The sequence below is a fragment of the Nonomuraea aurantiaca genome (assembly GCF_020215705.1).
Classification (GTDB): Bacteria; Actinomycetota; Actinomycetes; order Streptosporangiales; family Streptosporangiaceae; genus Nonomuraea; species Nonomuraea aurantiaca.
On record NZ_JAIWNB010000002.1, the window covers coordinates 1 to 227,557 of the forward strand.

General features: G+C 69.2%; 204 protein-coding genes and 5 pseudogenes (1 of these 209 cut by a window edge). 92 read left to right on the forward strand and 117 right to left on the reverse strand.

The window, feature by feature from the left end:
• The coding region (locus tag LDL49_RS05740) for an ArsR/SmtB family transcription factor (protein WP_225289863.1) at positions 1 to 187 on the reverse strand (187 nt) is incomplete at its 3' end.
• Positions 188 to 744: 557 nt separating this feature from the next.
• Here LDL49_RS05740 and LDL49_RS05745 point away from each other — a divergent pair.
• A pseudogene (locus LDL49_RS05745) lies at positions 745 to 999 on the forward strand (transposase); the annotation flags it as partial.
• Between the two features lie 420 nt (positions 1,000 to 1,419).
• Here LDL49_RS05745 and LDL49_RS05750 read toward each other — a convergent pair.
• From LDL49_RS05750 to LDL49_RS59065, 4 genes and pseudogenes are all read right to left on the reverse strand, one after another.
• Positions 1,420 to 2,685, reverse strand: coding sequence for an MFS transporter (locus LDL49_RS05750; protein WP_225289865.1), 1,266 nt, complete (start codon positions 2,683 to 2,685; stop codon positions 1,420 to 1,422).
• A complete protein-coding gene (locus tag LDL49_RS05755; protein WP_225289866.1) occupies positions 2,682 to 3,566 on the reverse strand; it encodes an alpha/beta fold hydrolase in 885 nt (294 codons plus the stop codon). The genes LDL49_RS05750 and LDL49_RS05755 overlap by 4 nt, the downstream gene beginning before the upstream one ends.
• Before the next feature lie 40 nt (positions 3,567 to 3,606).
• Complete coding sequence (locus LDL49_RS05760; RefSeq protein ID WP_225289867.1) at positions 3,607 to 3,912, reverse strand: putative quinol monooxygenase; 306 nt, start codon at positions 3,910 to 3,912, stop codon at positions 3,607 to 3,609.
• A gap of 270 nt (positions 3,913 to 4,182) precedes the next feature.
• Positions 4,183 to 4,408, reverse strand: a pseudogene (locus LDL49_RS59065) (RNA polymerase subunit sigma-70); the annotation flags it as partial.
• A 178-nt stretch (positions 4,409 to 4,586) separates the two neighbouring features.
• On the opposite strand from LDL49_RS59065, the gene LDL49_RS05770 reads away from it, so the two are divergent.
• On the forward strand, positions 4,587 to 4,838 hold the full coding sequence (locus LDL49_RS05770; RefSeq protein ID WP_225289868.1) for a hypothetical protein: 252 nt from the start codon (positions 4,587 to 4,589) through the stop codon (positions 4,836 to 4,838).
• A 69-nt stretch (positions 4,839 to 4,907) separates the two neighbouring features.
• Here LDL49_RS05770 and LDL49_RS05775 read toward each other — a convergent pair whose 3' ends face one another.
• Positions 4,908 to 5,525 carry a TetR/AcrR family transcriptional regulator gene (locus LDL49_RS05775; protein ID WP_225289869.1) on the reverse strand — a complete coding sequence of 206 codons (618 nt, stop codon included), beginning with the start codon at positions 5,523 to 5,525 and terminating at the stop codon, positions 4,908 to 4,910.
• A 59-nt stretch (positions 5,526 to 5,584) separates the two neighbouring features.
• On the opposite strand from LDL49_RS05775, the gene LDL49_RS05780 reads away from it, so the two are divergent.
• Together LDL49_RS05780 and LDL49_RS05785 are read left to right on the forward strand one after the other, a co-directional pair.
• Complete coding sequence (locus LDL49_RS05780) at positions 5,585 to 5,854, forward strand: SDR family NAD(P)-dependent oxidoreductase (protein ID WP_225289870.1); 270 nt, start codon at positions 5,585 to 5,587, stop codon at positions 5,852 to 5,854.
• Between the two features lie 177 nt (positions 5,855 to 6,031).
• Complete coding sequence (locus LDL49_RS05785) at positions 6,032 to 6,196, forward strand: hypothetical protein (RefSeq protein ID WP_225289871.1); 165 nt, start codon at positions 6,032 to 6,034, stop codon at positions 6,194 to 6,196.
• A 649-nt stretch (positions 6,197 to 6,845) separates the two neighbouring features.
• On the opposite strand, the gene LDL49_RS05790 is transcribed toward LDL49_RS05785, so the two are convergent.
• Positions 6,846 to 7,775 (reverse strand): LysR family transcriptional regulator, encoded by a 930-nt coding sequence (locus LDL49_RS05790; protein WP_263654700.1) that lies wholly within the window; start codon positions 7,773 to 7,775, stop codon positions 6,846 to 6,848.
• A gap of 96 nt (positions 7,776 to 7,871) precedes the next feature.
• Between LDL49_RS05790 and LDL49_RS05800 the strand changes: the two genes are divergently transcribed.
• The 11 genes from LDL49_RS05800 to LDL49_RS05850 all read left to right on the forward strand — a co-directional run bounded on the left by LDL49_RS05800 (position 7,872) and on the right by LDL49_RS05850 (position 19,977).
• Positions 7,872 to 8,675: a TIGR03619 family F420-dependent LLM class oxidoreductase gene (locus LDL49_RS05800; protein ID WP_225289872.1), complete on the forward strand. Its 804-nt coding sequence runs from the start codon at positions 7,872 to 7,874 to the stop codon at positions 8,673 to 8,675.
• Positions 8,676 to 8,687: 12 nt separating this feature from the next.
• Complete coding sequence (locus LDL49_RS05805; protein WP_225289873.1) at positions 8,688 to 9,230, forward strand: hypothetical protein; 543 nt, start codon at positions 8,688 to 8,690, stop codon at positions 9,228 to 9,230.
• Between the two features lie 1,196 nt (positions 9,231 to 10,426).
• Positions 10,427 to 10,747 (forward strand): hypothetical protein, encoded by a 321-nt coding sequence (locus LDL49_RS05810; RefSeq protein WP_225289874.1) that lies wholly within the window; start codon positions 10,427 to 10,429, stop codon positions 10,745 to 10,747.
• Between the two features lie 242 nt (positions 10,748 to 10,989).
• Positions 10,990 to 11,124 carry a response regulator transcription factor gene (locus LDL49_RS05815; protein WP_225289875.1) on the forward strand — a complete coding sequence of 45 codons (135 nt, stop codon included), beginning with the start codon at positions 10,990 to 10,992 and terminating at the stop codon, positions 11,122 to 11,124.
• Positions 11,125 to 11,397: 273 nt separating this feature from the next.
• Positions 11,398 to 13,209, forward strand: a complete 1,812-nt coding sequence (locus tag LDL49_RS05820; RefSeq protein WP_225289876.1) for an AfsR/SARP family transcriptional regulator — start codon at positions 11,398 to 11,400, stop codon at positions 13,207 to 13,209.
• A gap of 56 nt (positions 13,210 to 13,265) precedes the next feature.
• Positions 13,266 to 14,645, forward strand: coding sequence for an amino acid adenylation domain-containing protein (locus tag LDL49_RS05825; RefSeq protein ID WP_225289877.1), 1,380 nt, complete (start codon positions 13,266 to 13,268; stop codon positions 14,643 to 14,645).
• Complete coding sequence (locus LDL49_RS05830; protein ID WP_225289878.1) at positions 14,635 to 14,847, forward strand: acyl carrier protein; 213 nt, start codon at positions 14,635 to 14,637, stop codon at positions 14,845 to 14,847. The genes LDL49_RS05825 and LDL49_RS05830 overlap by 11 nt, the downstream gene beginning before the upstream one ends.
• Positions 14,844 to 16,172, forward strand: a complete 1,329-nt coding sequence (locus LDL49_RS05835; protein WP_225289879.1) for a flavin monoamine oxidase family protein — start codon at positions 14,844 to 14,846, stop codon at positions 16,170 to 16,172. Before LDL49_RS05830 ends, LDL49_RS05835 begins: the two co-directional genes overlap by 4 nt.
• Positions 16,169 to 17,848, forward strand: a complete 1,680-nt coding sequence (locus LDL49_RS05840) for a class I adenylate-forming enzyme family protein (protein ID WP_225289880.1) — start codon at positions 16,169 to 16,171, stop codon at positions 17,846 to 17,848. Before LDL49_RS05835 ends, LDL49_RS05840 begins: the two co-directional genes overlap by 4 nt.
• Positions 17,845 to 19,194: a KamA family radical SAM protein gene (locus tag LDL49_RS05845; RefSeq protein WP_225289881.1), complete on the forward strand. Its 1,350-nt coding sequence runs from the start codon at positions 17,845 to 17,847 to the stop codon at positions 19,192 to 19,194. Before LDL49_RS05840 ends, LDL49_RS05845 begins: the two co-directional genes overlap by 4 nt.
• Entirely contained in the window at positions 19,195 to 19,977 is a 783-nt protein-coding gene (locus LDL49_RS05850; RefSeq protein WP_225289882.1) for a DUF3050 domain-containing protein, read from the forward strand.
• Positions 19,978 to 20,035: 58 nt separating this feature from the next.
• Here the strand turns inward: LDL49_RS05850 and LDL49_RS05855 are convergent, their stop codons facing one another.
• The 7 genes and pseudogenes from LDL49_RS05855 to LDL49_RS05885 all read right to left on the reverse strand — a co-directional run bounded on the left by LDL49_RS05855 (position 20,036) and on the right by LDL49_RS05885 (position 25,639).
• Positions 20,036 to 20,875: an SDR family NAD(P)-dependent oxidoreductase gene (locus LDL49_RS05855; protein WP_225289883.1), complete on the reverse strand. Its 840-nt coding sequence runs from the start codon at positions 20,873 to 20,875 to the stop codon at positions 20,036 to 20,038.
• The gene (locus LDL49_RS05860) at positions 20,872 to 22,128 is read right to left on the reverse strand and encodes an MFS transporter (RefSeq protein ID WP_225289884.1); all 1,257 of its coding nucleotides are present in this window, start codon (positions 22,126 to 22,128) and stop codon (positions 20,872 to 20,874) included. The genes LDL49_RS05855 and LDL49_RS05860 overlap by 4 nt, the downstream gene beginning before the upstream one ends.
• Entirely contained in the window at positions 22,125 to 23,336 is a 1,212-nt protein-coding gene (locus LDL49_RS05865; RefSeq protein ID WP_225289885.1) for a phenylacetate--CoA ligase family protein, read from the reverse strand. The genes LDL49_RS05860 and LDL49_RS05865 overlap by 4 nt, the downstream gene beginning before the upstream one ends.
• On the reverse strand, positions 23,329 to 24,309 hold the full coding sequence (locus tag LDL49_RS05870) for an ATP-grasp domain-containing protein (RefSeq protein ID WP_225289886.1): 981 nt from the start codon (positions 24,307 to 24,309) through the stop codon (positions 23,329 to 23,331). Before LDL49_RS05870 ends, LDL49_RS05865 begins: the two co-directional genes overlap by 8 nt.
• A gap of 18 nt (positions 24,310 to 24,327) precedes the next feature.
• On the reverse strand, positions 24,328 to 24,720 hold the full coding sequence (gene paaI / locus LDL49_RS05875; RefSeq protein ID WP_225289887.1) for a hydroxyphenylacetyl-CoA thioesterase PaaI: 393 nt from the start codon (positions 24,718 to 24,720) through the stop codon (positions 24,328 to 24,330).
• A gap of 565 nt (positions 24,721 to 25,285) precedes the next feature.
• A pseudogene (locus tag LDL49_RS59070) lies at positions 25,286 to 25,405 on the reverse strand (integrase core domain-containing protein); the annotation flags it as partial.
• A gap of 21 nt (positions 25,406 to 25,426) precedes the next feature.
• Positions 25,427 to 25,639, reverse strand: a complete 213-nt coding sequence (locus LDL49_RS05885; RefSeq protein WP_372470343.1) for a hypothetical protein — start codon at positions 25,637 to 25,639, stop codon at positions 25,427 to 25,429.
• Here LDL49_RS05885 and LDL49_RS05890 point away from each other — a divergent pair.
• Positions 25,598 to 26,068, forward strand: coding sequence for a zinc-binding dehydrogenase (locus LDL49_RS05890; protein ID WP_225289889.1), 471 nt, complete (start codon positions 25,598 to 25,600; stop codon positions 26,066 to 26,068). The genes LDL49_RS05885 and LDL49_RS05890 overlap by 42 nt on opposite strands.
• A 425-nt stretch (positions 26,069 to 26,493) precedes the next feature.
• Here the strand turns inward: LDL49_RS05890 and LDL49_RS05895 are convergent, their stop codons facing one another.
• The 5 genes from LDL49_RS05895 to LDL49_RS05915 form a co-directional block, all read right to left on the reverse strand.
• Positions 26,494 to 26,925: an SRPBCC family protein gene (locus LDL49_RS05895; protein ID WP_225289890.1), complete on the reverse strand. Its 432-nt coding sequence runs from the start codon at positions 26,923 to 26,925 to the stop codon at positions 26,494 to 26,496.
• A 196-nt stretch (positions 26,926 to 27,121) separates the two neighbouring features.
• The gene (locus LDL49_RS05900) at positions 27,122 to 28,381 is read right to left on the reverse strand and encodes an ROK family transcriptional regulator (protein WP_225289891.1); all 1,260 of its coding nucleotides are present in this window, start codon (positions 28,379 to 28,381) and stop codon (positions 27,122 to 27,124) included.
• Between the two features lie 139 nt (positions 28,382 to 28,520).
• On the reverse strand, positions 28,521 to 29,879 hold the full coding sequence (gene pafA, locus LDL49_RS05905; protein ID WP_225289892.1) for a Pup--protein ligase: 1,359 nt from the start codon (positions 29,877 to 29,879) through the stop codon (positions 28,521 to 28,523).
• A 390-nt stretch (positions 29,880 to 30,269) separates the two neighbouring features.
• Positions 30,270 to 30,935, reverse strand: coding sequence for a M15 family metallopeptidase (locus LDL49_RS05910; protein WP_225289893.1), 666 nt, complete (start codon positions 30,933 to 30,935; stop codon positions 30,270 to 30,272).
• Positions 30,936 to 31,020: 85 nt separating this feature from the next.
• On the reverse strand, positions 31,021 to 34,029 hold the full coding sequence (locus tag LDL49_RS05915) for an AfsR/SARP family transcriptional regulator (protein ID WP_225289894.1): 3,009 nt from the start codon (positions 34,027 to 34,029) through the stop codon (positions 31,021 to 31,023).
• A gap of 172 nt (positions 34,030 to 34,201) precedes the next feature.
• On the opposite strand from LDL49_RS05915, the gene LDL49_RS05920 reads away from it, so the two are divergent.
• The 4 genes from LDL49_RS05920 (at position 34,202) to LDL49_RS05935 (ending at position 39,050) form a co-directional block, all read left to right on the forward strand.
• Entirely contained in the window at positions 34,202 to 35,920 is a 1,719-nt protein-coding gene (locus LDL49_RS05920; protein WP_225289895.1) for a CHAP domain-containing protein, read from the forward strand.
• Between the two features lie 61 nt (positions 35,921 to 35,981).
• Positions 35,982 to 37,757, forward strand: coding sequence for an FG-GAP repeat domain-containing protein (locus tag LDL49_RS05925; RefSeq protein WP_225289896.1), 1,776 nt, complete (start codon positions 35,982 to 35,984; stop codon positions 37,755 to 37,757).
• A gap of 130 nt (positions 37,758 to 37,887) precedes the next feature.
• Positions 37,888 to 38,685, forward strand: a complete 798-nt coding sequence (locus LDL49_RS05930) for a DUF2637 domain-containing protein (RefSeq protein ID WP_225289897.1) — start codon at positions 37,888 to 37,890, stop codon at positions 38,683 to 38,685.
• A gap of 95 nt (positions 38,686 to 38,780) precedes the next feature.
• Positions 38,781 to 39,050, forward strand: coding sequence for an RICIN domain-containing protein (locus LDL49_RS05935; protein WP_225289898.1), 270 nt, complete (start codon positions 38,781 to 38,783; stop codon positions 39,048 to 39,050).
• A gap of 89 nt (positions 39,051 to 39,139) precedes the next feature.
• Here LDL49_RS05935 and LDL49_RS05940 read toward each other — a convergent pair whose 3' ends face one another.
• From LDL49_RS05940 to LDL49_RS05980, 9 genes are all read right to left on the reverse strand, one after another.
• The gene (locus tag LDL49_RS05940; RefSeq protein WP_225289899.1) at positions 39,140 to 40,108 is read right to left on the reverse strand and encodes a sugar-binding transcriptional regulator; all 969 of its coding nucleotides are present in this window, start codon (positions 40,106 to 40,108) and stop codon (positions 39,140 to 39,142) included.
• Positions 40,109 to 40,220: 112 nt separating this feature from the next.
• On the reverse strand, positions 40,221 to 41,231 hold the full coding sequence (locus tag LDL49_RS05945) for a D-ribose ABC transporter substrate-binding protein (protein WP_225289900.1): 1,011 nt from the start codon (positions 41,229 to 41,231) through the stop codon (positions 40,221 to 40,223).
• 105 nt (positions 41,232 to 41,336) lie between these two features.
• Complete coding sequence (locus tag LDL49_RS05950; protein WP_225289901.1) at positions 41,337 to 42,488, reverse strand: ABC transporter permease; 1,152 nt, start codon at positions 42,486 to 42,488, stop codon at positions 41,337 to 41,339.
• Positions 42,481 to 44,034: a sugar ABC transporter ATP-binding protein gene (locus tag LDL49_RS05955; RefSeq protein WP_225289902.1), complete on the reverse strand. Its 1,554-nt coding sequence runs from the start codon at positions 44,032 to 44,034 to the stop codon at positions 42,481 to 42,483. Before LDL49_RS05955 ends, LDL49_RS05950 begins: the two co-directional genes overlap by 8 nt.
• Positions 44,031 to 44,681 carry a DUF2291 family protein gene (locus tag LDL49_RS05960; protein WP_225289903.1) on the reverse strand — a complete coding sequence of 217 codons (651 nt, stop codon included), beginning with the start codon at positions 44,679 to 44,681 and terminating at the stop codon, positions 44,031 to 44,033. The genes LDL49_RS05955 and LDL49_RS05960 overlap by 4 nt, the downstream gene beginning before the upstream one ends.
• Positions 44,678 to 46,159 (reverse strand): FGGY-family carbohydrate kinase, encoded by a 1,482-nt coding sequence (locus LDL49_RS05965; protein WP_225289904.1) that lies wholly within the window; start codon positions 46,157 to 46,159, stop codon positions 44,678 to 44,680. Before LDL49_RS05965 ends, LDL49_RS05960 begins: the two co-directional genes overlap by 4 nt.
• The gene (locus LDL49_RS05970) at positions 46,159 to 47,112 is read right to left on the reverse strand and encodes a transketolase family protein (RefSeq protein WP_225289905.1); all 954 of its coding nucleotides are present in this window, start codon (positions 47,110 to 47,112) and stop codon (positions 46,159 to 46,161) included. Before LDL49_RS05970 ends, LDL49_RS05965 begins: the two co-directional genes overlap by 1 nt.
• Entirely contained in the window at positions 47,109 to 48,017 is a 909-nt protein-coding gene (locus LDL49_RS05975; protein ID WP_225289906.1) for a transketolase, read from the reverse strand. Before LDL49_RS05975 ends, LDL49_RS05970 begins: the two co-directional genes overlap by 4 nt.
• Entirely contained in the window at positions 48,014 to 49,045 is a 1,032-nt protein-coding gene (locus LDL49_RS05980; protein WP_225289907.1) for a sugar phosphate isomerase/epimerase family protein, read from the reverse strand. The genes LDL49_RS05975 and LDL49_RS05980 overlap by 4 nt, the downstream gene beginning before the upstream one ends.
• A 209-nt stretch (positions 49,046 to 49,254) precedes the next feature.
• Here LDL49_RS05980 and LDL49_RS05985 point away from each other — a divergent pair, with 209 nt between their 5' ends.
• A complete protein-coding gene (locus LDL49_RS05985; RefSeq protein ID WP_225289908.1) occupies positions 49,255 to 50,763 on the forward strand; it encodes a DUF1593 domain-containing protein in 1,509 nt (502 codons plus the stop codon).
• A gap of 51 nt (positions 50,764 to 50,814) precedes the next feature.
• On the opposite strand, the gene LDL49_RS05990 is transcribed toward LDL49_RS05985, so the two are convergent.
• From LDL49_RS05990 to LDL49_RS06020, 7 genes are all read right to left on the reverse strand, one after another.
• Positions 50,815 to 51,807 carry an aldo/keto reductase gene (locus tag LDL49_RS05990; RefSeq protein WP_225289909.1) on the reverse strand — a complete coding sequence of 331 codons (993 nt, stop codon included), beginning with the start codon at positions 51,805 to 51,807 and terminating at the stop codon, positions 50,815 to 50,817.
• A 92-nt stretch (positions 51,808 to 51,899) separates the two neighbouring features.
• Positions 51,900 to 53,360, reverse strand: coding sequence for a cation:proton antiporter (locus LDL49_RS05995; protein WP_225289910.1), 1,461 nt, complete (start codon positions 53,358 to 53,360; stop codon positions 51,900 to 51,902).
• A gap of 29 nt (positions 53,361 to 53,389) precedes the next feature.
• On the reverse strand, positions 53,390 to 54,628 hold the full coding sequence (locus tag LDL49_RS06000; RefSeq protein WP_225289911.1) for an MFS transporter: 1,239 nt from the start codon (positions 54,626 to 54,628) through the stop codon (positions 53,390 to 53,392).
• 14 nt (positions 54,629 to 54,642) lie between these two features.
• Positions 54,643 to 55,068 (reverse strand): hypothetical protein, encoded by a 426-nt coding sequence (locus LDL49_RS06005; RefSeq protein WP_225289912.1) that lies wholly within the window; start codon positions 55,066 to 55,068, stop codon positions 54,643 to 54,645.
• Positions 55,062 to 55,952: an ATP phosphoribosyltransferase gene (hisG, locus tag LDL49_RS06010; protein WP_225289913.1), complete on the reverse strand. Its 891-nt coding sequence runs from the start codon at positions 55,950 to 55,952 to the stop codon at positions 55,062 to 55,064. The genes LDL49_RS06005 and hisG (LDL49_RS06010) overlap by 7 nt, the downstream gene beginning before the upstream one ends.
• Before the next feature lie 34 nt (positions 55,953 to 55,986).
• Positions 55,987 to 56,691, reverse strand: a complete 705-nt coding sequence (locus tag LDL49_RS06015) for an SDR family oxidoreductase (RefSeq protein ID WP_225289914.1) — start codon at positions 56,689 to 56,691, stop codon at positions 55,987 to 55,989.
• Positions 56,678 to 57,379: a phosphoribosylaminoimidazolesuccinocarboxamide synthase gene (locus LDL49_RS06020; protein WP_225289915.1), complete on the reverse strand. Its 702-nt coding sequence runs from the start codon at positions 57,377 to 57,379 to the stop codon at positions 56,678 to 56,680. Before LDL49_RS06020 ends, LDL49_RS06015 begins: the two co-directional genes overlap by 14 nt.
• 300 nt (positions 57,380 to 57,679) lie before the next feature.
• Between LDL49_RS06020 and LDL49_RS06025 the strand changes: the two genes are divergently transcribed.
• The 17 genes from LDL49_RS06025 (at position 57,680) to LDL49_RS06105 (ending at position 76,702) form a co-directional block, all read left to right on the forward strand.
• Positions 57,680 to 58,942, forward strand: coding sequence for an aminotransferase class III-fold pyridoxal phosphate-dependent enzyme (locus LDL49_RS06025; RefSeq protein WP_225289916.1), 1,263 nt, complete (start codon positions 57,680 to 57,682; stop codon positions 58,940 to 58,942).
• Complete coding sequence (locus LDL49_RS06030; RefSeq protein ID WP_225289917.1) at positions 58,935 to 59,984, forward strand: Gfo/Idh/MocA family protein; 1,050 nt, start codon at positions 58,935 to 58,937, stop codon at positions 59,982 to 59,984. The genes LDL49_RS06025 and LDL49_RS06030 overlap by 8 nt, the downstream gene beginning before the upstream one ends.
• Positions 59,985 to 60,012: 28 nt before the next feature.
• On the forward strand, positions 60,013 to 61,761 hold the full coding sequence (locus tag LDL49_RS06035; protein ID WP_225289918.1) for an ABC transporter ATP-binding protein: 1,749 nt from the start codon (positions 60,013 to 60,015) through the stop codon (positions 61,759 to 61,761).
• A gap of 28 nt (positions 61,762 to 61,789) precedes the next feature.
• Complete coding sequence (locus tag LDL49_RS06040) at positions 61,790 to 63,568, forward strand: ABC transporter ATP-binding protein (RefSeq protein WP_225289919.1); 1,779 nt, start codon at positions 61,790 to 61,792, stop codon at positions 63,566 to 63,568.
• On the forward strand, positions 63,565 to 64,050 hold the full coding sequence (locus LDL49_RS06045) for an NUDIX domain-containing protein (RefSeq protein ID WP_225289920.1): 486 nt from the start codon (positions 63,565 to 63,567) through the stop codon (positions 64,048 to 64,050). The genes LDL49_RS06040 and LDL49_RS06045 overlap by 4 nt, the downstream gene beginning before the upstream one ends.
• 9 nt (positions 64,051 to 64,059) lie before the next feature.
• A complete protein-coding gene (gene hisG / locus LDL49_RS06050; RefSeq protein WP_225289921.1) occupies positions 64,060 to 64,962 on the forward strand; it encodes an ATP phosphoribosyltransferase in 903 nt (300 codons plus the stop codon).
• Positions 64,959 to 65,741 (forward strand): HAD family hydrolase, encoded by a 783-nt coding sequence (locus LDL49_RS06055; protein ID WP_225289922.1) that lies wholly within the window; start codon positions 64,959 to 64,961, stop codon positions 65,739 to 65,741. Before hisG (LDL49_RS06050) ends, LDL49_RS06055 begins: the two co-directional genes overlap by 4 nt.
• Before the next feature lie 68 nt (positions 65,742 to 65,809).
• Positions 65,810 to 66,829 (forward strand): BMP family lipoprotein, encoded by a 1,020-nt coding sequence (locus LDL49_RS06060; protein WP_225289923.1) that lies wholly within the window; start codon positions 65,810 to 65,812, stop codon positions 66,827 to 66,829.
• Between the two features lie 29 nt (positions 66,830 to 66,858).
• Positions 66,859 to 67,995 carry an ABC transporter permease gene (locus LDL49_RS06065; protein ID WP_225289924.1) on the forward strand — a complete coding sequence of 379 codons (1,137 nt, stop codon included), beginning with the start codon at positions 66,859 to 66,861 and terminating at the stop codon, positions 67,993 to 67,995.
• Positions 67,992 to 69,215 carry an ABC transporter permease gene (locus LDL49_RS06070; protein WP_225289925.1) on the forward strand — a complete coding sequence of 408 codons (1,224 nt, stop codon included), beginning with the start codon at positions 67,992 to 67,994 and terminating at the stop codon, positions 69,213 to 69,215. The genes LDL49_RS06065 and LDL49_RS06070 overlap by 4 nt, the downstream gene beginning before the upstream one ends.
• Positions 69,208 to 71,295, forward strand: a complete 2,088-nt coding sequence (locus tag LDL49_RS06075; RefSeq protein ID WP_225289926.1) for a N,N-dimethylformamidase beta subunit family domain-containing protein — start codon at positions 69,208 to 69,210, stop codon at positions 71,293 to 71,295. Before LDL49_RS06070 ends, LDL49_RS06075 begins: the two co-directional genes overlap by 8 nt.
• Positions 71,296 to 71,306: 11 nt before the next feature.
• Positions 71,307 to 72,218, forward strand: coding sequence for a 6-phosphogluconolactonase (locus LDL49_RS06080; RefSeq protein ID WP_225289927.1), 912 nt, complete (start codon positions 71,307 to 71,309; stop codon positions 72,216 to 72,218).
• Complete coding sequence (locus LDL49_RS06085) at positions 72,215 to 73,249, forward strand: ribokinase (protein WP_225289928.1); 1,035 nt, start codon at positions 72,215 to 72,217, stop codon at positions 73,247 to 73,249. The genes LDL49_RS06080 and LDL49_RS06085 overlap by 4 nt, the downstream gene beginning before the upstream one ends.
• Entirely contained in the window at positions 73,246 to 73,971 is a 726-nt protein-coding gene (locus tag LDL49_RS06090) for a GntR family transcriptional regulator (protein WP_225289929.1), read from the forward strand. The genes LDL49_RS06085 and LDL49_RS06090 overlap by 4 nt, the downstream gene beginning before the upstream one ends.
• Positions 73,964 to 74,920 carry a nucleoside hydrolase gene (locus tag LDL49_RS06095; protein WP_225289930.1) on the forward strand — a complete coding sequence of 319 codons (957 nt, stop codon included), beginning with the start codon at positions 73,964 to 73,966 and terminating at the stop codon, positions 74,918 to 74,920. Before LDL49_RS06090 ends, LDL49_RS06095 begins: the two co-directional genes overlap by 8 nt.
• A gap of 48 nt (positions 74,921 to 74,968) precedes the next feature.
• Positions 74,969 to 75,646 (forward strand): helix-turn-helix transcriptional regulator, encoded by a 678-nt coding sequence (locus LDL49_RS06100; protein ID WP_225289931.1) that lies wholly within the window; start codon positions 74,969 to 74,971, stop codon positions 75,644 to 75,646.
• Between the two features lie 114 nt (positions 75,647 to 75,760).
• Entirely contained in the window at positions 75,761 to 76,702 is a 942-nt protein-coding gene (locus LDL49_RS06105; RefSeq protein ID WP_225289932.1) for a 2OG-Fe(II) oxygenase family protein, read from the forward strand.
• 117 nt (positions 76,703 to 76,819) lie between these two features.
• Here LDL49_RS06105 and LDL49_RS06110 read toward each other — a convergent pair whose 3' ends face one another.
• Positions 76,820 to 77,305 (reverse strand): iron chaperone, encoded by a 486-nt coding sequence (locus LDL49_RS06110; RefSeq protein ID WP_225289933.1) that lies wholly within the window; start codon positions 77,303 to 77,305, stop codon positions 76,820 to 76,822.
• Between the two features lie 120 nt (positions 77,306 to 77,425).
• The gene (locus LDL49_RS06115) at positions 77,426 to 79,705 is read right to left on the reverse strand and encodes an ATP-binding protein (RefSeq protein WP_225289934.1); all 2,280 of its coding nucleotides are present in this window, start codon (positions 79,703 to 79,705) and stop codon (positions 77,426 to 77,428) included.
• A 275-nt stretch (positions 79,706 to 79,980) separates the two neighbouring features.
• On the opposite strand from LDL49_RS06115, the gene LDL49_RS06120 reads away from it, so the two are divergent.
• Positions 79,981 to 80,439 carry a carboxymuconolactone decarboxylase family protein gene (locus LDL49_RS06120; RefSeq protein WP_225289935.1) on the forward strand — a complete coding sequence of 153 codons (459 nt, stop codon included), beginning with the start codon at positions 79,981 to 79,983 and terminating at the stop codon, positions 80,437 to 80,439.
• Positions 80,440 to 80,724: 285 nt separating this feature from the next.
• Here the strand turns inward: LDL49_RS06120 and LDL49_RS06125 are convergent, their stop codons facing one another.
• A complete protein-coding gene (locus LDL49_RS06125; protein WP_225289936.1) occupies positions 80,725 to 81,063 on the reverse strand; it encodes a hypothetical protein in 339 nt (112 codons plus the stop codon).
• Between the two features lie 304 nt (positions 81,064 to 81,367).
• Here LDL49_RS06125 and LDL49_RS06130 point away from each other — a divergent pair, with 304 nt between their 5' ends.
• Positions 81,368 to 82,135: an SDR family NAD(P)-dependent oxidoreductase gene (locus LDL49_RS06130; RefSeq protein WP_225289937.1), complete on the forward strand. Its 768-nt coding sequence runs from the start codon at positions 81,368 to 81,370 to the stop codon at positions 82,133 to 82,135.
• Here the strand turns inward: LDL49_RS06130 and LDL49_RS06135 are convergent.
• From LDL49_RS06135 to LDL49_RS06155, 5 genes are all read right to left on the reverse strand, one after another.
• Positions 82,129 to 83,310, reverse strand: a complete 1,182-nt coding sequence (locus LDL49_RS06135; RefSeq protein ID WP_225289938.1) for a fructose-bisphosphatase class II — start codon at positions 83,308 to 83,310, stop codon at positions 82,129 to 82,131. The genes LDL49_RS06130 and LDL49_RS06135 overlap by 7 nt on opposite strands.
• Positions 83,311 to 83,343: 33 nt before the next feature.
• Complete coding sequence (locus LDL49_RS06140) at positions 83,344 to 84,738, reverse strand: hypothetical protein (RefSeq protein WP_225289939.1); 1,395 nt, start codon at positions 84,736 to 84,738, stop codon at positions 83,344 to 83,346.
• A complete protein-coding gene (locus LDL49_RS06145; protein ID WP_225289940.1) occupies positions 84,735 to 85,802 on the reverse strand; it encodes a DegT/DnrJ/EryC1/StrS family aminotransferase in 1,068 nt (355 codons plus the stop codon). The genes LDL49_RS06140 and LDL49_RS06145 overlap by 4 nt, the downstream gene beginning before the upstream one ends.
• A 62-nt stretch (positions 85,803 to 85,864) precedes the next feature.
• Positions 85,865 to 86,917, reverse strand: coding sequence for an NAD-dependent epimerase/dehydratase family protein (locus LDL49_RS06150; protein ID WP_225289941.1), 1,053 nt, complete (start codon positions 86,915 to 86,917; stop codon positions 85,865 to 85,867).
• A gap of 228 nt (positions 86,918 to 87,145) precedes the next feature.
• Positions 87,146 to 87,367: an SDR family oxidoreductase gene (locus LDL49_RS06155; RefSeq protein ID WP_308016081.1), complete on the reverse strand. Its 222-nt coding sequence runs from the start codon at positions 87,365 to 87,367 to the stop codon at positions 87,146 to 87,148.
• A gap of 27 nt (positions 87,368 to 87,394) precedes the next feature.
• On the opposite strand from LDL49_RS06155, the gene LDL49_RS06160 reads away from it, so the two are divergent.
• Positions 87,395 to 87,673: a hypothetical protein gene (locus LDL49_RS06160; RefSeq protein ID WP_225289942.1), complete on the forward strand. Its 279-nt coding sequence runs from the start codon at positions 87,395 to 87,397 to the stop codon at positions 87,671 to 87,673.
• Positions 87,674 to 87,746: 73 nt separating this feature from the next.
• Entirely contained in the window at positions 87,747 to 88,115 is a 369-nt protein-coding gene (locus LDL49_RS06165; RefSeq protein WP_225289943.1) for a hypothetical protein, read from the forward strand.
• A 4-nt stretch (positions 88,116 to 88,119) separates the two neighbouring features.
• Here LDL49_RS06165 and LDL49_RS06170 read toward each other — a convergent pair whose 3' ends face one another.
• Positions 88,120 to 89,046, reverse strand: coding sequence for an NAD-dependent epimerase/dehydratase family protein (locus LDL49_RS06170; RefSeq protein ID WP_225289944.1), 927 nt, complete (start codon positions 89,044 to 89,046; stop codon positions 88,120 to 88,122).
• A gap of 68 nt (positions 89,047 to 89,114) precedes the next feature.
• Here LDL49_RS06170 and LDL49_RS06175 point away from each other — a divergent pair, with 68 nt between their 5' ends.
• Positions 89,115 to 89,714: a TetR/AcrR family transcriptional regulator gene (locus tag LDL49_RS06175; RefSeq protein WP_225289945.1), complete on the forward strand. Its 600-nt coding sequence runs from the start codon at positions 89,115 to 89,117 to the stop codon at positions 89,712 to 89,714.
• Positions 89,715 to 89,789: 75 nt separating this feature from the next.
• Here LDL49_RS06175 and LDL49_RS06180 read toward each other — a convergent pair whose 3' ends face one another.
• Positions 89,790 to 91,079 carry a dicarboxylate/amino acid:cation symporter gene (locus tag LDL49_RS06180; protein ID WP_225289946.1) on the reverse strand — a complete coding sequence of 430 codons (1,290 nt, stop codon included), beginning with the start codon at positions 91,077 to 91,079 and terminating at the stop codon, positions 89,790 to 89,792.
• A gap of 93 nt (positions 91,080 to 91,172) precedes the next feature.
• Entirely contained in the window at positions 91,173 to 91,256 is an 84-nt protein-coding gene (locus LDL49_RS59075) for a putative leader peptide (RefSeq protein ID WP_357943094.1), read from the reverse strand.
• A gap of 300 nt (positions 91,257 to 91,556) precedes the next feature.
• On the opposite strand from LDL49_RS59075, the gene LDL49_RS06185 reads away from it, so the two are divergent.
• The 3 genes and pseudogenes from LDL49_RS06185 to LDL49_RS06195 form a co-directional block, all read left to right on the forward strand.
• Positions 91,557 to 91,820, forward strand: coding sequence for a hypothetical protein (locus tag LDL49_RS06185; protein WP_225289947.1), 264 nt, complete (start codon positions 91,557 to 91,559; stop codon positions 91,818 to 91,820).
• Between the two features lie 94 nt (positions 91,821 to 91,914).
• Positions 91,915 to 92,868: a zinc-binding dehydrogenase gene (locus LDL49_RS06190; RefSeq protein WP_225289948.1), complete on the forward strand. Its 954-nt coding sequence runs from the start codon at positions 91,915 to 91,917 to the stop codon at positions 92,866 to 92,868.
• 124 nt (positions 92,869 to 92,992) lie between these two features.
• A pseudogene (locus LDL49_RS06195) lies at positions 92,993 to 93,172 on the forward strand (NAD-binding protein); the annotation flags it as partial.
• A gap of 147 nt (positions 93,173 to 93,319) precedes the next feature.
• On the opposite strand, the gene LDL49_RS06200 reads toward LDL49_RS06195, so the two are convergent.
• From LDL49_RS06200 to LDL49_RS06220, 5 genes are all read right to left on the reverse strand, one after another.
• On the reverse strand, positions 93,320 to 94,417 hold the full coding sequence (locus LDL49_RS06200) for an ABC transporter permease (RefSeq protein ID WP_225289949.1): 1,098 nt from the start codon (positions 94,415 to 94,417) through the stop codon (positions 93,320 to 93,322).
• Complete coding sequence (locus LDL49_RS06205) at positions 94,410 to 96,047, reverse strand: sugar ABC transporter ATP-binding protein (protein WP_225289950.1); 1,638 nt, start codon at positions 96,045 to 96,047, stop codon at positions 94,410 to 94,412. Before LDL49_RS06205 ends, LDL49_RS06200 begins: the two co-directional genes overlap by 8 nt.
• Positions 96,044 to 97,081 (reverse strand): ABC transporter substrate-binding protein, encoded by a 1,038-nt coding sequence (locus tag LDL49_RS06210; protein ID WP_225289951.1) that lies wholly within the window; start codon positions 97,079 to 97,081, stop codon positions 96,044 to 96,046. Before LDL49_RS06210 ends, LDL49_RS06205 begins: the two co-directional genes overlap by 4 nt.
• Positions 97,082 to 97,248: 167 nt before the next feature.
• The gene (locus LDL49_RS06215; RefSeq protein ID WP_225289952.1) at positions 97,249 to 98,451 is read right to left on the reverse strand and encodes an NsdA family TPR-like regulatory protein; all 1,203 of its coding nucleotides are present in this window, start codon (positions 98,449 to 98,451) and stop codon (positions 97,249 to 97,251) included.
• 142 nt (positions 98,452 to 98,593) lie between these two features.
• The gene (locus tag LDL49_RS06220; protein ID WP_225289953.1) at positions 98,594 to 99,307 is read right to left on the reverse strand and encodes a MarR family transcriptional regulator; all 714 of its coding nucleotides are present in this window, start codon (positions 99,305 to 99,307) and stop codon (positions 98,594 to 98,596) included.
• A 181-nt stretch (positions 99,308 to 99,488) separates the two neighbouring features.
• On the opposite strand from LDL49_RS06220, the gene LDL49_RS06225 reads away from it, so the two are divergent.
• The gene (locus LDL49_RS06225; protein ID WP_225289954.1) at positions 99,489 to 100,856 is read left to right on the forward strand and encodes a phenylacetate--CoA ligase family protein; all 1,368 of its coding nucleotides are present in this window, start codon (positions 99,489 to 99,491) and stop codon (positions 100,854 to 100,856) included.
• A gap of 24 nt (positions 100,857 to 100,880) precedes the next feature.
• On the opposite strand, the gene LDL49_RS06230 is transcribed toward LDL49_RS06225, so the two are convergent.
• From LDL49_RS06230 to LDL49_RS06245, 4 genes are all read right to left on the reverse strand, one after another.
• On the reverse strand, positions 100,881 to 102,017 hold the full coding sequence (locus LDL49_RS06230) for an FAD-dependent oxidoreductase (protein ID WP_225289955.1): 1,137 nt from the start codon (positions 102,015 to 102,017) through the stop codon (positions 100,881 to 100,883).
• Between the two features lie 127 nt (positions 102,018 to 102,144).
• Positions 102,145 to 103,062: a M23 family metallopeptidase gene (locus LDL49_RS06235; protein WP_225289956.1), complete on the reverse strand. Its 918-nt coding sequence runs from the start codon at positions 103,060 to 103,062 to the stop codon at positions 102,145 to 102,147.
• Between the two features lie 181 nt (positions 103,063 to 103,243).
• On the reverse strand, positions 103,244 to 103,771 hold the full coding sequence (locus LDL49_RS06240; protein WP_225289957.1) for a hypothetical protein: 528 nt from the start codon (positions 103,769 to 103,771) through the stop codon (positions 103,244 to 103,246).
• A gap of 13 nt (positions 103,772 to 103,784) precedes the next feature.
• Positions 103,785 to 104,039 (reverse strand): hypothetical protein, encoded by a 255-nt coding sequence (locus tag LDL49_RS06245; RefSeq protein ID WP_225289958.1) that lies wholly within the window; start codon positions 104,037 to 104,039, stop codon positions 103,785 to 103,787.
• Positions 104,040 to 104,269: 230 nt separating this feature from the next.
• Between LDL49_RS06245 and LDL49_RS06250 the strand changes: the two genes are divergently transcribed.
• Both LDL49_RS06250 and LDL49_RS06255 read left to right on the forward strand, forming a co-directional pair.
• The gene (locus LDL49_RS06250) at positions 104,270 to 104,956 is read left to right on the forward strand and encodes a hypothetical protein (RefSeq protein WP_225289959.1); all 687 of its coding nucleotides are present in this window, start codon (positions 104,270 to 104,272) and stop codon (positions 104,954 to 104,956) included.
• A gap of 156 nt (positions 104,957 to 105,112) precedes the next feature.
• Positions 105,113 to 105,775, forward strand: a complete 663-nt coding sequence (locus LDL49_RS06255; protein ID WP_225289960.1) for a hypothetical protein — start codon at positions 105,113 to 105,115, stop codon at positions 105,773 to 105,775.
• 132 nt (positions 105,776 to 105,907) lie between these two features.
• On the opposite strand, the gene LDL49_RS06260 is transcribed toward LDL49_RS06255, so the two are convergent.
• The 6 genes from LDL49_RS06260 to LDL49_RS06285 all read right to left on the reverse strand — a co-directional run bounded on the left by LDL49_RS06260 (position 105,908) and on the right by LDL49_RS06285 (position 111,995).
• Positions 105,908 to 106,912 (reverse strand): NAD(P)-dependent alcohol dehydrogenase, encoded by a 1,005-nt coding sequence (locus LDL49_RS06260; protein ID WP_225289961.1) that lies wholly within the window; start codon positions 106,910 to 106,912, stop codon positions 105,908 to 105,910.
• Positions 106,909 to 107,142, reverse strand: coding sequence for a helix-turn-helix transcriptional regulator (locus tag LDL49_RS06265; RefSeq protein ID WP_225289962.1), 234 nt, complete (start codon positions 107,140 to 107,142; stop codon positions 106,909 to 106,911). Before LDL49_RS06265 ends, LDL49_RS06260 begins: the two co-directional genes overlap by 4 nt.
• Entirely contained in the window at positions 107,136 to 107,564 is a 429-nt protein-coding gene (locus LDL49_RS06270; protein WP_225289963.1) for a hypothetical protein, read from the reverse strand. The genes LDL49_RS06265 and LDL49_RS06270 overlap by 7 nt, the downstream gene beginning before the upstream one ends.
• A gap of 157 nt (positions 107,565 to 107,721) precedes the next feature.
• Positions 107,722 to 110,034: a glycosyl hydrolase family 95 catalytic domain-containing protein gene (locus LDL49_RS06275; RefSeq protein WP_308016082.1), complete on the reverse strand. Its 2,313-nt coding sequence runs from the start codon at positions 110,032 to 110,034 to the stop codon at positions 107,722 to 107,724.
• Between the two features lie 27 nt (positions 110,035 to 110,061).
• Positions 110,062 to 111,423 (reverse strand): sensor histidine kinase, encoded by a 1,362-nt coding sequence (locus LDL49_RS06280; RefSeq protein ID WP_225289965.1) that lies wholly within the window; start codon positions 111,421 to 111,423, stop codon positions 110,062 to 110,064.
• A gap of 74 nt (positions 111,424 to 111,497) precedes the next feature.
• Entirely contained in the window at positions 111,498 to 111,995 is a 498-nt protein-coding gene (locus LDL49_RS06285) for a hypothetical protein (RefSeq protein ID WP_225289966.1), read from the reverse strand.
• 227 nt (positions 111,996 to 112,222) lie between these two features.
• On the opposite strand from LDL49_RS06285, the gene LDL49_RS06290 reads away from it, so the two are divergent.
• The 3 genes from LDL49_RS06290 to LDL49_RS06300 are packed head-to-tail and all read left to right on the forward strand — an operon-like array spanning position 112,223 to position 114,469.
• Positions 112,223 to 113,386 (forward strand): FAD-dependent monooxygenase, encoded by a 1,164-nt coding sequence (locus LDL49_RS06290; RefSeq protein WP_225289967.1) that lies wholly within the window; start codon positions 112,223 to 112,225, stop codon positions 113,384 to 113,386.
• A gap of 50 nt (positions 113,387 to 113,436) precedes the next feature.
• Positions 113,437 to 113,994, forward strand: coding sequence for a TetR/AcrR family transcriptional regulator (locus LDL49_RS06295; RefSeq protein WP_225289968.1), 558 nt, complete (start codon positions 113,437 to 113,439; stop codon positions 113,992 to 113,994).
• A 34-nt stretch (positions 113,995 to 114,028) separates the two neighbouring features.
• Positions 114,029 to 114,469 (forward strand): tautomerase family protein, encoded by a 441-nt coding sequence (locus tag LDL49_RS06300; RefSeq protein ID WP_225289969.1) that lies wholly within the window; start codon positions 114,029 to 114,031, stop codon positions 114,467 to 114,469.
• Here the strand turns inward: LDL49_RS06300 and LDL49_RS06305 are convergent.
• The gene (locus tag LDL49_RS06305; RefSeq protein WP_225289970.1) at positions 114,354 to 115,712 is read right to left on the reverse strand and encodes a glycosyltransferase family 4 protein; all 1,359 of its coding nucleotides are present in this window, start codon (positions 115,710 to 115,712) and stop codon (positions 114,354 to 114,356) included. The genes LDL49_RS06300 and LDL49_RS06305 overlap by 116 nt on opposite strands.
• A gap of 153 nt (positions 115,713 to 115,865) precedes the next feature.
• Between LDL49_RS06305 and LDL49_RS06310 the strand changes: the two genes are divergently transcribed.
• On the forward strand, positions 115,866 to 116,240 hold the full coding sequence (locus LDL49_RS06310) for a BlaI/MecI/CopY family transcriptional regulator (protein WP_225289971.1): 375 nt from the start codon (positions 115,866 to 115,868) through the stop codon (positions 116,238 to 116,240).
• Between the two features lie 174 nt (positions 116,241 to 116,414).
• Here the strand turns inward: LDL49_RS06310 and LDL49_RS06315 are convergent, their stop codons facing one another.
• The 8 genes from LDL49_RS06315 to LDL49_RS06355 all read right to left on the reverse strand — a co-directional run bounded on the left by LDL49_RS06315 (position 116,415) and on the right by LDL49_RS06355 (position 125,951).
• Positions 116,415 to 116,993, reverse strand: coding sequence for a TetR/AcrR family transcriptional regulator (locus LDL49_RS06315; RefSeq protein WP_225289972.1), 579 nt, complete (start codon positions 116,991 to 116,993; stop codon positions 116,415 to 116,417).
• An 81-nt stretch (positions 116,994 to 117,074) separates the two neighbouring features.
• Positions 117,075 to 117,701 (reverse strand): hypothetical protein, encoded by a 627-nt coding sequence (locus LDL49_RS06320; protein WP_225289973.1) that lies wholly within the window; start codon positions 117,699 to 117,701, stop codon positions 117,075 to 117,077.
• Positions 117,698 to 118,192, reverse strand: coding sequence for a SigE family RNA polymerase sigma factor (locus LDL49_RS06325; protein ID WP_225289974.1), 495 nt, complete (start codon positions 118,190 to 118,192; stop codon positions 117,698 to 117,700). The genes LDL49_RS06320 and LDL49_RS06325 overlap by 4 nt, the downstream gene beginning before the upstream one ends.
• A gap of 92 nt (positions 118,193 to 118,284) precedes the next feature.
• Positions 118,285 to 119,583 carry an extracellular catalytic domain type 1 short-chain-length polyhydroxyalkanoate depolymerase gene (locus LDL49_RS06330; protein WP_308016083.1) on the reverse strand — a complete coding sequence of 433 codons (1,299 nt, stop codon included), beginning with the start codon at positions 119,581 to 119,583 and terminating at the stop codon, positions 118,285 to 118,287.
• A 205-nt stretch (positions 119,584 to 119,788) separates the two neighbouring features.
• On the reverse strand, positions 119,789 to 123,130 hold the full coding sequence (locus LDL49_RS58240) for a S8 family serine peptidase (protein WP_308016084.1): 3,342 nt from the start codon (positions 123,128 to 123,130) through the stop codon (positions 119,789 to 119,791).
• A 248-nt stretch (positions 123,131 to 123,378) separates the two neighbouring features.
• Complete coding sequence (locus LDL49_RS06345) at positions 123,379 to 124,083, reverse strand: TIGR03943 family putative permease subunit (RefSeq protein ID WP_225289976.1); 705 nt, start codon at positions 124,081 to 124,083, stop codon at positions 123,379 to 123,381.
• Positions 124,080 to 125,105: a permease gene (locus LDL49_RS06350; RefSeq protein ID WP_225289977.1), complete on the reverse strand. Its 1,026-nt coding sequence runs from the start codon at positions 125,103 to 125,105 to the stop codon at positions 124,080 to 124,082. The genes LDL49_RS06345 and LDL49_RS06350 overlap by 4 nt, the downstream gene beginning before the upstream one ends.
• A 138-nt stretch (positions 125,106 to 125,243) precedes the next feature.
• Positions 125,244 to 125,951, reverse strand: a complete 708-nt coding sequence (locus LDL49_RS06355) for a hypothetical protein (RefSeq protein ID WP_225289978.1) — start codon at positions 125,949 to 125,951, stop codon at positions 125,244 to 125,246.
• A gap of 184 nt (positions 125,952 to 126,135) precedes the next feature.
• On the opposite strand from LDL49_RS06355, the gene LDL49_RS06360 reads away from it, so the two are divergent.
• The 4 genes from LDL49_RS06360 to LDL49_RS06375 all read left to right on the forward strand — a co-directional run bounded on the left by LDL49_RS06360 (position 126,136) and on the right by LDL49_RS06375 (position 131,752).
• Positions 126,136 to 127,395, forward strand: coding sequence for a sensor histidine kinase (locus tag LDL49_RS06360; RefSeq protein WP_225289979.1), 1,260 nt, complete (start codon positions 126,136 to 126,138; stop codon positions 127,393 to 127,395).
• Positions 127,392 to 128,051, forward strand: a complete 660-nt coding sequence (locus LDL49_RS06365) for a response regulator (protein ID WP_225289980.1) — start codon at positions 127,392 to 127,394, stop codon at positions 128,049 to 128,051. The genes LDL49_RS06360 and LDL49_RS06365 overlap by 4 nt, the downstream gene beginning before the upstream one ends.
• A 201-nt stretch (positions 128,052 to 128,252) precedes the next feature.
• Entirely contained in the window at positions 128,253 to 130,070 is a 1,818-nt protein-coding gene (locus tag LDL49_RS06370; RefSeq protein WP_225289981.1) for an RNA polymerase sigma factor, read from the forward strand.
• Positions 130,071 to 130,138: 68 nt separating this feature from the next.
• Positions 130,139 to 131,752 (forward strand): AbfB domain-containing protein, encoded by a 1,614-nt coding sequence (locus LDL49_RS06375; RefSeq protein WP_225289982.1) that lies wholly within the window; start codon positions 130,139 to 130,141, stop codon positions 131,750 to 131,752.
• A gap of 86 nt (positions 131,753 to 131,838) precedes the next feature.
• Here LDL49_RS06375 and LDL49_RS06380 read toward each other — a convergent pair whose 3' ends face one another.
• Positions 131,839 to 132,636 (reverse strand): calcium-binding protein, encoded by a 798-nt coding sequence (locus LDL49_RS06380; RefSeq protein ID WP_225289983.1) that lies wholly within the window; start codon positions 132,634 to 132,636, stop codon positions 131,839 to 131,841.
• Between the two features lie 290 nt (positions 132,637 to 132,926).
• Between LDL49_RS06380 and LDL49_RS06385 the strand changes: the two genes are divergently transcribed.
• Entirely contained in the window at positions 132,927 to 133,553 is a 627-nt protein-coding gene (locus LDL49_RS06385) for a hypothetical protein (protein ID WP_225289984.1), read from the forward strand.
• A 339-nt stretch (positions 133,554 to 133,892) separates the two neighbouring features.
• A complete protein-coding gene (locus LDL49_RS06390) occupies positions 133,893 to 134,156 on the forward strand; it encodes a hypothetical protein (protein WP_225289985.1) in 264 nt (87 codons plus the stop codon).
• Between the two features lie 20 nt (positions 134,157 to 134,176).
• Here the strand turns inward: LDL49_RS06390 and LDL49_RS06395 are convergent, their stop codons facing one another.
• Entirely contained in the window at positions 134,177 to 137,086 is a 2,910-nt protein-coding gene (locus tag LDL49_RS06395; protein ID WP_225289986.1) for an AfsR/SARP family transcriptional regulator, read from the reverse strand.
• Between the two features lie 275 nt (positions 137,087 to 137,361).
• Between LDL49_RS06395 and LDL49_RS06400 the strand changes: the two genes are divergently transcribed.
• Both LDL49_RS06400 and LDL49_RS58245 read left to right on the forward strand, forming a co-directional pair.
• Positions 137,362 to 137,913, forward strand: coding sequence for a hypothetical protein (locus LDL49_RS06400; RefSeq protein ID WP_225289987.1), 552 nt, complete (start codon positions 137,362 to 137,364; stop codon positions 137,911 to 137,913).
• Positions 137,914 to 138,090: 177 nt separating this feature from the next.
• Positions 138,091 to 140,193 carry a cellulase family glycosylhydrolase gene (locus tag LDL49_RS58245; RefSeq protein ID WP_308016085.1) on the forward strand — a complete coding sequence of 701 codons (2,103 nt, stop codon included), beginning with the start codon at positions 138,091 to 138,093 and terminating at the stop codon, positions 140,191 to 140,193.
• A 16-nt stretch (positions 140,194 to 140,209) separates the two neighbouring features.
• On the opposite strand, the gene LDL49_RS06415 is transcribed toward LDL49_RS58245, so the two are convergent.
• Together LDL49_RS06415 and LDL49_RS06420 are read right to left on the reverse strand one after the other, a co-directional pair.
• Entirely contained in the window at positions 140,210 to 140,776 is a 567-nt protein-coding gene (locus tag LDL49_RS06415) for an AbeC-like domain-containing protein (RefSeq protein ID WP_504854008.1), read from the reverse strand.
• Between the two features lie 33 nt (positions 140,777 to 140,809).
• Entirely contained in the window at positions 140,810 to 142,063 is a 1,254-nt protein-coding gene (locus tag LDL49_RS06420) for an RNA-guided endonuclease InsQ/TnpB family protein (RefSeq protein WP_225289989.1), read from the reverse strand.
• Positions 142,064 to 142,633: 570 nt separating this feature from the next.
• Between LDL49_RS06420 and LDL49_RS06425 the strand changes: the two genes are divergently transcribed.
• On the forward strand, positions 142,634 to 143,296 hold the full coding sequence (locus LDL49_RS06425; protein ID WP_225289990.1) for a hypothetical protein: 663 nt from the start codon (positions 142,634 to 142,636) through the stop codon (positions 143,294 to 143,296).
• A gap of 5 nt (positions 143,297 to 143,301) precedes the next feature.
• Here LDL49_RS06425 and LDL49_RS06430 read toward each other — a convergent pair whose 3' ends face one another.
• From LDL49_RS06430 to LDL49_RS06450, 5 genes are read right to left on the reverse strand one after another with little or no spacing between them, the layout of a single operon-like run.
• Entirely contained in the window at positions 143,302 to 145,977 is a 2,676-nt protein-coding gene (locus tag LDL49_RS06430) for a sugar-binding protein (protein ID WP_225289991.1), read from the reverse strand.
• A 16-nt stretch (positions 145,978 to 145,993) separates the two neighbouring features.
• On the reverse strand, positions 145,994 to 146,821 hold the full coding sequence (locus tag LDL49_RS06435) for a carbohydrate ABC transporter permease (protein ID WP_225289992.1): 828 nt from the start codon (positions 146,819 to 146,821) through the stop codon (positions 145,994 to 145,996).
• Entirely contained in the window at positions 146,818 to 147,702 is an 885-nt protein-coding gene (locus tag LDL49_RS06440) for a carbohydrate ABC transporter permease (RefSeq protein WP_225289993.1), read from the reverse strand. The genes LDL49_RS06435 and LDL49_RS06440 overlap by 4 nt, the downstream gene beginning before the upstream one ends.
• The gene (locus tag LDL49_RS06445; RefSeq protein ID WP_225289994.1) at positions 147,699 to 149,069 is read right to left on the reverse strand and encodes an extracellular solute-binding protein; all 1,371 of its coding nucleotides are present in this window, start codon (positions 149,067 to 149,069) and stop codon (positions 147,699 to 147,701) included. The genes LDL49_RS06440 and LDL49_RS06445 overlap by 4 nt, the downstream gene beginning before the upstream one ends.
• Positions 149,070 to 149,073: 4 nt before the next feature.
• On the reverse strand, positions 149,074 to 150,327 hold the full coding sequence (locus LDL49_RS06450; RefSeq protein WP_225289995.1) for a PfkB family carbohydrate kinase: 1,254 nt from the start codon (positions 150,325 to 150,327) through the stop codon (positions 149,074 to 149,076).
• A 131-nt stretch (positions 150,328 to 150,458) separates the two neighbouring features.
• Here LDL49_RS06450 and LDL49_RS06455 point away from each other — a divergent pair, with 131 nt between their 5' ends.
• Entirely contained in the window at positions 150,459 to 151,217 is a 759-nt protein-coding gene (locus LDL49_RS06455) for a DeoR/GlpR family DNA-binding transcription regulator (protein WP_225289996.1), read from the forward strand.
• A 10-nt stretch (positions 151,218 to 151,227) separates the two neighbouring features.
• A complete protein-coding gene (locus tag LDL49_RS06460; RefSeq protein WP_225289997.1) occupies positions 151,228 to 152,568 on the forward strand; it encodes a 6-phospho-beta-glucosidase in 1,341 nt (446 codons plus the stop codon).
• A gap of 18 nt (positions 152,569 to 152,586) precedes the next feature.
• On the opposite strand, the gene LDL49_RS06465 is transcribed toward LDL49_RS06460, so the two are convergent.
• On the reverse strand, positions 152,587 to 153,528 hold the full coding sequence (locus LDL49_RS06465) for a hypothetical protein (RefSeq protein ID WP_225289998.1): 942 nt from the start codon (positions 153,526 to 153,528) through the stop codon (positions 152,587 to 152,589).
• Positions 153,529 to 153,606: 78 nt separating this feature from the next.
• Positions 153,607 to 154,101: an anthrone oxygenase family protein gene (locus LDL49_RS06470; RefSeq protein WP_225289999.1), complete on the reverse strand. Its 495-nt coding sequence runs from the start codon at positions 154,099 to 154,101 to the stop codon at positions 153,607 to 153,609.
• A 122-nt stretch (positions 154,102 to 154,223) separates the two neighbouring features.
• Here LDL49_RS06470 and LDL49_RS06475 point away from each other — a divergent pair, with 122 nt between their 5' ends.
• The gene (locus tag LDL49_RS06475; protein WP_225290000.1) at positions 154,224 to 155,471 is read left to right on the forward strand and encodes a hypothetical protein; all 1,248 of its coding nucleotides are present in this window, start codon (positions 154,224 to 154,226) and stop codon (positions 155,469 to 155,471) included.
• A gap of 55 nt (positions 155,472 to 155,526) precedes the next feature.
• Here LDL49_RS06475 and LDL49_RS06480 read toward each other — a convergent pair whose 3' ends face one another.
• The gene (locus tag LDL49_RS06480) at positions 155,527 to 158,733 is read right to left on the reverse strand and encodes a S8 family serine peptidase (RefSeq protein WP_225290001.1); all 3,207 of its coding nucleotides are present in this window, start codon (positions 158,731 to 158,733) and stop codon (positions 155,527 to 155,529) included.
• 284 nt (positions 158,734 to 159,017) lie between these two features.
• Between LDL49_RS06480 and LDL49_RS06485 the strand changes: the two genes are divergently transcribed.
• Positions 159,018 to 160,172 carry a hypothetical protein gene (locus LDL49_RS06485; RefSeq protein ID WP_225290002.1) on the forward strand — a complete coding sequence of 385 codons (1,155 nt, stop codon included), beginning with the start codon at positions 159,018 to 159,020 and terminating at the stop codon, positions 160,170 to 160,172.
• A 3-nt stretch (positions 160,173 to 160,175) separates the two neighbouring features.
• Here the strand turns inward: LDL49_RS06485 and LDL49_RS06490 are convergent, their stop codons facing one another.
• From LDL49_RS06490 to LDL49_RS59080, 3 genes are all read right to left on the reverse strand, one after another.
• Entirely contained in the window at positions 160,176 to 160,619 is a 444-nt protein-coding gene (locus tag LDL49_RS06490) for a MerR family transcriptional regulator (protein WP_225290003.1), read from the reverse strand.
• Positions 160,620 to 160,635: 16 nt separating this feature from the next.
• Positions 160,636 to 161,394 (reverse strand): SDR family NAD(P)-dependent oxidoreductase, encoded by a 759-nt coding sequence (locus LDL49_RS06495; RefSeq protein ID WP_225290004.1) that lies wholly within the window; start codon positions 161,392 to 161,394, stop codon positions 160,636 to 160,638.
• Positions 161,395 to 161,648: 254 nt separating this feature from the next.
• Positions 161,649 to 162,059, reverse strand: coding sequence for an ATP-binding protein (locus LDL49_RS59080; protein WP_372470344.1), 411 nt, complete (start codon positions 162,057 to 162,059; stop codon positions 161,649 to 161,651).
• A gap of 206 nt (positions 162,060 to 162,265) precedes the next feature.
• Here LDL49_RS59080 and LDL49_RS06500 point away from each other — a divergent pair, with 206 nt between their 5' ends.
• The 3 genes from LDL49_RS06500 to LDL49_RS06510 all read left to right on the forward strand — a co-directional run bounded on the left by LDL49_RS06500 (position 162,266) and on the right by LDL49_RS06510 (position 165,439).
• Positions 162,266 to 163,027 carry a helix-turn-helix domain-containing protein gene (locus tag LDL49_RS06500; protein WP_225290590.1) on the forward strand — a complete coding sequence of 254 codons (762 nt, stop codon included), beginning with the start codon at positions 162,266 to 162,268 and terminating at the stop codon, positions 163,025 to 163,027.
• Positions 163,024 to 163,233, forward strand: a complete 210-nt coding sequence (locus LDL49_RS06505) for a DUF397 domain-containing protein (protein WP_225290005.1) — start codon at positions 163,024 to 163,026, stop codon at positions 163,231 to 163,233. The genes LDL49_RS06500 and LDL49_RS06505 overlap by 4 nt, the downstream gene beginning before the upstream one ends.
• Before the next feature lie 496 nt (positions 163,234 to 163,729).
• Positions 163,730 to 165,439 (forward strand): YncE family protein, encoded by a 1,710-nt coding sequence (locus tag LDL49_RS06510; protein WP_225290006.1) that lies wholly within the window; start codon positions 163,730 to 163,732, stop codon positions 165,437 to 165,439.
• Between the two features lie 255 nt (positions 165,440 to 165,694).
• On the opposite strand, the gene LDL49_RS06515 is transcribed toward LDL49_RS06510, so the two are convergent.
• Positions 165,695 to 166,537, reverse strand: coding sequence for a helix-turn-helix transcriptional regulator (locus tag LDL49_RS06515; protein WP_225290007.1), 843 nt, complete (start codon positions 166,535 to 166,537; stop codon positions 165,695 to 165,697).
• A gap of 102 nt (positions 166,538 to 166,639) precedes the next feature.
• Between LDL49_RS06515 and LDL49_RS06520 the strand changes: the two genes are divergently transcribed.
• On the forward strand, positions 166,640 to 167,335 hold the full coding sequence (locus tag LDL49_RS06520; RefSeq protein WP_225290008.1) for an SDR family NAD(P)-dependent oxidoreductase: 696 nt from the start codon (positions 166,640 to 166,642) through the stop codon (positions 167,333 to 167,335).
• Between the two features lie 22 nt (positions 167,336 to 167,357).
• Here LDL49_RS06520 and LDL49_RS06525 read toward each other — a convergent pair whose 3' ends face one another.
• The gene (locus tag LDL49_RS06525) at positions 167,358 to 168,101 is read right to left on the reverse strand and encodes an SDR family oxidoreductase (protein ID WP_225290009.1); all 744 of its coding nucleotides are present in this window, start codon (positions 168,099 to 168,101) and stop codon (positions 167,358 to 167,360) included.
• Positions 168,102 to 168,184: 83 nt separating this feature from the next.
• On the opposite strand from LDL49_RS06525, the gene LDL49_RS06530 reads away from it, so the two are divergent.
• The gene (locus tag LDL49_RS06530; protein ID WP_225290010.1) at positions 168,185 to 168,658 is read left to right on the forward strand and encodes an RrF2 family transcriptional regulator; all 474 of its coding nucleotides are present in this window, start codon (positions 168,185 to 168,187) and stop codon (positions 168,656 to 168,658) included.
• 75 nt (positions 168,659 to 168,733) lie between these two features.
• On the opposite strand, the gene LDL49_RS06535 is transcribed toward LDL49_RS06530, so the two are convergent.
• The 4 genes from LDL49_RS06535 to LDL49_RS06550 are packed head-to-tail and all read right to left on the reverse strand — an operon-like array spanning position 168,734 to position 170,824.
• Positions 168,734 to 169,048 carry a YbaB/EbfC family nucleoid-associated protein gene (locus tag LDL49_RS06535; protein WP_225290011.1) on the reverse strand — a complete coding sequence of 105 codons (315 nt, stop codon included), beginning with the start codon at positions 169,046 to 169,048 and terminating at the stop codon, positions 168,734 to 168,736.
• Between the two features lie 3 nt (positions 169,049 to 169,051).
• A complete protein-coding gene (locus LDL49_RS06540; RefSeq protein ID WP_225290012.1) occupies positions 169,052 to 169,450 on the reverse strand; it encodes a YbaB/EbfC family nucleoid-associated protein in 399 nt (132 codons plus the stop codon).
• Entirely contained in the window at positions 169,447 to 170,262 is an 816-nt protein-coding gene (locus LDL49_RS06545) for a hypothetical protein (RefSeq protein ID WP_225290013.1), read from the reverse strand. The genes LDL49_RS06540 and LDL49_RS06545 overlap by 4 nt, the downstream gene beginning before the upstream one ends.
• 49 nt (positions 170,263 to 170,311) lie before the next feature.
• Positions 170,312 to 170,824 carry a hypothetical protein gene (locus tag LDL49_RS06550; RefSeq protein WP_225290014.1) on the reverse strand — a complete coding sequence of 171 codons (513 nt, stop codon included), beginning with the start codon at positions 170,822 to 170,824 and terminating at the stop codon, positions 170,312 to 170,314.
• 226 nt (positions 170,825 to 171,050) lie between these two features.
• Here LDL49_RS06550 and LDL49_RS06555 point away from each other — a divergent pair, with 226 nt between their 5' ends.
• Together LDL49_RS06555 and LDL49_RS06560 are read left to right on the forward strand one after the other, a co-directional pair.
• Positions 171,051 to 171,827: a phosphotransferase gene (locus tag LDL49_RS06555; protein ID WP_225290015.1), complete on the forward strand. Its 777-nt coding sequence runs from the start codon at positions 171,051 to 171,053 to the stop codon at positions 171,825 to 171,827.
• A gap of 179 nt (positions 171,828 to 172,006) precedes the next feature.
• Positions 172,007 to 172,798 carry a SigB/SigF/SigG family RNA polymerase sigma factor gene (locus tag LDL49_RS06560; protein WP_225290016.1) on the forward strand — a complete coding sequence of 264 codons (792 nt, stop codon included), beginning with the start codon at positions 172,007 to 172,009 and terminating at the stop codon, positions 172,796 to 172,798.
• A gap of 109 nt (positions 172,799 to 172,907) precedes the next feature.
• Here the strand turns inward: LDL49_RS06560 and LDL49_RS06565 are convergent, their stop codons facing one another.
• The 3 genes from LDL49_RS06565 to LDL49_RS06575 form a co-directional block, all read right to left on the reverse strand.
• Positions 172,908 to 175,292 (reverse strand): SpoIIE family protein phosphatase, encoded by a 2,385-nt coding sequence (locus LDL49_RS06565; RefSeq protein ID WP_225290017.1) that lies wholly within the window; start codon positions 175,290 to 175,292, stop codon positions 172,908 to 172,910.
• Positions 175,293 to 175,337: 45 nt separating this feature from the next.
• Positions 175,338 to 179,600: a HAMP domain-containing protein gene (locus LDL49_RS06570; RefSeq protein ID WP_225290018.1), complete on the reverse strand. Its 4,263-nt coding sequence runs from the start codon at positions 179,598 to 179,600 to the stop codon at positions 175,338 to 175,340.
• Positions 179,601 to 179,724: 124 nt separating this feature from the next.
• Positions 179,725 to 180,534, reverse strand: coding sequence for an SAM-dependent methyltransferase (locus LDL49_RS06575; protein WP_225290019.1), 810 nt, complete (start codon positions 180,532 to 180,534; stop codon positions 179,725 to 179,727).
• A gap of 188 nt (positions 180,535 to 180,722) precedes the next feature.
• Between LDL49_RS06575 and LDL49_RS06580 the strand changes: the two genes are divergently transcribed.
• Positions 180,723 to 182,861, forward strand: a complete 2,139-nt coding sequence (locus LDL49_RS06580; RefSeq protein ID WP_225290020.1) for an alpha/beta hydrolase-fold protein — start codon at positions 180,723 to 180,725, stop codon at positions 182,859 to 182,861.
• Between the two features lie 99 nt (positions 182,862 to 182,960).
• Here LDL49_RS06580 and LDL49_RS06585 read toward each other — a convergent pair whose 3' ends face one another.
• From LDL49_RS06585 to LDL49_RS06600, 4 genes are read right to left on the reverse strand one after another with little or no spacing between them, the layout of a single operon-like run.
• On the reverse strand, positions 182,961 to 183,794 hold the full coding sequence (locus LDL49_RS06585) for an SCO6745 family protein (protein WP_225290021.1): 834 nt from the start codon (positions 183,792 to 183,794) through the stop codon (positions 182,961 to 182,963).
• A 14-nt stretch (positions 183,795 to 183,808) separates the two neighbouring features.
• On the reverse strand, positions 183,809 to 184,588 hold the full coding sequence (locus LDL49_RS06590; protein ID WP_225290022.1) for an SDR family oxidoreductase: 780 nt from the start codon (positions 184,586 to 184,588) through the stop codon (positions 183,809 to 183,811).
• Positions 184,589 to 184,635: 47 nt separating this feature from the next.
• On the reverse strand, positions 184,636 to 186,117 hold the full coding sequence (locus LDL49_RS06595; protein WP_225290023.1) for a long-chain-fatty-acid--CoA ligase: 1,482 nt from the start codon (positions 186,115 to 186,117) through the stop codon (positions 184,636 to 184,638).
• A complete protein-coding gene (locus LDL49_RS06600) occupies positions 186,104 to 187,513 on the reverse strand; it encodes a PucR family transcriptional regulator (RefSeq protein ID WP_225290024.1) in 1,410 nt (469 codons plus the stop codon). Before LDL49_RS06600 ends, LDL49_RS06595 begins: the two co-directional genes overlap by 14 nt.
• 215 nt (positions 187,514 to 187,728) lie before the next feature.
• On the opposite strand from LDL49_RS06600, the gene LDL49_RS06605 reads away from it, so the two are divergent.
• The 6 genes and pseudogenes from LDL49_RS06605 to LDL49_RS59765 all read left to right on the forward strand — a co-directional run.
• Positions 187,729 to 188,487, forward strand: coding sequence for an ABC transporter ATP-binding protein (locus tag LDL49_RS06605; protein ID WP_225290025.1), 759 nt, complete (start codon positions 187,729 to 187,731; stop codon positions 188,485 to 188,487).
• 66 nt (positions 188,488 to 188,553) lie between these two features.
• A complete protein-coding gene (locus tag LDL49_RS06610; RefSeq protein WP_225290026.1) occupies positions 188,554 to 189,270 on the forward strand; it encodes an ABC transporter ATP-binding protein in 717 nt (238 codons plus the stop codon).
• Positions 189,271 to 189,272: 2 nt separating this feature from the next.
• A complete protein-coding gene (locus tag LDL49_RS06615; RefSeq protein WP_225290027.1) occupies positions 189,273 to 190,154 on the forward strand; it encodes a branched-chain amino acid ABC transporter permease in 882 nt (293 codons plus the stop codon).
• Entirely contained in the window at positions 190,151 to 191,152 is a 1,002-nt protein-coding gene (locus LDL49_RS06620; RefSeq protein ID WP_225290028.1) for a branched-chain amino acid ABC transporter permease, read from the forward strand. The genes LDL49_RS06615 and LDL49_RS06620 overlap by 4 nt, the downstream gene beginning before the upstream one ends.
• A gap of 5 nt (positions 191,153 to 191,157) precedes the next feature.
• The gene (locus tag LDL49_RS06625) at positions 191,158 to 192,423 is read left to right on the forward strand and encodes an ABC transporter substrate-binding protein (protein WP_225290029.1); all 1,266 of its coding nucleotides are present in this window, start codon (positions 191,158 to 191,160) and stop codon (positions 192,421 to 192,423) included.
• 307 nt (positions 192,424 to 192,730) lie between these two features.
• A pseudogene (locus LDL49_RS59765) lies at positions 192,731 to 192,981 on the forward strand (transposase); the annotation flags it as partial.
• 84 nt (positions 192,982 to 193,065) lie between these two features.
• On the opposite strand, the gene LDL49_RS06635 reads toward LDL49_RS59765, so the two are convergent.
• The 4 genes from LDL49_RS06635 to LDL49_RS06650 form a co-directional block, all read right to left on the reverse strand.
• Entirely contained in the window at positions 193,066 to 193,479 is a 414-nt protein-coding gene (locus LDL49_RS06635) for a PIN domain nuclease (protein WP_225290030.1), read from the reverse strand.
• Positions 193,476 to 193,694 carry a type II toxin-antitoxin system VapB family antitoxin gene (locus tag LDL49_RS06640; RefSeq protein WP_225290031.1) on the reverse strand — a complete coding sequence of 73 codons (219 nt, stop codon included), beginning with the start codon at positions 193,692 to 193,694 and terminating at the stop codon, positions 193,476 to 193,478. The genes LDL49_RS06635 and LDL49_RS06640 overlap by 4 nt, the downstream gene beginning before the upstream one ends.
• A gap of 446 nt (positions 193,695 to 194,140) precedes the next feature.
• Positions 194,141 to 194,674 carry an NUDIX domain-containing protein gene (locus LDL49_RS06645; RefSeq protein WP_225290032.1) on the reverse strand — a complete coding sequence of 178 codons (534 nt, stop codon included), beginning with the start codon at positions 194,672 to 194,674 and terminating at the stop codon, positions 194,141 to 194,143.
• Positions 194,671 to 195,939 carry a helix-turn-helix domain-containing protein gene (locus LDL49_RS06650; protein ID WP_225290033.1) on the reverse strand — a complete coding sequence of 423 codons (1,269 nt, stop codon included), beginning with the start codon at positions 195,937 to 195,939 and terminating at the stop codon, positions 194,671 to 194,673. Before LDL49_RS06650 ends, LDL49_RS06645 begins: the two co-directional genes overlap by 4 nt.
• 334 nt (positions 195,940 to 196,273) lie before the next feature.
• Here LDL49_RS06650 and LDL49_RS06655 point away from each other — a divergent pair, with 334 nt between their 5' ends.
• Both LDL49_RS06655 and LDL49_RS06660 read left to right on the forward strand, forming a co-directional pair.
• On the forward strand, positions 196,274 to 196,738 hold the full coding sequence (locus LDL49_RS06655; RefSeq protein ID WP_225290034.1) for a hypothetical protein: 465 nt from the start codon (positions 196,274 to 196,276) through the stop codon (positions 196,736 to 196,738).
• Between the two features lie 319 nt (positions 196,739 to 197,057).
• Positions 197,058 to 197,591, forward strand: coding sequence for a hypothetical protein (locus LDL49_RS06660; RefSeq protein WP_225290035.1), 534 nt, complete (start codon positions 197,058 to 197,060; stop codon positions 197,589 to 197,591).
• 260 nt (positions 197,592 to 197,851) lie between these two features.
• Here the strand turns inward: LDL49_RS06660 and LDL49_RS06665 are convergent, their stop codons facing one another.
• On the reverse strand, positions 197,852 to 198,298 hold the full coding sequence (locus tag LDL49_RS06665; protein ID WP_225290036.1) for a DUF2690 domain-containing protein: 447 nt from the start codon (positions 198,296 to 198,298) through the stop codon (positions 197,852 to 197,854).
• A 405-nt stretch (positions 198,299 to 198,703) separates the two neighbouring features.
• On the opposite strand from LDL49_RS06665, the gene LDL49_RS06670 reads away from it, so the two are divergent.
• Positions 198,704 to 200,254, forward strand: coding sequence for a carboxylesterase/lipase family protein (locus LDL49_RS06670; protein ID WP_225290037.1), 1,551 nt, complete (start codon positions 198,704 to 198,706; stop codon positions 200,252 to 200,254).
• Positions 200,255 to 200,361: 107 nt separating this feature from the next.
• Here LDL49_RS06670 and LDL49_RS06675 read toward each other — a convergent pair whose 3' ends face one another.
• Positions 200,362 to 200,601, reverse strand: a complete 240-nt coding sequence (locus tag LDL49_RS06675) for a GntR family transcriptional regulator (protein WP_219527888.1) — start codon at positions 200,599 to 200,601, stop codon at positions 200,362 to 200,364.
• A 181-nt stretch (positions 200,602 to 200,782) separates the two neighbouring features.
• Here LDL49_RS06675 and LDL49_RS06680 point away from each other — a divergent pair, with 181 nt between their 5' ends.
• Positions 200,783 to 200,965: a hypothetical protein gene (locus tag LDL49_RS06680; protein ID WP_225290038.1), complete on the forward strand. Its 183-nt coding sequence runs from the start codon at positions 200,783 to 200,785 to the stop codon at positions 200,963 to 200,965.
• Between the two features lie 1,313 nt (positions 200,966 to 202,278).
• Here LDL49_RS06680 and LDL49_RS06685 read toward each other — a convergent pair.
• A complete protein-coding gene (locus LDL49_RS06685) occupies positions 202,279 to 203,058 on the reverse strand; it encodes a transposase family protein (RefSeq protein ID WP_225290039.1) in 780 nt (259 codons plus the stop codon).
• A gap of 409 nt (positions 203,059 to 203,467) precedes the next feature.
• Between LDL49_RS06685 and LDL49_RS06690 the strand changes: the two genes are divergently transcribed.
• Genes LDL49_RS06690 through LDL49_RS06700 form a run of 3 tightly spaced genes read left to right on the forward strand, consistent with a single transcriptional unit; the run spans position 203,468 to position 205,526 of the window.
• On the forward strand, positions 203,468 to 203,809 hold the full coding sequence (locus LDL49_RS06690; RefSeq protein ID WP_225290040.1) for a hypothetical protein: 342 nt from the start codon (positions 203,468 to 203,470) through the stop codon (positions 203,807 to 203,809).
• The gene (locus tag LDL49_RS06695) at positions 203,806 to 204,324 is read left to right on the forward strand and encodes an RNA polymerase sigma factor (RefSeq protein WP_225290041.1); all 519 of its coding nucleotides are present in this window, start codon (positions 203,806 to 203,808) and stop codon (positions 204,322 to 204,324) included. The genes LDL49_RS06690 and LDL49_RS06695 overlap by 4 nt, the downstream gene beginning before the upstream one ends.
• The gene (locus LDL49_RS06700; RefSeq protein WP_225290042.1) at positions 204,321 to 205,526 is read left to right on the forward strand and encodes a hypothetical protein; all 1,206 of its coding nucleotides are present in this window, start codon (positions 204,321 to 204,323) and stop codon (positions 205,524 to 205,526) included. Before LDL49_RS06695 ends, LDL49_RS06700 begins: the two co-directional genes overlap by 4 nt.
• Before the next feature lie 305 nt (positions 205,527 to 205,831).
• On the opposite strand, the gene LDL49_RS06705 is transcribed toward LDL49_RS06700, so the two are convergent.
• The 11 genes from LDL49_RS06705 to LDL49_RS06755 form a co-directional block, all read right to left on the reverse strand.
• A complete protein-coding gene (locus LDL49_RS06705) occupies positions 205,832 to 206,209 on the reverse strand; it encodes a mCpol domain-containing protein (RefSeq protein ID WP_225290043.1) in 378 nt (125 codons plus the stop codon).
• 43 nt (positions 206,210 to 206,252) lie between these two features.
• Positions 206,253 to 207,311: a hypothetical protein gene (locus LDL49_RS06710; RefSeq protein WP_225290044.1), complete on the reverse strand. Its 1,059-nt coding sequence runs from the start codon at positions 207,309 to 207,311 to the stop codon at positions 206,253 to 206,255.
• Positions 207,312 to 208,109: 798 nt separating this feature from the next.
• A complete protein-coding gene (locus LDL49_RS06715) occupies positions 208,110 to 209,333 on the reverse strand; it encodes an acyl-CoA dehydrogenase family protein (protein ID WP_225290045.1) in 1,224 nt (407 codons plus the stop codon).
• A 53-nt stretch (positions 209,334 to 209,386) separates the two neighbouring features.
• Positions 209,387 to 211,501 carry an SF1B family DNA helicase RecD2 gene (recD2, locus tag LDL49_RS06720; protein WP_225290046.1) on the reverse strand — a complete coding sequence of 705 codons (2,115 nt, stop codon included), beginning with the start codon at positions 211,499 to 211,501 and terminating at the stop codon, positions 209,387 to 209,389.
• Positions 211,502 to 211,591: 90 nt separating this feature from the next.
• A complete protein-coding gene (locus LDL49_RS06725; protein WP_225290047.1) occupies positions 211,592 to 213,355 on the reverse strand; it encodes an ABC transporter substrate-binding protein in 1,764 nt (587 codons plus the stop codon).
• Positions 213,356 to 213,375: 20 nt separating this feature from the next.
• On the reverse strand, positions 213,376 to 213,639 hold the full coding sequence (locus LDL49_RS06730; RefSeq protein WP_263654703.1) for a DUF2160 family membrane protein: 264 nt from the start codon (positions 213,637 to 213,639) through the stop codon (positions 213,376 to 213,378).
• 11 nt (positions 213,640 to 213,650) lie between these two features.
• Entirely contained in the window at positions 213,651 to 214,493 is an 843-nt protein-coding gene (locus LDL49_RS06735; RefSeq protein WP_225290049.1) for a carbohydrate ABC transporter permease, read from the reverse strand.
• 5 nt (positions 214,494 to 214,498) lie between these two features.
• Complete coding sequence (locus tag LDL49_RS06740; RefSeq protein WP_225290050.1) at positions 214,499 to 215,458, reverse strand: carbohydrate ABC transporter permease; 960 nt, start codon at positions 215,456 to 215,458, stop codon at positions 214,499 to 214,501.
• Positions 215,455 to 216,570: an ABC transporter ATP-binding protein gene (locus LDL49_RS06745; RefSeq protein WP_225290051.1), complete on the reverse strand. Its 1,116-nt coding sequence runs from the start codon at positions 216,568 to 216,570 to the stop codon at positions 215,455 to 215,457. The genes LDL49_RS06740 and LDL49_RS06745 overlap by 4 nt, the downstream gene beginning before the upstream one ends.
• Positions 216,563 to 217,654 carry an ABC transporter ATP-binding protein gene (locus LDL49_RS06750; RefSeq protein WP_225290052.1) on the reverse strand — a complete coding sequence of 364 codons (1,092 nt, stop codon included), beginning with the start codon at positions 217,652 to 217,654 and terminating at the stop codon, positions 216,563 to 216,565. The genes LDL49_RS06745 and LDL49_RS06750 overlap by 8 nt, the downstream gene beginning before the upstream one ends.
• 216 nt (positions 217,655 to 217,870) lie before the next feature.
• Positions 217,871 to 219,382: a golvesin C-terminal-like domain-containing protein gene (locus tag LDL49_RS06755; RefSeq protein WP_225290053.1), complete on the reverse strand. Its 1,512-nt coding sequence runs from the start codon at positions 219,380 to 219,382 to the stop codon at positions 217,871 to 217,873.
• A 188-nt stretch (positions 219,383 to 219,570) separates the two neighbouring features.
• Between LDL49_RS06755 and LDL49_RS06760 the strand changes: the two genes are divergently transcribed.
• Positions 219,571 to 221,538 carry a family 10 glycosylhydrolase gene (locus LDL49_RS06760; protein WP_225290054.1) on the forward strand — a complete coding sequence of 656 codons (1,968 nt, stop codon included), beginning with the start codon at positions 219,571 to 219,573 and terminating at the stop codon, positions 221,536 to 221,538.
• 3 nt (positions 221,539 to 221,541) lie between these two features.
• Here LDL49_RS06760 and LDL49_RS06765 read toward each other — a convergent pair whose 3' ends face one another.
• On the reverse strand, positions 221,542 to 222,423 hold the full coding sequence (locus tag LDL49_RS06765; RefSeq protein ID WP_225290055.1) for an NAD-dependent epimerase/dehydratase family protein: 882 nt from the start codon (positions 222,421 to 222,423) through the stop codon (positions 221,542 to 221,544).
• Between the two features lie 248 nt (positions 222,424 to 222,671).
• Between LDL49_RS06765 and LDL49_RS06770 the strand changes: the two genes are divergently transcribed.
• The 4 genes in view from LDL49_RS06770 to LDL49_RS06785 are tightly spaced (at most 17 nt apart) and all read left to right on the forward strand, a layout consistent with a single transcriptional unit that may run on beyond the window.
• The gene (locus tag LDL49_RS06770) at positions 222,672 to 223,979 is read left to right on the forward strand and encodes an ABC transporter substrate-binding protein (RefSeq protein ID WP_225290056.1); all 1,308 of its coding nucleotides are present in this window, start codon (positions 222,672 to 222,674) and stop codon (positions 223,977 to 223,979) included.
• The gene (locus LDL49_RS58250; RefSeq protein ID WP_225290057.1) at positions 223,976 to 224,926 is read left to right on the forward strand and encodes a carbohydrate ABC transporter permease; all 951 of its coding nucleotides are present in this window, start codon (positions 223,976 to 223,978) and stop codon (positions 224,924 to 224,926) included. The genes LDL49_RS06770 and LDL49_RS58250 overlap by 4 nt, the downstream gene beginning before the upstream one ends.
• Positions 224,923 to 225,750: a carbohydrate ABC transporter permease gene (locus LDL49_RS06780; RefSeq protein WP_225290058.1), complete on the forward strand. Its 828-nt coding sequence runs from the start codon at positions 224,923 to 224,925 to the stop codon at positions 225,748 to 225,750. The genes LDL49_RS58250 and LDL49_RS06780 overlap by 4 nt, the downstream gene beginning before the upstream one ends.
• Before the next feature lie 17 nt (positions 225,751 to 225,767).
• Positions 225,768 to 227,557, forward strand: the 5' portion of a protein-coding gene (locus tag LDL49_RS06785; protein ID WP_225290059.1) for a family 78 glycoside hydrolase catalytic domain. 793 nt of this gene lie beyond the right edge of the window; the window shows 1,790 of its 2,583 coding nt (coding positions 1–1,790); the start codon lies at positions 225,768 to 225,770; its stop codon lies beyond the right edge, outside the window.

Below are 227,557 nucleotides of genomic sequence, written 5' to 3' on the forward strand. Positions count from 1 at the left end.
GGCGCTGGCCGGAGCGCTGGGAGGTGACGACGCCGGCACGCTCAAGGGCCTGCAGGTGCTTGGTCGTCTGTGGCTGGCGCGCCTGGGCGAGCTGAGCGAGAACACCGACCGGCCGCGGCCGCTCGGCCAGCAGGCCCACGAGGCGCCAGCGGGCCGGGTCGGCCAGTGCGGTGAGGAGTGCGTCCATGCCGAGAAGTATTCATCACAGCGAATATTCGTGTCAAGGAATATCTCGGAATGGTCGGGCAGCATAGGGATCGGGCAGGCCGCGGCCCGCAGAGAGATTTGGAGCGGAATCCGGCGTCAGTGACGCTGAGCTACCAACGGTGCGCCTAAGCGAGCATCACGACCTGGGCAAACGCGCTGCCGCTGGTTATCGCTCCGATGCGTGCCCGACTCATCCCCTGTCGTCCCGACCGAAACGTTGTCTGCCCGAAGTCGGGAGTCACAGGCCGTGACCTGGCCGAATGGCGCTTGCCGGCGGATCCCGTTCCGTTTCACTCAGCGCCCCGCCTCACGGCTACCACAGCCGCAGACGCTGGCAGCAGCAGAACCCGTCCCACCGCTCCGAGGAGCCACCCACCACCAGCTGAGGCTCTCCTCTTACGCGGCCAAGCTGTAGTTATCGGTGCATTGTGCTTGACAGATCTCCAGGTCGAACCTGCGCAGGAACGCCTGCCACAGCAGGTCGGCCTGAGCGGCGGACCGGCTGGTGGCCGACGACCACAGCCAGACCGGCTTGGGGCGGGCATCATCGAGCGCACCTTCGGCGAGACCCGCCGCCGCGTCAAGGTCATCGTCCGCTTCCCCGGCGAGACCAGCTGCGTCTCCCTGGTCTGGGCCGTACTCGATCGCGCCGCCCGCGGCTGGCGCGGCTTCACCAGCACCAGCACGGGCCTGCGCATCCTGCAAGACCTCCGCCGAGCCCTGCTCCACCCGCCCACACAGCTCCACCCGACCGACGACCCGGCCTTGGCACCCGTCACCGAGGCCGTCTAAGATCCACTCACGGCACCTACCTCGTCGAGCCTTTTACACCGCTCCGAGGACGCGACCTGGCGGTTGACCTATGGACCTATCGGCGTAGTCCGAATGCCGCTCGCTCCGCCACTGACGAAGAGACCCAGGTCGCACTGGAAGGTCGCACCGGGCGCGGTACCAGCCTTGCGGCTGATTCGTTTCCCGGCCCGCGCCGCACCCGACGTGCCCTCTCGACATCGGACGCTCCGCGTGCCTTACCGATGGTCAGCCACCGACCTCGGTGGCTGACGGCCTCGAAGTCCACAGAGGCGAGATGGTGCTCCCGAGATAGCGGTAGCGGATCACCTTGACGCGGGATGCGCCGGTGACCTCGACCCCGTTATGGGCGGTTCCGGTCGGCAGAACCGGCGGCGCAATTGGCTCCAGCTGAGCCTGTGATTAGCCGGTATGGCTGAGCGTGGCGGTGCGGATGCCGCGGCGCAGGAGAGCGGGAAGGCACAAGATCGTGCCGAGGGCGCCGGTCCACACCGCCGCCTGCAGCCCGCCCAGGGCGGTGGTGGCGGCGGCGAGCAGGGATCCCAGGGCGACCGCACCCCACAGCAGGAACCGCTGCACGGCGGCCACCCGGCCCAGCAGCTCCGACGGGGTCTGCGTCTGGCGCAGGGTCAGTGAGGTGGGGCTGAACACGCCTTCACCCACGCAATGCACGACGCTGCCGATGATCAGGCCGGCGGCTCCCAGAGCGCCGGGGGCTCCCAGCATGGGCATGGCCACGATGCCCAGCACCGAGACGGTGGCGGCGAGCATGAGCGCGCGCGGACTGCCCAGACGCCTGATGAGGGCGGCGGAGGCGAGGTTCCCGATCGGGTAGCCGGCCGCGGCCGAGCCCACCACGATCCCGATCCACAGCGGGGACAGCCTGAGGATGTTGCGGCAATACAGGACCAGGCTGGTCTCCACCATGGACAGGAACAGGACGTAAACGGTGCCGCAGGCCAGGACCGGCTCCAGGACCGGGTGCCTGAGCACGAATCTGAGCCCGGTGGCGACGTCTCGCCGTATCCAGCCGCGCTCCGGCGCGGGCTTGGCGGGTGGCACCTCCCGATGCCGGATCATGATCAGTGTCACAAGCGACGCGCCGAAGCTGAGGGTGTTGGCGAGGAGTGCGCCGGCCAGGCCGAGCACGGCGATCACCGGCCCCGCGAGCATCGGCCCGACTGCCTTGGCGGCTGATTCCGACAGCGCCAGGCGGGTGTTGCCGCTGTGCAGCTCGCCCGGGTCGCCGAAGAGAGCGGGCAGATAAGAGGTATAGGCGACCTGGAAGAACACCACCGCGCAACCACTCAGCACGACCAGCGCGAAAAGCAGGGCGAAGGTGAGAACGCCGGTGACCGCCAAGACCCAGATCGCGCTGAACGCGATCAGCTGTACGCCGTTGCCGACCAGCATGACCGTGCGGCGAGGCAACCGGTCCACGATGGCCCCCGCGGGTAAGCCGAGCGGCAGGAAAGGCAGGAACAGAGCGAACGGCAGCAGCGCGGCCTGCGCCGGGGACGCGCCCAACACCGTCACCGCGAGCAAGGGCAGCGCCAGCGTCATGAAGTGGTCTGCGATCAATGACATCGACTGCCCCGCCCACAGCAGTCCGAAGTCACGCCGGGCCGTCGCTCGCGTGGGCTCAGCGGACTCCGGCACGGACCTCATGCCTGCTGCCAGAAGTCACGAAGCAGCGAGTGGACGGTGTGCGCCTCCTCGACATGGCTGAACGAGCCGCTGCGCTCCAGCATGTGGAAGCGGGCCTGAGGTGCGAAGCGCTCGAAGTCGCGCTGCAGCGCCGGATGCAACGCCCTGTCGTAACGACCGGTCAAGACCATCAGGGGAAGGCCTATCTCCTTGAGCCGGGGCCGGAAGTCCGGGATCCTGGCCACCTCGCCCCCGATCATGAAGTCGACGTCCTCGCCGCAGAAGATCGGATAGAGCTCGAGGTTCCTGGCGCCGGGCTCGTCGGCCAGCAGGGCGGCGTTGCCGGGATCGTAGAACCTGACCAGGGCCGCCGCCCTGGCGAACTCCTGCCGCAGCGGCTCGTCGGTGGAGCGCAGCCCATCCAGCCGCAGCGCCTGGATCCGCTCCCACACCTCGGGCAACTGCGTGGCCAGCTCACGGTTGATGTTGGCATGGTTGAGCTGCCACATTTCCGGGCTGTGCAGGGTGTTGGCCAAGGTGACGGTGCGTGCCAGGGCGGGATGGTCCAGGGCGATCGCCTGCGCGATCAGCCCGCCGTAGGAGAAGCCGTACAGGTGCGCCGGGCCCAGGTGCTCGAGCAGCGCCGCCACATCGGCGACGTCGCCGGCGAAGGTGATCTCGGTGAGGTCTTGCGGGCGATCGGAGCGGCCGCGGCCGAACAGGTCCACGTAGATCACCCGATGATCCACCGCGAGGGCGTCGAAGTGCGGGTGGAAGATCACATGTGATCCCGCGGGACCCAGCCCCGAAAGCAGCAGTACGGCCTCGCCCTCTCCGTGCTGCTCCACCCAAATGCGGCGACCGTGGATCTCGTAGGGCTGGCCGTGCGGATGTTCGATCATGGCGTTCAGTTTTGCCGAGGTCGGAGACGGCCGCTGGCGGTTATCGGACCTCAGGAGGCGACGCTTTGTCCGAAGGGATGACCATGGTCCAGCCCTCGACCAGGTCATTCATGATCTCACCGAACTCCTGCACCGGTTCGTTGTTGATGTGGGTCTCGAAGTCGGCCTCGCCGTGTAGGACGTCGTAGACGTATACGACGTCGGGTTCCGTCTCCACCTCCCACACGTCCTGTCGCAGAGTGCCCGGCTCGCACTCCCTGGCCACCTGGGTAGTGCAGCGCGGGAACTCCAGGAACTCCGATCGCTTGCCTGGTCTGACGACCATTCTGACGAGTGCTTCGTACATCGCAGGCTCCTGGCCTTGGCTGGGTTGCACCGGCCGGTCTTCCCGGCCGGCGTGGGGTGGGTTCTAGCGGGGATTGCCGGCGCGCCAGGCGACGTAGTCGGTGACCGCCGTGGCGAGCCCGGCCTCAACCGTGTGGCCCGCCTGCAGGGGCGCAGCACCGCGATCAAGAGATCTGCCTACATGTCGATCTCCTTCCCGTGCTCGTGGCGCACGGTGTCTTTGATCCCCTTAATGATCTTTATCTGGGAGCAAAAGACCTTGTTTCTAGGGAGCGATGAACGCGAGCCGGAGGTGTGCTCGCGACGCCGCGATGACCGCGGGATCGTCCGAGGCCGAGGTCACCAACGCGTCGGGAATCGGCTGCAGCCAGGCGCCTTCGGAGCCCGCCGCCGAGGCCGGAGGGTAGCGGACGTCGGCCGCGGCGCTCCAGGGCGGTCAGGCAGGCGTTGGTCGCGATCCGGTACAGCCAGGACCGCAGCGACGATCGGTGCTCGAAGCCGGCGTTAGTGTTCCCGAACTTGCAACGGGCCGACCTGCCGTCGAACCGCCGACAGTGCGAGCCGAACTGGGAGCGGGAAGCTGACTTCGCAGCTCAGGGTCTATTTGGCAGTTGGTGTCACGTTGGTTAACGACACCCCTTGTCCCGTACGTCGCGTGCGAGGGGAGAGCGGACCATGCTGACCATGATCGGTCATGTCAGCCAGGAGCGGTACGAACAGATCATCACTCGCGGCCGGGAACTGGTTGAACTCCAGACCCGTTCCCAGTTCGAGCTCGGAGACCTGGCACTGGAGATCGAGCCGATGCAGCCGCACGGCGGCGGGCACCCGGACCGAGGCGAGGCGCTGTTCGGCGTCTTGGCCCCCGCTCGGGTCCGCGTCACCAGCCGCAAAGTGACGCTGCGTGACTGCCGCTGTGCGGTTTGACCACGGACTCCTTCGTGAGTCGCGCCGCCAAGTAGCAAAGAGTTATGTCTCTGGCACATTGCGTCGCCATTACGGGTGCGGCATACCGGCTTCGGCCGCCGGAGGGTCCAGCACCTGGAAGAGTAGGGTGACGTAACGGGCGAGCTCCTCCGGGGGCGCGGCGGCGAGCGCCGCCGTCCCGAGGACGCGGCGCATCAGCCACACCCCCGCCTGCACCGCGAGCATGAGTTCCGCCCGCATGCCCGCGTCGTCGCCGGGCAGTTCCTCGCCCAGGCGGCGTCCGGCGTGCCGGGCGATGGCGTCGCGCATGATCTCGGCCGCCCGCGGGTTGGCGGCCGACCTGAGCGTGAGCAGGAACGGGCCGAGTTCCTCGGCCTCCGGCGCCGTCCTGGCCGCGAGCGTGCGCGCGGTCCGCTCGGCCAGTTCACTGCCCGTGCCGGTGATGACGGTGGGCGGGGCGAAGGACACCTCGACCGCCTCGGCGAACAGCTCCTCCTTGGAGCCGAAGTAGCGGTTGATGAGCATCGCGGTCACGCCCGCGTCGCGGGCGATGTCGCGCACCCCCACCCCGTCGTAGCCGTGCCGGGTGAAGGCGTCGACCGCCGCGTCGAGGATGGCCTGCCGGGTGGCGGCGGCGTCGCGTTTGCGCCGGTCGGCGGCGGGGCCAGGGGTGGTTTTCGCGCTCATTCTACAAGTGTATACTTCAGGTAAGTCTACGACTGTATACATGCTTGTTTGAGGGATTCATGAACCTGCAACTCTCCGGGAAGCGCGCGCTTGTCACGGGTTCCAGCGCGGGTCTGGGCGAGGCCATCGCCAAGGCGCTGGCCGCCGAAGGGGCCGCCGTCGTGGTCCACGGCCGCGACCGCGACCGCGCGGAGGCCGTCGCCGCCGCCATCCGGGCGGAGGGCGGCGGCGCCGAGGTGACCATCGGCGACCTCGCCACCGACGCCAGCGCCGACGCCGTGGCCGAGGCGGCGCTGGCCGGCTGGCAGGCCGGTATGCCGCACCTGTAATGGCGACGCAATGTGCCAGAGACATAACTCTTTGCTACTTGGCGGCGCGACTCACGAAGGAGGCCGTGGTCAAACCGCACAGCGCAGTCACGCAGCGTTACTTTGCGGCTGGTGACGCGGACCCGAGCGGGGGCCCTCAGGGCCTGCAGCGCCGCGTCGGCGGCATCGTGCTCCGTCATGCCGCACAGTCTCCCGCGTACCCCGCCTGTCTGGTCCCCGGTCAGATCCTCGACCACCAACCGGCAGGTAGTTGGCGCGCGTAGCCAGGCGTGGATGGCCCGGCTGGTGGCGGGCGATGAGCACCTCCCCGACACCCCGACCCGCGCCGCTCTGCGCGTCTGACCTTGCCAGGGCCGCGTCAGGATCAGGAGCCCCTGGATGGGAACTGGGTCGGCGGGTCCGCATCGTCGGTGTTGAGCGCCAGGCGGATGGCCTCCCTCGTCCAGCCAAGCCCGAGATACAAGCGTGCAAGGTCGCCGTAAAGCAACGTATGGACCCGCGCCAGGAGGCGGGATTGAGTTCAGCGGCTCTGGCATACAGAGGTAGCGCTTGACGCAGCAACCGCAGCGCTTGCTGCCGGTGCCCGGTTTCCCACCTCAGCCACCCCATCTCCTGGAGCGCATGCGCTAGAAAACCGCGGACGCGTTGCGGATTGTGGGCCATCTCCGGAGTCGGAGAACCCAAGAACAGCCATTGGCGGTGATAATGATCTTGTGCGGAGTGTGACGTCCGGCTGCGGCGTGTACGGCGTTCGAGGAACTGCCGTCGCTGTCGGATCTGGAGAACTTTCAGAGGGCGCAAATCACACTTCGGAAACCAGTCCACGAGCTGGCGACCGACCATCGTGGTCTCGATTCTGTCGTCTGCCGTTCCAGGCATCTGCACCGGCGCCATCACCCACCCCTTTGCCTGGCGCCTCGCGCACACCCATGGGGACCTAGCCGATTCGGCGGGCCGCCACCCCGTGTTTGCACCTTTCAGGGGTCGGCGCCTAGAGTGCGCCAAGATGTTCTTCATCACCGCGATGACCTGCCTGGTGGCGTGCCGATGACCACCTTCCTGCGAGGGAGGTCTCCCGCAGGCAGCGGATGAACTCCGACTGGAGCGGTGATACGCCCTTTCTGGTGGCTGCGTAGACGGTCCTGGTCGGCTCGTCCTCCAGGGGTACCAGCAGGATGTCGGGGCGGATGGCGCCCGCCGCCAGTGACGGTACGAGCGCCAGCCCGAGCCCCGCGGCGACGAAGCCCTGCTTGGCGATCCATTCCCTGGCCGGGAAGGCGATGCGGGGCCGGAGGCCGGCACGCCGGTGGAGAGCGTTCAATGTCTCCGAGCCCTCGGGGAAGCCCTCGATCCAGGACTCCCCTTCCAGCTCGGCCAGGCGCAGACTCGTCTTGCCCGCCAGCCGGTGCTCTGCGGGCAGGGCCACCAGCAGCGGGTCGTCCAGGAGGTGGTGCAGGACGAAGCGGTTCTCCTCCAGCGGCTTGTCCGGATAGGCGCTCACCACCGCCACGTCGACCTCGCCGGTAAGCAGGCGGGCCAGCAACGGGCCGGTCGTGCTCTCCACCAGTGACAGGGCCACGCTCGGGTGTGTCCGCCCGAACGCGGCCATGGCGCGAGGGACCAGATCCGCATCAGCGGTGTCGAACGCTCCGACGCGCATCTGGCCCACGTGGTGCAGGTCGTGCCTCGCCGCCTCCAGCCTGTCCAGGATCGCGGTCGCGTGCTCCAGCAGGCGGCGGCCCTCATCGGTGAGCTCCACGCCGCGCGGGTGACGGTCGAAAAGCGCGACGCCGAGCTCGCCTTCCAGGGACGCGATCTGGCGTGACACGGCGGACTGGGTGTAGCCGAGCGAGTCCCCTGCAGCCGTGAAGGTCTTCCTGGCGGCCACCTCGGCGAAAACCTTTAGCCAGGAGACATCCATGACCCTTCCTCCCCGGATCGCTATGCGGCTTTCGCATGGTGGCCATGCCAGACATTCGTTGGTCACATCGACATGGAGAACCCTACGGTGATCGGCATGCGTATCGGACTCTATGGACTACACCGCGGCGACAACGTCGACCCCGATACCCTGGCCAGGCGGGCGCGGCTGGCCGAGGAGATGGGCTTCGAGTCGATCTGGGTAGGCGATCACATCGCGATGCCCCCCTCCCAGGACGAGCAAGGCCGTTTGGAAGCCGTGGTCACCCTGGCCCACCTGGCAGCCCTGACCACCACGATCAAACTCGGCTTCGGCGTCCTGGTGCTCTCCCAGCGCCAGCCGGTCCTGCTGGCCAAGCAGCTCACCTCTCTGGACCTGCTCTCGCGAGGCCGCCTGATCGTCGGCGTCGGCGCCGGCTATGTGGAACAGGAACTGGCCGCCATGGGCGTCTCGCTGGACAGCCGCGGCGCTCGTACAGACGAGTACCTGGCCGCCATGCAGGCTCTCTGGGACGATCGGCCATTCGCCGGAAAGTTCGTGACCATTGCGGACGTCGTCCAGCGCCCGCGTCCACAAAGGCGCCCGCCGATCGTGGTCGGCGGCCACTCCAGGGCGGCCATGCGCCGGGCGGTTCAGTCAGCCGACGGCTGGTACGGCGTCTACCTGACCCCGCAGGAGGCGGCACGCACGCTGTCCGACCTCCAGCACGCGACCAAGCTCTACGACCGGCCTGCGCACCTGGGCCCACTGGAGATCACGATCACCCCACCCCCGGGCCCCATCGATCGAGACAGCGTCCAGCGCTACGCCGCATTGGGCGTTCACCGCCTGACGATCCAGCCGCTGGACGCCGACATGGAGGCCACGGTGAGAGCCGGCGCAGGTCTCGTGGGGACCTGAACCAACGAGTTCGTGCCGCCCAGCCAGACCGGCTCGGCGCCCGGCTCCTGGCCGGGCTCGGCGAACGCCAGCGGCGACAAGCGCACCGCCGGGGCTGCCACAGCGCCGGCTGGGTTGCGTCTGCCGGTCCGGTCCTACCCCGCCTCCATGATCGTGGCCGCCTCCCTGGCCCAATGGCGGGCCTGGACCGGCCTGCCGTTCGACACCGACGGCCCGGTCGCGGATGGCCTTCCATGTCAAGCGGGCCAAGGCGGAGCTGGAGGAGATCCGGCCCGCCAGCGGGCGACCAGCGAGCGGCTGATCGGCACCTACCGTCAGGTGCTGGAACGTCTCGACTCCGGCAGTGAGACCTCGGCCGCCGGGGTCGAGGCGGTGGCGCGGGCCATGGAGGCGGTGACCTCGTACGCCGATAACGCCGGGCAGGCCGGCCTGCCAGTAGGAGTGGAACGGCGAACCGGGTTGGGTGTCACATCTGTTGACGCTGTGCGTGATGATGATCGACGGTGGCCCCGTCGTGATCTCTGGCGGGAGTCCCTGACCAGCCGATCTCTATAGGAGAGGTGCCTGATGGCCCTGCCGGTGATGACGGTGGAGCAGCGTGCTAAGGCGTTGGCGAAGGCGGCCGAGGCGGTCACGCCGCCGGAACCCGGGGCGGGGGCTCTGACATAAGGGGGCCTTACTGCGCACCCCGACCTGGGAAAACCCCACTTTGATCGTTATCGAGCCGGACTTACCCCCTCATGTTCGAGCCGGCACCCCGAGATCGCGGCCTCTTCCCAACGCGTTCCGGCCGCGTCCTGACCTGGGGACGCGCGGCCCAAGATCCACTCAATGTGGATTCTGGGCGTATGTGGTCTGAGGGCCAGCACCCGGAATCCGGCGGGGAGACCGACCTGGTGCTCGCGCTGGCCATGGCCCCAGTACCGAGCTCGGTGCCGACGAGGCCTTCGCGACCGCCGCGGCGTTGGCTGCCGCCGCAGGTCAGTGCTGTGGCGGAGTCGGTCGCTTGTGCGGTCCCGCTATTGACGCTCCATCAGTTCGGTGGCTTGCCGACACTGACATGCGGTTACACAGAGCTACTTTGCGTCCTATGGCACCGACCCGAGCGTCGGGCCTGGCAGGACGTGCCCTGGCAGGCGGCCGACCCGTGGGTGGTCAAGGAAGAGCAGATGGGCCGCGCCTCTCGGATCGTGCTGCAGCACGACCTGGCCCGCGGCACGGTCCAGCGGGTCAGCAGGTGGGAGTACCTGACCGGGATCACCGATGCCGAACGCGAGCGGATGCGCGCCGAGCGCCTGGCCCGTGGCGAGCCCTACGAGACGACCTGTGGACGACGATGCCCAGGCTGCCCGCGACCACGGCCAGGACGCCGAGACGGATGTGGACGCCGATGTGGCCGTGCGCCGCGCTGCATCCGCCGGGCAGCCACGACGCGCCCTGGGGAGAACTGCAGCCCGACCGGCTGGCCGAGCGTTTCCTCGGCCGTCATGCCCGAACGCATCCCGACCTGTTCGAGGACCTGCTGTCCGAGGCCACCACCGCGCAGGCCGCGCGACTGCTGACCGTGGCCACCCGAGCCGCCGCCCATCCCGTCTTCGCCGACGCCCTGGCCAGGCAGGTGACCGGATGGTGCCTGAACCAGCCGAACGTGTTAGGCGGCCCCGCGATCCAGGTAGCCACCCAGGTCGAAACCCCCGCTCCGCTGCTACAGGCGCTGCAACGACTCCTCGATCGGCCCACCACCACACCTGATGAGCTGGGCCGACCAGCTTCCCGACACCAGTTATGCCCTGGCCGAATGGGCCAACCGCGTCACCGAACGCCTCACCCTGCACTACCGCGACCAAGACGACCTGCCCAACCTCGCCATGAGCCTGAACAACCAGTCTGTCCGCCTGGCGGAGCTGGGACGGCGCGAGGAGGCGCTGCAGGCCATCACCGAAGCCGTCCAGGTCTACCGCCGCCTGGCCGACGCCCGCCCTGCTGCACACCAAAGGGAGTTGGAGCAATCGCTGAGGGTCTTGGCCTGGCTTCGCGAAGACGTTGGCGAGCCTGACTCTACGGACGGCTGACGTGTCCCTTCTCCGCCCGATCTCCACGAACTTACCTGCGCCTACCGGTATGAGCTCATCGGACACACCCGCTTGAGGTCTGCGGAGAGCAGCGGCGGCTGACCTTTGAACGCTGCTGCCCAGCGTGCTCGGGGTCGAGGAACCCAGGAACAGCCGTTGGCGCTGAGAATGATCTTGCACAACGCGTGACGGCCGGCTTCAGGGTGTGATCGCCCTGCCTGGTGGTTTCTGGCCCGTGGAGGATGCGGTTGTCGGTGAGCGAGGGCACGGTGAAAACGCATCTCAATCGCCTGATGGCAAAGCTCGGAGTGACCAGCCGGGCACAGGTCGTTGTGCTGTCGTACGACTGTGGGCTGGTCAACCCCGCCTCCCGATAAGTTGTGAAGTCGTGTGTTTCGGGCCGTGACGCGCCGTATTTCCATAGTATTGATGGGGCTTGCGCTCACCGGCGATCGGGCTGCTGACCTGGGGTTGAGGGTCGGTGGGGCAGGTCTTGGGTGAGGTCGACATCGATTTCATTTGCAATTTCATGCGTCATTTCCAGCTAATTTGAAGTGAGTGTCAAGGCCTGTCCGATGTCCTTACGATTGACGCTTGGGGAGCATTTGGCATGAGGTAAAGCTGGGCACTCGTCAGGGGCTGGGACCATTATGGAGATAACTCTGCTGGGGGCGACGGAAGCTCGTGTTTCGGGAGTCAGCGTTTCTCTTTCGCCACTGGAACGCAACCTCCTCGCGGTGCTCGCGTTGTCAAAAGGAACGGTCATCTCCACGGACCGGCTGATCGACTGTTTATGGGGCGACCGGCCGCCCGCCACGCCGCGTTCCAGAGTGCAGGGGCTCGTCTCGTCGTTGCGCAGGAAGATCGGCGGCGCGCTGGTCACCCGGCATCCCGGCTACCTGCTCGAAGCGGACGAGATCGCGGTCGACCTGGACGAATGCGAGGATCTCGCACGACAGGCCCGGCTCGCCGACTCGCCCGCCCAGGCCGCGCAATACCTGCGCGAAGCGCTGGCCCTGTGGCGTGGTGAGCCGCTGGACGGGGTGTCGGCGCCGGGCACCGAGTTCGACCGCGTCCGCCTGGAGGAGCTGAGGCTGGCCCTGCTGGAGGAGCGGTATGCCGTGGACCTGGAGCTCGGCCACCACGTCGACCTGGTGGCCGAGCTGACCGCAGCGGTGTCGGCGCACCCGCTGCGCGAGCGACTCGCGGGTCTGCTCATGCTGGCGCTCTACCGCTGCAACCGGCAGGCCGACTCGCTCAAGGTCTACCAGGCGCTGCGCGACCGGCTGGCCGAGGAGCTGGGCAGCGACCCCTGCGCCCACGTACGCGAGGTGCACGCGATGATCCTCCGGGGGGACGAGGGCACGGCCGCCCGAGACCCGGCGAGCGCGACCCCGCCCAAGACCGGCACGGTCAGCAGGCCCGCCCAGCTCCCCGCGGGCGTCGGCCACTTCACCGGCCGCGAGACGGAGCTGACCCAGCTGACCAGGGTCATCGCCGAGACGGGTAACGAATCGCGGGTGCTGATGGTCTCGGGCGCGGGCGGCCTGGGCAAGACCGCGCTGGTCGTCCAGTGGGCGCACACGGTGGCCGACCGGTTCCCTGACGGCCAGATCTTCGTCGACCTGCACGGCCAGGTTCCGCTCCAGGCGCTGTCGCCGCGCGACGCCCTGGGCGCGGCGCTGGGGGCGCTGGGCGTGCCCAAGGCCGACATCCCCGTGAGCGCCGACGAGCGGGCCGCGCTCTACCGCACGCTGATCAGCGGACGCCGCATGCTGGTCGTGGCCGACGACGCCGGAGGACTGGAGCAGATGCTCCCGCTCGTCCCACCGGCCGCGACGAGTCAGCTCGTGGCCACCAGCAGGCGCAGGCTCGCCGTGGCGGCCCACCACGCGGCCCAGGCCGTCACCGTCAAGCCGATGACGCCCCAGAACAGCAGAGACCTGCTCGCCCGGATCGTCGGCGCGGAGCGGCTGCGCGATCCGGCGGCGGCCGAGCTCGTGCGCTGGTGCGGCGGCTGGCCGCTGGCCATCAGGATCGCGGGCACGAGGCTCGCCGCGCGGCCGTGGCAGCCGCTGTCGCTGTTCGTCGAGGAGCTCGACGACATGTCCGACCTGACGCTGGACGGCGACCCGCGCAGCGTGCGGGCGGCGCTGGCCGGCGCGCACATGGGGCTCAGCCCGGCGGCGGCCCACCTGTTCGGGCGGCTCGGGCTCAACCGCACGGCCTCGATCCACCTCAACGACGACATCCCAGGCAGCTCACGGCGACGGGTGCGGCGGCTGCTCGACGAGCTGGCGGCGGTGCACCTGATCGCCGAGGTGGGCCAGGACAGGTACCTGATACACGAGGTCGTCCGCAGGTTCGCCCGGCAGTGCGCCACCGAGATGGCCGACCGCGACAGCGTGGACGACTGGATGCGGAGATCCGACGGCCGTGTGGCGGATTCCCAGCCGATCTGAAGCGACTTCGAAGCGCTCGTTGTTTCACTGGCCCCTCACAGCGAGGCGAGGTGGGGATGGGCGCTTTACGCAGTCACGGGCTGTTCGGCAGCTTTCTGGAGGTCGCCGGCGAGCAGCCGTCGCGCCCGGCGATCGTGGACAACGGCACGACGGTGACGTACGCCGAGCTGGAGAGACTGGCGTCGGAGGTGGCGCGGAGCGCCGGGCCCGGTGTCGTGGGGGTCCCCGCGACGCACTCGGCCGGTACCGTCGCGGCCCTGCTCGGCGTCTGGGCGGCCGGAGGAACGTACTGTCCCGTCGATCCGGCGTTCCCGGAGACGAGGCGGCGGGCCATGCTGGACGCCGCGGGCTGCCGGTTCCTGCTGGGAAGCGGTCCGCTGCAGGGCCGGGAGGTGCCCGCCGGGCTGGCCTACGTCCTGTTCACCTCGGGTTCCACTGGCGCGCCGAAGCCGGTCATGACGTCCCACCGGGCGATCGAGGCGACCATACGATCGTTGCGCGAGCTGTTCGCGATGGAGACCGGGGACCGCGTCCTGCAGTTCGCCTCCCTGAACTGGGACACCTGCTTCGAGGAGATCCTGCCCACGCTGACCGGTGGGGCCTGCCTGGTCTTCCACGACGACGCGCATTCCGGCTCATTCCCGCGCTTCCTGCGCATGGTCGAACGCGAGCGGATCACCGTGCTGAACCTGCCCACCGCGTTCTGGCACGAGCTGGTCACCTACCTGGCCGACGAGAAGAGCGGCCTGCCCGAGTGCGTACGGCTGGTGGTCATCGGGGGCGAGGCCGCCAACCCGGCCAGGCTCACCGACTGGCACGCTTTGGACACCGGCCGCGTACGGCTGCTCAACACGTACGGCTGCACCGAGACCACGCTCATCACCCACGCCGCCGACCTGCACGGCCCGTACGAGAAGGTGCCGATCGGGCGGCGGCTGCCGCACGTGGCCGAGCGGATCGGCGAGGACGGCGAGCTGCTGATCGGCGGCCAGGCGATCGCGGACGGGTACCTCGGCCTGCCGGAGGCGACCGCTGCCAGGTTCGTGACGATCGAGGGCGAACGCTACTTCCGCACCGGCGACCGCGTCGGCCGGACGCCCGGCGGGATGCTGGTGCACCGGGGCCGGATCGACGACGAGCTCAAAGTGCGCGGCATCCGCGTGGACCCGGCCGAGGTGGAGGCGCACATCGCGGCCCACCCGGAGGTCGGCGCGGTGGCGGTCACCGGGCTGAAGATGGCCGACCACACGGTGCTGGCCGCGTACGTGGTGCCCCGCACGAGCGCCGGTCTCGGCGTGGACCTGCGCGACTACCTGCGCGACCGGGTGCCCGCCCACCTCATCCCCAGCCGCATCGCCATCGTCCCCGACCTCGTCTACACGGCGAGCGGCAAGGTCGACAGGCGCCGGACCAAGGAGATCCCGCATGAGCGTTGACGGAGTATCGGACATCTTCCGCCGCGTACTGGAAAACGATGACATCGACGCCGAGTCCGATTTCTTTGCGTTCGGCGGCGACTCCCTCCTGGCCACCAGGGTGCTCAGCGCGATCGCCAGGACGTACGGCGTCGAGCTGACCTTCGACGACTTCCTGCTCGCCCCCACCCCGGGAACGCTGGCCGAGAAGGTCCTGCGATGAGGGTCGTCGTGGCCGGAGCCGGGCTGGCCGGGCTGACGGCCGCCGCCGACCTCGCCCGAGCCGGCGCCGAGGTGACCGTCCTGGAGGCCCGCGACCGGGTCGGCGGCAGGACCCGCGGCGTCGAGGTGGCTCCGGGGAGCTGGGCGGACGCCGGGGCCGCCTACCTCGGCGACCGGCACACCGAGCTGCACGCCGTGCTCGCCCGCCTGGGCCTGAAGACCACGCCGACGACGATGGCGGGCGAGAGCACGTTCGCGCTCGGCAACGGCCGGGACACGCGCCCGGGCCGGTTCCCGCCGCTCAACGCGGTGGCGCTGGGCGAGCTGTTCGACCTGCTCGACGAGCAGACCGCCGCGGTCAGGGCCGAGGCCCCCTGGCTCACCGCACAGGCCGCCGCGGCCGACGATCTCACCGCGCGGGAGTGGGCCGAGCGCCACCTGAGTCACCCGGACGCCAAGCTGTTCTTCCCGCTGTTCCTCGGCGAGATGATGGCCGCCGACCCGGCCGACGTGTCCGTCCTGCACATGGCGTTCTACCTGCGCTCGGGTGGCGGCCTGCGCTACCTCAACGCGTTCGAGGGCGGGGCGCAGCAGGACCGCGTGGACGGCGGCGCGCACCAGATCTGCGAGCAGCTCGCCCTCCGGCTGGGCCGCCGCGTACGCCTGTCCGAGCCGGTCCGCGCGATCCACCAGGACGCCGGCGGGGCGAGCGTACGTACGGATCAAGGGGAGTTCCGCTGCGACGCGGTCGTCGTCGCCCTGCCGCCCAGGTTGGCGGACGGGATCGACTACCGGCCCGGCCTGCCCGTCAGCAGATCGAGCGACCGGACCGCCCCCGGCTGCGCGGTGAAGGTGCACCTGATCTACCCCGAGCCGCTCTGGCGGGCCTACGGCCTGTCCGGTTGGTCGGTCAGCTCCCGCGGACCGCTCCTGTCCACGGTGGACGACTCGCCCGCCGATGGGGGCGCGGGGGTGCTGACCGGGTTCGTCACCGGCAGGGAGGCGCACCGGTACGCCGCCCTGACCGCGGCCGAGCAGCGGGCGGAGGCGCTCGCCCAGGCCGCCGGGCTGTTCCCGCGGCTGCCGCCGCCGACCGGCTTCCACGTCACCGACTGGGTCGGTGAGGAGTACAGCCGCGGCTGCTACGCGGCCCTGTTCGGCCCCGGCGACTGGGTTCGCCACGGCCCGCACCTGACCAGCGCGCACCAGCGGGTGCACTGGGCCGGCACGGAGACGAGCACCGAGTTCTTCGGGCTCATGGAGGGCGCGATCCGCTCGGGTCACCGGGTGGCCGGAGAAATACTCACCATTGGGAGGGTGGCATGACCACCAGTTCCATCGCCCCGCCGGACGTGCGGGAGCGCTTCATGACCGAGCCGGACCTGGGCGCGGGCAACTTTCTGGAGTACGCGGCGCGGTACAACCCCCACAACACCGTGCCGTTCGTCTACAGCCACACCACCGATCACCGGGGCGAGGTGGTGCTGGACGGGCACAGCCTGCTCGACCTCGTCGCGCTGCGCGACAGGTACGCCCGCTGGTACCGGGCCAACGGAGTGCGCGCTGGCGAGCCCGTGGGCATCGTCGTGGCCGAAGGGCTGGAGCCGCTGCTGCACTACCTGGCGCTCACGGCACTGGGCGCGATCCCGGCCATGGTCAACGACGCGATGCGGGCCGACGTCATGGCCCGCTACCTCAACCACGTGGGCGTGGTCGGCATCGTGGCCGACGACACGACCAGGCTGGCCTCGGCCTACCGCGCGGACCCGCAGCGCCGGCCCCGGTTCATCGCGCTGGCCGCCGAGGTGCAGGCCTTCGACTGGACCTCTACTGAACTGCCCGCCGAGTACCCGTACCGGCACCAGCCGGACGACGTGTGCGCGCTCATCCACAGCTCGGGCACGACCGGCACGCCGAAGTCCACGATCCTCGGGCACAAGAGCTTCTGGGACGGCAAGCAGCCGCGAATGGTGCGCTTCCCGGCGGAGCCGTACGACAAGCTCATGTCGCTCATGCCGCACACGCACGCGGGCGGCCTCAGCTACTTCCTGACCGCGGTCCTGCTCGGCCTGCCGACGGTCGTGATGGCCGACTGGCGGCGGACCGCGGTGGAACCGGTCATGGAGGCGTTCCAGCCGACCATGCTCGCCTCGTTCCCCCGCACGTTCGTGGAGCTCGCCACGGGGGAGCCGCCGGCCAAGGGCGCGGCGAAGGTGCACTCGTGGTTCAACACCGGCGACTCCGCGCACTACGGGCACATCCGGCGGCTGGTCCAGCTCGGCGAGCGGCCGCCGGGGCTGATCAAGGCATGGCTGCTGCCGAAGGATGAGGCGGACGCGGAGCCCAAGGCGGGCTCGCAGTTCGTGGACGGGCTGGGTTCGTCGGAGATGGGCATGGCGCTGTTCGGCGGCCTCACCACGCCGGAGACCCCGCGGAACGACCGCTGCGTCGGCAAGGCGCAGGAGGCCGTGATCAAGGCCGCCGTGCTCGATGAGGACGGCGAGGAGGTGCCGGTCGGCACGGTCGGCCTGCTGGGCGTGATCACCCCGTCGCGCACCCCCGGCTACTGGAAGAACCAGCGGCTGACCAGCAGCTTCGAGCTGAACGGCTACTGGCTCACGGGCGACGTGGCCCGCATGGACGCCGACGGCGCCTTCTACCACCTGGACAGGACGGTCGACGTCATCGACACCGCCGCAGGACCCGTCTACAGCCTGCCCATCGAGGAGGTGTTGCTCGCCGACTGCGGCGACGTGGTGAGGGACTGCTCGGTCGTCGGCGTCCCGGGGGTGCGGGGGCAGGTGCCGATCGCGGTGGTTCAGCTTCAGCGGGGCGCCTCCGCCGAAGGGCTCCTGGAGCAGGCCAACAAGGAGCTCGCCGCCGTCGACCTGGCCCCGCTGGCCCAGGTGATCGTCGTCGAGGAGTTCCCGCTCGGTCCTACGGGCAAGGTGCTCAAGCGCGAGCTGCGCACCCGGTTCGCGGGCCTGTTCGCGACGAAGTGAAGCCGTACCAGTACGGGCGGACCGCCCTGGTCGAGCCGGACTGGCGGCGCCTGCCCGGCTGGCGCGACGTCACTCGGGCCCAGTGGCGCGATCCCCAGTGGCAGCGGGCCCATTGCGTGAAGAACCCGAGGCAGCTGCGGGCCGTCGTGGGCGGCCTGCTGACCGAGAACTTCCACGCCGAGCTCGCCGCCGACATGGCCGAATACGCGACCATGTCGACCCTGATCCCGCCGCAGATGCTCAACACCATGGCGCCGCTGGAGTTCAGCGGCGCCGCCTCGTTCACCGACGCGTTCGTCGCCGACCCGGTGCGCCGGTACATGCTGCCCATCCGCTCCGACCGCGATCCGGAGTGGCCCAGCCACCCCCGCGCGCAGCGGGACTCGCTGCACGAGGCCGAGATGTGGGTGACCGAGGGCCTGACCCACCGCTATCCCACCAAGGTCCTGGCCGAGCTGGTGACCTCGTGCCCCCAGTACTGCGGGCACTGCACCCGGATGGACCTGGTCGGCAACTCCACGCCGCAGGTCGACAAGGCCAGGTTCGCGCTGCGGCCGGACAGCCGCCAGGAGCTAATGCTCGACTACCTCAAGCGGACGCCGGGCGTGCGCGACGTGGTGGTGTCCGGCGGCGACGTGGCCAACGTGACCTGGCGGCGGCTGGAGGAGTTCCTGACCCACCTGCTGGACCTGGAGTCGGTCAGGGACATCCGGCTGGCCACCAAGTCGCTCGTCGGCCTGCCGCAGCACTGGTTGCGGCCCGACGTGAGGGAGGGCATGGCCCGGGTGGCCGGGCTGGCCCTGCGCCGCGGCGTCAACCTCGCCGTCCACACGCACGCCAACCACGTACGCTCGGTGACCCCGCTGGTCGCCGAGGCGACCCAGGCGATGCTCATGGCCGGGGTGCGCGACGTACGCAACCAGGGCGTGCTCATGCGCGGCGTCAACGCCACCCAGGCCGACCTGCTCGACCTTTGCTTCGCGCTCCAGGGCGAGGCGGGCATCCTGCCGTACTACTTCTACCTCTGCGACATGATCCCCAACGCCGAGCACTGGCGGATCCCCGTCCACGAGGCCCAGCGGCTCCAGGAGTCGATCATGGGCTACCTGCCCGGCTACGCCACGCCGAGGATCGTCTGCGACGTCCCCTACGTGGGAAAACGCTGGGTGCACCAGGTCGTCGCGTACGACCGCGAACGCGGGATCTCGTACTGGACGAAGAACTACCCCACGGCCGTCGAGGCGGACGCCGACCCCGACCGTCGCTACCCGTACTACGACCCGATCTCGACCCTGCCCGCGTCCGGCCGCGCCTGGTGGTCGGACGGGCCAGACAAGGAGCATTAAATGTCTCGGTACGTCTGGGAAGACACCCACCCGGGAATCGAACGGCTCAAGGCCCGCGTCACCCCGGCCCGCGACCGGGTGGTCGCGCACCCGATCTACTCGGCGCTGGACACGCATGAGGCGATCACCACGTTCATGGAGCACCACGTCTACGCCGTGTGGGACTTCATGTCGCTGCTCAAGTCGCTGCAACGGCAGCTCACCTGCGTCAGCGTGCCGTGGGTGCCCAGCGGGCCGACCGGCAGCCGCCGCCTGATCAACGACATCGTGCTGGTCGAGGAGAGCGACGAACTGCGCGGCGGTTTCATCAGCCACTTCGAACTCTACCTCGAAGGCATGACGCAGGCCGGCGCGGACCACACCGCCATCGACGCGTTCGTCGGCGAGCTGCGGGCCGGAAACGGCGTGTCCGAGTCGCTGGTCACGGCGGGCGTTCCGGAGCCGTCGGCGGCGTTCGTCGGCACGACCTGGCGCTTGATCGAGCAGGCTCCGGTGCACTGCCAGGCCGCCGCGTTCGCGTTCGGCAGGGAGGACCTGATCCCGGACATGTTCGAGCAGGTCGTCAAGGTGAACGCGGACGGGGACGGCCGGCTGGACACGTTCGTGGACTACCTCGCCCGGCACATCGAGGTGGACGGCGAGGAGCACACCCCCATGGCCATGCAGATGCTCGCCGACCTGTGCCAGGACGACGAGGCCAAGTGGGAGGAGTGCGCGACGACGGTCAACGGCGCGCTTGAGGCCAGATCCAAGCTCTGGGACGGCATCCTCGCGGCCATGTGAGCTGTGAGATGGCCATGTGAGAAGGGCCCCGGCGATCACGTCGCCGGGGCCCTTCCGCTCAGCGGACCCAGGAGCGGGTGAGCTCCTGGATGACGCTCCCGTCAGGGTCGGCGAGCTTGCGCGCCACGTACGCGCGCCCGTACTCGCTGGTCTGGACGCGGAACGCCGGCCGCTCGTCGGTCAGTGTCCGCACGACCACCTCGGCGACCTCCCGCGCCACCTGCGCGCCCTCGATCGCCCTGCTCGCCACCCATTTCCGGTACGCCCGGTACGCGTCGGCATAGGGCCCGGCCATGGCCAGCATCGCCGCCGGATCGACGCCCGAGCCGGCGATGAACGCGGTGTCCAGCACGGCCGCGGGCTCGATCAGCGACACGCTCACCCCGACCTCGGCCGCGACCGGCGCCAGGCCCTCCATGAACCCCTCGATCGCGAACTTGGCCGCCGAGTACGCCTCGTTGAACGGCTGCCCGATGACGCCGCGCACGCTGCTGATCGTGATCAGCCGTCCGCCGGTCGCCCGCAGGTGGGGCATGGCGGCCCTGCTCATCGCCACCGCGCCGAAGAAGTTCACCTCCATCGAGGCGCGCAGGTTCTCCATCGAGTTGAGCTCCACGGTGTGGCTGACGCCGAGGATCCCGGCGTTGTTGACCAGCGCGTCCAGCCGCCCGTGCATGGCGATGACGGACCTGATGCAGTCGTGGACCGACTCAGGGTCGGTGAGCTCCAGGCTGACCACGTCCACCGAGAGCCCGGCCTGCTCGGCCGCCTCGCGCAGGGCAAGGTCGCCGTCGGGCCGCCGTACGGTGCCCAGAGTCGTGAACCCCGCCTGCGCGGCGGCGATCGCGGTCGCCAGCCCGATCCCCGAGGAGGCTCCGGTGACAAGGACGGTCTTCATGAAGGTCTCCCCGAGGGCTCTGCCATGGGTGGTGCGATCGTGAGCAGGCGCTGCATGCCTGCCAGCGGGACAAGGGACAGGACGCCGACGAGCGTGGCGGCCAGCATGGTGAGCTTGGCCGCGTCGAGCACGCCCAGCTGGGCGGTGAGCGACGACACGGCCCAGCCGCCGGCCAGGGTGCTGATCGGGATGACGCCCCAGGTCACGGTCCGGTACGCGCCGTGGATGACGGCCTGGTCGCCGATGGGCACCCTGGCCTGGCGGACGGCCGCGCTGTTGATGTTGTACCAGGCGAAGAAGAACCCGTACGAGGCCAGCGTCAGGGCCAGCACGATCGCGGGCGGGAACGTCGGCACGGCCAGCAGCCCGAGCCCCGACAAGGAGTGGGCGACCATCGAGATCGCCAGCATCCGCCCGGAGCCCACACGGCCGCTGACCTTGGGCGCGACCAGCGCTCCGAGTACGGCGCCGACCGCCGCGACCGACATGACCGTGCCGAAGAGCCCGGCCGACAGGTGCAGTCCCTGGTAGGCGAGCACCGGCATCTGGGTGACGAAGATGGGGCCGCCGATGTTCGCCAGGAGCGTGCCCGCCGTGCTGCGTCGCAGGATCGGGTCCATCCAGTTCATGCGCACGCCGGCCATGGCCCGCGACAGGATCCGCCGCCGCTCGGCCGTACGCTCGCCGAAGGGCCGCATCGAGCGGATCGCCGCGGCGGAGAACAGGAAGCTGACCGCGTCCACCAGCAGCGCCGCCACCCCGAGCACCTGGTACAGGCCGCCGGCGATCGCGGGCCCGCCCAGCTCGGACGCGGTCCTGCTGGCCTCCATGCGCGAGTTGCCGCGCACCAGCTCGCGGGACTCCACCGTGGCGGCGATGGCGGGCATGTAGCCGATGTTGAAGAACACGGTCGCGGCGCTGATCACCGCCACGCACACGAACAGCAGCGGCACCGACAGGAAGCCCTGCCAGTAGGCGATCGGGATGATGACGATCGCCGCGAACCTGACCAGGTCGCAGGCGATGAGCATCCGCCGCAGGTCCCACCGGTCGGCCAGCGCCCCGGCGGCCAGGCTCAGCACCGGGATGGCCAGGTATTGGGCGGTGCTGATCAGCCCCACCTCGAAGGCCGACGCGCCCAGCAGGAACACCAGCACGGTGGGGATCACGAACAGCGTGACGCGGTCGCCCAGGTTGCTGACGGTCTGCCCGGCCCAGAGGAGGTTGAAGTCCCGGCCCAGTCCCTTGCTCATCCGTCGTGCCGGGTGACGAGATCCGGGATCTTGCCGGTCCTGTCGTTGCCGATCAGCGCGTCGACCACGCGCACCTCCAGCGCGTGCGGGTTGCGCTGGAAGACGATGCTGGGGCCGAACGCGGAACCGACGATGTGCTCCCTGACGTCAGCGGCCAGGCGCCCACCGGCCTCGCCCGCCGGCAGCACCAGCACTTCGAGCAGGTCGTTGCCGGTCACCACGAGCTGCGCCCTGGCCACGCCCGGGATCGTCCCGACGTCCCTGACGAGGTCGGCCACGTTGACCAGGTGGCCCCGGTACTTGATCAGCCCGTCACGGCGGCCCAGTACCTGCAGGGCCCTGTCTCCGCAGGTACAGGTGACGATCCGGCCCGCGTCACCGGTGCGGTAGCGCAGGATCGGGTTGAGCCCCCGCGGGTTCAGCGTGGTGAAGTCGAGCATCTCGTCCTCGCCCACGCACACGAGCTGGGAGGGCAGCGGGTGCCAGGTGTCGGCCGCGCAGTCCGGCGTGTTGGTGGCCACGACCCAGGTCTCGGTGCTGCCGAACATCCCCCAGCGCCGCGCGTTCACCGCAACGGCGGCCAGGTCCTCGCCGAGCTGCGGGTCCCATCCCTCGCCCAGCCACAACACCGAGCGCAGGTCGGGCAGCTTGACACCGGCCTCACGCGCGTGGCCGAACACCAGCCGCAACACGCTGGGCGTGCCGCCGAACGCGGTCACCTTGCGGGTCCTGAAGAACTCCAGCCACGGGTCGTACTCGTCCTTTGCCATGGCGCCGAGGTTCATCGCGACGCACCCGGCGTGGTCGGCGTAGGAGTTGGCCAGGAAATGGGCGCCCCACATCTTCCCGGCGCTCCAGCCGTTGACGAAGACGTCGTCCGCGGTCAGGGCCTTCCAGTGCGCGTGGACCTCGTCCATGTACAGGCCGGTGGGGGCGTACCCGACCTGCGGCGAGCCGGTGCTGCCGCCGCTCTGGAACACCCACGTCGTGCCCTGCTCGGCCCTCGGCCTCAGGTGGGCCAGGGCGACCTGGAGATCATCCTTGAGCATGACCGGCGCCTTGGCCAGGTCGTCGAGCGTGTCGATGGCCTCGACGCCGGCGTAGCGGTCCGCCAGGGCGGGGACCGAGCGCAGGCGGTCGAGCAGCGCCCGCGTCCTGGCCCGGTCCGCCTCGGTCAGGTCGGAGGTGGATAGTAGGAATTCAGACATGAGCCGCCTCCTTGAGCCATTCGGAGTGGGCGCGGCGGTACGCGCGGAACCGCGCCTCGATGATCGACCGCTGCCGCGCGATCACGGACTCGGAATCGTGGTCGGGGCAGACGATGGCGCCGTCTGGCTCGATCTCCGACAGCCAGTACTTCTCGCCGTCGAACAGGAAGTCGACACAGAGGAAAGGGACCGGGACCTTCTTGGCGACGTACTCCAGGGCGTCCTCGAGCTCGGGCGGCAGGTCCACGTACCTCTGCCGGCCGCCCCTGCCGGTGTTGGCCACGTATGCGCCGGGCAGCGGGGTGCGCGTGGCCGTCGTGTGCGGCTTCCCGTCGATCATGAAGACCCTGTAGTCGATGGTCTCGGCGCCCAGGTACGGCTGGACCGCCAGCGCCGTCTCGCCGCCCTGTGCCAGGCTGAGCAGGCCCCGCAGGTCCTCGGCGTTGTGCGCCATGCTGATGCCCCACCCGGCGCACCAGCCGACCGGCTTGACGATGGCGGGGAACGTCATCCGCTCCAGCGCCGGCTCATACAGGCGCAGGACCAGGTCGCGGCCGGTGCCGACACGCACGGTCGGGATCGGCGGGATGGGGCAGTCACGCAGGTAGAGGATCGTGGCCAGCTTGTCGTTGACGATCGGCGACAGGCCGGGCGGGTTGGGCAGGTAGAAGCCGCCCTGCTCCAGCACGGCGTAGATCGCGTACTGGTTGAAGACGTCCATCGCCTGGTACGGCATGCTGTACAGCGAGGTCACGAACAGCGTGTCCTCGGGCGTGACCTGCTCGCCGGCCACGAAGACGCGAGGGCCGTCCCCGTCCACCGCGATGTCCTCGGGCGGGTGCGAGACCCAGCTCATCCCGAGCCCCTCGGCCACCTCCTCATAGGCGTCCCAGAAGCTCCTCCTCCATTTCGGCACGGCTCTGCTCGACTCGCGGTCCGGGAAGACCCAGACCATTCGGCGCAGCGAATTCACTTGGCGACTCCAGGGGGTTTATTGCGGCAACTGGCTGACCAATACGCTGTGACCGCGGAACTCCGCGACGACCTTGCCGTCGGGCCGGCGGATCGTCACGTCGTAAACGCCGTTGCGGCCCAGCCGCGTACGCTCGCTCGCCTCGGCGAGCAGCGTCTCGCCGACCTGGACCGGGCGCAGGAACGTGATCTGCGCCGTCTGCGCGAGCGCGATCAGGCCATGAACGTTGCTGGCGACGGCGAACGCGGCGTCGGCCAGCAGGAACAGGTAGCCGCCGTGGGTGATGCCGTGCCCGTTGACCATGTCCTGGGTCACCCGCATGGACACGGTCGCCCGCCCGTCGGCGGCGCTTGCCAGGTCGATGCCCAGCGATCGGCAGGTCTGGTCCCTGGCGAACAGCTCGTTCGTCATTGTCGGGACGGTAGTCACCGCCTCTTCGAATTCACTGCCAATCCGATGTGAATGCGTTGGCCCCAAGCGGAGCAGGCACCTGCACGAATTCCGACTGGACGTAGAGCTCAAGGTCGATATCCTCGGCCGCCCGTCCCCCTGATCCCCATAGCTTGTGGGTCTGGCGGTTGTTCAGCTCCTGGAACCTGATGGGCCGGCCGATCGCCTCCGATCGCACTCGCTCTCGATCTGTCCCGCCGCAGCACACCCACCGAAGGAGGGATCTGCACCCGCTTGCCGGCCCACAACAGATCCGTGCCGACGACAACAGGGGTGAGGCGCCAGCGCGACTTCCGTTTCCTCATCCCGCCGCAGGACAGCAGCCTTACCGCCGCCCTGTTACGGACGGGTAATGGCCTCGCAGCCGGTCGTGCGGTCGGCGGCGTCGACGAAGGCGGTGTCGTTCTCGGGGCCGCATACGAACTGGGACGACTTTCCGCATGACCGCGACTGCATACCTTGGTCGCGGTCAGGCAGACCAACGGCCGATAACGTCGCGTTCCCCCCGGGGTGTGGACACCCGGTTTCATGCAGCCAGTGCGGTCATTCCAGCAAGCCGATCTTCATAGACGGCCGGGGGAAGGTTTCCGATCGCTGAGTGCCGTCGACGGTGGTTGTAGCGAGCGATCCAGCGGAAGATGTCCGTGCGGGCCTCCGCCTCGTCGTTCTAGCGGCGCTTGCCCTTGCCGTGCAGCAGTTCGCGTTTGAGGGTGGCGTTGAACGCTTCGGCGAGCGCGTTGTCCAGGCACGTCCCGGTCCTTCCGCTCGATCGGCGGATGCCGTTGGCGGCGCACAGCTTGGCGAACTCGGCCGAGGTGTATTGACAGCCCCGGTCGGCATGGAAGATCACGTCGGTGACGCGGCCGCCACGGGCCCGCACCGCCGCCGTCAGCGCGCCGCTGATCAGCTCGGTGCGCAGATGGCCGGCGATGGACCAGCCGTCGTCATCGGTCCGGAGAATCTGGAGGGCCGCGTGTACGGCGTGCTGGACAGTGTAGGCGGGCGGCAGCTTGCGCAGGCGTTCTATCGACTGGAGGACGACGGCGTGGTCATGGCCATCGGACGGGCGGCCCGCGAGGCCACGGTCATCGACTTCGAGCTGGCGGGCACGCGATCGGCACGGGGCCGGATCGAGAACTTCAACGTGACTACGCCGTTCGGTGGCGACCTTGCTCACCTCGTCGGGCTGCTGACGGCCGGCGAGTTGGATGCGCAGGTCGGCTGGCGCGGGCCGTGGGACAAGACGATGGAGGCGGCCGATGCCCTGCTCGCCCGCCGCGTCGCGGGAAAAGCAGTCCTCGATTTGTGACGCACCGAGCCATGCTGGGCCGGCTCCGGGCCGTGGCGTCGAGCGCCTGGCGGCGTGTGGCCTGGGCTTGGCGGATGTTGCGTTGCCCGGCGGCGCTGCGCGAGGCGCGCGGGAGGTCGTCGGTGTCGGCGCGGACCTCGGTGGCAGGCCTAGTTAGCTCGCCGGGTGGCGGGGTGGCAGCACGCATGCTCTCGATCAGGCCGGGGCCCTCGGCTACGGCGTCCGTGCGCGTCCGGCTCAGGGCCGCGCGGGTGGTCGAGGCCATGAGCGCGGTGGAGGCGGGCCGCCGGTGTTCGGCCCGGTAGCCGGCGGCGGTCATAGCTGGTCAACTCGCTTCAGGCGGTCAGGGCTGGTTCGAGTCGGGCTTCTTGATGCCTCGGTAGCGGGAGCGGCGCTGGCCGGTGGCTCCCGAAAGGGGTTGACTGTCAGTCGTCAGTGTCCCTGGCCAGCGCTCCCCGCAGATATTCCATGTCGGTGCCGAGGGCGTTCGGGGTCGTCAGCCGCAATACGGGAGCGAGCAGCGGGCTACGTAGATCCAGTTCGATCCGGTGGAGGATTCGGGTCCCGTCCGGTACGAGATCGAGCCGGAAGCTGAGTTCGGCCCGCCGGAACAGGCGGGACTCCAGCAGCACGAAGGCCAATTCCCGCTCGGCGTCGTACTTGGTGATGCGGAACCGCTGGCGTTTGCCCGACGGAGCGACGGTCATCGCCTCGTATCCCACACCGACTGGCGCGGTCGACAGCGGGACCACCTCCGCGATACTGCGGTCCCAGCGGGGCGCGGTCAGCGGATCACCGAGGAAGCGCCACACCTGCCGAATATCCTGCGGGACGACGATGGACGAGTTGAGCTGCATCAGATGCCTGCCTTCTTCACAGAATGGAGTAGAGCGCCGCGCAGGGCGACTGCCCGCGCCGCAATATCGTTTTCGTGATATGCCGAGCGGCTGCGGCTCCGCCCGCCAGGCCGTGTGCCTTATGCTTGACGGAATTGTTCTTGCGGTTGTCGGTTCCGTTCCACGGCGCCTCCGTCCGGAGGTAGAGCGGCGACACTCAAGAAAGTTCTGTAGCCGGTGATTTCGTGCTGGCGTCAACCTGGCGACGATATCCTCTGCTGACGACCTCGACCGGATTCTCCAGCAGCTCGGCGAACCCCAGCTCCGCCCCGCCGACAAGCGTAGTGTCATCTCCCAGCGCCGCGATCCGCAGTTTCACTCGTTCGCGCGAGACTGGCAATACATTGGCCGCGATGCGATTCCCCACCTGTGCTGATGCCCCTCGGTAAACATCGCGCAGTATCCCGCCGAAGACCACGACACCCGGGTTGAACAGGTTGATCAGATTGGCGACCCCGACACCCAGCCAATCGCCCACATGGGTCAGTGCCGCCCTGGCGGATTCGTCGCCTCGCTCGGCGGCATGTACCACGGAGGCCACCGCGTCACGCCCGATTAACCCAGGGGGCCAGTTGGCCGCGCTGAGCAGGGCGTCCTCCCCGACCTCCGCTTCCAGGCAGCCGCGCGAACCGCACCCGCACGGCCGCCCGTCATGTGCGTTCACGATCATATGGCCGGCCTCGGCGGCGTAGCCGTCATTGCCGTCCAGGCGTTTGCCGTCGACGATGATGCCGCCGCCCACGCCGACATCGCCGTGCAGATAGATGAGATTCCGGAACCCGATCCCGGCACCCCTCTGGTTCTCCGCGACCGCGCCCAGGTGGGCCTCGTTGCCGACTCGCACCGGCAGGCCCAGGGCCAGACGGCGCTCAAGTTCCGGCCCGAACGCCTGATCCACCCAGCCGGTGTTGGGGCCGAATCGCACCGTGCCGTCCGCCGGTCGGATCATGCCGCAGAACGACGCGCCAATGCCGACGCACACGGCATCGCTGGGAACGTCGCGGAGCAGTTGGCGGGCGAACTCGGCGAGAGTTCCGACGACATCGTCCAGGTCGGGGTATTTGCGTTGGCGCACGGCCTCGCGGCGATCGAGTATCACGCCGCCCAGGCCCACTCGCGCGGCCAGCAGCCGGTCCACCGCCACATCAAAGGCGAGCACGAATACGCGGTCAGTGTCCGGGCTGACCACCAGGGACGGTCTGCCCGCTCTGTGGGTGTCTTCGGGAAGCCTTTCCTCGACCACGCCCAGTACGGCAAGTTCGGCGGTCAGTCCCATGATCGTACTGCGGTTCAGCCCCAGCTTCTCACCGAGCGCGGCACGCGAAGTCGGACCGTTCAGGTGGACATGGCGTAGTAACGCCCCGAGGTTCCTCCGGCGGAACTCCTCATTAGGCGCACCGGGCTTTGTGATCTTCATGACCCGAGTCTCCCGGCTGTTTCACTCCATTTCCACAGTATCGGGGTCCACGGGAGATCTCGTCCCTTCCAGTCCGAACAGTACGAGGAGATCTTCCGGTAAAAGAGCGAAATCAAAAACCTTCCCTCGCTCTGCTCGGTCACATGTCGGCGATGAGCTTGTCCACCCGCTCGTCGACGCTGCGGAACGGGTCCTTGCACAGCACGGTCCGCTGCGCCTGGTCGTTCAGCTTCAGGTGTACCCAGTCCACGGTGAAGTCGCGCCGCTTCTCCTGCGCCTTGCGGATGAACTCGCCGCGCAGTCGCGCCCGGGTGGTCTGCGGAGGTACCGACTTCGCCTCGAAGATCTTGATGTCGGAGGTCACCCGCTCCACGGCCCCGCGCCGCTGCAGCAGGTAGAACAGCCCTCGCTTGCGGTGCACGTCATGGTAGGCCAGGTCGAGCTGCGCCACCCGCGGAGACGACAGCGGCAGGTCGTACTTCTTGCGGTAACGCTCGATCAGCTGGTACTTGATCACCCAGTCGATCTCGCGGGACGCCAGGTCCAGGTCCCCGGTCTCCACCGCGCGCAGCGTGCGCTCCCACAGATCCAGCACCCTGCGGGTGATCGGGTCGCCGCCGTGCCGGTCCACGAAGTCCTTGGCCTTGCCGAAATAATCCTGCTGGATCTCCAGCGACGACGCCTCCCGCCCGTTGGCCAGGCGGATCCGCCGCCGCCCGGTCATGTCGTGGGAGACCTCACGGATCGCCCGGATGGGGTTCTCCAGGCTCAGGTCGCGCATCGCGATCCCGGCCTCGACCATACGCAGCACCAGGTCGGTCGCGCCGACCTTGAGCAGCATCGTGGTTTCGCTCATGTTCGCGTCGCCGACGATCACGTGCAGCCGGCGGAAGCGCTCGGCGTCGCCGTGTGGCTCGTCCCGGGTGTTGATGATCGGCCGGGACCGGGTGGTCGCCGACGACACGCCCTCCCAGATGTGCTCGGCGCGCTGCGATACGCAGTACACCGCTCCGCGCGGGGTCTGCAGCACCTTGCCCGCCCCGCAGATGATCTGCCGGGTGACCAGAAACGGGATCAGCACGTCGGCCAGCGTCCCGAACTCGCCGTGCCGGCCCACACAGTAGTTCTCGTGACAGCCGTAGGAGTTGCCGGCCGAGTCGGTGTTGTTCTTGAACAGGTAGACGTCGCCGGCGATGCCCTCCTCGCGCAGCCGCTTCTCGGCGTCCACGAGCAGGCCCTCCAGAATGCGCTCCCCGGCCTTGTCATGCGTGACCAGCTCGACCAGGTTGTCGCACTCGGGCGTGGCGTACTCGGGATGGCTGCCGACGTCCAGATACAGACGGGCGCCGTTGCGCAGGAACACGTTGCTCGACCGGCCCCAGGACACGACCCCCCGGAACAGATACCGGGCCACCTCGTCCGGGGACAGCCTGCGCTGCCCCCGGAACGTGCACGTGGCGCCGTACTCGGTCTCCACGCCAAAGATGCGACGATCCATTACCTCACACTATTCTCCCCTCGCGCCGATGGCGGGGATGATCTCGATTGGGAATGGATCCCTTTATTCGCCGCGCACGGGCCGGCACCCGGGCTCCGCAGCCGGCAGTCATACAGGCACTTGAAAATGGCACCCGATCATGAACAATGATGTTGGTTTCCCGGTGCGGACATACACCGGGACTTGGAGCAAAGACAGAGGCGCTGCCAACCTCGGCGGAAACGTCTGACCTGCGGAAACGCCAGAGCCGGCCGTAGGCACACGCCTCGCTTACTCGGCATGCCCATTCGCCCAGGTCAAGCACCGTTCGCCGGCGAGCTGCGGCAGGCGGGTACGCGGGCTCTCGTGGTTGAACAGAATGCCGGAAGCCGCCTACGCGTCCGTACTGAATCAACCGGCTGGGAGCGGCCAGTCGATCAGGGCGTGCAGGGCCGCGGGAGCGCCGGTGCACAGCGCCCAATAGCGGTCGCCGTACGACCAGTGCCACCATTCCGTCGGATAGTTCACGAAACCGGCTTCGCTCAGGACGCCGCCGAGAATGCCACGGTTCGAGCGAGCCCGAGCGGAAATGTTGGCCGCTGCCGTGTAACAGCCGTCATCGCTCTCCTCGGGGCTCGCGTTCACCTCCGTTCCCATGTCCAGCTCCTTGCCGGATTCGGTGCACAGGGTGAGGTCGACGGCCGCGCCGCAGACGTGCGGGCCGATGTGCGGCGGGGCCAGGGAACGGCTGGCCTGCACGTAGACGTGCTCCTCCGGCCAGTCCGGGTTGGCCTCGGCGAGCTTGGCCGCGTACGACGAGAAATACTGCTCCTGCAGCGCGGGCGGCCGGTACGCCTCCACGATGAGCAGCCGCAGACCGTCGGGAAGGCCCGCTTGGGCACGCAGGAGGCGTTCGACATGCCCACGGCGGACGTGGGCGTACGCGCCTTCGGGATCGGCCTGGCGATCGTCCACTCGCAGACCGGGTACGGTTCGCAGGTCCACCAGCGGCTCGCCGCGATCCTCTACCGGAATCTTGGCGACCTGCGGGTCCGACATGAGCACGATGTCCGGCACGACGTTCTCCTTAGGGAGGGGGCTGGTCAAGGAGAATGGTCGGTGGCGGCGCTAGAAATCCTCTCCAAGAACGCACTAAAGAGGGTCACTCACCCTGCTCGCGGGTGCCGAACTCGGCGAAGACGGCGATGGCCGCGGCCCGCATGGACGCCGCCGTCGGCCCGTCTCCGGTCGCCTCGCGTACGGCGGCCAGGTCCCTCAAGGTGCGCGCCCGGAACAACGGCAGGTCCAGCTGCCCCCACAGCGCGATGGACCGGCCGAGATGCTCCTCGGCCAGGTCGTAGCGGCCACGGGCCAGGTGCAGTTCGCCGATGGTCCGCTCGACGAGCGCCGTGCCGAACCTGTCGCCGTGCCGCCCGCACATCCGCAGCGCGTCGAGGAGTTCGGGCAGGATCGCGGCGTCGTCGACACCGAGCCGGATCCGGGTCTTGGCCAGGGCCTGCACGGCGTACGCGGCCATGAGCGGGTCGCCGGCCTCGCGCAGCAGGACGACCGCCCGCGCGCACAGCGCCTCCGCGCGGTCCAGCTCGCCGACGGCCCGATGCAGCAGCCCGATGGTCCGCAGCGTGATGGCCTCGCCGCGCCTGCTGCCCAGCCGGCGGAAGGCGGCCAGCGCGTCGTCGAGCAGCGCGCGTGCCGCTTCGAACTCGCCCTGTTCGAGCAGCACCGACCCGGCCAGCCGGCTGACGTCGCCCACCCCGGCGTCATCGCCGAGCGAGCGGAAGGCCTCGCCCGCCTGCCGCAGATGGACCAGCGCCTCGACCAGGTCGCCCTGCTCCCGGCAGGCGGTGCCGATGCCGGCCACGGCCACCGCCTGCCCGCGCGTGTCACCGCCCGCGCGCAGCAGCGGAAGCGCCTGGTGGAAGAAGGCCCGCGCCTCGCGGTAGCGGTCCTGGCGGTAGCGGAGCTGGCCGAGCCCCACCAGCAGCGTGGCCTCCGCCAGCGGGTCACCCGCGCGCCGGGCCGCCGCCAGCGCCGACTCATGGGTACGCCGCCACTCCTCGAAGCGGGTGTCCAAGGAGAACGACGAGGAGCACAGGGCGGCGGCCACCTCGCAGGCCACCTCGTGCAGACCCATGGCGGCCGCCCGTTCGACCGCCACGACCAGGGCGGGACTCTCCGCGTTGAACCACATCAGGAAGTCTCCGGCCGCCCCGTCGGTGACGTCCGAGCCGACCGGCCTGGCCATGGCGTACTCGCGCCGCAGGGCCAGCGAGCCGGGCGGCTGAGCGGCGGCGGCGCTCGTGAGCAGCCACAGCCATCCGCCCAGGGCCCGGGTCACTGCCGCCGCGCGCTCCTCGGGCGGTTCCTCCGCCTCGGCCCGCTCGGCCGCGTACACGCGCAGCAGATCGTGCAGCCGGTAGCGGCTCTGGCCGGCCGGGTCCACGGCGATGTGGTCGAGGAGCTGCGCGTCCAGCAGGCGCTCGACGACCTCCTCGCCTTCGGCATCCGGTACGTTCAGGAGCGCCCCCATCACCCAGGACGCGAAATCGGGCACTCCCAGCAGCCCGAGCAGCCGGAACGCCCGTTTCGCCGCGTCGTCGAGCCCTCGGTAGCTCAGCCCGACGCTCGCCCGTACCTCCAGGTCGCCGGCGGTGAGCTCGTCCAGGCGGCGGCGCTCGTCGGCCAGGCGCGTGGCCAGCGTCGCGAGCGGCCAGTGCGGGCGGGCCGCCAGCCGCGCGCCCGCCGTGCGCAGCGCGAGCGGCAGGTGGCCGCAGAGCCGGACGATACGCTCACTCGCCTCGTTCTCCGCATGTACCCGCTCAGTACCGGCGATACGGGCGAGCAGGTCCACGCCCGCCTCGGTGTCGAAGACGTCGAGGTCGCTCACCTTCACCCCGTCCAGGCCGGCGAGCCTGCGCCGGGCCGTGATCAGTACGGCGCAGGTGGGGCTGCCCGGTAGGAGGGGGCGTACCTGCTGCTCGGTGCCCGCGTCGTCGAGCACCACGAGCAGCCGGCGGCCGGACAGGGCGCTGCGGTAGGCGTCGACGCACTCGGGCACGGTCGCCGGGACGGCCGTCGGCGGCACGCCGAGCGCCCGCAGGAAACGCCCGAGCACCTCCAGCGCGGGTGCGGGCGAGCCGGTGACGCCGCGCAGGTCGGCGTAGAGCTGCCCGTCGGGGTAGGCCGGGGTCACCTGGTGGGCGACCTTCACCGCGAGCGCCGACTTGCCCACCCCGCCCTTGCCGGAGATGACGCACACCGTCAGCGTGTCGCTGGGCGCGGTGAGCAGCGCGGCCAGCTCGCCGAGCTCCTTGTCCCTGCCGGTGAAGTCGGCGATGCCGCGAGGCAGATGCGCGGGTACCGCCTCGGGTTCGGCCTGCGGGGGCGGGGGAGGGGACGCTGCCGGGGTCAGGGAGGGATCCGCGCGGAGCACGGCCTCGTACAACTCCTGCAGCTCCGGCCCGGGATCGACGCCCAGTTCGTCGGCGAGCGCCTGCCTGGCCTCGTGATAGGCGGCCATCGCGTCGGTCTGGCGGCCCAGCCGGTAGAGGGCCTTCATGAGCTGGGCGCGCGGGCGTTCGCGGGCGGGGTGGGCGCGGACCAGCTCGGTCAGCTCGCCGACCACTTCCGCGTGCCTGCCCAGCGCCAGCTCGGCGTCGAGGCGCTCCTCCAGGACGAGCAGTCTGGTCTCCTCCAGCCGCGCCGCCTCGCCGCGCAGCGCGTGGCCGATCCCGCCGAGCGCCGTTCCCCGCCACAGCGCCAGCGCCGCGCGCAGGCTCTCGGCCGCGCGCTCGTGACCGCCGTCCGACGCGTGACGGCGGCCGTCGGCCACCAACTGCTCGAACGCCTCCACGTCGAGCTGGCCGGGCCGGAGCAGGGCGGCGTAGCCGGGTGGCCGGGTCTCGATCACCGGCTCGCCGCCGCCCTCGGCCAGCGTGCGGCGCAGTCCGTAGACGTAGGTCTGGACGAGCGCGTGGGCGCTCTTCGGCGGATCCTCGCCCCACAGCACGTCCACCAGCCGGTCGCTGGAGACCACCTTTCCGGCGGCCAGCAGCAGAACGGTCAGGAGCGCACGAGGTTTTGGGCCGCCCAGCGGCAGGCACCGCCCGCCGTCCCAGGCTTCGACGGGACCGAGCAGACGAAACTCCATCAATCCCCCTCGGACCCCCGGGATTTGACCTTGTACCGCAGTGATAGCACCGCGCCCTCTCCAACGGAACCCGCGCCGCTACAGAAGTCGCTGGAGCCCGTTTGCAGAGAACTTGGAGCCGCCCATTTCAGCCTTTGTCACGAAGGCGCACCACTGCTCCGAGAGGACCATAATGACCACCTCAACCCTTCTTCGCCGCCTCAGCGGCGCGGCCGTCGTCACCGCCCTCGCAGGTACGGGATTGATCGCCCTGACCGCCGCGCCCGCGGCCGCCGTCTCCCGCGCCGGCATCGTCTCCGTCGCTCAAAGCCAGCTCGGCAATGCCTCACGCAACCACGAGGATCCGGCGGGCAGCGGCTGCAACTACTACACCGGGTACTTCCGGCCGTGGAAGCCCGCCTCCGGATGCGCCAGCAGCGACGGAGTCCAGTGGCGCAACAGCGACTGGTGCGCGGACTTCTCCAAGTACGTGTGGAAGAACGCGGGAGTGCCCGACGCCGAGGTCGATGAGACGAATGGGGGCGTACTCACCGGCTGGGCGAGCTCCTTCAAGGACTACGGCACCAAGCACGGAACCTGGCACGCGCGTTCCACCGGTTACGCGCCCCAGCCCGGTGACGCGGTCGTCTTCGACTGGGACCAGAGCGGCGACATCGACCATGTCGGCATCGTCAAGTCCTCGAACGCCGGCACCGTCTACACCATCGAGGGCAACAGCGGTAACCGCATCAAGGAGAACAGCTACGCGCGCACGAACATCGACATCGTCGGCTATTCCGCACCCGTGGGCGCCGAGACCGGACCGCCCGCCACTCCTGCCGACGCGAGCGGCACCAGTGACGTGCGGGCCGACTTCAACGGTGACGGTCTGGAGGACGTGGCCGCGTTTTATGACTACCCCGGGGCTCGGACGGTGCTGTTCGTGTGGTCGGCCAAGGCCGGTGGCGGCTTCAACGCGCCGGTCAGTACGTGGGACTCGGGTGCGGGCAACTTCGAGCAGCCGCGCGCCAAGGCGGTCGCGGGTGACTTCAACGGCGACGGCCTCGGAGATGTCGGCACCTTCTACGACTATCCGGGCGCCCGGACGGCTCTGTGGATCTGGACCGCCAAGGCCGGTGGTGGCTTCAATGCGCCGGTCAACGCCTGGGACTCCGGCGCGGGCAATTTCGAGCAGCCGCGCGCCAAGGCGGTCGCGGGTGACTTCAACGGCGACGGCCTGACCGATGTCGGCACTTTCTACGACTATCCGGGTGCCCGGACGGCGCTGTGGATCTGGACTGCCAAGGCTGGTGGCGGCTTCAACGCACCCACCAACACGTGGGACTCCGGTGCGGGCAACTTCGAGCAGCCGCGCCTCAAGCCGGTCGCGGGCGACTTCAACGGTGACGGTCTCGGAGATGTCGGCGGTTTCTACGACTACCCCGGGGCTCGGACGGTGCTGTTCGTGTGGTCGGCCAAGGCCGGGGGTGGCTTCAACGCGCCGGTCAGTACGTGGGACTCGGGTGCGGGCAACTTCGAGCAGCCGCGCGCCAAGGCGGTCGCGGGTGACTTCAACGGCGACAAACTGACCGACGTCGGCACCTTCTACGACTACTCAGGCGCCCGAACCGCCCTGTGGATCTGGACTGCCAAGGCTGGTGGCGGCTTCAACGTACCCACCAACACGTGGGACTCCGGTGCGGGCAACTTCGAGCAGCCGCGTGCCAAGCCGGTCACAGGCGACTTCAACGGCGACGGCCACGGAGACATCGGCACCTTCTACGACTACCCCGGCGGCCGGACGGCCCTGTGGGTCTGGACCGCCAACACCAGCAGCGGCTTCAACGCACCCACGAACACCTGGGACTCCGGCGCAGGCAACTGGGACCAGTTCCGTACCAAGCCGGTCTGATCGCACGAGCCGGCTGCGGCCCGCGCCGCAGCCGGCGGACTTCTCACCTCTGGAGAAAATCATGAGAATCGAACGTCTCGGCGCGACCCCGCGCTTACCCGTAGTTCGCCGCCTGAGCGTGTCGGCCGTCCTGGCCGTAGGACTCCTCGCCGGTGGTGCTCTCCCTGCGGCGGCACAGGAGCCCACCCCCGCCCCCACCACCAGCCGCATTCCCGGCCCGGCCGGCGAGCCGGTGCCTGAGGCACTCGCGGCGTCACTGGCCTACACCGCCTGCGTGCCAGGCGGTGAGACCAGCGCGGACACTGGGATCGCCAACCAGGTCCGGCCGCAGATGAACGGCCCGCGTATGGGGAAGAGCGTGAACGCCTACAACGTCTCGTGCGCCCGGATCATCACCGCCACGTCCAAGGGCCGAGGTCTGGACAAGCGAGCGGCGGTGATCGCCGTGACCACCGCCATCACCGAGAGCACCCTGCACAACTACACAGAGGCCGGCGATCACGACAGTCTGGGATTGTTCCAGCAGCGTCCGTCCCAGGGCTGGGGGACTCCCGCGCAACTGATCGATCCCGTGTACGCGACCAACGCGTTCCTCAACGCCATGCTGCGCAAATTCCCGAACAACACATGGATGAGCGGGGACATAGGCGCCATCTGCCAGAAGGTGCAGGTGTCGGCGGTCCCGGACGCCTACGCCAAGGAGGTCCACGACGCCCAGCTCCTGGTCGACGCTCTGTGGAGTGCGGGGACGACACCGTCGACGGACCCTCCCTCCGGTGCCTCGGAGGTGAAGTCGGACTTCAACGGTGACGGTCTGGAAGACGTGGCCGCGTTCTACGACTATCCGGGGGCTCGGACGGTTCTGTTCGTGTGGTCGGCCAAGGCCGGTGGCGGCTTCAACGCGCCGGTCAGTACGTGGGACTCGGGTGCGGGCAACTTCGAGCAGTCGCGCGTCAAGCCGGTCGCGGGTGACTTCAACGGTGATGGGCTCGGGGATGTCGGCGGTTTCTACGACTATCCGGGGGCTCGGACGGCTCTGTGGGTCTGGACTGCCAAGGCTGGTGGTGGCTTCAATGCGCCGGTCAATGCCTGGGACTCGGGGGCGGGCAACTTCGAGCAGCCGCGCGCCAAGCCGGTCGCGGGCGACTTCAACGGCGACGGCCTCGGAGACGTCGGGACCTTCTACGACTACCCGGGGGCTCGGACGGCCCTGTGGGTCTGGACTGCCAAGGCTGGTGGTGGCTTCAACGCACCGGTCAACGCCTGGGACTCCGGGGCGGGCAACTTCGAGCAGCCGCGCGCCAAGCCCGTCACAGGCGACTTCAACGGCGACGGCCTCGGAGACGTCGGGACCTTCTACGACTACCCGGGGGCTCGAACGGCCCTGTGGGTCTGGACTGCCAAGGCCGGTGGCGGCTTCAACGCACCCACCAACACGTGGGACTCCGGTGCGGGCAACTTCGAGCAGTCGCGCGCCAAGCCCGTCGCGGGTGACTTCAACGGCGACGGCCTCGGAGACCTCGGCACCTTCTACGACTACCCGGGGGCCCGGACGGCCCTGTGGATCTGGACCGCCAAGGCCGGTGGCGGCTTCAACCCGCCCACCAACACCTGGGACTCGGGGGCGGGCAACTTCGAGCAGTCGCGCGCCAAGCCCGTCGCGGGTGACTTCAACGGCGACGGCCTCGGAGACATCGGCACCTTCTACGACTACCCGGGGGCTCGGACGGCCCTGTGGATCTGGACCGCCAAGGCCGGTGGCGGCTTCAACCCGCCCACCAACACCTGGGACTCGGGGGCGGGCAACTGGGACCAGTTCCGTACCAAGCCAGTCTGATCGTACGAGCCGGCTGCGACCGCCGCGATGATCACCGATCATCGCGGCGGTCGACTGTCATGGACGCTGCCTGAGACAGAAGTGACTGATGTGCACATGGTGATACATCGGTCATGGGACCATTTCTGGTGTGAATGCGGTCAAGCAGGTGCCTCGGGGCGGGGATCGGCTGATCCGTGTGTCGATGACGGTCGTGGTGCTGGCGGTCGCGGCGGTGGCCGCGTGGGTGTCGTACTGGCATGCGGTGGCGGTGATCGAGAAGTACGGTGCCGAGGACGAGGTGTCGGCGCATCTGGTCCCGGCGACCGTGGACGGCATGATCTACGCGTCGTCGATGGTGCTGCTGTGGTGTGCCCGCTACCGCCTGCCGGTGCCGTCACTGGCCCGCTGGGCGCTGGCGCTGGGAGTCGCCGCGACACTGGCGGCGAACATCTTGCACGGGATCGAGCGGGGACCCCTGGCCGCGGCGCTGGCCGCGTGGCCGGCGATCGCGTTGGTGATCTCCTACGAGCTGATCATGTGGGTGGTCCGCTCGGGTCGCGAAATCGCTGATCGCGCGTACGACGCGGGGCAGCCCGAGCGAGCGCCCGCACCCGTGACCGTCCTCTCAGACCAGGCGCCGCGGGTGCCGCAGACCGGACAAGTGGTGGACGCCACGCCGCAGATCGACCCTGGCGAACCGACGCAGGAAACAGGCGAGCGCCGGTCAGCGCCCGCCGAGCCCGAACCGGCTGCCACACGGGCAGGCCAAGACGCATCGGCGGGCGAAACCCGCGCGGACAGCGACCGGCGAGCGCAGGTGGCGGCCTTGCTCGCCCAGGATCCCCACATGACCGGGGCCGCGCTCGCCCGTACGCTCGGAGTGCACGAGACCACCGGGCGCAAATACCGCCGCGAAGCACTCAACGGCCACGGCCGCTCCGCATAACGCCGAACCGGCCCGGACAGCATGCGAACTCTTCGTGGAACAGCCATGGAACGCCCTTAGAGAGGAGAACCGTCACCGTTCGTAAAGGAGAACACATGCGCCACCAGACCGGCTTCCAGCGCCGCGTGTTGACCGTCCTGGTCATGTTCGCCATGGCCCTCGGGTTCCCGGCCGCCGCCCAGGCGAGCTCTCTTTCCTCGACCGCTTTGCGCAGCAACGCCGCCGGCACCGCCAAGTGTGTCGGTCTGGCGAACAACGGCAGCACGGCCAATGGCACCCCGCTCGTGATCTGGGACTGCCACCTCCGCCCCGACCAGCAGTGGGGCCTGCCTGATTCTCCTGCGGCCTTCGGATTCGCTTCCTGATCGAGTTCTTCGCAGCCGGAAGCGCTCAGGGCCACCCCAGCAGGAGGTCCTGGGCGCTACCGGCTGACAGGAGACACGTGCTCGCGGGTCTACGCGCGGCCCAGCAGGGCCCGGGCCACCTCGACGTCCGTGATGAGGATGTTGATCCAGCGCCCCCGTACCGCTCCCCGGATCGCGGCGAGCTTGGCCGCGCCGCCCGCCACCCCGATGCGGCGCTCCACAGCGCGCAACTGGTCGGGGGCGATGCCGATGATGCGGTCGTCGAAGTCGGCTTCGACGGCTCGCCCGTCGGCGTCGAAGTATCGGGTGCAGACGTCTCCCACGGCGCCGAGCTCCTGGAGCTGGCGCTGGTCCTCGGGGGCGATGGCGTTGCCGGAGCGGCGCAGCAGCGGGGAGGGTTCCAGGGTGCCGATGCCGAGGAGGGCCAGCGTGAGCCGTGACCACGACTTCATGACCTCGGCGACGGCGGGCTCCTTCGACAGCATGTCGCGCAGTTCGCGGCTGTGGACGAGCGCGGCCGACGGCGCGAAGACGGGGCGCGCTCCGGTCAGCTCGGCGAGGCGGCTGGTGAGTCGGGTCGCGTGTAGTTGCACTTCGGGGCTGCCCGATCCGCCGACTATCTGGACGACCTCTTCCGCGACGGGGGTCGTCTTGGCCCGCATGACGTTGATCGCCTCCAGGAGCGTCGCGCTCCAGGAGGAGATGCCGATGACGTCGCCGCCTTTGAGCGTGGCGTCGAGGTAGGTGGCCGTCGCGGCGGCGAGCGCCGGGATGACGTCAGGTCCCACGCCCTCGGTCTCGACGACGACGGCGTCGCGCAGCCCGTACTGCTCGACGAGGGCTTCCTCGAGCTCGGCGTGCACGCCGTCGGGGGAGACGACCACGGTACGGACCACAGCGCGGTCGGCCGCCTCTTTGAGGAGGCGCGAGACGCGCGGCTGCGACATGTTGAGATGGGCGGCGATCTCTGGCTGGCGAAGCCCGCGCTCGTGGTACATGCGGGCCACCTTGACCAGCAGCCGCATGTGGTCGGGGCTGGGAGTCGAAGCGATCACCACGTGAGTCCCCGTCCTTTCTCGCTCCGGTGAGCGCGTCGCCCGGAGCGTCCGGTCTGCATGCTAGACGTTGGAGTGGCTAGAGGCGATGTCGTCGCCCCTAGCCGCCGGCGCCTCAGAGTTTCGCGAAGACGCCGTACTGGTCGGCGTTGTCCTTCGTAATGATCTCGCAGTCGATCGACTGCTTCTCCGGCTGCCCGGTCGCGCCGGTCTTGACGAACTTGTCGGCCTGCTCGACCGCCGTCGTGGCGCCGAGCGCGGCCGGCTGCAGGGCCGTCGCGAGCATGGTTCCGGCCTTGATCTGCGCGATGGCGTCCGGGCTCCCGTCGAAGCCGACGACGATGACGCCGGTCTTCTTGGCGGACTTCAACGCCGCCACGGCGCCGAGTGCCATCGTGTCGTTGCCGGCGATCACGCCTTGGATGTCCGGGTTGCGCTGGAGGATGGTCTCCATCTTGCTGAAAGCCTCCTGCTGGTCCCAGTTCGCGGTCTGCTGGGCGACCCGCTTCAGGTCCGGGTACTGCGAGATGACGTCGCCGAAGCCCTTGGAGCGCACGCCGGCGTTGGTGTCGGATTCCTTGCCCGTGAGCTCGACGTAGTTGCCCTTCTCCTTCATACCCTTCACGAACTCCTGGGCGGCGAGCTGGGCTCCCTGGGAGTTGTTGGAGACGATCTGGGCCTTGGCGATGCCGGTCTGGTTGATCTCCCGGTCGATCAGGAAGACCGGGACCCCGGCGGTCGTGGCCTTCTGGACGGGGCCGATGGAGGCGTCGGCGCCGGCGTTGTCGAGGATGATCGCCGCCGCCTTGCGCGAGATGGCCGAGTCGATCAGCTCGCTCTGCTTGTTCGGGTCGTCGTCGTGGGAGTCCACCGAGGTCTGGTAGCCGAGAGACTCGGCCTTCTTCTTGGCCGCGTCCGCCTCGGCCTTGAAGAACGGGTTGTCCGGCGAGGGGGTGATGATCGCGATCAGGTTGCTCTTGGGCGCGGAGGCGCTCGACGACGAGGAGGCGCTCGACGGTTTCGAGTCCGCGGGTGCGCCGGACGATCCGCATGCGGTCAGCGTCAGCAGCCCTGTGGTCAGGGCCGCCGCGGCCTGGACGACCAGGCGACGGCTGGGGTGGGACATGGTTTACCTCCTGGAAGACGCGCCGGCGTGGACGCGGGATGGGGGGTGGGACCGGCTCTGGAACCGTTCCGGTTGGGAGAGTTCGGGAGTAGGGCGGGATGAGGGTCAGCGGGCGGGGGTGCCGGTGGCCGCCGGTTCGCCGGCGGTCTCCGGCTCGTCGGCCGTCGCGACCGCGACCGCCGAGGCGGCGGCGCCGCGGCGCTGGAAGCGCTGCTGGGTCTGGTCGAGGATGACCGCGATGATGATCACGGTGCCCTTGATGAAGATCTGCCAGAACGTCGAGACGCCGACGATGACCAGGCCGTCGGCGAGGAAGCCGATGACCAGGGCGCCGACGAGAGTGCCGCGCACGTTCCCGCGGCCGCCGGACAGGGCGGCGCCGCCGATGACGACGGCCGCGATGGCGTTGAGCTCGAAGCTGTCACCCGCCTGCGGCGCGGCGGAGGTGAGCTCTGAGGCGATGATGAGGCCGGACATCGCGGCGCAGGCTCCGGAGATCATGTAGACGATCACCTTGACGCGCTGCACGGGGACGCCGGTGAGTTCGGTGGCCCGCTCGTTGCCGCCCGTGGCGTAGAGCCAGCGGCCGAAGGGCGTCGAGCGGAGGAGTACGGCGACGACGACGGCGAGAATGATCATGATCCAGATCGCCACCGGAAGGCCGAGCGGCCGGCCACCGCCGATCCAGTCGAAGCCGGTGTTGTGGGTGCTGGGGTCGCCGCCCAGCTTGGGATAGGTGGTGCCGCCGGAGATCAGGAGAGCGGCGCCGCGCGCGACGTACAGCATGCCCAGGGTCGCGATGAAGGGCGCGACGTTCAGCCTGGTGATGAGGAGGCCGTTGATGCTGCCCATCACGGTGCCGGCCGCGATGCACAGGATGACCACCGCCCACACCGGCGGGTAGGCGATGACACCGAACAGGCTCAGGTGCACGCCTTGGAGCAGTTCGCCGGCGATCACGCCCGACAGCCCGACGATGGAGCCGACCGACAGGTCGATGCCGCCCTTGAGGATCACCAGCAGCATGCCGAGCGCCAGGACGGCGTTAATGGCCACGTGCTTGATCATCGTGATCAGGTTGTCGACGGTGAGGAAGGAGTCGGACAGCAGGGCGAAGACGATGATCAGGACACCGAGCGCGATGAACGCACGTAGCTCGAAGATCGAATTGAGCGTCTTCAGGCGGCGGGCCTCCGCCGCCGCCCGGCGGCGTTGCCGCAGCACGGCTGCGTGGTCGGTGGTCAGGGTGTCAGCCATGGCTAACCTCTTCGGTGGTGTCGGCGCTGTCGGCCAGGCTCATCAGCTGGTCGCGGGTGATCTCGCCGGCCCGGAGGTCGGCGATCAGCCTGCCGCGGACCAGTACGAGCAGGCGGTCGGGGATGTGCAGCGCCTCTTCGGTCTCAGATGTGGTGAACAGCACCGCCAGGCCGCGTTCGGCCTGCCGCGCCATCAGTTCGAAGACGTCGGCCTTGGCGGCGACGTCGACGCCGCGGGACGGTTCGTCGAGCAGCAGCACGCGGGGGCCGGTCATCAGCGCCTTGCCGATGACGACCTTCTGCTGGTTGCCGCCGCTCAGCGAGCCGATCGGGGCGTCGGGGCCGCTGGTCTTGACGGTGACATCGGTGATCATCGTCTGGACGGCGGCGCGTTCCTTCGCGCGGTTGACGAAGAGGCGGCGCACGAAACCGGTCAGCGCGGCCAGGGACAGGTTCTGGCCCACGCTCATCGTCTGGACCAGCCCGTCGCGCTGGCGGTCCTCGGGGACCAGGGTCAGCCCGGTCTGGATACGGCGTCGTACGGTGCCCACGACCGGCTCGCCGTACAGGCGGATCTCTCCTGAGTCGGCGTGCAGGCGGCCGGCCAGGCATTCCAGGAGTTCGGTACGGCCACTGCCCATGAGCCCGTAGATGCCGACCGTCTCGCCGGCGCGGACGGTGAGCGAGACGCCGTCGACGGCCAGGCGGTCGGGGTTGGTGGGGTCGGCGACCGACAGCTCGACGATCTCGAGCGCCACCGGCCCGAGCTTGGGCTCGCGGGCCGGGAAGAGGTCGTCCTGGTCGCGGCCGACCATCTTGCGTACGACCCAGGCGAGGTCGACGTCGGCGGCGGCGGCCGTGGCGACCATGGAGCCGTCGCGGAGCACGGCCACGTCGTCGGCGATGTCCAGCGCCTCCTCCAGGTGGTGGGAGATGTAGACGATCGCCACGCCTTCGGCCGTGAGCTCGCGGATGACCTGGAAGAGGACCGCCACCTCCGGGGCGCTCAGCGCCGACGTCGGCTCGTCCATGATCAGGATCCGGGCGTCCTGCAGCAGCGCGCGGGCGATCTCGACGAGTTGCTGCTGGCCCAGCCGCAGGTCGCCGACCATCAGATCGGGGTTCAGCGCCCCGTCCAGACGGCGGAGCACGGTGGCCGCCGCCGACCGCTCGGCCGCGCGGTCGACGAGGACGCCGCCGCGGGTCCGCTCCCGCCCGAGGAACAGGTTGTCCTGGATGCTCAGGTTCGAGCACAGGCTGAGTTCCTGATGGATGATCGAGATGCCGCGATCGGCCGCGTCCCGGGCGCTGCCGAACTCGACGACCCTCCCGTCGAGCTCCACCTGGCCGGTGGTGGGCGACTCGACCGCGCTGAGGATCTTCATCAGCGTCGACTTGCCGGCGCCGTTCTCGCCGAACAGCACCATCACGCGCCCCGGGACGATGTCGAGCGAGACGCCCTTGAGCGCCTGCGTCCCGCCGTACACCTTGGTGACGTCGATCGCCCGCAGCACCGGCGTCGTGGCGGTGTCCCGCGCCGCCGTCACGACGCCGCCTCGACGGAGATCGGGGTGATGGTCAGCACGTCGGCGGTCAGCGGCGACATCGCGCCGACCACGGTGATCTTCTTGCCGTCGAGCGACGGTACGTCGAGCGACGACAGCACCTTCGCCTTGACCTCGTTGTTCAGGGCGGTGCCCGCGTCGGCGTAGTCGACCTGGTTGACGAACTGGCCGAACGTGATGAAACCGACGGCGTCGCGCAGCGCCGTGCCGTTGATGGCCGGGCCGATCTGGACCTGGACCCTGGTCTTGCCGATGCCGGGCACCTCGACCGGCAGCAGGCCGCTCTTCGCCGCGTCGGCGGTGCCGGTCAGCGTGACGGCGTAGCTGTAGGGCCCGGTGCCGGCGCGGTGGCCGTACTTCTGGCCGGCCGCGTCGGTGTCGTCGGCGATCGCCTTGCTCAGGGTGACGATGTCGACGGCCTTGCCCTTGATCACCGGGACGACCTTCGGCCCGTAGGTCGCGGCGCCGTAGCGGGCCGGGTCGAACTTCGCCTGCTCGCCGGCGCGCGGCGCGGTGTCCGAGCGGTACGTCGTACCGGCGATGATCGCGATGATCACGAGCACGAGCGCGATCAGGCTGCCGCGGCCCAGCGTGATGCGGCCGGGCCGCCTGTTCTGCACTGCTGTCATGACGTACTTCCGTTCGCGCGTGCGCCGAGGTCGCGGGCGACCGTGAGGCGCTGGTGCCATCTCGCCGCGGCCGCCCTGCGGTGATCCGCGCTCCAGTCAGGGGTGAAGATCTCCACGTCGGCGTCCGCCCGCCGTTCGAGGTCGCCGGTGGTCCACAGGCCCAGTCCGAGACCGGCCAGGTCCGCCGCACCGCCCGCCGAGAGCTCGTGATGCCGGGTGCGGGCCACCTCGACATCGCTGAGGCCGGCCTGTAGCCGCATGAGCGCGGTGCTCCGGGTCAGGCCGCCGTCGGCGACGATCCGGCGAAGGCCCGGCATGGCGGTCAGGACGTCGTCGACCTGGTGCGCCACCGACTCCAGGGCCGCTCGCGCGAGCTGCTCCCGCCCGGTGCCGAGATCGAACCCGGCCAGCACCGGCACCGCCCGGGGGTCCCACCACGGCGCCCCCAGGCCGCCGAAGGCCGGTACGAGGGTGACGTCGCCCGCGTCGGAGCCGGTCGCCAGGTCGACGACCTGGTCCGCGGAGATGCCGAGCAGCTCCGCCAGCCAAGTCAGGGTCCGGCCGGTGGAGCGGATGTTCGCCTCCCTGGCGAACGTCGGCCGCTGCCCGGTCGACCAGGCGATCGTGTCGCAGACCGGGCTTCCCGACCCGCCCAGCCCAGGCGACTCCGCGACCGTCATCACCGACGATCCCGTGCCGTAGGTCACCTTGACCACGCCCGGCCGCCAGCCCGCGTGCGCGAACAGCGCGGCGTGCGAATCGCCCAGCACGGCGAGCACGGGCACCCCGGCGGGCAGCAGGTCCAGCTCGCGGACCGTGCCGAAGGGGCCGGTGGAGGCGACGACGCGGCCCAGCGCCGCGCGCGGGACGCCGAAGATCTCCAGCAGTTCGTCGTCCCAGTCGCCGGTCGCGAGGTTCAGCAGCTGAGTGCGGGAGGCGTTGCCCACCTCGGTGACGAACCCGCCGGTGAGCGCGTCGAGCAGCCACGCGTCCACAGTGCCCAGGCGCAGCTCCCCGCGCCCGCTACGCTCGCGCGCCGGGTCGTGCCGGTCGAGCAGGGCGCCCATCTTCAGCGCCGAGAACATCGGGTCCAGCGGGAGCCCGGTACGACTCCGGACCAGGTCGCCGTACCCTTCATCCAAAAGCTGGGCCGCCCGGTCCGCGCCGCGGCGGTCCTGCCAGCCGACCAGCGGCGCGACCGGCCGGCCGGTCGCCGCGTCCCACAGCACCACCGACTCGCGCTGGGTGCTCAGCCCGATCCCGCGTACGGCCCGCGGATCGGCCTGCCGCAGGCAGGCGGCGACGGCGTCGCGGACGCTGCCGAGCAGTTCCTCGGCGTCCTGCTCCGCCAGCCCCGGCGCCGGGTGGCTCTGGGACAGCGGCGCACTGGCGCGGGCCACCACCTGGCCGGCGGCGTCGACCAGCAGGGCCTTGGTGGAGCCGGTGCCCTGATCGATGGCGAGGACAAGCGGTTCCATCAGGCCCGTCCCAGCGCCTCACGGGCGGCCTTGACGATGCCCTCGGCGTTCAGGCCGAAGTGGTCGAGCAGGAAGGACGTGCTTCCCGTCGGTGCGAACGTCGGGACGCCCAGCATGCGTACGGGGACCGGATGACGCTCCGCGACGACCTTGGCCACGGCGGCGCCCAGACCGCCGGACAGCAGTCCCTCCTCCGCGGTGATGATCGCGCCGGTCTGCTCCGCGGCGGCGACGACCTCGGCCACGTCCAGCGGTTCGACGAAGGTCATGTTGACCACCCGCGCGGTGAGGCCCTGCGCGCGCAGGAGCGCGGCGGCGTCGAGGGCCCGCGAGACCATCGTGCCGATCGCGATCACGGTCACGTCGTCGCCTTCGGCCAGGCGCGTCGCCCGGCCGGCCTCGAAGGGCGCGCCCGCCGGCGTCACCGCGGGGACCTTGAAGCGGGGGATCCGGATATAGGAGGGAAGGCCGGACGCCGCAGCCCAGCGGACGGCGTCGCGGGTCTGCGACGGGTCGGCCGGGACGACGATCCGCAGCCCGGGGACGGCGCGCATCCAGGACAGGTCCTCGATGGAGTGATGGGTGGGGCCCAGCTCGCCGTACGCCATGCCCGGGCTCTGCCCGCACAGCACCACGTGCCGGTCGCTGTAGGCCACGTCCGCCTTGATCTGCTCCAGGGCGCGCCCGGTGAGGAACGGCGCAGCGGCGGACACGAAGGGGATGAAACCGGCGTTGGCCAGACCGGCCGACACGCCGACGAGGTCCTGTTCGGCGATGCCGACGTTGATCAGGCGGTCGGGGAACTCCTCGCGGAATTTGACCAGGTTGCTGGATCCGACCGAGTCATTGCAGACCGCCACGATCCGCTCGTCGGCGCGGGCCAGAGCGGCCAGCTCCTCGCCGAAGTCGACACGGCAGTCGAACGTGGGCGCCTGCTCGGCGAGGGCGGTCATCGGCTCAGCTCCTCGAGCGCGAGCTGGACCTGCTCGTCGGTGGGCACCTTGTGGTGCCATTCGACCCGGTCTTCCATGAAGGAGACACCCTTGCCCTTGACGGTGTTGGCGATGACGGCGACGGGCCGGCCCGTCGACGACGGCGCGTACGCCTGCTTGATCGCCTGGTGGTCGTGGCCGTCGATGACGCGCACCTCCCAGCCGAAGCTCGCCCACTTCTGGTCGAGCGGCTCCAGCGACTTGGTGTCCTCGGTACGGGCGCCCTGCTGCAGCCGGTTGCGGTCGACCACGGCCGTCAGGTTCGCCAGGCCGTAGTGGGCGGCCGTCATGGCCGCCTCCCAGTTGCTGCCCTCCTGCATCTCGCCGTCGCCGAGGACGACGATGGTGCGCCAGGTCTCGCCGCGCAGCTTGGCGCCGAGGGCGCAGCCGGTGGCGACCGGGAAGCCGTGCCCGAGCGGGCCCGTGTTGGTCTCCACGCCGGGCACCTTGACCCGGTTGGGGTGGCCGTTCAGCGGCGACAGCGGCGCCATGTACTCGGTGAGCCGCTCCTGGGGGAAGAAGCCGCAGGAGGCCAGCGTCGAGTACAGGGCGGCGGCGCAGTGGCCCTTGCTCAGCACGAACCGGTCGCGCAGGGGGTTGGCCGGGTCGTGCGGGTCGAGCCGGAGCGTCCCCCACATGGCGGTCACCAACAGGTCCGTCACCGACAGGTCGCCACCGACGTGCCCCATCCGGGCCGCCTGGATGGTCGTGAGGACGTCGCGCCGGATGCGCGTGGCGATCGACGCCAGCTCGGGGGCCGCCTCGGCGGGCGAGGCCGCGCGCAGGAGCGCGCTCCGCTCGACGTAGGCGGCGGCGACGGGCGCGTCCAGTTCGAGCGGCCTGGACGCGGTCTTCACGGCGGTCATTCGGACTCGCTCTCGGCGAGTGCCCGGTAGAGCGCCCGCTTCGCGATGCGCTGAGCGCCGAGGGCGTCCTGCGCCGACTGGGCCGCGGCGAGCGCGTCGCGGTCGAGGTAGCCCAGGGCGTGGTGGAAGGCGCGCATGGTACGGATGCCCGCCCGCGCCGCCTCGACGGAGTCCTCGCGGAACGGGAACTGGTCGAGCTGCCAGACGCCCTCCCAGCCGGCGTCGCGCAGGGCGAAGAAGAACTCGAACGTCTCCAGCAGGTGCACCGAGCCGACGACCATGTCGTCGTCCCAGCCGCGGAAGTTGTCGTTGACGTCGATGGCGAAGAGTTTTCCGCGGCTCATCGCCATCTTGGCGGCCTCGGCGGGCGTCTCGCCGCCGTACAGGGAGTGGCCGAAGTCGAGCAGGATGCCGACGTTGTCCACGCCCATGTCCTCGATCGCGAGCAGGGTGCGCGCGACGGAGGAGAAGACCATCCGGTTGCGTGGCTCGCGCGGCTTGTACTCGATCGCGAACTTCAAGTCGGGGAACGCCTGCGCGAGCTCGCGGACCGCGCCGACCGACTTGTCCCACAGGTCGGTGTAGTCGGCCTGGAAGGGATAGTCGTAACCGTCCTGTCCGGGCCACAACTTGATGTAGTCGACACCCAGCTCACGCCCGACCTCGGCCGCGGCCGCCACCAGGTCGATGGCCTCCCGGCGTACGGAGGGGTCGGGGTTGGTGAAACCGCCCTTGGCGAACTTGCCCGTGTAGAACTCGGGCGTGACCGCGATCGCGCGCAGGTTCTGCTCGGCGAGCGCCGCCCGCACCTCGGCGGTGCTGATGCCGCCGGGCGGAAACGGCCAGTTGAGGTCGACGACGGACAGGTCGCCCACCGCCCCGGCGAGCTTGATGCAGTCCAAGACCGTCTTCGGCTCGCCGTAGCCATCGGTCGCATACCGGTCGACATAGGTGGCGAAGTGCCAGATGCCGGCCCCGTAGACCGGCTCGTCATGTTGGTGAATGTTTATGCGATCACGATCAGACATGCAAAGCAAGTTACGGGAGGATCAAAACAGGTGTCAATGGGGAGCGCCGGTGACGTGGGGGCAACCTTGACGACATCCGGGGGCAACCTGAATACTGCGCAGGCAATTCGCCACTCAACGGTGAATATGTATTCGCAGAAGGAGTTGCCGTGCCTCCCTCCAGACTCCCAGCCCCCCGGAGCAGGCGCCGTATCCGGGCATTGACCTGCATGATCGCGGCTCTCGGCATGACCGTCGCCACGCTCCCCGCAGCGGCCGAGGCCGACGGCCTCCGCCCGGAGGGGAACCTGCCCAGAACGGTCGTCACCACGGACATGGAGCAGGACGACTACGCCTCGCTCATCCGCTACCTGCTCTACACCAACGAGGTCGACACCGAGGGGATCATCTACAGCAGCGGCAGGTTCCACTGGTCGGGAGACGGCAAGGGCACGACGTTCTTCCTCCCCGACCGGGAGTACACCACGCCGCAGACGTCCTGGCGATGGACCGGGACGCGGACCATCCAGGACCAGGCCCTGCGCGCGTACGCCGAGGTCTATCCCAATCTGCGCAGGCATGACCCCCGCTACCCCACGCCGGGCGAGCTGCTGTCCAAGGTCAAGATCGGCAACATCGAGTTCGAGAACGAGATGGCCAAGGACACCGAAGGCTCCGATCTCATCCGCGACCTGCTGCTTGACCACGATGCCCGGCCTCTGTACCTCCAGGCATGGGGTGGCACCAACACGATCGCGCGGGCCCTCAAGTCGATCGAGGACCGCTTCGCCGGTACGAGGCAATGGCCTCGCGTCAAGGCCGCGGTCTCGAAGAAGGCGGTGATCCTGGCCAGCGGATTCCAGGACGACACCTACGCGCAGTACATCGCCCCCGTCTGGCCGGGCATCCGCGTCGAGAACATGGCGGCCGGCTATGCCGCCTGGGGCTACAACTGCGAGCGCGGGCAGGGCAACGTCCGAGGTCTACCCGCTGACCGCGTCTACTTCAGCGGCGCATGGATCAAGCAGAACATCCAGATCGGGCCGCTGGGCTCGCTCTACCGGTCGTGGCTGGACGGTCAGTCGATGCCCGGCGACCAACTCGACATCTTCGGCGACCCCGAGCGTGCCGCGGGCGGCTGGTGCAAGCCGCTGGCGCCGTACGACTTCCTCTCCGAGGGCGACAACGTCGCCTTCAACCCCTTGCTCAAGACCGGTATCCAGGATCCGGAGAACCCGCTGCTCGGCGGCTGGGGCGGCCGGGCGATCCAGACGACCACCACGCCGAACCTGTGGACCATGGTGAGCGCGGAGAAGGACGACACCGGCACCGACGTCAGGAACTACACGACACTGCGGTGGGCCGGAGCCGCGCAGAACGACTTCGCGGCCCGCATGCGGTGGACGCTGACCCCCAGATACCGCGACGGCAACCACCCGCCGACGGTCGGCATCCATGGCAACGACACCGTCCGGGCCCGGCCCGGCTCGGTCGTCACGCTCACCGGCCTCGCCACCGATCCTGAACAGGACCCGGTGACGCTCCGCTGGTGGCAGTACCGGGAAGAAGGCAGCTACCCCGGCACCGTCACCATCGCCGACCGCGGGCACGGCCGGGCCGCCGTCACCGTCCCGGCGGACGCCGCACCGGGCCAGACCATCTCGATCATCCTCCAGGGCACCGACGACGGCACGTTCCCCCTCACCCGCTACGACCGCCTGTTCATCCGGGTCGTCTGACGACGCGGGGCATCGCCCGGCGAGCCGTTCCGCCCGCCGGGCGATGCCGGGTCAGTGGGCGGCGTCGAGTTTCGCTCGCTGTTCCGCCGTCAACTCCAGGTCCGCCGCGGCCAGGCTCTCCTCCAACTGCTCGACCGAGGAAGCGCCGACCAGCGGGATCACCGGGATCTCGCCGCCGATGAGCCAGGCGAGCACCACCTGGTTGACGGTCGCTCCTGTCTCCTGGGCCACTTCCCGCAGCGCCTTGAGACGCGGAGGTGTGCCTGCGTGCTCGAACGCGGCGCCGAGCGGCCTGTCGTCACGTACGTAACCGCCGCTCAGCAAGGGCGAGTAGGCGACCAGCGCGAGGTCGGGCTCGGCGCGCAGGTAGCTGAGCAGATCGCCGCCGACCACGCCGAGGTTGCCGTCCTGAGAGCGCAGCGTCGGCAGATCGGTGCGCTGACGGAGGTAGGTGTGGTGATATTGCACGACCTCATAGCCGGGCAGCCCCGCCGCGGCCGCCAGGCCCCGGGCCCGCTCGAGTCGCCACGCCCAGTGGTTGCTCGCCCCGAGCAGACCTACGGTGCCTTCCTCGACCAGGCCGGCGAAACCCTCGACCGTCTCCTCCAGCGGCACCGTGGAACCTTCGAGGTAGGCGTGTGCGTACAGGAGATCCAGCTTGTCCACGCCGAGCCGTTCCCGGCTTCGCTCCGAGGATTCCCGGATCACCCGGGCCGACAAGCCCTCAAGGTCATGACTGAGGGCAGACGCCGGCACGTTCGGCCGCCCGCCGAGCTTGGTGGCGATGACGATCTCGTCCGTGATGCCGCGGCTGCGTCGCCAGCGGCCGAGCAGCGCCTCGCTTTCACCCCCCTGCGTGCCGTTGACCCAATAGGCGTAGTTGTTGGCGGTGTCGAGGAAAGTGCCGCCGGCCTCGACGTAGCGGTCGAGGATGGCGTACGAGGTCGCCTCGTCGATGGCGGTGCCGAACAGCATCGCGCCAAGACTCAGCACACTGACCTGACGACGGGTCTTCGGATCGCTGCCGATCGTGCGATATCTCATGGGAATCCCCTCCATATTGAGCGTTGGCCGGGATTGTGCACCCTAGAGGCGACTCGAGGTCAATGCGTCAGACGCGCTCGCAGGGGGAACGCTCAGGCAAGGTGCTCCTTCTCGGCTGGTCGTGGCATCGGGGCGGGCGATGTCCGCTCCGGATGGCACAGCCCCAGCAGGCGCAGCGCGGGCACCGTCATCACGGTGGTGATCAGCGCCATGAGCATCAGCACCGTGAACGTGCCCGGCCCGATCACGCCGATGCTGAGCCCCGTGCTGAGCACGACGATCTCGGTGACGCCGCGGGCGTTCATGAGGACGCCGAGGCCGAGCGCGAGCCGTCCCGGCATGCCGCCGGCCCAGGCGGTCACGGCGGCGGTGCCGAGTTTGCCGAGGACCGCGGCCACGAGCAGGACCGCCCCGCCCAGCAGCACTGCCGGGTCGTCGAAGGCCATGCGTACGTCGGCCTGCAGCCCGATCGAGGCGAAGAACACCGGCAGCAGCAGCGCGCGGTTGAGTGAGGCGAGGCGGTCGGGGACCGTGCCCAGGACGCGGGCGTTACGCGGGATCACGATGCCCGCCAGGAGGGCGCCGAAGATCGCGTGCGCGCCGATGGCGTCCGTCGCCGCCGCCAGGGAGAAGATCAGGCCCAGGACGAGCACGAGGCCGGCGGGCGCGGGCAACCTGGTTTCGGCGTATCTGTCGGCCAGAGTCCTGAGCGCGGGGCGGACCACGAGAAACACGACGAGGACCAAGGCGGCGGCGAGCAGCATCGTGGTCAGCGCGCCCGCAGGTGAGCGGGCGTGCGCGAGGGCGATCACCGCGGCGAGCGCACACCACGCCAGTACGTCGGCGATGCCGGCGCACAGGACGGCCAGCGAGCCCAGCCGGGTGCCGGTCAGGCCGACCTCCTGGAGGATCCTGGCCAGCACGGGTAACGCCGTGACGCTCAGCGCGGTACCGATGAACAGGACGAACTCCGTCCTGCCCGCCGTCGGCCCGACGAGCGCCGAGGCGAACGGGATCGCCGCGACCGTGCCCAGAGCGAAGGGGACGGCCACCATCGCCAGGGCGGCGACGCCCACGACGGTGCGCTGCCTGCTCAGGGCGGTGTGGTCGAACTCCGTTCCCACGGTGAAGATGAAGATCGCCAGACCGGCCTGGGCGAGCAGGTTCAAGTGCTGCGTGGCGGCAGCGGGCATGATCAGCTCGGTCGCCGCCGGCGCCAGCGTGCCCAGCGCGGACGGCCCCAGCAACAGCCCGGCCACGATCTGTCCCACCACTGAGGGCTGGCCGATACGACGGGCCACGATGCCGCCGAGCGAGGCCAGTCCGCCGATGACCGCCACGGCAAGGAACAACCTCAGGATCGACTGGATGGGCGTCGCCTCCGCAGCCGGTGGCGGCACCACCACGCGCTCCACCGGGTGGACGCCCCAGCCGAAGACCATCAGGAGCGACACGGCGGCCACGGCGGTCAGCGTGAGCGCGATCACCAGACCCCGGGCCGGGGCGGGCAGGAGGCGTTGTTCGGTGTCTTCGAGCGGGCTCTGTCCACGCATGCTGACGCCCCCTCCGGCGTTCGCGATGGCTACCTGGGTTGCGCTTTGAAGGGCTCAGTCGATGACCGGGCCGCCCGCCCGCCGACCAGCAGCAGCGCGCCGACGGCGGCGACCATCCCGATGGCGATGACCGGTACCAGGGCCTGGAAGCCCGGCCCGGCGACCACCAGGCCGAACATCGGCGGGCCGAGCAACGATCCGAGGCTGCCCGCCTGAGCGACGACGCCGTTGCCGACATCGGCGTGGTCGAGACGCTCCAGCACCATCGGGAGCGCGGCGAAGACGAGGGCGCCCAGGAAGCCGTTCTCCATCGAGATGATCGCCGCGCCGACCTGCGCCGCCGTCAGCGAAGCCGCGCCACCGTACATGAGCCAGGCCGCCGGGACGGTGAGGAGGCCGACCAGCGCGAGCACGCGGACCGGCGTGCCACGGCGGAGCAGCACTCCCACGGCCAATCCGCCGAGCGCGCTGAGCAGGGAGATCGCCGAGGTCACCGCGCCGGCGGCGGTGGCCGTGCGGCCGTACTCCTCGATGAGGAGCGTGGGCAGCAGGACGATCACCGGAATGGTCACCAGCGCGCCCAGGCAGAAGGCCACGGCGAGTGCCGCCGGCCACTTCAGGGCCCCGGCCTTGGGAACGGGTCCGGCCGCCACCTGCCGGTCGGCCCCGCGCGGCAGCCGTACCCAGACCACCAGGGCCATCGCCAGCGTCAGTGCGGCGATCAGTCCGATCCAGCCACGCCAGCCCAGAGCGGAGCCCAGTACGCCGCCCCCCAGGGTGCTCAGCCCGATGCCCACGGCGACGAACGTGGCCCAGATCGACAGGGCGGTGCCGCGGTCCCGCTCGCCGGCCAGACGGAGGATCAGTGCCGGGCAGGCGATGGTGACCAGGACGTATCCGGTGCCCTCGACGCCTCTGGCGGCCAGCAGCCAGCCGAAGCCGCCCGCCCATACGCTCGCCGCGCTCGCCGTCGCCATCAGGACCAGCCCGGCGATCAGCGACCGCTCCGTGCCGAAGCGCCGGACCAGGTATCCGGCGGGCAGGCCGACGACGGCGCCCACACCGACGACCGCCGAGATCACCCAGCCCAGTTCCGACAGCGACAGCCCGAGCTCACCGGCCACCGCCGGGCCGACGGAGGCGAACTTGCCGAGGCTCATCGCCGCGGCGACCCCGCCGAGGTAGACGATGGCGATCAGCACCCACGGGGAGCGCTGCGGCGATTTCTCCCTCGGCTCCGAGGTGCCCGGCGTTGGCTGGCGATCCATAGATCTCCTTCGATTCAATCTGGTTCATCCGCCGCCGCGGTCAAGCGCGCCTGGACGGCCACCAGCCCGGCTCCGGCGAAGGAGAAGCGTACGACGGCGGACCGGCGATGCCGGGACACGCGGTGACCGTCCTGGACATGGATCCACAACCAGGCCGCGTCCAGGTCCAAGGCGATGGGGCCGCTGCCGGCGGCCGGGCGGGGAGGGACGGCGTACCGGCTCAGCGGAGCCAGCAGTTCGGCGGGCAGTCCGATGAGGTCGACGTCGAGCACCCGGGAACGGCGGTCCACGTCAACGGCGAGCAGGACGCGGCCGGCGACCGCCACGACGGAATCGGTGGGGACGGGGGCGGCCAGACGTAGTTCGAGCAGACCGGAGGACGCGCGCCAGCCGGCTCCGTCCGCGGAGACGAGCCGGTCGCTCGTGGTACGGATCAGCATCGCGACACGTTCGAGGCGAGCAGGCCGATTCCCGATTCGGTGACGTCGACGGCTCCGGCCGACAGCAGGACGTCGATCGTCTCAGGGACGTCTCCGCGCAGCAGCACTCCCTGGAGCACGACCAGGTTCTCGTCCGCCAGGTCCGATCCGGCGCGCCACGATCGGCCGGGCATCGCGGTGACGACCTGGGGCAGGCGTTCGGCTTGCGTCCGGACCGTCAGCAGCACGTGGGACGGGCCGACCCAGGCGCCCCGCAGCAGCAGCGCGATGTTCTGGATCATGCCGCGTTTGCCCTTCTCGGCGTACGCGGCCGGGTTGGCGATCAGCTGCGCGCCGCAGGTCCGGATGGTCTCGATGATCCGCAGGTTGTTCTGGCGGAGCGAATGGCCCGTCTCCACGACGTCCATCATCACATCGGCCAGCTCCGGGATCTTGGCTTCCGTCGCGCCGTAGGACACGACCACCTCGGCCCGCCGCCCGGCGGCCTGGAAGAAGCGGCGGCCGATGTTCGGGTATTCGGTGGCCACGCGGACGCCGTCGTGCAGATCGCTCACGCTGGTGGCGGGGTGGTCGGCCGGGGCCGCGAGCACCAGCCGCCATGGCTGCTCGGTGTTCCTGGAGTAGTCGAAGGACTCCGCCACCTCGACCTTGGCCCCGGTCTCCTCCACCCAGTCGGCCCCGGTCAGCCCGAGGTCGAACGTCCCGCTCTCGACCGCCAAGGGGATCTCGCGCGGCTTGTAGAACGCGACGTGCGCCACTCCGGTGTAGTCGATCACCCCACGGTAGGACCGTTCGGAGGGCCGCCGGATGGGCAGCCCCGCGGCCGCGAAGAGTTGCAGGGCCCGCCGCTCCAGCGACCCCTTCGGCAGGACGAGGGAGAGCATGATTCCTCCTCGGAAACTCCACACGCGCAAGCGGCTACACATGCAGAAGACGGTCGATGCCGGTGATGGGCGGCTCGGCAAGGTCGGCCGGACGTACCTCTATTTCTCCCACCACGAGATCCGTCGGCCAGGAATCGACGATGGTGCCCACGCAGCGGGCGATCGACCGCGTGCTCATCTTGTGCGCCGAGTCGTCGCCGTCGAGGTTGGCGATGGCTCCTGGAGAGACGAGGCAGGCCCGGACCCCGTTGCGGCGTTCCTCCAGCAACAGCGTCTCGACCAGCGCCTTCAGCCCGGCCTTGGTGGCGCTGTAGGCGGCTCCGCCCTCGAAGTAGCGGGTGCCGGCGTGGCTGCCCATCGCGACGAAGACGCCACGGCCGGCCCGCAACGCGGGCAGGACGGCCTTGACCAGGTGGAAGCTGGCGCTGAGGTTGATCGAGACCAGCCGCTCCCAGTCCGCCTCGGTCAACTCGGCTATCGGGTCGAGAACCCGCTCGACCGCGTTGGACACGCAGACGTCGACCCGGCCAGCCTCGTCGAGCACCTGGCCGACCGCCCTCCTGATCTGCGCGGGGTCGGCCAGATCGCACGGGAGCTCCCCGAGCCAGTCCTCCCTCGCCAAGGACCGGTTCAGGGAGAACAGGCGGTAGCCGCGGTCGCGCAGTTCCTCGGCGATGGCCTTTCCGCTGCCGCGATTGGTGCCGGTGACCAGCGCGACCCGGGCGTCACTTGATGACATCGAGGACGCGACTCCACTGGTTGACGATCTCGTCTCCTTCGACGCCGTCCCGGAACAGGTCCTTGTCCAGGGGGGATCCGTCCTCGTGCCGCAGTCGGATGCAGTCCTGGGAGATCTCGGAGATGACGGTCAGCTCGCCGTTGTCCGCCTGCCCGAAGATGAGGCAGAAGTCCCACACGTCCAGCGGGCGCAGCCATGATCGCAGCACCTCGTTGACGGCGAGCGCGCGTTCGCGCATCTCCTTGACCGGCAGTCCCAGGACCCTCAGGTAGTCCTCGCCGATCGGCTGGTCCTCGGGGTCGATCCGGTAGTCGAACTTCACGACTGGGCGGGGCAGCGGCGCGCCGTCCTCGAACAGGCCGGGGTACTTCCGGGTGGTCGATCCGGTGGCCCGGTTCTTCACGATCACTTCGAAGGGGGGCGCGGGGCAGTAGTCGGCGAGGTAGGAGTCCTCGCCGACCCGTTCCCTGAACGCGCACCGCACCCCCGCGGCCTCGATCCTGGCCGCGGCCCTTTCGTAGAAGGCGAGCCGCAGCGGGCCGGTGCGCTCGACGATTTCGTCACGCTGGTAGGTGAAACTGCGCAGGCTGGGGATTATCTGCACGAGGCACTGCCCGCCGGGCAGTAACCACAGGCGCTTACTGCGCCCGATGATATCCGGGCTGCCCCGGGTCGCTGCGTGGTCCACGTCGCCTCCACATCACCGCCGACAATGGCCCACACAACTTGATATGCGGCGGCCGGTTTGTCAACCCTGGAATAAGGAGCACTTGACGGCGCGCTCGGGGCCTTGCTATGTCGCCGCCGAGTCCCCTGTACCGCGCGTGATCGGCTCCGTGAGATCTCTTTTCTTTTCGTCGCGGGGGGAACCCGGGTAATCGGGTGACCCTGGAAAAAGGAGTACTTGACGGGGTCCGGCCGGGCGAAGGTATTGTCGCTGGAATTGCATATTCGATCTTATTAAGTATGGCCAGGAAGGAGAGGATCATTGTTGCAATATGAGCGGATCGCTCACTCGAAGATCACCAAAAAGTTCAGAGCCGAAGGACAGCAGCTCTTATTCTCGCGAGGCCAGAGAGGCGAGGTCTCCGACGCGAACGGCGTGTCGTACATCGACTTCGTCATGGGTTATGGGCCAGTGATAATCGGCCACTCGGACGACCTCTTCAACGAAATTCTCGGCGGCTATCTGGCCAACGGCATCATGATGCCGGGGTTCACCACCTTCCACCAGGAATACCTGGAACGGCTGCTGGGCGAGCGGCCCGGAGATAGGGGCGCGTTCTTCAAGACCGCCTCGGAGGCGGTCACCGCGGCCTTCCGGCTGGCCGCGATGCGGACCGGCCGGCTCGGCATCGTCCGCAGCGGCTACGTCGGCTGGCACGACTCCCAGATCGCCAACTCCCTGAAGTGGCACGAGCCGTTGCACTCACCACTGCGCGAGAAGCTCCGGTACACCGACGGGATGCGCGGGATCGGCGAGTCCGAGCCCGTGCTCAACTGGGTGGATCTGCGTCTGGAGTCTCTGTCCGAGCTTCTGGAGCGGCACCGGGGCCGGTTGGGCTGCTTCGTCTTCGACGCCTACCTGGCCTCGTTCACCACGCCGGACGTGCTGCGGCAGGCCGTGACGATGTGCCGCGAGGCCGGCCTGCTCACCGTGTTCGACGAGACCAAGACCGGAGGCCGGATCTCGGCGCTGGGCTATGACCACGACCAGGCCATCGGCTCGGATCTGATCGTGATCGGCAAGGCGCTGGCCAACGGAGCGCCGCTGAGCATCCTGGTGGGCGGCGCCGACCTGCTCGCCCACGCGGAGCGGGCCCGGCTCAGCGGCACGTTCTCGAAGGAGATGATCGCCATCTACGCCGCACTGGCGACCAGGGACATTCTGGAGAAGCCCACCCAGGACGCGCCGGACGGCTGGACCGAGGTCGGCCGCATCGGCACCGAGGTGGCGGCCGTGCTCTCCGCGGCCGCCGAGGAGGCGGGGGTGGCCCACCTGCTCGGCGCCCGCCCGGTGCTCGGCGGCGGGATGTTCGAGCTGGTCTACCACGACGAAGCGCTCCTCGGCGACAAGGAGCGGCGTGAGGCGCTGCTCGGCGCTCTCACCGGCGCCGGCATCCTCCTGCTCGAAGGGCACCCGTCCTTCGTGAGCCTGGCCCATCGCGACCTCGACTGGACCGACTTCCGCGATCGGGCGCGCCGCGCCTTCGAAGTCTGGAACGCGGCGGAGGGAGCCGACCGTGGCTGATCTTCTGCGCCTCGCGCTCGTCGGCTGCGGCCGCCAGATGCAGCAGAACCTCTTCCCGTTCCTGCAGCGGATCCGCGGCTACCAGGTCGTGGCCTGCGTCGACCCTGACCTGTCGCTGGCCGCCGAGATCCAGGCCCTGGCCCCCGGCGCGGTCTGCGCCGATTCCGTCGAAGCGCTCGACCTCGAGACCGTGGACGCGGCGGTGCTCGCCGTGCCCCCGGAGCCTTCCTACCGGCTCACCCGCCAGCTGGCCGAACGCGGCATCGACTGCTTCGTCGAGAAGCCGGCCGGGCCCTCCACCGTCGCGCTCCAGGATCTGGAGCGCGTGGTGTGCCGCAGCGGCCGGCACGTTCAGGTGGGCTTCAACTTCCGCTACGCCGAAACCCTCCAGCGGCTGCACGAGTTGAGCACGGACATCCGGTCCCGTCCGTGCTCGGTGACCATCGACTTCTACAGCCGCCACCCGTCCGCTCCGCAGTGGGGGGTGGACACGACCCTGGAGGCGTGGGTCCGGCACAACGGGGTGCACGCCCTCGACCTGGCCCGCTGGTTCGTGCCCTCTCCTGTCGTCCAGGTGGACGCGCACGCCATCCCCGGCGCGCCCGACCGCTTCCAGGTGAACCTCTTCCTGCGCCACGACGACGGCTCACTCTCGACGCTGCGCATGGGCAACCATGTCAAGCGCTTCCTGATGGGCGTCACGGTGCAGGGCATGGACGGCAGCCGTTACAGCGCCCCTTCGCTTGAGCGGGTGACGCTCGAACTGTCCGACGGCCTGCCGCACGGCCAGGAACTGCACAGTACGCGCAACCTGGACCACGGCTGGGCGCGCAGCGGGTTCGGACCAGAGCTCCAGGCCTTCGTCGACGCCTGCCGCGGGAGGCGGGACGGGCACCAGACGAACGGCCACGCCAAGGACGCACCGTCGATCACCGACGCCCTGGCGGCGTCCGTGCTCTGCGACCGGGCGATGGAGGAGCTGAACGCGGCAGGGGAGAACGGCTCCGGCCCGCTGAAGCATCCGGTCCGAGCGTGGGCGTAGGCGGAAGTCGCGATGAGCGGAGTGACACATGGCTGAGGAGACGCGGCCGGCCGGCGGCGCCCCGCCGGTCGCGTCCCGGAGCATAGGGGGGTGGATCGCCGGTCATCTCCGGCGGCACCGGATGCTCCTGCTGCTGTTCGCCGTCACGGCGGTGGCGGCCAACCTCTGTTCGACGCTCATCCCCGTCCAGATCGGCGCGGCGTTCGCCGACGCCACCGGCGCACGCCACGACCTCGCCGCGGTCGCGGCGGCGGCGATCACGGCCGGCCTGCTGGCGGCCGGCCGGTTCGCCGCCGACCTGATGTCCAACGGCTCGATGGAGATCATCGCCCAGCGGGTCAAACGGGATGTACGGGACGAGCTGTACCGCAGCCTGCTGGCCAAACGCATGTCCTTCCACGACCAGCAGCGCATCGGCGACATCCTGGCGCGGGCCATCAACGACGCCAGGCTCGTCGACTACATGCTCAGCCCCGGCGTCGCCACCGCCGCCAACGGCGTCCTGGCGCTGCTGGTCCCGATCCTGTTCATCGCCTCGTTGAACGCCCAGCTGCTCCTGGCGCCCGGCGTGCTGGTCCTGGTGTTCGCGTACGCGCTGTACTACCACCTGCGGCGGCTGAACCCGCTGGTCATCCGCACCCGCGAGACCTTCGCCGACCTCAACGAACGGTTCTCCACCACCCTGGCCGGCATCGCCACCGTCAAAGCGGCCACGCAGGAGGACCTCGAACGGCACGCGTTCAGGGACGCCGCCGCCGCCTACCGGGACGCCTTCGTCAGGCGAGGCAGAGCACAGGCCGTCTACCTGCCGGCGCTGAGCTTCGCGCTCGCGATGGCGATTGGCGCCCTCCACTCCCTCTACCTGTACTCCCAGGGCGAGCTGGGCCTCGCCCAGGTGGTGACCTATCTCGGCTGGCTGGTGCTGTTCGCGCAGCCGGTCACCATGTCCGAGCAGGCCGTGCCGGTCATCCAGGAGGGCTTCGTCGCCGCCGGCCGGATGCGGCAGATCATCGAGGGCGAACCCGCCGAGCGTGAGGACGCCCGGGGCACGGCGGCGGAGATCCACGGCGCGATCACCTTCGACCACGTGTCCTTCCGTCACGAAGGCAAGGAGATCCTGCGTGACATCTCCTTCCACCTGCCCGCCGGCCGCACCCTCGCCGTCGTCGGACCCACCGGCAGCGGCAAGAGCATGCTCATCAAGCTGGTCAACCGGATGTACGACGCCACCGAGGGACGGGTGCTGATCGACGGCCGGGACGTGCGCGAGTGGGAACCGGGTGCGCTGCGCCGCCAGATCGGCCACGTGGACCAGGAGATCTTCCTGTTCGCCAAGAGCGTGCTGGACAACATCGCCTTCGGCTCGCCGGACGAGGCCGAGTACGAGAACGTGCTGCGCGTCGCCAAGCAGGCGTGCGCGGACGAGTTCGTCCAGGTGATGGAGAACGGCTACGCCACGATCCTCAACGAGGGCGGCACGACGCTGTCCGGCGGGCAACGCCAGCGGCTGGCCATCGCCAGGGCGCTGCTGACCGAGCCGCGCGTCCTCACCCTGGACGACGCGACCAGCGCGGTCGACGCCCGGACCGAGACGGCCATCACCGAGGCGATCGAGCGCGCGGCGGCCGGCCGTACCACCGTGCTGGTCTCTCATCGCCCCGGCCAGATCCGGCGCGCCGACGTCATCCTGCTGCTGGACGGCGGGCGGGTCGTCGACCAGGGACCGCACGACGAACTGATCGCGCGCTGTGCGCTGTACCGGGAGATCTACACGTGAGCCACCTTTTCGACCGGGAGATCTACACGTGAGCGACCTTTTCGCGGGCCTGCACGCCGACGCGTACGACCGCGTGTACGGCAACCGCCGGCTGCTGGCCCGAATCCTCCGCTACCTGCGGACCCAGCACGGCGCCATGCTCGGCTCGGCCGTCCTGGTCGTGGGGTCGGTCCTGCTGACCGCCTCGGTGCCGATCGTCATCTCCCGCATGATCGACCAGATCGGCGGGGGAGCCGGGCTGGGCCTGCAGCTGTGCGTGTTCGTGGTCGCGGCGGCGGCGCTGGCCTGGGCGATGAACTGGGTCCGCCAGGCCATCACCGCGCGGCTGGTGGGCGGGATGGTCTATCGCCTGCAGTGCGAGGCCGCCGACGCCGCGCTCGCCAAGGACGTCGCGTTCTACGACGAGAACTCGGTCGGAAAGGTGCTGAGCCGGGTCACCGGCGACACCGAGGGCTTCGGCTCGGTGATGACCCTCGCCCTGAACCTGCTCAGCCAGATGCTCCTGGTGCTGCTGCTCGGCGGCGCGGTGTTCTGGATCGACGTCGACCTCGGCCTGATCATCCTGGCGACGCTGCCGATCCTGCTCGCCGCGGCACTGGCCTTCCGCAGGGTGGCCAGGACGGCGGCGGCGGCCACGCGCCGGGTGATGGCCAGGGTCAACGCCAACGTGCACGAGACGATGATGGGCATCTCGGTCGCCAAGAGCTTCGGCCGGGAAAGGACGGTGTATCGCGACTTCGACGCGGTCAACCGGCTGTCGTACCGGGTCTACGTCAGGCAGGGCCTCATCTACGCGGTCATCCTCCCGGTCTTGACGCTGCTGGCCGGGCTGGCCACGGCCGTGGTGCTCCACCAGGGCGGCCGGTTCGCGGTGCTCGGCCGGCTCTCGCCGGGGGAGTGGTACTTCGCCCTCCAGGCGCTCGGCATGTTGTGGCAGCCGGTCACGCAGGCGGCCGCCTTCTGGAGCCTCTTCCAGCAGGGGCTCGCGGCCGCCGAGCGGGTCTTCGCGCTGATCGACAGCGAGCACGCCGTCGTCCAGCGCGGGAACGAGCCGGTGACCGGCCTGGCCGGTGAGATCGAGGCGCGCGGTCTGCGTTTCGGTTACGGGCCCGGCAGCACGGTGTTCGAGGATTTCTCGGTACGGCTCGCGGCACGGGAGACGGTCGCGGTGGTCGGGCACACCGGCAGTGGCAAGTCCACGCTGGCCAAGCTGATCGCCAGGGCCTACGAGTTCCAAGGGGGCGAACTGCTGGTCGACGGCCGCGACATCCGCTCGCTCGACCTGCGGGCGTACAGGCAGCAGGTGGGTGTCGTCCCTCAGCACCCGTTCATCTTCGCGGGCACACTCGCCGAGAACATCGCGTACGGCCGGCCGGGGGCGAGCCGTGCGGACACCGAACGCGCCATCGAGCGGATGGGGCGCCACGTGTGGTCGCGGAGCATGCCGATGTCCCTGGACGACCACGTGAGCGCCGGCGGCAGGGGAGTGTCGGTCGGGCAGCGGCAGCTCATCGCCCTGGCACGGATGTTCCTCCGCCAACCGGACATCCTCCTCTTGGACGAGCCGACGGCCAGCGTCGACCCGCTGACCGAGAGGGGCATCCAGGACGCGTTGTCCCGGCTGTTCACCGGCCGGACGGTGCTGGTGATCGCCCACCGGCTCTCGACCATCCGGCGGGCCGATCGCGTGCTGGTCCTCGACCAGGGCGAGGTCGCCGAGGAGGGCCGCTTCGACGAGCTGCTGCGGCGCGACGGCCCGTTCGCCGCCCTGTACGCGACCTACTACGCACACCAGGAGGCGGCATGAGTGGCTGCGCTCCGCACCCGGCGGAGTTCGAGCGAATCCAGCGGGAGGCGGCCGCGGAAGGCGTGCGGTGCGTGGTGGGTGCCGTGCTCGTCAACCCGCTCGGTGCGGTGTTCCTGCAGCGGCGCGCGCCCCACGTGCGGCTCTTCCCCGGCTGCTGGGACATCGTCGGAGGGCACGTCGAAGAGGACGAGACGCTGTGCGGAGCACTCGCGAGGGAGATCGAGGAGGAGACGCGGTGGCGACTGGTCGAGGTGGACAGCGTGGTGGACGTCTTCGACTGGAACGGTGGCGACGGTGCGCGCAGACGCGAGATCGACGTGCTCGCCACCGTCGAGGGCGACCTGACCAGGCCCCGGATCGAGCAGGACAAGTTCGTCGAGGCCCGCTGGATGGACCGGGCCACGCTGCGGCGCATGGCGTCCGCCGACACCGACACCGGCATGATCGACCTCGCCCTGCGAGCCCTCATGAAACAGGCTTAGGAGGACTGTATGGTCTCGCTCGCGCTGCCCAAGGGGTCTCATCTTGAGCGGCCGATCCTGGGCCTCTTCGCCGCCGCCGGCCTCGACGTGCGCAGAGCCTCGGACCGCAGCTATCGGGCGAGCATCGAGTACGGCGATCGCCTGAAGGTGGCCTTCTACAAACCGCGGGAAATACCGCTGGTCGTCGAGAGCGGCGCCTTCGACCTCGGCCTGACCGGCACCGACTGGATCGAGGAGACCGGCGCTAAGGTCGAGTTCGTGGAGGCGTTCGCGCACGTCGTCGGGGCGGATCCGCCCTGGCGGATGGTGCTCGCAGTGCCGGGCGATCATCCGGCGGAGAGCGCCGACGATCTGCCGCCCGGAGTCCGTGTCGTCACCGAGTATCCGAAGATCGCCCGGCAATTCTTCGAGAGCATGCCCTTGCCAGCTGAGGTGATCCATTCCTTCGGCGCCGGAGCAGCCAAAGTTCCCGAACTCGCCGATGCCGTCATCGACGTCGACGGACCCGATTCCGCGATGGCGCACCACCATATGCGGATCATTTGCACATTACGCGCGTGCGTCCCTCACCTCATCGCGAGCCCGGCCGCCTGGCGTGACGCGGACAGGCGGACCAGGATCCAGAAGGTCGCCCGGCTCCTGGGTTCGGTCGGCGCGGGCGCGGCATGCGTGCTGCTGACGGTCCGCACCTCGGCGCGCGACCTGCCGCGCGTGGCCAGATCCATGCCGGAGCCGTCCTGGAAGGCCGGCACCGGCCTCGCGGATGGCGACCTCGTGGTCGTCCAGGGGCTGGCGCCACGGCGGAACCTGGCCGAGACCATCGACGGCGTCCTGGCGGCAGGCGCCCTCGACGTCATCGAGTCGCAGGTCGCGAAATGGGTGACACCCCACCTGACCGAGCAGCCGCTGTGAAACGCCGGATGATCGTGTGCGACCTCGACGGGACCCTCCTGGACTCCCGTGGCCTGGTGTCGGAACGTACGCGGGCGGTCGTGCGCCGCGTACAGGACGCGGGACACGTGTTCGTCATCGCGACGGCACGGCCGGTCCGTGACACCCGGCACGTGGCCGCGGCGATCGGCGGCGCGCCCATCGCGGTCTGCGGCAACGGCTCCATCACCTTCGACTTCGCCCGGGAGGAGGTGGTCGACTACTGCCCGCTGGCCGAGACACGGCTGGTGACGGCGCTGTCGGTGTTGCGCGAGCGGTTTCCCGGCGTGCGGCTGGGCGCGGAGTGCCGGATGGAGCTGCTGCTGGAGGACTCCTTCGAGCTGCCCGCCCCCCTGTCGCGGAGCGCGCGGCGGGTGCCTCGCCTGGAGGAGGCGCTCGCCCGGCACGAGGTCGGCAAGCTCATGGTGCAGTTGGAGGGGACCGCCCGCGAGTACTACGAGGGCGTGCGCGCGCTCCTTTCCGGATGCGAGGTCACCATTTCGGCGGACGTGTTCTGCGAGGTGATGCGCGCCGGTGTCACCAAGGCGGCCGCCCTGGAATCGATGGCGGGGCGGCTCGGATTCGGCAGCGCGGACGTCATCGCGTTCGGCGACATGCCGAACGATCTGCCCATGCTGACCTGGGCGGGAACGGCGGTGGCCGTCTCGAACGCCCATGCCGCGGTGCTCGCGTCGGCCGACGAGGTGACCGCGTCCAACGACGACGACGGTGTCGCCCGATGGCTGGAGCAAGTCATCTGAGAAGGCTTGACACTTGTCTGATGAGTATTCACGATGGGCGCTGAGCCGGGATCCACTCGGAGGTGCGCATGTCCCGATTAGTCACTCTCTGCCTCGTGCTGTGTTCGCTCGCGGCCTGCACCGCCGTGAACCCGGCCCCCGGCAGGAACGGCGCGGCCGCCGACTCCGCCGTCGCGGTCGGCGTGGCCTACAGCCGCGGCGGACGCGGTGACAAGTCCTTCAACGACTCGGTCGGGTCCGCGGTGGACCGGGCCAAGGCGGAGCTGGGCGTGTCGGTGAAGGAACTCAGCCCCAACTCGGCCGGGTCGGATCTGGAAGAGGTCCTGCGGCTGCTGGCGGAGACGGGCCACAACCCCGTGCTGGCCGTCGGCTTCTTCTACGCCCAGCCCCTGGCGAAGATCGCGCCCGCCTTCCCCCGTACGCGGTTCGTCATCATCGACGACGCGACCGTGAAGCTGCCGAACGTCACCAACGTGGTGTTCCGGGAAGAGCAGGCGAGCTACCTGGTCGGCGTGGCCGCGGCGCTCAAGTCGCGTACCGGGCGGATCGGCTTCATCGGCGGCGTGCAGACGCCGCCGCAGCAGAAGTTCCTGGCCGGCTACGCGGCCGGCGCCCGAGCGACCAACCCCAAGATCCGGCTCTCCAGCGTGTTCATGAGCCAGCCGCCCGACTTCAGCGGATTCTCCGCGCCGGACAAGGCCCAGGAAGCGGCTCGCGGGATGTACGACAGCGGCGCCGACGTCGTCTACCACGCGGCCGGCGCCTCCGGGATCGGGGTGTTCCAGGCGGCCAAGGCGGCGGGCAAGTGGGCGATCGGGGTCGACGTCGACCAGCGCAAGACGGTCGACCAGGGACTCTCCCAGGTGATCCTCACCAGCGCCACCAAGAAGCTCGACGTCGCGGTCCTGCGCATCATCCAGGAGGCGGTGCAGGGCAAGTCGATCTCCGGGCTGCGTGAGTTCGGCCTCAAGGAGGACGGGGTGGGATACGCCACGAGCGGCGGCGGCCTCACCGACGTCGAGCCACGTCTTGAGGAGATCCGCAAAAAGATCATCTCCGGCGGGATCACCGTCCCCGTCGTGCCCTGACCGATCGACCCAGCAGGAGAGGAGGCCCGATGTCCCCCCGCGCACCTTCGCTCACCAGGCGGATGTTGAGCGCGCTCACTGCTCCTGCGTTCGCGCTGCTGATCGCGCTCACGGTCACCACGGCGCTCCTCGCCGCAGTCGGCGCCTCGCCGGGACGGGCGTACCTGACGATGCTGGACTTCGGGCTCCGGCCGGACTCGCTCGTCTCCGCGGTCAACAGATCCACCATCTACTTCTTCGCCGGCCTCGCCGTGGCCGTGGCCTTTCGCATGAAGCTGTTCAACATCGGGGTCGAAGGCCAGTACCGCGTCGCCGCGCTGTTCGCCGCGGTCGTCGGCGCGTCCGTGAACCTGCCCGGCCCGCTGCACCTGGCCGTCGTCGGCCTGGTCGCCGTGCTCGCCGGCGCCCTCTGGGCCGGGATCGCCGCGGTGCTCAAGGTGTGGCGCGGGGTCTCGGAGGTGCTGTCCACGCTCCTGCTGAACTATGTCGCCACCGCCGTCATCGCCTACCTGCTGGCCGACTTCTTCGCGGCCGGCAGCGCCTCCGGATCGACGCCGGAACTCCCGCCGTCGGCCCGTCTGCCCGAACTCGACGGGCTGGTGTCGTTGTTCGGGCTCTCGCTCCCCCCGGGTGCCCACCTCGGAGGGGCCGCGCTGGGCGCGGTCGTTCTGGGGGTGGCGGTGCATCTGATGCTCACGCGCACGCGGTACGGCTACGACCTGAAGGCCAGCGGGCTGAACCCGGCGGCGGCCCACGTCCACGGCATCGAGCCACGCCGCATGATCCTCCTCACGATGCTCGTCTCGGGCGGGCTGGCCGGCCTGGCCGGGCTGCCGGACCTGCTGGGCAACACCTACAGCTACGGCGTGGACTTCCCCTCCGGGGCGGGATTCACCGGGATCGCCGTGGCCATGCTCGGCCGCAACACCCCGGTCGGCATCGCGTTGTCCGCGCTGCTGTTCGGCTTCCTGGAGCGTTCGGCGCTGATCCTCGACATCCAGGGCCTGCCCAAGGAGATCGTCACGATCATGCAAGGCGTCATCGTGATCAGCGTCGTGGGCGCCCATGAAGTGGTGCGCCGCATGGAGGTCAGGCGCGCGGCCCGGCTCATGCGCGAGGAGAGTGTCCCGGTCGTCACGCCTGAGCCGGTGAGGCCCGCGACATGACCATGAAGACTCCGCGCGGCCGGCTGCTCGCCGTACTCATCCTCCTGCTCGCGATGTCGGCCGTCAGAACCTTCACCGGAGCCGACGCCCTCACCGGCTCCGGCGCGATGGGAGCCGCGCTCCGGCTGTCGGTCCCCATCGGGCTGGCCGCCCTCAGCGGCCTGTGGAGCGAACGCGCGGGCGTCGTCAACCTCGGCATCGAAGGCATGATGATCATCGGGACCGTGTGCGGGGCCTGGGCCGGCCACTTCTACGGCGTCTGGGCCGGGGTGCTCGCCGGTGCGCTCGGCGGCGTCATCGCCGGCCTGCTCCATGCGGTCGTCACCGTGACGTTCGGCGTGGACCAGGTGGTCTGCGGCATCGCCGTCAACATCCTGGCCGTGGGTGTCGCCCGCTTCCTGTCCGTCATCGCCTTCAGCGGCCTGCCGGGGGCGGGGGCCACCCAGTCGCCTCCCGTCACGGGTGCCATCGGCACCGTCAGCATGCCGTTCCTCGCGGGCGGCTGGGGCACGCCGGACCTGCTCGGCCGGCTCGAACAGAGCCGCTGGTTCCTCCTGTCCGACGTCAGCGGCATCCTGCGCGGGTTCCTGCACGAGGTCTCCTGGTTCACCGTGCTCGCCGTCGCGCTGATCCCGGTCAGCTTCGTGGTGCTCTGGAAGACCGCTTTCGGGCTGCGCTTGCGCTCTGTCGGCGAGCACCCCGCCGCGGCGGACTCGCTCGGCGTCCCGGTTCAGCGGATGAGGTACTACGGGGTGCTGGTGTCCGGTGGGCTCGCCGGACTCGGCGGGGCCTACCTGGTCACCGTCTCCTCCACCATCTACCGGGAGGGCCAGACCGGCGGCCGGGGCTTCATCGGGCTGGCCGCCATGATCTTTGGCAACTGGCGCCCGGCCGGCACCGCGGGCGGAGCGCTGCTGTTCGGGTACGCCGACGCCCTGCAGTTGCGTGAGCCGAGCGCGGTACACGTGCTGCTGCTCCTGGCCGCCGTGCTGCTCTGGGCGGCGGCGATCATCTTCCTGCGCCGGCGGCCCCGCCTGCTCTTGACCCTGGCGCTGCTCGGCGCGGCCGCCTTCGTGCTCTTCCAGAGCACCGATTCGGTCCCCACGCAGCTCATCTACGCCACGCCGTACCTCGTCACCCTGCTGGTGCTGGTCACGGTCGCCCAGCGGCTGCGCATGCCGGCCTGCGCCGGCATCCCGTACCGCCGAGGAGGTGCGTGAGCGGATGGCCGGCGAGCACGAACCGCGTTTGATGGGGTACGCCGACCGCTGGTCCGCCGTCCCCGGACAGCAGCTGATCCTGTACGCCGGAGGCCCGCCGGGACCCGGGACCGTGGACCTCGTCGACCTGATCGACGAAGCCACCCGCACCCCGGCCGCACCGATCTCCCTCGCGCCACAACCCCTCAAGCCCGGCTCCTACCTGCAAGCCTCCCTCCCGGTGCCCGCCGGAGGGAGCGTCGCGCTGTGGATCCGCCCGCATCGGCTCGGCACCCGCCAGGTCGTGGCGGAACTGGGCACACCCGGCTGGCGACTGCTGCTCGCGCTGGACGAGGAGAACCGGGCCGAGGCGAGGGTGGAGACGACCTCGGGACTCGTGAGCTGCCACGGGGACGTCGTTCAGCGGGGATCCTGGTCGCTGCTGGTGGCGGCCTGGGCGGCGACGCCGTCGATGACCACTGTCCATCTGGCCGACGGCCGCGCTCCCGGCGTGAGTGCGCGGGCCGCGGGCCTGACGCTGCCGCACGGGACCGGAGAGCTGCGGCTCGGCGCGGACTCCTTCGTGGGGCGGATCGCCCTGCCGATGCTGACGAGCAGCCTGATCACCACATGCGCTCCGCTGCTCGACCTGACCACCGGTCCCGAGCTGCTCAAGCACGTCGGCGCGGACGTCGTGGCCCTCTGGGACGCCTCCATCGACCCGGGCGCCGTCCTCGTCACCGACATCAGCGGGAACGGCCATCACGCCCGCGCCGTCAACCGGCCACTCGCCGGGCTGATCGGGCCGGGAAACGGCACGGACCGCACCGCCGTACAGCTGAGTCCTGAAGACCTCGACGACGCCCGATGGAAAGAGACGTGCGCGCTGACCATCCCCGAAGAGACGACCTCCACCGTGCTCGGCATCCGCCTGCGGACCCGGAGCCAGTCCTGCGTCATCCCGGTGGTCGTCCGTCCCGCCGGACCGGTTCGCGGCCCGGTCGCGGTCGTCCTGCCCACCTTCACCTACCTGGCCTACGCCAACCACCGCCAGCTCAGCGAGGCCGAGTACTTCGGGGACTACTCGCGGGTGACCGACCGCGGGATCACGCTCTCGCCGACGGACGTCTACCTCAACGAGCACCGGGAGCTCGGGCTGTCGCTGTACGACCAGCGGCAGGAGGGCGGCCCCGTCTACTACTCCTCCGGGCGCCGCCCCGTGCTGAACTTCACCGCCGACTACCGCTGGTGGATGACCGGAGCGCCGCGGCACTTCGCCGCCGACATCCTGCTCCTGCGCTGGCTGCGGTCGGAGGGGCTCACCTTCGACGTCCTCACGGACGAGGACGTGCACGCAGGCGGAGCCGACCTGCTCGCCGGCTACCGCGTCGTCATGACCGGCAGCCACCCCGAGTACATCAGCGCGCCGGAGCGCGCGGCCGTGAGCGCGTACGTATCCGGCGGCGGACGGCTGATGTACCTCGGCGGCAACGGGTTCTACTGGGTGACCGGCGTCGATCCCCGCCACCCCCACGCCATCGAGGTCCGCCGCGGCCACGCCGGCGACTGGTGGGACAACGCGCCGGGCGAGGACGTCCTCACCTCCACCGGCGAGCCCGGCGGGCTCTGGCGGCACCGGGGCCTGGCACCACAGGAACTCCTCGGCGTCGGCTTCGCCGCCCAAGGCTGGGGGCCGGCACCCGGCTACACCCGCCTGCCCGACAGCTACCGCGACGACGCGTCCTGGATCTTCGCCTGTGTCGAGGCGGACCCCGTGGGCTGCTGCGGGCTCGCGCTCGGCGGAGCGGCCGGAGACGAGATCGACCGCGCCGCGCCAGAGCTCGGCACCCCGCCCGGCACCCTGCTGCTGGCCACCTCCGCGGGCGGGCACAGCCACCATTACCGGCCGGCCACCGAGGAGGCCGCGCTCGGCGGACATACCGTCCGCGCCGACATGACCCTGCGACGGCTCGGCAACGGCGGTGCGGTGTTCTCGACCGGATCCATCAACTGGGTTGCCAGCCTCGCCTGCTGCGACGGCGACATAAGGCGAATCACCCGAAACGTCCTGTCCCGATTCCTGCTCTCCCCGCCCCCGTGAGGAGGAGTGACATGACCGACGTCAGCGAGCGGCACATTGGCTACCCCTATCCCGACAAGGCGAGCGACCTCACCGATGAGCAGCTGTCCATGCCCGCGGAAGACCTCGCGGCGATCGCCCGCCACCCCCTGACCGTGTACGCGGACACCACCGAGCTCTATCACCGGCTGGCCCGCGAGATGGCCGACGAGCTGCGCGCGAACAACATGCGCGGCGAACGCACCCGCTGGATCCTCCCTGTCGGCCCCAAGGCGCAGTACCCCATCCTCGCCCGCATCTGCAATCAGGAGCGCATCAGCTGGACCGAGGTGTTCGCCTTCCACATGGACGAGTTCCTCGACTGGCAGGGCCGGCCCGTGGACCCGTCGCACCCCTTCAGTTTCCGCGGCTACTGCGACCGCAACCTCTACCAGCTGCTCGACCCCGATCTGCGGCCCCACCCCGACAACGTCATCTACCCGGACGTCTTCGATCCCGACGCCTACGGTGAGCGCCTGCGGCAGGTGGGCGGCGCCGACACCTGCTTCGCGGGATTCGGCTACCGGGGACATCTGGCCTTCAACGAGCCGCCGACGACGCGCTGGCACCACTACGGCCTGGAAGAGTTCGCCGCCTCGACCACGCGCATCGTCCCGCTGCTCGACGACACGATCATGGCCCTCTCCCACCGGGTGACCGGCGGCTACACCCAAGCCATTCCCCGCATGGCCATCACCCTGGGCATGTCGGAGATCCTGTCGGCCCGCAGGCTGCACCTCATCACCGACGGAGGCGCCTGGAAACGCTACATCGTGCGGGTTCTCCTGCTCACCACCGAACCCGAGGTACAGCTCCCGGTCACCCTCGCGCATCGCCACCCCAACGTGCACGTGAGCGTGGACGCCGACAGCATCGCCCCCTGCGCGTTGGGGCTCGGCTCATGACCGTGCTCGCCATCGGCGCCTACACCGTGGACCTCTACATGTTCGGCGACCACCTGCCGGCCACGGGGGAAAGCGTCGACGCCGTCGACTACGCCACCGCGCACGGCGGCAAGGCGGCGAACGTAGCGGTCGCGTCGGCCCGGCTGGGCGCTCCCACCCGCTTCGTCGGCTGCCTGGGAGACGACACGGACCGGCTGACGGCGCTGGCCGCGCTGCGCGCCGACGGCGTCGAGGTCGGCGACTGCGCCACGGCCGACGGCATCGCGACCGGGCGCAGCTTCGTCTATGTCGACGCCCATGGTCAGCAGATCGTCATGACCTGGCCCGGGGCGGCGAATCTCCTTCCCCCTTCCCGGGCGGCCGCCACAGTGGCCGGGCTGCCCGGCACTTCCGTGCTCGTCCTGCAGGGCGAGATCCCCGTGGCGACCTCGTCCGCGGCGGCCGCCGCCGCCTCGCCGGACGTGCGCGTCCTGCTCAACCCCAGCCCGGCCGGACCGTTCCTCAGCGAAACCGGAGAGGACCTGCTCAGCCGGGCCGACGTGCTGGTGCTCAACGAGAGCGAGCTGTCCGCGCTGGCTCTGTCGGGGCCGGCTCTGTCGGAGTCGGCCCTGTCGGGGCCGGCTCTGTCGGAGTCGGCCCTGTCGGAGTCGGCGCTGTCGGAGCCGGCTCTGTCCGGGTCGGCTGAGGACGCGCGACAGGCGGTGGAGTGCCTGCGCCGCAGAACCAGGGGACGCACCGTGATCGTCACCCGGGGCGAGCAAGGTGCCGAGATCACCGACGACCACGGCACTATGCTGATCGACGTACCCAGCGTGAACGCTGTGGATACGACCGGCGCGGGTGACGCTTTCACCGGGGCCCTGGCGGCCGCCCTCTGCACCGGCGCGAGCCTGGCGCAAGGAGTCCGCCTCGCCTGCCGGGTGGCAGCCGTCTCGGTCACGCGCCGGTTCTGTGCTCCCAGTTATCCATCGGCCGCAGAGCTCGGTGTCGCTCCGCTCCAAGGTGCGCCCGGGCAGGAGAGAACCACGTGACACGACGACAACCCACTCTCGCCATACAGGTACGCGATCGGCTCCACGCGCTGATCGTCGAACAGGGGCTGCGCCCCGGGGACAGGCTGCCCTCGGAGAACGAGCTCATCACCCTCTTCGACGTCGGCCGTACCAGCATCAGAGAAGCGTTCAAGCTCCTGGAGCAGGAAGGACTCATCCAGTCCCGCCACGGCGACGGCCGGTATCTCACCGCTCAGCCCAGCCTGGACCGCCCGCTGACCCGCCTCGAAGGTGTGACGGAGATGCTGGCCAGTCGCGGCTACACCGGCGTCAACACGGTGCTGGACATCGCGGCGACGGAACCGGACCGCAACCAGCGCGAACTGCTGCAGCTCCCCGGCAGCGAGGCCATCGTCCGGCTGGAGCGGCTGCGCCGGTACCAGGACGACGCGCTGCTCTACTCGATCGACCTGTTCCCCCGCTCGCTCATCGGCCGTCCGCTGGACGAGGTGGACTGGACCGGGTCGCTGTTCCAGCTGCTCACCGAGTACGGCCACAACATCGCGTACGCGATCACCCAGGTCCGCGCCGTCACCCTCAGCCAGGCACAGGCGGACCGCATCGGCAGCCTCGAAGCCGGCGGCGCGTGGCTGCTGCTGATCCAGACCCACCACGACAGCGCGGGACGGCCGCTGCTGTACTCCCAGGACTACCACCGGGGCACCGACTTCTCCTTCCACCTGGTGAGGCACCGTGACTGACACCTCGCGACGCCGTCAGGTGCTGTTCGATCAGGACGGCGCGCCGGACGACCTGCTGTCGCTCCTCCTGCTGACCCAGTACGACAACATCGACCTGCGCGGAGTCGCGGTGACCCCCGCCGACTGCCTTCCCCGGCCGGCCCTGTCGGCCACCCACAAGATCCTCGACCTGGTGGGCAGGGACGTGCCGACGGCCGTGGGCGTGCTGCCCGGACGCAACCCGTTCCCTCTCGCCTGGCGGATCGACGCCCTGCGGGCGGACGCGTTACCCGTGCTCAATCAGCGGGATCAGCGCACCCGCGCGGACGCGCTGCCCGCGCACGAACAGCTCGCCACCTGGCTCATGCGGGCTCCGGCTCCCGTCACCGTGCTCGCCACCGGCCCGCTGACCAACCTCGCCTGGTGCCTCGATCACCACCCGCACGTCGAGTCGCGCATCGAGGAGGTGGTCTTCATGGGCGGCGCGCTCGACGTCGCGGGCAACGTCAGACAGCCGGACCACGACGGCAGCGCGGAATGGAACGTCTTCTGGGACCCCGACGCCCTCAAGCGCGTCTTCGACTCCTCCGTCCCCATCACCATGTTCCCGCTGGACGTGACCAACCGTGTGCCGGTGACCCTCGACTTCGTCCGGGCCTTCGGCCGCCACTATGGGTGGCACGTCAGTGACCTGGCCGGATCGCTGCTCGCGCTGACGTTCGGCACCCTGGAGACCACCGGCCTGCCGTACTGCTGCTGGGACAGCCTGACCACCTCCTACCTGGCCGAACCCGACATCTGCACGTTCGAGACAGTGCGCTGCGACGTGATCACCCGAGGAGAGAGCCAGGGGCGGATCGTCCAGACCCCCGGCGGGCGGCCCGTCAGATGCGCACGCGCGGTCGACGCCGACCGGTTCTACCAGCACTTCCTCGACACACTCACCCCAGGTGAGCCATCGAGTTCCTGACCTTGTCCGGGATCCGCGGTTCATGGATCAAGCAGAGAGGATCATGCGATGAGTACCAGAACATTGGAGGTCACCAAGTCGTACCCGGCCCTCCTTCCCGGTCGCCGACCAGGGTGCTCCAAGCTGTCGGTCTTCTGCCTCGCCATGGACGAGGTCTCCTATTACGGGCTGCCCCTGCTGCTCATGAAAGTGCCGAACGTCGCCAAGGCCGCGGTCGCGCGGAGCGCGGCGGAGGCCAGATCGCGACTTGCCGGCGAGGAATTCGACGTGGCGGTGATACCGCTCACCTCGTTGCCGGAAGTGCTGGACGGCGCTCCCCGGCGAAACAACCCGCGGATATTGGCCCTCGTGCGGGAGCAAGGAGAGATCGTCTCACGCCTCGCCTGGAGACACGGCGTGGCCGGCTGCCTCCTTTGGGACGAGATCAATGTCGCCAGCCTGGCCCGCACCTTCGACCGGCTGCTCCGCGGCGAGGTGCCCACCGCGGCGCACGGCCCGGAGACACATCTGAACGGAAGGTTGACCGAGCGGGAGCGCTTCGTGCTGACCCTGCTGCTGCGGGGGATGAGCAACCACCAGATCGGCCGGGCCATGGGGATATCCATCCACGGCGTCAAACGTCATGTCTCGAACCTGCTGGTGAAGTTCAACTGCTCCAACCGGACGGAGGTGGCCCTGGTCGCCCAGCGGCTGGGGCTGGATTCCACCCCCCGAAAGGCCATATGAGCATTACTGGAATTGATCCGCTTTATTCGCGTCCCAAAAATATGTTTTCCTTGACTGCCTCAATGAAAGGGATAAACTGCAAACAGGAAACGGTCATCGAGAAGTGGAGTGACAATGGAAGTCCCTCTCCTGGAACTCAGCGGTCGCGTTCCCACGGTAAGGCTGCCGGAAATCGAGGCGGACATGACGTCCGCCACGGAAGCCATCAGGTCACAGCTGACCGGATGGGGATTCATGGCCGCGGAGGTTCCTGGTATCGGCGCCCGTGTCGAGACCATGATGAACGAATTCGCCGCGGCCTGCGCGTCGACCGAGCCGCGGCTTTCCGATTACACGCACACAGCCGTGCCGCAATTAGGCGTCGGCGGCACCCACGGGTTCTTCCCGTACAATTCGGAGATTCCCCGGCTGGCCAACGGCGTGCCGGATCCCAAGGAATTCATTCACGTCAGCGGAGCCATGATCTCCGACCAGCCGCCCGGCGCCGGAGACCTCATTCGCACCTTCCCGGCCTTCGGCACCGCCGCCACCGAGGTGTTCGACATCGCGTTCAGGTTGATCTCCCGCTTCGGCGAGGTCGTACGCGGCATGCTGCCGGCCGGCACCCCCGAGCTGGAGCTGTCGCGTGACGCGACGAACCTGCGGGTGATCAACTACAGGGACGTGGGCGACCGCCGGGTGCTGGCGCACGAGCACTCGGGGATCCAGATGCTCGGCCTCCAGCTTCCCCCCTCCGACCAGGGCCTGCAGTACGTCCTGCATGACGGCACCTGGGTCGAGCCGGTGATCGCCAAGACCGACGTGGTCCTGTGCAACATCGGCCGCATGCTGACGAGCGCCTCCGACGGACGTTTCCGGCCGTCCACGCATCGCGTGCACACGCGGCCCATGCCCGCGGGCTACCGGCGGCTGTCGTCCGTGCTCTTCGCCTACCCGCCGCACAAGGCCCGGCAGTGGAAGATGGTGGACGGCGAGCTGATGACCCTGAACGCGACGTGGGGCGACTTCATCGAGAACAGATTCCAGGGCTTGGGAAAGTCGTCACCCGAGTCCTGAGCGGGGCCTTTGGGGCCGGTCGCCGGAGCGTCCGGGGCAGGGCCTTTGGGGCCCGGTCGCCGGAGCGTCCCGGGCAGGGGCTTTTGGGGGCCCGGTCGCCGGACGCGGCCGGGTCCCTCAGCCCGCCGCCCGCTTCACGAGCTCGCCGATCCGTGCCTCGTCCTCGGCGGTCAACGTCGTCAGGGCGAAGGCGGTCGGCCACATGGTGCCGTCGTCGAGGTTCGCCTGGTCGTTGAAGCCGAGCGTCGCGTATCTCGTCTTGAACTTCTGCGCGGGCTGGAAGAAGCAGACGATCTTGCCGTCCCTGGCGTAGGCCGGCATGCCGTACCACAGCTTCGGCGACAGCTCCGGCGCGTTGGCCTTGATGATGGCGTGCAGCCGCTGGCCGGTGGCGCGGTCCGGCTCCGACATCTCGGCGAGCTTCGCGAGCACCTCGCTCTCCCCGTCCGCCTTGGCCGAGCGCGAGCCGCGCCGGGCGGTCGCCTTGAGCTCCTTGGAGCGCTCCTTCATCGCGCTGCGCTCCTCCTCGGTGAACCCCTCGTACTTCTTGTTGGCCTCGGTGGCGGTTTTGGCGGTCTTGGCGGGCTGCTTGGCGGCGCTCATGGCGAGCTTCCTTCCGTCTGGGTGACAGTTCGTCGGTGCGTTCCGACAGGAGCCATCTGACCATCGACGCGTCAAGGCCCGCACCGTCCGTGGGACACCGTGGGACATCGGGAACGCGGCCTAGCTGCGGAAACGAGGGTCCGTTCCATCGTCGCGGGCTGGGACGCCACCTGCGAGGAGGTGGTAAGCCTCGCGCGCGCGCTTCTCATTGTGCGGCCGCCCCAGTTTGCGCGCCAGCTCGATCGTCCGCTCATGCAGCGCCAGCGCCTCGTCGTAGCGGCCCGCCGCGCGGCACGTCTCGGCGTACGCGGGCAGGAAGTCGATCTCCAGCTGGACCTCGGCCAGCGGTTCCAGCAGCTCGAAGGCTCGCCGATGGTGTTCGAGTGCCTCGTCGAGCGAACCCATGACGCGCAGCGCGACACCTAGATGGTTGTGACACCACGCCTTGTTGTGCTGAGCCTCGGCGAGCTCCAACGCCTCATGCAGCGCTCGCAGCGACTCTTCCGGGTTGTCCGGTGCCAGGGCGACACCGAGCGTGACCAGACCGGTGATTCGGGCAGGCCCATCGGCCAGAGCGAGCGATGCGCGGGCGAGTTCGGCGGCTTCGCTGTGCCGTCCGAGATGGAGGGTCACCCATCCGTCGAAGGCCAGCGCCTGGGAGCGCCCGGAGCGATGTCCGGTCTTCTCGAACAGCGTGCGCGCCAGCCGGAACCGCTCCTGTGCCGCTTCGAAGTCGCCGAGATCCCGGCGGACGAAGCCGGTGCGCAGCGCCAGCGCGCCTGCCAGCTCGTCATCGTCCACACCGGACTGCTCGGCGAGTTCGTACGCGGCGAGCGCCTCAGTGAGACGTCCGGCGGCGGCGCGGGCGAAACCGAGATCCACAAGCAGTGAGGCACGCCGCTGGTCGCGCCCGAGACGTTCCGCGGCGGCCGCGGCCGCTTCGAGCAGGCGTATCTGGTCGTCGGTTCCGCGATGCCGGAAGAACCAGACGCGCATGGCCGGCGGCAGCTCGGCCACCACCTCGTCCGCGCCGAGCCGGACAGCGGCGTCGAAGCAGGCGATCAGGTTGGCGTACTCGGTGTCGAACCAGGCCATGGCCTTCGCCGGGTCGCCCGGCACGCTCTCCTTGCGGTGCGGGAGGGGCAGCGTCCGATCGTAGGCGGTCGCCCGCTCCAGATAATGGCTCAGGACACGGTGTACGGCGGCATCCGCCTGCGGCTCCTCATCGGCGGCGATGTCCGCCGCGTACCGCCGGATCAGGTCGTGCAGCCGGTACCGTCCGGGGGAGGGCTCCTGGACCAGATGCGCGTCCACCAGCTCTTCCAGCACCGCGTTGACGCGGTCGGGCGTCATGTCGGCGAGCGCGCCCGCCACCGCCGCGTCGAAGTCGGCGCCGGGCAGCACGCCCAGCAACCGGAACACGCGGCGCTGGACCGCGTCGAGCTGCTGCAACGACATGCCGAACACGGAGTCGAAGCGACCGGCGCTGTCCCGCAGCCGCTCGGCCAGCACCGCCACCGTCCAACCCGGCCGGTGCCGCAGCCTCGCGCCCGCCATCCGCAGCGCCAGCGGAAGGCCACCGCACTGCCGCAGCACCTGGGCGACCGCCTCCTTCTCGGTCAGGTCCACCCCGGCCGCCCGGCCGAACAGCGACGCCGCATCCGCAGGGGGAAGCGCCTCCAGGGACACCGGCGGCACCCCGTCCAGGCTCACCAGCCGGTTGCGGCTGGTGACCAGCACCGCGGACTTACCCGCGCCAGGAAGGAGCGGACGTACGTGCTCCGCGTCGACCGCGTTGTCGAGCACGACGAGCGCCCGGCGCCGGGACAGTTCCGACCGCCAGAGCGCCGCGCGTTCGACCATGTCGGCCGGAGGATGCGCGACACCCAGGGCGCCCAGCAGCCGGCCGAGTGCGGCCGACGGCTCCAACGGGTCCTGGCCCGGAGTGAAGCCGCGCAGGTCGAGATAGAGCCCACCGTCGGGAAAGGACGGCGCGAGCCGGTGCGCCACGTGCACGGAGAGGCTGGTCTTCCCGACGCCCGCCATGCCGTCGATCGCGACCGCGCCCGTGGTCCGCAGCAGCTCCTCGACCAGCGCCGCCTCCGCCTCGCGTCCGGTGAAGTCGGCGAGGTCGGCCGGAAGATCGTTCCGGCGTGGGCTGGGCGCCGCGCCGGCCTTGGACGCCTCGACCCACACCGCGCGCAGCGGACGGGGGTCGCGGGCCACGACCCGGCACAGGGCCACGACGGCTTCCCATGGCGGCACCAGCCGGCCGGTCATGTACCGGGACAGTGAGGAACTGCTGAGGTTCGCCTGGCGGGCGAGGGCACGCACGCTGAGCCCGCTCAGGTCCTTGATCTGGATGAGCTGGGCGGTCAGGTGTTCAGGTGCGCTCGACACCCGCACACGGTACCCGTCCCAGCCCGCAGCCACGGAACAGAGGGTCGTTTCCGCAGCTGAGCCGCATTCCGGGCGTCCCACGCTGTCCCACGGCCGGGGCGCTTCCGGACGCGCCGGTGGTCAGATGACTCCCGTCGGAACGGGACGGACTCCCGTCGGAACACCACCGACACCCGTCCGATCACGACCACTGACTCCCGTCAGATCACGACCACTGACTCCCGTCAGATCACAACCACTGACTCCCGTCAGAACATGACCACGAAGGAGAAGCGATGCCCACCGAACGCATGCCGAACCCGGCGACCCTGATCCCCGAGGCGATGCAGGCGCTGATGGCCGTCAACAAGGCCATCGTGGGCGCCGGAATGGACGCGAAGCTGCTGGCGCTGACCCACCTGAGAGCCAGCCAGATCAACGGCTGCAGCCCCTGCGTGGCCGCGGGCGCTCAGCAGCTCCGCCACCACGGCGCCACCGACGACCAGGCCCACGCGGTCGTGGCATGGCGTGAGACGCCCTGGTTCAGCGATGCGGAACGCGCCGCACTGGCCCTGACGGAGGCCATCACCCGGCTCGCCGACCGGCCCGACCCGGTGCCCAACGAGGTATGGGACATGGCCGCCAAACACTTCGACCAGAAGGAGCTCGCCGCACTCATACTCAACATCGCCATCACCAACGCCTTCAACCGCCTCAACGCCCCGACCCGCCAGCAGGCGGGCGGCAAGTGGTGAGCGCGTCGCGCGAACGCTGACAGACCAGATGGGAGCCCTTGGACGGACTCCCACCATTCATCACCCTCGGCAACCCCGTGAGGTCGTCACCCGGAGCGCGGGTTGCCACGGAAATGTGGCGAGAACCTGGAACCCTCGGAAGGCGGACAAATAGATCGCTGCAGCTCACGGCATCCACAGCGAGCTTTGCACCCAGCCTCCTCCTCTCATGCCTCCCCGCGCCTGTGGGAAGTAGCCCTGCCGCGTCGCGGCGACCGGTCAGGATGTCAGGGGCGACTGAGCGCGTCAGGGGAGGCGGACGACCGCGGCGCCATGCTGGTATTCGCCGAAGCTCCAGCCGGCAATGAGGGTGGCGCCCAAATCTTCGACGGCGCCACTGCCGGGCGGCCATTCAGTGGTGGCGAGGTAGAGGGCGCCCGAGGAGACGGCGTCCGCGTCGCCCACGCAGTGGAAGCGGAGGTGGTCGCGGAGAGCTTGGTTCTGGATGGGGCGGAGGGCCTTTTCCCATTGGGGTTCGGCTTCTTCCACGTAGCCGTCGTCACCGGGCCCGGTGACGACGGCCCGCAGTCGGCGACCCCGCCCCGCACCCCGGCGACCCCGGCCCGCACCCGGCGGCCATCCCACGAGTGGAAGGACACCCACGCCGTACGCGACCGGCGAATGCCTGCCCTGATCCTGACGTGGCGCCCAAAGCGTGGCCTATCCAGCCAACCTCACAGTCGGCCGGCCAAGAACTGGGCCAAAAGGAGTGGAACCCCGCTGAAATTCCGCCGATCCTCCTCCTCCATGAACGCCGATCGTCTGTTTGCGCCATTGTCAGGGAATGAATTCGATGCCTGGTGAAACTGGCATTGACGAAAAGTCTCACGATAAACATGATGAGCCGCGGGGGGGGGTTGTCGGGGCCCCAAGGACGATCGGAGCGGGCATGGATCTCAGTGGGAAGATCGCTGTTGTGACCGGTGCGGGCCAGGGCATCGGTGAGGGCAGTGCGCTGCGACTCGCCGAAGCGGGCGCCTCTGTGGTGTGCGTCGACATCGATCGCGCGACGCTGGACGAGACCGTCAAGACCATCCGCGGTAATGCGGGCAGCGCGACGGGCGTCGTCGCCGATGTCTCCACCCGGGAGGGAAACCGGGAAATGGTGGCCCGCGCCTGTGCCGAACACGGGCGCATCGACATCTTCCACGCGAATGCCGGGGTTACCATTCTTGGTCGTATCGATGACTTCGCGGACGAAGTCTGGGATCGTCTCCACGATCTCAACCTCAAGGGCGTCTATCTGGGGATAAAAGAAACGCTGCCGGTTATGCGGGCCAACGGCGGTGGCTCGGTGATAATCACCGCTTCCGTTCTCGGCCTGGTAGGTGACCCCGATCTACCGGCCTACGGCGCCACCAAAGGCGGATTGCGGGCGATGTGCCGGTCCCTCGCAGTGGCCCACGGTCCAGAGAACATTAGGTTCAACACCGTATGTCCCGGCGATGTGGAGACACCCGGCCTGAAGGACTACTTTGACTTCCAGCCCGATCCGGAGGCGGCTCGCCGCGAGATCACGGCCCGATATCCGATGCGCCGCTTCGCCAGCCCGCGCGACGTCGGCAACGCCGTTGCCTTCCTCGCCTCCGATGACGCCGCTTACATCACCGGCACCGACATCATCGTCGACGGTGGAATCCTCGCCAAGGTCTACTGACGGCTGACGACCCTCAGCCGGGTCATCCTGCCCCGCTCCACAAGGAGCCCGTCGATGGACACCGTGCCGTCACACCGGGTGGGCGGCGCGAGATTGAGCAGCGGGCTGCCCGTCACCGAGAACATCGCGGCAGCCCGTCCCGAACCGGCGGGGACCAGATCCGAACCGAAGAACCGGGTGTGCGGTTCCAGCCCGACGTCCGCGAGCTGCTCGATCTCCCCGTCCTCGAAGTCGAAGAGCGGCGCCAGCGTGGGAGAGCTCGCCCGCAGCCCGCTGAGAGAAGCGGGCCGGAAGACGAACGTGAACTGCGGTGCGATCAGCTCGAGGACCAGGCAGGCGAAGGCGAGCTCGGGGAATCCGAACACGCCGATCATGGTGTCCACCCGGGGCTCCACCAGTCCTGCCCTGGCGAGCACGTACGGCGGCTCGATGATCACCGGGTCGGGCACGACGACTTCGCCGACGCCGCCGTCCGCGAGGCGGCGGATCAGTGTGTGATGGAAGGAGCCGGTGTCAGCCGAGTGCGTGACGACGCGGAGATCGCTGAGCCGGTGCCCGCCACATTCGGCGGCGATGGCCTCGACCAGTTCGAGCGCATGGTCCTCAGGAGGGGTGCTGATGTCGAGCTGGTCCGCGATCGAGACCGGTGCCAGGACGGCGTAGGCCTGAAGATCGGGCACGCCCCGCAGACCGACGCCGAGGCCGCCGAGCGACAGCGCGCCCGGCAGGCCGAGAGCGGTCAGGGTCGTGCCGTCGACGTAGTCGAAGACGCCGCTCCACGTCTGGGAGGACTCCTGGGCGAGCCCGAGTTCCTGCCCCAGAAAGGCGCCGGGCATCTGCTCGCCCGGTCCCTCGCCGGCCACGATGATCAGGCGTTCGGCGAACTCCCGCAGGATCGACTCCGCGGCAGCGGTCGCGTCGCCGTCGATGCGGCGCTTGCGCGCGGTGATGTCACCGGGATCCGGTCCGGCCGCGAGCCAGCCGGCCTTGGCCGCCGCGGCCATTCCCGCCACGAGAATGCCATGGGGATCGGAGTCGTGCGGTGGCTGCCCCTGATCGTCCATGGACGACACGGCGTGGACTTCGGTCACCGACGCGTCGAAAGCCTGAATGCGCCGGGTCCATGCCTCGCTGAACCGGGGAACCGCGTGAATCGCATTTTCCGCGACAGTCATCTCATCACCTGACGGATAAGGATGCAAAAAGCATCATCGGCGGCCTCGCCAAATCTTCAGGATCGTCGCGATGATGGCAGCGGCGAGAAGTGCTGCCAGCCCGACCTTCCACCAGTTTCGCTGAGCGATCCATACATCCACCTGTTCTACCAGCTCAGGAATCCCACCGATCGCCAAACCCGCCGCCAGGGCCGCGAGGAGCGTGTTGGAATTCGACTGCACCACCTGGTCCCGAGCCCGGCTCAGCTCGGAGGCGAGCTGAATCACGCGATCCATTTCCTTAGCGGCTCGACCCACCGCCTCATCGGATCTCCGCAAGTCGCATATTTCCTCGTCAAATATGCGATTCCGCACCTCGCGCATGAAATGCCGGAAGTGCTGAAGCTCGACCAACGATGCAGAATGTCGCAGTTGGGATTTGCTGATGTTCACGTTGCGATCAGCGGTGATGGTGCGCTTCTCGATGAGATTTTCCATGAGGGTTCGATAGCGCCTCTCCAGACTCTCCGACACCGTGAGCCTCAGATTCGCGATGGTCCACACGAATATGGATGAAGAGTCGTATCCGTAGTAGCGCATCCGATACTCCGAACGAGCCCGCAGGTCGATCGGCAGATGTGAGATCTCCAGGCAGCAGCTCGGGTTGACGAAGACCATGTGATCGCCAAGAACGGTGTAGCCCATGGCCACATCGGTGAAGACCTGATCACGGCTGCGCCTGCGCCACAGCCCGTCAAAGGTGACGTGGTCCGTCGCATGGGCCAACAGCGTGGAGATCTCCCAGCAGAAGCGCCGCGACTCGCTGATGCCGTCGAAGGGCAGCGCCTCCCTGGGCGATCCGTCGAGATCCCAGATCTGTACGGCCGGCAGCGTGTTCATCGGCCGGGTCTCGACGATGTCGTCGGGCTTCAGGATCGACAGGTCACAGAGCGCGGCGACAGCCGCCCTCGCCACCTTCTGGCAGACCGCTTGGCTGGTGATCAGCTTCACCACTTCCAGGAGTTCGTCCAGGTTCAGCGGGTGGCTGAGCCTCAGGCTGCCCAGTGCGTCGTTGCGGTTCGCCGTGGCGAACACCCACGGGATGACGAGCAAGGCGTACTCGTCGTCGATCCAGACGATCGACTGCTGGAGGTCGTCCGGTTGGGCGTGGGCGACAAAGGCTATTTCGCTGGGCAGCTTGCCGGCGGAGACCAGCTCTGAGTAGTGGAGATTGTGGTGGTCGGCGAGTTTTACCAGATAGGAATTCGGCCCTTCGTCCTGGTTGATCTTTCCCGCGCAGAGCGCGGCCGTGAGCGCATCCCGCTTCAGGTGAAGGGAGGTGTAGGTGATGAGACTGAGACCGCTGACCATGAGCTCGGCCTTCGCCGGCGGCGGCGGGACATCTTCTGGGGCACTGAAGATGACCGTCTTGTGGCGAGCCTGACTCATCCGCGCCGCGCCTCCATCCAGCTGATGACCTCCGCGGCCACCTCGTCCAGTGACCCGTGCGGAAAGCCGGCGCCCGTGGGCAGGCAGATCACCCGTTGGGCGAGATTCGCGGAGCAGGGCGGCGCGGGCATTCCCCACAGGCGGCTCTGCGACTCGAAGTACGGCCTGGCCTCGAACCCGGACCGCGCCAGATGGTCGATCAGCGCGTCCCGCTCTTTCCGGTTCGAGCCTTCAGGCAGGAGAAACGGCGCGTGGATCCGGGACGAGCCCGCCTCGCCGCGCTGCCCGGTGAGGCCCCAACCCCGCAGCCGTTCATGGTAAGCGGTGTAGATGGAACGCAGTTTGCCGATGACGCCTCGCAGGTCCGGCCAGGAGAGCACCAGGTAGGCGGCGTTCAGCTCGGGCAGTCTCCTGGGATGCATCAGGAGTCCCGGGTCCCCGCCCCGATCGCGAACGACCGCTCGCGGCGCGCAGAGCGCGCCTCCGGTGCCGGCGGCATGGATCGGTTTGGTGAAGCTGAAGCTGATGGCCACGAAATCCGCCAGGGCCGCCCTGTTGGCTCCTCCTTCTGGAGTTCCCAGGCTTTCGCAGGCATCGAGCACGAAGGGGACCCCTGCCGCGGAGCACAGCTGAGCGATGCTCGTTCGGTCGCAGCGAGTGCCGTAGTTGTCCACGCCGATGACGGCGGCCAGCGGCAGATGGTCGAAGGCGGTCGCGAGATCGGCGAGATCGATGTTCAGCGTGCACGGGTCGACGTCGATCCACCGCGGCAGCGCGCCGATCTGGAAGATCGCCGCTCCGACGGCATGGTAGGCGAGGTCAGGCGCGGCGACGTACGCGCCTGGCCGCACCCCCGCCATGGTGAGCGCCATGACCAGCGCATCCGTGCCTGATCGCGTCGGGACGACCTCCCACGACTCCGATAACCGGAGCTCCGCGGCCACGAGCTCCATCGCCCGCGTGGACCATCCGCTCGTCGTGCGGTAGGCGCCGGTGCGGGTGATGTCTTCCACGGCGGCGAAGTAGTCCGCCTGCCGCTCCTGATCCAAGCGGTAGGGGCTCACGATCGGGAGCTTGAAGTCGGTTCTGCCCGTGTAGACCATATGTAGTCGTTTCTGGAGGCGATCTAGAAATTGTTCCCCGATGGATAGCAGCCGGCCGCCCAATACAAACGGCTGTCCAGTCGTCCGGCACGCTGGTGTCCGATAACAGTGGCGAGGCGGTTGAACCTCTCGCTCGTCAGGTCCTTCTCGGAAAGACCGATCGACTGATAGAAGTCAGCCAGCTCGGATATGCCGTCGCGCAGCCTCTTTCTCCAACGCAGTCCGGGAATCGCCTGCCTGATCTTCGCGTCGTCGACCCGATAGGAGCGCTCATCATGATGATCCTCCTTACCCGTCTTCAGCTTCGCGCCTGCTACGGTCGCCACAATGAGCTCGGCGACTTCCCTGATCCGATGGCAATCGTCGGACGGGCCGACGTTGAAGATCTCGTTATGAACGGTCTCCCGCGGAGCCTCCAGGACTGCTCGTACGGTGGCACAGAGATCTTCCACATGGAGGAAGGGACGCCACGCGAGACCGTCATCACGTAAACGCACCTCCTTTCTCGTCACCGCGAGTGCGGTCTGGTAGTTGACGACCAGATCGAGGCGGAAGCTCGGCGAGGGGCCATAGGCGGTCGCGTTGCGGAGGAACGTCGGGGAGAAGTCATCGTCGGCCAGTCGGGCGATATCCTGCTCGGCGCGGTGTTTCGCCATGGCGTAGGGCGTCAGCGGGCGCACGGGATCCGACTCGGTCAAGGGATGCCGGCTGTTGAGGCCATAGATGCTGCAACTGGACGAGAAGACAAATCGCGAGGCTCCCGCTTCCCGGGCAAGCCGTGCGGTGCGCACCGCGGCGAGGTGATTCACCTCGAAAGTGACGGACGGATTGAGGCCGCCCAGCGGGTCATTGCACAGTGCCGCCAGATCCACGACCGCGTCGACGCCGCGGAGATCGTCCGCCTCGATCCGGCGGACATCGGCTGCCCTGAGGTCGGCGCCCGTATTCTCGTCGGCCACGCGCGCCTCCCGGAAGAATTGCGCGTCCACTCCTCTCACCTCATGACCCGACAGCTCAAGCGACCTGACAAGTACGGCGCCGATATAGCCGGCGGAACCGGTGACGAGCACGCGCATGGACTTCTCCTATCGCAGCCCGGCTGATCAGAACTATAGGTGTGAGACCAGGGGAGTCAAGGAGGCAATTCAACCCGGGGGTTATTTCGGTATATTATGCGGCCTTTTTCGCATTAACGTCGTCTTCGCCACCGGGCCACGGGGAAACGGCAGGTCATTCGGTATATCGAAGAGCACTTCGCGGGCGGTGGTTCTGGGCGCGCTCTGCGGCTCTGCGGGCGGGGCGGTTCAGGCGCGCATGTTGGCGCCGCCGTCGACGGCCCACACCTGGCCGTTGATCCACTCGGCGTCGTCGGAGAGCAGGAAGGCCACGGTCGCGGCCAGGTCGCTCGGGCGGCCCAGGCGGGTCGTGGGGACCATCTCCAGGAACATCTTCTGGAGCTGGACGTCGTTCTGCTCCTTCTGGGTCTCGCCCATGACGAGGCCGGGCATCACGCCGTTGCAGCGCACGCCCGCGGAGCCCCAGTTTCCGGCGATGTGACGCGTGAGCGCGTTGATGGCCGATCAGCGGGAGTGCTCGCGAGCGCGGCGGTGACCTACTGGCTGACCGTCCTCGCCTCACGGGGAGCACGAGGGGCCTATCTCCGCGTACGCGTCATCTCGATCGTCATGCCGCTCGCGATCATCGGCGTCGACCTGATCCCCGGGGTCACCACGGTTTGGTTCGCCATGATGCAGGCCACCTGCGCCCTCGCCATCGCCGCGGCCGCCTTCATCGTCAACGGGTCCCGGCTGCGCGCCGCCTTCCCCCGGTGATCGTCTGGCAGGGCATTGCCGATGTCCGGTCAATGCCCTGGATCGGCGTCCGACCGCGATTGACACTGGCACCATGAAAACGACGGTGAAGGCATTTCTCGCCACGTCGGCATTGGCCTGCATGGCCGTGGTGGGCACCGCAGGTGCGGCGGACGCGGCCGGCGGGCGGCTGACGTTGATCAGCGGCACAGGAGCCGCCACCATCACCTACTCCACCTGCCAGACCCCGAGGCCGTATCCGGTGCAGCAGCCCGTGATCGACGCATTCATCAACGAGCCGCTGCCCGGCTGCCAGGCCGTTCTGGTCAACACATCGGGCACTCGGAAAGTGCTGTGTGTCGGCCGCGGGAGCGTGCCTGTCGAATTCCGCCGGTCGGCACGTGTCATCATCCAGCCTGGCACCGCGCCGGCCTGTACGTTCGAGGCGACGGCGAGCAACTGACGCCTCAGCCGGCGTTGTGGCGATACCAGTCGAGGGTCGCGGCGATGCCCTTGGCGTGCGGGGTGACCTCGACCGGTCCGAACGCCTTGCGGAAGGCCGAGTCGTCGGCGACGAACGGGCGGTCGCGCTGATACCAGGTTTCGCCGAGTTCGCGCACGGTGGGGTTGAACAGGCCGATGAGGCGCTGCATACCCCGGCCCAGCCCGGCGGTCTTCAGCTCGCCTCCCACCGCGGCACGCACGAGGTCGAGGAACCGGCGGCCGGTGATCGCCTCGGCGGCGGGCAGGTGCCAGGAGCGGCCGTCGGCGTCGGCGCGCTCGCCGAGGGTGACCAGCCCGGCGGCGATGTCCGGCAGGTACGCGACGGTGTGCGGCTGGTCGAGGTCGCCGACCCAGCGGGCGGTCTTGCCGGCCAGGGCGGCGGCGAAGATGGTCGGGCCGTAGGTGGTGTTGACGCCTCCGGGGCCGTAGTAGTCGGAGGCGCGCCCCATGGTCGCGCGGATCCGCCCGGACCGGTGGGCGTCGAGGATCAACTCGTCGACCTCGGCGCGGGCCCGGCCCTTGCGGGTGGTGGCGGCGTGCGGGAGGTCTTCGGTCATGTCGCCGTCGACGGGTCCGTAGACGTACAAGTTGTCGGCCATGACCAGCTTCGCCCCGGCGGCCTCCACCCCGGTCAGGATCGTACGGATGAGGCCGGGGAACTCCTCGGCCCAGCGCTCGTACTTCGGCTGTGCGCACTGGTAGACGACTGCGGCGCCCTGGCAGGCGGCGAGGGCGCCCTCGGTGGTGGTGACGTCGGCCCGGAGGCCGTCTCGGCCGGAGGCGGCGCCCCGGCTGACGGCGCGGACCCGGTGGCCGCGGGCGGTGAGTTCGGCGACGACGGCCGAGCCGACCCCGCCGGTGGCGCCAAGGACAACGTGCAGGTCAGACATGGTAAAAGTCCCCCGTAAGCTGGTTTCAAACCGTTGTTATGTAACAACGTTATGCTAATCTCGCTCCCATGGCAAGACCGAGAAACCGTGACTACGGCGAGCTTCGGCACGAACTCGTCGACGCCGGCGGCCGGCTGCTGGCCGCAGAGGGCCCGGCGGCGCTGACCACCCGCCGGGTCGCGCAGGAGACGGGCGTGTCCACCACGGCCGTCTACCAGCTCTTCGGTGACAAGGCCGGACTCGTCCGCGAGATGTTCCTGGCCGGCTTCGAGCGCCTCGCCGAGGCCTTCGCCGCCGTCCCCCGCACCAGCGACCCGGTCGCCGACCTGCTCGCGCTCGGCCACGCCTACCGGGCCAACGCCCTGGCCAACCCGCACCTGTACGAGCTCATGTTCGGCCGGCCGATCCCCGCCTTCCAGCCCGACGCCGCCACGGCCGCGCTGATCCAGCCGACCTTCGACACTCTCGTCGCCGCCGTCGCCCGCTGCGTACAGGAAGGCGAATTCGCACCCGGTGAGCCTTATGTCCTCGCCGTGCGCATCAATGCCCTCGCGCACGGGCTGTGCAGCCTCGACCTGCGCGGCGCCCTTGGTGGCCCCGACGAGGCACGCCGCCACTGGGACGACGCCTTCGACACCATGATGCGCGGGTTGCGCGCCGCCGAATAGCAAGACCGGGCGCGAATAGCAAGACCGGGCGGCCCCTGCGCGGGGCCGCCCGGTCTTTTCAGGAGGGGGAGAACGTCAGGCGATCGCCGGTTCGCCCGAGGAGCGCGGCGCGCTCACCGGAGCCTCGTCGAGCGGCTGCGGGGGAGCGTTGAGCACCGCCTCGTCGATGCGGCCCTCGCTGCGGGCGACGAGGACCGGCACCACGATCTGTCCCGCGACGTTGGTGGCGGTGCGGATCATGTCGAGGATCGGGTCGATGGCCAGCAGCAGGCCGACGCCCTCAAGCGGCAGGCCCAGGGTGCTCAGGGTCAGCGTGAGCATGACGATCGCGCCGGTCAGACCGGCCGTCGCGGCCGAGCCGACCACGGAGACGAACGCGATCAACAGGTACTCGCCGATCCCCAGCGGGACGTTGAACACCTGCGCCACGAAGATCGCCGCCAGCGCCGGGTAGATCGAGGCGCAGCCGTCCATCTTGGTGGTCGCGCCGAACGGCACGGCGAAGGAGGCGTAGTCGCGGTCGACGCCCAGGCGCTCGATCGTGACCTTCTGCGTCAGCGGCAGCGTGCCGACCGAGGAGCGGGAGACGAAGGCCAGCTCGATCGCGGGCCACGCGTTGCGGAAGAACGTGATCGGGTTGACCTTGCCGACCACCGCGAGCAGCGTCGGGTAGACGGCCAGCAGGACGATGAAGCAGCCGACGTAGACGCCGAGGCTGAACTTGGCCAGCGGCGCGATCAGGTCCCAGCCGTACGTGGCGACCGACTTGCCGATCAGGCCGGCGGTCCCGATGGGGGCCAGGCGGATGACCCACCACAGCGCCTTCTGGACCAGTTCGAGGATGGAGCGGCTGAAGGTGAGGAACGGCTCGGCCTTCTCGCCGATCGCGATGGCCGCCGCGCCGAGGACGATCCCCAGGAAGACGATCTGGAGGACGTTGAGCTCGGTGAACGCCGTCACGATGTTCGTCGGGATGATGCCGGTGAGGAAGTCGACCCAGGTGCCGACGTTCTCGGGCGCCTTCGCGCCCGCCGTGTTCAGGGTGATGCCCTGGCCCGGGTTGATGATCAGGCCGAGACCGATGCCGATGACGACGGCGATCAGCGCGGTGGCCAGGAACCAGAACAGCGTCTTGCCGGCCAGCCTGGCCGCGCCGTTGACGTTGCGGAGGTTGGCGACGCTGACCACCACGGCGGTGAACACCAGCGGCGGCACTGCCAGCTTGAGCAGCTGAACGAAGATCTTTCCGACTTCGGTGAGCGTGGTGGCCAGCCAGGCGAGGTCCCAGATGCGGGCGGCGAAGCCGAGGGCCACACCCACGACCAGGCCCAGCAGCAGCTGCAGGGAGAAAGAGAATCTCTTCACGATGAGGAAGGCTCCGAAAGACGGCATGCCTGAGCAGGCATGCGAAGGGGGGCGGGTGAGGGGTCGGGGGATCCAGCGCTCGTCAGAGCGCGGTCAGCGACAGAGGGAGCCGGTCAGACGACAGAGATCGATGTGCAGCCGCTCAACAAGCCACACAGACAGGACGATGAACCTCACAGGATCACTTAACCGTAGTTAACGGGACACTATTCCGACTCTAGGAGCGATCTACCTCACAAATCAAGACTTTCCCGACTGGATGTCAGGGGAAGCATCGCGTGTCGGGGAGGTGACGGTGGGTCTCGGGTCGCCGCGCTGATCGGAGGGTCGCGTCGTGGGCGGACTGCCGCGCCGAAGGGGCCGAGCTCCGTCTCGCGCCCTGCACCCCTTGATGAGGGGTGGCGACATCGTCGCGACAGCCCCGCGAAAGCGGCAGTCGTCATGATTTCCCTGTTAGGCATCTACTCAAGGGGAGGCATGCGAATGCCAACGTCAAAGCAATTCGTCAGCGCGCTCGTGATTTCGTTGGTCGGCTCGGCCCTCGCCGTCACGGCGGTGCAGGCCGGCGCCTCTGCCGAGGTCGCGAGGGCGGCCACGGTCGCCGGCCCGGGGACGTATCGCTGCGGCTTTTACAAACAGGACTGTATCGATGTACGAAATGCGATGGCTGACAGCAATTACACCGTCGGCCCTATTATCTACTCTCCCGTAAGCGGCTACTCCTTCGACTATTGGCCCTGATCGGTCGGCGGCGAACGGCCGCACGCTTGACCTCTACCGCAGTTGAGGTTCCAGACTGGGCCTCGTAGTCGTCAAGCGAGGAAAGTGATCAGCTGTGCGAGTTGTACGAGTGGCGGAGTTCGGCGGCCCGGAGGTCCTTCAGATCGCGACCGTGCCGGACCAGGTCCCTGGGCCCGGCCAGGTCGTCGTCGACGTCGAGGCCGCCGGAGTCCTGTCGATCGACACGGTGATCCGCAGCGGGCAGGCCGGTGAGATCTTCCCGGTGCAGGTGCCCTACGTGCCAGGCGTCGGCGCGGCGGGGCAGGTCAGCGCGGTCGGCGAGGGCATCGATCAGGAGTGGATCGGCCGGCGGGTCCTCGCCGACGTCGAGAACGGCGCGTACGCCGAGCAGATCACCACAACGCTGGAGAACCTCATCCCGATCCCGGATGGCCTGGGGACGCGGGAGGCGTTGGCGTTGCTCCATGACGGCTCCGTGGCGATGCAACTCTTCGACCGGGTCGACCTGCGGCCCGGCGCGACCGTGCTGGTCCAACCCGCCGCCGGTGGCCTGGGCAGCGGGCTGGTGCAGATCGCCCACGCCGCCGGTGCCCGGGTCATCGGCGCCGCCCGTGGCGCCCGCAAGCTCAAGGCCGTCGAGGAGCTCGGCGCCGACGTGGTGGTCGACTACAGCACGCCCGGCTGGCTCGATCAGGTCGGCAGGGTGGACGTGGCCTTCGACGGCGTCGGCGGGGAGCTCGGCCGGGCCGTTTTCGACCTGGTGGCGCCCGGCGGCACGTACTCCAACTACGGATTCTCCGGTGGCGGCGGGTTCGCCGAGATCGACCGCGACGAGGCGGCGCGACGCGGGGTGACCGCGATCGGCATGGAGCAGCTCGTCGAGGGCCAGCCGCATCGAAGGACGTGGGTGGGGCGGGTGCTGAAGGAGGCGGTGGCCGGCCGGATCCGTCCGCTCATCGGCCAGACGTTCCCGCTGGAACGCGCCGCCGAAGCGCACGCCGCCCTCCAGAACCGCGACACCCTGGGCAAGACCCTCCTGCTGACCTGACAGCTACCTCGACGGGTGCTTGATCGTCAAGCGTGGGGTTAACGATGGGGTGCCGAACTCGTCGTTGTTCGCCGCGATGAGCTCCCCGAAGCTGGTGGCACACACCGCTTGTGAGGAGCTCGACATGCACGTCCTGATCTCTGGCGCGTCCGTCGCCGGTCCCGCGCTGGCCTACTGGCTGCACCACCATGGTCACCAGGTGACCGTGGTGGAACGCGCCCCGGTGCTGCGTGACAGCGGGTACGCGGTCGACTTCCGGGGGGACGCGTTCGACGTACTGGAGCAGATGGGCATCCTGGACGCCGCGCCGACCGCCGGGATGGGCGGGCGATCACCTGGCCGCGTTCACCGCCTACGAAGCGCAGATCCGGCCGTACGTGACCGCCAATCAGCAGCACGGCCGTGAAGCGGTCAAGATGTTCGGCGCCTGATCGCCCCTCCCGCGAGGGAATCAGCCGCCGGCGGCCGATCGCCTGGTGTTCAGCTGGTCGAATCCCACCGCGACGAGGATGAGCACGCCGATGGCGATCTGGAGGTAGAAGGCGTTGATCGCCAGGAGGTTGCCGCCATTGTTGAGTACGCCCATGATCAGTGCTCCGGTGGCGGCGCCGATCGCGCTGCCCTTCGCGCCGAAGAGGCTGGCGCCGCCGATGACGCAGGCGGCGATCGCGTTGAGCTCGAAGCCGGTGCCGGCGGTGGGGATGCCCGCTCCCAGGCGGGAGGCGAGCAGCACCCCGCCGAGGCCGGCGAGCAGACCCGAGATCATGTAGACGGAGATCGTCACCAAGCGGACGGGGACGCCCGCGAGGCGGGCCGACTCCGGGTTGGAGCCGACGGCGTAGATGTAGCGGCCGAAGACCGTCCGGGCGAGAACGAACCACATCACGACGGTCACTACGGCGGCGATGATGAGGAGGTTGGGGATCCCCAGGATCGTGCCGTTGGCGATGACCTGGAACGCGTCCGGTACGCCCTGAATGGTCTGGGCGTCCGTGGTGACCAGGACCAGGCCGCGGGCGATGCCGAGCATGCCCAACGTCGCGATGAACGGCGGTAGCAGGGCCCGGGTCACCAGCAGGCCGTTGACGATTCCGAGCACCGTGCCGATCGCCACGCCGAGCAGGATCGACGGCAGGATCGGCACACCGGCGACCAGGAACTGCGCGGTGGAGGCGCCGGACAGGCCGAGAATGGAGCCGACCGACAGGTCGATCCCGGCGGTCAGGATGACCAGGAGCTGGCCGATCGCGATGATCCCGAAGATGGCGACCTGACGGGCGAGGTTGGCCAGGTTGTTGCCGGTGAGGAACTCGTCGCTGGCCAACGTGAGGGCGCCGATCGCCACGAGCAGGACGACGAGCCCGCCGCTCTCCCGTCCGGCGATGTCGCCCAGCGTGACGACCCGCCGCTTCGGCTCGGCCGTCGGCTCCGGCGCCTGCCTGGGCTGCGGCACCGTCTCCAGCGCCGCCGCGTCGTCGGGTGCGCCGCCGGGCGGCCGGTTGGTGATCGTGGTGGTCTCGATCGGCTCGCGCCAGACCAGCTTAGGCATCTCGGCTCACCCCTCCTGGGTCGTCCGGCCTCGGGGGAGTCGCGCTCCGAGGGGCCGCGACCTCGCCGCCGTCCGCACTCTCGTCTTCACCGCTCGGGAGCTCGCTGTCCGGGGGTTCACTGTCCGGGAGTTCGGCGCCTCCGCTGCCGCTGGCCAGGCGGAGTACGTCCTCCTCAGCGGCGGATCCGGGAAGCTCGCCCGCGACCGCCCCGTCCCGCAGCACGAGGATGCGATCGGCGAGCCCCAGCAGCTCCGGGAGGTACGACGAGACCACGATGATCCCCAGCCCGTCGGCCGCCAGATCACCGATGACGTTGTAGAGCTCACCCTTGGCCCCGACGTCGATGCCCTTCGTGGGCTCGTCGAACATCAGCACCTTCGGCTTGGTGAGCAGCCACCGGGCGAGCAGCACCTTCTGCTGGTTGCCGCCGGACAGCGTCGAGACCGGCTGGTCGTACGAACCGGCGCGCAGCCGCAGGCTGTCGAGCAGCCGATCGGCCTCCTCGGCCTGTTCGCGGCCGGGCAGGAGACCCCGGCGAGAGCCGCTGCGCAGGCTCGCGATGGTGACGTTCTCCCGGATCGACAGCTCCGGCAGCAGCCCCAGCACCTTGCGGTCCTCGGTGAGGAGCCCCACCCCGGCGTTCATCATCGTGCGCGGCCCGGACGGTTTCACCGGCTTGCCCCCGACCTCCACCTGACCGGCCACGATGGGCGCGGCGCCGAAGATGGACAGCAGCAACCCGCTCCGTCCCGCCCCCAGCAGCCCGCCGATGCCGAGGATCTCGCCGGCCCCCACGTGCAGGTCGATGCTCGGCGAGCGGTCGAACCGGCGCAGGCCCCGGACCCGCAGCGCGGGCGTTCCGGCGTGCCGGTGGGTCTCCGGATAGAGCGAGCTGATCTCCCGGCCGACCATCGCGGTGATCAGACGGTCCTCGTCGTACCCGCTGATCGGCCCGGCCTCGGACAGGCCGCCGTCCCGCAGCACGGTCACCCAGTCGCCGATCTCGAACATCTCCTCGAGCCGGTGGGTCACGTACAGCATCGCTATGCCGCGCTCGCGCAGCCGCAGGATGTGCTGGAGCAGGCGCTCCGACTCCGCCTCGGTGAGCGCCGTGGTCGGCTCGTCGAAGACGATCACCTTGACGGAGTCCGCGGTCAGCACCTTGGCGATCTCCACGAGCTGGCGGGTGGCCGCCGGAAGGCGTTCCACGATCGAGTGCGGACTGAGCTCCGTCAGGCCGACCTCGTCGAGGGCCTTTCTGGCGCGGGTCTCCAGCCGGTTCCTGGCGATGATCCCGGTCCGCGCCGGAAGGCGGCCCATGAACAAATTCTCCGCGACCGACAGGTGGGGGAGCAGGCTGAGCTCCTGGTAGACGGCCTGGACGCCGGCCGCGCGTACCGATGCCGGGGTCGGCGCGGTGACCGGGTGGCCGTCGATCTCGTAGCTGCCGCTGTCGCGGCGCAGCGCACCCGTCAGCACGCGGATCAGGGTCGACTTCCCCGCGCCGTTCTCCCCGGCCAGGCAGTTCACCTGGCCGGGGACCAGGCGGAGCGAGACGTCGCTGAGGGCCTGGACGGGGCCGAAGGCCTTGGACACGCCGTGCAGCTCGACGACTGGCTCGGCCATCATTCCGCCTTCATCGTCGGCGGGTTGAGCAGCTGCTTCACATCCGGCGCCGTCATGTTGCCCTTGTCGGCCACGACCGCCCCGGGGTCGATGTCACGCGGCGGGATGCGCTTGACCGTGGCCATCCCGGCCGCCAGGACACCCTGGTATCCGAAGAAGTACGGGTTCTGCACCACCAGCGCGTCGATCGTGCCGGCGACGAGCGCGGCGTTCTCCTGCGGGTCGGAGTCGAACGCCACGACGGGGACGGTCGCGGCGGCGTGGTTGTCCTGGATCGCCCGAGCCGCGCCGACACCCGAGGTGTTGTTGTCGGCGAAGACCCCCGCCAGGTTCGGATTGGCGGTCAGCGCGTCGTTGACCTGTGACGCCGCGGTGTTGATGTCGTTGTTGTTGAAGCGCTGCAGCCCCACCTTGACCTGCGGGCAGTTGTTCGCGATGCCCTGCTTGAAGCCGGCGTCCCGAGCGACGAGTGACTGGATGCCGGCCACCGAGGACTCGATCATGACAGTGCCGCTCGTCTTGTTCTGTGCCTTGAGCAGCTCGCACATGCGCTTGCCCGCCTGGGTCCCGGCCTTGACGTTGTCGGTGCCGATGAACCCCTCCGAGGCGGTGGTCACGCGGCTGTCCACGGTGATGACCTTGAGACCCGCCTTGCGCGCCCGGTCGATCGCCGAGTTCAGGGCGCTGGAGGAGTTGGGCGCGATGACCAGGCCGTCGACGCCCCGGGAGATGGCGTTCTCGACCAGTTGTACCTGTTGGTCGATGTTCGTCTCGGAGGTCGGGCCGAACGTGCTCACGTTGAGCCCGAAATCCCCGCCCGACTGCTTCGCCCCGGCGATCATCGTCTGCCAGAACGAGGAGTCGCTCGCCTTGATGATCACATCGATCTTCTTGCCGCTCGCCAGCCCGCCCGCGCCGCCGCCCGCCGCGTGTCCGGCCGTGCTTGTCGCCCGGCCTCCCACGACTCCGAGTACCAGCGCCACCAGCGCGATCGCCGCGACCAGTGAGAGCGAGAAGACGATTCGAGAACTAGCCATGACGGCCCCCTGAGAAGGTGTCTCAGGCGGCGATCACTCTCGGTCGTAGCGCCCCCGAGAACACCCTTCCAGCAAAGCCGGGGAATTCCCTGGTTCGAAACTAGTAAAGAGAAAAGAACTCATTACTCGCATCCGCCAACCACCGAGCCACTGAGGGGCCACCGCGCCTACAGCAGGATGCGCCGGTGCCCCGCGTACCGGCGAGGGCGCTGGACTCTGGCGAGTTCGCGCAGCGCGCGCGACGCGCCGCTCCGCCTGGCCAGGGCGAGTGCCTGACGGGCACTCTCGGCCGAGCGCTCCCGGTCATGGGCGTCGGCGTACGCGTGGGCCATGCGGGCCAGGGCGTAGGCGACGGCGTACGTCGGCTGCGCCTTCGGCGGTCCCAGCTCCAGGATCTCGATCGCGCCGCTGGCCTGACCGAGGTCGATGAGACACCCGGCGCACAGCGCGTTGTGCGCCTCGGCCGAGCAGTCGAACCGGTAGGGCGGTTCGTCGCCGGGTTCCTCCAGCGACTGCGCCGACTCCTCCAGGCGGCGATGGCACATGTCCACCTCGCCGGCGAGCGCGTGACCCTGCGCTTCGTGATGCCGGGACAAGGCGTCCATCCGCGGCGGAAGTTCGGCGCGTTCGCGGGCCGCGATGGCGAGGTCCACGAGCCGGCCGGGATCGCCGGGGGTGTCGGAAAGGCCGCCCCGCTGGGCGAGCGTGTACGCCTCCAGCAGCGCGTCCGCCGTTTCACGGGCGTCGCGGATGGCCTCGTCCGACCAGGTCAGCGCCCCTTCGGGGTCGCCGGCCTCGTGGTGCATGCGGCTGATCAGCTCGGCGTTCTCCGCGGCGAGCGCCAGGAAGGCCCGCCTGACGGGCGTACTGGCGTCGCGGTGGAACTCCTCGATCCCGGCGAAGACCGGCCGCAGCGCGTTGATCAGGTCCGCGGGCCGGAGGTCGGTACGGGAGTAGGCGTCGAGGAGGGTCCTGAAGTAGCGGACCGTCCCGTCATCGGCGCGCTGGGGCGCCTCGATCGCCCGGCCGGTACGTTCCTCCTCCTCGGCGGTGAACATCCCCGACTGCAGCGGGATGTTCGTGACGTAGTGCCACCGGGTGGTGCCGGCCGCGTCCCCCACGAACAGGTCCGCCTCGTCCACACCGAACGCCCGGCAGAGCAGCTCCGCGTGCGACTCGTCGAGCCGCCGCTCACCGGTCTCCCACAGCTGGATCATCGAGCTGAGCGCCTCCGGCGCGGGGAGTTGGTCGCGGGTTGTCTCGTCCGCCGCGTCGGCCAGCCGCCTCCCGAGCTCGCGGCGGCTCCACAGCCGTCCGCGGCGCAGGACCCTCAGGCGGGCGGCCCAGATCGGAACATCGATGTCAGCCATTGGCGTTCCCTCATCGTCCGAGTGATTTGTCTCTATTGTCCGCTTTCTAGGACTGTCTCGTTAGTCCTGAATCGGTAGATCAGCCGGTTGACCTGGTCGGATGCCCACCCGTGGTGTCACATGGCGGTCGAAGGCGGGCGCCTCAGCGCTGTGCGGCGAGGGTCTGCCGCCAGTGCTCGGCCGCCTGCAGCATGTCGTTACCGAGCAGCTCGAAGAACCGGCTCGCGGTGTCCAGGCGCGCGCCGGCCGGCGTGGCGGGCCCGAGCAGCCGGGCCCCGCGCCGGGCGGCCTCCACCCACATGTCCATCGAGCGAACGCTGGTCCGCCACGCGTGGTACCAGACGTCGTCGTCGATGAGATAGCGCTGCCGGCGGCCCTCCTGCTCGCGCCTGACCAGGGCGCGTATCTCCAGCCAGGCGATGACCTTGGAGATCGACGCCGGGCTGACCTGGAGCCGGGCGGCCAGTTCCGCGGCGGTCAAGCCGTCGCTGTCACCGGTGAACAGGCAGGCCAGAACCCTGGCCCGCATCGTGGGAACCCCCGTCTGGATCATCATCGCGGCGAAGGACTCCTCGAACTCGCGCACCGCCTGCGCGTCAGGCCCCTGAGCATCGGAGCCGGCAGGCTCCGCGGCGGCCGGATGCAGGCTCGGTCTACGGCGGCGGGCCCGCCAGCCGGTGGCCTGGTGCGCCAGATTGGCCCGGTAGCCGGTGGCGCCGCCGTTGCGCGCGACCTCACGGCTGATCGTCGACCTGGGCCGGCCGAGGTCGCGGGCGATCTCGGCGTAGCTGAGCCCCTCCCTCAGTCCCGCGGCGACGCGCCGCCGGTCCTCGTAGGTGAGGCGGCCTCCCGGCATGGGTCCTCCCGATCGCGGTGACGGCGTGCATTCAGCGGCAATGTCATTGCACCCGTCATCCTACGTCCACCTGCGCAAATGCCTAGATCAGCTTGTCAGTTCGCGAAACGCCTTTCTAAGGTTCCGTACGCCGGACGCCGGGTTCCGTGCGCCGCGAACCATGAGGAAGGACCATCCCCTGATGAGCGAGAACGTTCGGCAACTCGCCCGCGAAGCACGACGCGCCATGCGGCAGGGCCCAGCGGCGATCGTGCGGCGGCAGCGGATCCACCTGGCCGAGATGGTGGCCCACGCCCGCGCCCACTCGCCGTACTACAGGGAGCTGTACCGCGACCTGCCGGACAACGTCGACGACCCGGCGCTGCTCCCGGTCACCGACAAGAAGAAGCTGATGGGCCGCTTCGACGACTGGGTTACCGACCGGCAGGTGACCCTGGAGCGGGTGCAGGCGTTCGTGGCCGACCCCGGCCTCGTGGGCGAGCGGTTCGAGGGCAAGTACCTCGTGGCCACCACCACCGGCACCACCGGCGTACGCGGCATCTTCCTGCTGGACGAGCGGAGCATGGCCGTGGAGACCTCCCTCGCCTCACGCTCCAGCGCCGATGTGGGGGTCGGCGACGTCATCCGCACCCTCGCCCGCGCCGGCCGTACCGCCGTGATGTCCGCGCCCGGCGGCCACTTTCTGAGCGCCGCCTCGACGGCCCGGTTCCGCAAGGACAGCCCGCGGCTCGGCGGGCGGATGCGGGCCTTCTCGATCCACCAGCCGCTGCCGGAGCTGACCGCCGAGCTCACCCAGTACAACCCCGCGATCCTCGTCGGCTTCTTGAGCATGCTCACCCAACTGGCCGGCGAGCAGGAAGCCGGCCGCCTGCGCATCCACCCCGTGCTGATCATCGGCGGCGGTGAGACGTCGACGGCGGCCGATCTGGACCGGCTCGCCACCGCGTTCCGCGCCAAGGTCCGGGTCGCCTACGCCGCCACCGAATGCAGCTTCCTCAGCCTTGGCTGCCGGCACGGCTGGTATCACGTCAACAGCGACTGGGCCGTGGTCGAGCCGGTCGACGCCGACTACCGGCCGGTCCCGCCGGGGGAGCTGTCCCACACGGTCCTGGTGAGCAACCTGGCCAACCGGGTGCAGCCGATCCTGCGCTACGACCTGGGGGACCGGGTCCTGCTCCGCCCAGACCCCTGCCCGTGCGGCAACCCGCTGCCCGCCATCCAGGTGCAGGGCCGCGCCGCCGACATGCTCACCTTCCCCACCGGCCGGGGCGAGCACGTCGGCATCTCGCCGATGACCTTCGGCACCCTGCTGGACCGCGCTCCCGGAATCGAGCAGTTCCAGATCGTGCAGACCGCGCCCACCACGCTGCGCGTGCGCCTGCGAGTCGAGGCCGGTGCCGACGCCGGGCGCGTGTGGCAGGCGGTACGCGATGAGATCGCCCACCTGCTCACCGAGCACAAGGCCGGTGACGTCGCGATCGAGCGCGCCGAGGAGCCGCCGCAGCAGTCGCCCGGCGGTAAGTTCCGCAGGATCATCCCTCTGGCGTGACCGCACCGCCGGGCTGCGTGGGCTTCAGATCCGGTCGCTGAGGGTGCGCAGCAGAGCGCCGAACCCGCGCGTGGCGAGGCGCGGCGGGATGGCGCCGTTCATGCGCACGAGGTACTCGCCTTGCAGCAACGTCCTCGGGCCGGACACCGCGAGGCTGTGCGTGGCGATCGCGGAGGCCAGGGCCGCCTGCCGCCTCCGCCTGGCCGAGTACACGCCCACGACCGAGGCCGGATCGGGCACGGCGCCCAGGCAGTCCACCAGCGTCGCCACGTCCTCCAACGCCTGGTTCGTGCCCTGCGCCATGACGGGCGGCATCCCGTGCGCCGCGTCCCCGAGCAGCACGCACCGCCCGCCACCCCAACGGCGCGGCACCTTGTGCCGGGTGTGCGGGAACACTTCGGCGTCGCCTTCCCCCAGCGACGCCAGCACCCGCTCGACCGGCGAACCCCACCCCGCGAACCGCCGGCGCAACATCTCCAGCGGCTTGTCCTTCGGCGGCGCGTCCGGCGACCACGGCACGTCGAAGAACCACTGCATGAGCCCGTCACCCGCCCCCATGTACCCGAAGTCACCCCGCCGGCCGAGCATCATCGTCGTGGTCGACCCGGGATCGAACGGGGCCGGCGTCAGGCCCTGCCAGGTCGCCACCCCGGTCAGGGCCGCCGGGCCGTCGCCCAGGACGAGGGTGCGCACCCGCGAGTGCACACCGTCGGCGCCGACCAGGACGTCGCCGCTGTACTCCTGACCTGCCCGCGTCCGCACCCGTACGCCGTCGCCGTCGGCCCACAGCTCCGCGTCCCCCGCACCGAACCGCACGGTCCCCTGCGGCAGGCCGCTCTCCAGGAGGGTGATCAGCGACCCGCGCGGGACCACCCGCGCCGCCGACCCGAACCGTTCGGCCAGCGCCGCCAGGTCGAACTCCAGCACCCGGCGCCCACGGGCGGTACGCAGGCATAACGTCGTCAGCGGCTGCCCCGTCCCTTCCAGGTCGACGCCCAGGTCGCCGAGGATGGCCGTGCCGTTGTGCCACAGCGTGATGGCTCCGCCCTGGAGGCGCGGCTGCGACGCCTGCTCCAGCACGACCACCTGGTGCCCCGCGCCGATCAATCCCCGCGCCGCCGCCAGCCCGCTGATCCCCGCCCCTGCCACAAGCACCCGCACCGGTGGCCTCCACTTAAACTCTACGATAAGTAGTACTACTCTTTATAGAGCATCCGGGCCGTCGTCCACAAGGTTGCATGGAACAGGGCCCCCACCGCGCCGTGGAGGCCCTGTCAACGCAGGATATTCAGGTGCAGTGTTCGAAGATGCTGTCGTAGGTGGAGGTGCCTGCCTTGCCGCCCCACCTCACGCACTTGTCCGCCGCCGCGGCGCGTACGGGCCCCGCGTAGTACGTGAAGTTGCCTGAGTCGGTGACCCTGCTGCTTCCCTGCACTTCCAGGTAGGCGCTCGTCGCCGTGGCGGTGCCGAGGGAGGTCCGCTTCAGGGTGGCGACGCAGTTGTTGCCGTTGCCGCTGTTGTAGAGCAGGTAGACCGTGCCGGAGGTGCCGAGCGCCGCCGAGTCGATCACGCTGTAGCCGGCGCCGCAGACTTCCTGCGGGGTGTACGGGTTGCTGGTGTTGCCGCAGTTCTTGGAGGTCAGGGTCTGGACGGGATAGCCGAAGGTCGTGCCGTTGAAGACGGCCTTCTGGATGTTGGAGGGGTAGTCGGTGCCCAGTCGTACCTCGTAGTGAAGGTGCGGAGAGATGTTGTTGCCGGGCTTGCTGGTGTTGCCGACCGTGCCGATCTTCTGTCCCTGGGAGACAGTGGCCCCCTCGCTGACCGAGCGGGTGTTGAGGTGCGCGTAGTAGGTCGCCCAGCCGCCGCCATGGTCGATCTTGACGAGGTTGCCGTAACCGTTGGTCGAGCCCTGGTGGGCGGAGATGACCACCGTGCCCGCGGCCGCGGCCACCACGGGGTCGCCCAGGTCGGCGTCCGCCGTGCTGCCCCTGTTGAAGTCGATCTCCCACGACAGGTGGGCGCTGCTGCCGTTGGAGTTGCCGGTCCACGACTGCCCGCAGGGGAAGGGCAGCTGGAAGTTGGTGGCCATGATGCCCGCGTCCGCCGTCACCTGGTTGGGTGGGTCGCCGCTCTCCTCGCCTGGATCGGCGGCGGCGACACTCAGGAACAGGGCTAAGCCCGCGATCGCGATTGCTCGGAGTTTCACTGGACCCCTTCCGCACCGAGTACGTCTTGCTAGGGCCCAGGGTGCGAAAAATCCGTACAGAAAACATACAGAAACTGCATGGTTCCGCTCCGTGTCCGCACATGTCCCCCCGTGGCCCTCCGTACGCCCGGCAAGGACCGTCGAGCCGCGCCGCGACCGTACGCCCGGAAGGACCCGCGACCTAGGCCGGCCGAGCCGCCACCGTCCGCCACCCGAAGGTGACGGCGCCGGCCAGAAGCACCAGGCCGGACAGCACCCCGCTGATGAGCGGCACCCAGGTCACGGCCTCCGTCGACGCCAGAACGAGACCGGCGACGCCCAGCAGAGTGAGCAGCACACCGGGTATGGCGATGCTCCAGTCCTTCCATATGGGCGCCAACGCGATGAAGTGCACACCGACCACGAACGCCACCCAGGCCACGTTGGTCTGAACAGGGCGCTCCCAGGCGGCCAGCACCCGGAGGCCACCGAAGAGCAGGATCGCCTCGGCGGCGACGATGATCAGATAGCCACGGCTGAACATGTTCCGTCGCGGGCCCGCCACGGACCGCTCCTTGCGGGCGGTGACGAACCACAGGGCCAGAACACTCGCGGCAGCCAGGCAAGCGGCCACCCGCAAGAGATTCACGGTCACGGTGTTGAGCGGGCTCTGCGCGTTGACGACGACGAAGACCGCGCCGAAGACCGCGCCGACCAGCAATCCAGTCATTCGCTGCATGATCTTATTGAACTCCTTGCCGGGTGGGCACTGCAGTGGGGCTGAGACGAGGACGAGGTAGGTCTGGCACTACCTCCTCCGACGAGCCCACCGGATGCATGGCCCGCAGCTCACCGGCCGAGGCGGCGGCCTGGGCGATCTGCTGCCGTACGAGCTCGCGGTCCTCCAGCCGCTCCACGTCGATGGGGATGCCGCGCAGCTCTCCCACGACCTCTTCCAGCCGATGGGCCAGCCGGGCCAACGACACGCTCTCGTCCACGCGCCTCCTTCACCTACCGCGCCGTCCGGACGCGAACCTCCTGGCAGTTGCCGACCATTCTCGCAGCGCCCGCATGAGCTGCGACGCGCCGCGGGTGGTCGAGCCGCAGGTGAGCTGGTAATGCGAGTGGAGCTGGTAATGCGAATAGTCCTTCATGACTGACCGATGGCGCCTGAGGGTAGAAGTTCTCCAGAGAGGTTTGCTCCGATCATTTTCCCAAGGTGGTAGCCATGCGGCGATGGCTTGCTCGGATAAAGGACCAGGCCGACGCCGTAATCGCACTCATTCTGGCTGTTGTGTTCAGTGTTCTCGGTGTGCTTGAAGCGGTCCCGGGTGACGTGATCAACAATACGATCCTGGTGACTCTGGCGGTGCTGGCCTTCTCTCTCCTGCGGGATCGCTGGCGGAAGCAGGAGACCGGTGAGACGGCGCTGCGCAGGTTTTCGGAGCTCATTGGTGATCTGGATGATTCGCTGTACGAGCTTCGAGAGGTGAGGCGGCTGGGTGGTGAGATGGCTCCCGTGTACGGGCTTCTTCGCGGCGCTTTCCGGTATAATCAGAGATCTCCGTTGGAGATCGAGCTCTCCCTCTCCTCGGTATGGTCCAATCAGCGCTTCGACCGCTACAACGACTATCTGCTCATAACCGTGCGGGACAAAGGTTGGCCCGCCTACCGGATTCGTAGCAATGCGAAGCTCTACGCGGACTATTCGACCCACCTGTCGGTCAGCTTCCGGCAAGCTCGGGCGGTGCGCCTGAGCGGCCTCGGTGACAGCGTATTAGCCGAAATACCGTCGACCGAGGAGATCAGACAGCTTTTCGACCAGCTCCATCTTCCATTGCACTCCTATACGGATCACGACATCGCACACATCCGCCAGCAGGCGTTGACCCCCACCAACCCCTACGGCGACTGACCTCGTTCCGTGGCTCCGGAGGCCGGAGGCCGCCTCGCCAAGGCTCCGCGTGTTCGGGCGTCTGACATGCCCGCATGTCCTAAGGTAAGCCTCTAGCGATCTTCGGATGCGCAGCTCGCACCAGCATGTAACACCTCAGGGAGAGCCGTGTCCCCGATGGGCGACCGACCCGATCTTGTGGAGATCGGCGACCTGCTTCGCAAGCAGGACCCTCGCCTTCTCGAAGAGCCGTGCGCCAGACTGCTCGACGCCGTCGCCCGCGATCGCCATCCCGTGGAGCCGTTGCTGCACCCCCTCGGGTTCGTCTACGCCCCGCTGGCCCGCTGGCCACACGCCACTCTGCGCCTGCATCTGTGGCCGCCGGTGGCACAGCGTCGGCACCTGACGGCCGACGAGGTGTCTCCCATGCACGATCACACATGGGACCTCGTCAGCTATATCGCCCACGGCGCCCTGGAAAACGTCGAGGTAAGTGTCGTTGAGGTGGACGAGCCGTCCGATGCTGATTTCCGGGTGTTCACGATCTACGGCGAGGGCGTGGTCGACCGCGTGGTGCCCACCCAAACTCTGGTGAGGATCGAGGCCGAGCGGAAGACGCGCCATTTCGCAAGGAGTATCTATACGATGCCCGCGGATGTAGTGCACCGGAGCGAGGCTTCCGGTGATCCGACGGTCACCCTCGTCCTGGCGCTGCGGACGGAACGCCAAACCGAACGCGCTCTGGGGGCCCTGGACTTGCCTGCCTACACCACTCGGCGACAGGCGTTTCCAAGAGATGAGTTCACGAAAGCAGTCCGGGACATTTTTCTTGAAAATTAGCTTTGCCGCCAAACACGGCGAATGCCCCACAAGCGTCCGGTGGGCGAAACGGGAGAGCGACGGCCCCTGACCAGTGGGCCGTCGCTCTCCTCTTGTCATCAGGCTCTGGTGAGCGACGGGCGGGAGCGGAGGTCATGGAGCGTCAGTCGACGGACCTGATCCCACGGTGATGACGATCTTCCCGGCGGGATGGCCTTCGGCGAGGTAGCGGATGGCGTCGGGCGCGTCGGCGAGGGGGTAGGTGCGGTCGATGGCCGGGGTGACCGCGCCGGATTCGATCAGCTCCGCCAGCTCCTCCAGCTCTTCGGCGCGTTCCTTGGAGGCCACGCCACGGAGTCGCTGGCTGGTGAACATCGAGACGAAGGGTGCGCGCAGCTGGCGGCTGTAGCCACCGAGCAGTCCGCCGGCGTCATGCCCGCCGCCGGCCAGCACCAGGGTCCCGCGCGGGGTCAGGGCGCGCCGCAGCAGCGACAGCGGGCGGCAGCCCGCGAGGTCGATGATCACGTCGTAGCTCGGCCCGTCGCGGTCGACCTCCTCCTGGGTGTAGTCGATCACCTCGTCGGCGCCGAGCGACCGCACCAGGCCGGCCTTGCCGGTGCCGCACACGGCGGTCACCTTCGCGCCGGACGCCTTGGCGATCTGCACCGCGAACGACCCGATGCCGCCGGCCGCGCCGATGACCATCACTCTCTGCCCGGCGCGTACGTGGCCGCCGTCGCGGACGCACTCCAGCGCGGTCACCCCGGAGATGGGCACCGCGGCGGCCTGCTCGAACGACAGCCTGGGCGGCTTGGGCGCGAGCCGCTTGGCGGGGGCGGCCGCGTATTCGGCGAACGTGCCGCTGCGCGGGCTGGTGCCGTACACCTCGTCACCGGCTTCGAACCGCCGAACGCCGGAGCCGACCGCCACGACCACCCCGGCCAGTGCCCGGCCGCGTACCGGCACCCTGGGCCTGGTCAGGCCGAACCAGGCACGCGCCCCGTACGGCCGGCCGGTCATGCAGACCCACACGCCCGGGTCCACCCCGGCGGCGTGTACCCGGACCAGCACCTCGTCGTCGCCGATCGACGGCTGGTCCATCTCGCGTAACCGGAGGACGTCGGCCGAGCCGTACACGTCCTGAGCGATCGCTTTCACTTCGTCTCCTCCTGGGAGTCGGGGTATTGGAAGACCTCGTCGAGCGGGACCTTGAACACGTGGGCGATCTGGAAGGCCATCTCCAGGGACGGCGAGTAGCGGCCCTGCTCGATGGCGATGACGGTCTGCCGGGTCACGGAGATGCGCTCGGCCAGCTCGGCCTGCGTCATCTCGTCGTGCGCGAAGCGCAGGGCACGGATGCGGTTGGTCACCCGGGTCGGTTTCACCATTGAGGCAGGCTCCTGCGGTAGACGAGGACCTTGGCGACGTTGCCGAGGATCGACGACAGGACGAAGCACACGTAGATCACGTTGGCGATCCAGAAGCGCTCCCAGTCGGCGATCGCCATGAGCATCGCCGCGACCGCGCCGATCACCACGAACGCCTGGCCGACATGGTCACCCAGCCGCCCGATCTCCCGGTCTCTCTCGTCCTTCAGCAGGGACGCCCTGGGATTGAGCGCCCCGACCACGATCTCGATCACGATCGTGGCGAGGATGGCCGCGCCCACGCTCCACAGCAGCGCCGCGGCATAGGGCACTTCGGCCAGCGGGTGGTCGCCGGTCTGGCTCAAGACCACGAACGCGTACGCGCCGTACGCGGCGACGGAGACGATCAGCCGGATCCACGCCCGTTTCTCTTCGAGTGTCATGACAGCTCCTCGATGTACAGAATCTTTGACATCTCGAAAGTAGCAAATCTTTGACTTAATGTCTAGAAAGTTTTACATGGCACATCGCGCACCTAACGCAAGACCGTCGACGGGCTATCCGTCGACGGTCTTGGCGTCAATCAGTGGCCAGGGGCCGCTAGGGCAGTCCCCACGCGGGCGCGCTGTCATCGCCCGGCACGTCGCGCGGCTGGGAAGGGTGCTGGCCCGGCCGGCTGACGATGGCCGTCCTGCCTCTGCGCAGCGGGATCTCCAGCGTGTCCGTACCCCGGTGAGGGAGGGGCCTGCCGTGCTCGTCGCGGACCTCGACCGGGCCCTCGATGCCGTGCCGGAGCCGCAGCGGCTCGCCGGCCTCGCTGCGGACCCTGATCCAGTCCGTACGCCCCTGGCTCCGCGAGGCGTCCACCAGGAACGCCCCCTGTGTACGCAGCTGTTCGACCGAGACCTCGGCCCAGGTGGCGGAGACCGCGGGGAACACCTTGACCACCCCGCCATGGCTCTGGATCAGCATGTCGAGCACCGACTGGGCGGCGGCCAGCGGGCTCTCGATGGCGAAGTTGGCGCCCTCCCTGTACATCGTGTTCGGGGTGATGGCGCAGTTGTCCACGACGTTGCCGTCGATGAAGAAGCGCAGCTGGGCCAGCGCCTCCTCCGGGTTGCCGAACAGCGTCTCCATCGAGGAGGCCGCCGCGAAGCTGTAGCCGTGCCACCGCTCCCGCATGCTGGTCCAGTGCTCGAAGCTGCGCCGGTCGAGCGACTCCTGCAGCGGATACAACCAGAGCAGGTGCGAGTAGTGCCGGTGCGACTCGGCCAGCGGCACGTCCGCCCCGATCATCACCCCATCCTCGTTCTGGTGGTAGGGCACCAGCCGCGCGAGGATCTCCTGCCAGCGGGCCTTGCGCGGGTCGTCGAGGCGTAACCGATCGGCGCTGTCGAGCAGGGTGCGGCAGCCCCAGCGGATGAGCGAGAGGTCGTAGGTGGCGTCGGAGGCGTTCGCGTACTCGGGCGAGCGGGTCTCGGGCAGGTGCAGCCGGCCGTCGGCGCCCTCGACGAGGAAGCGCTCGTAGTAGGTGATCGCGCCGGTGAGGATCGGGTGGAGCAGGTCGCGCAGCACCGCGTCGTCCATGGAGTGGCGGTAGGCGAGCCAGACGTTGTGCATGCCCCAGGTGAGGTTGCCGGTGTGGTCGTTGGGACTCACGCCGGGCACGCCGACGTATCGCGGGCCGGGCCTGAGCATGCGGTCACCCGGATGGCACAGCGCGTAGGACTTTCCATCGCGATAACCCGGATTCACGTTAAGCTCCAGATTTTCGCGATATTTCCGGAATGTCGTGGTTACTGCGTCCAGCTCCGGATGGTTCGAGCCGTTGATCATCGGATAGCTGACCTGGACGTTCAGGTTCCACCAGATGTTGGTCCAGCTGTTGCCCGCTTCGGGGAACCACGGCCCCCACTCGGTCACCACGGGCGCGCCGTCCCTGGTGGCCGAGGCCATCTTGTAGAGCTGGATCCAGTAGAACCGCTGCAGCCGCTTGTCCGGGATCGACAGCAGGCTGCGCCGGTAGAACCGCTGCCACCAGAGCCGGTGGGTCACGACCTGTGCCTCCGGGTTCCCGTCGAGCACCCGGCGCACGGTCCGCACGGCCTCCTCGACCCCGGTCGAGTCCGGATATCCGTAGGCGATCGTGGCCGCGAGCACCCGGCTGGTGCCGTGCCGGACCTCGCGCCAAGCCGTGGTGTAGCCGCCTCCGGCGTGCATGGGCTGCTCGACGTGCCCCTCGGCGACCACCGGTTCGGGGTTGCCGGTGTACTCGGGCGGGAGCCGGATCGTCCTGGTCGTATGGGAGGGCAGGGGCGTGAAGCCCCACGCCGCCGCCTCCTCTCCCGGCGTCGGCGTCGTGGACACCAGCAGCACGCCGCGCTGGTTGAGCACGAGCGCGCTGAACCGGACGCCGCCCTGGGTGGTCGTCACGGTCCCGGTGAGCTCGGCGCGTTCGAGGTCCAGCCGCCAGTCCACCGCGGTGACGGTCCCGGCGAAGGTCAGCGTCAGGTAGCCGATGGGCAGCCGCGAGTAGCCGATCGCCGCCTCCCACTGCCCGCGCTGGTCCTGTACGAGGGAGTGGTTGAGCATGAACCGCAGGACGTTCCCCTCGCCGCCCTTGTTGTAGACGTGCACGCCGAGGAAACCGTTGCCGAGGAACGGCCCGTTCTGCCAGCCGCTGGGCAGCCGCTTCCAGATCATGGCGGCGTCACGCAGGACGTCCCCGTGCGCGTCCGTCTTCTTCTCCGGTACGGCCTGCGCCCACGCTGTGGGGGAGGTGGCGACCACGGCAGCGGCTCCGCCTAAGGCAACACCTCCGAGGAATGTCCGTCGCGAGGAGGTATTTTCCGACATTGTGCCTCCGTTGGGGGGACTGATGAGGCAATTCATCTGATGAATGAGAAGATCCATCCTGGTGACTGTCTCTGTCAAGCCCTCTCAACGCCCCTGGTCGGCAGGAGCGACGGGGATTCTCAGCACGAATCGCGCGCCCTTCTCCGAATCCTCGATGGTCAGCGCCCCGCCGTGGCGCTCGGCGATCTCCCTGGCGATCGCCAGCCCGAGTCCCGTGCCTCCCATGTCCTTGCTGCGGGCGGCATCCAGCCGGGTGAAGCGCTGGAAGACGAATTCCCGCTGGTCAGGACGGATGCCGGGGCCGTCGTCGTTCACCTCGAGCACCGCCTCCTCGCCCTTGCGGCGGACCGAGATCGCCACGGTGGAGTCGGCGTGCCGCGCGGCGTTGTCCAGGAGGTTGGTGAGCAGGCGGCCGAGTTGGAGCCGGTCTCCGTCGACGACCGCCTCGGGCTGGAGGTCGGTCACGACGCGGGCTTTGGGGGCCCGGCGGTCGAGCTCGGTCATGACCAGCTCGCGCAGGTCCACGCGGTCGCCGTCGCACTGTGCGCCGGCGTCGAGCCGGGCCAGCACCAGCAGGTCGACGACGATCGCCTCCAGCCGGTCGAGGCTGGCCAGCAGGGCTTGCGCCATGGCAGTCCAGTCCGCCTCGTCCGGGTGCAGCATGGCCGCTTCCAGCTGGGTGCGGATGGCGGTGATGGGACTGCGCAGGTCGTGCGAGGCGTCGGAGGCGAAGCGCCGCTGCTGCTCGACCGCCGCCTCCAGCCGCTCCAGGGTCAGGTTCGCGGTCTCGGCCAGTTTCCGGATCTCGTCGTGATGGTCGGGGACGGGCACCCGGCGGCCGAGGTCGGTCGAGGTGATCTCGGCCAGCTCGGCGACGATGTCGTCGACGGGGTCGAGCGTCTTGCTGACCGTACGGTAGGCGCCGATCGCCGTGGCGCTGATCAGCAGCGCGGACCCGGCGAGGAGGGCGATGACGACCGAGCGATCGATGTACCAGGGGACGACGAAATCGGCGCCGTAGACGATCCAGTCGCCTCCGGGTCCGGCGACCCGTATCGCCACGACGATCATGCACGTGTTGGCGAAGCCGGGCACGGTGCAGGCGATCCGGTCCGTGATCAGGTTGTCGTCCGGTGGGGTGAAGGAGGCCATGCGCGGTTCGCCGAGCATCCGCATGTTCGACGCTACGAGCCTGCCGTGGGCGTCCACCACCTGGAGAGCGGCGATTCCATGGTCGGGGAGCAGGGAAGGGAGCTGGTTGCGCGAGATGTGCCGGGCCACGTGCAGCTCGGACTGGAGGATCGTGTCGGTCCGGTCGTCCATGGCGCGTTCGTGGGCGCCCACCAGGATGAACACGCAGACGACCACGCACAACGCCGTCATGACGGCACCGGCCAGCAGCGTCATCCGAGTCCGTACGGACAACTCGTGCCGCAAGGTCACCATGTCTCTCCGTCCGCCTGACGATCACGCGCCAGGAGCGGGTCCGGAGGCAACCGCTCCTGGTTCGCCCGACTCGATCAGGTGTGCCGCGCGTGCAGCATCGGTTTCAGTGCCACCAGCGCGCCGACGGCGAAGATCGCGGTGGCCAGGTAGATGAGCCCGAGGTGGCCGATAGTGGCGAAATGGTATGGATAGTGCGCTGGCAGGGCGATGATCAAGGCCAGCACCGGGACCACGATCGCCGTCACGTACGCCCACCAGAGTCCGTGCCTGACCCCGAACCAGGCGAGTGCCGCGGTGGCCAGCCCGGTCGAGGCGATGAAGCCCGACAGCGCGATGTGCAGGTGCGCGATGTACCTGAACAGATCGGGACTGAACGACTGGACCTGGGCCCGGCTGACATCGACCTCGTGCGGACCGATGCCGAGCTCCAGGAACCCGCCGGTGAAGTTGCGGATGAAGAAGATCACCGCGTAACCCACGAATGCCAGGCCGGCCAGTGCCATGAGCGCCGCGCCGAGCCGCCGGGCGCCGGGCGCCGCGTCTGTCGCCGGGTGATGAGCGATGGTCGCCATGGCCGCCCCCTTCCTGAAATCGTCGCCAAGGGGGGAGCGCGGAATGAACACCCCCATTGTCCCACCTGCACGGGAACGCACCCGACCACGCCCTGGGAGGCGGGAGGCGTACCGATTATTGGCCATCTCCTGACCGGTGGTTCGGCGGGAGAAGACCGCCGCACTACATACCTCATTGCTACGCTATGACATGACTTGATTACGTTGCGTAGTAATGGGGAGTTAGCGTGAAGGTCGCCTGCGTCGGCGGCGGGCCCGCCAGCCTGTACTTCTCGATTTTGATGAAGCGGGTGGACCCGTCCCACGACATCACCGTCTACGAGCGGAACCCGGCCGGGTCGACGTATGGCTGGGGCGTGACATATATCTACGAACTGCTCAGCAATCTCCACGGCGTCGACCCCGAGTCCGCGCGCGCCATCAGCGAGAGCTCGGTCCGCTGGGATGGCTGGGTCATGCACGTCCGCGACCGCGCCACGGTGACGGTGGACCACGGGGACGAGGGCTTCGGCATCGGCCGGCACCGGTTGCTCGACATCTTCTCCGAGCGGGCCCGCTCCCTCGGCGTGCGCATCGAGTACGAGCGGGAGATCGCCGAGGAGGAGGAGCTGGCCGACGCCGACCTCGTCGTCGCGGGCGACGGGATCAACAGCGTGCTGCGCGAGCGCCACTCCGACCACTTCGGCACCCAGGTCGCGGTCGGCCGGAACGTCTACATCTGGCTCGGCACCACCAAGATCTTCGAATCCTTCACCTTCGCCTTCGTGGAGACCGAGCACGGCTGGATCTGGTACTACGGCTACGGATTCGGCAAGGACCACAGCACCTGCGTCATCGAGTGCTCCCCAGAGACCTGGCGCGGTCTCGGGCTCGACCAGGCGAACGAGGCCGACGGCCTGGCCTTCCTGGAGAAGCTCTTCGCCGACATCCTGGACGGGCACCCCCTGATCGGCCGGGCGCACCCCGACGGCCGGGCGCACTGGCTGAACTTCCGCACCCTGACCAACCGCAAGTGGTATCACGGCAACCTCGTCCTGCTCGGCGACGCCGCGCACACCACGCATTACTCCATCGGCGCGGGCACCGCCCTCGCGCTGGGGGACGCCGCCTTCCTGGTCAACGCGCTGCACGAGGAGACGCGGCTCGAGCCCGCCCTCGCCCGCTACGAGCGGGAACGCCGGGCCTCGATCCGGGCCACCCAGCGGGCGGCCCGCTACAGCGCGCGGTGGTACGAGAGCCTTCCGCGCTACATCAACCTGCCGCCCTGGCAGCTGTTCGCGCTGCTCGGCCAGCGGCAGTCGGTGCTGCTGCCGCGCGTCCCGCCGCGGATGTACTACCGGCTGGACCAAGTGGCCGGAAAGCTCGGGTTGGCGCGCGGGTCCAAGCACTGACTCCACCCTGGGCTTGCGCTCTGTACCTACTAGTATGTACGGTCAGTGCCGTGGATACGAGGGAACGGCTGATCGAGAGCACTCGGGAACTGCTGTGGGAGTGCGGATACGTGGGCACCTCGCCGAAGGCGATCCAGCGGCGATCCGGGGCCGGCCAGGGCAGCATGTACCACCACTTCCGCGGGAAGTCCGACCTGGCGCTGGCCGCGATCACCCGTAGCGCCGAGGAGCTGCGGGATCGCGCGGAGGCGGAGCTCGGTGGCTCGGGGACGCCGGTCCAGCGGGTCGCCGCCTACCTGCGCCGGGAGCGGGCGGCCCTCAGGGGCTGCCCGGTGGGCCGGCTCACCCAGGACTCGGACGTGATGGCCGATCCCACGTTGCGCCGCCCGATCGAGGAGACCTTCGCCTGGCTGCGGGACCGGCTCGCCGGGGTCCTCGCGGAAGCGCGGGCGGCCGGCGAGCTGGCCACCGCGCTCGACCCGGCGGCCACCGCCACCGCGCTCGTCGCGGTGCTGCAGGGCGCGTATGTGCTGGCCCGCGCGGCCGGCGACGCGGACGTCTACGCGCGGGCCGTGGACGGCGCGCTCGGTCTGCTCGCCGCCCACTGAGCCGACTGTGGTTCATCGCTGAAAGGACGAAGTAATGCCCTTTGTTCGTATTGATGCGGTTCGTGCAGACGAGGAGCGGCTGGCGGCCCTGGGCCGGGCCGTGCACGATGCCCTGGTCGAGGCCATCGGCATCCCGCCGGACGACAGGTTCCAGGTGATCACCGGCCACGACGGAACGCGGCGGATCGTGAGCTACGACGGCGACTACCTCGGCATCCACCGGGACGACGACCTGGTGTTCGTGGCCATCACGATGCGCTCCGGGCGCACCGCGGACCAGAAGCAGGCGCTCTACCGCAGGATCGCCGAGCTCGCCCAGGACTACGCGGGCACCGAGCCGCGGAACGTCTTCGTCACGGTCACCGAGAACGAGCCGATCGACTGGTCGTTCGGCGACGGCGTGGCCCAGTATGCGCTGGCCGCTCCGGGATCTCCGCGGCCGTCCTGGGCCGGGGCGGCCGCCGAGGCTCCGTGATCTTGGCCAGCAGGCTGTCCCAGCGGGCGCCGATCTCCCGCAGGTCGTAGGCCTTGGCGGTGCGCTTCGCGGCGGCGCCGAACTTGCGGCGCAGGTCCTCGTTGTCGATGAGCTCACAGATCGTCTCGGCGAAGGCGCCGACGTCGCCCGGCTCGACCAGGCGGCCGTCGAGACCGTCGGTGATGACCTCGGCCGGGCCGGTGGGGCAGTCGAAGGCGACCGGGGGCAGGCCCTTGCTCATCGCCTCGATCAACGCCATCGGCATCCCCTCGGAGCGTGAGCTGAGCAGGAACATCCCCGCCTTCGTCAGCTCCTCTCCGACCTGATCGGTACGCCCCATGAGGAAGGCGCGTCCGTCCAGCCCCGACTCCTCGATCTGGGTCTTCAGCCGCTCGCGCCACGGCCCCGACCCGTAGACGCGCAGTGTCCACTCCGGGTGCCGCTCGGCGACCAGCCGCCAGGCCGCCAGCAGCAGGTCGAAGCCCTTGACCCGCTCCAGCCGCCCCACCGCGACGGCGGTCGTGCCCTCCAGTGAGGCGTCGCCACCGCCCAGGGGCGGCAGGGCGTTGGGGATGCAGGTCAGATGGACCTCGGGCACCGCCCTGGCGTAGCGGTCCAGGTCGGCGCGGGTCAGCGTGACCAGCGCGTCCAGCTTGCCGTACCGGCGCTTGATGACCTTGCGCAGCTCGGGCTTGTGCGCGGCCAGGTTGCGGTGTTCCTGGCCGATGGTGACGACCCCGGGCGGCGCGAAAGCGGCGGCGAACAGGTTGAAACTCGGCCTCGTGGTGATCAGCACCCCGCCGCGCAGCGAGCGCAGGTGGCGCAGCAGCACCAGATCGGTCAGCAGCGAGCAGCGCCGGTAGGAGGGCTCGGTCGGCGGTACCAGCACGCTGGGCAGCCGCGACAGCCATCTGCGCAGCCTGCCTTTGTCGCGGGTGCGGTCATCGAGCACCGAGATCCGCACACCGGAGGGGAGCGGGAAGAACGGCTGGTTCCGCTCACGGATCAGGCTGACGATCTCGACCTCGCGGTCGTGCGCCAGGTATCCGGCGAGGTTGAGCACCGTGCGGATGGTGCCGCCCATGCCGTACGCGTGGAACAACAGGATGCGCACCGTGCCGGCATCGGGTGCGGGGGCGGTGCGCGCCCGCCGCAGGTCCGCCAGCCGGAGCAGCCACAAGGCCGTCCACCGCACCCAGCGTGCCCCCGACCCCAGCAGCCAATTCCGTGATCGCTCGTACACCTCAGCCGCCCCCTGCCTGGATGATCGTCACGAGAAGGACATTCCGAACCCCCCTACCTTTCTACTACATAGTTAGTAGTAGTTGAAGGGGGTGAATCGCCCAGGCACTACAGCTACTCTGCTACCCAAGCTGTAAGGAGAGAGTGAGCGCTCATGACCTCACCATCGCGCCAACGCCGGGACCGGGGCGGCCTGGAGAGTGAGGTGCTGGCCATCCTGGCCGGCACACCTGGCCCGCTGACCCCCGGTGAGGTGGCCCAGCGGCTGGCATCCCCTCTGGCCTACACCACGGTCATGACCGTCCTCAGCCGCCTGCACGACAAGGGCGCCGTCAGCCGGGTCCGCACCGGCCGCGCCTACGCCTACTCCCTCCAGCGCGACGAGGCCGCCCGGCGGGCGGCGCAGATGCGCAGCCTGCTCGGCGAGGGCCAGGACCGGGCCCGGGTGCTGGCCCAGTTCGTCGGGGAGCTGTCCGAGCAGGACGAGGCGCTGCTGCAGCGGCTCCTGCGCGAGAGCGGCGGCACCTGACATGCGGGTGGATGTCTACCTGCCGACGACGCCGATCCCGTGCCCACCCCGGTCGCCGTGGGCGCGGCGCTCGCGCTCGCCGTCGCCGCGGCCCGTACCGTGCTCCGGCATCGCCCCACTGCCTTGCCTGAAGCTGTGCCGGGAGCGGTCCCGGCTGCCCTGCCTGAAGCTGTGTCAGGGGCGCTGGGAGAAGCGGTCGACCAGGATGGCCAGCCGCCGCTCGTGGGCCTCGCGGGGGAGCCTGCCGCTGCGCATGAGCGTCACCAGCCCGTGCAGGCCGCTCCAGAAGGTTTCGGTGAGCAGGCCGAGGTCGTCGTCGCCGGCCAGCGGTTCCAGCGCCTGGCTCAGCTCACCGAAGGCCGCCTGCAGGGGGGCCGGGGCCTCGGGGGTGGCGAAGGGCAGGTCGACGATCAGGCTGAACATCGCGTCGTACAGGGCGGGCCGCCGTTCGGCGAAGCCCGCGTAGGCGGCGCCGACGGCCGCGAGGGCCTGCCGGGGGTCGTCTGTCGAGGTACGGGCCGCGCGCAGGTCGACGGCCATGTCCGCGCAGCCCTCCACCGCGACCGCCGCCATGATGGCGTCCTTGCCCTTGAAGTGGCTGTAAAGCACCGGCTGGCTGTATTCGACCCGTTCGGCCAGGCGGCGCGTCGTCACCGCCTCCCAGCCCTCGGCCTCGGCCAGCGTCCGGGCCGCTGTGATGATCAACCGTTCCCGTTCCGCCCGCTCGCGCTCCCGGCGCGCCTGAATCGACATGCCGACAACTCTAGCACCGCTAGCTCTCCTGTCGATGCTCTGAAATCGGGCGGCGGTGCACGTCGCCGCCCGATGGCACGGCTATTTGGTGGGAGCGACCGTGGCGGGAACGGGAATGTCCGTGGTGCAGCGCAGCGGGGCATCCGTACGCATCAGGCCGAACATGCCCCCCAGCTTGCTCCCCGACTCGGGCTTGTAGTCAGGGGTCCGCAGGCTGATGAGCACCTTGGTCCCCGCCGGCATGGCCGACGGCGTGATGATGAACGTCGGCTCTCCGTCGGGCCGCCGCGGTCCCTCCTTCCAGACGTCGTCGAACCCCGGCACGTCCACCGGCGAGTCGCAGAACTCGTTGATCTTGATCAGCGCGGGGACGCCGGCCTCCGCCAGAGTCCGCTCCAGGACCGCCGCGTCCAGTGTCTGCCGCTTGGTCATGCTGACGGTGACCGTACCGTCGGCGTTGCTGTCGACCGAGAAGGCGGCCAGCCGCACGTGTACGGAACCGCCCGTGGCCGGTGGCGCGTTCACGCTGGGACCACCGGTCGCCAGCGTCAGTGCCAGCGCGGACATCAGGGCGGTCCCCGTGGCCAGCCCCGTGACCTTGAGACGGCGGCGGGACCGCCCCGCGGCCACGATGTCCCCTACCGGGGTGTTCATCCGCACGCCGGTCATCGAGTCCTTGAGCGCGTCCAGTACGTCTTGGTCGTTCATAGCTCACCCTCCTGGCTGTTGGCTGTGGCGAGGTCGCCGCGCAAGGTCGCGATGGCGCGCGACAGGTGGGCGGTGACGGTTCCCGGAGCGATTCCGAGAGTCTTGGCGGTGGACTCGGTGTCCAGGTCGAGGAAGACGCGTAACGCGATCACTTCCCGCTGCCGTCGCGGTAGCCGCCGCAGCATGGCCAGCAGCGCGGGGTCCACGCCGGCTGCGGCGGCCGTCGGTTCCACGGCGTCGTGACCGGTGAGGGCGACCTCGTGCCGCCGTCGCCGCCACCAGGAGATCCGGGTGTTCAGCGCCGTACGGACGATCCAGGCGCGGGGCGCCGGATGGCGGCGAACCTTCCGCCAGGACGTCCACGCCCGCGCGAACGCCTCGGCGACCAGGTCTTCCGCCAGTTGCCGGCCGTCACCGGTGGCGGCCAGCACGGCTCGCAGGCACGCGTCCCGGCTCTCTTGGTAGAACTCCTCGAACTCCCGTTGCTCCACATCCCCTATACGCGCCGGGACGCCGTGACGCTTACCGACATGAGCGGGTGCCGGAGGTTGTCCGCCTCCGGCACCGTGTCTCGGGTGGGTGGTCAGGTGATGGCGCAGGTCGTGCCGCCCAGGGTGAAGGAGGTGGGTTCGCCGGTGTTACCGGTGTGGGTGGCCTGGAAGCCGAAGTTGGTGGCGGCGCCGGGCGCGATGGTGGCGTTGTAGCTGACGTTCCTGGCCGTGACCTGGCCGCTGGAGGGGGAGACGGTGGCGCTCCAGGCGGAGGTGACCGTCTGGCCGCCGGGCAGGGTGAAGACCAGGGACCAGGTGTTGATCGGGGACGCGCTGGTGTTGGTGATGGTGACGGATGCGGTGAATCCGGTGTTCCAGCTGTTCATGGTGTAGGTGACGGCGCACGGTCCGCCCGGCGTCGGCGTCGGCGTGGGCGTGGGCGTCGGGGTGGGGGTCGGCGAGGGGCCGGTGGGTCCGCCGTCCAGGCCGAAGAACTGGATGACCGCGGCGGCCATGCCGCCCTGCGGAAGGCTGTGCCCGACCCCTTGGATGCTGACACCCTCGACGGCGACGGTGGTGCCGGTGCCGCCGTAGCGGGTGCGCGTCCAGGACGCCTGCGGGTGGTCGGTGAACGTGGGAGTCTGGCTGAGGCCGTGGACGTCGGTCCACTGCTTGATCTCTTCCTGGAAGTTCGGGTAGCGGAGCGTGGCGTCCTCGGTGCCGTGCCACAGCTGCATGCGCGGACGCGCCCCGGTGTAGCCGGGGAAGGCACCGCGTACGAGGTCGCCCCACTGCTGCGGGGTCTTGATGATGGTGCCGTTGGCGCAGGCGCTGTTCCAGCTGGAGCCGTCGGTCGTGGCGAAGCAGCCGAACGGCACTCCCATGAACGCCGCCCCGGCCTTGAAGACGTCGGGGTAGTCGCCCAGCAGCACGTTCGTCATCATGCCGCCCGAGGACGCGCCGGTCACGTAGACCCGGGAGGCGTCGCCGTTGTTGTGCTGCTCCACGTACTTGACCATGGACACGATCCCCACGGGGTCGCTGCCGCCGTCGTGCTTGAGCGCCTGTGGCGAGGAGACGTCGAAGCAGGATCCGCTCCTGGTGGCGGAGGGGTAGATGACGATGAATCCGTACCGGTCCGCCAGCGAGGCGAACTCGGTGCCGGAGTAGAAGGCGGGGCCGGAGCCCGTGCAGTAGTGCACGGCCACCAGGATCGCCGGGCGGGCCGCGACGTTGTTCGGGACGTACAGGTGCATACGCAGGCCGCTGGGGTTGGTGCCGAAGTTGGTCACCTCGGTGAGCGAGGCCGGCGAGGCCGGCGGGGCCATGGTCAGCCACGCGATGACGAACATCGCGGCGGCGATCAAGGCGCCGAGAACTCTGGTCGTCATCCTCATCCCGCTGCCCCTCTCTCGATGCGTTCCGAAATATTCGGAGTATTCTCAAAAACATTTCGAGAGACAAGGCTCCATGTTGCTCGCCTGTTAGGGCGGGCAAGTGACCTGCGATGCGTCTATCTATGGGGCCGGGACGCTTGAAACTTTCGGACCGGAGGGTGACGCCGCGGGCGGGCGAGCCGCCCGCGGCGCTACCGGATCACTGGACGGTGATCTTGTCCACTTCGACGGTGACTCCCTTGACCTGCGGGGTCGAGGTGGCCGTCGTCACGTTGCCGACCCCCGGGCTGACTCCCTTGATCTTCATCGAATAGGTCAGGACGCCGCCCGGCGCGCCGGGTGTGCTCGTGACCACGAGGTCCTGGGTGGGCGGCCCGGAGATCTGGTCGCCCGCCGTACCCTCGTCGTTCTCCGCGCCCACGGTCAGTCCCGCGCCCGCGGGGGCGTCGCCCGGCAGGTTGGCCGGGTCGTAGGCGTAGCTGATGTCCTCCACGCCGTTGAGCCCGATCCACTGCTGGAACACCTTGAGGTTGTTCGTGCCGAAGGTGTGGACCCGCCATTCCAGCACCAGCCAGCGGTTGACCCCGTCGGTCAGCGTCCCGGCGAAGACGCCGGGGGCGCCGGTGCCGTCGAGGTCGGTCCAGTAGGAGGCGAGCACGGCGTTCGGCCGCGCCGGGTCGGGCAGTGTCTGCGGGAGGGCGGCGATGTCGTCGGCGCCGTTGGTGCCGCCGGCGACGCTGTAGCCGTTGGAGACCACGCCGATCCTGGTGTACGTCTTACCGGCGAAGGTGAAGGCGGGCACCGTGAAGTTCAGCGCCTGCTCGTCCCCGATCGGCGTCGGGGTGATGCCGAAGGCGTCCAGCGGAAGATATCCGGCCGGCCCGGCACCCGGCGCGATCGTCGGCTTGTCGGGCTGCCGGGCGGCCAGTGTCGCCTTGGCCGTCGCGATCTGGGTGCCGATCTTGGTGGCCCCGGTCACGCTGTTCAGCCGCAGGCGCGCGTCGAGCGTGCTCAGCGCGGTCACCTCCGTGCTGGACAGGCTGTTGTTCCGCACGGTGACCGTGCAGGTGGACTCACCGGTGTTCCGGGGAATGGTGGCCGGCGCGCAGGTCTGGTCGACCGGCACGATGCCTTCCTGGCGGAAGAAGGCCACCGGCAGGTGCAGCGCCCGTGAGCCGTCGACCTGCTTGAGGTTCACCTGGCCGAAGTACTGCCCGTCGGGCAGATCCGGCGCGGTGATGACCACCGTCAGCTTCGTGCTCTTGCCCGGTGCGACGGTGAAGCGCGCCGGCAGCACCGTGATGTTCGCGCCGCTGACGGTCGTGGCCGAGGCGGTGAAGGTGAGCGACTTGCTGGTGGCGTTCGTGACCGTGCGCTTGGCGGTGATGAGGCCGGGCATGGTCGGCGCGTTCACCGAGGGGAGATTGAGGTCGATCCGGTTGAGCGGGTCGGTGGCCGAGGCGATGAAGTTGGCCGCGCTCTCGTCCAGGGTCAGTCCGGGGTCACCGGCCTTGGTCAGGTCGATGCGCCCGCCGCCCATGTCGAACGGGTCCGCGGGGGTGACGCGGTCCTGCTTGGTGACCGCGGTCTTGGCCGTGGTCTCCAGAGCCGACTTCACCTGTCCCGGTGTCCAGGTCGGGTGCAGGGCGAACACGAGCGCGGCCGAGCCGGTCACGTGCGGCGCCGACATGGACGTGCCCTGGATGACCTGGTAGAGGTTGCCGGGCGGCCCTTCGAGCGGTGATTCGGGGGTCGGGGTCATGCCCGCCAGGATGTGCAGGCCGGGGCCGGTGACGTCCGGCTTGAGGAAGTCCCCGCCGGGGCCGCGCGAGGAGAAGTAGGTCATCACGTCGCCCTGCCAGCTGGCCTTGACGCCCTGGGTGAACGAGGCCGTCGCGCCCGGATGCGCGGACAGGAAGCTCATGAGGACGTCGGTCTCGGGCTTGTTGACGTGCACCGACGGGACCCAGTGGGCGTCGGTGAAGACGTCGAACGGGAAGGCGTTGTAGAGGATCATCCCCGCAGCGCCGCCCTGCTTGACGTTGAAGCTCTTCAGCACCCGGTTCGGGCCGCGCTCGCAGGCGACGATCTTCCCGGTGAAGATCCCGGCCGGCGCCGGGGTGTCACACAGCGCGTTGGAGTACGGCGGAGCGGATGCCAGCACCACCGGCAGCGGCGAGGCGATCCCCGAGGTGACGGACGCGCCCTTGATCGTCGCCGTCGCGCCACCGCCGGACAGCGTGATCGTGGACTGGAACGTTCTGGTCTGCGTGGACGCGGCCACCGTGGTCACCCAAGGGCTGCGGTGGTCGGTGGTGTTGGCGCCGGGACCCGAGTTGCCCGCCGACGCCGAGACCAGCACGCCCGCCGCGTACGCGTCGAGGAAGGCCAGCTCGACCGGGTCGCTGTAAGGGTCGGAGCCACCGGAGATCGAGAAGTTGATGACCCGGACGCCGTCCAGGATGGCACGTGCCACCGCCTGCGCCGAGTCGGACGGGAAGCAGCCCTCCGCGCCGCACACCTTGTAGACCGAGACCTCGGCGGCGGGCGCTATGCCGTGGATCGGGCCGCGGCTGATCCCCAGCGGGTTCGCGTCGGCCACCGGGCCGCCGGCCGAGGTGGTGGCGGTGTGGGTGCCGTGCCCGTTGGAGTCACGGGCGCTGTCGGGGTAGACCTCGCCGCCGAAGACCGCGTTGTAGGTCTCCAGGAACGGCTGCCCGCCGATCAGCTTGTTGTTGCAGGTGAAGGGGTCGTTGGCCGGGGTCAGCGGGTTGTCGCCGAAGTCGCAGACCCGGGGCGTGCCGTCCTTGGTCGGCCCCGGGGCGGGCAGGCCGGTCGGGGCGGCGAACTGGGGGTGCTCGGGCCAGGCGCCGGAGTCCAGCACGCCCACGATCACGCCCTTGCCCGAGGAGTTGCTGCCGCCGAGCTGGTTGTAGATGGTGTTGGCGCCGATGAACTCCGGGCTGGAGTCGGTGAGGAGCTGCTGCGGCTTGTCCTCCTGTACGGCGACGGCGCCGGGCAGCTTCAACACCTCGGCCGCCTTGTTGCCCGGGATCCGGAGCGCGATGCCGCCATAGACGGTCCTGACCCGCTGGCCCACCACGGCCCCCGGTACCTTGCCGGCCAGCTGGTCCAGGAACGCCTTCTCCACGCTCTCGATGTGCTGGCCGTACTTCTTGACCTCGGCACTCCTGGTGTCGAGGGCCTTGCCGGTGACGGCGGGACTGGTGCCCGGGAGGCCGGGAAGCCCGCCCCGATAGGCGGCGAGCGAGTCGTAGTCCAGCTTGACCATGATGTTGATCGGCGCCGGAGAGGTGGTCCGCAACAGCGCCTGGTCACTCTTGGCGAGCTTGCCCGTTGGGGACTTGGCGCCCTCGACGAGCTGGGCGCCGGTGACGGGGGTGGCCTGCCACTTCCCGTTCGCGGGAGAGGGCGTGGGGGTGGCCCGCGCCGCTGCCGGGCTCATCACCGCCACCATGCTCAGGCCGATGACCACCGACGCGAGCCGCCGCGCGCGGGATAAACGGGGACTGGATAACACAAGTTCCTCCTCGTCGAGGGCTGCATGGACTCACCACGCGCCAAGGAGGCGTCAGGTCACCCCGCGTCGAGGCACACCGGAGAGATCACTGAACCCTCCCCGGTGGGTGACAAGCTGTATTGGGCCGCCCCGTGGGGCGGCTCGGTACCGACTCACCCCGTGGAGCGGCTCGGTACCGACCGGAGTGTAACCAGCGATCACGCGGCCGAGAACCCCACCGAGTTGCCATAATCCGGCGGGCAATTTGGCTATTCGTACGGCTCCGCCGGCTGATCGATCTTCACTACGTCGGTGGCGGTCATGTCAGGGATCACGTAGCCGTTGGGGATCTTGCCCTTCCACGGGATCCACGAGCCGGTGACCTGTACCCAGGAGTTCTCCCTCGGAGCCGGCACGCCCCGGACCGCCACCTTCAAGGCGAGGGCGTCGGCGGCGCAGCAGCTGATCTGCATCCTGGTGACGTACCAGAGATTCTTCTTCTTCGACGGCACCACGAAGCCGGTCAGCCTGACCTGCCGGCCCGCGAGCGACGTGCCGGCCGGGTCGTAGGCGCGCCCGATGAACTCGCCGAGCGCCAGCTGGGGTACGCCGTCGGAGAGCTTCCGGAAGGCCGCGGGAGCGGGCGGGCGCGGCGCGGGCCCGTCGTCCTCGCCGCCTGCCGCGAACGAGCCCAGCGCGGGGGGCGCGATCAGCACGATGGCGAACACCGGCACGGCCAGCAGCCACGCCACCCGCGGCCCATGATCGTGTGCGTGGTCGTGCCCGTCGCCCTGCCCGCGCCACTGCCTGATAAAGGACGCCAGGGCGAGGATCACCAGCACCGCCCCGGCTCCGACGAGTAAGGGCCGGAAGCCCGGTTTGACGTAGTTGACGTACGTACTGGAGAAGGCGGAGATGTTCAGCAGCGCCCCGCCGAGGATCAGCAGCATCAGGCTCTGCGTCTGGCGTTTCACAGCAGCACCCATCCGGTGACGAAGCTGACGCCGATCGCCAGCGTCAGCGTGAGCGGTACGAAGCGCCAGGTGAAGGGCCGCCCGAACGTACCCGCCTGCAACGCGATCAGTTTCAGGTCGACCATCGGCCCCACCACCAGGAAGGCGAGCTTGGCCGTGGGCGAGAAGGCGGTCAGGGAGGCGGCCACGAACGCGTCGGCCTCGGAGCAGATCGACAACAGCACCGCCAGCAGCGCCAGCACCAGCACGGACACCACCGGGATCCCCGCCACGGAGGTGAGCCACGAACGGGGGACCACCACGTTGAGCGTCGCCGCGGTCAGCCCGCCGATGACCAGGAACCCGCCGGTGTGCAGCAGGTCGTGGCACATTGCGTCCACGAAGGCGCCCCACTTGCCATGTCCGGGCGCCGCGGTACGGCGGGGCACCGGCAGCCACTCGCTACGCCCGAACCGCGCCCAGATCCAGCCGGCCAGCACGGCCACGGTCAGCGAGGCGCCGAACCGCGCGACCACCATCGCGGGGTCGCCGGGGAAGGCCACCGCGGTGGCCACCAGGACGACCGGATTGATCGCCGGCGAGGCGAGCAGGAACGCCAGCGCCGCGGCGGGCGCCACGCCACGCGCCATCAGCCCCGAGGCCACCGGCACCGAGGCGCATTCGCACCCGGGCAGCACCGCGCCCGCCACCCCGGCCACCGGCACCGCCGCGTAGGTCTGACGCGGCAGGGCCCTGGTCCAGAACGAGGCGGGCACGAACGCGGTGATGGCCGCCGACAACGCCACCCCGAACACCAGGAACGGCAGCGCCTGCACGCACACGGCCACGAAGATGGTGGCCCATGTCTGCAGCGCCGGAGCCGTCAGGTGGGGCGCCAGCAGGAACCGGCCCGCCACCAGCAGCGCGACCAGGCCGACGAACGACCACGGCAGCCACGACTCACGGGCGGGCCCGCGCCCCCACGAGTCCGGCGGGAGATGATCTTCCGCCCCTGGCCAATCCAGCGGGGTTCCCTGTGTCATCGCCCTCCCTGCCCAGCGCTTGGTTCTGATGACACGCGGGCAGCAGATTAGCGGGTTCTGCGGTGTCTCTGCTGGAAGCCGAAAACCAAGGGTGCCCGGTTGTCACCGTCCCGGGGAGCCCTCCTTCGCCCAAGGCGCTCAGGCTTCGGACGCTCGGGTGACGGTGGGGGCCGTCGCGGCCGGTCGTGGTGCGGGCGTGGCGGTGACGTCCCAGTCGGTGTCGGACAGCCTGAGCGTGCGTACGCCCAGCCGGCCGAACACCACCGCGATCGCGCCGAGCGCGGCGAGCTCCACCGCGGCCGGCGGGTCATCGGGCAACACGTTGTGTACGATCACGACGGCGGTGATCAGCGCCGGGGCCCACCAGCCGATCAGCCCGGCTCGCCAGGCCGCCCAGGCCAGCAGCGCTATGCCGATGCCGAAGCTGGTCAGCAGGACGAAGAAGATCACGAGCGCCGGGTCGGCGTTGAGCCTGTCCTCGAAGGCCCGCATCTGTGCCGGATCGCCGCCGGCCAGTGACCGCATGACGAGGTACACCGTGGCGAGTCCCATGTGTCCCAGCGCGCCGAGCAGGGTGCACAGTCCTCCCAGGTGGGCGAGCAGCGAGCCGCGGTCGCGAGCCTGGTGGACGATGCCGCCGATCGCGGGCACGGTGAGCACCGCCGATGCCAGCAGCGTCAGCGCCGAGGCGGTCATCAGTCCCGGTCGGCCGACCGCGGCGCCGTAGAAACCGGTTCCGCCGGTCGGGTCGAGTGGGTCCTGGGCTACCAGCAGCGTGCCGAACCCGATCAGGCTGAGCCCCGCCGCGATGCGGCGGAGACGCCGGGCGTCGGAGAAAGCGGACATGATGTCCCTCCCGTGGCCGCGACCGCCTTGATGGCGGCCGACGCCTCAATGTCCTGCCGGGACGCCACCGCTGTCGTCGGTAGTACGGCTCCATCCGGGTCCGCCCACGGGATGACGGCCGCACCTGAAAACGTCGTCCCCCAGGCTGACTCGCCGCAGCTCCCCGCAGGCTTATCGTCAACCCATGGTCAGGCTTACCGCATCGCCGCACCGGCGCGACGTGCTCCTGGCGCTGGGCATCGCCGGCCTCGCCCAGGCGGAGGTGTGGTCCGGCGCCGTCGTGGGCGGTTCCCGGCCGGCGGTGGCCGCCACCGTGCTGGTGACGGGCCTGGCACTGGCATGGCGCAGACGGGCCCCGACGGCGGTGCTGGTGATCGTGTTCGGCGGCCAGATCGTCCAGGCCGCGCTCGGCGTCGACTCCAACAGCGGTTTCTCGACGCTGTTCGCCCTGGTCATCGCGGTCTTCTCGGCGGCCTTCCACGCGCGGCACCCCATGGCGGTCCTGCCCGTGTCACTGGGCCTGGTCGCGGTGGCGGTGCTGATCGAGAAGGGACCCTCGCCCGCCGACCTGCTCTACGCGGGTGTGTTCGTGGCCGGTGTGTGGCTGGCCGGCCACGCGGTGAGCATCAGACAGATCCGCGCCGAGCTGTCCGAACAGCGGGCCGCGCAGATCAAGCGCGAAGCCGACTGGCAGGCAGCGGCCGCGGTCAACCAGGAGCGCGCCCGGATCGCCCGCGAGCTGCACGACGTGGTGGCCAACAGCATGGCGGCGATGGCGCTGCACGTCGGCGGGATCCGCCGACTCCTGCGGCCCGAACAGCAGGCCGAGCGGGAGGCGCTCCTGGTGGCCGAGCAGACCGGGCGTCAAGCGCTGACCGAGATGCACCGGCTCCTCGCCCTGCTCCGCGAACCGGACGCACCCGTGCCGCACACCTCCCTGCCACGGCTGGCCGACGTCGGTGACCTGCTCGAACCGCTCCGGGCGGGCGGCCTGAGGGCCGAGCTGCGGGTTGAGGGCACTCCCTTACCGCTGCCGCCCAGCATCGACCTGTCGGCGTACCGGATCCTGCAGGAGGCGATCACCAACGTGGGCAAGCATGCCGACGCCACCCGGATCGACTGCGTGATCCACTACAGCGACAAGACGCTACGCCTCGACGTCCTCGACGACGGCAGGCCACCGCAGGCGGACGGCAGGTCACCACGAGCTGACGGCAGGTCAGCACGGACGGACGGCAGGTCACCACCGGCGGACGGGCCGACGCCTTGGGGCGGCCACGGACTTGTCGGGATGCGCGAACGGGTCGCGCTCTACGACGGGACACTGGAGGCCGGTCCGCAGCCGGGCTGCGGCTACCGTGTCACAGCCGTCCTCCGACTGACCGGTCAGTCCGGTAACCCCGGTCAGTCCGGTCAGTCCGGTCAGCCTGGGCAGGGCTCATGACGATCCGCGTGCTTCTGGCCGACGACCAGCAGATGATCCGCGCCGGGCTGCGCCTGATCATCTCGGCGGAGCCCGACATCCAGGTGGTGGGCGAGGCCGGTGACGGGCCCGGGGCGGTGACCGCGGCACGCAGGCTCCGCCCGGACGTGACACTCATGGACATCCGCATGCCCAGGCTGGATGGCATCCAGGCCACCCAACGCCTCTTCGCCGATACCCCGCCGCCGACCCGCGTCATCGTCCTGACCACCTTCGACATCGACTCATACGTCTACGAGGCGCTTCGGGCGGGGGCGAGTGGCTTCCTGCTCAAGAACGCGCCCCCGGAAGACCTCGTCCACGCCATCCGCGTCGTCGCCTCCGGCGCGGGGTTGCTCGACCCGGCCGTCACCCGGCGGGTGATCGAGGAGTTCGCCCGCACCCCCGCACCACTCCCGCCGCCACCGCAGGTCGCCAGCTTGACCGCACGCGAGCTCGAGGTCCTGCACCTGGTCGCGCGCGGCCTGTCCAACGCCGAGATCGCGGCCCGTCTGTACGTCAGCGAAGCCACTGTCAAGACCCACGTCGCCCGGATGCTCACCAAACTCGCCCTCCGCGACCGCGTCCAGGCCGTCGTGTACGCCTACGAGCACGGCCTCATCCGCGCCGGCGACTGACCCACGACGCTCCTGTCCGAGCACGACAGCGCTGCCCGGCGACACCCAAGCCACCACTCACCTCGTCGCATGTCCACGACCTCATCGTGCGCACCACCCCACCGACAGGCATATAAGCGACAAAATGGTGTTTTGTGTTATCTCAGTGGTGATGTTCCCGTCTCCTGGTCGGAGCATCGGAGCTCCGGATCGGGGTGATGGATGTACGCGCGCTCGACGTACGAGGTCGAAACGGTGCTGGCGGCCGGGGCGGGCGATCACGGAGCGGTCGACGAGCTGGTGAGGAGTCATCTGCAGCTCGTGTACAACATCGCCGGCCGCGCCATGAACGGCCACCCGGACGTGGACGACGTCGTGCAGGAGACCATGGCCAGGGTCGTGGCCGGGGTGTCCGGGCTGCGCGACCCCGGGAGCTTTCGATCCTGGCTGGTCGCCATCACCTTGAACCAGGTGCGGGAGTGGTGGCGGGCCACCGCCGCCAACAACACCAACACCGCCGCCCTCGACGAGGCGCTGGGCCTGGCGGACGCCAGTGCCGACTTCGCCGGACTCACCGTCACCCGGCTCGGCCTGTCCGGTCAGCGCAAGGAGACGGTGGAGGCCGGCCGCTGGCTCGACACCGACGACCGCGAGGTGCTCGCGCTGTGGTGGCTGGAGGCCGCGAACGAGCTCACCCGGGCGGAGCTGGCCGCCGGCCTGGACCTGAACGAGCGACACGCGGCCGTCCGCGTGCAGCGGGTCAAACGGCGGCTGGAGTCGGCCCGCGCGGTGGTGCGGGCGCTCTCGGCCCGTCCCCGCTGCCCCGGGCTGGCGTACGTGGCCGACGGCTGGACGGGCACGCCGTCACCCCTGTGGCGCAAGCGGCTGTCGCGGCACGTACGCGAGTGCCGGACCTGCGCGGATCGTCTGTCAGACCTGGTTCCGGCCGACCGGCTGCTGGCGGGGCTGGGCCTGGTGGCCGTCCCGGCGGGGTTCGCGGCGGGCCTGCTGGAGATGGCGCGGACGGCAGCCGTACCAGCGCTGAAGGGCGGCCTGGTGGCCAAGGGCGGTCTGGCGGCGAAGGGTGGTCTGGCGGCGAAGGGCGGCCTGGTGGCCAAGGGCGGTCTGGTGGCGAAGGGGAAGGTGGCGGCCGGCGCGGTGGGTTCCTCGCTGGCGGCCAAGCCCGTCGCGATCGCCGCGGCCGGCGCCGCGCTGATCGCCGGTGGCGCGGTGATCGTCCACAACCTCCAACCTGAGCCGCCGCGCGGGCGGGCCGCGCCGGTGATCGCCACCTCCGTGCCCGCCTCCTCCCCGCGCCCTTCACGAAAGCCGAAGCTGAAGCCGACCCCGACACCGACACCGACGCCGACGCGGAGCCGTCCGGCGGGCCTGTACGGGCGCACCGTCGACACGGTGGACCAGGCGCCGCCCAAGGCTCGGCGTCCCGCCCCGCTGCCCCGGCGCGCCGCGGGCACGCTGGCCATCGGCGGGAAACACGGCTACTCGAGGTATGGCGGCGCCCCCCAGATAACGCACCGGGGCGACTACATCACCATCACCGGCAAGGGCTACGTCGAGGTCCGCTGGGGCATCCTCTACCGCAACCGGATCGGTGACTTCCGGGCCGCCACCTGGACCGGGCTGAAGGGCAGGCTGTTCCACGTCGCGTCCGGCGGTGGGCGGCGGATGGACGACGAGCAGGCGCCGGGCGTCACCTGGATGGGCGCTCGCGAGACCGGCTTCGTCCGGCTGCCCCCCGGTCAGCAGCAGATGTGGCAGAACGAGTTCTACTACCTGGACGGCCGGGTCACCATCCACAACAACGAGAGCGGCACGGACATCGACCTCAACGTGGCGCCCCGGACCTGGAGCGAGGTCTGGCGGGACATCTCCACCGGGCTCGATCCCGCCAGGGGAATCGTCCGCTACGGCCTGACCCGCGACACCGGTGACGACCGCGCCCCGGTCCCGCAGTACGTCACCAGGGCGCGGCCCGCCGACCCCGCGATGGTGCCCCAGCGCAGCCGCGTCTCATCCTGAAATTTCTGTTATCCCGGACAGGCGGTTCCGTCTCCTGTGACAAGAGTGACCCCTGGGAAAGGACTTCCATGACCACGCAGCCCTCCCGCCGGAGCCTGCTGAAGGCGGCCGTGACCGTCGGCGCGGGCGCCGCCGTACTCCCCGCCCTGCCCGCCGGCGCCTCGGCCGCGCCGCTCAAGCACCCCGGCATGCTGCACACGCAGGCGGACTTCGACCGGATGCGGGCCCAGGTGAACGCCGGAGCCCAACCCTGGAAGGCGGGCTGGGACAAGCTGGTGGCCAACAGCCGCTCCAGGAGCACCTGGAAGGCTCGCCCGGTGGAGACGGTCGTCAGAGGTGGCACGGGGGCGAACCACGTGCAGCTCGCCATCGACGTGGCCGCCGCCTACCAGAACGCGCTGCGCTGGAAGATCAGCGGCGACAAAGCCCATGGCGACGCCGCCCGCGACATCCTCAACGCCTGGTCGGCCGCGCTGAAAGCGGTGACGGGCAACGCCGACCGCTTCCTCGCGGCCGGCATCCAGGGCTGGCAACTGGCCAACGTCGGCGAGATCATGCGCGGCTACCCCGGTTTCGACCTCGACCGCTTCAAGAAGATGATGCTCACCGTCTTCTACCCGCTGAACGACCGGTTCCTGCGGGGGCACAACGACGCCTGCATCACCAATTACTGGGCGAACTGGGACCTGTGCGCCATGGCCTCCATCATGGCCATCGGCATCCTCTGCGACGACCAGGCCAAGGTCGGCCAGGCCGTGGAGTACTTCAAGCACGGCAAGGGCAACGGCGCCATCATGAACGCGGTGCCGTTCCTCCACCCCGGCGGCCTCGGCCAGTGGCAGGAGAGCGGCCGTGACCAGGGCCACGCCAGCCTGGGCATCGGGTTGATGGGCGTGCTGTGCGAGATGGCCTGGAACCAGGGCATCGACCTGTACGGCTACGCCGACGACCGGTTCATGAAGGGCGCCCAGTATGTCGCCAAGTACAACATCGGCGAGAGCGTGCCGTTCACCACGTACAAGTGGGGGACCGGACAGAACTGCGCACCCCGTGAGCAGACGGAGGTCAGCGCGGCGGGGCGCGGCATGAACGACCCGGTCTGGGCGGTGCTCTACAACCACTACGGGGTCCGCCGCGGCCTGCCGGTGCCCCACATCGAGGCGTACGGCAAGCGGCTCGCCCCCGAAGGGGGAGGCGGGGACTACGGCGGCAGCAAGTACGACAACCTCGGCTTCGGCACGCTGACCTTCACCAGGGCCACGGCCGCGGGCGGAGGCGGGCTGCTGCCGACGGGCGTCTCGCGGGCCTTCCAGTCGGTCAATCGCCCGAAGGCGTACATCCAGGCCGCGGGCGCCGTGGGCCGCATCGGGGCGAGCGCGCTCGCGCTGCGCGTCGTGCCCGGCCTGTCCGACGCCAAGGGATACTCCTTCGTCGACGCCGAGGGCCGATACCTGCGGCACAAGAACTTCCTGGTCCGGTTCGACGCCAACGACGGCACCGCGCTGTTCAAACGCGACGCGACCTTCCACGCCCGCCAGGGCACGGTGGAGGGGTCGGTGCGGCTGGAGTCGGTCAACTACCCCGGTCGGTTCGTCCGCCACCGCGACGACGCCCTCCGCCTGGACAAGGCCGAGGACACGACGCTGTTCCGCGGCGACAGCTCCTTCAAGCCGATCGCCTGACCTGGCGACGGCTCCTTCAGCCCGAACGCCTGACCCGAGGCAGTCCGGGCGGCGGCGTGAGCGCGCCGCCGCCCGGGCACCTCTTGTCAGATCTCGCAGTTGAGCTCGGTGTCGCCTCTGTCGGAGTCGCACGTGTCGGTGCCGCCGTCGGCGCTGATGGTGTCGTTGCCGCCGATCCCGTCGACGGTGTTGATGACGTCGTCGCCGTTGCCGCCCCGGATCTCGTTGGCCGCGGCGTTTCCAGTGATGTGGTCGGAGCCCGCGCCGCTGAAGACTCGCTCCACGTCGCTGCCCAGGTTGTCGTTCTCGCCGGCTGTGCCGTCGTTGGCCACCCCGTCGAGCGTGATGGTCTGGGCGGCACCCCGGTTGTTGTACGCCGCCAGGTCCGAGCCCGCGCCACCGGAGAAGCTGTCCTTGCCGTCGATGCCGTCGGCCTGGAAGAAGTCGTCACCGCCGTTGCCGAACGCGGTGTCGTCGCCCGTGCCACCGGTGATGCCATCGGAGCCACTGCCACCCCTGAAGGTGTCTCGGCCCGCTTCGCCGAACAGTTGCGTGCTGACCGCGGAGTTGTTGGTGATGGTGTCGTCCAGGTCGCCGGCGAAGACCCGGACGACGGTGACGCCCTGGCACCGCACCTGGTTGGCGGTGACCCGGGTGCAGTCGCCTCCATCGGCGCGCATGACGTCCCCGGTGTCACTGACCAGTACGTTGCCGAAGGCGTCGGTGGAGATGGTGATGTTGTTCACCTTGCCCTGGGCCGCCGACACGATGAGATTGCCGGTGAAGAGGCTCGCCAGGGTGTCCGCGCGGGACGGTAAGGCGAAGACCGCTTGGACACCGGCCATGGTCGCGGCCAACGCCAGGATGGACAGAATCTTTCTCATGTGTGGTGCACACCTCTCTGAAGGGGATGTGCCGCAATTAAAGGGAACGCGTACCGTGTCGGGACAGGTAAAAAGGCACATATTCTCTATGGCGCGGACCATTCTGCTTATTGCCTGGTAGCGGGGCTGTGGGGGCGAATTTCGTCCCGACGATGGAACTGAATGGAACGGAATGGAACGCCATAATCGGGAGGCGTTCGCCGTCAAATAACGCGCCGATTCCATTGCAAGATCATTTCCGTCTGGGTCATACTCGCTATGCGTACGGGGCGACGGAGGGCGGCGGGTACATGAGGCGGCTGCGCGGCTGGTGGCTCCTGGTGATCGCGGCGACGGCGAGCGCGGTCGTGTCCCTTCTGGCTTCGTCCATGCCCGCGCTGGTCGGCTCCGTGCTGGTGGGGGCGGTCAGCGGCGGGGCGGCGGTGCTCACCGTACGAGCCGAGCGAGCGATCGACCGGAACACGGCCACGCGGCCGCAGCTGTACACCGGCGAAGGGGGGAAGCCGCCCCAGGTGCGCGACATCGAAGACCCGCTCAGTATCGGGGTCCACCTGGCGCCCCCACTGACCGGGCCCGACGGCACGATCGACCGATGCCCGCCGTACACCCGCCGCGACCGGAGCGACGACCTGGAGCGGGCGCTGGCCGTGAGCAGGTTCGTCCTGGTCGTGGGCGAGTCGACGGCCGGCAAGACCAGAGCCGCCTACGAGGCGATGCGCGCGTGCCTGCCGGATCACACGTTCATCCGCCCGGTGGGCAAGCCGGACCTGCCGCAGGCCCTGGACCTGGCGCGGCGCCGGAGCAAGAGCGTCGTCTGGCTGGACGACCTGGACCTGTACCTGGGCGTGGACGGCCTGACGGCGGAGATGATCATCGGATCCGCCAAGCGCTCGAGCATGGCGAACAGTACGGCGTGAGCCAGTATCTGGCCGCCGGCCCGCAGCTGTTCCAGGAATGGCTGGACGCTGACGGCTCCTGGCCGGAGGGCCGGCCGCGCGGCGCCGCGCTGGTGAGTGCGGCGGTCGATGTACGGCGGGCCGGGGTGCAACGGCCGGTGCCGCTGTCGTTCCTGCGCGAGTTGCACGAGGGCTACCTGCGGGCCGGTGTCCGCCCGGAATCGTGGGAGCAGGCGCTGGACTGGGCGACGCAACCGCTGCACTCGACCAGCAGCCTGCTGGTTCCGGCCGGGGACGAACAGTACGAGGCCTTCGACTATCTGGCTCGACGCCCTGGACGAGGCCCGAGGCCTGCCCGAGGTGCCGGGACAGACCTGGGAGGCGGTCGTCTCCTTGGCCAGGGCGGCCGAGAGCGGCGCCCCGCCGGAGGAGGTGATCGCCCTCCGCGAGCGGGTGGCCTGGTGGATCGGGGCGCGCTATCACGAGAGCGGAGATCCCGCCCGGGCGCTCGACCTCGCGCGGGCGGCGGTGGAAGAGAGCGAACGCCTCCTGGGCGCGGAGCACGCGCAGACGTTGACGTGCCGCCTGACCATCACTTCACCGCCTTCGCGCGATCCGTACTGAGCCGGTGGAGCCCGCAGGACTCAGCGGGATGAGATGACGCGGGAAGAGGCGGTGATGTCCGAGAGCCAGGCTCTCTCCGGTTCGAGCATGGATTCCGCGGAGAAGCCGTTGTCCGCCTCCACCTCGGCGATGCTGGCGCGCACCTGTGCCGCCTGGCTGTCGGCCAGGTGGTCGAAGATGGTCAGGGACCTCCGCCAGGTCTCGACGGCCAGCACCGGACAGCCGGTCGCCGCCAGGGCCTGGCCGAGGATGTGCAGGGTGCGGGCCTCGGTGTTGCAGTCGCCGATCTCACGGCTGCGGTCGAGCGAGCGGAAGCACCAGCGGATCGTCTCCTCGTGGTCGCCCAGCGCGGCGTACGTGATGCACATGTCGGTCAGCGCGATGCCCTCGCCCCAGAGATTGTCGATCGCGCGGAAGGCGGCGAGTGCCGACAGGTGGTGCTGGAGTGCCGTACGCGGCTGGCCGAGAGCGAGCAGCGCCCTGCCGAGCCCGGCCGAGGCGATGGCCTGCCCCCAGTGATAGCCGAGGTCGGTGAAGATGGCCAGCGCCTCCCGGTGGCACACCACGGCCGCCTCCGGCGCGTCCAGGTCCCGGTGCACCAGGCCGAGCGTGTTCAGCGCGTTGCCCTGGCCCCAGCGGTCGCCGAGATCGCGCTGGAGCGCCAGCGCGATCTCGGCGTGGGGGAGCGCGTCCTTGAACTGCCGGTGGTCCCAGTGAGCCAGCGCGAGGCTGGTGCGGATCGTGGCTTCGGCGTGCGCGTCGCCCAGCAGCAGCGCGGCCTCCAGGCCGATCTCGTTGCTGGAGATCCAGGAGTCCCAGTGCTTGCGCAGGTTGAAGAAGCTCCACAGCGCGCACGGCAGCTGCCATGCCACGCCGTACTGGCCGAGGGTGAAGGCCCGCCGTACGGCGGCCATGAGGTTGGCGTGCTCGGTCTGGAGCCAGCACAGCGCGTCGTCGTAGCCGGAGAAGGTGTACGGCTCGCACGACGGTTCGAGCGGCGGGAGCGGGAGGCCCTGATGCTGCGGGTTGAGCACCTGGTCGGCCTGGTCGACGGTGTGCAGGTACCACGACAGCAGGCGCTTGACCGCGGCCAGCCGGTCGGCGACGGGCTCCTCGGCCTCGACCCGTTCGCCGGCGTAGACGCGCATCAGGTCGTGCATGCGATACCGCTCGGCGCCGCCCGTCTCCAGCAGGCACCGGTCGGTCAGGATCTCGACCAGCCGCCGTGCCTCGGCAGGCGGCACCCCGATCAGCGCCGCGGCGGCGCCGATCCCGAACTCCGTCCCGCTGTGCAGGCCGAGCAGCCGGAACGCCCGCGCGGCCCGCGGGTCCAGCGCCTGGTACGACCACGAGAACACCGCCCGCAGGCTCATCTGCGGATCGTCGTCCACGTCGAGCAGGTCGAGGCGGGACCGCTCGTCGCGCAGCTGGGCGACCAGGTCCGCCAGCCGCGCGCCGGACCGCCGGGTCACGTGCTCGGCGCTGATCGCCAGCGCCAGCGGGAGGTGGGCGCACAGCCGGGCCAGCTCGGCCGCGGCCTCGGCCTCGGCGGACACGCGCTCGGCACCGAGGATCTTGCCCAGGAGTGTGTGCGACTCCGCCTCAGGCAGCCTGCCCAGGAAGACGTGCCGCGCGTCATCGTGTACGGCCAGCCCGGCCAGGCGGGTACGGCTGGTCACCAGCACCAGACAATCCGAGCCGGGGAGCAGGGGCCGTACCTGGGCGGTGTTGCGGGCGTTGTCCAGCAGGACCAGCACCCGCCGCCCGGCCAGCGTGCTGCGCAGCAGCGCGGAGCGGGCCTCGACCGCCGTGGGGATCTGGTCGGCGGGTACGTTCAGGGACCGCAGCATCATCTCCAGGGCGGTGGCGGGCGCCACCGGCTCGCCGGGGCCGAACCCGCGCAGGTCGATGTGCAGCTGCCCGTCAGGGAAGCGATCCCGCACCTGATGGGCCCAGTGCACGGCCAGCGCGGTCTTGCCGACCCCGCCCGCGCCACCGATCGCCGCGATGACGATGGGCCGGTGATCCCCCTCTTCCGGAAGTAGGTCGTACAGCTTCCCCAGGTCCGCGTGGCGGCCGGTGAACCGGGCGAGGTCGGACGGCAGCTGGCGCGGCACCGAGGCCGGGGGAGGGGTCTCGGGCCCGGCGGGCGCCGGCGTTGTCGTCATGGCTACGCCGTTCAGCACGGCCTGCTGGAGCCGCTGCAGCTCGCTGCCGGGATCGATGCCGAGCTCCTCGCGCAGCAGGGTGGCGACGTGGCGGTAGGCCTCGAGCGCTTCGGCCCGGCGCTCGGCGAGATGGAGGGCCAGCACCAGTTGTTCCCACAGCCGCTCGCGCAGCGGGTGCTCGGCGGTGGCGGCCTTGAGGTCCGCGATGATCTCCTCGTGGCGGCCGGTCCGCAGACCGAGGTCGAACCAGCGCTCCAGCAGCCGCATCCGCTCCTCCCCGAGCCGGGGCACCTCGTCGCGGTGCAGCGACTCCGACGCCACGTCGACCAGCACCGGGCCGCGCCACAACCCGAGCGCCTCGCGCAGCAGGCCGGACTCTCCCGGCTGGTCGCCCGCGCCGGCCGCCCGCGTCGCCTGTCCGGCGAGCTCGCGGAACCGCTCGACGTCGAGGGTGTCGGCGTCGGCCCGCAGGATGTACCCCGCCCCCATGGTCTCGATCAGCGGCCGTCCGTCGGCGCCGTCGTCCAGCGCCCGGCGCAGCCTGGTCATCTGGGTGTGCAGGGCCGCGCGCGCCTGCTTGGGCGCGTCGTCGCCCCACACGTACTCGATGAGTTTGTCGGGCGATACATGGTGGTTGGCGTTCACCAGCAGCGTCGCCAGCGCGATGCGCTGCTTGGCCGCCGAGAGCCGCACCGGCCGGCCGCCCCGTGTTATCTCCAGTGGTCCCAGCACACTGAACCGGATCCCCGTACCCGTTTCCATCCGTGGACCTCTCCGCGATCTCCCGTCGGTGTGGCGCCATCCCCAATGACGCGATCACCTGTTCGCACTATCCACCATGCAGCAAGGAAGGACGGTTTCCGCGCGTACCGGAATACATCCTGCCCGGAGTTCCATTTCGTAGCCATCCTTAATGCGGCCGCCCCTCGCTGGGACGACAGGTGGCCGAAAGGATGGCGTCAGCATTTTGACAGGTCCGCTGTTTACCGTGATGACGACAAGGGGTTAGGAATTTCACGTTGACCAGGGGGAGAAACATGCAGAAAAGACATCTCGGGGTGGCTGCGGTGTCGGCCGTCCTACTCGCCGGCGCCCTCATGCCCGCGCCGAGCGCGTCGGCCGCGTCCGTGTCAGCGGCGGCAGGTCCGGCGGGGGCCGCGTCGGGGTCCGCGATGGCGCGTCCGGCGGTGACCGGGGCGGCGCGTCCGGCGGTGGCCGCGGCCGATCCCATCGACTGCGGCGGATGGTGGCACTTCACGGGTAACGACCCGAAGTCCGCCCGCATGGTCCGCTGGGGCGGCTCCAACGGGCGGCCGCAGTTCAACCTCATGTACGGCAAGATCCAGGGCATCCAGCACGGCTGGGCCCAGCTGTCCGGCGCCAAGCAGGGCGACTGGGTCACTCTCGACGTGACCAGCGACGGGGGCCGTACCTGGGGCTACTGCGGTCCGTTCGAGGCGCGTTGGGACGGGGACATCGTGACCACTCCCGCCGCGCGCACCTCGAGCGACCCGAACCTGCAGTTCCGCGCCTGCGGGGCACCGAGAGGCGTGCCCGGCAGCCGGGCCATCTGCACCGCACCCTGGTGACGGAGACCGCGTCCTGGCCACCGCACCGCACCCACCGGCCAGGACGCGGCCCTCGGGGGAGTCCACATCTGACCGAGCGGGTCAGATTTGGGTCTTGCTCGCCGGAAGACCTCCGATCTACGCTCCACATTACTCGTTAGTTAACTTTCCTAATAAAACGAGTAGGAGCACCCCCCGATGCACCGATCCCTACGGCTCGCCGCGCTGGCCGCGCTCGCCGCCGCCCTCTTGCCCGTCGCCCCCGCCCAGGCCGCCGCTCCCGCCGAGGCCACTGCTCCCACCCGAGCCGCCGCTCCCACCCGATACGAGGCGGAGAGCGCCACGATCTCGCAGGGCGTGGTCGAGTCCAACCATGCCGGATTCAGCGGGACAGGATTCGTCAACTACGACAACCTGACCGGCAGCTACGTCGAGACCACGATCAACGCCCCGAGCACGGGCACCGCCTCCATCACGCTGCGTTTCGCCAACGGCACCACGGTCAACCGCCCGTTGGCCATCTCGGTCAACGGCACCACGGTCAACCGGGACTTCCCGAGCACCGGCGACTGGACGACCTGGCAGGACGTCACCATCACCGCACCGGTCAGCGCGGGCGCCAACACCGTCAGGGCCACGGCGACGACCACCAACGGCGGGCCCAACCTCGACTACATCGACGCCGACGTGGCCGCGCCATCGAACGACTACCAGGCGGAGAACGCCACGATCTCGCAGGGCGTGGTGGAGTCGAACCACGCCGGCTACACCGGCACGGGCTTCGTCAACCTCGACAACGTCGTCGGCTCGTACGTCGAGTTCACCGTGAACGCGGCCACCGCCGGCAACGCCACCCTGGCCCTGCGCTTCGCCAACGGCACCACGGTCAACCGCCCGATGGCCATCGCGGTCAACGGCACGACCGTGAACCGGGACTTCCCGGGCACCGGCGCCTGGACGACCTGGCAGGAGGCCACGGTCTCGGCGGCGCTGAACGCGGGCGCCAACGCCGTCCGAGCCACCTCCACCACCGCGAACGGCGGGCCGAACCTCGACCGCCTGAGCGCCTCAGTCATCGGACCACCTGACACCGAGAAGCCGTCCGTGCCAGGCAACCCGCGCGCCACGGGCACCACGTCCGGCTCCATCAGCCTCGCCTGGGACGCCGCCACGGACAACAGCGGCACCGTCAAGGACTACCGGGTACGCGAGGGCGACACCGTCGTGGCCACCGTCACGGCCGCCACCGCCCAGATCACCGGCCTGGCGCCCAGCAGCACGCACACCTACACGGTCACCGCCCGCGACCCGTCGGACAACGAGTCGGACCGCAGCGCCGCCGTCACGGCCACCACGCAGGCGGGCGGCACCGGAACCCCGGTCGCGGCCAACGGCCAACTGCACGTCTGCGGGGTCAGACTCTGCAACGAGCACGGCAAGGAGATCCAGCTCCGCGGCATGAGCTCGCACGGCCTGCAGTGGTACTACCAGTGCCTCAACACCGCCTCACTGAACGCGCTGGCCGACGACTGGAAGGCCGACGTGCTGCGCATCTCCATGTACATCCAGGAGGACGGCTACGAGACCAACCCCCGCCTGTTCACCGACCGGGTGCACAACCTGATCGAGCAGGCGACGGCCAGAGGCATGTACGCGATCGTCGACTGGCACATGCTCACCCCCGGCGACCCCACCTACAACCTGGCCAGGGCCAAGACGTTCTTCACCGAGATCGCCCAGCGGCACAACGGCAAGAACAACCTGCTCTACGAGATCGCCAACGAGCCCAGCGGCGTCTCCTGGTCCACGATCAGGAACTACGCCCACCAGCTCATCCCCGTCATCAGGCAGTACGACCCCGAAACCCCGATCCTGATCGGCACCCGCGCCTGGTCCTCCCTCGGCGTCTCCGACGGTGCGAGCGAGACCGAGGTCGTCAACAACCCGGTCAACGCGACCAACATCATGTACACCTTCCACTTCTACGCGGCCTCCCACGGCACCGAATACCTCAACACCCTGTCGAGGGCCGCGGACAAGATCCCGATGTTCGTCACCGAGTTCGGCACCCAGACCTCCTCCGGCGACGGGTCGAACAACTTCACGAGGTCGCAGCAGTACATCGACCTGATGGCCCAGAAGAAGATCAGCTGGACGAACTGGAACTACTCGGACGACGAACGCTCGGGCGCCGTCTTCACCGAAGGCACCTGCCCCAACGGCCCCTTCACCGGCACCTCCCGCCTCAAGCCGGCCGGCGTCTGGGTCCGCGACCGAGTCCGCACCCCCGACGACTTCTGACCCACCTCGTGTCCGTCTACGGGAGTCCCTGCCACGGCGGACGGTCTTCTTCCGCTCTCCCGAAGGGGGTCTCTCCATGGGACCCCCTTCGACGGGCCGCCCTTTTCTCTCCCTCGATCATCTTGATGTACTTCGCGACGTCGAGCATCTGGAGGCGCTCGCTGGCGCCCAGCTCGCGGACGCTGAAGCGGGCGCCGTACGGATAGACGATGTCGTCGCCGGGGTTCGGCGTCATCGAGCTCTGCCGTACGCTCTGCACGATCGTCCGGACGACCCGGACCGGAGCGGCCAGCACGTCGCGCAGCAGCTGGAGCTTCAGGGCCTTGACCGCCTCCCAGGAGATCCGCCCGCTGGTCATGGCCGGGAGGTTGTCGACCACGTGATAGAGGTCGTGGGCCGGCCGGAGCACGGTGACCACGAACTGCGTGTAGAGCATCCGCCCTTCGACGGCCACATAGACGAACGCGGAGGCCAGCGCCTCCTGGTCCTCGGCGGGCGCGGCCAGGTTGCCGTTGAGGTCGCGGATCTCCTGGGCAGCGTTTTGTTGATCGTGACCCGCTGGTATTGACGCGCTCCCTGGGATGAATCTCGGGGATTCCGCCTGTGCCGCATGGTGTCATGCGGCATTTCGGTGGCTTCCTGCTTCGTCGGTCGTGCCCCGTGCCCGGCGCTTGCGCGCTGGGTGTGGGGTCTTATCTGCCTCCACAGGCGTTTGGGGTCTCCGCTTCCCGCCCATCTCAGGTTCGGGTTTCCGTCCAGCGGCGACCTGCCGCCTCCCGGCAGCCAAGATGTTGATCGCGGCGTTCACATCCCGGTCATGGGTCACGCCACAGGCGCACACCCACTCCCGCACGTTCAGCGGCATCACCTGCACCAGATTCCTGCACGCCGAGCAGAGCTTGGAGGAGGGATGGAACCGGTCAATCCGGGCGAAGGCGCGACCGTAGAGTTTCGCCTTGTACTCCAGCATGCCCACGAACGCCCACCAACCCGCATCGTGCACGCTCTTGGCCAGCCTCGTGCGTGCCAGTCCCTTGACCGCCAAGTCCTCCACATAGATCGCTTGGTTCTCGCGAACTATCCGCATGGAGGCCTCATGGTGGAACTCCCGGCGTGCATCGGCGACCTTCGCATGCTGCTTGGCGACCTTGATCCGGGCTTTGACCCGGTTCGCCGATCCCTTCTCTTTACGCGAGAACAGCTTTTGAAGGCGCTTGAGCTTCTTCTCCGTCCGGCGCAGAAACCGGGGCGACTCGATCTTCCGGCCATCGGCCAGCACCGCGAAATGCCTCAACCCCAGATCGATACCGGTCTCGATTTCCACCTGCGGCAAGGGATGTTCGGCGACCTCGACCACGAACGAGGCGAAGTACCGACCCGCCGCATCTTTGACCACCGTCACGCTGGACGGATCGGACGGCAGGCGGCGTGACCAGCGCACCTTAATGTCACCGATCTTCGGCAGGCTCAGTTTATCCCCGACCTTGAACCGGGCGTTCTTGGTAAACCGGATCGCTTGCCGGTTGTCCTTACGGGACCGGAACCGAGGCGGGGCGATCTTCGGCCCCTTCCGCTTGCCGCTCACGCTGGCGAAGAAGTTGCGGTAGGCCGCGCAGGCATCGGCCAGGGCCTGCTGGAGCACCACCGCCCACACCTCGCCCAGCCAGGCCCGATCGGGCGTCTGCTTGGCCTGGGTGATGACCTGCTTGGACAGCTCGCCATCGGTGATGAACGGCAACCCCTCGGCGTGCGCCACCCGGCGCAGTGCGAGCGCGTCGTTGAACACCACCCGCGCGCAGCCGAATGCTCGCGCCAGCGCGATCCGCTGACTCGGGGTGGGGTCCAGGCGGAAGGAGTAACGAAGCCGCACGGCCTCAATTCTACGGTTGGGCTATGGCCGGACGCAGTGAAATAAGGACCTGCAGACCCTGCGTTTCCCTGCTCCACGCCCACTTGGGCTTCGTCGCAAAATTGCATCGTAAGGTGTTTATCTGGATGAGGGTCGTCAACCATACGAATGTGCTCAAATGGGCTATAAAACAGCTGATGGCGAAGAATTCGGTAATCACGACATCGCGTACCACGAGCATCGTGGCCGCCTCCCGCTCATTCGTGCGTGGCGGTGAGCCTATAGTGGGCGAATATCTCAAGAGCGGCTCGTTATCAAATACTCTTCTTTCGGTAATGCGGACGGCTGTCGACAAAGCGAATCAGAAATAAAGTATTTGTCCTGGTTTTTCGGGATTGATTAGGGAGAGGTGCATTGGTGGATGAATCGGGCTCCGGCCGCCTTTGTGGGCGATGCGGGGCCGACGCCGGGAACCTCGACCGGTGCCCGAGGTGCGGAGCGGCCCTCGCGGAGCCACCGGCGCAGGCGGACGGTGCGGACTGCGACCCCTGGGATCGGCCACGCCCTTGGACGTCGCTGGTCTTCCTCGGCTTGATCCTGCCGGCGCTCGCCCTCGCGCTGGTCTGGTGGATCGCCTCCGGTCTCCCCTGGCCCTCCGGTGATGGAGACACCCAGACGCGGCAGGACGAGGCGCCCGTGCTCGCCGATGCCACCGGCGCGACCTCAGCGCCGGCAACCGACGCCGGATCACCGGCAACCGACACCGGATCACCGGCAATCGGCACCGGATCACCGGCGACCGGCACCGGCCAGGCCGCCCGGCAGGCCGCCGGTCTCGATGATCTGCTCACCAACAGCCACTCGACCCGCGCCAGCCTGTCGGGGGCCATCGCCCGCGCCAGCGCATGCGAGCGGAGCGGCATGAACGCCATCCAGAACATCACCGCCAACCGGCGTGACCAGCTGACCATGGCCCAGGCGCTCGACCTGACCGCCCTGCCGGAAGGGCCCGCGCTCAAGGAGTCCCTCGTCGCGGTGCTCGACGCCTCCTACCGCGCCGACGCCGCCTTCCTCACCTGGGCCCGGCGCCACCTGGCGAAGGGCTGCACCGGACCCATCGCCCTGGATCCCGACTACCGCCGCGGCCTCGACAAATCGGGCGACGCCCAAGCGGCGAAGGCCCTGTTCGTCGAGGCGTGGCGCCCCATCGCGCAAACCTACGGCCTGACCCACTGGAAGGCCGACGACATCTGAAGGCGTCAGCGCACGCGGGCCTGGGAGGCCAGCGTGCCGCCGCCGGTGGCCTGCCATCCCGCCACCACCGTCGGGTGGGCACCCGTGGCGCGGGTCAGGGGGACGGTCACCGTCGTGGTGCCCTTGCCGGAGACGGTGACGACGCGGCTGCCGGCCGTGCCCTGGTCGTCGCGGACGAACAGGTGCCCCTTGCCGGCGGCGTTGGCGCGCAGCGTCACCTTCACCGCGTTCCGGCCGCTCGTGGCGGAGATCACCCGGCCGCTCTCCGACTCCTTCGCCGCGGGACCGCCGGCGAGCGGCAGGTGGACGCGGACCGCCTGCTCCAGCGACTGCGGCGAGTCCAGGCTGGACAGGCCGGTGTCGGGGATCACCGGGTCGGGCGGGGTGGTCGGCCGGTCGGCCGGCGGCTGGTAGCCCGGCAGCGTCGCGACGCCCCACCGGTACGGGTCACCCTGGACGCCACCCCAGGTCGACCAGCCGATCCGGGTCTGGCCGGTCTTGTCCTGGGTGTCGGAGTCGTACACCAGGATGTCGAGCCCGAGATGCGCGGGATCGACCGCACCCGGCAGGGTCTCCATCGGGATGGCCATCTCCACGTCATACGCCCCGGCGGAGACCTTCGAGGCCACCCGCATGCCGGTGGCGGGTCCCTGGTGGTTGTCGGCGTCGCGCAGCGCGCAGGGCGGCCCCTCGGCCGTCACCGGCAGCACCGCGGCCTTGAACGTCGTGGAGGTGTTCTCCGATGTGCCGCGCGGGTCGAGGGTCACCTCCACCGAGTCGGTACGCCAGTGCCGCTTGCAGTCGGAGGCGGGCAGGCGGGTGCCGACGACGTCGTCCTTCACGTGGACCATCAGGAACAGCGTGTCGTCGCGCCAGGTCACCTTGGCCGTGCCGGAGCAGTCCGCGGCCGACGAGCACGCGGTGCCCTCCCACAGGCGGGAGATGTCGAGGGCGGGCCCGGCGTATTCACCGTCGCCCTCCACGCCGTCGACGGCCGGCGCCGCCGCGGCCTGCGGGATGGACGTCGCCGGGACCAGTTCGAGCGCGGGCTTGCTCACCGACGATCCGTCCGCGCTGGTGGTGGTGATGGTGTACGCGTAGTCGCCGCCCTGGTTCGAGGTCTTCAGCGAGGGGTCGGAGTTGGTGACGGTGAACGGCACCGTCGTCGAGGCCCCGGCCGCCAGCCCGCTGTAGGGCGCCTCGGCGCGGTCGGCGGTGAAGCCGGCGGGCAGGTCCAGGCGTACCGTGCCGGACTGGGTGGCGCCGCTCACGTTGGTGACCACGACGCCCACCTGGCGGGAGCCGCCGGACGGGAGGGTGAGCACGGGCGTGACCAGGCCGCGCAGCTGTGGCACGCCGAGTTCGGCGGTCCACTTCTCGTACTGGGCGACTTGGGGGAGCAGCTGCTGCCCACCTCGTACGGCCGGGCTGACCTCGACCTGCCGGTCGGTGTAGCCGCGTCCATGCTCGGTGGTCAGCGTGGCCCCCAGGCGAGCCCGCTCACTCGCGCCCTGGGGTGGCGTCACCGTGAACGTCGCGGATCCCGTACGCCCCGGGGCGATCCTGCCGAGATCACCGGAGCCGCTGACCGCCCAGCCCTGGGGGACGCGCAGCGCGACGGACGATCGGCCGAGCGGTTCGCCGGAGGGGGCGGTCGCCCTGACCTTGACGGTGAACGCCGTTCGCGGGCGGACGTCGAACGTGCTGGGCCGCAGGTCGAGCAGGGTGCCGAGCGGCACGGTGCCGGCCGCGCGGGTCAGCGCGCCGTCGAGCATCGCCGTGGGCGCGGCCGCCGCCGCGCTGCCCGGCTCGGGGAAGGGCACCCGCGAGTCCACCTGGGTGAAGAAGTCGCAGCCCAGCTGGGCCGGGTCGGACGGCACGTCGGGGAAGACGGCCCAGCCCTGGGAGGCGTACGAGCGCTGGGCCTCGCGCTCGATGGCGGCCCAGGTCTTGCCGCCCTGGCTCTGGGAGGGGCGTCCGCTCCACACGCCGTACACGTTCTGCGCCGGGTTCGTGGGACGGAAGGTCGCGGCGCAGGCCGGACCGACCTGGGAGGTGCCGCGCCCGCCGCCGAGGAACAGCCGGGCCGGCGCGAAGGGCCGCAGCCCCTCACGGGTGAGCTGCTCGGGGAACGCCTTCGGATCGGCCGCCGCGTAGAACGCCTCGACGGCCAGCCGCGCGGCCTGCTGGTGGTTCCCGTGGTTGCCGGGGGAGGGGGCCGGGTCCATGGTCAGCATGACCTCGGGCCGGGTCTGGCGGACGACCCGTACGACCTTCTCCAGGGTGTCGTCCCCCCAGATCTGGTCGGTCAGCGGGGCGCTGACCGTGTAGTAGAAGTCGACGTCGTCGAGGTTGAACACCTCCCGCACACCGGCCTTGCCGACCGCGGTCCGCTCCTCGGCCTCCCGCAGCAGGCCGAGCGCCGGGCCCTCCTCCGGCCCGACGGCGTTGCCGCCGCCCTCGCCCCGGGTGACGGTGACGACGCCGGCGCGGACCCTGTGGTCCTCGTTCCACTGGCCGAGCGTGGACAGGCTGAACGCCTCGTCGTCGGGGTGGGCGCCGACGAACAGCGCGTCGAGGTCAATCGGGGGAGCGGGAGCATGTTCGGCCAGCGCGGGCGCCGCTGGTACGAAAGCCAGCGCGGCGGCCACCGCTACCAGCGCGTAGAGCGACCTCTTCAAGGGAACCTCCGGGGGGTTATTCGCGGACTGCCCCCTGGAGCAGCCCGCGGACGAAGTGACGCTGGAGGAACAGGTAGAAGATCACCACCGGTGTCGCCACGATGACCGACCCGGCGGCGAGCAGGGTGAAGCCGGAGGTGTACTGGCCCTGGAAGAAGGCCAGCCCCAGCGGCGCGGTCCGCAGCGACTCGCTGGTCACCATGATCAACGGGATGAGGAACTCGTTCCACGTCCACATGAAGACCAGCACGGTCAGGGTGACGACGGCGGGCCGGGACGGGGGCACCAGCACCTGCCACAGGATGCGCCAGGTCGAGGCGCCGTCGATGCGGGCGGCCTCGACGATCGCCCGGCTGCTGGCGCGGAAGTACGCCCGCATCCAGAACGTGCCGAACGCCACGGACAGCGCGACCTGCGGCAGCGCGACCGACCAGAAGGTGTCGATGAGGCCGAGCGAACGCAGGTCGAAGTAGAGCGGGACCGCGATGGCCTCGCTCGGCATCATGATCCCGAGCATGAACAGGTAGAACAGCACCGACTGGCCGCGGAAGCGCATGGTGCCGAAGGCGTACCCGCTCATGATGGACAGCACCACGCTGACCACCACGACGAACGCCGACACCATCAGGCTGGTACGCAGGTAGGTGCCGAACCGCCCGACCTCCCACGCCGCCGAGAAGTTGCCCACGTGCAGCCCCGCCACGCTGAGCCCCTGCCCGGTGGCGTCGGCGCTGTCGTCGGGGCCGAGCGCGGCGAACAGGATCGACAGGATGGGGAAGAGCGCGAACGCGGCGAACGCCGAGAGGATGACGTAGTTGGCCAGCCGCTCCCCCCGCGAGATCACGAGGCCCCCCTGTCCGCGAAGCGGTTGATCATGAACGAGATCGCGAAGATGACGACCGTCAGGGTGACCCCGATCGCCGCCGCCGAGCCGATCTGGCTGAGCCCGAAGGCCCGGTGGTAGACCTCGTACGACGGCACCGACGTGGAGTTGCCGGGACCGCCGCGCGTGGTGATGTAGACCAGGTCGAAGGTCCGCAGCGCGGCGATCACGGTCAGCGTCAGCGCGACCGCGATCTCCCCGCGCACCGAGGGCAGCGTGACCGCGAAGAACTCCTTGACCGCCCCGGCCCCGTCGAGCCGCGCCGCCTCGTACAGCTCCGCCGGGATGCGGCTCATCCCGGCCAGCAGCAGCACGGTCACCAGGCCGGTCTCGAACCACGTGCCGACCACGCCGACCGCCGGCAGCGCGAAGGTGTAGTCGCCCAGCCACCCCCTGGTGAGCGAGTCGAGCCCGAGCGCGCCGAGCAGGCCGTTGAGGGTGCCGTCGGGGGCGTACACGCGCCGCCAGGCCACGGCCACCACGACCATGGCGACCACCTGCGGCAGGAACACCACCGTCCGGAAGAACCCGAGCCCGCGCACCTTCGCGTGGTTGAGTATCGCCGCCAGCATCAGGCCGATGGCCAGCGGCGCCAGCGCGTAGAACGCGACGAGGACCAGGGCGTGGACGAAGGCGTCGCGGAGCCCCTCGTCCGCGACGATCGCCGCGTAGTTGGACAGCCCCGCCCAGGTGCCGACGGACAGCCCGTCCCAGTTGTACAGCGACAGCTGCACCGCCCGGCCGATCGGATAGAGCAGGAACGCCGCATAGATGACGAACGCCGGCAGTAAGTAGAGGTAGGCGACGCGCCTGGGCTCACCGGGAGGTCGGGCCACGCTCACCCGTTGCTCTCCGCGAAGGTCTTGTAGTCCTTCTCCAGCGTGGCCAGGAACTCCTGCGGAGTCGCCTTCTTGGCCAGCAGGTCCTGCAGCGCCGCGCCCAGCGTGTCGGCGAAGGTCGGCGTCGCGTAGTCGAGGTAGGGCACCAGGCCGTCGTTCTTGGTCGCGGTGCCGAACGCCTTGAAGACGTCCTGCTGCGCACCCGCCGGCACGCTCTGCTGGTCGGTGTCGGCGACCGGCAGGTTGCCGGTGGTGGTGAGCACCTTCATGGCGTCGGCGTTGGTGATGAAGTCGATGTACGCGGCCGCCGCGTCGGGGTTGGGGCTCTTGGCGGTGATGGCGAACGGCAGGCCCGTGCCGCCGGTCGCGACGGGCGGCGCGTCGGGCGTGGCGCCGGGCGGCAGGATGAAGCCGAGGTTCTTGCCCAGGACCTTCTCCATGTCGGCCATCAGCCAGGTGCCGCCGATCAGGAAGACGCCCGTCCCCTTGCTGAACGCCTGCCACGCCGGGTCGTAGCCCTGGCCGTTGAAGCCCTTGTTGAAGTAGCCCTTGTCCACCCAGTCGACGAGCTGCTGGGCGGCCTTGGTGTTCTCGGGGGTGTTCCAGGAGGCGCCCTTGCGGCCGAAGGCCAGCGTGCTGATCTGGGCGGCCGGAACGTTACGGCCCTGCACGGTGCCGAACACGTGGATGGCCGGCCACTTGTCGAGGTTGCCCAGCTGCATCGGCACCTCGCCGGCGCCCTTGGCCTTGGCCAGCGCGGCCTGGAACTCCTCCCAGGTCTTGGGCGGCTGCAGGCCGAGACCGGTCAGCTTGGCGGCGTTGTAGTAGATGCCGACGACCTCGCCGACCTGCGGCAGGCCGTACAGGTTGCCCTCGCCGAACACCTTGCCGTCGGCGCTGTAGCTCGAATAGCGCAGGACCGAGGCCGGATAGCGCTTCTTCCAGCCGTACGCCTCGGCGTAGGCGTTCAGCGGGCGGAGCTGGCCGGCCTTCACGAACGCGCCCATCGAGGACCGGCCGTTGTTGGCCTCCACCACGTCCGGCGGTTCGTTGCCGCTCAGCGCCAGGCGCAGGGTGGTGTTGAGGTCGTCGAAGGAGCGGGACACCCGCTTGAGCTTGATGTTGGGGTATTTCGCCTCGAAGGCGGCGTTGAGCTGCTTCATCTGGGCGGCCTGCCCGCCGCGTACCTCCTGGTCCCAGATGGTGAGCGTCACGTTGCCGAGGGCCGCGGCGTCGGTGCGTACCGCGCTGGGTGCCGCCGACGAGGCGGCCGGGGGTGGAGCCGAGGAGCCGGGCGCGCACGCGGTCGCGGCGAGGGCCACGGCGGTGGCGGCGAGTAAGGCACGCGTGCGAGGCGTTGGGGGGATCATGGTGTTACTCCTTTTGCGCAGGCACGCGGTGCGTGTTCGGGTCCTCGGGCTCGTCGGGTGGACCGTCGGCCGTGGCGCTCTCAGGCCCGCCGGACGCCTCGGCGGCGGTCCTGGCCGGTGGCTTACCCGGCGTCCGCGGCGCCATTCCCACGTCGGCCTGCCGGGCGATGGTGGCGGCCGCCCGGCGTACCGCGCCGACGGGGTCGGTGGGCACCAGCTTGTCGAGGAAGCCGTAGCGGCGGGCCAGCGAGTCGCCGTAGGCGCCGCTGTGGCCGGCCGCCGCCCGCACCTCGTGCCACCAGTCGGCGATGTCCCCCCAGCCGGGCGCGGCCAGCGAGCCGCCGAACTGCTGTACGGCCAGCGCCGAGCAGACCCCGGCGAACGCCAGCCGGTCGGCCAGCGGCCAGCCGCACAGGGTGCCGAGCACGAGGCCCGCGCCGAAGACGTCCCCCGCGCCGGTCGGGTCCAGCGCGGTCACCCGCGGAGCCGGGACGAACGCCTCCTCACCCGTCAGGGAGTCGATGGCCATGGCGCCGTTCGCCCCGTCGGTGACCACGGCGAGAGGGACCCGGTCGGCGATCGCGTACAGCGCGTCCCGCGGGCTGTCGGTGCCGGTGTAGGCCATGGCCTCGACCGCGTTGGGCATGAACGCGTGACAGACCGCGAGTTGCTCCAGCAGGGCGGCCGACCAGGCGCCGGACGGATCCCAGCCCACGTCGGCGAAGATGAGGGCGCCGTCGAGCTGCGCCTTCTCGGCCCAGTTGCACTTGCCGGGCATGCCGAGCGGCTCCTCGGCCGACAGCGTCACGATCGCCGCCCTGGAGCGGGGCGGGGCGCCGATCATGTCCGAGGCGGCCATGGGAGCGGAGTGGCCGTGGGTCACCATGCTCCGGTCGCGGTCGACGGCCATGGAGACCGTCACCGGCGAGTGCCAGTTCTCGAAGCGCCGGGACCTGGACAGGTCGACCGACTCCTGCTCGGCGAGCGTACGCCAGCAGAAGTCGGCGTAGTCGTCGTCCCCGAACGCGGCGGCCAGCGAGGTGCGCAGGCCCAGCCGGCTGGTCGCGATGGCCAGGTTGGCGATGCCGCCCGGACACGACCCCATGCCGTCGGCCCAGATCTCCGTGCCGGCGGCGGGCATCGCGGGCAAACCGGTGAACACGATGTCGAGGAAGACCGTGCCCGCTAAGAAGACGTCGAACTGCGGCCCCTCCGGGGTGCGCTGATCGGCTAGAGGGTCGTACGCCTGGGCAGACACAGAACAAGTCCTCCTCGACAGAGCGAGATGTGCGCAATCTTGCATGTTTGCTCGCGCACTTCAAGTGTTTCGCGCGAGGTTTTGGTCAATGATGCTCGCTCATGCGCGAATATGACTGATACGATTCCCGGGTGCTTCAGCGCCTCAGGCATGCCGAGATCATGCGCCGGGTCCGCCTCTCGGGCGCCACCAGCGTGAGCGATCTGGCCAGCCAGCTCGGCGTGAGCCCGTCGACCATCCGCCGCGACCTTGAGGTGCTCGACCGCGACGGCACGCTGCGGCGGGTGCGCGGCGGCGCTCTGGCCGAGGTCGACGCCGACGCCGACCGGCCCTTCGCCGAGGTGGCGGTGGTCGACGAGCAGGACAAGGAGGCGGTGGCCGGGCGCGCCGCGCAGCTCGTCCGCGACGGCGACGTGGTCCTGCTCGACATCGGGACGACGACCATGCGGCTGGCCCGCCGGCTGCGTGGCCGCCGCGTCACCGTGGTCACCTCCAGCCTCGCCGTCCTCGACGTGCTCCGCGCCGACCCGGCGGTCGAGCTGCTGCTGCTCGGCGGCATGGTCCGGCGGACATACCACTCGCTGGTCGGCGTGCTGACCGAGGAGGCGCTGCGCCAGGTGTGCGCTGACCGCGTGTTCCTGGGCGTGAGCGGCGTCCGGCCGGACGGCCAGCTCGTCGACACCACGCTCGCCGAGGTGCCGCTGAAGCGCGCCATGATCGCGGCGGCGGGCCAGGTGGTGTTACTCGTCGACCGGCACAAGTTCCCCGGCACGGGCGCCCTGCGGGTGTGCGGCCCTGAGGACATCGACGTGCTGGTCACGAACGAGGGCGCCGACGAGACGACGCTGCGCAACTGCGCGGCCGCGGGTGCCGAGGTGCAGGTCGTGTGAAGGGGTTTCCATGAGACTGACCGTGCTCGGTGGCGGCGGCTTCCGGGTCCCGCTGGTCTACGGCGCGCTGCTGCGCGACACCGCGAAGCCGCGCGTGGAGCAGGTGATGCTGTACGACGTGTCGGCCGACCGGCTGGCCGCCATCCGGCACGTGCTCCAGCAGCTCGCCGCCGGGCACGACGACCCGCCCGAGGTGCTGACCACCACGGACCTGGACACCGCGCTGCGCGATTCCACCTTCGTCTTCTCGGCGATGCGCGTCGGCGGCCTGGCGGGCCGCACCGCGGATGAGCGGGTGGCGCTGGAGCTGGGCCTGCTCGGCCAGGAGACGACCGGGCCCGGCGGCATCGCCTACGGCCTGCGGACGATTCCGGTCGCCGTACGGGTGGCCGAGCGGGTGGCCGCCCTCGCGCCCCAGGCATGGGTGATCAACTTCACCAACCCGGCCGGCATGATCACCGAGGCCATGCGGAGTGTGCTCGGTGACCGCGTGATCGGCATCTGCGACTCGCCGATCGGGCTGGTCCGCCGGGCCGCCGCCGCCCTCGGGCTCGACCCGGCCCGCGTGTCGCCCGACTATGTGGGGCTGAACCACCTCGGCTGGCTGCGCGGGCTCACCTACCAGGGCCGGGACGTGCTGCCCGGCCTGCTCGCCGACGACGCGGCGCTGCGGCAGGTCGAGGAGGCGCGGATCTTCGGCGGCGACTGGGTGCGGACCCTGGGGGCGCTGCCCAACGAGTATCTCTACTACTACTACTTCACCCGCGAGTCCGTCGCCGCCATGTCCGGGCAGACCCGGGGCGAGTCCCTGCTCGGGCAGCAGGATCGGTTCTACGCGGCCGTACACGCACGGCCCGAACAGGCCCTCGCCGAGTGGGGGAGGGCACGCAGGGAGCGCGACGAGTCGTACATGGCGGATACGCGGGAGATCACCGACGCCGGTGAGCGCGAAGCCGTCGACCTGGAGGCGGGCGGCTACGAGGGCATCGCGCTCGCACTGGTGGGCGCCATCGCCCGCGGCGAGCCCTCCACCATGATCCTCAATGTCCGCAACGGCGGCGCGGTGGCCGGCCTGCCCGCCGAGGCGGTCGTCGAGATCCCCTGCGCGGTGGACGGCTCGGGGATCCGGCCCCTGGCCACCTGCCCGCTGCCCGGCCGCTTCCTCGGGCTCGTGCAGCAGGTGAAGGCGGTCGAGCAGACGACCATCGAGGCTGCTTTGTCGGGCTCGTCCCGCCTGGCCGTCGAGGCGTTCGCCCTGCACCCCCTGGTCGACTCGGTCGGCACGGCGCGCAGGCTGCTCGACGGCTACCGGGCCCGCATCCCGGAGCTGGCCGCCGTCTTTCCGTCGTAGCACCCGCCCGTCCTTCGGTCAGCCGTGGCGCTCGTCGGGCACGTCCCTGAGCGCGCGGAGCGTGGGCAGGAGCGCGGTCAGCACGCGGGCGTACGCGGTGAGCAGATGGGGCAGCTCATCCGCCTGCTTCCACAGGGAGTCGACGAGGTCGCTCTCTTCAGCCGGGCCCGCACCGTCCCATTCATCGGACAGCTCCCACGCGCGTTCCTTGGCCGCTACGGCGGTCTCCACGGCCCTGGAGGCGAAGCGGACGTTGTCCACCATGGGCGGCGCGACACCAGCCGCGGTCAGGGCCTGGACGAGGTCGTCGGTCTCCGGCAGAAGCGGCATCCGGTGCTTGCGCCACATCTCGCCCCACAGGCGCTGCCGCCGCCCCTCCGGAGTCCCGTCCTCGACGAGCTGTGGATTTCCCTCGGGGTCGCGCTGGAGGATCAGTCCGAGCTCCGCCGCGAACGCCTTGCCGCCGACCGGGATGCCCTCCGGCGTCCAGCACTGATCCATGCTGGCGGCGAGCTCGGCCAGCCGGCGATCGTCTTCGGGTATGGGCGGCAGGCACGCGAGTTCGGCGTGGCACATGCACGAGCTCGGATCGCCGGCCGCCGCGCGTCCACGGGTCAGCGGAACGCCGGTGAGCAGCGCCATCACCGCGCAGACCGCGAGGTCGACCCACCAGGCGATGAACTTCTGGGCGGCCTCCTCGTGCTCGTCGACCATGCTCTCGGCGAGGAGCACCCGTTGGACGATGAGCGACACCAGCGGCTCCAGTCTCGTCCCGCCGGTCACCCGGCCGGACATGGAGTCCTGCTGTCGAATCCGTTCGGCGAGGGTATAGGAGTCGCGGTAGTGCTTTTCCGCGGTGGCGTGGTCGGTCACGGCATGCTCGGCGATCTCGGCCACGCCCTCAAGAAGCCGATCGATCGACTCGTCGCCCAACGGCTGCCGGGCGGGGGAGGAGTACACGGTGGGGGCCTCCTGGCAACTGGCTGTTGTCGGAAGATTACTCTCGGGCACCGCCGCTCAGGGCGGATTCCGCTGCGATCAGCTCGACTTGCCGTGCACGACGAGCGCCCAGGCCAGCAGGCCGAAGGCGGTCGTGGAGCCGAGGACGCGGACGAGGTTCCAGCCCGCCCACCGGGCCTCGTCGAACCGCGCGCGGACCGCGGCGAGGTCGGCGATGGAGTCGGGGTCGCCGGCCGCCTTGAGCGCGTCGTTGAGCGGCACGTTGATCGCGATCGTGATGACGAACGTGACGATGTAGAGGACAAGCGCGACCGCGACCCACGGCAGCTCGGGCCGCCCGATGTGGGTGATCGTGGCGATGACGGTGAAGATCAGGGCGCCCAGGAAGCCGCCGCCCATGAACCACGGGTTGATGATGGCCCGGTCCATCGACTGGAAGGCGCCGACGAAGGTGCGGTCGTCGGTTTTGGCGAGGCCGGGCATGACGGTGTGCGCGTAAAGGCCGAAGACACCGGCCACCAGCCCCATCGTCATCGTGGCGGCCATCAGGGAGACGACCCGCAACACGTCCATGGTGCTACTCCTGGGGAGACGGGGGTTTCGTGGCTCGTTGAGGATAACAAGCGGCCCCTGTCGTGACCCTTTCGCGCGCCTGTCGTGGGAGGGCGGCTGAACCCCGCGATACCCTCGAGATCGTGACGTTGTTCGGCATCCGTCCAGAGCAGGGCGTACGACTCACCAACATCTTCGCCACGCCCTGGCACGTGACGGACGGTGCGGAGGCGGCGCCGGCGGGCGAGCGTCCACGGCTCGGGCGGCCGGAAACCTACTTCACCGGCTCGGCGACCCCTCAGGTCCTGCACAAGCTGGCTCTCGACCATCACAAGATCGAGTTCGAGAGCTGGGACCGGCCGCTCGCGAGTGCCCGGTTGTGGCTGTTCGCGGTGCCGTCCACGCAGATCGTGGCCGTGCTGACCCTGGACGTCGAGGACGAGCTGGCCGACACGGTCGATCTGCTGGAGGACTGCTTCTACGCCGACCTGAAGATCGACGGCCGCTCGCTGGAGGGGGTGGCCGCGGAGCTGACGGGCGGCACCGGCGGGTTCTTCCCCGAACGCCACCAGCTCGCCTTCAGCTCCCGGCTCCCGCCCGCAACGTCCGACGACCTGGTCCAGCGGGTGATCTACCGGGGCGACCTGCCGGAGCGCGAAGAGTTCAGCACGATCACGTACCCGAGCGAGCTGAACAGGCGCCCGGAGACGACCGCCGCCGTGGGCCCCTACGTCAGCGTGCTCTGCGGACAGCCGAAGTACGTGGAGGACGGGATCTTCCTCTCGGCCGTGCAGGGCGTGGCGAGCGCGGCGCGGCTGCGCGAGATCCGGTCGGTGGCCTACCAGGCGGTGGAGGCGTTCCGCGGCCGCGACCGGGGCTGGCAGGACACGCGGGAGCGGCGCCGGAGCCTGGAGTCGCTGACCGACCAGCTCGGCGACCTGGAGCTGGACCTCAGCTACAGCGTCGAGGCGACGGCGGACCTCGGGATGATGGTGCCGTCGTTGCGGGTGGCGGGCTACCACGACGCCCTGTACGGGACGATGGGGTTGGTGGGCAAGGCGGAGAACGTGGCGCGCATGCTCGAACGGCTCGGCCGGGCGATCAGGGCCGAGCTGACCTCGATCGAGAGCCTGGAGCGACGGGCGGACGAGGACCGGCGGCTGCGGTGGACGGTGGCGGTCGGGTTCGTGTCGACGGTGGCGATACCGGTGACCTTGGTGCTCACCTTCTTCGGGGTGAACGCCCGTGAGGTGGATGTGCGGGTGTCGATGTTCGCCGGGCGGTATTGGGGGATCTACGGCTTGACGGTGGCCGTGGTGGGGGTTGGAGTGGGGCTGCTGGTCGGCCTTTACCTGCGGCAACGCCACATGATGCGCCGAGACCGCCGCTGAACGACGCCCTTTCCGCGCAGCCCCGCCTCCGTTTCCGAGCGCCCACGGCCCGCGGTCAGCTCCGGGGTGCGATGCGGTAGGCCCGGATGACGGTCTGCTCGACGGTGTTGCCGGCGCTGTCGGCGGCCTTGGCCCGCAGGGAGACGAACCCTTCCCTAGCCGGGTGGTTCACCATGATCTGGCCCTTGCGGATTTGGGCCTGGCTCCAGGTGGCGCCGTCGTCGAAGGAGACCTCGACGGTGAGAGCGCGCACCTCGTCGGCGGTCGAGCCCTGCTGTCGTTCCACGCGGACTGGTACGCGGTAGGTTTCGCCGCTGGGTGCGGTGTTACGGGTATCCAGCGCGGGGGAGGAGCGGACGACGGAGACCGGCAGCGGGTTGTCGTCGTCGGTGTGCTCGGAGCGGAATGTCCAGGCGGCTGAGGTGCGGGTCGTCAGGGTGGCGGGTGCGCCCCGCTCGGTCTCCACGACCAGCCGGTAGTCCGCTGCGCCCGGTGGGACGCGGAACCCCTTCCCTCCCAGTTCGGAGCGTTCGGCGACCAAGACGCCGTCGCGGTAGAGCGCGACGCGCGCCCGGGTGGTAGCCGCCCAGCCGGCGTGACCGGCGCCGTCACCGTACATGAGCATATTCGCCCGGATGGAATCCCCGGAACGGGTCAGCCCGCCGGACTCTGTCAGGACGGGGGAGAAGACGCCCAGGTTCCACGATTCCTGGTAGGCGCGGCCGGGTGTGTAGCCGGTGAGGGTCGACTCGAAGGTGGTCTCACCGCTCTTGGAGCCGTCCTCCCAGAAGTAGCGGCGCCACTTCGCTCCGCCGTCGGCGTTGACGTACTCGGTGCGTACGGATGGCGTGCTGAACGTCGTCTCGGTCAGGAGGTCGGAGGTCGGGCCGCCGGGCGGCTGGGCGGCGGCGGCGCGGCCCCTGCCACCGGTCAGGTGAGCGGCATAGGTGGTGTGAATGGCCGCCAGGTCACGGGTGGCCACCTTGCGGCGGAACCCGGTGACCATGCCGCCCTTGTGAAACCAGGCGAGCCGGTAAACGCGGGAGCCGCCGGGCGGCGCCCACGTCCCGGTGATCTGGGTCAGTGACCCGTCATAGGTCCGGTCGGGGCCGAGCTGTGCGGTCGTCAGGTTCTCGAACCGGTCCGAGACGAGGGGATAGGAGAGCTTCCCATCGCTGAAGGTGACCTGCGCGCCGACCTGCGCGGCAGACGGGTCGGGCACAGTGACCGAGAGCGGCTTGCCCAGGCGGGCGTCCAGGTCGAGGGTCTGGTTCTTGGCCAGGTCGAGGCCGGGGTGGATCAGCTGGGTGGTGTGGTCGCCGTCGAACAGGGTGCTCCTGATCATCCAGCCACCCTTGGGCAGGCGGAGTGTGACGGGGCCGTCGCCGGGGCTCTGCACGGTGATCTCCTTGGTGATGCCGGGGGAGTCGGTCCGGTGCAGCGTGGTGAGGTAGTCGGCGGTCGGGCTGCCGTCGCGGCCGGTGTGCTTGAGGGTCAGCGCGTACGTCTCCCTCTCCTTCTCCACCGCCAGCGGCGTGCTCACGCGGACGTCACCGCCGGCGGCGACGAGGTAGCCGCCGAGGTATCCCACCGGGGCCGCCGCGGTGTCGGCGGTGACCGATACCTCGGCCTGCCCGCCCGCAGGCACCGTCACGGTCGTGGGATTGACGGTGAACGGCTTCGCGTCGCCCTGGCCCTCCACGGACAGCTTGAGCGTCACCGGCGCGGCTCCCTGGTTGCGGTAGGTGACCTGCCGGGTGAGGGGCTCGTCGTCGTCGTGCGGCCACTGCTGTACGCCGAAGCCGACGCCGCCGGGCTCGGCGGTGACCGCCTGGGCTGTGGCCCGTCCCACGTCGACCCGGCCCGCGCCCTGGTCGAAGACGCCCACTGCCGGGTTGGGCGACGCCGATCCCATCAACGCCGCCTTGAGCGTGCCCGGGCTCCAGCCGGGGTGCTGCCCGGCCAGGATCGCGGCGGCCCCGGCGACGTGCGGGGTGGACATCGAGGTGCCCGACATCGCGACGTAGGAGCCCTCGCCGAATCGCGCGTCCTTGGCGCGCGCGGCGACGATGCCCTCCCCGGGCGCCGTGATCTCGGGCTTGAGCGCCGAGTCGGCGGCGCGCGGCCCTCTGCTGGAGAATTCGGCCAGTTCGTCGGACTTGGTGACGGCGCCCACCGCCAGGGCCGCGTCGGCGCTGGCCGGCGACTCCACCGAGCGCTCGTTGCCGCTGTTGCCCGCGGCGACCACGAAGAGCATGCCGTAGCTCTGGGTGAGCGTCGCCACCGCCGACTCCAGCGGGTCGATCTCGGGGGTGTCGGTGCCGCCCAGGCTCAGGTTGACCACCTTCGCGCCCTGCTCGCCCGCCCACTGCATGCCCGCCAGGATCGCCGACTCCTCGCAGAAGGTCACGCAGACCTTCCCGGCCAGGATGCTGACGGCGGGCGCGACTCCCTTGTACGTCCCGCCTGAGGCGGAGCCGCTGCCGGCGATGGTGGAGGCGATGTGGGTGCCGTGCCCGTTGCGGTCGGTGGCGTCGGACGATCCGGTGAAGTCGGCCTGCGCGCTCACCCGGTCGACCAGGTCGGGGTGCGTGGCGTCCACGCCGGTGTCGAGCACCGCCACCTTCACCCCGGCGCCGGTGTACCCCCGCTCCCACGCGGCGGGTGCGCCGATCTGCTTGACGCTGACGTCCAGCGTCGGCTTGCGCAGACCGTCCAGCCAGATCTTCCCCACGCCGCCGGACAGGGCCCGTCCGCCGCCGACGACGCCGCTCCAGAACCGGGCCCGGTCCTTCTTGGTGGCCTGTACGGCCAGGCCGGACACCGCGCCCAGCTCCCGCGTCACCCGGACGCCGCCTGCGCTCATCGCCGAGCGGAGCCCGCCGGTGAGCGCCGGCTGCGAGCCGGTCACGATGAGCGGCAGGTCGCCACGCCGGTCGTCGTAACCGAACGCGGCGAGCATCGTCACGTCGAACAGTCTCGGGTCAAGCTGTCCACGGCGCACCAGCGCGGCCGCGTCACTGGGTAAGACCCGCAGCCGCCCGTCCCGCTCGTCGATGGCGAAGGAGATCCCGGTACGACCCGCGCCCCGCTCGACCAGGACGCCGCCGCCCGGGCCCGTCAGCGTCACCCGATCTCCGGTGATCAGGGTGACCGTGACAGGAGCGGCGGGCGGCGCGGGCCCGTCTTCGGCCACCGCCGCCCCCGGCGCGGTGAGCGCCAGCACCATGACCCCCGTCAGTAGCGAAAATCTGCTTTTCATGTGCTTCTTCCGGTCAGTGTTCCTGTGGTCCGCCTCGGATGACGGATCACCTGTACTCATCCGGAAGCGGCTATGACTTTCACGGGCCGTGAAAGTGGGGGTGTGACTGCCAAGATGACGGCACGGGGTCTCGCCGATCCGCGCGGGACGCTGCGCAGCGCCGACGCAGCACGACGTTCCGTGTGCCCGCCTCTGCCGAATGGCATAGCCACACCGCCTGAACGGCGTCGAGGTCCGCCGAAGGACAGATGGTCCGCGGCAACCTCAGCCAGCACGCTGGTCACATGACAACAACAACCCCGCGGTCCCTGATCTCGCGCTGGCCCGCGTGGGCGGGCTACGCGGCGGCCCTGTGGTCTCTGAGTTATGGCCTGCTCGGCGTGGCCTGGGCCCTTGGCGCACCCGGCTTCCCCTGGGGTACTTCCGACCCCGACCTGGACGGAGCGCTGTCCATCCTCGCCGACGCCACTCCGCGCCCCGGCGGCTGGTGGATCGCCGCATTCGGCCTGCTCAGCACAGTCGTCGCACTGACGCTCGCCCGTACCGGCCGAAGCGACCGAGTCGGACCGATCCGCCACGCGCAGACGGCGACCCACGGACGTGGTCTGGCCTCTCTCACGCCCTTGCTTCTGGCCTGGCTCATGGCGGTCTTGCTGATCATCGTGATCCCCGACTCCCGCCTCATGATGGGCGTGGCCTACAGCCCGGTGCTGGCCGTCGCGCCGCTCTTCGACCTGAACGTGAACGGCACCACCTTGGCCGATGCCTGGCCGTGGCCGGTGGTCAACCAGCTCGTGTGCGTGCTGGGCGGAGTGCTGCTGGCCGCCGCGGCGCTCGCCTATCAGCGGCGTCGCCGTGAGGCCTGCCGTACGTGTGGGCGTACCGGCCAGGACGGCTGGACCGCGCCCGAGGCGGCGGCTCGGTGGGGGCGCCGGGCCGTCTACATCGCCGCCACGGTGCCGCTGGTCTACTGTGCGACCCGGTGGTGCTGGGCGCTCGGTGTCCCGCTGGGGGTGAGCAAGGAGTTCCTCGTCGAGGGCGCACGCGATGCTCCCGGCATCTGGCTGGCCGGTGCCTACCTCGCCACCTTCGGCGCCGGCGGCGGCGTGCTCACTCTCGGGCTGGCGCAGCGCTGGGGCGAGGTCTTCCCGCGCTGGATCCTCGGCCTGAGGGGCAGGCGAGTGCCGCCGCTGCTCGCCATCATCCCGGCGACGCTGGTCGCGATCATCGTCACAGTGGCCGGCATGACGTACATCCGCGGGGCGATCGCGGGCCGGTTCTCCATGGCGGAGTGGGGCGCCTGGCTGCCGGAGACGCTCTGGCCGCTCTGGGGAGGAGCGCTGGCCGCCGCGGCCCTCGCCTACCACCTGCGCCGCCGCGGCCAGTGCCGCCACTGCGGCCAAGGCGCCGGCCGCCGCCCGTCACCTCAGCTGGTGTGACCGCTAATCGTGAGCGGGGCGGGTGTAGGCGGGGTGGCGAGCGATGGTGCCGGGTTGCCGCGTCGTCGCGTTTTCGGTGAGAGCCGCTTGCCGTGGCGTCGCGCTGCCGGTCAGAGCCGCCACAAGCCGATCTCGTACGGCGCTCAGCTCGGCGATCCGCTGCTCCAGGGCCGCGACCTTCCTGCTCACCGCTTCCACACTGGGCGGGCAGGCCGGTCCCAGCGACACCTCGCCGTCGTCCAGGCAGGGCAGGAAGCCGCGTACGTCCTGGGCGGTGAAGCCGTTCGACAACAGGAGCTGAATGTTGCGGACCTTGGCCACCGCGCCGCCGTCGTAATGCCGGTAGCCGTTGACGGCCCGTTCCGGCTCAAGCAGGCCCTGCTGCTCGTAATAGCGCAGGGCCCGGACGGTGACGCCGCTCGCTCGCGCCAGCTCCCCGATCAGCACCGTCGCAGTTTATGCCTTATACCCCCGCTCCCACGGAGAGGCCGCCGTCCACGCGAACCACCGTGCCGGTGAGGTACCCGGCCTCGGGCCGCGTCACGTTCACGATCCACCAGGCGATCTCACCGGGCTGGGCGATGCGACCGAGCGGGATGCGTCCCACGAGTCCCGCGCCCGAGGCAGCGATCTGCTCCTGGGTGAATCCGGCGTGCGCCAGCACGGGTGTGGCGGTGATGCCGGGCGCCACGGACACGACCCGAACACCCTTGGGTGCGAGCTCGACCGCCCAGGTGGCCGTCAGGAAGTCGAGCGCGACCTTGGTGGATCCGTAGACGGAGTTGTCCGGCCAGCCGTACGAGGGCGGGTTGGAGGACACATTCACGATCGTCCCCTTCGCGGCGGCCAGGTGCGGCAGGGCGGCCTGGGCCAGGAAGAGGGGAGCGAGGAGGTTCGTGGCGATCTGCTCTTCGGCGGTACCGCGATCGATCGTCCCGAGCGCGGCGGGCCGGGTGATCGCGGCATTGTTGACCAGGACGTCGATCCGGCCCAGCCGCTCCACCGCCGCCTCGGCGATGCGCTCGGGCCCATCGGCTGCCGCGCCGTCCGCGACGAACGTACTGATCGAGGGGTACGCGGCAGCGGTCTCCTCCAGGCGCGCGGCGGTGCGACCGACGACGAGCACTCGCGCGCCTTCGGCGGCGAACTGGTGAGCCGTGGCGCGGCCAATCCCCGTGCCGCCTCCGGTGATGACCACGCCCTTGCCTGCCAGGCCGTCCATGAGTGTCCTCTCTGTCCGCAGGTGAGTGACCGCGACGCTAAAGGCTGACCCGGGGGTCAAGGTCAAAATGGCGACTCCGTCTTGGAGTTACGACGCGGCGGTCGGGGAAGCCAGTACGACGCGGCGGCTGGGAAAAGCCCCCAGACGGAACGCTGCGGCGGACGCGCGTCTCGGGGCCTTCTCCTCCCTGGGGGGCAAGGGAGGTTTGCACCCCACGGCAGGTAGAGGCACCGTCGTACCGACCGTGGGGATGTCTAACGAGGGAGCGCCCACACGACGCGTTCGCCGACCGGGCTGCGGTGGGTATCCCACTGGCCGTTGGTGAGGGCGTCCACGACCAGGAGTCCGCGCCCTCCCGTCTCGGTTGGTCGAGGCCGGCGCGCGTGTGGAGTTTCGCCGGAGTTTCCGGGGTCGGTGATGGTCAATCGCCAAAAGCCCGATTGGGGGATCAGGTGCATCCGGACCCATAGGGCGTTCGCGTGAATGATGGCGTTAGTGAGCAGTTCTGAGGCTATTTCCTGAAGGTCGGGAAGAGCGGGATGGTCCGGGCCCATCCATTCCGCGAGTTCTCGGCGGGCCAGCGAGGGAATCCGGTGGGCTTCCACCTCGCCCGTCGTCCATACCTTGACACCTGCGTACGGGGGGTCTGACACAGCTGCTCGCATGGCCACCTCGGAACGTACAAACTCACCTGTGCATGTGCGGTTACAAGTCCAAAGCCATGGCTCTAGGCAAAGGGAATGTCTCCCGTAACGCCCCTCCAAATCCTTCGCAGAGCATGGTTGACTTGTGTGTGCGGATGTGTGGCGAGAGCGAAAGGGTGCGATATCGCGGAAGAGGTGAATAGCAGGACCAAGGCCGCTGTAGATGAATACCGACTACGAATGCTGAGTATCGGACGGCGAAGAACCTTACGCACGCAAGACTCGCGACGCTGCTGCCCTGTAGCGAGAGCCTGATCGGCTCGGTGGAGCGGGGGACTCGCCTACCCACAGAGCAATTCACACGGCAGCTTGAAAGGGCGCTGGGGTTGGGTGGAGAGCTGCTTGAGCTGCTACCCGGCATCCGGTCTGTAAGCCCGAAGTGGTTCCGTAAATGGCCCGCGATAGAAGAAGCCGCACAGACCATTCGCACCTATGAGCTCGGGCTGATCCCTGGTCTTCTCCAAACCGAGGCATACGCTAGAGCCGTGTTCATGGGAGAACCGGGAGCCGTCCCAGGGGAGGTGGAGAAGGCAGTCAAGGCGAGGCTTCGACGACAGGCCATCATCCATAGGCCGAACCCTCCTGCGCTGTCGTTCATCCTTGATGAGAGCGCCATCCTTCGCCGGATCGGTGGCCGCGAGGCGATGCGAGAACAGCTAGGAAAACTGCTTGCTCTGATGGACCGTTCATGCATTACCGTGCGAATTGTCCCCCTGTCATCGGGCAGCACGGCGGGCCTCATCGGCTCGTTTGTGATCGCACAGGATGACGACACCTACGCGGCGTTCCTGGAGAACACCGAGAACGGAGAGGTCACCCACCAGGCCGACATGCTCCGGAAGCTGAACCAGCGCTGGGAGCTACTGTCCGGCCTGGCACAGGCTACATATGTAAGCAGGGAGATCATACAAAGGGTGGTGGAGTCATGATCGACGAGGAATTGTCCGGAGCCACATGGCGGAAGGCCACAGCCAGCGGAGGAACGGGCGGCAACTGCGTGGAGGTTGCCCCGCTCAGCGGTGGGCGCGTGGGAGTGCGGCACAGCCAGCATCCGGACGGGCCTGTCCTGGTCTACACAAAGGCTGAATGGGACGCCTTCCGGGATGGGATGTCCAAGGGAGAGTTCGACTTCTAGCCAGACCGCCAGGGCTTGCCCGGCTGGTTGGGCGAAGTTAGGCGACTAGAGGCGGCGTCTCAAAAGGCCACGACGCGTGCCCCGGTGGGCGGCGATCGTCCACCCCTACGGTCGGCCGGCGATCGCGCGCGTGTCCAGCGCGTCTGTCCATTCGCTCGTCCGGCAGCTCCTACCCCCAGCGGTCGCTGCTGATTCGCGCCCTGGGGCATGGAGCCGATGACTCTCCTGACGTGCGCCTGCACGACGCTCAGCAGGGAGACGTGTTCGACGGGGCGTCATGTCCGCCCAGCAGTGGCCAGGCAAGTCACAACAAGATCAACACTGTTTGGGCTTGGTACTGACACCTTTCTTGCCGGTACCCCATGGCCGATGCCCTAGACGGCAATCCCACGCTATGCGAATATGTGTTCGATTTGCGAAGATCGTCAGTGGGAGCGGGTCCCGTAGTCATGCCGGGGTGCTCGACTCTCCTCTTCTCCTCCAGAACGGAGTGCCTGTGCGCCCATCAACCTCTGCCCATGCTCCTCTGTCCCGCCGATTAGTCGCCTGGGCCGGGACCCTGCTCCTGACGGCGGCCCTGCTCGCCACTCAGGCGCCCACCGCCGCCACCGCCGCGACCGCCGCCACTGCCGCGACCGCCGCGACCGTCACCGACCTCGGCGTCGCCGGCAAGGGCGGAGACGTGGTGGCGCGCAGCGGCAAGGTCTTCGTCGCCGCCGGTGACCAGATCGTGGTCGCGTCCATCGACGGCAAGGTCATCAACACGATCTCCGGCCTGTCCGGTGCCGTCGCCCTGGCCTCGCCGGAGACCGGCAGGAAGGTGTACGCGGCGCTGCGGGATTCGCATGAAGTGATCGAGATCGACACCACCACGCTGGCCATCACCAAGCGCATCGACCTCACCGCGTACCCGTGCCCGTCGAGCCTGGCGCAGTCGTACGACCGGCTGTGGATCGGATTCGGTTGCGGCGAAGCGGGAGAGGGAGGCGTTCTCGGTCTCATTCCGGCGGCAGCGACACCCACCCCCGTCCGGGTCGGACCGGCCACGACCCAGGCTCCGCTGGTCGCCGTCGCCGGGAACACGCTGGTGGCCGGGGAGCCGGGAGTCAGCCCCGCCACAGTCAAGGTGTACGACATCGACACCACGCCCGCCACTTCGCGCGGCGAGATCCGCGCAGGCGCGGACGGGCTGCCGGCCCTGCGGGATCTCGCACTCGCCGATTACGGGTCGGCGGCGCTGTCGGCGTTGGACGATACCCGCCAGTTCGACGCCTGGGACACGACAGCCCTGACTCAGGGCCGCGCCTACGACAGCAGCGGATTCGGCGAGCACGGCCTCCCCACCGCTGTCGGGGCCAGCCCGAACGGCGCCTACGTCGTGGGCGGCTGGAACTCCTCCGCGGGCGACGCGGCGGAGCTCGTGGTGTACGACGCGACCACCGCGGAGGTCATCTACACAGCCGCCGCCCAGGGGAAGGCGGTGGTGGCGGGCAGCATCGAGTTCTACGGCACACTCACCTTCGCGGTTTTGAAAGAGCCCGGCACCGGGCGGATGCACCTCTGGCGGCTGCCGCCCTCGCCCTACCACTCCTCCACGCTGACCTTGACGGCTCCCTCCAAGGTGACCGCGCTCAAGCAGTCGACCTTCAGCGGACGACTCACGCTGAGCAGCGGACTGCCCCCCGGCGTACAGGCGCTCGAACTGTACCGCTGGCTCCCCGACGGCACTTCCAGGCCGTTCCAGGAGATCACCACGGCGGCGGACGGGACCTACCAATTCACCGACGCCCCGCCGTCCCTCGGGGCGTTCAAGTATCAGGTGTACTGGCCGGGCAACTCATGGTTCTGGGGTAGCGGCTCCTCGGTGACCGTCACAGTGTCCCGGTACGAGCCGACGCTCACCGTGACCGGACCGGCGACGGGCAACGTCGGCGAGCGACTCGAGTTCAGCGGCACCGTCGGTGCCGACGGCATCACCTTCCCGGGGGAGATCATCACCGTCTCGCGTAAGGTCGTCAGCCCGGATGGCAGCGTCACCTCGAAGCACCTGGTGAAGTTGACCACCGCCGCCGACGGGTCGTTCAGCTTCTCGGATACGCCGACCAGGGCCGGGGAACACACGTACACCCTCCTGTTGTTCGGCAGCTCGACCATGGAGTCAGCCAGGACCACCCAGGTGGTCACCGTCCTCCAGCCGCCCGCGTAGCATCCCGACGCCCGGGTGACGGCGACCCGCCTCGCCGTCTCCCGGCCGGCCGGGTGCAGCAGTCCAGGTCGATCGTTCCCACGGTGGCGAATGGATCGCATGACGGTGGAGCCGTCGCAGGTCGGGCTGTCGCCCCAGGCCGATGGGCCGCTGCCGTTGGCGAGCAGGAAGAAGGCGTGATTGCCGACGCCGGAGGAGCGGTGCACGGCCAGGTTGCCGACGGTGGGTGACCAGCAGTCGGCGGACACGCCGCCTCTAGCCGGGCGTCATGGTCTGAGTGCCGATGGCGGCGAGCAGGGCGAGTTTGGTCTCCGATTCGCTGCCCGGCTGCGCGGTGTAGATGACTATCCGCAGGTCGCCGTGCTGGCTGGCGAGGATGTCGCAGTCCAGGTCGATCCTGCCCACCTCGGGGTGGTCGATGCTCTTGGTGGCCTGGTGGTGGTCGGAGACCAGATGGGCGTCCCACTGCGCTCGGAAGGAGTCGCTGTGGTCGCGGAGCTTCTGGACGAACGCGCGTAGCCGCGGGTCGTCGGGATAGCGCGCCGCGGTCCGCCGGAGGTCCGCGACCATCGAGCGCTCGAAGGCCGCCCACTCGGCGGGTGTCATGATGATCCGGTGCGGCTGGCCGGTGTAAGCCTGCCAGAGCACATGGCGGTCCTGCTCGTCGAGGGCCGATGGGTCGCCGATCAGCGCCGCCCAGGGCCGGTTCCAGAGGATGAGCGTCCACATCGCGTCGTACACGGCGATCGGGTGATCATCGAGCCGGTTCAGCAGCCTCCGTACGCTCGCCGGGACCAACTGGCCGATCCGCCCGCTGCCGACCGCATGGCCGGCCAGCAGGAAGAGATGGGTCTGTTCGGCGTCGTCCAGTTGCAGCGCCCGGGCCAGCGCGGCGCACACCTGCGCCGACGGTGTCGAGGCGCGGCCCTGCTCCAGGCGCACGATGTAGTCGGCCGACACGCCCGCCAGCATCGCGAGCTCCTCGCGCCGCAGGCCCCGCGTGCGCCGTTGTCCGTTGGCGGGCAGGCCCGCCTGCGCGGGGGGCAGCCGCTCGCGCCAGACCCGCAGGATCGTCGCCAGTTCGCCGTTGCCACTCACTCTCTCATCGTCGCACCATCTGCCCGGCCCGTGCCTGGTACGGGTGTTCCCAGGAAGACCCTTCGCTGGCACGACCTGCGACGACAGTGTGAGGCTGGAGTCATGACAACGACAGTGATCACCGGGGCGAACAAGGGCCTCGGCTTCGAGACCGCCCGCCAGCTCGTCGCAGCGGGCCATACCGTCTACATCGGCGCACGCAACGCGGACAACGCCCGGCGGGCCGCGAAGGAGCTGGGCGCGCTGCCGCTGCTCATCGACGTCACCGACGAGGCGTCGGTCCAGGCGGCCGCGGAACTCGTGGACAAGGAGCAGGGCGGCCTGGACGTCCTGGTCAACAATGCGGGGATCGCCGGTGGCGCGCCTCCGGCGAGCGAGTTCACCGGGGCGGACCTGGAGACCGTCCTGAACACCAATGTCGTGGGCGTCGTCCGGGTGACCCACGCGTTCCTGCCGCTGCTGCTGCGCGGCGGGCATGGAGTCGTGGTCAACGTCGGCAGCGGCCTCGGTTCGTTCTCCCGGGTTCACGACCCCGAGCGCATCGAGTCCAAGGTGCCCGCCTTGGCCTACACCGCCTCCAAGGCCGCGCTCGCCATGCTGACCGTCCAGTACGCGAGGCTCTGCCCCGAGCTGCGGGTCAACGTGGTCGATCCCGGCTACACCGCCACCGATCTCAACGGCTTCAGCGGGACCCAGACCGTCGAGGAGGGTGCGGCCCCGATCGTCCGAGCCGCGCTGCTCGGCGCCGACGGGCCCACCGGGGCGTTCTTCGACCCCGCCGGAGTGGCACCCTGGTAAGGCGACGCCGCGAAAGGCCTTCCTAGCGCTGTTGCGCGAGCCACTCGTCGAAGGTGGTCGGCGCGATGCGGGCGCCCTCGCCGGGCAGGAGCGCGTTGCCGGCCGCCGCCGGGCCGAATATCGCCGACCACGTGGGCACGAGCTTCACCGTACGGCCGCGCGCCTCGTTGGTGCGCCGGGCCATGTCCACCAGGTCCTGTGGGTCGGGACCGGCGACGTCGACATAACGTCCCCGCGGCTCGCCCACCGCGATCTCGGTGAGGATGTCGGCCACGTCCGCGGGCGCGATCGGCTGTACGAGCAGCGGCGGGATCGTCGCGACACCGTCCTGCTCGGTCCAGCTCGTCAGCAGCGCGGCGAAGTCGTGGAACTGCGTGGCCGGGACGATCGTCCACGGCACCGCTCCCGCGGACACGAGGCGCTCCTGTTCCCGCTTGCCGGCGTAGTGGGCGTTGCCCTCGAGGCGATCGATCCCGACGATCGAGAGCAGCACATGGTGACGGACGCCGGCGCGCTCCTCGGCGGAGAGCAGATTTCGCGTGGCGGTGCCGAAGTAGGCCACCGTCTCGGCCTCGTCGGTCGCCGGTCCGTTGGTGGCGTCGATGACCGCCTCGACGCCGGCCAGCGCGTCGTCGAGGCCGTCGCCGGTCACCAGGTCCACGCCCAGCGAGCGGCTGATCCGCACGACCTCGTGCCCGCCGCGTTCGAGGGCGGCGACGGTGAGGGCCCCGATGTTCCCGGTCGCACCGGCGATCGCGATCCGCATGATGATCTCTCTTTCTCTGGCTGACCCGCGAGACGCTATCACGGACTAAACAGGTCCATAATATCTGCGATAGGCTGGGAGTCGTGAAGCTGCCGGTGAGCACTGAATGGGTTCTGCACTGCGCCACGACGCTGGCGCAGCTCGACGCGGGAGCCAGTGCGTCGGCGGCACAACTCGCGCAGTACTACGACCTTCCGGCGGCCTATCTCACCAAGCAGCTGAAGGCGCTTGTCAGGGCCGGTCTGCTGGCCGCGACCACGGGGCCGCGGGGCGGGTTCCGGCTCGCGCAGCCCCCTTCCGAGATTACGCTCCTGCGGATCGTCGAGGCCGTCGACGGCACGTCCCCTCCGTACGAGTGCCGGGAGATCCGCCAACGAGGACGGGGCGCGCTGCCTGCCGAGGACTGCCGCCGCACCTGCGTCCTCGCCGAGAAGATGGCCGACGCGCACGAGGCATGGCGAGGCAGCCTTGCCGGGGTCACCCTCGCCGACATCCTCGCCGCACTGCCCCCTTCGGCGCCGGCCCGCACCCGGCTGCTCCTGGCGGGGACGGCGTAGGCCGCCCCGCAGGACGGCGAGCTGGCGCAGTCGGGGTACTGGCGAGCTCAACAATCTCAAAGCGCAGGTGAAGGGTTAGACGATCCTGCCCGAAGCGGCGTGCAAACTCCCTAGCAGCGCGTCCCTGGAGGCCACTGCGGCCTCCTCGGCTGTCGTGATCGCCGCGAGGATGGCGGCGGCCAAGCCCGTCGCGTCCAGTCGCCTCCTGCTCCGCGGGGAGATCTCCAACCGGGTGATGGTGCCGAGCGCGTCGGTGACGGCCACAATCCCACCCTCGTCGGCCACGCCGGCGAACTCGGCGGCGCTCCACTCCTCCACCCTCGCCTCCGCCTGCTCGGCGGCGGCGATCAACGCCGCCAGCCGCGCCTGCGCCTCCTCCATGCCCTCCATCGCTCACTCTCCTCGCAGCACGTTGCGGATGTGGCCGTCGAGCGGGTCGGCGGCGCCCTCTGTGCCCGCGGTGTCAGGCGCTTGTCCCGTCAGATCCTGGACGACCTGAGTCAGCCGCTCCCCCATCGCGAGGTGGGCCGCGGCGATCGCCTCACAAACGGCCTGGGCGAGCTGGACGTGGTCCAGGCCGCGCAGGCCGCGCGGGTCGATGGACAACCCGCGCAGGCGGCCGGTGCCGGACACCTCGGCGCGGACGACCTCGGACGGGTCGGCGCCCGCCAGCCGTTCCTCCTCCAACTCGCCCAGCGCCCCGGCCAGGGTGCGCGCCCAGCCGTCCGTCTCGCGCAGCAGTCCGTCGACATCGTCCTGCCGACCCCCGGCGAACGCCTCGACATGCCTCATGAGGCTTCCTTCGACATGGGAACCCAGTAGTTTTCCAGCTGGGCGGGGTCCGAGATCGCAGGCGTGAGGTGGAGATCGCGTGCCCCCAGCGCCGGGTTGCCGGACCGGTAGAAGGCGCCCCTCAGATCGTTGAGCTTGAGTTCGAGCTTGTTGAGGGTGCCCTCGTAGGAGTTGTACACGTCGGCGAACTGCTTGACCAGATTTCCTGCCGCGCTCATGAACAGGCCCACCTGGGTCATCAGGGCGACCCTCCCCACCGGGTGTGCGCTCATGGCGGCGACGGTGCGCAGTATGGGGGCCGAAGTGGCGTAGAGCCCGAACACCGACAGGTCGTACTCCAGTACCTCTTTGTACTGGCCGTGCATGGCGCCGCTCATCTCGTCAGTGATCTTGCCAAGCTGGCCGTACAAGCCGTTGACGTTAAATCGGACGTACTGCTGGAGCGTATCCCTCGCTTGGCCCTTCCAGTTGGGGGAGATGTCGTCAAAAAAGGCACGCCACAAGTCGGACCGGCTGCCTTCCAGCAGTCCGGCCATGCTCTTCCACTGCTCACGCCGATCGTAGAACAGGAACGGGTTGCCCAGGTTGAGGGTGGCCGCCACGTCCAGCGCGAGCGCGGCGACGCCGAGCCCCGAAACAGCCATCGCGGCCCTGTTGGACTGGCGCAGCGGATTCAGCTCCGTGATCAGCCGCTTGTAGAAGCCGGGGTCGGTGCGCGGCTTGGGAGCGACTGTGACGGTCCGCTGTACGGTGCCGCCGGCGTTGGAGACGTAGAGCTGCTGATTGGCCACAGGGGTGGTGCTGCCCGGCACGATCAGCTTCGGCGGTTCTCCAGACGGAGTCGACATCGCGAATCTCTCCTCACTCGGCGGTGCTGGCCCGCGCGGCGGCGACGTAGTTGTCTGCGGCTTTGTCAATCTTGCCGCTGTCGGTGCGCAGCACTTCGGAGAGGATGCCCGCGCTGTCCCGCCAGGTGTCGGCGATGGTGTTCAACCGGTTGACGAACATCAGCCCGACAATGGGCACTCCGGCCATGGGAGCCAGATTCCAGCCCTCGAAGCGAGGAGTCCACTGCTTGACGGTGTCCACGCCGGTGGCCGAGTCGTCCATGGTGCTGGCGAACTTCCGCACGTACCCCGCGTCGGTCTCGTAGCCTTTCGCGGGGCTGTCGGTGTCCTCGGGCAGTGGCGCGGACTTGGCCAGTGAGGCCTGCACCGGCTGCGCGCGTAGCCGCGACGGGAGGCACAGGGGCGGCGGGCACGCGGGGATGTGCGGGCACGGGCTTACCAGCGACGGCGAGGGGCCGGGCGTCCCGAACGCCGGCGAGCCCGTGGAGGCGGTCGGCGAAGGGTTACTGGGCGGTTGACTGGCCATGGATAAAGGTTTATCGGACGACACGGGACATTTTTACCACGATCATGGTAAATGACCGCGCGAACCCCCGTTTCCGCAGGGTGGGGGGTTTCTGTCGGTAGTGATCTCTATGGCCCCTGCCATGACGAGCTGGGACGAGATACGCGGACCAGTTGACCAGGCTCGTCCCCGGCCAGCCAGGAAAACCAGGTGCGGCGACCGGCGGGCCGGGAGTAGAAACGGCGTCATGGACGAGCAGCCCCTGCCGGGTGGCAGGCATGTCGGCGGAGTGCGCATCGGTGAGACCGTCCATCGGCCCGCCAACCCGTGGACGCGCACCGTCCACACCGTGCTGGCCCATCTGGAGGCGGCCGGGTTCGAGGGGGCGCCGCGGGTGCTCGGGTTCGACGAGCGGGGGCGCGAGGTGCTGACCTACCTCCAGGGCGACACGATCGGGGAGCAGGTTCCCTGGCCCGCGTGGCCCTGGTCGGACAGCGCGCTCAAGCAGGTCGGGGCCTGGATGCGGCGGCTGCACGACGCTACGGCGACGTTCGTGCCCGAGCCGGACGCGGTCTGGTTCACCGGGCGTCCCTGGCGGCCGGGGCTGGTCATCGGGCACCACGACGCCTCGCCTTACAACGCGGTCTGGCAGGAGGACGACCTGGTCGGGTTCGTCGACTGGGACACCGCCGGGCCGTCCTCGCGGGAGCGCGATCTGGCCTACAGCGCGTTGACGTGGGTTCCGCTGCACGCCCGGCGCGTCGTCACCGAGCAAGGGTTCACGGCGTTCGAGGACCGGTCCCGGCGGCTGCACCTGCTGCTCGACGCCTACGGCTACGAGGGGGACCGTACGGCGTTCCGCTCCGAGGTGGTCGACCGGGCGCGGATGAACGCCGAGGTCATCCGCCGGCTCGCCGAAGGCGGTGAGCCGGTCTACCAGGCGCTCCTGCCGTTCGCCGCGAACCTCGAACAGGCCGTGGTCGAGATCGAGGCGCTGCCGGAGAGCTTCTGGAAGCGCGGCTGAGGCCCGTCCGCCGGGAGACGTGACCTTTTTGTGATCTCACGGGCGTGACATCTCCGGAAAATAGGAGATAATGAATACGAAGTCCAGCAGAGGGCTTCGTCTCGTTGTTATCGAGGCGTGTCTCTGTCTGGGCTTTTGTCTTTGGACGGGACCGCCTGCAGTAGATATGAGGAGCAGGAATGACCGTCCAGCAGGCTCACGCTCAGCCTAAGGCACTCGTGCTCGACGAGATGACCGCCGAACAACTCCTGGTCGAAATGGTCAAGCCGGAGACCTCCGAGCTCGACAAGGTACGGATCCGCGAGCGTCTCGTGGCAATGCACGAGTGGCTGGCCAACGACATCACCCGCCGCTACCGCTACCGCGGCGAGCCCATCGAAGACCTGCGCCAGGCCGCCTACGTCGGCCTCATGAAGGCCATCAACGGCTTCGACGCCGAGCTCGGCCACGACTTCCGGGGCTACGCGGTCGTCACCATGACCGGCGAGGTCAAGCGCCACTTCCGGGACCGTACCTGGGCCATCCGGGTGCCGCGCGTCTACCAGGAGCGCCGCTCCGAGCTCAACAAGCTCGTCTCGGACCTCAGCCAGACCCTCGGCCGCTCCCCGACGGTCGCCGAGCTGGCCGAGAAGATGAAGATCTCCCAGGAGGACGTGCTGCTCACGATGGACGCCTCGGCGGCCTACAGCACGCTCTCGCTCGACGCCCCGACGGGTGTCGACGACGACTCCGCCTCCCTCGGTGACGTCATCCCCGAACACGACGAATCCCTCGACTCCCTGGTCGACAAGCACGCCGTCAAGCCGCTCATCGACGCGCTGCCCGTGCGGGAGAAGAAGATCCTGCTGCTGCGCTTCTACGGCAACATGACGCAGGCCGAGATCGCCGCGGAGTTCGGGATCTCGCAGATGCACGTCTCGCGCATCCTGCGCAAGGTCCTCGACGACCTGCGCAAGGGCCTGTCGGACTGAGGTCCCGGACACGGCTCCGGCCGGCGCCACGCCGGCCGGAGCCGCGTCATTCCAGGCGTCATCGCACGCGTCACCGCTACGGCCGGGCTGAGGCCCGGCCGTAGCGGCGTCACTGCAACTCGACACCGATCAGGCACGTGTCGTCGTCGGTGTCGGAGTTGCAGTGCGTCAGCAGGTGGTCCAGCCGCAGGTCGAGGGTACGAGCCGGCTGCCCGGCGATGACGAGCAGGTGGCTCTGGGCATGCTGCAGGGCCCGGTCCCGGCGTTCGATGAGCCCGTCCGTGTACATCATCAGGGTGTCGCCGGCTTCGAGCTGCAGCTGCCCCTCCTCGTACGACGCCTCCGACACCGCGCCGAGCAGCAGCCCCTGCACCATCGGTAGCTCCGCCGCGCTCGCCCCCCGGACCAGGAGCGGCGGCAGGTGCCCGGCGCGGGCCCAGCGCAGGACCTTGCTCCGCGGGTCGTACAGGCCGCAGATCGCGGTCGCGGTCACGCTGTCGGTGAGGTGGTGGGCGACGAGGTTGAGCCAGGTCAGCAGCTGGCCGGGTCCGGCGCCGGTCGCGGCCAGGCCGCGCAGGGCGTTGCGCAGCACGACCATGCCGGTGGCCGCCTGGATGCCGTGTCCGGCCACGTCGCCCACGGACAGGAGCACCTGCTTGGACGGCAGCACGACGGCGTCGTACCAGTCGCCGCCGACCAGGTGCTCCTCCTCGGCGGGGCGGTAGCGGACGGCGATCCGCAGCCCGAAGGCGTCCGTCGTCTCGTGCGTCGACGGCATGATGGCCCGCTGCAGCTGCAGGGCCAGGCGGTTGCTCTCGGCGGTCTGCTGCTCGCTGTGGGCGAGCTGGTCGCGGGTCGCGGCGAGCGCCACCTCGGTCCAGTGCTGGGATGAGATGTCCTGATAAGCGCCGCGGACGGCCAGCAGCCGGTCGTCGGCCCCGAAAACCGGCTCCGCCACCACGCGGATGTGCCGGGCGATCCCGTCGGGCCGCTGGAGCCGGAAGGCCGTCGAAGCCGAGCGCCGATGGTGCAGCACGGTGCGCAGGAACCGGCCGATGCCGGTCTCGTCGTCGGGATGGGCGTGCTCGCGCAGCCGTTCGAGGGGTATCGGCTCGTCGGCGGGAGACAGGCCGTACAGGTCGAAGAGCTGGTCGTTCCAGGTGACCTCGCCGGTGAGCGCGTTCTCCTCGAAGCCGCCGATGCGGCCCAGGCGCTGGGCGTGCTGCAGGATGCCGGCCAGCCGCGCCCCTTCGTCGTGCGGCCGCCAGATGAGCAGCACGCAGTCGCCGTGGCGGGTGGCGCTGACGCCGGCCTCGGTGTTCAGCCGCACCTGGTCCACCAGCGTGGCGAGGGACATGCGCTCGGTACGGAACGGCTCGCCGGTCGCGCGCACGTGCTCGACCTTGGCGAACAGGCCGCCGTCCTCGGCCGCCAGCGGGTACGCCTCCAGCAGCAGGGCCCCGGTGACCCGGTGGCGCGGGCGGCCGGCCGGGTCGGCGAACAGGCCGTTGGTGTGCACGATGCGGAAGTCGGTCAGTCTGCCACCGCTGTCGAGATGCGGACAGAGCACCAGGGCGGGATCGTGCAGCCCGTCGGCCAGGTTGACGAGCTCGGAGAAGCCTGGGTCGGGCGATGCGGGCCCGGCCGGCCCGACCGGCGGGAACACGTCCAGAGTATGGGCGCACAGATCCGCCAGGGCCTCGATCTGCCGCTCTATCTGCGGCGGTTGCGGCTCCAGGTCGTGCGGCCAGCCGATCTCCAGGACGCCCAGGATGCGGCCGCCCGTGCCGGCGGGCACCGACACCCGCCCGCCTTCGGCCGCCTGCCGGTGCCCGACGGTGGGCAGGCCGGCCTCACGCAAAGCCGGGAACCAGACGGTCCGGCGCTCCGTGAGAGCCTGGCGAGCCGGGGTGGCCACGCCGGGAGGGACGTACCGCCACCGCATGGCCTCTTCGGCGCTGAGCCCCGCGTAGCCGGCCAGGCTGAGCGAGGCGTCGGGACCGGCGGCCCACACCGCGACCGTCGTCGCGCCGAGCGGCGCCAGCGCGTGCTCCAGGAGCGACTCGGCGACCGCCTGGGTGTCGGTCGCGCCGAGCGCGCCGCTCTCGGCGGCGCGCAGCCGCAGGGAGACGGAGGGGCGAGCACGGTCGTGGTCCGTCGTTGCCGAGCGCAGGAACTCACCGGCCGTCTCGCTGATGCGATCCTGCGCCGCCTGGTCGATGATGACCGAGGCCAGCTCCAGCTGCGACATCCCGGCCTGCTCGGCGAGCGTGGTGAGCTGGCGGGCGGCGTGGGCCGGGCCGCAGCGCAGCCGCTCGACCAGGACGCCCTTGGCCAGCTCGATCAGCGCGCGCCCGTCGGCGGCCAGGTGGGCGTCCTGGATCTCCTTGCGCAGCCGTTCGATCGTGGCGGCCAGCCGGCCTACGTTCGCGTCATCGGCCGACGCCTCCGCATAGGTGCCGGAGGCGTCGCCGGCCTGCTGTGCTGGTTGCAACGTGGGACTCCTGGATATGGACACGAGCTTGCCCGGGGGACTGCGCTAGGAACTCATCCAGCGCTGGATCACCTCGATGAGATGGTCGGAGTCGACCGGCTTGGTGACGTAGTCGCTCGCTCCCGCCGCGAGCGACTTCTCCTGGTCGCCCGGCATGGCCTTGGCGGTCACCGCGATGATGGGCAGGGTGGCGTACTGGGGCATCGCCCGGATCGCCTCCGTGGCGGCATAACCATCCATCTCCGGCATCATCACATCCATCAGGATGAGGTCGGTCTCCGGGTGGGTGATGAGCGTGTCGATGCCCTTGCGGCCGTTCTCCGCGTGCAGCACGTTCATGCCGTGGATCTCCAGCATGCTGGTGAGCGCGAACAGGTTCCTGGCGTCGTCGTCGACCACCAGCACCGTACGCCCGGCCAGCGTGTCGTCCACCTCGCGCCCGGCGGGCACGCCCACGTTGGCCGGCCGGACCAGGGGGAGCACGTCGCTCGGCTGGTCGGCGGTCAGGTGCAGGGCGATGCGCTCGCGCAGCTCGTCGAGGCTGGAGAGCAGCTCCAGCGGCCGGTTGCTGGCGCGGGCCTGGAGGGTCGCCTCCTGCTGCGGGTTGGTGCGCCAGTTGTTGTAGGCCAGGACCGGCACCTGTTGGAGCGCCGGGTCGCCGTCCATGGCCTCCAGCAGGCCGTACGCCGCCATGTCGGGCATGTCGATGTCGAGGACGATGCAGTGGCACGGTTCGGCGGCGAGCGTGGCGGCGGCCTCCTCCGGGCCCGCGGCGGTGACCACCTCGACGGTCCCGTTGAGGTGGGCCAGGTCGCGGGTGTTGGCCAGGTCGGTCACGACGCTCTCGGCGACCAGGGAGAGCAGCCCGCGCTGCCGCTCCTCAATGATCAGGAGCCGCCGTTGCTGCGGCACCACGGGCGCGGCGGGCAGGCTCTGCCTGGCGGCGGACGGCAGCGGCTTGGACTCGGGGGCGGAGTAGTCCTCGAAGTCGGGGCGCGCGATCGGCAGGTAGAGCGTGAAGACGCTGCCCTGTCCCGGGGTGCTCTGCGCGGTGATGCCGCCGCCGAGCAGGTAGGCGATCTCGCGGCTGATCGACAGGCCCAGCCCGGTGCCGCCGTACTTGCGGCTGGTGGTGCCGTCGGCCTGCTGGAACGCGCCGAAGATCACCTCCAGCTGCTGCTCGGGGATGCCGATGCCGGTGTCGATGACCCGCAGGGCCACGGCCGCGCCGTGCGGGCGCGCCGGAATGGGCAGCTCGGCCGGGCTGGCCGGCTCGATCCGTAGCTCGACGCTGCCCGTCTCGGTGAACTTGACCGCGTTGGAGAGCAGGTTGCGCAGCACCTGGCGCAGCCGCGAGTCGTCGGTGAGCAGCTCGGTCGGCACGCCCGGAGCGGTGGTGATCAGGAAGTCCAGGCTCTTCTGCGTGGTCATCGGCCGGAAGGTGGCCTCGACGTAGTCGAGCAGCTGGCGCAGCGACACGCGTTCGGGGTTGATGTCCATCTTGCCGGCCTCGACCTTGGACAGGTCGAGGATGTCGTTGATCAGCTGCAGCAGGTCCGAACCGGCCGAATGGATGATGCCCGCGTATTCGACCTGCTTGGCCGTGAGGTTACGGGTGTGGTTCTGGGAGAGCAGCTGGGCCAGGATGAGCAGGGAGTTGAGTGGGGTGCGCAGCTCGTGGCTCATGTTGGCCAGGAACTCACTCTTGTACTTGGAGGCCAGCGAGAGCTGCTGGGCCCGCTCCTCCAGCTCCTGCCTGGCCTGCTCGATCTCCAGGTTCTTGGTCTCGATGTCGCGGTTCTGGGTGGCCAGCAGCGTCGCCTTCTCCTCCAGCTCCGCGTTGGAGCGCTGCAGCTCCTCCTGCTGGCTCTGCAGCTCGGCCGAGCGGGTCTGCAGCTCGACGGTGAGCCGCTGCGACTCCACGAGCAGCTCGTCGGTGCGGGCATTGGCGACGATGGTGTTGAGGTTGACGCCGATGGTCTCCATCAGCTGGTCGAGGAAGGCGCGGTGGACCGGGGTGAAGGCGTAGACCGAGGCCAGCTCGATGACGCCGAGCACCTGCTCCTCGGCCACGATCGGCAGCACGATCACCGAGACGGGGGCCGTCCGGCCGAGCCCGGAGGAGACGGTGATGTAGTCGGCCGGGATGTCGGTCATGGCGATGGTCTTGTGGGTGCGCGCCGCCTGGCCGACCAGCGCCTCGCCGATGCGGAACCGGATCGGCCGCTCGGGGTCGGCGGCGAAGCCGTACGCGCTGATGAGCTGCAGCTCGGTCTCCTCGGCCAGGAAGAAGGCGCCGTACTGGGCCGAGACCAGGGGTGCCAGCTCGTCCATCACCAGCACGGCGACCGTGGCCAGGTCGCGATGCCCCTGCATCAGCCCGGACATGCGGGCCAGGTTGGACTTGAGCCAGTCCTGCTCCTCGTTGGCCCGGGTGGTCTCGCGCAGCGACTCCACCATCGAGTTGATGTTGTCCTTGAGGTCGGCGAGCTCTCCCTCCGCGTCCACGGTGATGGAGCGCGTCAGGTCGCCCGAGGTGACCGCGCTGGTCACCGCGGCGATGGCGCGGACCTGGCGGGTGAGGTTGCCGGCCAGCTCGTTGACGTTCTCCGTCAGCCGCTTCCAGGTGCCGGAGACCCCTTCGACCTCGGCCTGGCCGCCCAGCCGCCCTTCGCTGCCGACCTCGCGGGCCACCCTGGTGACCTCCGCGGCGAAGGAGGACAGCTGGTCGACCATCGTGTTGATGGTGGTCTTGAGCTCCAGGATCTCGCCGCGCGCGTCGACGTCGATCTTGCGCGTCAGGTCGCCCCGGGCCACCGCCGTGGTCACCTGGGCGATGCTGCGTACCTGGTTGGTCAGGTTGTCGGCCATCGAGTTGACGTTGTCGGTGAGGTTCTTCCAGGTGCCCGCCACGTTCGGCACCCGGGCCTGGCCGCCGAGCTGGCCTTCGGTGCCGACCTCGCGGGCGACCCGCGTGACCTCGTCGGCGAAGGCGGAGAGGGTGTCGACCATCGTGTTGATGGTCTCGGCGAGCGCGGCGACCTCGCCCTTGGCCTCGACGGTGATCTTCTGCGACAGGTCGCCCTTGGCCACCGCGGTGGCGACCTGGGCGATGCTGCGTACCTGGCTGGTCAGGTTGGAGGCCATGACGTTGACGTTGTCGGTCAGGTCCTTCCAGGTGCCCGACACGCCGCGCACCGTGCCCTGGCCGCCCAGGTTGCCCTCGGTGCCGACCTCGCGGGCGACCCTGGTGACCTCGTCGGCGAACGCGGAGAGCTGGTCGACCATCGTGTTGATGGTCTCCTTCAGCTCCAGGATCTCGCCTCGGGCGTCCACCCGGATCTTCTGCGACAGGTCGCCCTTCGCCACCGCCGTGGTGACCTCGGCGATGCTGCGGACCTGGGCGGTGAGGTTGTCGGCCATGACGTTGACCGACTCCGTGAGGTCCTTCCAGGTGCCGGAGACGCCCTTGACGTCGGCCTGCCCGCCGAGCCGCCCGTCGGTGCCGACCTCGCGGGCGACCCTGGTGACCTCGTCGGCGAAGGAGGACAGCTGGTCGACCATCGTGTTGAGGGTGTTCTTGAGCTCCAGGATCTCGCCTCGGGCGGCGACGGTGATCTTCTGCGACAGGTCGCCCCGGGCCACGGCGGTGGCCACCTGCGAGATGTTGCGGACCTGGGCGGTGAGGTTGCCGGCCATGAAGTTCACCGAGTCGGTCAGGTCCCGCCAGGTGCCCGCCACGCCCTTGACGTCGGCCTGGCCGCCCAGCTCGCCCTCGGTGCCGACCTCGCGGGCCACCCTGGTGACCTCGTCGGCGAAGGAGGACAGCTGGTCGACCATCGTGTTGACGGTGTTCTTCAGCTCCAGGATCTCGCCTCGGGCGGCGACGGTGATCTTCTGCGACAGGTCGCCCCGGGCCACGGCCGTGGTCACCTGGGCGATGCTGCGTACCTGGTCGGTGAGGTTGCCGGCCATGGCGTTGACGGACTCCGTGAGGTCCTTCCAGGTGCCGGACACGGCCGGCACCTCGGCCTGCCCGCCTAGCCGCCCCTCGGTGCCGACCTCGCGGGAGACGCGGGTCACCTCGGAGGTGAACAGCGAGAGCTGGTCGACCATCCCGTTGAAGACAGAGGCGATCTCCCCGAGCAGCCCGTCGGCGTCGTCCGGAAGCCGGGTGCCGAAGTCGCCGTCGCGGACTGCGGTCAGGCCGGCCAGCAACTGCCGGAGCTCTGGTTCGCCGACTTCGCCGACGTCACGGGTCCGCTTGGGACGGCCGGACGAACGTGAGGCCCCCGCTGCGTCACTCATGTTCACCCCTGGTAAAGATCCTGCAGTTGTCAAAGCTTCACCAGGAGAATAGTCAAGAGTGCGAGCTCATCGTGCAGATCGCCGAGTGTCGGTCAAGCAACTGTCTGAAAGCCTTGATAGAAGGTCAGGATTTGCGGCCGACCGCGCCATATTGCGAGACTTCCTGGCCGCGATATTGGGTGGTCGGCTCGGGGTGCCACTTCGGCAGCGACACCATGCCCGGCTCCACCAGTTCCATCCCCTTGTAGAACTCCATGAGCTGTTCGGTCGTGCGGATCGTGATGGGCGTGGCGCCGCTGTCGTTCCAGATGGCCGCCGCGCGGTCCATGGCCGGGCTGCGTACGCTGGAGGCGACGGTCAGGTAGCTGCCCGAAGGCAGCGCCCGCATCAGCTCGGCGACGACCGTGTACGCCTGCTCGTCGTCCGGCACGAACTCCACCACGCCCAGCAGCATCAGGCCCACCGGCCGCGTGAAGTCCAGCGCCTCGGCGTGTTCCAGGATAGTCGCCGGGTCGCGCAGGTCGGCGTCGATGTACGTGGTCAGGCCCTCGTCGGTGCCGCGCAGCAGGGCGCGGGCGTGGGCCAGGACGATCGGGTCGTTGTCGACGTACACGATGCGCGCGTCGGGCGCGGCGGCCTGGGCCACCTCGTGGGTGTTGTCGGCCGACGGGATGCCGGTGCCGATGTCGAGGAACTGGCGCACCCCCGCCTCCACCACCAGATGCCGCACCACGCGGGCCAGGAACTCCCGCTCGGCGCGGGCGATGACGGCCAGCTCCGGCATGACCTCGAGGATCTGCTCGCCCGTCTCGCGGTCGGCGGCGTAGTGGTCCTTGCCGCCCAGCCAGTAGTCGAAGACACGGGCCGGATGGGCCACTGAGGTGTCTATGCGGCTGAGCTGTTCCATTACGTCGTCGTTCGCGTCCTCGGTCATCAGAGGTCCCCAGGTCGTCGCGGTAGAGGAGGGATCTTTCCGGGCTCAGCCTAGGGGTCATTCCTCCGGCAAATCGCAAGAATCACGACATGTGATCATTTGAATACTTGACATGGATCAAAGGGCACCTGGAAACTCTCCTGCACCACTGGACAGATGGTTCGGTAAACGTTTACAGGGAGCGACCGATGCCCTTATCTCGATGGAGCGGTGTCGGTGCGCTCGTGGCCCTCGCCCTCGTCGTGCTGCTGGCCGTACCGGGAGAGGCACGCGTGCGGGCCGACCGGACCGGGACGATCACCGCGGCCGCCGCGCCCTCGGCGGCGCTGGGGGAGAACATCGCCTACAACCTCTACCTGCCGTACGGCTACGCCAAGGGCGCCGATCGCTATCCGGTGCTGTACCTGCTGCACGGCCGCGGCGACACGATGCAGGCGTGGACCCGGGTCAAGGACACGCTCGACGCGATGATCCGGACCCGGCGGATCCCGCCGCTCATCGCCGTCATGCCCGACGCGCCGTGGAGCGAGCGCGGCAGCTGGTACGTGGACTCCCGCTACACCGGCTCCGACCTGCCAGGACGGCCCGTCGAGACCGCGCTGACCCGCGACCTGGTGGCCCACGTGGACGCGACGTACCGTACGGCGCCGATCCGTCAGGCCCGCATGGTCGGCGGCTACTCCATGGGCGGCTCGGGCGCGCTGCGCTTCGCGCTGGCCCACCAGGACCTGTTCGGCAGCGCCATCGTGCTCAGCCCGGCCGTCTACACGCCGCTGCCGCCGGGCGACTCCTCCACCCGTGACTACGGCGCCTACGGCCAGGGCGGCGAGAAGTTCGCCGACGCGGTCTACCGCGAGCTGAACTACCCCGCCCTGCTCCCCAAGCTCGACCAGGACCTGCCCGTACGGCTGTTCGTGGCCGTCGGCGACGACGAGTACGCCAACCCCGACCCCGCCGACGCCCAGCACGACCTCGACTTCGAGTCCGCCGCGCTCTACAACGCGGCCAGGCGCTCGCCCGCGGTCTCGGCGCAGTTGCGGGTGCTCGACGGCGGCCACGACTGGACCGTCTGGGCGCCCGCGTTCGAGCAGGCGATGGCCGAGCTCGGCCCGGGGCTGAGCGTCACGCCGCCGGCCGGGCTGCCCGCCCCGCTGTACGGCACGGCCGCCCAGGACTGGGCCGGTGGCGTCGCGGCACACGCCGACGGATCGCTGACCACCGGGTTCGCGGCGAGCGGGCCCGTCGGCGGCCGGCCGTACGCGGGCCGCCTCGACGCGGTGCTGGTCCGCGGCGGAGCGGACGGCTGGACCAGGCAGCTCGGGACCGCCGCCGACGAGCGGTTGTACGGCGTCGCGGCGCTGCCCGACGGTGGCGTGCTCGCGGCCGGCTACACCAAGGGCGACCTGGACGGCCACCACGCGGGCAACGCCACGGATGACGCGTTCGTGGTCCGACTCGACGCGAAGGGCGCGGTCCGCTGGATCACCCAGTTCGGCGCGCCGGGCGTGGCCGACCGCCTCTACGGCCTGGCCGCCGCCCCCGACGGCGGCGCCTACGTGGCCGGCTACACCAAGGGCGCGCTCGACGGGGCCAACAGCGGGGACAAGGACGCGCTGGTCGCCCGCCTGTCCGCCGACGGCGCGCTCTCCTGGGTCCACCAGTACGGCGGGGTGGGCGAGGACAAGGCGTACGGTGTTGCCTCGGACGGGACGAACCTCTACGTGACGGGCAGCGCGACCTCGGCCCTGCCGGGGACGGCCGCACTCGGCGGGCTCGACGGCTGGCTCGCCGCCTACGACCCGAACGGGACCCGGAAGTGGGCCACCACGGTGGGCGGCACCGGTGACGACCGGCTGAACGCGGTGGCCGTCACCACGGCGGGCCTCGCGGTCGCCACCGGGCGCGTCGGCGGCGACCTGGTCGCGGCGGCGTACACGGGCGCGGGCAAGCAGCGCTGGCAGGCCACCGTCGCCACCCCGGCCGCCGACGAGGGCGCCGCCGTGGTGCCACTGCCCGGCGGTGCGGTCGAGCTGGCCGGATACACCCGGGGACGGGTGGGCGTGGTGGCCGGCGCGGCCGACGTCCTGACGGTCCGGCTCGACGGCAAGGGGAAGCAGCAGGCCGCCGCCCAGCTCGGCACCGCCCGTGACGACGGCGTCGACCCGTTCTCCGAGGTCAACCTGTACGCCGCCGCCACCCCGTCGGGGCAGGTGGCCGTCTCCGGCCTGACCTACGGCACGCCGACCGGCGGCGAGGCACCGGGCAACGGCGACGTCTTCACCACCACGATCGACCCGGCCACCGGCCTGCCCGTCGCCAAGGGGTGACGCGGTCGGCAAGGGTGACGCGGTCGGCGCGGTTTGAATCGAGCCGCGCCGACGCGGTCGGCCTGGTTTGAAGCGGGCCTCGTCGACGCGTCGACGAGGTCAGGACGGGGTGAGGAGGCCCGCGTCGACGATGGCGCGGCCGAAGGGGCGGGCCAGCTCGGCGAGGCGTTCGCAGCCCTCCTCGCCCAGCGCCGAGTAGGCGGGCAGGGCCAGCGCGTCGGTGCGGGCCTCGATGTGCTGGCGCAGCGTCTTGCCCTCGGCGCTGAGCGTGTGGCCGTCGAGGAGACCGCGTTCGCGCAGGTGCTCCCCGGCGGCCGCCCACTCCGGCTCGGGCCAGGCCCGGCTCAGCTTGAGGAAGTCCACCGGGACCTCCCCGCTGGCGGCGTGCAGCACGAGCGCGTCCAGCGGCCCGACGCCCTCGGTGACCAGCGTGCTGATGTGCCCGTCGCCGCGGAACTCGCGCAGCAGCGTCTGCGCGTGCCACAGCTGGAGCAGCGGGTCGTCCGGCCAGGGCAGCGCGGCGTGGGCGGCGAACAGCGGCCGGCCCTGCGGGTGCTCGCAGGCGGACTCGGCGGCGCGGCGGGCCAGCGCGAGGACCGTGTCCAGCTCGGGCTGCTCGTGGATGCCCGCCCGGCGCAGCGCCTCGTCGGCCGCCTCGTACCGCGCGGCCAGCACCTGCTCGGGCGTCACCAGGTCCCAGGCGGCGGGCAGCGCCTTCCGTACGAGGGCGGGGTTGAAGTTGTAGAAGGTCGCGATGACCAGCTCGGCGGAGGCGCGGCCGAGCGCCGCCCCGCGCGAGGCGAAGTAACCGGAGCGGCCGTTCAGCCCCAGCGCGGCGTACCGCTTCCGGCCCTCGGGGACGAAGTAGATCATCCCGTGCACCGGCTCCAGCCGCCGCCAAGCCTGCCGCGCCGCCTTCATGTCAACGTTCATGCCAACGTCCCCCTTCATGCCAGCGAGTCCACGAACCGTGCCATCCCGGCCAGCCACCGGTCGGGATCGTCGGCTTTACGGCGGGCGAAGTCGGCCACCTCGGGGTGCGGGAAGATGTGGAACCGCTCCGCCGCCAGCCCCTCGACCACCGTGCCGGCCACGTCGGCCGGGTCGAGGATCGCCCCCGACGCGCCGACCGCGCGGGCCGTCAGGTGGTCCTCCGCGACGCCGCGCTCCAGCATGGCGGTCCGTACGCCTTGCGGGCACAGCACGCTGACCTTGACACCCTTGGTCGCGTAGTGGATCGAAACCCACTCGGCGAAGGCGATGGCCGCCGCCTTGGTCACCGCGTAGGGGGCGTCGCCGGGGCAGCTGATCAGTCCGGCCGCCGAGCAGGTGTTGAGCAGGTAGCCGCCGCCCCGCTCTACCATGCCGGGCACGACCGCCCGCGCGGCGTACACGTGGGCCCGCAGGTTGACCGACCACAGGCTGTCCCATTCCTGGTCGGTGGCGTCCAGCCCGTGCCCGGCGATGATGCCCGCGTTGGAGCAGAACAGATCGGGCGGCCCGAAGGGCGTCTCCGCCAGCGCGGCCACCTCGGCCTCCACCGACACGTCGGTCCGTACGGCCACGGCCCGGTCGCCGATCTCCTTGGCCACCGCGCCCGCGCCCTCCTCGTCGAGGTCGGCGACCACCACTCCGGCCGCCCCCTCCGCGGCGAACCTGAGCGCCATGGCCCGGCCGATCCCGCTCGCCGCCCCCGTGACGACGACGACCTTGTCCCGCACCCGCATGAAGCCACCTTCCTAACCGACCAGCCGGTATCCAGAACGTAGTTCTATTAACGGTGGCGAGTCAACGTTTCGATGGCGCGCTTGAGGATCTTGCCGGTGGGGCTCATGGGCAGTTCGTCGGCGAACGTGACGTGCCGGGGGTATTTGTAGGCCGCCACCCGCTCCCTGACGAAGGCCCGCAGCTCGTCGGCCTCGACCGGCGCGCGCAGCGTCACCACGGCCGCGATCTCCTCCCCGAGCTCCGGGTGCGGGACCCCGATGACCGCCGCCTGCCGGACGGCGGGATGCTCGTACAGGACCTCCTCCACCTCGCGCGGGTAGACGGTGTAGCCACCCCGGATGATCACGTCCCGGCGCCGGTCGACCAGGAAGAAGAACCCGTCGTCGTCGACCCGGCCGAGGTCCCCGGTGCGGAACCAGCCGTCGCGGATCGCCTCCGCCGTGGCGGCCGGGTCGTTCCAGTAGCCCTTCATCACGTTGGGACCCCGGACGACGATCTCGCCGATGTGGCCGGTCGGCACCTCGCCGCCGTCCTCGTCGACCACCTTCATCTGGACGTCCTTGATCGGGCGGCCGATCGACCCCGGCCGGGTGCCGTTGCGGCCCCGGTTGGACGAGGCGACGGGCGAGGTCTCGCTGAGCCCGTAGCCCTCCACGATCGAGCAGCCGAACCGCGTCTCGTACGCCCGCAGCACGTCGAGCGGCAGCGCCGCCCCGCCGGAGACCAGGATGCGCAGCAGTGACATGTCGGAGGCGCCCGGATGGTCGAGCAACGCGATGTACATGGTCGGCACGCCCTGGAAGACCGTGACGCCGTCGCGCCGGATGACCTCCAGCGCCCGGCCCGCCTCGAAGCGCGGCAGCAGCGTGAGGCGAGCGCCGGCCTGGACGGTGGCGTTGAGCGAGCAGGTCTGCCCGAAGGAGTGGTAGAGCGGCAGCGCCCCGAGCACGACGTCGTCCACCCCGAGCGCGTGCATGCGGGCGACGGCCGCGGCGTTGCCGCCGAGGTTGCCGTGAGTCAGCTCGACGCCCTTGGCCCGGCCGGTGGTGCCGGAGGTGTAGTGGATGACCGCCGTCTCGCCGTCGGCGCGCGGGGTGACGTCATGCTCGGCGGCCAGGCCGCGCAGCAGCCGCTGGAACTCGCCGGGCACGACGAAGAAGCAGTCGGTCAGGGTGCCTGCGGTGCCCGCCTCGGCGGTCTCGGCGAAGGCGTGCCAGGCGATCAGCAGGCAGGCCCCGCAGTCCCCGACGTACGCGGCGATCTCCCGCCTGCGCAGCAGCGGATCCAGCGGGACGACGACCGCCCCGATCCGCAGCACCCCGTAGTAGACGACGGCGAACTCCGGGACGTTAGGCAGCATGACCGCCACCCGGTCGCCCGCGCCGATCCCGCGCAGCCGCAGCAGCGCGGCGACGCGGGCGCTCATCAGGTCGAGCGCGCCGTAGGTGAGCGCCTCGTCGTCGAGCGTGACAACCGTCCTCCCGCCGAGCCGATCGGCGACGGTGTGGAGCCGGTCAGCGAGATTCATGGAACGACCGTACGTCCCCGCTCCCACGTCGCTCATCGGTCGCGGTGCCCAGTCTTTGCCGCCCGTGGTTGGTGTTGGGCGGCTGTTCAGGAGTGGGTGGCAGCGTGTCGTGCAGGGCGATCGCCACAAGGAGATCGAGCAGGTCGCTGATCCGGCGCAGGCTGCGACCGGTGCGCTCCTGGATGCGGCGCAGGCGATATTGAGCGGTGTTGGGGTGGATCTGCAGCCGCTCGGCCGAGGCGCGCAGGTTCAGGTCGGCGGCGGCGAAGGCGCGGATCGTGGCGGTGAGCACGCCGCCGCGCGCCCGGTCCTCGGACAGGAGCGCGGTGATCCGCGGATCCACCAGGTGGCGGGCGGTGTCGTCGGCCCTCAGCGCCAGATACTGGAACGGCGACAGCCGTGGCAGCGCGGCCACACCGCCGTCCTCCGGCAGGAACTCCAGCACGGTACGGGCCTCGTCATAGGCCCGCGGGATCCCGGCCGTCCCGGCGACGACCGTGCTGATGCCCATCGCCAGCACGATCCCCTCGCCCATGAGGCTCTCGCGCACGGCCTGCAGCCGGTCGCACAGCTCCTCCGGGTCGCCGCCGGGGCCGAGCGCGGGGATGGCGACGATCTCCGACTGCCGCACGACCGACAGCGTCCGCGCGCCGTTCGCCCCGGCCCTGGAGATGGCCGCGCAAGCCGCGTGCCGCGCGTCCACGCCGCGGTCGGAGTCCGGCTTCTCGCCGATTACGAGCGCGCGCGGCCCGAGCAGGACCGCGATCACCACGAGTATGGGTGTGCGGGTGTCGGACCCCAGTCCGTAGGCGTGGGCCGCGGCCAGTTGCCGGCCACGCGCGGGCGCGCCGCCGGCCAGCAGGGTCTCCAGCAGGTCCCTGCTCTCGTGCACGGCCTCCGCAGCCGCGTAGTGCTGGAACTCCATGTACGCGTTGGCCGCGTGCGTGCTGGCGAAGTCGCAGTAACGCATGATCGGGGCCGCCAGGGAGAGCGCGGCCTCGTGGCCGGCGGCCGAGTGGCCGGCCCGCTCCAGCACCGACCCCCAGAAGACCCGCTGGCCGACGCGGAAGGCGTTGATGTAGTCGGCCAGGGCGATCCCGGCCCTGGCCCGCCGCATGGCGGCCCGGCGCGCGAAGGCGATGTCGTCGACGGTGACCGTGCGGTCTTCGAGCATCACGGCCAGCTTGCTGCGGTAGTGGCGGACCACCTGGTCGCGTACGTCGGCGAGGAAGTTATCGTCCTGAGCCGCGTAGGCGGGAATCTCGGCCCGCATCGTCTGAACGGCCGTGTCGGCAAGGTCGGCTAGATGATCGAGGAGCTCGGAGAGGATGCGCGTGCGCTGGACGCGGACCGTCGCCGAACCGGTGAGCGTTTCCGTGCTGAAACCACCGGACATGCCGGGATGATCCATGCACTTTGCCGGGCGGTCAACAGGTCGTAACCGGTCCGAGACAGACCCTGTGCCCGGCGGACAACAGCCAGGACGCATCTTGGGTGACCGTGCCCAATGTGGTGTCGGACGGGTGACTCCTACGCTTTCAGAACATTCTTCTCCGCTCACCGTCAGCAGGAGGCCGGAGTGCTGGAGGTAACCGTCAGCAGGGGGCCGAGGTGCTGGAGGTAAGCGAGCTCACGGTCCGATTCGGTGGCATCACGGCGCTCGACGGCGTGGGCTTGTCGGTGCGGCGCGGCGAGATGGTCGGGCTCATCGGGCCGAACGGCGCGGGCAAGACCACGCTGTTCAACTGCCTGACCCGCCGCCACGACGCCGGCGCGGGCCGGGTCGAGTACGAGGGCCGGGACCTGCTCGCCGTACCACCGCACGCGATCGCGGCCTTGGGCATCACCCGGACCTTCCAGAACCTCGGCCTGTTCCCGCGCATGTCGGTCCGCGACAACACGCTGGTCGGCGCGCACCACCGCGGCCGGGCCGGCTTCCTCACCGCGGGCCTGCGCCTGCCCGGCGTACGCCGCGAGGAGGCCGGGTTGCGCGCCGAGGCCGACGCGGTGCTCGACCGGCTGGCGCTGACCGAGGTCGCCGACCATCCGGCCGCCGGGCTGCCGTTCGGCACGCTCAAGCGGGTGGAGCTGGCCAGGGCGCTGGTCGGCCGCCCCGAGCTGCTGCTGCTCGACGAGCCGGTGAACGGGCTCAGCTCGGCGGAGGTCGAGGAGTTCGCCGGCGTGCTGCGCGCGATCCGCGACGAGTACGACCTGACCATGGTCGTGGTCGAGCATCACATGGGCTTCGTCATGGGGATCTGCGACCGGATCGTCTGCCTGGACTTCGGCCGCAAGATCGCCGAGGGAGCCCCGGCCGAGGTCCAGCGCGATCCCGGGGTCATCGAGGCGTACCTGGGGACCGCCGTATGAGCGAGCGAAGCGAACGAATCATCCAATACAGCGCGTGTCACTTATGCGACCGACGAAGGAGGGCGCATGAGTGAGCTGGTGGTGACGGACCTGGTCGCCGGATACGGCGACGCGAAGGTGCTGCACGGGCTGAGCCTGACGGTCGGCCCGGGGGAGATCTGCGCGATACTCGGGCCGAACGGAGCCGGCAAGACGACCCTGCTGCGGGCGCTGTCCGGCATGGTCCGCGGGCGCGGCAGCGTCCGGCTCGGCGGCACCGAGCTGACCGGCCGCTCGCCGGACGCGATCGCCCGGCGCGGCGTCGCCCACGTACCCGAGGGGCGCGGCACGTTCATGCCGCTCACCGTCGAGGAGAACCTGCGCCTGGGCGCCTACGTACGCCGGGGCAGGACCGGCGTGGAGGCCGACCTCGACCGCATCTACACCTACTTCCCGGCGCTGAAGCCCAGGCTGCGGCAGGCGGCGGGCAGCCTCAGCGGCGGCGAGCAGCAGATGCTGGCCATCGGCCGCGCGCTCATGCTGCGCCCCCGGCTGCTCCTGCTGGACGAGCCGTCGCTGGGCCTGGCCCCGCTGGTCACCCGGGAACTGTTCCGCATCGTGCGGGCGATCAACGAACAGGAGCGGACCACCGTGGTCGTCGTCGAGCAGAACGCCCATCTCGCCCTCGGCATCGCCCAGCAGGCGCATGTCCTGGAGACCGGCCGGATCGTGCTGTCGGGCACGGCGGAGCGGATCAGGGCGGACGAGCAGGTCGCCCAGTCCTACCTCGGATACCGGGTCTAGTCATGGCCGGCTTCCTGCAGCAGGTCGTCGAGGGGCTCGGCGCGGGCGCCATCTATGCCGGCCTGGCGCTGGCCCTGGTGCTGATCTACCAGTTCACCGGCATCGTCAACTTCGCCCAGGGCGAGCTGGCGATGTTCTCCACCTATCTGGCCTGGCAGCTCACCGCCGCCGGGCTGCCGTTCTGGCTGGCGCTGGTCGTCACGCTCGTGGTGTCGTTCGCGGGCGGCATGCTCATCGAGCGGGTGATCATCCGCCCGGTCGAAGGCGCTCCCGAGCTGACCGTGGTGATCGTCACCGTGGGGCTGTTCATCTTCGTGAACGCCGCCGCCGGGTGGATCTGGTCGTTCACCATCAAGGACTTCCCCAACCCGTTTCCCGAGGGCGCGTTCAGGGCGGGGGGCGTCAGCGTGGGGTACTCGACGCTGGGCATCCTCGGCGTCGTCGCCGTGGTGATGGGCCTGCTGTACCTGCTCTTCCAGCACACCAAGATCGGTCTGGGCATGCGCGCGGTGGCCTCCAGCCCGCAGTCCGCCCGGCTGGTCGGCATCCGGGTGGGCTGGACACTCGCGCTCGGGTGGGGCCTGGCCGCCACGGTCGGCGCGGTGTCGGGCGTACTGGTGGCGCCGCTGCTCTTCCTGGACCCCAACCTGATGGGCGGGGTGCTCATCTACGCGTTCGCGGCGGCGACGCTCGGCGGGTTCGACAGCCCGCTGGGCGCGGTCGTGGGCGGTCTGGTCGTCGGCGTGGCCGAGACGCTCGCCGGGGCGTACGTCGGCTTCATCGGATCGGATCTCAAGATCGGGGTGCCGCTGGTCATCATCCTCGGCGTCCTGCTGCTGCGGCCCCAAGGGCTGTTCGGGCGAGCGGTGGTGGAGCGGGTATGAGCGAGGCGGCGGAGGCACGGGCGTCCGGAAGCCGGTGGCGGGTGGCGGCGAACCGGCGCTGGATCATCATGGCCCTGCTGCTCGCGCTTACCTGCTACGCGCCCTTCCAGCTGGTGCCGTTCCGGGTCTTCCAGTTCACCATGGTGCTGATCTACGCGGTGGCGCTGCTCGGGCTGAACCTGCTCGTCGGGCACACCGGCCAGATCTCGCTCGGGCACGGCGCCTACTTCGCGGTCGGCGCCTACACCGCGGCCATCCTGCTGCACAGCTGGCACGTGCCCTACCCGGCCACGCTGCCGGCCGCCGCCGTGGCGGCGTTCGCGCTGGGTCTGGCGTTCGGCGTGCCCGCCGTCCGGCTGCGCGGCCTCTACCTGGCCCTGGTGACACTGGCCATCGCGATCTTCCTGGTACCGCTCCTCAAACGGTTCGAGTCGGTCACCGGCGGCTCCATGGGGCTGACGCTGGCCAAGCCGGTGCCGCCCGCGTGGACGGGACTGGCCGAGGACCAGTGGCTGTACTTCCTCACGCTGGCGGTGGCCGTCGTGGCGTTCCTGGTGACCCGTAGCGTGCTGCGCTCGCGGGTCGGCCGGGCGCTGCACGCCATCCGGGACAACGAGGCGGCGGCCGAGGTCATGGGCGTGCGGCTGTCGTTCTACAAGACGCTCTCCTTCGCCTGGAGCGCGATGCTCGCCGGGATCGCGGGCTGCCTCTACACATGGGTGATCGGGTACGTCTCGCCGGACTCGTTCGTCGTCACGCTCTCGATCACGCTGCTGGCGGGCCTCGTCGTGGGCGGCCTCGGCTCGTACTGGGGGCCGCTGCTGGGCGGGCTGTTCGTCATGTTCGTGCCGAGCATCTCCCAGAGCGTGAACGACGCCGCGCCCGGCGTCGTCTTCGGCCTGCTGATCATCGCGGTGATGTACGTCGCCCCGACCGGCCTGGCCGGGCTGGCGGGCCGCGCGGCGTACTCGATCAAGAAGACCCTCCGGAAGGAGTAACAGGCATGCGCGTATCCGTTATCGGCTGTACGGCGATGCTCCTGGCCGCGGTGGCGGCCTGCGGGGGGCGGGGCGGGACCGAGCCGGGCGCCACGGCGTCGGGGCCGTGCCAGGGCCAGCAGACGACCGGCATCACCGACAAGACCATCAAGCTCGGCGGCATCTACCCGCTGTCGGGACCCGCCTCGGCCTACGGTGACATCCCCAAGGGCATCAAGGCGTACTTCGACTACATCAACGCCGAGAAGAACGGCATCGGCGGGCGCAAGGTCGAGTTCGTGGTCCGCGACGACGGCTACCAGCCGCCCAAGGCGGTCGAGGAGGCCCGCCGGCTGGTCGAGCAGGAGCAGGTGTTCGCGCTGTTCCAGACATTGGGCACCCCCTCGACGACGGCGACCTGGGACTACACCAACCAGCGGAAGGTGCCGCAGATCTTCGTCGCGACCGGCGCCTCGAAGTGGGGCACCGACACGAAGCACCCGTGGACCATCGGCTGGCAGCCCAACTACATCTCCGAGGCGCGCGTCTACGCCCAGTATCTCAAGAAGGAGAAACCCACCGCCAAGGTCGCGGTGCTCTACCAGAACGATGACTTCGGCAAGGACCTGTTCGGCGGCTTCAAGCGGGCCATCGAGGGCAGCGGGATCACCGTCGTCGGCGAGCAGAGCTACGAGGTCACCGACCCGAGCATCGACCCGCAGATGCGCAACCTGGCCGGGTCCAAGGCCGATGTGTTCCTCAACATCACCACGCCCAAGTTCGGCTCGCAGGCGCTGGCCGCCGACGCCAAGAACACCGCCTGGAACCCGCTGCACATCATCAACAACGTCTCCTCCTCGATCACCGTGCTCAAGCCCGTCGGCTTCGAGAACGTCCAGGGCGTCGTCTCCTCCACCTACTACAAGGACCCGAGGGACGCGACGTGGAACGACGACGCGGAGATGAAGCTCTACAAGGCGAAGATGGCGCAGTACGCGCCGGGCACCGACCCGAACGTGCCGTTCTTCACCTTCGGCTGGGCGGTGGCCGACTCCTTCAACAAGACGATGTCGGCCGCGAAGTGCCCGACCCGCGAGGGGCTGCGCGACTCGATGCGCAGCCTGAGCAACGTGCAGATCAACATGCTGCTGCCCGGGGTGACGATGACCACCGCCGCCGATGACGGCTTCCCGATCGAGTCGATGCAGCTCATGAAGTTCAAGGGCGAGGGGTGGGAGCTGTTCGGGAACGTCATCGACACCCGCAAGGAGTTCGGGCCGCTGACCGGCTGAACAAGCATGGGCCTTCGCTTTGGAGCGCTTCGCGCACTGGGCTTAGGGCTGCGCCTAGTGGGGGGCTCAGCGCCCCCCACACCCCCACACCCCCACACCCCCACAAAAGCATGGTCCTCGCTAATCGCTCGGGCGCCTCCCAAACGCAAGCGGCCCTATAACCGGAGCGAGCCCACCCAGCTCCAACAGGCAATCGCTCAGCATCAAAGAAGCCGCGCCAAAGCTGACGACAACGGCGCCCGGGTTTGGCACCCAGTAGTGGTTGCGCCCGGGTGGGCCGGTTGGTCGAGCGGCTCGGGCCGAAGGTATGGACCTAGTGGGCGAGAACGGGCTGCTAGGCCAGCTGACCAAGCTGGTGCTGAAGTCCGCGCTGGAAGGCGAGATCACCGACCATCTCGGCTACGACAAGCACGAGCGCTCCGGCAGTGAAAGGGGAACAGCCGCAATGGCAGCCGGTCCAAGACCGTCAACACCGACCTCGGGCCGGTGGAGATCACCGTGCCGCGTGATCAGGACGGGAGCTTCGAGCCGGAGATCGTCCAGTCGATGCTTCGGCGATCTCGCCGTGGGGGACATGACCTTGTCTGCTTCACCGGTGGAGGGTGATTGTGGCTCGCCCTCACCCGTAGCTTTTCCAAGGCATCAGATATCGGTGACCAGCTTGATGGGCTGCCTCGTCAGGACAGCTATGGTCATGAAGTCGCGGTCGTCGCACAGTACCGTGAGGTTTGCCCGCTCTGCGGTGGCGGCAATGAGCAGGTCGGCCGGACCGGCCGACCTGTGCTGTCCATTCTCGGTGAGTAGCTGCTGCACCTCGGCTGCGCGGTGCCAAGCGTGTTCACTCATCGGTACCCAGCCGAACAGATCATGGAGCAGACGCACTTTCTCCAGGCGGTCCGCAAGCGATCTCGCGGAGAAAAGGAACTCCAATTCGACGACCGGACAGGTCGCGATGACACCGGCGGCGAGCTGATCGGACCACGCCTGCCGTAGTTTGGGCTCCTGCAAGATCCGGAACATGCCGGAGGTGTCGATGAGATACAGGGCGGGTGTCACCGGCGATAAGCTGCCTTGTTGCCGACGAAGTCATCGAAGTCCCCTCGGTCGGCCATCTCGCCAAGTGCGGCCAGAGCTCGCAGCCGCACCAACCGCTGTCCCACTTCGCGGAGGGCTGCGTTGACCGTGTCCTTCTTCGTCTTAGTGCCGAGAACTTCGGCAGCTGTCGCCAGGGCCTCTTGGTCGATCTCGATCGGGGTCTTCACCATGGCCATGAGATCACCCTCCTTCGCGCGCACAGTGTATCACGGATGTCCGTTATGGATATCCAGGATATCTCGGCTTTGGATCGGTAATTCGGTTGCTCAACTGACCCACCATCTCGCTGATCAGCCAAAGATTTCAGCACCCCGCGCATGTCTTCCGCCTGCGGCATGGTGTTCGAGTACGCGGCAATGAGGTCCACTCGCTGTGTCGCCCGGCGAAAGGCGGGCGACCCTCATCGCCCCAAGAACCCGTTGGTGATCAGCAGGTAAAGTTGTTCTTTGAGGTACTGCCGCCGGGCGGGGGGCATGTCATGGCAGTCATCTAGCGCCTCATCCCACCCGGAAACGAGATGGTAGCGCTCGCCGTTGTTGATGATCGTCAAGCAGGGCGGGACCGCCACAATCCGATATGTCCGTCCTGCTCCTTACACACGCACAGCCCCGCGTTGCGCAGGCTAGCTGACGGGGCGGCCGTTGTGCAGGTACGCGACGGTGCCGGCGTCAGCGGCGGTGATCGCGGCCTGTAGGCGTGCCCACACGTACGGCCGGAGCCGCTTCCGCGCTTGGTTGGGGGTGCAGAACTCGAACGCGCCCAACTCGGTATCGGCAAGGCGTAGCGCGGCGGTTTGGTCGGGGGTGAGGATTCCGGCGTTGAAGATGAACATCACCGAGTCGTCCCATGGGCCGTGTGGTGGCACCCAGTCCACACACACCAACGCCATGTCCTCCGGGAGGTGGAGGCCGAGTTCTTCGGTCAGTTCTCGGCGGAGGGCATCAAGCGGTGGTTCGTTGGCTTCGGCCATGCCACCGGGGAGATCCCAATTGGGTTTGTAGGTGGGGTCGACGAGCAGCACACGGCCGTGATCATCACAAATGAGGGCGTCTACCCCCACGCGCTTACGGGCCTGGCGGGCGTTGCCCTCGGTCAGATGCGCGCGGTAGGCGGCGGGATCGCGTTCGTAGAGCGGCCGGGTGTCGGGCTCGGTCATGGGGTTGGGCTGGTCCTTGGCTGTGTGGTGTCGGTGGTGAGCTGGTAGAGCCATTCACGCTGCCGCAGCGCCTCGGCCAGGTGGTCGAGGAAGCCCCGCGCGCATGCGATGGCGCGGTGCGGCTGGAGCTGGTCGCGCAGATCGCGTAGTTGCTGAATCACCAGATACGAGCCTAGCGACCCGGTGGTATGAAGAACATCGGTCGCGACCGCACACGCCTGGTCCAACGCGCCGCGTTCGATGAGCACACCGGCCAGGGTGAGGTGCCCGAACGCGCGGGAGCGGGTGCGGCCGGCTGGCCGCAGCTCTAGAACTCGCTGGGCGTGGCGCTGGGCTGCGAGTAGGTCGCCGAGCTGCCGCATGCACCGGGCCGCGTCTCCGGCGAGGGACGCAGCATCAAACGGTGACACCCAGGGCGACGGGGCTGCGCTGTGGCTGCCCTGCAGGGCGGTCTCAGCGCGGCCCAACAGTGCGCGCGTTTCCCGTGATCGTCCTGCGGCGGCGTGCCCGCGAGCCTGCAACGCCCACAGCCGCGCCGCCAGTTCGGGGTGAGCCGGTCCCGCCGTCAACTCGCGCTGTCCCTGAGCGGCGTAGCCGATAGCGTCATCGGGGTGGGCGCGATGGTGCGCGAGGTGGGCCAGGCTCGCGAGCACGTGAACCCTTAAATGGGGGTCGTCGCCCACGCCGGACAGGTCTCGCGCCCGCGCGAAATGCCGCCCGGCGCGGTCGTCGTCTCCGGCGTCATGCGCCATCCACCCGGCCATTTCTGTGAGTGCTGCGGCCGCGGTGAACACCTGCGTCCCCTCACCGCAGAACATGCGGGGACTGAGGTGGTCGCGTAGGTAGGTGGTGACGGTCGCGTACAGGTGAGCGCCGCCAATTTGGGCGTCCACCGCCCGCCACGCCGCCACTGCCGCCGCCGCATCTTCACCCTGCCCCGAGACGGTGGCCCGCGCCGAAACCGGAACAGGGACCGGGGGCGGTTCCGCGGCCGGGGCTGAGGCATGCACTGGTGGGCGCGCTGCGCGCTGCTGCGGTACCTGAAACCACAACCGGTTAGCCGGGATGTGCAGCAGTCGCGCCCACTGTGTGAGCCTGCCCAAGTCGGTTATCGGCGGGCCGTTCTCAATCCTGGACAGCTGGGGTTGGGTGATGCCCACCCACGCCGCCACCGTTTCCTGTCGTAGGGGGCGGCCGTGGTGCGGGTGGGCGCGATAGGCCGCGATGACCTTGCCCATGTGCCACTGGTCGAGCGCTGAGCGCATGCTGGGATGGCTCCAGAACTCCGGCGGCACCCTCGGCGGCCCGGCGGGCGTACCAGTCGCCTCACGTGCGCCCGTGGTGCATGCTGCGCACCGGCCGCTAGTGTTGTCGCGCGCTAGGCGTGTCCCGCAGCGGCAGCGCCGCGCCTGCGTGTCGGTCATCTGGACTCACCGCCACATCGGAGATCCCTGCACCCCGAATGTAACCACGCGATCACGTTGCGAATCCAGGTATTCGCTGGGGCGCATATCCATATGCGTTATTGGTCATGGCCGCATGTGCGGGCTGCTGGTCACTGTGGGAGCACCCCCAGCCGACCAGCGCGAAAGGCACACCGTGACCACACAACACGCAGCTCCAGAGCCGGTGATCGGCTGGAACTACCTGGCGGTCTCGGGCCGCCCCATCGTCTGGGCCGGTCCGGTCACGCATCCGGGACCGCTGCCCGGATCGGCCCTCCCACCAACAGCACGACGCCGGGCGGTGGGGTACGTGCGGCTTCGACCCGACACCGACACCGCCGCCAGCGAGCAGATCACCGCGCGTCTGCGCGGGTTCGCGGCGCGGTCAGGGCTGGACTTGGTCAACATCTACACCGAGCACCCGCACCCGTACCGGCGATCGGTGTTTGGTGAGCTTCTCCAAGCGCTGTGCCGCCCCGACATCAGCACCGTGGTGATCCCCGCTCCGGAGCATCTGTCGGAGTTCGACGGCATCTATCAGGCCATGCGCGCCCTGATCGAGATAGAGACCGGCGCTGATGTCTTGGTGATGTCCCACACCACCGAGGCCACGCAATGACCCCGGTATCTGTCCATGAGGTCCATGACCGGCGGCTGAAAGAGTTGCTCGGTCAGGTGATCGCGGCGGAGGTTCCCGCGATCGTTGTGGACCAAGCCACCGCCGAACGGTGGCTCCTACGGCTGGCCGGTGCCTTGCTGGGGATCAACGCCCGGCACCGCGTCGACCCGCGCGGGAGGTGCCGGCTGTGCCGCCCCGGATTCCTGCGGCGATGGTGGCCCCGGGGGGCGCGGCGAGCCTGCACTGTCCAACCGACGCTCGCGCACTACCTCCGCGACGCCGAACCGTTCCAATTCCCCACCGAGGATCACGGGGTCTCATGAGCGACCGGTTCGCGCCCGTCCCGCCCACCGTGCGCGCCTCCGAGGTCACCCTGTTGGCGCTGCACACCGCGATCACCATCGGCGCGCAAGTCGCCCGCATCAGCGCCCGAGTGTCAGGCCTGCCCTACCTCGAATGCCCCGCCGAACGGACCGCTGGCCACCTGCTCGCCCGCGCCGTCGAGAACACTGGCCACCCCGACCCCAATCCCCGATACTCCGACATCAACCCCGCCACCATTGCCACCGTGAGTATCCGGGTCCACCGCCGCGCAGACGCACTGATCATCGACGTGTGGGACACCGACCCCACCCCGCCAGACACCACCCCACCGGACCCCCACATGAGCGCCGTAGGCGCCCTGGCGCGCCGCTGGGGCACCTACCCCTCCCCGTGTGGCGGGAAGGTCATGTGGGCCGAGATAGGCGCAGACGATCACTCACCTGCCGGGCTGGCGCAGCCTGGCGGTTCTGACCATCTCACGCCGCGCCCCGATCCCAGCGCCGATGCGTGCCCATGCCACGCCGCATAACCCCCCACCGAAAGCGGAGGCTTTACTAGGTTCGTCTCTCCGCACCGACGAACACCGGGACGGAGTTGCTGGTCAGCGTCGTTGGCGTTGGGCGGCGCGGGAGTGGTCAGGTGCTGAGCGGCATGCGGCACGATGGAGCGCGAGTGGGGCGGTGACGGGACCAAGCGACCCTGGCCGCGGCTCGGGAGTAGGACGCCAAGCCACCCAAGCTAGCTCGGCCGTTGCGCCATGGTGCAGGCGGCTGATGGGGCGATCACAAATCAGCCGCAGGCCTTCGCAGTGGTGCCGCTGCCCTTGTTGACGCGGCCGATCCCGGCCGTCACGCTGCCCGTGGCCTGGGCGCAGACGCCGCTTGGCGCGTAGACCATGTCGCCCCAGTGGTGCCCGCCGTTCCCGGCGCGGTAGGTGAAGGAGATGTTCTTGCGGCTGGTGAAGACGGTGATATGGCCGGTCGCGTTCTTGGGCACCGTCACCTCGCCCCAGTTGGTGCCGCAACGGCGGGAGTAATACAGCCGGATCGTGCCCAGGGTGTCATCGATCTCGTTGCTCAGCGAGGCCTTCTTCCCGGTGTAGACCTTGCTGTTGGCGCACCCGCTTCTGTAGGGGTCCTTTCCGTCGTACGTGTGGGCACTCGCTGGGCCCGTGGTCAGCAAGAGCGTGCCAATCGTCGCTACGGACACCGCGGCCGCTGCTACGTGGATCTTCATATCGGTCGACTCCTTTGTGAGAGGCCCGGGGTATGAACTCAATTTCTCGCCCTTATCTCTCCGCGAGAAATGATCTCTGGAAGAAGGGAGACTTCCCGATAGGCGGGGGAGGCGAGAGCAGCTCCGACTATGCCGGGCGCCTCGAACGGCGGCAACGGACATCCGCCGGATAGCCGTCCAAACATTGTCCAGACGTCCGGTTTGGACAAATAGCCCAGGCCGATGGGGGGTGGCCACAGGGCGCCGCCCGCAGTGACGAGGTCTCCGTCACCCGGCAATGCGATGAAGGGGCATCACTTAGGGTAACTATATGGTGCCGGGCCGCAGCTGGCGGCCTGGACGGTGCTCCGGGGGACGGCCGGCCCTGTGCGAGTGTGCATCGCCTTGTCCCGGCCGAGGAGTGTCATGTCACCCACCACCGTTGAGGTCTCGACCGCCTATGGCCCGGTATCGGGGCTGATCGAAAACGGGATCGCGTCCTTCCGCGGGATCCCCTATGCCGCCGCTCCCGTCGGGCCGAACAGGTTCGGCGCGCCCGTGCCGCCCGATACGTGGAGTGCGCCGTTGCCCGCTCACGAGTTCGGACCGACCCCGCCGCAGCCGCCGCTCAAGGGCAAGCTCGGCGAGCTGTTCCACAACCCGGTCATCCCCGGGGACGGTTACCTCAACCTGAACGTGTGGACCAGCGCCGCCGGCTCCGACGCCGCGATGCCGGTGCTGGTTTGGATCCACGGGGGCGCGTTCACCACCGGCTCCTCCGCGGTGACGACCTACGACGGCGCCACCTTCGCCCGCGACGGCGTCGTCTGCGTCACCATCAACTATCGCCTCGGGGTGGACGGCTTCGCCTACATCGAAGACGCTGCCGTCCCGGCCAACCGCGGCCTGCTCGACCAGATCTTCGCGTTGGAGTGGGTGCGGGACAACATCGCCGGCTTCGGCGGCGACCCCGGCAACGTCACCGTGGCAGGCGAGTCCGCCGGCGCGATGAGCGTGCTGACCCTGCTCTCCCTCGACCGGGAGCTGTTCCACCAGGCCATTGTCGAAAGCGGCAGCGCGCACATCGGCCAGACCCTCCAGGACGCCGCCCTTGTCACCGCCGCCGTCGCCACCCGGCTGGGTGTGGAGCCGACCGCCCAGGCACTCGCCGCAGTGGACACCGCCGCCCTGATGACGGCGCAGGCCGAGGTGAGCGATGATGTCACTTCCGGCGCCGACCCCGTGCGGTACGGGGCGAGCACCATCGCCTCGTGCGGTATGTCGTTCATGCCGGTGATCGACGGCGAGGTGGTTCCGCGACTGCCGATCGACGCCATCGCCGATGGCCGTGGCGCTGACGTGCCGCTGCTGATCGGCACCACGGTCGAGGAGTTCAGGACCTTCGTCGTTCCCACCGCCATGGTGGGCTGGCCCGGAGCGGCGCCGTTCAGGACCAGGACCGAGGTCTACGGTGCCCCGGCCGGCTTCTACGACCGCTACGCCGATACCAGCGTCGAGCCGTACGTCCGCAACGCCCCCTCCGGCATCGCCTGCGCGACGCTGACCGACCGCATGTTCCGCATCCCCACCTACCGCATCGCCGAGGCTCGCGGCGACGCGCCTGCCACCACCCACGTCTTCGAGTTCGGCTGGCGGTCACCCGCCACGCCCAACACCCTCCGCGTCAAGCTCGGCGCCTGCCACAGCCTTCCGCTCCCCTTCGTGTGGGACACGCTCGACAATCCTGACAGCGCGGAGTTCACCGGCCCGAACCCGCCCCAGGGACTGGCGGACGCCATGCACGGGCGCTGGGTCGAGTTCGTCAAGACCGGCGACCTCGACCAGTGGGCCCCCTACAACACCACCGAACGGCCGGTGATGACCTTCTACTGCGACAACCAGCCGGACAACGTCATCGTCCACGACCCGCGCCGCGACGAACGGGAAATCTGGAAGAACGATCTCAACCCGAGCTGACCGGCAGCACGGCCCCGGCCCGGCACGATCAACGATAAACCTGAACGGATGCATCGTCACCACCGAGGGCGCGGTCGCGGCAGCTGTGGGCATCAGGACTGCTCGGGTCAGTTCTCACGGGGTGCCACGAAGGTTCCGCGGCCCTGGATCGCGATGACGAAGCCCTCCTCGCGCAAGATGCCGATGGCCTTTCTGACGGTGTCGCGGCCCACTTCGTGCTCGTGCATCAACCTCTGCTCGGTCGGGATCGGCCGGTTGGGCGGGAGTGTGCCGTCCGCGATCTGCGTCCGCAGTAGGTCGGCGAGCTGGCGATAGAGCGGTACCGGCCCCTCATGGTCGATCGTCATGAACATAGACCGTAAATGTCCGCATCCGTGGCCCATCACTCGCCCACGTACGCGATCGGGGGCAGACGTTTGCAGACGTTTGCTTTAGCCTGGGCACTGCAAGACCTTCAAGGGAGTCGGGCCCGTCCTCGCGACCCAAACGCCAAGACGGGCCCTTGATCGGACAGCGGAGGTCCGACCCATGGGTAACCCAATCACAGACCTACGATTCAGGTCCCGCCTGACAGCCGAGATCCAAGCCGTACTCGAGAAGCACGGCTACCGACTGCCTCCAGGCGGCGATCACATCCGCGAACTCGTCATGGCTCGCGTCGACATCGCGCTCAAGAACCTCGTCGAGATCTTCGAGGGGCGGACTTGGTGACATGGCGGGCTGACATCCCCGACTTCCATGGGCCGCACGTCGCATCGCCCCAGCCAGGCCATGTCAAGCTGACCTGGTACGAACCGACCCAGCGGGCTCAGCGCATCCGCGTGGTCTCACACACCTGCGAGTGCCGCCGAACGACGTACGAACTGTGCGCCGCCGCCGGCCAGGGCTTTATCCGTCGTACGGACCGAGAGAAGGGCACCGTCCGCGAAACCGCGTGGACGTTGAACGCAGCCGCCAAACGTACCTTCCATCAGATCCTCCAAGGCGAGGCCCGGTGAGAGCAGCGCGGCGGACGCCTCCCTGGGCTCGTCCGCCGCGTCTGCCGAAACGAAGTGCGAGTCCTTGATCGGGACCAATCCGGAAGTCATGGTCAGGGGCGCAGTCCGGCTCCCGGGCTCTGAGATCGAGGCTAAGGTCCTTGATCGAAAACCAAGGCGGAAGGCCTTCAGCGTCGCTGTCGAGAGACTTTATTTCCAATGACCTGTCTTGGTGACAGTGAACGGAGTTGCGTCAGGGGGAATTGTGAAGCAGGAGGGGGTAGAGGCGAAGTGCAGCGAGGTCGAACTACACTTCTGTTATTTCGTGCATGGCCTGGCTGGATGGTATCTCATGTTATATAAGGTTATGGTGGCGATTGGATAAGGAGATCGCAGGCAAGGGGTGCATGGCCATTGGCGGCGGCTAGAAAAAGCACCAACATGCAGGGGCCTACAGCAATTCTGGTGATAGAGGTTGTCGCTATAGTGCTCGCTGTCTACTTTGTGCGGCAGCGCGATTGGACCAGCTTTACCTGGTCAGCCTCTGTTTTGGTGGCAATCCCCTTGTGGATAGCTGCGTTCAAGGTGCGTACTCGCTGTAGGGTCATCACTGCCAAAGGGCGTCGCTGCCCGAACCCTACGACTGGTGTCTTATTTGGGTGTCGGCAGGCCAATCATGGGTGGGCCAAGCTACTTGCACGCTTTGGCTTGGATCGAAGGCCTGTCGTAAAGCAGGGGAAAGAAAGATCGACCCCGGCGCCTCAAGCTTCCGCTGTTACCACTTCTGGTGTCTTCAATGAATCGGCTCCACCTCTACGCGTACAGGTTGAGAGCGGCCGGAAAGATGCACTCCTTTTCTGGTTTGCTACTTGCGCCACTGTGTCTGGGCTGGCCTCAGCCGCTGTGGACATAACCAGCTTGTTTAAATGACCATCCACGCACGGGTGGCGGGCGGAACGGATTTCAGCCACATGGGGATCGTTTAGGCCTCTCAGTATGAGAGTCTCGTGTCGGTGTGCGATGGAAGTCTCAATGAGTGAGTCCTTTTCATCCGCAGGCGGCTTGGGCGACGCGGTGGTTCTGAAGGATGGCGATGGCCTTGCACAGGTGGCCGGCCTTGCTGGGGATGCAGCGTAGCTTGCGGAGGATCTTCCAGCTCTTCAGCTGGGCGTTCGCGCGTTCGCCCGGTCCGCGAAGGCGAGCGTGGGAGCGGTTGGCCTGCTTTTGGGACTCGGGCTTGTTCTTGCCCTTGTACGGGGTGACGATCGGGCCCTCGGCTCCCTGATACGCCGTGTCCGCCAGGGCGATGATCCCCGCCTTCTCCGGCGCGCGCAGGATGCCCCAGATGCGGGCGGCCGTCAGGTCGTGTGCCTTGCCCGGCAGCGCTTCCGAGGTCCATACGATCGTCCCGTCGGGTGTGGCGATGACCTGGATGTTCATTCCGTGCACCCGGTGCTTGCCGGAGTAGTAGGGCCAGTCGGCGGCGATCCGGTCGGTGCGGATCAGCGTGCCGTCCAGCACCAGGTAGTGCAGCCCGTCCTTCTGGACTTTGCGCGGCGCCTGCCCGAGCTGAGGCGAGCGCGCCGACAGCAGCATCAAGGTCTCCTCCACATACCGCCACGCGGTCGCCGTCGACACCCCGAACCTGGCCCCGAGCTCGGTGAGCGTCTCTCCCTTGCGCAGGTAGACCAGCACCAGCAACGCTTGCTGTCCCGGGTTGAGCAGCCGCCAGGCCGACCCGATCACCTTGCGGCGCCGGCGGATCACTCCGGCGACGTAGTTCAGCGTTGAACGCGACAAATCGACGGCAGCACGATAGAAAAGCATCCGAGGCCCCTGGTTGTGACGGATCTGGTTGTGGTGATCAATCCATCTACCAGGGGTTTCTTACGTCGTCAGGCGAACACCAAGCTCACGATCATGCTGTGACCAGCACCCTGCCGCCAGAGGACGGAAAAGCCTCAGTGGTGTTCGCATAACCTCATGGGCAGCGCGTAGTCAACGAGTTTGCCCTGCCAGCAGAGGCGACCAGATGACTTCAGGCTTGCGGCGATGCCATCGCGTGGAGCCAACTGCACGCCCACTGCGAACCCATCGCTATGTGGGCCTTCGTCGTCGCAGATCAAGGGCACCCGCTGAAGTCCCTTAAAAAAAACATGGTGGGGCGACCCAGTGCAACCTGGCCCGGGGGCCCTTTTATAGGGCGTCAACGAGAACAGCGACGGGAGAGACCTCAATGCCTGGCATCGCCGCCGAAGGCGGGCAACCACCCCGCGGGCTATGGCAAACGATGATCGCTTTGCTCAACAACCGGGACCGGCGCAACCACCGCGAGTATCTGCTGAAGCGGGACGAACAGCGCGATCAAGCGGTCACGAAGCACTTCGAGTGCCTTCCTGACGACGTGGTGGAGTACGGCAACGAGGAGATTGACGGCAATCGGAGGATCTGGTTTCGGAAACCAGCGGACTTCGGCGCCTCCACTAAGCCGAAAGTGATCACTCTGCGGCTTGGTCATCCGATCGTCGAGGTCGTGCGCGATCGTGAGGAGCCGAACTCGAGCGAGCTCGGCCGATGATTCAGGACGACCAGGAGGTCGAAGCATTCATAAGCGGCTATGGCATCAGGCTGACCACCTTCCTTGTCCAGCACAGGGGCATCCCTGAGCACATCGCCGAGGAGGCCGTCTCCACAGCCTTCGTGATCTTGCACCGCCATCTGCAGAGCGGCCGACGAGTAGAACACCCCGCCTCCTTCACCGGAACGATCGCGTTCCATGAGGCCCTCAGGCTCTGCCAGAAGCAGGGCAAGGAACAGCCGAACTCCGACTATGTCCAGAGTATGGATCACTCAGTCGACTCGGCGTTCGAGACGTTTCTTCTGCGCGAAGAACTGACGCAACTTGTCAAGCGTCTGCCTCCGCGGCAGCGAGAGGTGATCATCCTCCGCTACCTGCTGGATCTGAGTGTGAAGGAAACCGCTAGGCGACTGAACTGCGCAACTGGAGCCGTGGAGGACAACACCCGCCTCGCACTCAAGAACCTGCGCGGCTACATGCGAAAGGACTCCGTCCGGGAGGGGGAGGCTCAATGAGCAGCAACCAAGACGATGCCCGCGAACCGCTGCCTGAGAGGACTGAAAGGCAGGTCGCGAAATTCCGAGCTGCCCTTGCGCAAGCGGCCAATGACCCAGCAGAAGTGGCTCGCATCGATGCTCTCGTCGTTGACCTCGAGGCCGACGGAACCCTGGACAGGGCACACCAGAGTGGCATCGAAGCCTGGATCGACGACATTGAGGCCGAAGACATCTTCGCCACCCTCAGCGCCGAGATCGTCCACCATGACGACCAACTGGTCGACGAGCTACCGTCGCAAGAGGACGTCGCGCCCAAGGAACAGCGACTCGTCGCCTCCAGTCATTACCGTGCACCGGTTGCGATCAATACGAACGGTGATGATGTTCACCTGAACGTCCACCTTTCGGCATCCCTGTGGGAGACAAACGACTATTCCAGCGTTCACGTCACAGGCGGCAGAATTCACGCGAAGGTCTACGCCACTCCTGAGAGCAGCGGCCGTCGGCCTCACGACCAAGAAACGGCCCGGTGCCTTGGAACACCAAGGAAAGAGAATCTCGGGCCGACGAAGCTCCACCGCGAGCAGTTGGAGCAGATCGCCAAGATATTCGAGCAGACCGGGGTCTATTTCAGCAGCTGGACTGACTCCACCTACCTCGTGTACGAGTCCACCTCGTCAGCGGACATCCCCGACCTTGCTTCGAAGATGACCCCTGTCCTGAAGATCGTACGGATGATCCGGCGCGACCTCGTGACCAACGACAAGATCATGGAATTGACACTCGACTCGGGGACGGCGTTGCTGCTCCGCTATCGAGTGGACGAGACAGCGAACGACGCGGCCCGGATAAGGGAGATCTGCAAGGAGAACAAGCGTACCTGGGCGCAGGCCGCCTTTATCCCCGGTCTGATCGTCGGAACAATAGCGGCGATCATTGGCGCGGCAGCCGCGAGCCAGTTCCTCGGCTCGTTCGCGGGCCCGGTGTGGTTGAGCCTGCTGCCGGTCACGATGGTGCCACTGGTCCTCGGTCTGGGGTTCAAGTCCCTGTGGAAACGGCTGGGCGCTGGCCTCACTCAGGCAGTCATCATCAACGTCCCAGAGGGCTCGCAGGGCGGTCTGCTGTCACGCAGGCGCGATGACTTGATCGTCGCGATGACCATGTTCGCGCTCAGCACGGCCACCAACGTGTTGTTCACCCTGCTATTGCAGCACAAGTAGGTTTCGCGGCGATGGCTGTGAACTCTGCGGTGATCCGTAGATCGCGATCCCTGCCCAGGCGCGCGGCGCGCGCCTGGGCAGCCGCCAGCAGCCCAGACCCCGCTTCGAGCGGCTTCCACGGAGACGTCTCCACCGCCGTTTCGAGGAATTCTCATGGGTGTTATCGGGTGCAGACCAGTGCGCTGAGAGGAGCGGTCCCCTGGTCGCAGCGGGTGTCCGCGCCGGGGTTATGGCTCGAATATGGCGGGATAAGTCGGGCGCGATAACGATCGCCGGTGTGCGGTGGACAACGGTGTCAGAGCTGATTAGCTCTGACAGACCTCTGCATCTTCCGAAAACCGCACGATCTTACCCTTTCCGGTGGTTTTAGCCATGCGGAGCCCGATATAGCACTCCCTAAGACTAGGGCCGATGCCAACAGAGAAGGAGAAGTCGCGGATATTTTGAGATTTCATGAGCGCTGTAGACAGAGCTTCGACCGAGTTTTCTGTCACTTCTAACAGAATACTGTCCCCCCCGATCAAGACTACCTGCACGCCATCAATGCCTTCTGCGACCGCAGCTAGCGACCGGATGGCAGCGTCGATCGCATTCGAGGATGCAACAAAAGCGGCGATGTCATTTCGTAGGAGATTTCGTTCCATTCTCCCCCCTACATCGTCGCCATCAATCAAAAGGAACATTTGCCAGAACCCGCATTAGGAGCCTCCGGCGAAAGCGGTGCTATCATATGCGATCGATCACTTTGCTCGAGAATGGCATAAGTGCACCAAGGGCGAATGCCAGAGAGGTAGGAGCTGATATAAAGAGCCGCCCCTCGGGGGTTGAATTATAGGAACTTTCTTGAGTGGCCAAATATAGGGTCCAGTCTTGCACGATCTTCCTCAGCAGCTCGTTGTATGCAGCGCCGTCATTCGGAAAGGCTGGCGCGGTGCACTCCAGAATAAGAGCAGTTGAACAAACATCATCAGGGCCAACCAGGTACCTAGTCTGTTCGGATGACGCACCACGAGCAGCAGCAGTTGCTTCCTCGATCATGTTCGGAGTATCGGCGATTTTCAGAACTAAAGCGTGGCGATTCGCCTGGCTTGAGTCCTGCCTCCCGAAATTGATAGGTTGCTGTCGGATCATCGACCCGAGATGATAGCGCTCAGGCGTGGTTTCCGGGCCATCCAAGGTCACCTTGAGCGAGAGTGGCGGGAGGCCCGTCTGGGCCTTAGATGTAGGTACTTGCTGAACGACGACATTATCGAACTCGAATATTCTAAGCTGATCCCCGTGGCCTCGATTGAACGTCTGCTGCCCAAGCCGGAAAGAGCTACTTAGATTGCACGCCAGATAGAAATGTATGGTATTTGACTTCGAGTAATGCTCTTCCTTAAGCCTCGATTCTATCACTCGTTGCGTTAGATTAACGCGGTCTATGCCCGTCAAGCTAGGGTTCAGTTCATCGACGTTGATATAGAAGAAACTTAGGTGCTGCCCTTTTGCGACCGTCGACTGTTCTAGTAGCTTGTTTTCCGACCAGTTGGACGTGGGGGTTGGTTGCAAGAAAACCGCAATTCCCACGCCACTGCGACTATTGATGCTGATCCAGCTCGCCGCCAAAACGAGGAACCCAGCCACGAAGATTACGCCGAGAGTAATGTTTTGTCCCGGGATAAGCTTTAGAAGCTCCGGTAGTGTTCCTGCAACAAGCGCGGATCCCAGAGCGGCGATCAGAACCCTGATAGCGTTCTTATCTTCGGATGCCTTGCGGAATGCCCTCTTGAATGCGCGCATCATTCTGTGCCTCAGGCGAGTGAGAGTTTCAAGGTGTGCCACGATGTATAGCTAGCGGCACATCCTAGTACTACAAGCCGCCACACGCGGAGGAGACGGTGACATCGGAGGAGGAGTTGGACGGCTGAACCGAATGTGCGAGAACCCCGCACTCGACTGGCCCCCTTCGCGTGACGCAACGGCATGAGTGGTTCGGCTCAACACCTCGACCCTGTGACCGCGAACTGAGTGACGTACTGCGTGACAGCCGGCATGGACGGTCACGGACGCCGGCGCACGTTCCGGCATTGTTTGTACAGGCCAGCCATCCACGTAACACGCCGGGGAACTGGTGCTCGAATTGCTTCGCATCGAAGGGGTTGGGTGTTCGAATCCCCTCATCTCCACCCAAGCGGTGTTACTCGAACATTGCTCGTCGAGAGCGGTGGCGAGTAGCGCTGATGCGCCAGTAGCGGCGGAAGCCGTGGTGATGCCGCCGCTCTTGCTTTTCCGGCGCTGTTGAAGTGCAGAAATGAGGCTAATGACTCGGGCGGCTCGTCGGTCGTGCGCCCAGCAGAACGGAGGTCGGGTCGGCCGCCCGCCCATCCGCGCCGCCTGCTCGCCTGGCAGTCGGGCGGGTCGGGCCCGCTCGTCACCTTGGCCGGCCCGCCTCCTTGGGCGACCCCGCCGTACTTCGGCGGAGGCTTGGCCGGAGAAGGGGGAAGTGCCGTCGTCGACCACTCGCTGTGCCGCCCACGGTGTCGCCCGGCGGAAGGCGGGCCACCCTCATCGCCCCAAGAGCCCTCAGCCCCTGACGGCGGGTCACAGGGGGAGACCGCCGGTGGCTGCGGCGGTGGAGCCGGTGTCGCGGTAGGCGGCGATCGTCCGTTCGGCGATGCGCATCTGGTGGATCTCGTCGGCGCCGTCGGCGAACCTGGCCCAGCGGGCGTGCTGGAACATACTGGCCAGCGGGGTGTCGGTGGAGTAGCCGAGCGCGCCGTGCACCTGGATCGCCCGGTCGATGATGCGGTTGAGGCTGTTGGCCACGAAGTGCTTGGCCATCGACACCTCCGTACGGAAGTCCTCGCCCTTGTCGATCTTGTACGCGGCGTGCAGCACCATCAGCTTGCACTGGTAGAGCTCCATGGCCGAGTCGGCGATGAGCCACTGCACCCCCTGCTTGTCAGCGAGGACGGAGCCGTGGCTGTATCTGCTGAGCGCGCGGTCGACCATCATGTCGAGCGCCGTCTCCGCCTGCGAGATCCAGCGCATGCAGTGAGCCAGCCGGGCCGGGCCCAGGCGGTATTGGCCGAGGCGGTGGCCGTTGCCCCGCCCGCCGAGCACCTGGTCGTCGGGCACCCGCAGGTCGGTGATGACGATCTCGCTGTGGCCCGTCGAGCCGTGCATGGTCTCGACCTCGCGGATGTCGTTCCAGCCCGGCGAGGGCAGGTCGACGAGGAAGGCCGTGTTGGCGCCCCGCGCCCCTTCGGGCAGGTCGAGCTCGGTCCTGGCGATGAGGATGGCGAAGCCCGCCCGGCGGGCGTTGGAGATGAACCACTTGTGGCCGTTGATCACCCACTCGTCGCCGTCCTTGACCGCGCTCGTGCGGATGAGCGTGGGGTCGGAGCCGGCGACCTCCGGCTCGGTCATCGCGAAGCACGACATCGTGCTCCCCTCAAGCAGGGGGCGCAGGTATTTCTCCTTCTGCGCGTCACTCGCCCAGTGCAGCAGCGTGTGCATGTTGCCCTCGTCGGGCGCCATGCAGTTGAGCACCCACGGCCCGAGCCGGGTCTTGGCCGCCTCCGACTGCACCATGGCCAGCTCGACGTGGCCGAGCCCCATGCCGCCCCACTCCTTCGGCATGTGCGGCAGCCACAGCCCTTCGGCCTTGGCCTTCTCGCGCAGCCGGAAGATCGTCCGGAGATAGGCGGCGCGGTCGCTCTCCGGCACCTCGTCGACGGCCGGGATGACCGTGCCCTGGATGAAGGCCCGGACCCGGTCGCGGATCTTCTCGTGCTCGGGGGCGAGGGTGAAGTCGATGGCCATGGTGCTCCTTCGGGGGATGTCCGGCCAGCAGATGGGCCGGACGCCGGGTGGTGTCAGGCCAGCAGATGGGCCAGACGCCGGGTGAGGCCGGTGTTGCGGCGGTCGCCGAGCCGGGCGACCGCCAGCTCCAGGGCCTTGCGCTCGCCGACCAGCACCACCCACGACCGAGCCCGCGTGACCAGGGTGTAGAGGAGCCGGCGGCGCAGCATGATGCCGCCGGACTCGGCGACGAGGGGCGCGACCACGAACGGGTATTCGCTGCCCTGCGAGCGGTGCACGCTGATCGCGTAGGCGTGAGTCAGGTCGTCGAGCTCGTCGAAGCCGTAGGTCACCGTGTCGCCGTCGTCGATGGCGATCTCCACGAGCCGCTGCTCCTGGACGATGCCGGTGATCGTGCCCGTCTCGCCGTTGAAGACGCCCTTGTCGTAGTTGTTGCGGATCGGCATGACCCGGTCGCCGACCCGGAAGGCCGAGGCGCCCGACCAGTGCTCGGCCCGTCCTTCCCGGGCGGGGTTGAGCCGCTCCTGGAGCCGGCGGCCGAGCTCGGCGGTGCCCGCCACGCCCTTGCGCATCGGGCACAGCACCTGCACCTGGCCCGGCTCGACGCCCTGCTTGCGGGGGATCGCCACCGTCGCCAGGTGGACGACCCGCTCGGCGACGGCCTCGGGGTCGTCGAGCTCCTCGAACCAGAAGCCGCCGCCGCCCGGGATGCCGGGCAGCCGCCCGGCCCGGATGCGGTGGGCGTTGTGGATGATGCCGCTGCCGTCGGCCTGGCGGAAGACATGGGTGAGCCGTACGCGCGGGATCTCCTCGACCCGCAGCAGGTCGGCCAGCACGCTGCCGGGCCCGATGCTGGGCAGCTGGTCGCTGTCGCCGACGAGCAGCAGGTGGCTGCCCGACGGGATGGCCGAGGTGAGCCGGGTGGCCAGGTGCAGGTCCAGCATGGACGCCTCGTCGACCACGATCAGGTCGGCCTGCGCGGGCGTCTGGTCGAACAGCGCGTCGGGGTCGGGCTCGTGGGCCAGCATCCGGTGGACGGTCATGGCCGGCAGCCCGGTGAGCTCCGACAGGCGCTTGGCCGCCTTCCCGGTGGGCGCGGCGAGCGTCACCCGGCCGCCCATCGCCCGCGCGGTGGCCGCGATGACCCGCACCGTGTGGCTCTTGCCACAGCCCGGACCGCCGGTGAGGACGGAGACGGTGCTGGTCAGCGCCATGGTGACGGCCGCGCGCTGGTCGTCGTGCAGCTCCGGGTCCTCCCGGAAGTCGCGCATGGGCAGCGTCGAGCGGGCCTGCCAGAGCCTGTCCAGGTGCTCGGCCAGCTTGAGCTCGCGGCTGTGCAGCTCCTTGCCGTAGACCACGATCTGGTCGGGCGTCGCCTCGACGACCACCCGCCGCTCGGCGGTGAGGGCGTCGATCATCGGCCGTACCACGTCTTGATCCTGCTCGACGAGCTCGGCGGTCTGCGTGAGCAGGGCGGTGAGCGACAGGTAGCAGTGGCCGCCCCTGGCTGCGGCCGTCTCCAGCCGGTCGAGCAGCGCCGCCTTGATCCGCTGGGGGCTGTGCTCGGGCACCCCCGACTGGAGGGCGATCTTGTCGGCCGTGCCGAAGGCGATGCCGCGCACCCGGCCGATGAGCTGGTAGGGATCGGAGGTGACGATCTCCGCCGAGTCGCGGCCGAAGACCTGGAAGATCTTGGCCGCGAGCAGCGGGCCGACCCCGAAGCCCTGGAGAACCACCATCAGCGCGGCGATCTCCTTCTGCTCCCGCCACGCTTCCAGGATCTGGCCCTGCCGCGCCGGGCCGATGTTGACGACCTCCCTGAGCCGCTCGGGCTCGGTGTCGATGACGGTCAGCGTCGCCTCGCCGAAGTGGCCGACGATGGCCTGGGCGAGCCGCGGGCCGATGCCGCGGATCAGGCCGGAGCCCAGGTAGAGCTGGATGGCCCGGGTGGTGGACGGCACGATCCGCTCGCACGCCGTCACCGTGAAGCGCCTGCCGTGGCGGGGGTGCTCGCCCCACTCGCCGGTGAGCTCGAGCGTCTCTCCCGGCTGGACGCCGGCCAGCGCGCGGCCGGCGGCGACGAAGGAGGGGGTGGTCTCCGCGCTCATCCGGGCAACCGTGTATTCGTCCTCGCGGACGTATACGAGCTGCTCGACAGAGGCCTCCACGGCACTGATCCAATCATTCGCGCTTACTGGCCGCGTAGGCACACTAAGAGAGGGGACCGACAGATTACCCGCCGGTCCCGCGGCGACTGATCAGCCTCCGGTCTTCCACTGGGCGATGAGCTTGTCGTAGTCCAGCGTCGCCGGCTTGCCGCGCTCGTCGGCCAGCTTCGGCACCGGGGCACCGGGCTGGTCCAGCCAGTACTGGGCGGCCTGCTCCGGGTTCAGCTTGGGCGCGCAGTTGCCGCCGCGGCGCTCCAGCCGGGACAGGATGTCGTCCTGCTGCTTGGCCAGGTTGTCCATCGACTGCTGAGCGGTGGTCTCACCGGTGACGGCGGTGGCGACGTTCTGCCACCAGAGCTGGGCGAGCTTCGGGTAGTCGGGCACGTTGGTGCCGGTCGGCGTCCACTGCTTGCGGGCGGGCGAGTTGTAGAACTCGACCAGGCCGCCGTACTTGGCGGCGTTCTTGGCGAAGTAGTCGCTCTTGATGTCGGAGTCGCGGATGAAGGTCAGGCCGGTGATCGACTTCTTCAGCGAGACCGTCTTCGACGTGACGAACTGGGCGTACAGCCAGGCCGCCGCCCTGCGCTCCTTGGGCGTGTTCTTCAGCAGGGTCCAGGAGCCGGCGTCCTGGTAGCCCAGCTTGTTGCCTTCCTTCCAGTAGACGCCGTGCGGGCTGGGCGCGACGCGCCACTTCGGCGTTCCGTCGGCGTTGACCACCGGAAGACCCGGCTTGGTCATGTCGGCGGTGAACGTGGTGTACCAGAAGACCTGCTGGGCGATGTTGCCCTGCGCCGGCACCGGCCCGGCCTCGCTGAAGTTCATGCCGGCCGCCTCCTTCGGCGCGTACTTCTTCAGCCAGTCGACGTACTTGGTCAGCGCGTACACCGAGGCGGGCCCGTTGGTGTCGCCGCCGCGGGTCATCGAGGAGCCGACCGGGCGGCAGTTCTCCACCCTGATGCCCCACTCGTCCACCGGCAGGCCGTTCGGGATGCCCGGGTCGCCGTTGCCGGCCATGGACAGCCACGCGTCGGTGAAGCGCCAGCCGAGCGAGGGGTCCTTGCGGCCGTAGTCCATGTGGCCGTAGACCTTCTTGCCGTCGATGGTCCCGTTGCCGTTGACCTTGTTGGTGAAGAAGTCGGCGATGTCCTCGTAGGCCGCCCAGTTGACGGGCACGCCCAGGTCGTAGCCGTAGGCGTCCTTGAATTGCTTCTTGTACGTGGGATTGGTGAACCAGTCGTAGCGGAACCAGTAGAGGTTGGCGAACTGCTGGTCGGGGAGCTGGTACAGCTTCTTGTCCGGCCCGGTGGTGAAGCTGGTGCCGATGAAGTCGTTCAGGTCGAGGGTGGGCGAGGTGACCGCCTTGCCCTCGCCCGCCATGTAGTCGGACAGCGGGAAGACGTAGTTGCCGCGGAAGTGGGTGCCGATGAGGTCGGAGTCGTTGACGTAGGCGTCGTAGATGTTCTGGTTGCCCTGGATCTGCGTCTGCAGCTTCTCGATCACGTCACCTTCCTGGATCAGGTCGTGCTTGACCTTGATCCCGGTGATGTCGGTGAACGCCTTGGCGAGTTTCTGCGACTCGTACTCGTGGGTGGTGATCGTCTCGGAGACGACGTTGATCTCCATGCCGCGGTACGGCGCGGCGGCCTTGGTGAACCAGTCCATCTCCGCGAGCTGCTGGTCCTTGGACAGGGTGCTCGGCGTGAACTCGCCGGCCACCCACTTCTGTGCCGCCGCCTTCCCCTGGGCCTCGGTGAAGTTGCTCTTGGGTTTCTGCTCTCCGGACGAGCAGCCGGCCGCTATCAGGACGAGCGCGGCCAGGCCGACCGCCGTGGTCTTGCCCAAAGGACGTTTCATCGCCTCAATGCCTCCTTCTGTCAGCCCCAAATCCCGATCACGATCGTCACCAGGAGCGCGCACGCCAGAGCCAGCCACATGGACAGGTCGGTGACGGCGATCCAGCCGGCGAGTACGACGGCCGCGCTGATCAGGCCGATGTACAAGCGGTCGCCACGGTCGGTCTCGATGCGCAAGAAGCCGCGCCGGGCCACCGGGGGCGAGAAGTGGCCCCAGATCGCCATGCCGCACAGCAGCAGCGCCAGGCCGACGAAGACCAGGGCCGTCGGGAGGGTCCACACCATCCACTGCATCGTCAGACCCTTCCAAGTGCGAAGCCCTTAGCCACGTAGTTCCTGACGAACCAGATGACGATGGCTCCGGGGATGATGGTCAGCACGCCCGCCGTGGCCAGGAGGCCCCAGTCCACGCCGGCCGCGCTCACCGTCCGCGTCATCGTGGCGGCGATCGGCTTGGCGTCGACCGAGGTGATGGTCCTGGCGATGAGCAGTTCGACCCAGCTGAACATGAAGCAGAAGAAGGCGGTGACGCCCACCGCGGAGCGGATCATCGGCAGGAAGATCCGCAGGAAGAACCGCGGCAGGGAATAGCCGTCGATCGCCGCCGTCTCGTCTATCTCGCGCGGTATCCCCGACATGAATCCTTCGAGGATCCAGACGGCGAGCGGGACGTTGAACAGCATGTGCGCGATGGCCACGCCCAGGTGGGTATCGAACAACCCCACGCTCTGATAAATCTGGAAAAAGGGCAGCAGGAACACGGCCGGCGGCGCCATGCGATTCGTCAGCAACCAGAAGAACAGGTGCTTGTCCCCGGCGAACCTGAACCGGGAGAAGGCATAGGCGGCCGGCAGCGCCACGATGAGCGACATCACCGCGTTCAGTGACGTGTAGATGATGGAGTTCAGGTAGCTCGAATACCAGACCGGGTCGGTGAAGAAGGTCCGGTAATTGTCGAGCGTGGTCCGCTGCGGAATGAGCGAGAAGCTGCCGAGGATGTCCTCGTTCGGGCGGATGGACATGCCGAACATCCACAGCAGCGGCAGCATCAGGGTGGCGGCGTACAACCAGAACACCGCCCGCGCCCACGGCAGCTGCCGCCCGGCCCGCCGCGCCACGGCGACCTGCTCCTCTGCCATCGCGGTCACCTCCCTGACCTGGTCAGCACGGTGAAGAAGACGTACGAGACGATCTGTACGACGAGGAAGTACAGCAGCGAGAAGGCGCCCGCCGGCCCTAGGTCGAACTGCCCGACGGCGACCTTCGACAGCAGGATGCTCAGGAACGAGGTGGCGTTGCCCGGCCCACCACCCGTCACCACGAACGGCTCGGTGTAGATCATGAAGCTGTCCATGAACCGGAGCAGGATCGCGATCGTCAGCACCCCGCGCAGGCGCGGCAGCTGGATGTGGCGGAAGGTCGACCAGGCCGAGGCGCCGTCGATCTGCGCGGCCTGGAAGTAGGGGTCGGGGATCGACCGCAGCCCGGCGTAGGCCAGCAGCGCCACCAGCGGCGTCCAGTGCCAGATGTCCATGATGAGGACCGTGATCCAGGCGTCGGTGGAGTCCAGCGTGTAGTTGAAGTCGATGCCCAGGACGTTGTTGATCGTCCAGCCGCCCAGCCCGATGTCGGCGCGGGCGAAGATCTGCCAGATGGTGCCCACCACGTTCCACGGGATGAGCAGGGGCAGCGCGACGATGACCAGGGCCACCGACACCCAGACCCCGCGGCGCGGCATCGCCACCGCGAGCGCCACCCCGAGCGGGATCTCCAGCAGCAGCACCTGGGCGGAGAACAGCAGGGTCCGGACGAACGCCGCGCGGATCTCGGGGTCGCGGGCGACGGACCTGAACCACTCCAGCCCCACGAAGATCCGGTCGTCGGGGCTGAAGATGTCCTGGACGGAGAAGTTGACGACGGTCATCAGCGGGATCACGGCGGTGAAGGCCACCGACACGACGACCGGCAGCACGAGGAGCCAGGCGCGGTTGTTCTTCGGCTTGACGCTCACCCGGCTGTCGGGCGTGCCGTCCTGCGGGGCGGCGCCGGTGACGATCTCGCCGCCCACCGGGCTGCCCGCGACGGTGACGCTCTGCTCGGTCACGATGCGCCCTTTCCATCGAGCCCGTCTAGCGGTGAGATGGACCCGCACCTGACCGAGTCCCTGAACAGGAACGCGCGATCCGGTGCGAAGTGCAGGAACTCCTCGGTGTCCGGGGCGAACCGGGTGTCCGCCTCCGTCTTGGCGATCATCGGGTGGCCGCCGGCCCGCACGTGCACGAGGTTGTAGGCGCCCATCCGGTCCACCCCCGTCACCCGTACGGGCAGTCCGGGCGAGGCTCCTTCGCCGCCGAGCCGGGCGAACTCCGGCCGCACCCCGATACGCACCGGCCCCGGCTCCAGCTCGTCCTCCTGGTCGCTGACCGCCTGCCCGACGTCCGTCTCCGCCACCCTGACCACCCCGCCGGCGATCTCGGCGGGCACGACGTTCATGCCGGGCGAGCCGATGAAGTGACCGACGAACTCGTGGGCGGGCGACAGGAACAGCTCCGTCGGCTCGCCCGCCTGCACGATCGCGCCCTCGTTGAGCACCACCACCTCGTCGGCGAAGGTCAGCGCCTCGGTCTGGTCGTGGGTGACGTAGATGAGCGTGTGGCCGGTGTCGCGGTGGATCTCCTTGAGCTTGCTGCGCAGCGTCCACTTGAGCGCGGGGTCCACGACGGTGAGCGGCTCGTCGAGGAGTACGGCGGCCACCTCGGAGCGGACCAGCCCGCGGCCCAGGCTGACGATCTGTTGCCGGCCCGGGTCCAGCCGCCGCGACCTGCGCTTGAGGTGATCGTCCAGGCCGAGGAGCTGCGAGACCCGGCGGACCCGCTGGTCGATCTCCGCCTTGGGATACTTCCGGTTGCGCAGCGGGAAGGCCAGGTTGTCGTAGACCGACATCTCCTCGTACAGCACCGGGAACTGGAAGACCTGCGCGATGTTGCGGCCCGCCGTCGGCACCGCCGTCACCTCGCGGTCGTCGAAGAAGATCCGTCCCACGGTCGGGGAGAGCAGCCCCGAGATGATGTTCAGCAGGGTCGTCTTGCCGCACCCGCTCGGGCCGAGCAGCGCGTACGCCCGGGAGCTCTGCCAGGTCCACGTCATCGGCCGCAGCGCCCAGGTCCGGCCGCCGTCGTAGCTGTGTCCCACGCCTTCGAGCCGGATGTCAGCCATGCAGGTCGACCTCCGCGGCCGAGGTGGCGAGCAGGCGCCCGCCGGCCTCGTCGAAGACGAAGATGTGCGCCGGGTCCACATAGGCCATGGCCCGCTCGCCGGGGGTGAAGAGCTGGGGGCCCGGCAGCTGGGCGACCAGGTGCCGCCCGTCAACGAGCAGCAGGTGCAGGAAGGTCGAGCTGCCCGTCACCTCCGCGAGCCTGATCTCCGCCGGGAACTCCAGCACGCCGGCTCCACTCCGTTGGATCGTCACCTGGTGGGGGCGTACCGCGAGCACGACGTTCCGCCCGGAGGCGTGCGCGCCGGGGGAGGGGAACGAGCTGCCCAGGCACTCGATCCGGCCCTCGCGTACGACGCCGGGCAGCAGGTTGAGCGGCGGATCGCTGAGCGTCGCGGCGACGGCCAGCGTCGGCGGCTGGGCGTACATGTCCGCCACGTCGCCCACGTCCAGCACCCGGCCCTCGCCCAGGACCACCGTCGGGGAGGCGAAGGTCAGCGCCTCGGCCGGGTCGGCCGTCGAATAGAGGACCACACCCGGCGAGTCGAGGAACATGTTCTTCAGATCGCTCCGCAACTGCTCGCGGAGCTTGAAGTCGAGGTTGGCCAGCGGCTCGTCGAGCAGCAGCACGTCGACCGGCCGGGCCAGCGCGCGGGCGATCGCGGTGCGCTGCTGCTGGCCGCCCGACAGCTCGGCGGGCCGGCGGTCGAGCAGGTCGCCGATGCCCATGATTTCGGCGACCTCGCGCACCCGCCGATCGATGTCTTTCTTGGGAAAGGAGCGCGCCATGCGCAGCGGCGAGGCGATGTTCTCGTAGACCGAGAGCGAGGGATAATTGATGAATTGCTGATAGACGAAGGCGACCGAGCGTTTGCGCACGGAAATAGCCGTTACGTCTTTTCCGTTCACCACGACCCGCCCGGCGTCGGGCGGAAGAAGCCCCCCGACGACCCGCATCAGCGTCGTCTTCCCCGCCGCCATCGGACCGACGAGCGTGGTCATTCCGCTGGATAATTCGAGGTGAATGTCGTGCAGCCAGGTCTCCCCGCGCTGCCGTACGCGGACGCCGTCAAGAACCAGCGCCATGTGCACGAGCCTCCTTGCCGGAGTGCGATCGACGGCCGCGCCGCCCCGAAGCGTGGTCGGTCAAGACCCCTCCATCTAACATCCTTTGCCAGGACGTGCAAAGAGGGAAGTTTCCATTGGTCCACTTATTAGCGAATGGGCATATATTTATCGACGTTTATTTGGCCGCGGCGAACAAGTACGGCCCGTGCGATCGGGCACGGGCCGTACCAGATCTCAGACCTTGCTGATGCGGACGGCGTCCGCGATGACGAGGCCGGTGCCGGAGGTCCACCGGCTGACTCCCACGACGTTGGCGGTGCCCGCGGCGAGAGAGAAGGTGCCCAGGCTCTTCCAGCTGCCGCCGCCGGAGCGTTGGTCCACGTACACCGTCTGGTTGCCGCCGGAGGCGGCCACGATGTACGGCGCGGAGCTGTTGTAGCCGGGATCGTCCGGATACCAGACCTCCACGCGGTAGGTGCCCGCGCTGGGGATGGTCGCCTGATACCAGGCCGGGTCGCTGGCGGCCACGGGGTCGGCGAACCGGTAGTCGGCGCCGTAGCGCTGGGTGGAGTAGGTGGAGGTGCCCCAGTTCGCGCTGGCGGTGAACTGGCCGGAGGTGGTGTTGTCGACCGTGGTGGTCCACGTCGGGGTGCCGCCGCCACCGGTCACGTAGCTCATGTACGTGGTCCAGTTCCAGTACGGCCCCGGGTCGGTGTGGTCGGAGCCGGGCACCTCGACGTGGCCGATGATGTGGCTGCGGTCCTTCGGGATGCCGTACTTGTCGCAGATGTACTTGGTCAGCGCGGCCGAGGAGCGGTACATCGCGTCGGTGAACCACGAGGACTCGCTGACGTAGCCCTCGTGCTCGATGCCGATGGACCGGGTGTTGTACGACCAGTTGCCGGCGTGCCAGGCGATGTCCTTGTCCCGGACCATCTGGGTGATCGCGCCGTTCGACGACTTGACCACGTAGTGGGCCGAGACCTGGGCGCTGGGGTTCTGGAACCAGGAGATGGTCCCGGCGTAGGAGCCCTGCGTCACGTGGATGATCACCCGGTCGATGGCGTAGCTCGACTCGCGGCTGGAGGCGGTGTAGTTGCTGGAGCTGGCGGCCGCCCAGGTGGCGTCCGGGTAGTCGGGGCTGGCCGCCTCGGCGGCGCCGAACGCGCGCGTCTCGGCGTACCGGCCGCGGTCGGCCGTCACCTCCTGTGGCGCCACGCGGACGTCCTTGGCCTGGAGGCCGAGGCCGAGCAGCTCGTAGACGGCGTCGGCGTAGAGGCGGGCGAGCTGGGGCGAGGCGGTGTTGCCGTACTTGGCCACGGCCTCGTACCAGCGGCCGGGGTCCTTCCTGGCGGCCTCGTCGAGGCCGAGCTCGTCGGCGTTGGCGCGCAGCAGCGCGGCGCCGCCGAGGATGTTGGCCGCGGTGTCGGCGCGCAGCTTCTTGACCGGCAGCCCGGTGAGCCCGGCCGCCTTCTCCAGCGCCTTCGTGGTGGGGTTGCTGACCAGGTGCATCACGCCGTATCCGCCGCTGGCGCTGGGCTCGCCGTTGTGGGCGTCGAGGTGGGTCTCGGCGTAGGCGAGCGCCACGAGCAGGTCGCGGGGGACGTCCTGGGCCGCGGCGGCGCGGGCGAAGGCGTCCGAAAGCGGCGTGTCCTTGGCCGCGACGGCGGGCTGACCGGCGAGGACCAGGAGAGCGGCGAGGACCGAGGAGACGAGAGCCGTTAATCGCTTGGGGGAGAGTGACATGGGAGCTCCCTCGTTATGGGTCGACGGCTGCACAGTAAGCCGGTTCCTGACAGATGTCGATAATTGACATTACTGACGAGTTAGAAGAAACTTTCCGCCCGTACTCGGACATGTGGGACGGAAAGTTGGGCCCCCCGATCGGCTGAAGACTATTGCGCTCCGTTCGGGAGAAGCTGAAACTTCTTTTCGTGACCACGCACCCCCTGCGCACCCTCCTGGCCACGATCACCCTCGTGCTCACCGCCCTCGTGGTGCCCACCACCGGTCCCGCCGTCTCGGCGGCGGCGTGCGTGACCGATCCCGCGACGCCCAAGCGGCAGTTACGGGGCATGTGGGTCTCCTCGGTCGCCAACATCGACTGGCCGAGCAGCGCGGGGCTGAGCGTGGCGGCCCAGCAGGCGGAGTTCAGGGCGTGGCTGGACCTGGCCGTGTCCAAGCGTATGAACGCCGTGTTCGTGCAGGTCAGGCCGACGGCGGACGCGTTCTGGCCCTCGTCGTACGAGCCGTGGTCACAGTGGCTCACCGGCACCCAGGGCAAGGATCCCGGCTACGACCCGATGGCCTTCATGGTCGCCGAGGCCCACGCCCGCAACCTGGAGTTTCACGCCTGGTTCAACCCGTACCGGATCGCCAACAACGCCGACCCGAACAAGCTGGTGGCGACCCACCCGGCCCGGACGCACCCGTCCTGGCGGTTCGCCTACGGCGGCAAGCTCTATTACAACCCCGGCATCCCGGCGGTCCGCGACTTCATCGAGGACGCCATCATGGACGCCGTCACCCGCTACGACCTCGACGGCGTGCACCTCGACGACTACTTCTACCCCTATCCGGTCAGCGGCGAGACCATCCCGGACGCCGCGACGTACGCCCAGTACGGCGGCGGGTTCGCCACCATCGCCGACTGGCGGCGCGAGAACGTCAACCTGCTGATGCGCGAGATGGACCAGCGCATCCACGCCGCCAAGTCCTGGGTCTCCTTCGGCGTCAGCCCGTTCGGCATCTGGCGCAACGCCGCCACCGACCCGCTCGGGTCGAGCACCTCGGGCCTGCAGTCCTACGACGCGATCTACGCCGACAGCAGGCTCTGGGTCAAGCAGGGCTGGGTCGACTACCTCGCGCCGCAGATCTACTGGAACATCGGGTACGCCCCGGCGGACTACGCGGTGCTGACCGCCTGGTGGTCGAGCGTGGTGCGCGGCACCGGCGTCCAGCTGGTCGTCGGCCAGGCCGCCTACCGCGCGGGCGCCGGCGGCCAGGACGCGGCCTGGCAGGATCCCGCCGAGCTCAGCGATCACCTCTACGACAACAGGAAGCACCCCGAGGTGGCCGGCGACGTCTACTTCAGCGCCAAGGACGTCAAGGCGAACCGGATCGGCGCCATCGCCGCGCTGGTCAGCGCCCACTACGCCAAGCCCGCCCTGCCGCCCGCCCGCGGCACCGCCGCCGCACCGGCGGCGCCCGCGAGCGCGGCGGCGACCAGAGGCTCGGGCGGTGTGGCGCTCTCGTGGCAGGGCGGCGGCGCCACGGCCTACGCGGTCTACCGGGTCGACGGCTCCCACCCGGCGGCCGACCCGTGCGCGTACGCCGACGCCCGCAACCTGCTCGGCACGACCAGGAAGACCACCTTCACCGACGCCACGGCGACGGCCACCGGCGGATACACCTACTACGTGACCGCCCTGAACCGGACGCACCAGGAGAGCCCGCCGAGCGCGGGCGCGGTGGTGGCCGGCTCGGCGGCGTTCAGCGTCGTGGTCGACAACTCCGACGCCGGGTTCGCCGCGAGCTCCTCCTGGGGCACCTCGTCGTTCTCGGCGCAGCTCTACGGCGCCGACTACCGCTTCGCCGACCCCGTCGCGGCCAGCGACCCGGCGTGGTTCAAGGCGGCCGTCCCGAGCGCCGGGAGCTACCGGGTGGAGGTCTGGTACGCCGCCAACGCGGGCTACAACAGCGCCACGCCGTATCTCGTGGCGGCCTCGGGCGGGACCCAGACCGTGGTCGTGGACCAGCGCTCGGGTGGCGGGCAGTGGCGGACCCTCGGCACGTACAGCCTCGACGCGGGCACCTACAACGTGGTCGGGGTGAGCCGCTGGACCTCCACGGCCGGGTACGTCATCGCGGACGCCGTGCGCATCACCAAGCTCACTTCCTAAAAGTCACTTCTTGAGTGCCCGCCCGTCCTCGTCCAGGTAGTCGCGCCACGAGCGCTTGGGCGTCCAGCCGAGCATGCGCACCGCCTTGGCGCAGGAGATGCCGGAGGCGTCCGGACGGCTGAGCGGCCGCAGCGCGATCGCGTCGCCGTAGTGCTCCCGCAGGGCCGTCGCGAAGTCGTGGCCACCGACGTTGTCGGGCGAGGCGATGTAGAACACCTCGTGTCCCGGCAGGTCGGACTCGGTGGCCAGCACGATGGCGTCGGCCAGGTCGTAGACGTCGATGTAGCTCCACAGCCCGGCGCCGGGCTGACCGTCGCGGATCTGCGGGCCCAGATTGCGCTCGTAGTTGCCCTCGTGCTGCACCCAGCTCGGCCGGATGGAGACGCATCGGATGTCTGAGCGGCGCACGGCCGCGTCCATGAGCTGCTCGCCGAAGTGCTTGGCGGTGGCGTAGGGGTCCTGCGGCCGGATCGGGTGCTCTTCGTCCACGGGCGCGTAGTCGGGCAGGAACGGCCGCTCGGCGAAGAAGAAGCCGGGCACGGTCTCGCTGGAGATGTTCACGAAGCGGGTCACGCCGAACCTGATCGCCGCCTCCAGCATGTTGAAGGTGGACATCAGGTTGTTCTGGAAGACCACGTGGGGCGGGTTGGTGCTGGGCTCGGGGATGGCGGCGGCGTGGACGACCGCGTCGGCGCCGCGGACCACCGCGTACGCCGCCCCGGCGTCGGTCAGGTCGGCCTGCTGGTAGCGGGGCGCGCCGGGCTCCGCCCGCTCCCAGGTCGGGCGGGTGAGGTCGACGGCCGTCACCTCGTGACCGGCATCGAGCAGGGCCTGAGTGGCCGCACGTCCGACCTTTCCATGGGCACCGGTGACGACGACGTGCATGGAGGCTCCTCAGACGCTAAGGGTCGGACGTCCAGGATAGGGGGACGGTCGCCGGCGCTGAAGGTTTGAATCGTTTTGCTTCAGAGCGGAAGTTCGCGGGTATCCGGGCGGATGACACGCCTTGAGTCGCTGATACGTTTCCGTTTCGTTACCGCAGGAGAGCCTTGACGGCCCTGGAACGTAAAGCCTATGTTAACGCCCTAACGAGGCCATTGAAACGATTTAAGCTTCGAGCCCCAAGGGGTGTTATGAAGACCACGCTTCACAGACTCGGGGTGGCCTTCTCCGCCGCCCTCCCCCTCCTTTCCCTGGCGGCATGCGGCTCGTCCGGCAGTACGACGGCCGCCGACGGCAGCGTCACGATCTCCTTCCTCTACGACAACAACGAAGCCACGGTCAACGGGGCCAAAGCAGTCGTCCAAGCCTTCGAGGCGGCCAACCCGAAGATCAAGATCGAGTCGGAGACCCGCCCGGCGGGCACCGAGGGCGACAACATCATCAAGACCCGGCTGTCCACGGGCGAGATGAGCGACGTCTTCTGGTACAACTCCGGGTCCCTGCTCCAGGCCCTGAACCCCGGCCAGACCCTCGTCGACCTCACCGGCGACCCGGTCATGAAGAACGTCGAGGAGTCGTACCTGCCCGTGGTCACCCAGGGCGGGAAGGCCTACGGCGTGCCGACGGGAACCGCCACGGGTGGCGGCATCCTCTACAACCGCAAGGTCTACGAGAAGCTCGGGCTGCAGGTGCCCAAGAGCTGGGCCGAGTTCACGGCCAACAACGACAAGATCAAGGCCGCCGGGCTGACGCCGGTGATCTCCACGTTCAAGGACACCTGGACCTCGCAGCTGTTCGTGCTCGCGGACTTCTTCAACGTGCAGGCCGCCTCGCCGACCTTCGCGCAGGACTACACGGCCAACAAGGCCAAGTACGCCACCACCCCGGCCGCGCTGACCGGCTTCAAGCGCCTGGAAGAGGTGCACGCCAAGGGGTACCTCAACAAGGGCTTCGGCTCGGCCAACCTCGACGCGGGGATCAAGCTGCTGGCCGAGGGCCAGGGCGTGCACTATCCCCTGCTCACCGGGGTGGTGCCCGGCTTCATCAAGAAGTTCCCCCAGGTGGGAACCGACGTCGGCTTCTTCGGCCTGCCGGGTGACGACGCCGCCAAGAACGGCGCCACGGTCTGGGAGCCGAGTGCCGCCTACATCCCCAAGACGAGCAAGCATCTCGACGCCGCCAAGAAGTTCCTGGCCTTCATCGCCTCCCCGGAGGGTGCGGCCGCCCTTGGCAAGGGCACCCCGCCGGCCGGACCGTACCGGATCAAGGGGGCCAAGCTGCCGGACGACGCGGTCCAGGTGGCGAAGGACCTGCAGGTCTACCTCGACAACAAGGCGTCCGCGCCCGCGCTGGAGTTCGTCTCCCCGGTCAAGGGCCCGTCCCTTGAGCAGATCACCGTCGCGGTCGGCTCCGGCCTGACCACGGCGGCCGAGGGGGCGGCCCAGTACGACAAGGACGTGGAGAAGCAGGCCAAGCAACTGGGGCTCGCGGGGTGGTGACCTCGTCGAGGCCGAGCACGGCCACGTCGCCCGAGCCGCCCACCGCGGCGGCCGGGCGGCGTGCCCGCGCGCGCAACGGGAAGGGCGGGCGCGGCGGCAACCCGTACCCCTACCTGTTCTACGTGCCCGCGGGGATCGTCTACACGATCGTCTTCCTGGTTCCGACGATCATGGCCTTCTACTTCTCGATGACCAGGTGGACGCTGTTCGACAGCACCTTCGTGGGGCTGGAGAACTTCACCGACTTCTTCGCCGAGCAGAACCTGCGGATCGGCTTCCAGAACACCCTGATCTACGCGGTGACCACCAGCGGGCTGAAGGTCGTGCTGGGGATGGCGCTCGGCGTGCTGCTCACCTCGCGGATCAAGCTGCGCGGCTTCCTGCGCTCGGTGGTGTTCTTTCCGGTGCTGGTGAGCACGGTCGCGGTCGGCATTACGTTCAGCGTGCTGCTCAAGCCCGACACCGGGCTGGTGAACAAGGCGCTGGCCCTGGTGGGCATCTCGGGCCCCGACTGGCTCGGCGACGCGAACACCGCGCTGCTGTCGGTGGCGCTCGTGGACGTCTGGAAGGGCGTCGGCCTGGCCACCGTCATCTACATCGCCGGCATGATGTCGATCCCGCGTGACTACTACCAAGCGGTCGCGGTCGACGGCGGCGGCGCCTGGCATCGGTTCAGGTTCGTGACGCTGCCGCTGAGCTGGCCCGCCACCAACTCGGTGATCATCTTGTCCTTCATCGGCGGGCTGCGGTCCTTCGACCTCATCTGGACGATGACCCGCGGCGGACCCGGCTTCACCAGCGACGTCATCGCCTCGATCATCTACAAGCAGTATCAGGCGGGGTTCTTCGGCCTGTCGACCGCCGGGAACGTGATCCTGTTCATCGTGGTCACCGCGCTGGTCGTGCCGCTCACCCGCTTCCTGAGCGCCAGGGAGGTCGCCGCATGAGGGCGCTGCGCAGATCCGGGCCCGAACTCGTCGTGGTCCTCCTGGCCGTCGTCATCTTCGTCGTGCCGTTCTCGTTCATGGTGCTCACGGCGGTCAAGGACGAGGTCCAGTCGGCGGAGCTGGACTTCGGCTGGCCGACGAGCTGGCCCATCGTCCAGAACTTCGTCGAGGTGATCGAGGCGCGCGACTACGTGCTGCTGCGCGCCTTCCTCAACAGCACGATCCTCACCGTCGTGGCGGTCACGCTGCTGGTGGTCTTCTGCTCCATGGCCGGGTTCGTGCTGCAGCGCAGGGCGGGCCGGATGCGGTCGGTGGTCAACTTCCTGGTGCTGTCCGGGCTGATCATCCCGCCGGCGATCGTGCCGACCATCTGGGTGCTCCAGACGCTCGGCCTGTTCAAGACGCTGCCGGGGCTCATCTTCGTCGAAGTCGCCTTCCACATGTCGTACTCAGTGCTGCTTTATCGCGCTTTTGTGGCGGCGGTGCCGCGCGAGCTGGACGAGGCGGCGATGATCGACGGCTGCACCGGGTTCAGGCTGTTCTTCAAGGTGATCTTCCCGCTGCTCCGGCCGGTGACGATCACCGTCATCCTGACGACGTCGGTCGCCGTCTTCAACGACTTCGTCAACCCGCTCTACTTCCTGCCCGGTGACGAGAACGCCACCGTCCAGCTCACCCTGTACAACTTCCAGAGCCAATACAGCACGCAGTGGAACCTGCTGTTCATGGACATCGTGCTCATCACGATCCCGCCGCTGCTCGCTTTCATCTTCTTCAACCGCAAGATCGTGGCGGGGATGACCGCCGGCGCGATCAAGGGCTGACCGCTCAGAGGAGCCGCATGACCATCGACCTGCGTTTCGAGCACCACCGAGAGCCGCTCGGCATCGGAGAACCCAGGCCACGGCTGTCCTGGACGGTCCGCAACGACCGTCCCGGCTGGCAACAGCACGGCTACGACGTCGAGATCCGCGACTCGGAGGGCAAGGTCGTCTCCTCGACCGGGCGCTCCGACTCCGTGTTGGTCCCGTGGCCGGGGGACGACCTGCGCTCGCGGGAGCGCCGGGCCGTACGCGTGCGGGTCCGCGGTAAGGACGGCGAGGCGAGCGAGTGGAGCGAGTGGACCTGGGTCGAGGCGGGCCTGCTGGAGGCGGAGGAGTGGCGCGCGGAGGCGGCGGCGCCGCCCGCCGAGCTGCTCGGCGCGCCGGACGGGCCCGCGACCATGCTCAGGCGCGGCTTCGCCGTCCGCGGGCCGGTCGAGCGGGCCCGCCTGTACGTGACCGGCCACGGCCTCTACGAGGTGGAGATCAACGGGCAGGTCGTGGGCGACGACGTGCTCGCGCCGGGCTGGTCGAGCTACGACCACCGCCTGCGCTACCGCACGCACGACGTGACCGCGCTGCTGGCGGAGGGTGACAACGCCATCGGCGCGATGCTCGCCGACGGGTGGTACCGCGGCCGCGTCGGCTTCAAGGACGGCAGGGTCGAGACGTACGGCTCGCGCACCGCGCTCATCGCCCAGCTCGAGGTCGTCTACGCCGACGGCTCGACCGACGTCGTGACCACCGACGGCTCCTGGCGCTGCGCCCGCGGCCCGGTCCTCGCGGCCAGCCTTTATGACGGCGAGAAGTACGACGCCCGCCTGCTGCCCGCCGGCTGGTCCTCGCCCGGCTTCGACGACGGCGCCTGGCTGCCCGCCGACGTCGTGGAGCACGACCCCGGCCTGCTCGTCGCCCCCACCGGGCCGCCGGTCCGCCGCTTCGAGACGCTGCGTCCCGTCGAGGTCATCGAGGGGCCGGCCGGCGAGACGATCCTCGACTTCGGCCAGAACATCTCCGGCCGCCTGCGCATCCGCGTCCAGGGACCGGCGGGCCACACCGTCACGCTGCGCCACGCCGAGGTCCTGGAGAACGGCGCCCTGTCGCGCCGCCCGCTGCGCAACGCGGCCGCCCAGGACGAGTACACCCTCGCCGGCGGCGCGGAGGAGGAGTGGGAGCCGCGCTTCACCATGCACGGCTTCCGCTACGCCGAGCTGATCGACTGGCCGGGCGAGCTGGGCCCCGACAGCGTCCAGGCCGTCGTCTGCCACACCGACATGCGCCGTACCGGCTGGTTCACCTGCTCGGACCCGCAGCTCCAGCGCCTGCACGACAACGTGGTGTGGAGCATGCGCGGCAACTTCGTCGACCTGCCGACCGACTGCCCCCAGCGCGACGAGCGCCTCGGCTGGACCGGCGACATCCAGGTCTTCGCCCCCACCGCGGCCTTCCTGTACGACTGCGCGGGCACGCTCGGCTCCTGGCTTGCCGACCTGGCCGCGGAACAGGACGAGTCGGGCATGGTGCCCTACTACATCCCGTGGGTCAGCCTCGAGTTCCCCGCCATGCCGACGGCGGCGTGGGGAGACGCGGCGGTGATCGTGCCCTGGGTGCTCTACGAGCGCTTCGGGGACCTCGGCGTGCTGGAGGCGCAGTACGACAGCATGAAGGGCTGGGTCGACCACATCGCCGGCATCGCCGGGGACGACCACCTGTGGGACGAGGGCTTCCAGTTCGGCGACTGGCTCGACCCCGCCGCGCCGCCGGACCGGCCCGGCAAGGCCCGGACGGATCCGTACCTCATCGCCACCGC

Excerpts from the sequence above, each read along its gene's own strand:
- LDL49_RS05750 (WP_225289865.1), bottom strand. The coding sequence starts at position 2,685 with ATGAGGTCCGTGCCGGAGTCCGCTGAGCCCACGCGAGCGACGGCCCGG.
- LDL49_RS05755 (WP_225289866.1), bottom strand. The coding sequence starts at position 3,566 with ATGATCGAACATCCGCACGGCCAGCCCTACGAGATCCACGGTCGCCGC.
- LDL49_RS05760 (WP_225289867.1), bottom strand. The coding sequence starts at position 3,912 with ATGTACGAAGCACTCGTCAGAATGGTCGTCAGACCAGGCAAGCGATCG.
- LDL49_RS05770 (WP_225289868.1), top strand. The coding sequence starts at position 4,587 with ATGCTGACCATGATCGGTCATGTCAGCCAGGAGCGGTACGAACAGATC.
- LDL49_RS05775 (WP_225289869.1), bottom strand. The coding sequence starts at position 5,525 with ATGAGCGCGAAAACCACCCCTGGCCCCGCCGCCGACCGGCGCAAACGC.
- LDL49_RS05780 (WP_225289870.1), top strand. The coding sequence starts at position 5,585 with ATGAACCTGCAACTCTCCGGGAAGCGCGCGCTTGTCACGGGTTCCAGC.
- LDL49_RS05785 (WP_225289871.1), top strand. The coding sequence starts at position 6,032 with ATGCCGCACAGTCTCCCGCGTACCCCGCCTGTCTGGTCCCCGGTCAGA.
- LDL49_RS05790 (WP_263654700.1), bottom strand. The coding sequence starts at position 7,775 with ATGGATGTCTCCTGGCTAAAGGTTTTCGCCGAGGTGGCCGCCAGGAAG.
- LDL49_RS05800 (WP_225289872.1), top strand. The coding sequence starts at position 7,872 with ATGCGTATCGGACTCTATGGACTACACCGCGGCGACAACGTCGACCCC.
- LDL49_RS05810 (WP_225289874.1), top strand. The coding sequence starts at position 10,427 with ATGAGCTGGGCCGACCAGCTTCCCGACACCAGTTATGCCCTGGCCGAA.
- LDL49_RS05815 (WP_225289875.1), top strand. The coding sequence starts at position 10,990 with ATGCGGTTGTCGGTGAGCGAGGGCACGGTGAAAACGCATCTCAATCGC.
- LDL49_RS05820 (WP_225289876.1), top strand. The coding sequence starts at position 11,398 with ATGGAGATAACTCTGCTGGGGGCGACGGAAGCTCGTGTTTCGGGAGTC.
- LDL49_RS05825 (WP_225289877.1), top strand. The coding sequence starts at position 13,266 with ATGGGCGCTTTACGCAGTCACGGGCTGTTCGGCAGCTTTCTGGAGGTC.
- LDL49_RS05830 (WP_225289878.1), top strand. The coding sequence starts at position 14,635 with ATGAGCGTTGACGGAGTATCGGACATCTTCCGCCGCGTACTGGAAAAC.
- LDL49_RS05835 (WP_225289879.1), top strand. The coding sequence starts at position 14,844 with ATGAGGGTCGTCGTGGCCGGAGCCGGGCTGGCCGGGCTGACGGCCGCC.
- LDL49_RS05840 (WP_225289880.1), top strand. The coding sequence starts at position 16,169 with ATGACCACCAGTTCCATCGCCCCGCCGGACGTGCGGGAGCGCTTCATG.
- LDL49_RS05850 (WP_225289882.1), top strand. The coding sequence starts at position 19,195 with ATGTCTCGGTACGTCTGGGAAGACACCCACCCGGGAATCGAACGGCTC.
- LDL49_RS05855 (WP_225289883.1), bottom strand. The coding sequence starts at position 20,875 with ATGAAGACCGTCCTTGTCACCGGAGCCTCCTCGGGGATCGGGCTGGCG.
- LDL49_RS05860 (WP_225289884.1), bottom strand. The coding sequence starts at position 22,128 with ATGAGCAAGGGACTGGGCCGGGACTTCAACCTCCTCTGGGCCGGGCAG.
- LDL49_RS05865 (WP_225289885.1), bottom strand. The coding sequence starts at position 23,336 with ATGTCTGAATTCCTACTATCCACCTCCGACCTGACCGAGGCGGACCGG.
- paaI (WP_225289887.1), bottom strand. The coding sequence starts at position 24,720 with ATGACGAACGAGCTGTTCGCCAGGGACCAGACCTGCCGATCGCTGGGC.
- LDL49_RS05890 (WP_225289889.1), top strand. The coding sequence starts at position 25,598 with ATGGAAGATCACGTCGGTGACGCGGCCGCCACGGGCCCGCACCGCCGC.
- LDL49_RS05895 (WP_225289890.1), bottom strand. The coding sequence starts at position 26,925 with ATGCAGCTCAACTCGTCCATCGTCGTCCCGCAGGATATTCGGCAGGTG.
- LDL49_RS05900 (WP_225289891.1), bottom strand. The coding sequence starts at position 28,381 with ATGAAGATCACAAAGCCCGGTGCGCCTAATGAGGAGTTCCGCCGGAGG.
- pafA (WP_225289892.1), bottom strand. The coding sequence starts at position 29,879 with ATGGATCGTCGCATCTTTGGCGTGGAGACCGAGTACGGCGCCACGTGC.
- LDL49_RS05915 (WP_225289894.1), bottom strand. The coding sequence starts at position 34,029 with ATGGAGTTTCGTCTGCTCGGTCCCGTCGAAGCCTGGGACGGCGGGCGG.
- LDL49_RS05920 (WP_225289895.1), top strand. The coding sequence starts at position 34,202 with ATGACCACCTCAACCCTTCTTCGCCGCCTCAGCGGCGCGGCCGTCGTC.
- LDL49_RS05925 (WP_225289896.1), top strand. The coding sequence starts at position 35,982 with ATGAGAATCGAACGTCTCGGCGCGACCCCGCGCTTACCCGTAGTTCGC.
- LDL49_RS05935 (WP_225289898.1), top strand. The coding sequence starts at position 38,781 with ATGCGCCACCAGACCGGCTTCCAGCGCCGCGTGTTGACCGTCCTGGTC.
- LDL49_RS05945 (WP_225289900.1), bottom strand. The coding sequence starts at position 41,231 with ATGTCCCACCCCAGCCGTCGCCTGGTCGTCCAGGCCGCGGCGGCCCTG.
- LDL49_RS05950 (WP_225289901.1), bottom strand. The coding sequence starts at position 42,488 with ATGGCTGACACCCTGACCACCGACCACGCAGCCGTGCTGCGGCAACGC.
- LDL49_RS05960 (WP_225289903.1), bottom strand. The coding sequence starts at position 44,681 with ATGACAGCAGTGCAGAACAGGCGGCCCGGCCGCATCACGCTGGGCCGC.
- LDL49_RS05965 (WP_225289904.1), bottom strand. The coding sequence starts at position 46,159 with ATGGAACCGCTTGTCCTCGCCATCGATCAGGGCACCGGCTCCACCAAG.
- LDL49_RS05970 (WP_225289905.1), bottom strand. The coding sequence starts at position 47,112 with ATGACCGCCCTCGCCGAGCAGGCGCCCACGTTCGACTGCCGTGTCGAC.
- LDL49_RS05975 (WP_225289906.1), bottom strand. The coding sequence starts at position 48,017 with ATGACCGCCGTGAAGACCGCGTCCAGGCCGCTCGAACTGGACGCGCCC.
- LDL49_RS05980 (WP_225289907.1), bottom strand. The coding sequence starts at position 49,045 with ATGTCTGATCGTGATCGCATAAACATTCACCAACATGACGAGCCGGTC.
- LDL49_RS05985 (WP_225289908.1), top strand. The coding sequence starts at position 49,255 with ATGATCGCGGCTCTCGGCATGACCGTCGCCACGCTCCCCGCAGCGGCC.
- LDL49_RS05990 (WP_225289909.1), bottom strand. The coding sequence starts at position 51,807 with ATGAGATATCGCACGATCGGCAGCGATCCGAAGACCCGTCGTCAGGTC.
- LDL49_RS05995 (WP_225289910.1), bottom strand. The coding sequence starts at position 53,360 with ATGCGTGGACAGAGCCCGCTCGAAGACACCGAACAACGCCTCCTGCCC.
- LDL49_RS06000 (WP_225289911.1), bottom strand. The coding sequence starts at position 54,628 with ATGGATCGCCAGCCAACGCCGGGCACCTCGGAGCCGAGGGAGAAATCG.
- LDL49_RS06005 (WP_225289912.1), bottom strand. The coding sequence starts at position 55,068 with ATGCTGATCCGTACCACGAGCGACCGGCTCGTCTCCGCGGACGGAGCC.
- hisG (WP_225289913.1), bottom strand. The coding sequence starts at position 55,952 with ATGCTCTCCCTCGTCCTGCCGAAGGGGTCGCTGGAGCGGCGGGCCCTG.
- LDL49_RS06015 (WP_225289914.1), bottom strand. The coding sequence starts at position 56,691 with ATGTCATCAAGTGACGCCCGGGTCGCGCTGGTCACCGGCACCAATCGC.
- LDL49_RS06035 (WP_225289918.1), top strand. The coding sequence starts at position 60,013 with ATGGCTGAGGAGACGCGGCCGGCCGGCGGCGCCCCGCCGGTCGCGTCC.
- LDL49_RS06045 (WP_225289920.1), top strand. The coding sequence starts at position 63,565 with ATGAGTGGCTGCGCTCCGCACCCGGCGGAGTTCGAGCGAATCCAGCGG.
- hisG (WP_225289921.1), top strand. The coding sequence starts at position 64,060 with ATGGTCTCGCTCGCGCTGCCCAAGGGGTCTCATCTTGAGCGGCCGATC.
- LDL49_RS06060 (WP_225289923.1), top strand. The coding sequence starts at position 65,810 with ATGTCCCGATTAGTCACTCTCTGCCTCGTGCTGTGTTCGCTCGCGGCC.
- LDL49_RS06065 (WP_225289924.1), top strand. The coding sequence starts at position 66,859 with ATGTCCCCCCGCGCACCTTCGCTCACCAGGCGGATGTTGAGCGCGCTC.
- LDL49_RS06070 (WP_225289925.1), top strand. The coding sequence starts at position 67,992 with ATGACCATGAAGACTCCGCGCGGCCGGCTGCTCGCCGTACTCATCCTC.
- LDL49_RS06080 (WP_225289927.1), top strand. The coding sequence starts at position 71,307 with ATGACCGACGTCAGCGAGCGGCACATTGGCTACCCCTATCCCGACAAG.
- LDL49_RS06085 (WP_225289928.1), top strand. The coding sequence starts at position 72,215 with ATGACCGTGCTCGCCATCGGCGCCTACACCGTGGACCTCTACATGTTC.
- LDL49_RS06100 (WP_225289931.1), top strand. The coding sequence starts at position 74,969 with ATGAGTACCAGAACATTGGAGGTCACCAAGTCGTACCCGGCCCTCCTT.
- LDL49_RS06105 (WP_225289932.1), top strand. The coding sequence starts at position 75,761 with ATGGAAGTCCCTCTCCTGGAACTCAGCGGTCGCGTTCCCACGGTAAGG.
- LDL49_RS06110 (WP_225289933.1), bottom strand. The coding sequence starts at position 77,305 with ATGAGCGCCGCCAAGCAGCCCGCCAAGACCGCCAAAACCGCCACCGAG.
- LDL49_RS06120 (WP_225289935.1), top strand. The coding sequence starts at position 79,981 with ATGCCCACCGAACGCATGCCGAACCCGGCGACCCTGATCCCCGAGGCG.
- LDL49_RS06130 (WP_225289937.1), top strand. The coding sequence starts at position 81,368 with ATGGATCTCAGTGGGAAGATCGCTGTTGTGACCGGTGCGGGCCAGGGC.
- LDL49_RS06135 (WP_225289938.1), bottom strand. The coding sequence starts at position 83,310 with ATGACTGTCGCGGAAAATGCGATTCACGCGGTTCCCCGGTTCAGCGAG.
- LDL49_RS06140 (WP_225289939.1), bottom strand. The coding sequence starts at position 84,738 with ATGAGTCAGGCTCGCCACAAGACGGTCATCTTCAGTGCCCCAGAAGAT.
- LDL49_RS06150 (WP_225289941.1), bottom strand. The coding sequence starts at position 86,917 with ATGCGCGTGCTCGTCACCGGTTCCGCCGGCTATATCGGCGCCGTACTT.
- LDL49_RS06165 (WP_225289943.1), top strand. The coding sequence starts at position 87,747 with ATGAAAACGACGGTGAAGGCATTTCTCGCCACGTCGGCATTGGCCTGC.
- LDL49_RS06170 (WP_225289944.1), bottom strand. The coding sequence starts at position 89,046 with ATGTCTGACCTGCACGTTGTCCTTGGCGCCACCGGCGGGGTCGGCTCG.
- LDL49_RS06175 (WP_225289945.1), top strand. The coding sequence starts at position 89,115 with ATGGCAAGACCGAGAAACCGTGACTACGGCGAGCTTCGGCACGAACTC.
- LDL49_RS06185 (WP_225289947.1), top strand. The coding sequence starts at position 91,557 with ATGCGAATGCCAACGTCAAAGCAATTCGTCAGCGCGCTCGTGATTTCG.
- LDL49_RS06200 (WP_225289949.1), bottom strand. The coding sequence starts at position 94,417 with ATGCCTAAGCTGGTCTGGCGCGAGCCGATCGAGACCACCACGATCACC.
- LDL49_RS06205 (WP_225289950.1), bottom strand. The coding sequence starts at position 96,047 with ATGATGGCCGAGCCAGTCGTCGAGCTGCACGGCGTGTCCAAGGCCTTC.
- LDL49_RS06210 (WP_225289951.1), bottom strand. The coding sequence starts at position 97,081 with ATGGCTAGTTCTCGAATCGTCTTCTCGCTCTCACTGGTCGCGGCGATC.
- LDL49_RS06215 (WP_225289952.1), bottom strand. The coding sequence starts at position 98,451 with ATGGCTGACATCGATGTTCCGATCTGGGCCGCCCGCCTGAGGGTCCTG.
- LDL49_RS06220 (WP_225289953.1), bottom strand. The coding sequence starts at position 99,307 with ATGCCGGGAGGCCGCCTCACCTACGAGGACCGGCGGCGCGTCGCCGCG.
- LDL49_RS06225 (WP_225289954.1), top strand. The coding sequence starts at position 99,489 with ATGAGCGAGAACGTTCGGCAACTCGCCCGCGAAGCACGACGCGCCATG.
- LDL49_RS06240 (WP_225289957.1), bottom strand. The coding sequence starts at position 103,771 with ATGACTGGATTGCTGGTCGGCGCGGTCTTCGGCGCGGTCTTCGTCGTC.
- LDL49_RS06250 (WP_225289959.1), top strand. The coding sequence starts at position 104,270 with ATGCGGCGATGGCTTGCTCGGATAAAGGACCAGGCCGACGCCGTAATC.
- LDL49_RS06255 (WP_225289960.1), top strand. The coding sequence starts at position 105,113 with ATGGGCGACCGACCCGATCTTGTGGAGATCGGCGACCTGCTTCGCAAG.
- LDL49_RS06265 (WP_225289962.1), bottom strand. The coding sequence starts at position 107,142 with ATGGTGAAACCGACCCGGGTGACCAACCGCATCCGTGCCCTGCGCTTC.
- LDL49_RS06270 (WP_225289963.1), bottom strand. The coding sequence starts at position 107,564 with ATGACACTCGAAGAGAAACGGGCGTGGATCCGGCTGATCGTCTCCGTC.
- LDL49_RS06275 (WP_308016082.1), bottom strand. The coding sequence starts at position 110,034 with ATGGATCTTCTCATTCATCAGATGAATTGCCTCATCAGTCCCCCCAAC.
- LDL49_RS06280 (WP_225289965.1), bottom strand. The coding sequence starts at position 111,423 with ATGGTGACCTTGCGGCACGAGTTGTCCGTACGGACTCGGATGACGCTG.
- LDL49_RS06285 (WP_225289966.1), bottom strand. The coding sequence starts at position 111,995 with ATGGCGACCATCGCTCATCACCCGGCGACAGACGCGGCGCCCGGCGCC.
- LDL49_RS06300 (WP_225289969.1), top strand. The coding sequence starts at position 114,029 with ATGCCCTTTGTTCGTATTGATGCGGTTCGTGCAGACGAGGAGCGGCTG.
- LDL49_RS06310 (WP_225289971.1), top strand. The coding sequence starts at position 115,866 with ATGACCTCACCATCGCGCCAACGCCGGGACCGGGGCGGCCTGGAGAGT.
- LDL49_RS06315 (WP_225289972.1), bottom strand. The coding sequence starts at position 116,993 with ATGTCGATTCAGGCGCGCCGGGAGCGCGAGCGGGCGGAACGGGAACGG.
- LDL49_RS06320 (WP_225289973.1), bottom strand. The coding sequence starts at position 117,701 with ATGAACGACCAAGACGTACTGGACGCGCTCAAGGACTCGATGACCGGC.
- LDL49_RS06330 (WP_308016083.1), bottom strand. The coding sequence starts at position 119,583 with ATGACGACCAGAGTTCTCGGCGCCTTGATCGCCGCCGCGATGTTCGTC.
- LDL49_RS06350 (WP_225289977.1), bottom strand. The coding sequence starts at position 125,105 with ATGACACAGGGAACCCCGCTGGATTGGCCAGGGGCGGAAGATCATCTC.
- LDL49_RS06355 (WP_225289978.1), bottom strand. The coding sequence starts at position 125,951 with ATGTCCGCTTTCTCCGACGCCCGGCGTCTCCGCCGCATCGCGGCGGGG.
- LDL49_RS06360 (WP_225289979.1), top strand. The coding sequence starts at position 126,136 with ATGGTCAGGCTTACCGCATCGCCGCACCGGCGCGACGTGCTCCTGGCG.
- LDL49_RS06365 (WP_225289980.1), top strand. The coding sequence starts at position 127,392 with ATGACGATCCGCGTGCTTCTGGCCGACGACCAGCAGATGATCCGCGCC.
- LDL49_RS06370 (WP_225289981.1), top strand. The coding sequence starts at position 128,253 with ATGTACGCGCGCTCGACGTACGAGGTCGAAACGGTGCTGGCGGCCGGG.
- LDL49_RS06375 (WP_225289982.1), top strand. The coding sequence starts at position 130,139 with ATGACCACGCAGCCCTCCCGCCGGAGCCTGCTGAAGGCGGCCGTGACC.
- LDL49_RS06380 (WP_225289983.1), bottom strand. The coding sequence starts at position 132,636 with ATGAGAAAGATTCTGTCCATCCTGGCGTTGGCCGCGACCATGGCCGGT.
- LDL49_RS06385 (WP_225289984.1), top strand. The coding sequence starts at position 132,927 with ATGAGGCGGCTGCGCGGCTGGTGGCTCCTGGTGATCGCGGCGACGGCG.
- LDL49_RS06395 (WP_225289986.1), bottom strand. The coding sequence starts at position 137,086 with ATGGAAACGGGTACGGGGATCCGGTTCAGTGTGCTGGGACCACTGGAG.
- LDL49_RS06400 (WP_225289987.1), top strand. The coding sequence starts at position 137,362 with ATGCAGAAAAGACATCTCGGGGTGGCTGCGGTGTCGGCCGTCCTACTC.
- LDL49_RS58245 (WP_308016085.1), top strand. The coding sequence starts at position 138,091 with ATGCACCGATCCCTACGGCTCGCCGCGCTGGCCGCGCTCGCCGCCGCC.
- LDL49_RS06445 (WP_225289994.1), bottom strand. The coding sequence starts at position 149,069 with ATGATCCCCCCAACGCCTCGCACGCGTGCCTTACTCGCCGCCACCGCC.
- LDL49_RS06460 (WP_225289997.1), top strand. The coding sequence starts at position 151,228 with ATGAGACTGACCGTGCTCGGTGGCGGCGGCTTCCGGGTCCCGCTGGTC.
- LDL49_RS06470 (WP_225289999.1), bottom strand. The coding sequence starts at position 154,101 with ATGGACGTGTTGCGGGTCGTCTCCCTGATGGCCGCCACGATGACGATG.
- LDL49_RS06480 (WP_225290001.1), bottom strand. The coding sequence starts at position 158,733 with ATGAAAAGCAGATTTTCGCTACTGACGGGGGTCATGGTGCTGGCGCTC.
- LDL49_RS06485 (WP_225290002.1), top strand. The coding sequence starts at position 159,018 with ATGACAACAACAACCCCGCGGTCCCTGATCTCGCGCTGGCCCGCGTGG.
- LDL49_RS06495 (WP_225290004.1), bottom strand. The coding sequence starts at position 161,394 with ATGGACGGCCTGGCAGGCAAGGGCGTGGTCATCACCGGAGGCGGCACG.
- LDL49_RS59080 (WP_372470344.1), bottom strand. The coding sequence starts at position 162,059 with ATGCGAGCAGCTGTGTCAGACCCCCCGTACGCAGGTGTCAAGGTATGG.
- LDL49_RS06505 (WP_225290005.1), top strand. The coding sequence starts at position 163,024 with ATGATCGACGAGGAATTGTCCGGAGCCACATGGCGGAAGGCCACAGCC.
- LDL49_RS06520 (WP_225290008.1), top strand. The coding sequence starts at position 166,640 with ATGACAACGACAGTGATCACCGGGGCGAACAAGGGCCTCGGCTTCGAG.
- LDL49_RS06525 (WP_225290009.1), bottom strand. The coding sequence starts at position 168,101 with ATGCGGATCGCGATCGCCGGTGCGACCGGGAACATCGGGGCCCTCACC.
- LDL49_RS06535 (WP_225290011.1), bottom strand. The coding sequence starts at position 169,048 with ATGGAGGGCATGGAGGAGGCGCAGGCGCGGCTGGCGGCGTTGATCGCC.
- LDL49_RS06540 (WP_225290012.1), bottom strand. The coding sequence starts at position 169,450 with ATGAGGCATGTCGAGGCGTTCGCCGGGGGTCGGCAGGACGATGTCGAC.
- LDL49_RS06550 (WP_225290014.1), bottom strand. The coding sequence starts at position 170,824 with ATGGCCAGTCAACCGCCCAGTAACCCTTCGCCGACCGCCTCCACGGGC.
- LDL49_RS06555 (WP_225290015.1), top strand. The coding sequence starts at position 171,051 with ATGGACGAGCAGCCCCTGCCGGGTGGCAGGCATGTCGGCGGAGTGCGC.
- LDL49_RS06560 (WP_225290016.1), top strand. The coding sequence starts at position 172,007 with ATGACCGTCCAGCAGGCTCACGCTCAGCCTAAGGCACTCGTGCTCGAC.
- LDL49_RS06570 (WP_225290018.1), bottom strand. The coding sequence starts at position 179,600 with ATGAGTGACGCAGCGGGGGCCTCACGTTCGTCCGGCCGTCCCAAGCGG.
- LDL49_RS06575 (WP_225290019.1), bottom strand. The coding sequence starts at position 180,534 with ATGACCGAGGACGCGAACGACGACGTAATGGAACAGCTCAGCCGCATA.
- LDL49_RS06580 (WP_225290020.1), top strand. The coding sequence starts at position 180,723 with ATGCCCTTATCTCGATGGAGCGGTGTCGGTGCGCTCGTGGCCCTCGCC.
- LDL49_RS06585 (WP_225290021.1), bottom strand. The coding sequence starts at position 183,794 with ATGAACGTTGACATGAAGGCGGCGCGGCAGGCTTGGCGGCGGCTGGAG.
- LDL49_RS06590 (WP_225290022.1), bottom strand. The coding sequence starts at position 184,588 with ATGCGGGTGCGGGACAAGGTCGTCGTCGTCACGGGGGCGGCGAGCGGG.
- LDL49_RS06595 (WP_225290023.1), bottom strand. The coding sequence starts at position 186,117 with ATGAATCTCGCTGACCGGCTCCACACCGTCGCCGATCGGCTCGGCGGG.
- LDL49_RS06600 (WP_225290024.1), bottom strand. The coding sequence starts at position 187,513 with ATGTCCGGTGGTTTCAGCACGGAAACGCTCACCGGTTCGGCGACGGTC.
- LDL49_RS06610 (WP_225290026.1), top strand. The coding sequence starts at position 188,554 with ATGAGTGAGCTGGTGGTGACGGACCTGGTCGCCGGATACGGCGACGCG.
- LDL49_RS06615 (WP_225290027.1), top strand. The coding sequence starts at position 189,273 with ATGGCCGGCTTCCTGCAGCAGGTCGTCGAGGGGCTCGGCGCGGGCGCC.
- LDL49_RS06620 (WP_225290028.1), top strand. The coding sequence starts at position 190,151 with ATGAGCGAGGCGGCGGAGGCACGGGCGTCCGGAAGCCGGTGGCGGGTG.
- LDL49_RS06625 (WP_225290029.1), top strand. The coding sequence starts at position 191,158 with ATGCGCGTATCCGTTATCGGCTGTACGGCGATGCTCCTGGCCGCGGTG.
- LDL49_RS06640 (WP_225290031.1), bottom strand. The coding sequence starts at position 193,694 with ATGGCCATGGTGAAGACCCCGATCGAGATCGACCAAGAGGCCCTGGCG.
- LDL49_RS06645 (WP_225290032.1), bottom strand. The coding sequence starts at position 194,674 with ATGACCGAGCCCGACACCCGGCCGCTCTACGAACGCGATCCCGCCGCC.
- LDL49_RS06650 (WP_225290033.1), bottom strand. The coding sequence starts at position 195,939 with ATGCGCTCAGCGCTCGACCAGTGGCACATGGGCAAGGTCATCGCGGCC.
- LDL49_RS06660 (WP_225290035.1), top strand. The coding sequence starts at position 197,058 with ATGAGCGACCGGTTCGCGCCCGTCCCGCCCACCGTGCGCGCCTCCGAG.
- LDL49_RS06665 (WP_225290036.1), bottom strand. The coding sequence starts at position 198,298 with ATGAAGATCCACGTAGCAGCGGCCGCGGTGTCCGTAGCGACGATTGGC.
- LDL49_RS06670 (WP_225290037.1), top strand. The coding sequence starts at position 198,704 with ATGTCACCCACCACCGTTGAGGTCTCGACCGCCTATGGCCCGGTATCG.
- LDL49_RS06675 (WP_219527888.1), bottom strand. The coding sequence starts at position 200,601 with ATGACGATCGACCATGAGGGGCCGGTACCGCTCTATCGCCAGCTCGCC.
- LDL49_RS06680 (WP_225290038.1), top strand. The coding sequence starts at position 200,783 with ATGGGTAACCCAATCACAGACCTACGATTCAGGTCCCGCCTGACAGCC.
- LDL49_RS06685 (WP_225290039.1), bottom strand. The coding sequence starts at position 203,058 with ATGCTTTTCTATCGTGCTGCCGTCGATTTGTCGCGTTCAACGCTGAAC.
- LDL49_RS06690 (WP_225290040.1), top strand. The coding sequence starts at position 203,468 with ATGCCTGGCATCGCCGCCGAAGGCGGGCAACCACCCCGCGGGCTATGG.
- LDL49_RS06695 (WP_225290041.1), top strand. The coding sequence starts at position 203,806 with ATGATTCAGGACGACCAGGAGGTCGAAGCATTCATAAGCGGCTATGGC.
- LDL49_RS06700 (WP_225290042.1), top strand. The coding sequence starts at position 204,321 with ATGAGCAGCAACCAAGACGATGCCCGCGAACCGCTGCCTGAGAGGACT.
- LDL49_RS06705 (WP_225290043.1), bottom strand. The coding sequence starts at position 206,209 with ATGTTCCTTTTGATTGATGGCGACGATGTAGGGGGGAGAATGGAACGA.
- LDL49_RS06710 (WP_225290044.1), bottom strand. The coding sequence starts at position 207,311 with ATGATGCGCGCATTCAAGAGGGCATTCCGCAAGGCATCCGAAGATAAG.
- LDL49_RS06715 (WP_225290045.1), bottom strand. The coding sequence starts at position 209,333 with ATGGCCATCGACTTCACCCTCGCCCCCGAGCACGAGAAGATCCGCGAC.
- LDL49_RS06725 (WP_225290047.1), bottom strand. The coding sequence starts at position 213,355 with ATGAAACGTCCTTTGGGCAAGACCACGGCGGTCGGCCTGGCCGCGCTC.
- LDL49_RS06730 (WP_263654703.1), bottom strand. The coding sequence starts at position 213,639 with ATGGTGTGGACCCTCCCGACGGCCCTGGTCTTCGTCGGCCTGGCGCTG.
- LDL49_RS06735 (WP_225290049.1), bottom strand. The coding sequence starts at position 214,493 with ATGGCAGAGGAGCAGGTCGCCGTGGCGCGGCGGGCCGGGCGGCAGCTG.
- LDL49_RS06745 (WP_225290051.1), bottom strand. The coding sequence starts at position 216,570 with ATGGCTGACATCCGGCTCGAAGGCGTGGGACACAGCTACGACGGCGGC.
- LDL49_RS06750 (WP_225290052.1), bottom strand. The coding sequence starts at position 217,654 with ATGGCGCTGGTTCTTGACGGCGTCCGCGTACGGCAGCGCGGGGAGACC.
- LDL49_RS06755 (WP_225290053.1), bottom strand. The coding sequence starts at position 219,382 with ATGTCACTCTCCCCCAAGCGATTAACGGCTCTCGTCTCCTCGGTCCTC.
- LDL49_RS06765 (WP_225290055.1), bottom strand. The coding sequence starts at position 222,423 with ATGCACGTCGTCGTCACCGGTGCCCATGGAAAGGTCGGACGTGCGGCC.
- LDL49_RS06770 (WP_225290056.1), top strand. The coding sequence starts at position 222,672 with ATGAAGACCACGCTTCACAGACTCGGGGTGGCCTTCTCCGCCGCCCTC.
- LDL49_RS06780 (WP_225290058.1), top strand. The coding sequence starts at position 224,923 with ATGAGGGCGCTGCGCAGATCCGGGCCCGAACTCGTCGTGGTCCTCCTG.